Origin of the sequence: Shewanella bicestrii (assembly GCF_002216875.1) — a bacterium.
GTDB lineage: Bacteria > Pseudomonadota > Gammaproteobacteria > Enterobacterales > Shewanellaceae > Shewanella > Shewanella seohaensis.
Window position 1 is genome coordinate 1,555,676 of record NZ_CP022358.1, and the last position, 230,686, is coordinate 1,786,361.

Genomic DNA, 230,686 nt, shown 5'->3' on the forward strand with positions numbered 1-230,686 from the left:
AGGTCATTTCGTTACTCAACAGTGGTTTAAATTTGCCCAGCGTTTAAGTCAGGCGCTGTTAATTCCTATTGCGATTTTGCCCGCAGCGGGTGTGATGTTGGGCTTAACTGTGAGCCCAATCCCTTTTATGCCCGAGGTGCTAACCGTATTAATGCTGGCGGTTGGCAAGCTGATTTTCGCCATCATGCCCATTTTATTCGCGGTGGCGGTGGCGATAGGGTTTTGCCGTGATCAAGGCATCGCCGCTTTTACTGCCGTATTTGGTTATGGGGTGATGACGGCCACCTTAGCCGCCTTAGCGGATCTCTACCAATTGCCGACCCAATTACTACTCGGCATGGAAACCTTAGACACAGGGATTGCCGGCGGCATGTTGATTGGTGGCGTGACTTGCTTTGCCGTGCGCTGGAGTCAATATATTCGCCTGCCCGCAATTTTCTCCTTTTTTGAGGGGCGACGTAGCGCCTCTTTATTGATTATTCCGTTGGCGATGGGCTTAGGTTATATCCTTGCCCATGTGTGGCCGCCGTTATCTCTGCTCATCGAGCGTGTGTCCGACTGGGCGGTTTACCAAAAACCGGCCATCGCCTTTGGGGTTTATGGCGCGCTCGAACGTTTACTCATTCCCCTCGGTTTGCATCATATCTGGAATGCGCCTTTCTATTTAGAAGTCGGCCAATACCAGTTACAGAACGCTGAAGTGGTTCGGGGTGAAGTGGCGCGCTATTTAGCCGGCGATCCGCAGGCGGGGAATTTAGCGGGCGGTTATTTGATTAAAATGTGGGGACTCCCCGCGGCGGCGCTGGCCATTTGGCGCTGCGCCGATCCCTCAGAGCGTAATCGGGTTGCGGGTATTATGCTTTCCGCGGCGGCGGCCAGTTGGCTGACCGGAGTCACAGAGCCGATTGAGTTCGCCTTTATGTTTGTGGCACCTATCCTGTTTCTTATCCATGTGTTGCTGTCGGGGCTGGCATATTTTGTCTGCATCATGCTCGATATTCACCACAGTATTGTGTTCTCCCATGGGCTGGTGGATTTCACGCTGCTGTTTCCCCTCTCGCGCAATACGGGTTGGTTTGCATTCTTAGGGCCGCTGACGGCGGTGATTTATTACCTGCTGTTTAGGGGCAGTATTCTGGCATTTAATTTAAAGACGCCAGGACGACTCGAACCCGATGAACCTCATGGCGCCAAAGAGAGTTTAAGAGCCATCATTGCTGCATTGGGTGGTCGCGAGAATATTGTTGAGCTCAATGCTTGTCTTACCCGGTTACGCTTGAGTGTGCACAGCCCTGAGCTCGTCAATAAAGTGCGGCTCAGCCAGCTGGGTGCTAAGGGCGTGATTGTGATGGGCAAAGGCGTGCAAGTGGTGTATGGCACTAAGGCTGAAACCCTACGCAAAGTCTTACAGCGCTATTTAGATACCCGGCGTTAATATTACATCTTATTGAAATTAATCGCTGATTTATTGTGTTTAATAAAGTTAACTCACAATAAATTCACTTTTTATCACAAAAAATAAGCTTTTCATGCTGTATGAGTGGATTGGCTATGGCACACTCGAATGAGGGATCATAGAGGAGAGCAGATTTTGCAGTCACAGCATGAAGTAGTATCGAACGCGCAACCCGCCTTAGCACGTAAAATTCTGATGACAGATTGCGCCGATGCCCAAGGGCTTATCGCCAAAATCACCAGTGTTTGTTTTAATCATCAGCTTAACATCATTAAAAACAGTGAGTTTGTGGATAATGCTCAGGGGCGATTTTTTATGCGTACTGAGCTTGAGGGGCACTTTAACAGCGAGCAATTACTGCAGGATCTGCGTGAGGTGTTACCCGCCCAAAATCATATGACCTTGGTCAGCGCGGGCAAGAAGCGCATCGTCGTATTAGTCACCAAAGAGGCCCATTGTTTGGGCGATCTGCTGATGAAGGCCTACTATGGCGGCTTGAATGTTGAGATAGCTGCTGTGGTGGGTAATCATGACGTGTTAAGGGAATTGGTTGAAAAATTTGATATTCCTTTTCACCTTGTGAGTCATGAAGGGCTCGACAGAATCCAGCATGAGCAGGCGTTATTGGCCGCCGTGTCGCAATATGCGCCCGATTATCTGGTGCTCGCCAAATATATGCGGGTGCTGACACCGGATTTTGTCGCCGAATATCCAAACCGTATCATCAATATCCATCACTCTTTCTTGCCTGCTTTTATTGGGGCCGCCCCTTACCGCCAAGCTTGGGAGCGAGGGGTAAAGATCATCGGCGCGACTGCGCATTTTGTGAATAATTGCCTCGATGAAGGACCAATCATTAAGCAGGACGTGATCCCCGTCGATCACAGTTACAGCGCGCTTGAAATGGCCAAAGCGGGGCGCGATGTCGAAAAAAGTGTCCTTAGCAAAGCGTTACAGCTAGTGCTGAATGAGCAAGTGGTGGTTTATGGTAATAAAACCATTGTTTTTTAAGGCTAACTTTTTGTATGAGCTTGAAATATAGCTGCGGACTTGCCGACTAAGACTTTAGGATTAACACGCGGCTTTGGGCTTGCTATCAGTAAGGTTACTTGCAATATTTAAGACGTTATCACCTAGTTGCTGCACCTTGAGCCGAACCTCAAGCACTTGATTTGAGATTGTTGTTCGGCCAGTGCATTCATCATGGAAGAGGTGTTTGATGTCTATGAGCCGTAGCCTCATTATAGGAATAAAAGACCTGCCCGAGGATTTACCTTTGTCTTGGGCACGGCTAGATAGTCAGTTTCGGGTGCAGTGCATGAGCCGGGCGTTTTATCAGCGTTGCCAGCGCTCGGCGGCACAGATCATCAATCAGCCGATTTGCCAGTTATTCACTGAATTTAATGCCGAACTTTGTCGTGATATTCTTCAACGTACCGATAACTACATCGGGCTGGTGCTGCGGGATAATCAGGGCATGCGGGTGCATTTTGCCCTGCACGCTATTCCTGAGCAGGGCTGGCAACTCATCCTCTCTGAAATCAATTTCGAAGAATGGCCACTCAAAGGGCTGCATGCCGATTATCGCCAAGCGATTCAAGCGAGCGATGCTTGGTTGCAACATATTGATGATGTGATCCAATCTCCACAGGAACAAGTGTTTAAGGTCGCCGTCGCAAAGGCGATTGCGTTGATGAACAGCCGCTACGGCTTCATTTTGCTGCATAACGATAAATCTAAGTCACTTACCCTCGCGGCCCGTTCGGACTACCCCGAGCCTAAGGTCAACCAGGCCGAATTTGTCGAAGAAAATACTCAAGCCTCAGAGCTGGAAAGTCAGCTATGGCAGGAGTGTGTTAAAGATTACAAACCCATTATTGAGAATACGTTAGCGGATAATCGGCCGGATAATTTGTTGTTTGACCGCTTACTGCTGGGGGAGCGCTATCTTGCTGTGCCTATGGTGTTCCATCACCGTTTAGCCGGGATAGTGTGTGTCGTGGGGCGAGACGAGCCCTATAGCCGCAATGATGCCCGTTCGCTCCTGACCTTCGCGAGTATTTTATGGCATTCGATTGAGCTTCCTCGCAGTCTGCGGGCGGTGTCGCGCCAATCAAAAATCATCAAGGCGCAAAAAGAGCAGTTATCCCAATCCTTGACCCAGCTTATCAGCGCGATTTCGGAGGCGCTTGAATTAAAGGATGCCTATACCGCAGGGCACCAAAAATCGGTTGCCCAGTTAAGCTATTTGATTGGTGAAAAACTCGGGCTTGAACCGCAGCGATTAGAAGGGCTTAAAATCGGTGCGCTGGTACACGATATTGGTAAGCTTGCGATCCCGTCGCAGATTTTGACTAAACCCTCTAAATTATCCAAAGAAGAGTACGCATTAATTCAAACCCATCCGTTGCATGGAGCCGAAATTGTTGCCGATGTGGAATTCCCTTGGCCGATTAAGCAGATGATTTTGCAGCACCACGAGCGGCTCGATGGTTCGGGTTATCCCTTAGGCTTGAAGGATAAAGCGATCCTTTATGAGGCCAAGATCATTGCCGTGGCCGATGTGGCCGACTCTATCTTGTCCCATCGCCCTTATCGCCCCTCTATGGGGTTGGCTAAAATGACTGAGGTATTAAAAGCGGGTCGAGGCAGCTTGTTTGACGCGAAAATTGTCGATACTTGCTTAGAGATTTTAATCAATCGCGAACTGAGTATTAGTGATCATGTCGGCGCTGCGGTATTGGATCCTGTGGTGTCGGTGACACTCGACCATGAGCTTGCCGATATCAAACGTTTATTAACTGCGGCCCATGCCAAGGTGGCGGTGGTACTCGATGAGAGCCATAAAATCATCGGTGTGATCACTCAGCGCCTAGTGGATTATTGGCTTAGCCCCTTGATTGGCACAGCGGCGGAGCGGGAACACGACAGGGCATTCCTGCGAAAAAAAGCCCATCAAATTATGGAGCACTCAGTGCCTTTGATTAGCGATGTCGCCACCTCTGAAGATGCATTGCAGCTGCTTAACCAAATGGATACTGAGTTTTTGGTCGTGGTGAATAAAGCTCAGCATGCGATAGGTGTGATTGGTTGGCGAACCATCGCCATGGCAAACAAGGATCGCCAAGAGGCGGAGCGGTTGATTTAACATCTTAGGTTTGATTTACCAGCGTTGGTTGGATGAACTGAACCCAAGGTGTCTGCCGCATGTGCTCCAAATCGTCATTAATCGTTCATCCCTTAAATCGATAGCAATAAAAAGGCGTCAAATTGACGCCTAATCTTACCGTGACGTTCAAATTAAAAATTAACGGCATACACCTCATCCATTGAATTTTGGGCGATATCTTTGATGGTGACAGTACCTTGTACATAACGGCCAATACGTTTGGCGGTTTTGTCGGCGCCCTGGCTGAGGGCGAACTGATGGAAGCTTTCACCGTTACAGACTAAACGAGGGAATATCCGAGCTTGGTTGATGCGGTATTCCTGCATAGTGTTGCTAAATGAGATCAGATTATTACTGGCTCCAGCCTTACAAACCGCCACTAAAGTATTTTCTAACTGTGGATCCATGGCGGCAAAAGCGCTTGAGCCTATTCCTATAGTGCAGAGTAGGGCGGCACCGCCCAATTTTACCAATGTTGCTTTCATCTTTAGCTCCTTGACGGGTGAGTAGACCCTTTGAGTAAAGTCTGTTTTTACCGGCCTTGCAGAGGGATTTGGCCGCTGAAGTGTATCTAAATGTGGGGTTGGGAACAGAGTGTGTCTCGGTGTAACTTGATGTGTCTTTGAGGCCTTTGGAGTGTGTTTTTACCATAAAAAATGCCAAGCATTAGCGTGGCATTTTGGCATGGTGTACAGCGTAAATATGGCTTAATCGACGATACGTAACAGTTCGTTGATACCCACTTTACCGCGGGTTTTCGCATCCACTTTCTTAACGATAATCGCAGCGTATAGGCTGTATTTACCGCAAGCCGATGGCAGGTTACCCGATACTACGACAGAGCCAGCTGGTACGCGGCCGTAGTGGATTTCGCCCGTTTCACGGTCATAAATACGGGTACTTTGGCCGATATAAACGCCCATGGAAATCACAGAGCCTTCTTCAACGACAACGCCTTCGACAATCTCAGAGCGTGCGCCGATAAAGCAGTTGTCTTCAATAATGGTCGGACCCGCTTGCAGCGGCTCGAGTACGCCACCGATGCCCACACCGCCAGATAAGTGCACGTTCTTACCGATTTGCGCACATGAGCCAACGGTTGCCCAAGTGTCAACCATAGTGCCTTCGTCAACGTAGGCGCCAAGGTTGACGTAAGAGGGCATTAATACAGTGTTTTTACCGATAAAAGAACCTTTACGTACGGTTGCCGATGGCACCACACGGATGGCCTCGGCTTTAAAGCGGGCTTCGTCATACTCGGCGAACTTTAACGGTACTTTATCGAAATATTTGGTTTCGGCACCATCGATAACCGCGTTATCGAAAATACGGAATGACAGTAATACCGCCTTCTTCAACCATTGATGTACATGCCATTGGCCATCGATTTTCTCGGCGACGCGCAGTTCACCTTTATCGAGCATATTGATGACATTTTGCACATCGTTACGCACGCTTGCGTCAACAGTGCTTGGTGTGATGTCGGCACGCGCTTCAAATGCGGCCTCAATACGTTGGCGTAAAGCCTCCATTTACTTCTCCCGTTTTGGTTAATTGGTTGACTCTGTGTTGATGGCGCTCAGCGCGCTAATCAAGGCTTCCTTGAGCGTATTCTCTTGGGTTTCATTGAGTTGCAAGCCATCATTGGTTTGCAAAATAAAAAAGTCTTCGGCTCGCTCGCCAATGGTGGTGATCTTGGCGGCCAGCAAGATCGTGTTGCAGCGATAAAAAATATCGCCCACTTTAGCTAATAATCCCGGCGTATCCAAGGCGATGAGTTCCATCATACTTGTACCATGACGGTTACTCTCAAGGAAACTCACCTGAGTGGGAACATTAAAAGGTTTCATCTTGCGTGACAGTTTTCTAAAGCGCGGTAGCTTAGGGTTATCGCTTGCAAGCGCTTTTTCAAGGGCCTTACGGATACTCTGAATACGTGAGAGCTGGCTCACGGGGGCGCCGTCTTGCTCGAGGATAACGAAGGTGTCGAGGGCGTAATTATCCTTCGATGTCATAATGTTAGCGTCGTGGACGTTGATGTTTTTATTATCGAGTACCGCCATCACAGTCGCGAATAGCTTAGGTCTATCCTGACAGTAGACAAAGAGTTCAGTGCCGCCGCGCGTCGTGTGCTTAGACACTAGCACTAGCGGCTCGTCCAACTGTTTATGCTTAAGGATGGCTTCGGCATGCCAAGCAACCTGATTCGGCTGGTGTCGCAAAAAGTAGTCGGCCTTAAAGCGTTGCCAGAGAGTATCTAAGTCTTTTTCTTTTATGCCGCGCCGCAGTAATTCTTTTTTGGCCTTGGCTTGGTATTCACGCACTCGGGCCCGAATATCGACGGGTTTTTCTTTGCCGCGCGCGAGCACCCTTTGGGTGGAAAAATATAAGTCGCGTAGCAGTGAGCCTTTCCAGTTGTTCCAGGTCTTCTCGTTGGTGGCGCAGATATCGGCGACGGTTAAGCAATATAAATAACTTAAATGCACCGCATCGCGCACCTTGCTGGCAAAGTCGGCCACCACATCGGGATCGGAAATATCGCGGCGCTGAGCAGTTACCGACATCACTAAGTGATTTTCGACCAGCCAAGCGACTAAGCGGCCATCGTGGTCGTTCAAGCCATGGAGCTTACAGAAGGCGAGGGCATCGCTTGAGCCAAGCTTGCTGTGATCGCCGCCGCGGCCCTTGGCGATATCATGGAAAATTGCGCCGAGAACCAACAAACCTTTTTTCGGTAACTGATTGATCAGCACTGAGCCTAAAGGAAACTCTTCCTTCTGCTCCGGCTGTGAGAAGCGCTCGATATTGAGCAGCAATCTGTGGGTATGTTCATCCACCGTGTAGGCATGGAACAGGTCAAACTGCATTTGGCCTTCGATATTGCGCCATGCGGGCAAATAGGCCGACAGCACCCCGTGTTTGTGCATCAGCGATAAGGCCGCGATGCCACGAGGATGTTTTAAAATTTCCATAAAGGCTTGGCGGCACTGCGGATTTTCCTGCAAGGGTTGCAGCTGTGCCCGGCGTGCGCGTCTTAGGGATCTTAGTGTCGGCGCATAAATGCCTTTGATATTGGAGTTTTTAGCGACATGAACAAAGAGGCGTACAATTTCTTCGCCGCTATCGAATAAATCGTCCCTTAGGGCCTCGATAAAGGCACCGCGGCGTTGATAGTTATTGTCAATCGCTTGGATTTCTAAGGCCTTGGTTTGGCCCAGTGTCGCCCGCTTAAACAGTTGCAGCAGCATTTCGTTCAGCTCCATCACGCGGCGTACCGTGCGATAGTAGCGTTTCATCATCTGCTCAACGGCAAGTTGAGTGGCGTCTTCATAACCCATCAGCTCGGCTACTTGGCGCTGAACATCGAACAGCAGGCGATTTTCATCGCGCCCGACCGCCATATGCAGGGCAAAGCGCAGCTTCCACAGAAAATGCTGACACTCGAGTAGCTCTTCTAACTCGGCGGGTTCTAAAAATTCGTATTGAACCAGTTCTTCTAGGCGTGAGGCGCCAAAGTGGCGCATGGCAACCCAGGCGATGGTTTGAATGTCCCGTAGGCCGCCGGGGCAACTTTTGATGTTGGGCTCAAGGTCGAAGGCGCTTGCCTTGGCATGGCGGGCCGTTTGTTCATCACGTTTGGCGATAAAGAACTGGCTCGACGTCCAAAAGTCGCTCTGGCGGATGGCGTCATAGAGTTGATCAAACAGGGATTCTGGGCCTGAGAGTAGCCGAGCCTCGAGCAGGTTTGTGGCGATGGTAATGTCTTCTCGACCCAGATTTAGAGTATCGCTGAGAGTGCGAACACTGTGGCCAATTTCAAGGCTGGCGTCCCATAAAAAGGCGATAAATTCGCTTAGTGCGGTTTCAGCCGCCTGCGATAACTCGCCTTCGAACAGGAATAATAAATCGACATCCGAGTGCGGATGTAACTCGCCGCGACCATAGCCGCCAACGGCAATCAGGGCGATAGGATATTGGTCCAGACCGTGCTGTTGCCAGGCCTGCTTGACGAGGGAATCGACGAACTGACAGCGCTGCGTCACTAGCTCTTCAATCGGGTTTTTGGCCTTGAATCTTGCTAAAAGCGTTTGATTCTGTTCGATTAATGATTGTTTAGCTAGCAGAGCTGTATTCATCGAGTCCCTTGTTTGGATGAGTTAGGTGTTCAGTAATCCTCTGAGTCCTAACGTACTAAGTATGTCGCTTAGTGATTAATGATACGCGGGAAGTCTTCCTCATCACGTAGAGTCAGGACTTCTACACCGGTTTCGGTCACTAATAATGTATGTTCCCATTGGGCAGAGTTTTTACCATCGGAGGTGGTGACAGTCCACTTATCGTCACGGTCTAACACTGTGGTGTGGCGACCGGCGTTGATCATTGGCTCAATGGTAAAACACATGCCAGGGCGTAAAATGGTGTTATCGCCATTACGGTAGTGCATGACTTGCGGCTCTTCATGGAAACCGGCACCAATACCGTGACCACAATAATCTTGCACGATGGAATATTTCTCAAGACCTGTTTTGCTGGCTTTGATGAATTTTTCGATAGTATTGCCGATTTCTCCCAGTTTTAACCCCGGGCGAACCTTACGAATGGCCAGGTATAAACTCTCTTGCGCGATACGGCACAGGCGTTTGTCCTTAGGGCTGACTTCACCGATTAAGAACATTTTAGAGGTATCACCGTGGTAACCGTCTTTGATGACTGTGATATCGATATTGAGAATATCGCCATCCTTGAGAACGCGGTCACTCGGAATACCATGGCAAATAACGTTGTTTAACGAAGTACAAATCGACTTAGGAAAACCATGGTAGTTGAGCGGGGCAGAAATCGCGCCTTGCTCTTCGGTATATTTGGCGCAGATATCGTTTAGTTCATTAGTGCTCACGCCAGCCTTAACATAAGGTGCGATCATTTCTAATACTTGTGCGGCCAGCTTACCCGCTGCGCGCATTTTCTCGATTTCTTCTGCTGTCTTAATGACTATACTCATTGCGTTTTCTCTTGTGTCTTCGATGTCTATTGGCGGCATCTACCCAATGCAAAAATTTGTGCTTTAGGGCTATTTATGGTATAAAGCGCGCCGTTATGTTTAAGTCTTGCAGGATGTATAAGGTCAGCGTTTGCTTATCTTAACCCAAGGCAAGACTAAAGATGGCGGCCATTATACATGGCAATTTATCTAAATACTAAATCACACACGTGTCGACACATTCTTCGGGGTGCCCTCAGCTGTTAACTGCGGGGTCGAAGACATGGGATACGTGGAGGTCTAACCCCCTAAATTTTAAGGTAATAGAAATGACTACAGTTTCAATGCGCGATATGCTCCAGGCCGGTGTCCACTTCGGTCACCAAACCCGTTACTGGAACCCAAAAATGAAGCCATTCATTTTCGGTGCTCGCAACGGCGTTCACATCATCAACCTAGAGCATACTGTGCCAATGTTCAATGAAGCACTGGCTTTCATCAGCAACGTTGCTTCAAAGAAAGGTAAAGTATTATTCGTTGGTACTAAACGTGCTGCTGGCGAAGCGATCAAAGAAGCTGCTATTTCTTGCGATCAGTACTACGTTGATCACCGCTGGTTAGGCGGTATGCTGACTAACTGGAAAACCGTTCGTCAGTCAATCAAGCGTCTGAAAGAACTGGAAAGCCAATCAGTAGATGGTACTTTCGACAAGCTGACCAAGAAAGAAGCGCTGATGCGTACTCGTGAGCTTGAAAAGCTGGAAAAATCTTTAGGCGGTATTAAGAACATGGGCGGCCTGCCAGACGTATTATTCGTTATCGGCGCTGACCACGAGCATATCGCTATTAAAGAAGCTAACAACCTGGGTATCCCTGTTGTTGCAGTTGTTGATACTAACTCTGCTCCAGACGGTGTTAACTACATCGTTCCTGGTAACGACGACGCAATGCGCGCTATTCGCCTGTACACTACTTCTGTTGCTGCAGCTGCTAACGCTGGCCGTGGTCAAGATTTAGCTGTTCAAGCTGAGCAAGACGGTTTCGTAGAAGCCGAATAATAATAAGGCGGGATGAGTTTCATCACCCTTATTAACCAAGATTTTGATTGGTTAACAGGGGCCATTCGGCCCCTGTTTTATATCTGCAAATTAGTCGAATTTTTAGAGAGGATTTAACAATGGCAATTTCTGCTGCCCAAGTTAAAGAACTGCGCGAGCGTACTGGCGCAGGCATGATGGATTGTAAAAAAGCGTTAGAAGAAACCAACGGCGACATGGAGTTAGCAATTGACAACATGCGTAAGTCTGGTGCTGCTAAAGCTGCTAAGAAAGCAGGTAACATTGCTGCTGACGGTACTATCCTGATCAAAAACGGTGAAGGTTTCGCAGTTCTGTTAGAAGTAAACTGCCAAACTGACTTCGTTGCTAAAGATGCTAACTTCTTAGGTTTTGCTAACGCTGTTTTAGACGTTGCTGCAGCGTCTAAAGTGTCTTTAGAAGACTTAAAAGCCCAATTCGAAGAAGCCCGTGTTGCTCTGGTTGCTAAAATCGGTGAAAACATCAATGTTCGTCGCGTTGAGTACATCGACGGCACTCAATTAGCTTCTTACCGTCACGGTGAGCGTATTGGTGTTGTTGTAACTGGTGAAGCGGATGAGGAAACTCTGAAGCACTTAGCAATGCACGTTGCTGCTTCTAAGCCAGAATACGTTAACCCAGAAGACGTTCCAGCAGACGTAGTTGCTCGTGAACAAGCTCTGCAAATCGAAATCTCTATGAATGAAGGCAAGCCTGCTGAAATCGCAGAGAAAATGGTTGTTGGTCGTATGAAGAAGTTCACCGGTGAGATCTCTCTGACTGGTCAAGCTTACATCATGGAACCAAAGAAAACTGTTGGCGAATTCTTGAAAGAGAAAGGCGCTAAAGTCACTAACTTCATTCGTTTAGAAGTGGGTGAAGGTATTGAGAAGAAAGAAGAAGATTTCGCAGCTGAAGTTGCTGCTCAAATCGCTGCTTCTAAAAAGGCTTAATCGCCAACGCTAAATACCCCCAAGACCGCAGCAATGGCTGCGGTCTTGTTATGACCAGGACAAAAAAATATGAGCACCAATCCAAAACCTGCATTTAGACGCATTCTTCTAAAATTAAGTGGCGAGGCACTGATGGGCGACGAAGGCTTCGGCATCGACCCTAAAGTGTTAGATCGCATGGCTCAAGAAGTGAAAGAGCTGGTAGAGTTAGGCATTCAGGTGGGTGTGGTCATTGGTGGTGGTAATCTATTTCGCGGTGAAGGCCTAGCAAAAGCTGGCATGAACCGTGTGGTGGGCGATCACATGGGTATGCTGGCAACGGTTATGAACGGCTTGGCCATGCGTGATGCCCTGCACCGTGCCTATGTTAATGCTCGTCTGATGTCGGCAATCCCGTTAAAAGGGGTATGCGACGACTACAATTGGGCTGAAGCTATCAGCTTATTAAAATCAGGCCGTGTAGTGATTTTTGCTGCGGGTACTGGTAACCCATTCTGCACTACCGATTCTGCTGCTTGCTTACGCGGCATTGAAATCGAAGCAGAAGTCGTGCTAAAAGGCACTAAAGTTGACGGCGTTTATTCTGACGACCCGATGAAAAATCCAGAAGCAGTGAAGTACGATGAATTATCGTACACTGAAGTACTGGACAAAGAATTAAAAGTAATGGACTTAGCAGCCTTTACGATGGCGCGTGATCATGACATGCCAATCCTAGTATTCAACATGAACAAACCAGGTGCTCTGCGCCGCGTGGTCATGGGTGAAGAAGAAGGCACATTGATCAGAGCGAAATAAGTTATTTAATGACCAAGAAGGACATTTAACGTGATTGCAGATATTAAAAAAGATGCTCAAGAGCGCATGGGTAAATGCGTAGAAGCGACTAAGAACCAAATGGCGAAAGTACGTACAGGTCGTGCACACCCAAGCTTACTGGACTCTATCCAAGTGTCTTACTACGGCACTATGACCCCGCTGAACCAAGTGGCGAACGTGGGGATTGAAGATGCGCGTACCCTGTCTGTGACTGTATTCGACCGTAGTGCAATCCAAGCGGTTGAGAAAGCGATTATGAGCTCAGATCTTGGCTTAAACCCAATGTCAGCGGGCGCAACCTTACGTATTCCATTACCCGCACTGACTGAAGAACGTCGTAAAGACTTCATCAAAGTGGTTCGTGCAGAAGCTGAAGGCGGCCGTGTGGCGATTCGTAACGTACGTCGTGACGCGATTTCTGAAGTGAAGAAACTCGAAAAAGCCAAAGAATGTACTGAAGATGATGTTCGCCGCTTTGAAGACGAAGTGCAAAAGTTCACCGATGCTCACATTAAGAAGGTCGATGAGATTTTAGCGGCCAAAGAAATTGAGTTGATGGAAGTCTAATCTCAGGCGCTATAAGCTAGAGTTGCTACGCCGTGTAGGGGTATACTACACGGCGTTTGTCTATTTTAAAGGGTTGTAATAGATGTCATCCACAGTGGAATTTGATCCGCAATCTAGGTCAACTGAGCAGGATGCTTGTGCTCAGACAAGCTTACCGGAGGTATTACCCGAACTCGTTAAACAGTCATTACCTAAACATGTTGCGATTATTATGGATGGTAATGGGCGTTGGGCCCAAACCCAGGGCAAACCACGAGTGATGGGGCATAAAGCCGGCGTAAAGGCGGTGAGACGTGCGGTGAGTGCGGCCAGTCAGTTAGGGATACAATCGCTGACGCTATTTGCGTTTTCCAGCGAGAATTGGCGTAGACCCGATAAAGAAGTCAGCTTGCTGATGGAATTGTTTTTTACCGTGTTACAACGGGAAATTAAGTTACTCGATAAAAACCAAGTCCGATTGAATATCATCGGCGATATCAGCCGTTTTTCTGCGCGTTTACAAAAACAAATTCGTGCCGCAGAAGAAAAAACTGCAGGCAATAGTGGATTGATATTGAATGTAGCGGCCAATTACGGTGGCCGTTGGGACATACTGCAAGCAGCGCAAAAGTTAGCTGAAAAGGTGGAAAATGGCGAAATGACCAGCAGTCAGTTCACCGAAGAAGCCCTGAGTGAACATTTGTGCATGCAAAATCAGAGTGAAGTTGATTTAATGATCCGTACGGGTGGGGATTACCGGATCAGCAATTTTGTGCTCTGGCAGGCTGCCTATGCTGAATTGGTGTTTATGGACACCCTTTGGCCTGATTTCGATGAACAGGCTTTTCATGAAGCGATTGCTACTTTTGCCAGTCGCCAGCGCCGTTTTGGTTTGACCGGAAGTCAAATTGATGAGATGCGCGCATTGTAAAACGTCATGAGGGATTTTTTTTGCTAAAACAACGTATAATAACAGCAATTTGGTTAATTCCATTAGTTTTGGGAGCGATCTTTTTACTCCCCGTAGAGTACTTTGCTTGGGCCTTAGTGGCCGTGTTTCTGATCGCCGCTAAGGAGTGGGGCAGGATCATCGATAGTCAATGTGATGTGACTCAATGGAGTTTTACTTGCACCGTCGGTATTTTACTAATCGCGTTGAATTTAATTGTTCCCGCCGACACAATTTGGCTTAGGGGACAAATTCATCCTATCTATCTTGCCGTGATTGCTATCGGTGCATTCTGGTGGATAGTGTCACTGTTGTTGGTGGTGACTTACCCTAAAAGCGCCAAACTCTGGCAAAAGAACCCGATGCTAAAGTCCATGTTTGGACAACTCACCTTAGTGCCGTGTTTTGTGGCGCTGATTGCACTCAAATCCATTAGTTCGCAAATATCGCCTTACTATGGCGCATCATTAGTATTACTGGTGATGCTGATTGTTTGGGCGGCGGATTCGGGCGCGTATTTTGTCGGTAAAGCGGTCGGCAAGACCAAGCTGATGCCTGCGGTGAGCCCTGCTAAAACTCTAGAGGGTTTATTGGGCGGCCTGATGACAACACTGATTGTTGTCGCTGGCGTGATGTATATTTCGCCTGAGCAGGAATTAGGGTTAGTGGTTGCGGTGACCATTTTCGTGGCACTGATTTCGGCGCTTGGCGATTTATCCGAGAGTATGTTTAAGCGTGCCGCCTGCATCAAAGACTCTGGTACGATTCTGCCTGGGCATGGTGGCGTGCTCGATCGCATCGACAGCCTCACTGCGGCCTTGCCGGTGTTTACCTTAATCTACATTGCATTTTGGATGTAACGCTATGCAAAATATGGTGATTTTGGGCGCAACTGGGTCGATTGGTGCCAGCACTTTAAGTGTGATTTCGGCTAATCGCGATGCCTATCGTGTTTACGCTTTAGTGGCGAATGCGAGTGTCGATAAGATGCTCGCCCTGTGTGTAACCCATCGCCCCCAAGTCGCCCATATGGTCGATAGTCAGGCCGCATTAGCGCTACAAGCCAAGCTTCCCCCTGAGCTTAATATCCAAGTCAGTAGCGGTGAGGATGAACTCATCGCCTTAGTCACAGCCGCTGAAGTGGATACTGTGATGGCCGCTATCGTCGGCGCTGCGGGGCTAGTGCCAACCTTAGCTGCCGTCAAGGCGGGTAAGCGAGTATTGCTTGCCAATAAAGAAGCCTTGGTGATGTCAGGTGAACTCTTTATTGAGGCCACTAAAGCCTCTGGCGCGACTCTATTGCCAGTTGATAGTGAGCACAATGCGATTTTCCAATGTTTACCCGAAGAAGTACAGGCCAATTTAGGCCGCTGTGATTTAGCCGCATCGGGAATTTCCCATATTTTACTGACCGGCTCTGGCGGCCCCTTCTTGACCGCTGAGCTTGCAAGCCTTGCATCGATGACGCCAGCGCAGGCCTGTAAACATCCAAACTGGTCGATGGGGCCGAAAATTTCAGTCGACTCCGCCACTATGATGAATAAGGGCTTGGAGTTTATTGAAGCGCGCTGGTTGTTTAATACCCAGAAAGACCAATTAAAGGTGGTTATCCATCCGCAGAGCGTTATCCATTCGATGGTGCAATACCGCGATGGCAGCGTCATCGCGCAAATGGGTAACCCGGATATGCGTACACCGATTGCACATTGTATGTCCTATCCACAAAGAATTAGCTCTGGCGTTGAACCTTTGGATTTTTTCAAAGTCGGACAGTTAAGCTTTTGTGAGCCGGACTTTAATCGCTTTCCTTGTTTGGCGTTAGCGATCGCCGCTTGTGCCCAAGGCCAAGAAGCAACTACGGTACTCAATGCCGCCAATGAAATCGCCGTTGAGGCATTTTTACAGGGACAGATTGGTTTTACCCATATCGCTAAGGTGAATGAAGCCTGTTTATCATCAGTGCCTAAACGGACGATGACCAGCATCGATGATATTATCGCCCTCGATGCGCAAACGCGGATATATGCCCGCGAACAGTTAGCGAAATTGGCTTAATCCTCATTGATGAGGAATAAGCGAATTTGACGATGACATAAGGAGTGGAATGTTAGATTTTTTGTGGAACTTAGGTTCGTTTATCGTTGCGCTTGGGCTGCTGATCACCGCCCACGAATACGGCCATTTCTATGTTGCACGCCGCTGTGGCGTGAAGGTTGAACGTTTCTCGATTGGTTTTGGTAAGGCGATTTGGCGCAAAGTGGGTCAAGATGGCACTGAGTACGTCATCGCCATGATCCCGTTAGGCGGCTATGTCAAAATGCTCGATGAACGAGTAGAAGACGTACCCGATGAGTTAAAGGACAAAGCCTTTAACCGTAAAAGTGTATGGCAACGGATTGCGATTGTAGCCGCAGGTCCGATTGCAAACTTTATCTTTGCGATTATCGCACTGTATTTAATGTATTTAATTGGCGTGCCATCGCTCAAGCCTGTGATTACCTCAACCACACCTGGCACTGCGGCAGCGCAAATCCAAGTGAATGAGCCGATGCAAGTGACGGCAATTTCAGGCCAGCCTGTACGCAATTGGGAAGAAGTGAATTTAGCACTAGTGGGCCATATCGGCGATGACAGCTTAACCGTTTCCCTCGCGCCGCTAAATGGCTTGCAAGGTTTAGATACCACGGCTCGCACTTATACCCTTGATACCCGCGAATGGCGTTTCGACCCAGAAAAAGAGTCGCCGATTACGGCGTTGGGTTTGGGTGTGTATCGCCCTGCGATTGAGCCACAAATAGCGCTTATCAGCGAAGGTAGTGCGGCGGCTAAGAGTGACCTGAAAGTCGGCGATACTTTGGTTGCCATCAATGGGCAAAATTACACGGATTGGCAAGCTTTTGTTGACATTATTCAACATTCTGCCAATGTGCCTGTTGAGTTAACTGTGCGCCGTAATGGCGAGCAGTTTGCCATCTCTGTGACACCTGCGAGTGTTAAAAATAGCGATGGCAAAGATATAGGCGTGCTTGGGGTGAGCCCTGCTCAGGCGCAATGGCCCGAGAATATGCGCCTACAACTCGAATATGGCCCAATCGATTCTTTCGCTATCGCAGTGGATAAAACATGGCAACTTGTTGCTGTGAGCTTTAAGATGATTGGCAAATTATTTACTGGCGATGTGTCAGTGAAAAACTTAAGTGGACCTATCTCAATCGCACAGGGTGCGGGCAATAGTGCAAACTATGGCTTGGTTTACTTTCTCGGTTTCCTCGCGCTTATCAGTGTCAATTTAGGCATCATTAACCTGCTGCCATTGCCTGTGCTCGATGGGGGACACCTGCTGTATTACTTCGTTGAGGTAATCACTGGTAAACCTGTGTCTGAAAAGGTACAGGAAATAGGATTCAGATTTGGGGCAGCATTGCTGCTGATGTTGATGAGCATCGCGCTCTTCAATGACTTTGCCCGACTCTGAGCAAGGACAGACTAATAATTAGAAGTGCTCTATGAGATTGAATAAACTTTTTGCCTCGATGTTATTCGTCGGTGCGTCGTTTTCAGGGACTGTGTTGGCGGATACTTTCCAACCCTTTGAAGTGACCGACATCCAAGTTGAAGGTTTGCAGCGAGTCGCACTGGGTGCTGCCTTGTTAAGCTTACCAGTGAAAGTGGGTGACACTGTTGACCAGTTAAAAATTCAACAAGCCATTAAAAGCCTGTATGCATCGACTAACTTTGAGAACATCTCAGTCAGTCATGATGGCGGTGTGTTGATTGTCAAAGTCACTGAGCGACCAACGATCAGCGCCGTGACCTTTGAAGGCAACAAAGACATTAAAGATGAGCAGTTACAGGAAAGTCTGGACGGCTCAGGCGTGAAAGTCGGTGAGTCCTTAGACCGTACTATGCTGACGGGCATCGAGAAGGGATTACAAGACTTCTACTACGGTGTGGGTAAATACGGCGCGAAAGTCGAAGCGCAGGTGATTAACTTGCCCCGTAACCGTGTCGAACTAAAATTCAAGTTCACCGAAGGTTTAGCGGCTGAAATTCGCCAAATTAACGTGGTTGGCAACAAAGAGTTCACCGATGCTGAGCTTATCGGCATGTTAGAACTCAAAGACTACGTGGCTTGGTGGGATCTGTTCGGTGAGCGTCGCTATCAGAAGCAAAAGCTGCAAGCCGACCTTGAAACCATTAAAACCTATTACCACAACAAGGGTTATATCCGCTTTGAAGTCACCTCGACTCAAGTGGCGATGACGCCTGACCGTAAAGGTTTGTATATCACCATCAACGTCAACGAAGGTGAGAAGTACAAGGTTAAAGACGTTAACCTCACCGGCGACTTAATGGGCCGTGAAGAGTTAATGAAATCTATTCTGCCAATTAAGGCGGGCGATATGTACAACGGCGGTGATGTGACCTTCACCGAAGAGATGTACAGCAAATACTTAGGCCGTTTCGGTTACGCTTACCCTGAAGTGAAAACCTACCCTGAAATTGATGATAAAACTAAGGAAGTGACCTTAAACATCAATATCAAACCGGGTAAACGTGTGTATGTGCGTTCGGTTAACTTCACTGGTAACACAGTCACTAAAGATGAAGTAATGCGCCGCGAACTGCGTCAGATGGAAGGGGCTTGGTTAAACTCGGCTCAGGTTGAGCAATCTAAAGCCCGTCTAAACCGTTTAGGCTTCTTCGAGACCGTTGATACCGAAACCATTCAAGTGCCAGGTACCGACGATTTAGTCGATGTGGCCGTGAAGGTCAAAGAGCAGCCATCGGGCTCATTTAACGCCGGTGTGGGTTATGGTACTGAATCGGGCTTAAGTTTGCAGTTTGGTGTGCAGCAAAATAACTTCCTCGGTACGGGTAACCAAGCGGGCGTGAGTTTGAGCACCAACAAGTATTCTAAGAACGTTAACTTATCTTACACCGATCCTTATTGGACCAAAGATGGTGTGAGCTTAGGTGGCAGCGTTTACTGGAACGAGTTCGATGCGAATGAGGCTAACCTTGAGCGTTATAAAAACAGCTCCTACGGCGTGGCATTAAACTCAGGCTTCCCAATTAACGAATACAACCGTATCAACGGTGGTATTGGCTATCGTCATAACACGATTTCAGAAATCTCCGCCTACGAGCAGGCGCTGCGTTTCTACAATATCTACCGTGACGATGATCCAAATGCTGATTTAAGCTTCGATAACTTTGAGCTGAGCTTAGGCTGGTACCGCAGTACTTTAAACCGTGGCACCTTCCCAACGGATGGTTCGTCACAGCGTTTAAGCGGTAAGATGACAGTACCAGGCTCGGATCTGCAGTACTTTAAGACCGACTTCGATACTAACTATTATTTCCCTATCAACCGCAGCCACAGTTTTGTGTTATTAGCGCGTGGTCGTTTAGGTTATGGCAACGGTTACGGTCAATTTAATGATAATGACCAGATCCTGCCATTCTGGGAAAACTATTACTCGGGCGGAAGTACCTCACTGCGAGGCTTTAAGTCTAACTCGGTCGGTCCACGTTCATTCTACCTCTTCCGTGGTAGTGAGCCTTGTGCGCCGGATCCATCGGGTGACGGTTGTAGCTTACCGGGTGATCCAAACAGTATTCAGGTCAGCTCAGGCCGTTCAATCGGTGGTAACGCGATTGCTACCGCCAGTATGGAGTTGATTGTACCAACGCCATTCTTGGATGAAGCCTACACTAACTCTGTTCGTACCAGCTTCTTCGTCGATGCGGGTAACGTATGGGATACTGAGTTCGATTTCGCTAAGTATCAAACGCTACCAGCGGAAGAATTTGATAAGTTACAGGACTACAGTGATCCTGGCCGTATCAGAGCGTCTTGGGGGTTAAGCTTACAGTGGCTATCTCCTATGGGCCCAATGGTATTCAGCTTGGCATGGCCGATTAAAGAATACGAAGGCGATCAAACAGAGATCTTCTCGTTCAATATTGGCAAAACTTTTTAAAAGGCATACACTCGGCAGGTTTTGCTGAATATAACAAAGGTAACAAGGAGTCTATTTTGAACAAGATGGTAAACCGTGCCCTGGTGACGTTGGCTTTATTAGGTGCACCTTTAGCGGCGCAGGCAGAAAATATTGCTGTTGTTGATATGGGCGCTGTGTTTGAACAGTTACCTCAACGTGAGCAAATCTCCCAATCTCTGAAATCAGAGTTTGGTGATCGCATGGCTGAAGTTCAGAAAATGCAAGAAGAAATGCGCTCTCTGATGGAGAAGCAGCAACGTGACGGCGCGTTAATGAATGACACGCAAAAAACTGAGCTGGTTCGTAAAATGGAAGCGTTAAAATCTGAATATCAGCTAAAAGGTAAAGCTTTGGATGAAGACTTACGTCGTCGCCAAGGTGAAGAGCAAAACAAACTGTTAGTTAAGGTTCAAAAAGCCATTAACACTATCGCTGAAAAAGAAAAATACGATTTAGTTTTACAGCGTGGTGCCGTCATTTATGTTAAGCCAAATGCTGACATCAGTGGCAAAGTGGTTGAAGCCTTAAGCAAAGGCAAGTAATTAATGAAAAGTGTGACTTTAAAAGAGCTAAGCCTGTTATTAGACGGCGTTGTCCAAGGCGATGAAACGTTAGTGATCAACAGCGTTGCAACACTTGAACATGCCCAATCGGGTCAAATCTCTTTTTTAGCCAACAGCAAATACCGTGCTCAGCTTGAGTCAACTCAAGCGAGTGCGGTGTTATTGTCGGCTAAAGACGCGCAGGACTATTCAGGCACTGCGTTAGTCGTTAAAGACCCTTATGTGGGGTTTGCCCGTGTGGCTCAGTTTTTAGATACCACGCCCAAGGCGGCCGTAGGTATCCATCCATCGGCACAAATCGACTCTTCTGCCCAATTAGGCGAAGGCGTAGCAATTGGTGCCAATGTGGTGATTGGCGCGAATGTGATCCTCGGCGAAAACGTGCAGATTGGTGCGGGCTCTGTGATTGGTCAAGACTCCATCATCGGCTCTAACACTCGTCTGTGGGCCAATGTGACCCTCTATCATAATGTCCATTTAGGCCAAGATTGTATTATCCATTCTGGCGCAATTATTGGTTCAGACGGTTTCGGTTACGCCAACGAGCGTGGACAATGGATTAAAATTCCCCAAACCGGTGGTGTACGCATTGGCGATCGCGTCGAAATCGGTGCGAATTCAACTATCGACCGTGGCGCCTTAGGTCATACCGAGATCCACAACGGTGTTATCATCGACAACCAAGTACAGGTTGCCCACAACGATATTATTGGTGAAAATACCGCGATCGCCGGCAGCACGACCATTGCTGGCAGTGTGACCATTGGTAAACATTGTATTATCGGTGGTAACTGCGCGATTGCAGGCCACTTGACCATTGCCGACGGTGTCCATCTTTCTGGCGCGACAAACATTACAGGTAACATGCGTGAGCCTGGTTTGTATTCTTCTGCGACAGTGGCAATGGAAAACAAAGTGTGGCGTAAAAATACAGTTCGCTTCCGTCAATTGGATGAACTGTTCCAACGTGTGAAAACGTTGGAAAAGAATTCAAATACACCAGAGTAATTGCCCCAAGGCAATTTTGAGGAACTAGGTTCGTGTCTAATCAAATGAACACTATGGATATTACGGAGATCCTTAAGTATCTACCCCATAGATATCCATTTTTATTAATCGATCGCGTTTTGGATTACACCCCAGGTGAGAGTCTCCATGCGATAAAAAACGTGACGATTAATGAACCCTTTTTCCAGGGACATTTCCCTGTTCAGCCTGTGATGCCCGGCGTGCTGATTTTAGAAGCCATGGCACAGGCCACTGGTTTGCTCGCGTTTAAGACCATGAGTGACGATGTACCGCCTCCTGGTGTGTTGTACTATTTTGCTGGTATCGATAACGCGCGTTTTAGACGTGTGGTTGAGCCCGGCGATCAAATCCATTTTGAAGTCAAAATGATTAAAGAGCGCCGCGGGATTGGCGTTTTCTATGGTGAGGCCAAAGTGGATGGTGAAGTGGTTTGTTCCGCTGAAATCATGTGTGCCCGCAGAGAGATTAATCAGTGATAGATACATTAGCGTTTGTGCATCCCGATGCAAAAATTGGTAAAAACGTCACCATTGGCCCATGGAGTTATGTGGGCGCGGGTGTCGAGATTGGCGACGATTGTTGGTTAAGCTCCCACGTAGTGGTGAAGGGCCCAACCATTATCGGTAAAGGCAACCGTATTTTCCAATTCGCCTCCGTGGGTGAAGAATGCCAAGATAAGAAATACGCTGGCGAGCCGACTCGACTCATTATTGGCGATAACAATATTATCCGTGAACATGTGACCATTCACCGTGGTACGGTTCAAGATAATAGCGAAACCCGTATTGGCTCTAACAACCTGTTTATGAACTACGTGCATATCGCCCATGACTGTGTGGTTGGTAATAACGTGATTATGGCCAACAATGCGTCTATCGCTGGCCATGTGCATGTGGGTGACTGGGCGATTCTCGGTGGTATGACTGGCGTTCACCAGTTTGTGCATATCGGTGCTCATGCCTTTACCGCCGGTTGCTCGTTATTGCTACAGGATGTGCCACCCTTTGTGATGGCTGCGGGACAACCTGCTATTCCTCGTGGCTTAAACAGCGAAGGTATGAAGCGCCGTGGTTTCTCTAAGGAGAGCCAATTAGCAGTGCGCCGAGCCTATAAAACCTTATATCGCAGCAGTTTAACTGTTGATGAAGCGATTGAAGCGCTTGCCGAAGATGCGCAGAACGATGAGCAAGTTAAGTCGTTCATTGAGTTTGTTAAATCATCGGGTCGCGGCATTATTCGTTAAGAGTCCTAGACTCTACACTATGCCATTCATAGGCACTGCTCGTAATATTCTGCTTTAGACAATGCCATGGCAGAGATGCGCTGCGGTGCCATTCACTTGTCAGATATGATTGGTTTATGAGCAAAAAATCTCAATTAGTGTTTGCAATGGTCGCCGGAGAACTCTCCGGCGATATTTTAGGTGCAGGTTTAATGGCCGCACTGCAAAAAACACACCCCAACGCCCGTTTTGTCGGTATTGGTGGACCTCGCATGGAAGCCCTTGGCTTCGAATCCCTGTTCGCGATGGAAGAGCTAGCCGTGATGGGTATAGTCGAAGTGCTATCACGCCTGCCACGCTTACTCCATGTGCGCTCATCCCTGATTAAGTCCATCACCGAACTTAAACCCGATTGCTTTATCGGTATCGATGCACCGGATTTTAATATCGGTCTTGAGCTTAAGTTAAAGGCGCAGGGGATTAAAACCGTTCACTACGTGAGCCCTTCGGTATGGGCATGGCGCCCTAAGCGTATTTTTAAAATCGCTAAGGCTACCAATATGGTGCTGTCGTTATTGCCCTTTGAGAAAGCTTTTTACGACAAGCATCAGGTGCCTTGTACCTTTGTCGGCCATACCTTGGCTGACGACATTCCGTTAGAGAGTGATAAGGCGAGCGCCCGTCAGTTGCTAGAGCTCGATCCTGAGGCCGAATACCTCGCGATTTTACCCGGTTCGCGCGGCGGCGAATTAAAGCAATTGGCCGAGCCCTTCGTGAAGGCGGCGCTACTTATCAAGCAGCAATTTCCCGATATTCGCTTTGTGACGCCCTTAGTGAATCAAAAGCGCCGGGAGCAGTTTGAGCAAGCGTTAACAGCGTATGCGCCGGATCTTGAAATCCACATGGTAGAAGGTAAGTCCCGTGAGGTGATGGCTGCCGCCGATGGTATTTTACTGGCGTCGGGCACTGCAACACTTGAGGCCATGCTGATCAAACGTCCTATGGTGGTAGCCTATCGCGTGAGTCCGCTGACCTATCAGATAGCGAAAACCATGATGCAAGTGAATCGTTTCTCCCTGCCGAATTTATTAGCGGGGCGAGATGTAGTACCAGAGCTTATCCAGCACGATTGCACCCCAGAGAAGATTGCCGAAGCGGTTGGCATTGAGCTGAACCGCGACTTTGCGCCAATCAAAGCCGAGTTTGAGCGTTTGCACCAAATGCTGCGCTGTGATGCCAGCCAAAAAGCGGCTGAGGCGGTGTTAGCACTGGTCGATGCCAAGGATGTGAACTAATGGCGGTATTTAAGACGTTGACCGACGCCGATATGGCTATCTTCTCAACAGGTTTAGTGGCGGGCGTGGATGAAGTCGGCCGTGGCCCACTGGTTGGCGATGTAGTCACCGCTGCGGTGATCCTCGATCCCAATCGTCCCATTGCAGGCTTAAATGACTCTAAAAAGCTCACCGAGAAGCGCCGTGAGGCCTTGTTCGATGAGATTTGTGAAAAAGCCTTAAGCTATCATGTGGGGCGGGCAACACCTTCGGAAATCGATGAGCTGAATATTCTCCATGCAACAATGCTTGCTATGCAGCGCGCGGTTGAAGGGCTTGCTCGTACGCCCGAGTTAGTTTTAGTCGATGGTAATCGCAGTCCGGCGTTTACGCACCAAGGACTATCTCTGAACAGTCATAGCATAGTCAAAGGTGATGGCCTGATTGCGAGTATCAGTGCGGCGTCGATTATTGCCAAAGTGACCCGCGATCGGGAGATGGATGCCCTCGATGCGGCTTATCCCCAGTATGGGTTTGCCAAGCATAAGGGGTATCCGACTAAGGCGCATTTTGACGCCATCGCCGAGCACGGTGTGTTCGACCAATATCGTAAAAGTTTCAAACCCGTCAAGGCATTACTGGAGCGTTAACACCGATTGGGTGTTTTCACTTCAGCTTGAGAGCAAAGTCACTAGCCCCAGAGCTGTGACTTTGCTAGTCTGCTTTTTTAGTGATTGTTAACCTGCTATTCAAAGATAATTCTAATTATGTCCGATCCTCGTTTTGTGCATCTTCGTGTCCACAGTGACTTCTCTATGTCCGATGGTGTGGCTAAGGTCAAACCCATCCTCGCCCAAGTTGAGGCGAAGGGCATGGCTGCGGTGGCCTTAACGGATCAAAACAACCTCTGTGGTCTGGTCAAGTTTTATGGTGGCTGCCATGGGGCTGGGATCAAGCCGATTATCGGCGCGGACTTTTGGATGCAAGTGCCGGGTTTTGATGGCGAGTTTTGCGCCTTAACCATTATTGCGATGAATAATGATGGCTATCAAAATCTCACCCAAATCATCAGCCAAGCCTATTTACGTGGCCATGTTCAAGGACGCGTGGTGATTGACCAAGAGTGGCTTGTCACCTACAACGAAGGCATTTTGCTGCTATCTGGCGGTCGGGAAGGGGACGTAGGTAAGGCGCTGCTTAAGGGCAACAATACCCAAGTCGAGTCCTTATGCGAGTTTTATCAGCAGCATTTTGAAGGGCGTTATTACCTCGAGTTATTGCGTACGGGGCGCACCGATGAGGAGCGTTACCTACACATGGCGGTGGGACTGGCGCAGGAAAAGGGCATCCCAGTGGTGGCCACCAATCAGGTAGTGTTTTTAAAACCCGAAGACTTTGAATCCCATGAGATCCGCGTTGCGATTCACGATGGTTTTACGCTTGCCGATCCTCGCCGTCCTAAAAAATACAGCGAGCAGCAGTATCTTCGTAGCGAAGAGGAAATGTGTGAGCTGTTTGCTGACATTCCTGCCGCGCTCGAAAATACCGTTGAAATAGCCAAGCGTTGCAACGTTACCATTCGCTTATACGAATACTTCTTACCGAACTTTCCCACCGGCGATATGTCGATTGAGGATTATCTGGTTGATTGCTCTAAGAAGGGGCTTGAAGAGCGTTTAGAGTTCTTATTCCCCGATCCACAAGTGCGCGCCGAGCGCCGCGGTGAATATGACGATCGTCTCGATGTGGAGCTTAAGGTTATCAACCAAATGGGCTTCCCCGGTTACTTCCTTATCGTAATGGAGTTTATCCAGTGGGGTAAGGATAACGGTATTCCCGTGGGGCCGGGTCGTGGCTCGGGCGCGGGCTCGCTTGTGGCCTATGCCCTTAAGATTACCGACTTAGACCCCCTCGAATTCGACCTACTGTTCGAACGCTTCTTGAACCCAGAGCGGGTATCTATGCCCGACTTCGACGTCGACTTCTGTATGGATAGACGCGATGAGGTGATTGACCACGTGGCCGAACTCTACGGCCGTGAGGCGGTATCGCAGATCATTACCTTCGGTACAATGGCGGCCAAGGCGGTTATCCGCGACGTGGGGCGTGTGCTCGGTCATCCCTATGGCTTTGTGGACCGCATTTCTAAGCTTATCCCGCCAGAGCCCGGGATGACACTCGCTAAGGCCTTTGAGGTGGAGCCTGCGCTGCAGGAGTCCTACGATGCCGATGAGGATGTGAAAGATCTTATCGACATGTGCCGTAAACTCGAGGGTGTGACCCGTAACGCCGGTAAGCATGCGGGGGGCGTGGTGATTGCGCCCACCAAGATCACCGACTTCTCGCCGCTCTACTGCGACGCCGAAGGTAAAAACCCGGTTACCCAGTTCGATAAGAACGATGTGGAAACCGCCGGCTTAGTCAAATTCGACTTCTTAGGGTTAAGAACCCTCACCATCGTCGACTGGGCGCTGGAGATGATCAACAAGGTGGAGGTTAAAAACGGCCGTCCACCGGTGCGGATTGAGGCGATTCCCCTAGACGACCCAGCTTCGTTCCGCTTGCTGCAACGCTATGAAACCACTGCGGTATTCCAGCTCGAATCCCGTGGTATGAAGGATTTGATTAAGCGTCTGCAACCCGACTGCTTCGAAGATATGATCGCACTCGTGGCACTGTTCCGCCCGGGGCCTCTGCAATCGGGCATGGTGGATAACTTTATCGAGCGTAAGCATGGTCGTGAAGAGGTCTCTTACCCTGATTCCCAATACCAGCATGAATCTTTGAAGGAGCTGTTGTCGCCCACCTACGGCATTATTTTGTACCAAGAGCAGGTAATGCAGATTGCGCAGGTGCTATCGGGTTATACCTTAGGCGGCGCGGACATGCTGCGCCGCGCTATGGGTAAGAAAAAGCCCGAGGAGATGGCCAAACAGCGCGGTACCTTTAAAGAAGGGGCGATTAAGAACGGCGTCGACGGCGAGTTGGCGATGAAAATCTTCGACTTAGTGGAAAAGTTTGCGGGCTACGGCTTTAACAAATCCCACTCCGCCGCGTACGCGCTCGTGTCCTATCAAACCCTGTGGCTCAAGACTCACTTCCCGTCGCAGTTTATGGCGGCGGTAATGTCCGCCGATATGGACAACACAGACAAAATCGTCACCCTAGTGGATGAATGTGAGCGCATGGGACTCACTATTATTCCGCCGGATGTAAACAAAGGTCTGTTTAAGTTTACCGTCGATGATGATCTACGCATCGTTTACGGCATCGGCGCCATCAAAGGTGTGGGTGAGGGGCCGGTTGAGTCGATTCTTGAGGCGCGTAAGGACGGTCCCTTTAAAGATTTATTCGACTTTTGCGCCCGTATCGATCTTAAAAAACTTAACAAGCGGGTGATTGAAAAGCTTATCTGCGCGGGCGCCTTAGATGCGCTTGGGCCGCACCGCGCCTCTATGATGGCTACCTTGTCTGAGGCGATAAGCGCCGCCGATCAGCATGCTAAGGCCGAAGCCATTGGCCAGCATGATATGTTTGGTCTGCTCAATAGCGACCCTGAGGACAGCAAGCAGCAGTTTGTCGAATGCACTCCGTGGCCGGATAAAATTTGGCTCGAAGGGGAGCGCGAGACCTTAGGTCTATATTTAACTGGTCACCCGATTAATCAATACCTTAAAGAACTTAAGCATTACACTTCTGGGCGCTTAAAGGACGTGCATCCAACCGATCGCGGCAAAACCGTGAAGGCTGCTGGCCTTGTGGTCGCAACCCGGGTGATGCTCACTAAGCGTGGCTCGAAAATGGGTCTGTTGACCTTAGATGACAAGAGTGCGCGCCTCGAGGTGATGCTCTTTACCGAAGCCTTTGAGAAGTTTAACCATCTGCTCGAGAAGGACAGGATCCTGATCTGTGAAGGTGAAGTCAGCTTCGATGATTTTGCTGGTGGCAACCGCATGACGGCGCGCAACATTATCGATATCAGCGAGGCGCGCAGCCATTTTGCCAGCGCCTTAGAAATCGATTTAGACGCATCGCAGTTAAATCCAAGCGTGCTCGAAAGTATCGAGCAGTCAATAAGCCCATGGCGCAACGGTGCGGTGCCCGTGGTGATTAACTACAGCCAAGTGCAGGCCAAGGGCCAATTTAGGTTGGCGGAACATTGGCGAGTCAACCCCAGCGATGAATTGGTGTTTGCCCTTGAGAGCCTGCTTGGGCCAAATAAGGTGCGGATTTTGTTCCCCTAATCGATAAGCTGACAAAGACTTAGGGTTGGCAGGGGATAATTAGCATCAGCGAGTGATGGATTTTATAGGGTGAGTGCAATGGCGGCGATGGAACTGAGTGCCCATATAGCGCGTTTTTTGGCGAGCTTACCGCTGCAAGTGGGGAGCAAGTTAGTCCTCGCTTACAGCGGCGGTGTCGATTCCGAAGTGCTCGCCTACGGTTTGAGTGAATTCGCCAAACATCACCCCGAGTTACATTATCAACTGATTTATGTGCACCATGGCCTGAGCCCTAATGCCGATGCTTGGGCCGAGCACTGCCAAACTCGTGCCGCCAACTACGGTTTGCCAATCACGGTAGAGCGGGTGCAACTGACCCTAGGGCCGAGAGTGAGTGTTGAAGCCGAGGCGCGAAAAATGCGTTATCAGGCGATATTGCAGCACCTTAAGCCTCAGGATGTGCTGCTGACCGCCCACCATGAAGACGACCAACTCGAGACGATTCTCCTCGCCCTCAAACGCGGTCAGGGCCCCAAAGGATTAGCCGCCATGGGGCAAATCCAAATGCTCTCGCTTGGCGAGAAGGGGGCTTGTCTGCAAGCGCGTCCCTTACTCGATATTAGCCGTGAGCAGATTGAAGCTTTTGCCCAAACGCAGCAGTTAGTGCATATCGAAGATGAAAGTAATCAAGACGATAAATACGATCGTAACTTTTTACGCCTCGAGATTATCCCACGCCTAAAAGCACGTTGGCCCAGTATCGCCACCACCGCAAGTCGCAGCGCCCAGCTTTGCGCCGAGCAGCAGGCCATAGTGGATGCCGAGGTGAGTGAGCGTTTACCTAAGCTGCTAACCGAGGCGCCCTTTACCCAGCAAACTGTGCTTAAGCTTGATGCGCTCTCTACGCAAACCAGCGAATGGCAAGGATTACTGCTGCGGGGCTTTATCGAATCCCAAGGTTTTGCATTACCTTCCTATGTGCAGCTACAGCAAATTCTGCAGCAGTTAATGGGGGCAAAAGAGGATGCCAAAGTGCAGCTCCAGATTGGTGACTGCCTGCTGCGCCGCTTCGCTGGCATGCTTTATCTGGATACGCTAAACATTGCATCCACCGCGCCGCGAATCACTGCGCACGAACTGCATCAAGATATTCTGGCTTTACTGACTCAAGCATCAACAATGGTTGAAGATAAAATTGCGCCATTTACCTTAGCGACCATGGGGCCTCGTCTGCGTTTACCCAAGGCGGATGAGGTGGTGAGCCTGCGTTATCAGCTGCCGGGACAATTCCGCTGTCAGCCGCATTTTCGCGATAAGGGACGCGAGCTAAAAAAACTCTGGCAAGAATGCGCTGTGCCGCCATGGTTACGTGCTGAGGTGGGGTTCTTGTTCTATAACGAGCGTTTAGTAATGGCGCTAGGACTCTGGGTCGAAAAGGCATTTTGTGCCCAAGGGGATGATGTTGGGCTTAAGTTTGATGGGCAGGCTATCGGATAGCAAAGTCTATTTGCCATGCTTTATCGCCAGTGAGCAGCATCCATGCTCGATTAAGACAGTTGGGTTGGGCTTAACTTGTAGCAATTACGGCCCGAGGCTTTGGCTTGATACAAGGTTTTATCCGCTTGCTCATAGAGTTGTTCGGCTTCCATGATGTCGCTCGCCTCTGCCGCCCCGAGGCTACTACTTACGCCAAATTGATGGAAACTCGCATGGGCATTGGTCGCAGTGACGATACGTTCACACAATAAGCCCGCCGCATGAATATTACCTTGCACTATCACCACAAACTCGTCGCCCCCAATACGGAAGGCCTGATCGGTACTGCGAATACTGCTGCGGATAATGTCTCCAAACTCCTTCAAAATATAATCACCGCATTTGTGACCATATCTATCGTTAAGCTGCTTAAAATTATCCAAATCCAATACGATAAGTGACACAGCGCCCTGCTTTCTGTGGGCTCTGGCTACCGCATTTTTTAAACTTTGAGTGTAATAATGACGATTGCCAAGGCCTGTTAGGGAATCGAACATCGCCTGCATCGACATCTCTTGATACTGCATGGCATTTAATAATGGCTGGAGCAGCAAGGGCTCAATCTCTTGCAGGATAATGGTTTGCGAAGGTGTGAGCGGCGTCAGCAGTTGATACTGCAGTGTCAGTGGGGTGCCGCCACAGATGATCTGTCGTTTAAGACTGATCCCATAACGTTTGCCCCAGCTTAATTTTTGTTGTTCGGCTTGCAGGCGAACACCTTGGACGGGCAGATGTTGCCCTAGCACTTTGCCGTAGCAGGCAAAGACTGTCCGCGGATCTAAGCTCGCGTGCAGCTGCTGGATCACTTGCACTAAATCCAGTGGCGTAGAAGCTGGACTGTATGCCTCTGTTTGATAGTTATATTCATCAGGATATAAGGTTGTCGCTAAGCCAAAGTCCATTATGATTACCCCAGCAAATGAAATGGCGATTGGAACTCTTCCCCCTATTAAGCAATATGTGTGCCGTGTTGTTTGCGAATAAAATTTGTCTTTGTATGTCACTCAGTTAAGCTTAAAGCGCACTCCCATATTTTTGACACGCCAGTTATTTGACAGGAGTTATCTCGCCTATGGAGCATGGTTTCTTAATTCAGATATTGCTGATGCTAGTGATTGCTATCGTTGCGATTGCCTTGCTGCGGCGTATCGGCTTGCCGGCGATTTTGGCGTATTTATTAACCGGAGTGGTGAGTGGGCCCAGTGGGTTCCATTGGTTTACCCAGCAGCAAATGCAATCTGTCGCCGAGCTTGGGGTTGTGCTCTTGATGTTTACACTGGGACTCGAGTTTTCGGTCCCTCGGCTGTGGGCCATGCGCAGAACCGTATTTGGATTAGGTAGCGCGCAGGTGGTGGTGACCACAGTGTTGACTATGTTGATTGCGTTAGCTTGCGGCTTGAATGGCGTAGAATCCCTCGTCATCGGCGCGGCGATTGCACTTTCTTCCACCGCGATTGTACTCAAGCTGCTTAACGAGCAGGGCTGGCTAAGGCGCCGCCATGGTGAGCTGTCGGTCAGTGTGCTGTTATTTCAGGATTTAGCCGTCGTTCCTCTGCTTATTTTGCTGCCATTGCTCGGGCAGAATGATGAGCCCTTGATGTTAGCGGCAATCGCCTTGGCGCTGCTGAAGGGGATTCTTGCTTTCTTCTTGCTGATGGCCTTAGGCAAATGGGCCTTACCTCGACTGTTTGATGAGGTGGCAAGATCCCGCTCCAATGAACTCTTTGTACTCTCGACATTGGTGGTGGCCTTAGTCACGGGGGCTTTTACCCAGTGGTTAGGTTTATCTATGGCACTAGGGGCCTTTATGGCGGGAATGCTACTTGGCGAGAGCCAGTACCGCCGCCAGCTTGAGGCGGATATTCGGCCGTTTCGCGATTTACTCATGGGGCTGTTTTTTATCTCCATCGGCATGATGCTGGATTTCGCGCTCGTTATTCAATTTTGGTGGCAGATTTTACTTATTCTGCTGGCGGTAGTCGTTGGCAAGGCGCTGATAATCCATGGCTTATTGCGATTGGTTGGAGAGCCTTTTCGGATTGCCATCAGCACGGCCTTGAGTCTGGCGCAGGTTGGTGAATTCAGTTTTGTGGTGTTAGCCCTTGCGGTAAGTTATGGGCTATTGAGTAACGAGACTAGCACTATGTTGGTGATGGTCGCGGTATTGTCTATGAGTATTGCCCCTTGGTTGGTGCGCCATAGTGTAGATATTGCTAAGTGGCTGTTGGGGATCCGCCAGTCTGGGCATGTGGATGAAGTGGTGCCGATTATTACCGAGGATCACGATCTGGTGCTGATTTTAGGTTACGGCAGGGTTGGCCAAACCATAGCCCGGTTTTTAAAGACAGAAGCCGTGCCCTATTTAGTGCTCGATCTTGACCCCACGCGGGTGTCCGAGGCGCGCCGCGCGGGTGAGCCGATTTATTTTGGCGATGTGTGCAAGCGGGCGATCCTTAAGCAGGTGGGGATTAAACACGCCAAAATGATCGTGATCACCTTCTGTGAGACCCGCAGTTTAGAAGAAGCCTTGCCCCTGTGTAAGCAGTTGGCACCCGACGCCAAAATTCTGGTAAGAACCCGCGACGACAGTGAGTTAGATATGCTGCAAAAGGCGGGGGCGAATCAGGTGATCCCCGAATCCCTCGAGGGCAGTTTGATGTTGGTCTCGCAGGTGCTGCATCAATGTGGTGTACCGCTGGCGCGGATCCTCAAGCGACTGGAGTCGGAGCGGCGCAATCATTATCAGTTTTTACACGGTTTCTTCTCGGGTACCGAAACCGACTTTACCTTAGAGTCGCTGCACGCCGTATTGTTACACCGCGGCGCGTATGCCGTGGGTAAGCAAGTTGCCGATATTGATTGGGAATTGCTTCGGGTAGAGTTAAGAGCCATCCGCCGCAGCGGCGCCGAAGTTGAACATCCTGAGCTGGATTGGGTCTTTCGCGCTGGTGATATTTTACTGATTGTGGGTAAGCCCAGAAGGCTTGAGAAAGCCGAGGCCAAGCTATTACATGGATAGTTTGGGTTGCATAGCGAGTGACTCATGGCTTACAAAAGCAGCCGCAATGCAAACGTTTAGATGTGCTCGTCGAGCACATTGGGTTAACCATTAGCTATCCGCTTATTCTACCAAGTGTTTTTACCCACAGAGGTGCTGCACTGGTAAATACCAATTGCAATGATTCGTTACGTTATAAAATTGTTGCTTAACTGTGATGGTGATATTCTCGCAGCCAAATTATCTTGGGCGTATGGTCCCGACAATGGCAAGGAGCGTGAATATTGAAAACGGTATTAAAACGAATTGGACTTGGCACACTCGCCATAGTGCTGTTGCTCGGGGCGCTCGCCGCCCATGAATGGTTTGCGAAAAAGCCTTTTTTCTTCCGTGCATTTTTAGATAGAAGCATGGTCAAAATGGCATTCGAAAGCCCAGAGACCTTAACCTCCTTGGGATTTTTAGAATCCGTTGGCATCACTGGTCACAATGCCTTGCTCGACGATGATAGCCCTGCGGCCATGGATAAAACCTTTACCCAAGTCCGTGCCTTAAGGGATACCTTACTCAGCTACCAAGATACCGATCTGGATGATAATCAGCGCATTTCGAAGGACATCGCACTGTATCTGGCGGATTTTGCCTTGGCATCTGAACCCTATCGTTATCACAATTATCCAGTAAATCAGCTGTTTGGTGTGCAAAATGGTTATCCAAGCTTTATGCAGGCGCAGCACCAAGTTCACTCGGTTGAAGATGCCGAAAACTACCTATCACGCTTAATTGCGGTGAAGACTAAATTTGGCCAAACCATAGAAGGACTAAAGCTTCGAGAGGCTAAGGGCATTATTCCGCCAAAGTTTGTGATTGAGCGGGTGCTAACCGAGATGAATGACTTCATTAACGCGCCCGTCGAAGACAATATTCTCTACAGCTCCTTTAAGACTAAGCTCGCCGACACGCAAATCAGTGCCGATGAACAGGCGCGTTTGCTGGCGCAGGCAAAAGCCAATATTGAGTCCGACGTTAAACCGGCATATCGACTCTTTATCGATTACTTCACGGCGTTACAAGCCAAAGCGGGCACGGACGATGGCTACTGGGCTTTGCCGAATGGTGATGTGGCCTACGAGCAGTTACTGAAGTTTTTTACTACCACCAATTACAGCGCCGATGAAATCCATGCCAAGGGATTAGCCGAGGTGAGCCGTATTCAGGACGAAATCATGACGATTTTGGCCGCACAGGGATACGACACCAGCCAAGGATTCTCGGTGGCAATCGAAGCGCTGGCCGCCGATCCAAAATTCTATTATGAAGACTCAGATGCGGGCCGGGCGCAGATCTTAGTGGATTACCAAAAAATCCTCGATGAAGTGAATGCGGGCTTAGACAATGCCTTCCGTATTCGCCCGAAAGCGGGAATGGAAGTGGTGCGCATTCCTGAATTTAAAGAGAAAACAGCACCGGGCGCTTATTATCAGCAGCCGGCGATTGACGGTAGTCGTCCGGGACGTTTCTACGCCAACCTGTTCGACATCAAAGCAACGCCTAAATACGGCATGCGTACTTTGGCTTACCATGAGGGGATCCCTGGGCATCACTTCCAAATCGCGGTGGCGATGGAGTTAGAAGGGCAACCGCTGATCCGCAAGATGGCGCCTTTTACGGCCTATATCGAAGGTTGGGCACTCTATTCTGAACGTTTAGCCTGGGAACTCGGTTTTCAGCAAGATCCCTTCGACAATATCGGTCGCTTACAGGCGGAGCTGTTTCGGGCCGTGCGTCTGGTTGTCGATACGGGAATTCACCACAGCCGCTGGACACGTGAGCAAGCCATTGACTATATGAAACAAAACACCGGTATGTCCGACCGCGACGTGACCGCAGAAATCGAGCGTTATATCGTTATGCCCGGCCAAGCGACGGCCTATAAGGTGGGTATGATGAAAATTCTCGAGCTGCGGGAAAAAGCCAAACAAGCCCTAGGTGATAAATTCGATTTACGGGATTTTCACGATGTAGTGCTGAAAAATGGTGCCGTCCCCTTAGATATTCTAGAAAAATTAGTTGACCGTTATATCGCCGAAAAACGCAGCCAAGCCTAAGCTTGCGTAAGCTAACGACCCGCAGGTGATCCCTGCGGGTATGTTATCCGGCTCTCGTATGTGAGTCCTATTCTGGCTTTCCCCATTCGGTTTCAATACAATTCTCCCTTACACGTTGATAAATGCCTTAGACAATCATGGTTTATTGTCCGTCGAGGTATTTTTGAGTTTCAAGGTTTTGCAGATGAATCGCTTGTCCCCCCAAGAGCCAATCCAATTGACTCAAACGGCTATTGAGTCCTTATTCACGCCGCCGACACTGATGCGCGCCCGTGATTATGTGATGCAGGGGAGGGTGTTAAGCGCGAAAGCCAATGCCGATTTTCGCCATATCGAAGGCACAGTCACGGGCACGGAAACCACGCCCTATCGTCAGGATATTCGTCTGGTCAGTGTCAATCATAAGCTAGTGATGAATGGCTTTTGTTCCTGCCCCGCCAGCGGCAACTGCAAGCATATGGCCGCGGTGCTCTACAGTCTGCTTACGGACAAAACCGTTGAAGATCAACGTATCGCCCAGTGGTTACACCTACTCGATGAAGCCGATGACCCCAATGTGAATGATGTCGAATCCCTCTACGATGACAGGGTGCTGTATATCCTTTCAAAGGACGATAACGGGGTGTTTATCGAGCTTAGGCGCGGCAAGCTTGGCAAGAAGGGCGGTTACAACAAGGGCACTAAGATTGCGCTCTCGGACGTGCAATATTATATGCCCGCTTGGATTGGCGCCGAGGATGTGCTGATCTTAAATCTTATCATGTCAACCAGACGCCACGGCGCATCTCGCCTGTATCTTAAGGCGCAGCTAGGGGCGGTAGCGATTGAGAAAATGCTCGCCACCGAACGCTGCTTCTGGGAGGAGAGCCGCCTCGCATTAACCGCGGGCGAGGCCATTACACCGCAATTTCTCTGGCAAGATATCGACAGCGAGCACAAGCAAATGCGCCTTGTATTACCCGAGCGGGATAACTGGGAACTCGTGCCGACAGAGCCGCCTTACTATATCGAGCTGGATTATTTTCATATTGGCGCTATCGATACCGACATTAGCGTCGATAAGCTGCGGCTACTTAGCCAAATGCCGCCTGTGCCGAGCACTCAGGTTGAACTGGTGAGCCATCGACTGATCAAGCATTTTTCGGCGCGTACTGTGCCGCCGCCAAGTGCGATCGATTTTGTCGAGCTAAGAGATCAGTTACAGCTTCGTTTGACGCTTAAGGTTGTCCCCGCAGGCACAATGCCACCTGGCAGCACTCAGTCAGCTGCAATGGGGACTGGTATTGCCCAGCCGTATCTGGCGCTGGAGTTTGTCTACGGGGATCTCATCTTAAGTGGCAATGCCGCTAAAGAAGCATTAACCCTAGTGACTCAAGGCGGCACCACCTATCAAATTAACCGCGCGCTTGAAGAAGAGCAGCAAGCCGTGTCCAAACTGCAAACCCTTGGCTTTAGCCGCTTCTCCTTGGAGGGCGCCGCAAATGGGGCTTCCCTCTGGAGCTTAGGTCACTTGCCCGATGCGATTCGGGAATGGCTAGCGTTTATCGATGAAGAAGTCCCAAGATTACAAACTCAAGGCATAGAGGTGCGATTTGCCCCAGAGTTTAGCCTTAAGGTGGTCGATACGCCGTTAACGGTTGAGCTGGATGACAGCCAAGAAGGCTGGTTCTCCCTGTCGTTGCATGCCGATATCAATGGCCAACGCTTGCCTATGTTGCCGCTGGTGGCCGCTTGGTTAAAACAACATGGCGAGCCCGCCGATGATGCCGAGTTATTGCTACCTAGTCCCTCTGGCGAATGGCTTAAAATTAAAGCCAGTGTTATCAAGCCATTAATGAGCATTATTCAAGAGTTGTTTGAGCAGCATCGCGGCCACAGTATCGCCTTACCTAAGTACCGTGCGCATTTACTCAATGAATTAGCCGAAAGCGAGATTAGTCTGCTCAATGGTGAAAGGGTGCGTCAGCTCGCGACAAAGTTAGCCGAATTTAATGGTGTGGTTGCGGTCAGCGCGCCGACAGGACTGAATGCACAGCTGCGGGCTTATCAGCAGCAGGGCCTAAATTGGCTTTGTTTTTTAAAGGAATACCAACTCGGTGGCATCTTAGCCGACGATATGGGGCTTGGGAAAACCATTCAAACCTTGGCATTTCTGTTAAAGCAGCAGGAGGCTAAATTAGCAGGGCAGCCAAAATTGCCGAGCCTGATTATTTGCCCAACCAGTTTAGTGGGGAACTGGGCGAAGGAGGCGGCCAAGTTTGCGCCATCGTTAACTTTGGCGGTGATCCATGGTGCCCAGCGTGGCCCGTTGTTATCGCGATTAAGCGAGTTTGATGTTGTCGTCACTACCTATCCCCTTATGGTGCGGGATTACGATTATTACCAAGCTCAGCCATTTGAACATATTGTACTCGATGAGGCGCAGCAGATTAAAAACGCACAAGCCAAAGTGAGCCAGCAAATTAAGGCGTTGCAAGCGCCATTTAGACTCTGCCTTACCGGCACGCCCCTTGAGAATCATTTAGGTGAACTCAAGTCATTGATGGATTTTTGTTTACCGGGACTCCTGGGTACAACGGCCTATTTCAATAAGGCGTTTCGCTATCGGATTGAGCGTTATGGCGATGGCGAGCAGGCGAAGGTGTTGAGTCAACGTATCGCCCCCTTTGTGTTAAGGCGAACCAAAGCCGAGGTGGTGACTGAGCTGCCGCCTAAAACCGAGATCCATCAAACCCTAGAGCTTGAGAAAGATCAGCGTAATCTATACGAAAGTATTCGCCTGAGTATGGAGAAAAAAATTCGAGAATTGTTTGCAAGCCAAGGCGTGGCGGGCAGCCATATCGAGTTTTTAGATGCCTTGCTCAAATTGCGCCAAGCCTGCTGCGATCCGCGATTAGTCAAACTCGAACAGGCGCAAAAGGTTAAGAATAATGCCAAGCTAAACTGGCTCAACCAAAACCTGCCAGAAATGGTGCAGGAAGGTCGCAAGATTTTAATCTTCAGCCAATTTACCAGTATGTTGCTGTTAATTGAGGAATTGCTGCAATCCCTCGACATCGACTACAGCAAACTGACGGGGCAAACTCGGCTGCGTCAGGGGCAAATTGATAAGTTCCAAGAAGGCGATACGCCAGTATTTTTAATCAGCTTAAAGGCGGGGGGCACTGGGCTTAATCTTACCGCGGCGGATACGGTTATCCACTACGATCCTTGGTGGAATCCGGCTGCAGAAAAGCAAGCGACGGACAGGGCGCACCGCATTGGCCAAGAAAATCCCGTGTTCGTCTACAAGCTGATTGCCGAAGGCACGGTGGAAGAGAAAATCCAAGAAATGCAGCAGCATAAGCAAGGTTTAGCGGATAGCATTCTCGAAGGAAAAGGCAAAGGCGCGTGGCAGGGCAGTGCCGATGAATTGCTCTCGCTATTCCACTAGCTGAGCCTAAGGGACGTTAACCGACTAATGGTTAGCGCATACAGATCACAATAGTCAGAACACTAGTACAAGACAGAGGTGACCCATGCAGTACCCAGTCGATACCCATACTCATACCGTGGCATCTACCCATGCCTATAGCACTATCCACGATTATTTGGCGGTGGCGAAGCAAAAGGGGATCCGTCTGTTTGCCACTACCGACCATGGTCCGGCGATGGCGGATGCACCGCATTTTTGGCATTTTGTGAATTTACGTGTGCTCCCGCGTATGGTCGATGGCGTGGGAATTTTACGCGGCATCGAAGCCAATATTAAAAACCGCGAGGGTGAAATCGATTACTTTGGCGATTATTTGTCGCAGCTCGATATTGTGTTGGCAGGGTTCCATGAACCAGTATTTCCGCCTTCGGATAAGGCCACCCATACCGAGGCGATGATTAATGCCATTAAAAGCGGCAAGGTCGATATTATTACCCACCCGGGTAATCCTGCTTATCCCATTGATATTGAAGCTGTAGCCGCAGCTGCTGCCGAATATGGTGTGGCGCTTGAAATCAATAATTCCTCCTTTGAAGTCTCTCGCAAGGGCAGCGAAGCTAACTGTACCGCGATTGCCAAAGCGGCAAAAGAATTGGGGGCCACCTTAGTGATGGGGTCGGATTCCCATGTGGCTTTTAGTCTCGGCGGGTTTGACCGTGCCTTAAGTATTATTGAAGCGGTTGATTATCCGAAAGATAAGCTGCTCAACCGCTCGCCGATGGCGCTGCTTAACTTCTTAGTTCAGCGGGGGCATAAAAGCGTTGCCGATTTAGTGCCGCTGTTTAGCGACGATATCGCTTGAGGCGCCAGCGTTAAGAATGCAAAAGAATATAAAGGCGATGCATGCGCCTAATGGCGAGCCAGAATCGACAACAACAGTATTGTTAACTGGCGCTGATAGCCAACTCGCTAAGGCTCTATTACGAACGCTTGCCAAGGCGGCATATAGATTAGATGGCCGCGTCTTTCGTGTGCACGCGCTAAGCCATGCCCAGTTAGATATCGGTGATAAACAAAGTGTTGCCGCTGCCTTTGCCCGCTTTAACCCTGAGTGGGTGATCAACTGCGCCGCCTACAATGCGGTCGATAGGGCGGAAACGGCGGCCGATGAGGCTTATCGTGTCAATAGCCTAGGGCCAGAGTTATTGGCAAGCGAATGTGCGCTTACGGACGCACGTTTGGTGCATATCTCCAGCGATTATGTCTTTAGTGGCGAGCCAGCGGAGGCAGCTGCACAGGCATTAAATCAGTGCGGAATAACCAATTGTGGCTTAACCGAAAGCGCCACGCCTGCGCCTTTATCTGTCTATGGCCAGAGTAAACTTGCGGGGGAGCAAGCGGTGCTGCGCATCTTGGCTGAGCGCGCGATTGTTATTCGCACCGCATGGCTTTACGGTGTCGATGGACATAATTTTGTGAAAACCATGCTGAGGTTGATGGCTGCTGCGCCAGATGCTCAGCCACTCACCGTGATAAACGACCAAATAGGTTCGCCAACATGGGTAGATGCACTTGCGCATCTTATTTGGCAGTTGATCGCGAGTCCGTTAAACGTCGGTTGCGGATCTGGATTATTCCATTATGCCGGGCAGGGGCAATGCAGCTGGTATGAATTTGCCCTCGAAATCCAGCGCCAAGCCTTGGCACTGAAGTTATTAGATAAAGCCGTGCCGATTAGCGCCATAGATAGCCTAAGTTATGCGGCAAAAGCGCTTGAGAAAGGCAATAAACTGGCACCAAGACCCAGTTACAGTGCGTTAAATAGCGGTAGAGTACGCCAGTGCTTAACTGGACAAAATACGGTATTAACCCATAGCCCCGAGCTGTGGCGTGACTGGCGATGGCAGCTTAAGGCCATGCTCGAGGATTATGCCGCGCAAGTTTATTAAGCGTTATCTCTCGTAATAAATGGTTGCAGATGAAGCCCTTAGTCTTGGTCTAAGGCAAGTGGTAGCTTCAAGTGGCCTCATCTTACTCCGTCGTTTTCTTTCTCATCTTTGCAGTGTTTTCAAGGCTGTGAATACGAATGCAGCCTAGGCAATGTCTCTTTTCAGCGTATTCAGCTTGGCTTAGACTCGACTTATTTAGCGTTTATGCCCGTGGCGTAAGCCTTGCGCCTGAGTGAATTTGTCAGTGCCTTAGTCGATTTTGCTCGATATATGATGAATTTGTTCTTAATTATCAATTGCTGCCAGTGGCATAATGCCGAAAAGCAAATCGAATACAGGTGGCTAAGTGACAGATAATACAGCGATGGCAGCGCATTTTTCGAAGGCCGATTTACTGCGGGTGGTGAAGATTGCCCATGCGGCAGGCGACGCCATCATGGCGATTTATGCCCAAGAAGATTTTGCCGTTACGCAAAAGCGTGATGAGAGCCCAGTGACGGCGGCCGATTTGGCGGCTCACAAAGTTATTTTAGCCCAGCTTACCGAGCAATTTGCGGGCATTCCCGTGATGTCGGAAGAAGCGGCTGATATTGCCTGGGATGAACGTCAACACTGGCAGACCTATTGGCTGATTGACCCTTTGGATGGCACTAAGGAATTTATTAAGCGAAATGGTGAGTTTACCGTCAATATTGCGCTTATCCATCAAGGGGTTGCTATTGCGGGTGTGGTTTATGCGCCCGTGCTAAATACTGTCTATTTTGGCGCCAGACACTTAGGCGCTTGGCGACAGGATGGGCAACACGAGCTGGTGCTACAGGGCTGTAATCTGCCAAGAGAAGTGCCAATTGTTGTCGGCAGTCGTTCGCATCTAAGCCCTGATGTGGCGGAATATTTAAAGGATTTCGGTCAACACGAGATGTTAAGCGTGGGAAGCTCGCTGAAGTTTTGTATGTTGGCAGAGGGCAAGGCCGATCTCTATCCCAGATTAGGGCCTACGAGCGAATGGGACACAGCAGCCGCGCAGGCCGTGCTGGAAAGCGCAGGCGGCAAAGTTGTGTGTTATGACTCAGGTTTACCCTTAACCTACAATCAAAAACCTGACATATTAAACCCTTATTTTATTGCCACGGCGCCAGGCTGGGCAGAATAACGAACAATGCCAAGGGCGTCTGTACTGACGCCTTGGTCGAATAACAGTGGAGTAAGTCATTCATGATACGCATGGGCATCGATTTAGGTGGCACAAAAATAGAACTCGTCGCCTTAAGTGAGGAAGGTAATGAACTTTTTCGTAAGCGTATCAATACCCCTCGGGATTATCAGGGCACCCTGAATGCCATCGTCGATTTAGTGAATGAGGCCGAAGCGACCTTAGGTGAAAAGGGCACGGTTGGCGTGGGGATCCCGGGAGTCATCTCTCCCTATTCAGGATTAGTCAAAAATGCCAACTCGACCTGGATCAACGGTCATCCCCTCGATGTGAATTTAGGGGAACTGCTTGGCCGCGAAGTGCGGGTTGCTAACGATGCCAACTGTTTTGCGGTATCCGAGGCCGTCGATGGTGCTGCTGCGGGAAAATCTGTGGTGTTTGGGGTGATCATTGGCACGGGCTGCGGCGCGGGTGTGGCCATTAACGGCAAAGTCCACGCGGGCGGTAATGGCATTGGCGGCGAGTGGGGCCATAATCCGCTGCCTTGGATGACCAAGGAGGAGTTTAATACTACCCGTTGTTTCTGTGGGAACCCCGATTGTATCGAAACCTTTATTTCGGGCACTGGCTTTGTTCGCGATTACAACGAGGCACTAAGCCGTGCGGTGAATGTCCAAGCTGCGCCTGCTAAATCTGGCACTGAGATCATGGCCTTAGTCGATGCGGGGGATGAAATGGCCATCGCGGCCTTTGATCGTTACATGGACAGACTCGCGCGCTCACTCGCCCATGTGATTAATATGCTCGACCCGGATGCGATTGTCCTCGGGGGTGGCATGTCTAATATTGAGGCGATTTATCCAAGATTACCTGCATTATTAACTCGTTATGTTGTGGGAAGAGAGTGTCGAACGCCTGTCGTACAGAACCTTTATGGCTGCTCTTCGGGTGTGCGCGGCGCCGCTTGGTTATGGGAAAAATAACCTACTAACGTTAGGTTTTCCCTCGTGACAACGCATCGCCTTGGCGATGCGTTTTGCTTTCTTTTGATGTTATGATTGCGCTCCTTTGAATAATTAGGCACTAACGCATGTTTTGGGTTAAGAAAGTTGTCTCTCAGGCAATCATGCCTATTCCATTTATCCTGTTGTTATTACTGCTATCTTTTTTGGTTTGGCGCAAACCTAGGTTAGCAAAATGGGCGATTGGCGGTGCGTTTTCGCTGCTCTTAGTGCTCAGCAGTCAATTGAGTGTCGACTATCTCGTTAAACCGCTCGAGACTCAATATCCCATTAATTCAACGCCTATTGCGGGTACCTGTGTGGTAATGGTGTTGGGCTCTGGGCATGCCGATATCCAAGGTGCAACGGCAGTACAATCTTTATCGACGGTCGCCTTAGCGCGGCTAACGGAAGGGCTAAGGCAACTCCAATTAGGTCAAGACTGCACCTTAGTGGTCAGTGGTTGGGAGGGTGAGCTAACGCAGCATCCCCATGCCGAAGTGATGGCAAAGGCGGCGGTTGAACTCGGTGTCCATACATCACGTATCGTTCAATTGCCTCTGCCGCGCGACACGATTGAAGAGGCGCACTATTTTAAAGAACACTTTGGCAATCAAGCTGTGCGATTAGTTACCTCGGCTTCCCATATGCCAAGGTCGATGGCGATTTTTAGCGGTCAAGGATTAACGGCGAGCGCTGCACCGACGGATTTTAGGGCCAGAGATGGTTTCTACTGGCGCTTGACTGCGGATAACTTGCTCGCTTCGCAACGGGCGATACATGAATACATAGGCCGTTTATGGCTCTGGATTAAACAGGAATAAAAATATGACGCTAGAGTCCGATGTTGTCTCGGTTCGCCCGCTCTCAAAACGTAATGGTGTAACCTTAACGATTGTGGGCGCCAGTGCCTTTGTCTTAGGCTTTGGCCTATTTGTACTACTTCCTGAGCTATTTGCCGTGGGCTTAGTGTTTTTCAGCTTAGGTGCGATTGCGTTGATATTGGGCTTGGCGAAGGTCTATGAACCTGAGACCACCTTGAGCATGGATGAGCAGGGACTGACCTATTTTCATCGCCGCGGTAAAGTTGCAATAAACTGGAGCAACATTCAACGGGTAGATATTCCTCGAGTTACCCAGGGTGTTGATACTATTGAGCTTTCCTATATTGGCATTAAGCTCAAGCAGCTAAACCCGATCCTCGATAATATTTCATTGCGCCTTGCCGCGGGTTTATTGACTGAGCAGCGGCCGTTATTGGTGACTGCAGCATCACAGCAAGAGGATTTGGCGACCTTAGAGACCTATCTTGGCGCCGAATTTAGCCCGCTCGTTATCGAGGGAGACCGTTACCGCGGCGTGTTGGCGATGTTTGGTCATCGCTGCGTGATGCTCAATACTCATCTTGGCTACCATCTCTATATTCCCCACGACAGTTTAGACCGTGACCCGAGAGAATTTATTAAGCTCTTAAGGCAACGTATCGCACTAAGTGCGACTCAAATTGATACCACAACTCATTAAAAGTACAGATAAAAAAGGGGCTCCGAAGGAGCCCCAATAAGTTGCAGAGAGGAAGTTCGGGTTGTGCAGGGGGCAACCCGGAGGTACTAGTACTAGTGTGCTACCTCTGCGTGTACCTTATCTATGCCATAGGTTTTACCTTCAGCATGGCAGGTCGCGCATGATTCTACTGGTAGGTTAGGATCAGTTACTGCATCCGCTTCTACAATCGCACCATTACTTCTAAAGTGAGCCACTGCTGCTGCATCTGAGTGAGCGTGACAGGTGCGGCAGGATTCAGCCACAGGGCTAATGTAGTTGCTGCCCACTTTGATAGAACGTTTGCCAGAAGTTAAGCCACCATCAGCTGCGAACAGCGTTGCACCATCTTTGTGACAGGCTGAACATGCGGTTTCAGGTGATGGATAACCTTCAAGTTCGCCAGCTGCATTGCGGAAGATGCCTTCGACAACACCAAAGTTACCACTGTGGAAACGGTGAGCCACGGTGAACAGATCTTTGTTGTTGAAGGTTACATCAGGGTTAACGACTAACTTACCATCTTCGCCTTTGTAGCCTGTTGCACCATGGCCAGAAGCGCCAGTGGTATCGTTGTGACAGTTCATACATTGATCGAAGGTGTAAACCCCGTGTCTGTAGCCTTTCGCATAGTCCAAGCTGCCATGACAAGCGTTACATTTTGCTTCTTCAACGGTAATCCGTGCTGGATCCTTCATACGAGCTACGGCTGGAGTGCCACCGCTTAAGTTGAAGAATTTAACCGCAGAAATGTTACCTACAGGGCTAGTTGGGCCATATTCAAGTCCGTCGGTATTACAGCTCACCGCTTTACCTGCTTTCGCACAGAAGTTGGCTTCAGAACCAACATAGATAGTGCCAGTTGCTTGTGCATCTGGAATATCTTTCACGAAGGTTAATACACCACCTGATAGGGTACCGTTTTCCAGTTTCAGACTGATGGCTGTAGGTTTAACATCGCGCCATGAGTACACAGTACCATCTGTAGCGACATTACCTAGCAGCAGACCGTTTGCCGCAAACATACCTGTTGGGTTGCTGGTGGCATTGTAGGTTTTTAGGCTAGTACCATCGGCAATAGGTGCGCCATTGAGTGTGACATTGGCTTTCAATGTCAGAGTTTGCATACCTAATGTTGCTGAAGTACCTAGCGTTGCACTGGTAAAGTCGACCGTCATTAATGGGCCGTATTCAGCACGTTTACCGACACTGTGAACCGCTTCTGGCGTTAAGCTACCGCTGCCATGGCAGGATTTACATTGAGTGTCATCGGCTTGAGCTAAACCAAATTCTGAGTGGTTTTCACCGGTTGCGAAGTTGACATTGATATGACAACCCACGCAAGCCTGAGCATAGATATTGGTGTTATAGCTTGGTGCACCATCGTGACAGGATTTGCATTCTTTCAAGTCTGATGGGAAACCAATTTCACCGAAGTATTCTTTCGCTTCGCCAGACAGGTAGTCTGCATTGTGTTCACCGGCATGGATACGGTGGATCATCGGCGCGAAATCGAATACCCAACCTTCTGCGAGTTGCGCATCGCTTGGGACTTGGTCTGGGTTATGGCAGGTTACGCAGTTTTTAACGTCTTGGTAGTTGTGGTGGGCTTCAATCTTAGCGATATGGCCGTCCACTTCACCGTGACAGTTTTTACATGCAGCGCTCGATACTGTGTCTTTGCCTGATGCGGCAAGCTCATCGGTGGCAGGGATAAAATCAACAGGTACCGAGAGCACTTTATCTGACAAGGCTACGCCAGCCGTGTTGACAATGTTGTAAGCGCGAACGAAGACTCTGTGCACCGCATTTGGATTATCGTTTGGATTGATGATGGGCGCAGCGCCATCATAGGTCCAAGTGGCAGTGTAAGTGCCTGGGTTTTCGGTATCTTCGGTTAAGGTACACGCATTCTTAGTGCCGTTTAGGCCATTGAGTGTACAAGTTAATGAGCTGCCCGCATTGTTTGCCATGGCATTGTTTTGCCACTGAATGGGAGCGCCTGTACCCGAGGTGTTTTCATTCGCCGTTAATGAATAAAGAGCAATTTTGTCGAGTCCCATAAAGGGCACATCTTTGCCAGAGCTTTTTCCGGTTAAGGTGAATTTGACACTAAAGCCTTCGCTGCTAGTGACTTTAATGTCTGCAGGGCTGAGGGTAAATTTCAGATCGGTTATAGATTCAGCGGTTTTAGCAAACGAGCCAGCGGGTAAACCAGGTGTGCCAGGCGTACCTGGCGTTCCAGGAGTACCTGGTGTGCCGGGGGCACCATCTTGCCCGTCTTTGCCGTCCCCGCAGGCGGTTAAACATAAGGCACTAGTGAGTGCTAGTGCCAGTAGAGATTTATTGTAGTTTTTCATCATCGCGTCCCTTTTTCTTTCTATAAGACTGCGTGTGCAGTGACTCTACTATAGGTCGATTCACCTACTTATAAAGTGGTATTTATAAGTTTGTATCCGATATGTGAACGATGATTTAACACAGCAAAACGGCAATTCTATATTGTGAAATTGAATATTTCTCAATTTAGAATTCGATGCTAAAAACATGAGCTGCGCAGCAAAATTTTGTTTTTATTTTGAGTGATTTAATCGGATTAATTTTCGATTAATTTTCACGGAGGAGACTGTTGAAACTTGTATGTATGGCTTTTTATGACTCTCGGTAAGAAGTACAAAAGAGTCAAGAACACCGCATTTTTCGAGCTGGGCGATTAGGGCATGTGGGGTAAAATCCGGCTCGAAATGCCGTTAGTTAACAGTCGATGCATTTGGTTAACATCGAATGGTTAACAGTAAAAAGCGTCCATGCTTTAGGGTGTTGGGTTCTATCTGAATTGCTATTTTGTAAGCGCTATTGAGCCGCGTGTGGGCTAGCAGCTTGTGGTGCCTGTGCGGTCAGTGCGGTTAATAATGAACTGACCACTAATTCACATTGATTTTGACTATAGCGCCTGTGGCTGCGGGGCTTTTCGATGAGAAAATACTGCGGCGGCATAAGAGTGTCATGCAGGCGCTGCTGCTCAGAAACGGGCAGCGGCGCCAACTTCAATCCAGGCATATGTTTGGCGGTATGCATATCGATACTCGAGCAGAAGGCGACGCTCTGCATGGTGAGTAAATGGGCGTACCATTCTTCCCGATCGATCACCCTTTCAATCGATGGCAACAGCAGCCCTTGGCGTTGGCAAAACAGTTCGAGTGGGTCAATTCGGCTATTGAATCCTTTAAGTTCGAGGCACAAAAAGGCATAGCGGCAGATTTGTTCTAAGCTGATTTCCAGTTGGCTTTCCCACAGGGGATGCTGCTTTGAGGCCACCACATAGACATTGGAAATACAGCCTAAGCGGGAGACGCTGAGCTCCTTAGTGTCGGTCTGCTCTATGGTGATGCCAAAGTCTAATTCTCCTGCGTGGATTAACTCAGGACTGTTTTCCTGCCATTTATGTAACCTAACTTGGCCTAGTTCACTTATCGCCTCGGGTGTACTGAGCTGCGGCGCTAAAAAGCTTAATAATCCATTACTTGCGGCGATATGTAGCGGCCGCTCAACATGATTAGCCGCATTTTGAATTTGTAGTGCCGATTGCTCTAGGTAGTACACCGAATCAGTAAATTGGCAAATGGCGACATACAAACTTTCGGCGAGGGGCGTCGGTTTCAAGCCCTGTTGACGGCGATAAAACAGCTCATCGTTAAAGGTGAGACGAAGCGCATTCAGGCAGCGGCTAATTTTAGGCGCCGACACATTGAGCGCCTTGGCGGCACTATTTGCGTGTCCGTTATCAAAAATGCTTTTAAATACCAATAAGGTGAAGACATCCAGTTCGCAGATTTGTTTTAGTAATGGGTTGCTCATTTGGTCTCGCCTTGTATGAGTCTTAGTCTGCAATGGCCCTGTGCTCCTATTCGCAAGACACATGGGGACACTTTGTTAAGCGGCAGAAATCATGCACGAAATGCATTGCTGGTAGGCTAGGTTAGCAGTTGCCGTACGGCGTAACTGTGATCTTACTCGTTAAATTAACAATTACTTAACGATTGTTTGCTCAAGTGGACAATGATGGCGGTGCTGACCGCGCTGACTTGCCAGTAAAAGTCTTTACTTGGTTAAAGGGTCATCATCTCGATTGGCTGTGAGCACTCATTAGCGAAGGAGAGCGTTATTCCTGCTCGGGCGACAATGTCGGCACAGGGGTGATTCGCGTGCTGCTTGAGGCTGCAGACGGCAGGCTATGGGCATGGATAGTCTGATGGTCTTCTTTAATCCTTAATCCAATAAACTGACCCCCTTCACTGATCTGCATCGAGGTGCAAGCCACATCGCCATCGACAATACCATGGGCTTGGATGACTAAGCGCTCGCAAATCAGGCGACCTTTAAAATAGCCATCGATAATCAGCTCGCGGCATTTGACCTCGCAGTGGAGGTTTCCTGTGCGCTCAACAATGACATTGGCCTGCGATAAGATTTGCCCTTGTACGTCACCGCCTATCAATACATCTCCGGCAAATTCGATATTGCCCGTAAGCTTAGTCCCTTCGGCGATAAAACTCAGTGCTGGGGAAGCGCTTCGGGTAAAGGTAAATTTTTTGCCAAACATGGTAATAGGAAACCTAGGTAATTGGAGAAGGGTTAGAGCGCGAGATAGTAACCTAAATACGCCGTGAAGCCCAGTAACACTCACGGCATAAGGTTATTCTACAGGCTTAATACTGATGGCTTGGCTCGGGCAGGGGGCGACACAGGCTCCACAGCCCGTGCAGAGTGCTGTATCAATTTTCGGCATTGGGGCATTACCCACGCTTAAGGTAAAACCAATGGCGCGAGGCTCACAGGCATCTTTACAACTTTGGCACCAAATACCCTGATATGTTAAGCAGTTATCTTGTACTACGGCTTTGTGTTGCCATGGGGATTGGTTCAGATCAAAGAGCTGTTCTTCCGGACAGACGCTGGCACATTGGCGACAAAAAGTGCACTCATTGTCCTTAAAGGAGACTTCGGGAAAGCCGCCATCTCCCTTGAAGATAATCTTAGTTTCACAGGCGTTGATACAGGCTGAGCATCGGGTACAGATGTCAGTAAACTCAATGCCTTCACGTACCCAAGGCGGTCGAATTGCCGAGGATTTACGGCGGCTAAAGAGATTACGGCGGCTGTGATTGATGCTTTCTGTCATAGGTATTACTGAGTTTAATTGTGATAAGGGATAATAAAAATGGCTTGGGAGTTACCACAAGCCATTTAGATGATTAGCCTTTATAACCATTTGGATTGGTAGATTGCCAATGCCAACTGCTGTTCGCCATATCCTCTAGGCTGTGAGTCGCCTGCCAGCCCAGATCGGTTTTAGCATGATCTGGGTTTGCATAACAGGCGGCAATGTCACCCGGACGGCGCGGAGCAATTTGATAGGCAATCGACTTACCACAAGCCTTTTCAAAGGCCTTGACCATATCGAGCACACTGTAGCCTTGGCCTGTGCCTAGGTTATAGGTGACAAGTCCTGGTTTGGTGGCCAGTTTTTCAAGGGCCTTGAGGTGTCCAAGGGCTAAATCCACCACATGGATATAGTCGCGAACGCCTGTACCATCGTGGGTTGGGTAATCATTACCAAACACACTTAACGCTTCGCGTTTACCGACCGCAACCTGCGCGATAAATGGCATCAAGTTATTTGGAATATCGTTAGGATCTTCGCCAATCAAGCCGCTGGCATGGGCGCCAACAGGGTTGAAGTAACGTAAACGGGCGATATTCCAACTCGGATCGCTATGGTGTAAATCCGCCAGTATATGCTCCACCATCAATTTAGACTGACCGTATGGGTTAGTGGCACCCGTTGGAAAATCTTCGGTAATCGGCAGGCTGGCAGGGTCGCCATACACAGTAGCAGAAGAACTAAAGACGAGATTTTTCACCTTAAACTCTGCCATCACTTGGCAAAGAATTAAGGTGCCAGTCACGTTATTCTCATAGTATTTCAGCGGTTTAGTAACTGACTCGCCAACGGCTTTTAATCCTGCAAAATGGATAACGGCATCGATGTTATGGTCGCTAAAGACTTTCTGCAGTAAGGCCTTATTGAGAATATCGCCTTGGTAAAAGGTGACCGATTTACCGGTAATGCGCTCGACACGGTTAAGGGCTTCGATGCTTGAATTAGACAGATTGTCTAAAACAATCACTTCGCTCCCCGCATTGAGTAATTCCACTACGGTATGAGTGCCGATATAACCGGCGCCTCCGGTCACTAAAATCGTCATTATTTAATTCCTTTTACTACTGTTTTTAAATATTGAGCAAAATCTTCACCGATTTCGCTGTGGCGCAGGGCGTATTCTACGTTAGCGCGCATATAGCCTTGCTTGTTACCGCAATCATGACTCTTACCTTGCATGTAGTAAGCGTTTACGGTTTCTTGCTTCATTAACATTGCAATGGCGTCAGTTAATTGGATTTCATCACCCGCGCCTGCTGGGGTTTTAGCGAGCAGTGGCCAAATGGCTGCGGGCAATACGTAACGACCCACTACGGCTAAGTTAGACGGTGCTTCGTCAACCGGTGGTTTTTCAACGAGTTCGACCAATGGCTCTGATTCGCCAGGCTGTAGATCGTGGCCATTCACATCCGCAATACCGTATTGGTTCACTAGATGATGTGGCACGCCTTCAACCATGATTTGGCCCACTTGGGTTTCATCAAACAGGCTCACCATGGCGGCCAAGTTGTCGGTTTTCAGGTTGCAGCTGGCATCATCGATAATCACATCCGGCAGTAACACGGCGAAAGGCGCATCACCGACGACGGATTTCGCACATAAAATCGCATGACCTAAGCCTTTGGCTTGGGATTGGCGCACGCTGATCACAGTCACGTCTTTCGGGCAAATGGATTGTACCGCTTCGAGTAATTGACGCTTCACGCGGCGCTCTAATTGCGCCTCTAATTCAAAACTGGTGTCGAAATGGTTTTCGATAGAGTTTTTACTGGCGTGGGTCACGAGGACAATTTCTTTGATCCCCGCATCAATGGCTTCACTAACCACATATTGGATCAATGGTTTATCAACAACAGGCAGCATTTCCTTAGGAATTGCTTTGGTCGCAGGAAGCATACGAGTGCCAAGTCCAGCGACGGGAATAACGGCTTTACGAATTTGATGTTGTTTCATTGCGAACCTTCAGATTAAGGAGAGGCGGTTATTGGGCAATATTGTAAATGACCCACGCAGAAAAGCCATTTGCAAACACCGAAATTTGTCGGTTTTTCTGCATATTATCAGTCTATCGTCGTCATTTTTGAGCGGCAGTGTCAAGGTTTGCTACCGGTCTAACTCAGATCCGGTTTGGAATGACCAAGGATTTAATCGCCTTGTAATATTTGCTTTACGTTTGCGTCACATTGTCGCATGAACAATAAACTGTGAGGGAGTTAACAAAAATCGAGGCTTAGATCACTATGGAGGCATTAGCGTCAGCCATGAAGTGAATTTTATGACTAAAGAGATAGCGCACACTGCGCCCTATGTTGCGCGAAGTGCAGATGATTCTGGGTTTATCCATTACCCGCAGGAAGAACATGATATTTGGAGCCAATTGTATGCTCGCCAAGCGGTAAACCTACCGGGGCGTGCCTGTAAGGAATATCTCCAAGGGCTCGATGCCTTGGCGATGCCGAAGGACCGCATTCCACAATTGGCTGAGATTGATAAAGTCTTGCAGGCCACCACAGGATGGAAAACCGCGGCCGTGCCGGCCTTGATTTCCTTTGGCCGCTTCTTTGAGCTATTGGCCAACAAGGAATTTCCGGTTGCGACCTTTATCCGCCGCAAGGAAGAGTTTGATTATCTGCAAGAGCCGGATATTTTCCATGAGATCTTTGGCCATTGCCCCTTGCTGACCAATCCTTCTTTCGCCCATTTCTCCCATATCTATGGTCAATTGGGCTTAAATGCCAGCAAGGAAGACCGCGTCTTTTTAGCGCGCCTGTATTGGTTTACCGTCGAGTTTGGCTTGCTCAAACCTCAGGATGGTGAATTGTGTATCTACGGCGGCGGTATTTTAAGCTCTCCCGGCGAAACCTTGTATGCCATGGAAAGCCAAGTGCCGGAACGTAAGCCCTTCGATCTCTTAGATGTGCTACGTACGCCTTACCGTATCGATATTATGCAGCCGATTTATTATGTGATTGAACATATTGATATGCTGGATGAAATTGCCAAGATGGACATCATGGCCTATGTGGCTAAGGCGCGTCAGTTAGGCTTATTTGCCCCTAAGTATCCGCCCAAGACCAAGAAAGCCAGCTAATGGCTGACCCTAAAAAAACGAATTGAATAAAGCGTAATAAGGGCAACGGATTGATCCCCTAATGTTGCCAAGAGGAGTATGTATGACAGCGTTAACCCAAATGAAATGTGAAGCTTGCCAAGCCGATGCGCCGAAAGTGACCGATGCAGAATTGGCCGAACTTATCCGCATGATCCCCGATTGGGGCGTGCAAGTGCGTGATGGCATCATGCAACTGGAACGGGTTTACAAATTTAAAAACTTTAAGTTAGCGATGGCGTTTACCAATAAGTTAGCTGAGCTGGCCGAAGAAGAATTCCACCACCCAGGCATTTTAACCGAGTGGGGCAAGGTGACTGTGACTTGGTGGTCACACTCAATCAAGGGGCTACATAAGAATGACTTCATCATGGCAGCCAAGACCGACCAGTTGTTAGATTAAAAAATTCAATTTTAAAATCAGCGCTTTAATTATATTTAGGCGCTGATTTTTTCTTCCTGTTACAAATACGCTGTAAACTAGACTTGCCACTTTGAGCGTAACCTTCTAACGTATACACGCCCAGCTATTTATCCTGCCTTTTACGTTTGCGTAAACTATAGAGGCATCATCAAACGAATGTCTTACGAGGCCAAGCCTAAGGGCAACACCCTCGAGATAATAGCTCTGCACGGTTTATCCCAAAATTCGAATCAAAATAGGGAATATCAGTCATTATGCGCTTGGAAGTTAGCTGTCAAGATCGCGTGGGTTTAGCGAAAGACATCTTAGTCGTGTTAGAACGTTATGGCATTAATCTCATCGCCATCGATGCCAGTAACCAGGGCTTTCTCTACCTGCAATTTGCCGAGGTCAGTTTTGATACCTTAAGTGCCTTGATGCCGCAGATCCGCAAAGTGGAGAGTGTTCACGATGTGCGAACTGTGTCGTTTATGCCTTCGGAGCAGGAACACTACGCCTTAAAAACCCTACTCAAAACCCTCCCTGACTCAGTGTTCTCCATCGACGTGAAGGCGCGCATTCGTATCGTCAACGAGTCGGCGCTACTCAACATGGGCATGGGGGAGCACGAAGTGCTCGATGAGTCCTTAAACCATTGGGTGCAAGGGTTTAACTTCAGCCGCTGGCTCAGTGAGAGCCAAGTGTTGCCGCAGGCGGCGCGGGTCAATATAGGCCAAAACGAATATCTGGCCGAAATGTTACCGATTTACTTACCCGATGAGGATGATAAGACCATCCTCGTGGGCGCTGTGGTATCGCTTAAATCGCCGGCGCGGGTCGGTAAACAATTCAATGCACTGCAAAATCAAACCGCGGGCTTTGAAAATGTGTTAGCCAGCAGTGACAAGATGAAAGAAGTACTGAAACAAGCTCGCCGTATGGCGCAGCTCGACGCGCCGCTATTAATCACTGGCGAGACTGGCACGGGCAAAGAGCTGATGGCCAGAGCCAGCCATGATGCCAGCATGCGCCGCGAGAAACCTTTTATCGCTATTAACTGTGCGGCACTGCCCGATAGCGCCGCCGAAGAGGAACTCTTTGGCTACGTCAGCCAAGGCAAAGTGATTAAGCGCGGCTTTTTTGAAGAAGCGAAGGGCGGCACAGTGTTCCTCGATGAAGTCGCCGAAATGTCCAAGGCGGCGCAGGTTAAACTGCTGCGGTTATTACAGGATGGCACCTTTAGACGCATTGGTGGCGACGAAGAAGTTCGCGCCGATGTGCGGATCATCTGCTCGACCCAGAAAAACTTAGCCGAGCTATGCCAAACCGGTGAGTTTAGGGAAGATTTGTACTATCGCATCCATGTGCTTAGCTACCATATTCCGTCACTGCGCGAGCGCAAAGTCGATATCATTCCGCTGACGGAGATGTTCCTCGAGCACTACAGTCAGCAACTATCGAGCCCTGTGAGACGAATTTCGGCCCAATGCCGCGATCATCTCTTAACCTACGCTTGGCCGGGTAACGTGCGTCAGCTTAAGAATGCAGTCTTCAGGGCGGTATCTATGTGGGACGGTTCGGGCGAGCTGACCGTTGAGCAACTTAAGTTGCCATCCTACGCCGAAGGTTTTGGCTATTTCGATAATGCCTTCGAAGGCAATCTCGATGATGCGATGAAGCAATTTGAGGCCAGCTTGCTGCGCCGCTTATATCCGGCTTACCCCAGTACTCGCCAATTGGCGAAAAAATTAGGGGTGTCCCACACGGCTATCGCCAACAAACTCAGGGAATACAAGATAGCCAAGCCAAAGTAATCTTGCTTTAAGCTTAGGATGTAACAGTATCGTTCCACTTTGTTGCCGACTTTTTCACCATATCGTTCTGCGAAATAGTGACAAGCGGCAGCAGGGTATGAAACGTAATTATTAGTTTACAAAATGTGAAATAATAGGGTGAAATGTGATTTTGCTCACGCTATAGGAATCCGCCGTCGCTTCGGGTATTTCTACGCGCAGCAAACCCTAACGCCGAGTCAAAAAAGGCTAGATTGCCCGCACTCGTTGTCACCCATTCCCGTTAGCTGAGCGTATCGGCTAACCATAAATAGATAAAAAGCGCAGTACGCCAAGCCGTAGAAGCACAGGAGCAGATATGAAACTTGCCAGTTATAACAATGGTCGCCGTGATGGCCAGCTGATGTTAGTGAGCCGCGATCTTACTCAAACGGTTGCCGTACCCGCGATTGCCCACACGATGCAACAATTACTCGATGGTTGGGATCTGCTCAAGCCACAATTGCAAGAACTGTATGATGCGCTGAACGAAGGCAAATTACCAAACGCACAAGCCTTCGATGAAGCCAAATGTTTATCACCTTTGCCACGTGCGTACCAGTGGGCCGATGGTAGTGCCTATGTTAACCATGTGGAATTAGTCCGTAAGGCGCGCGGCGCTGAAATGCCTGAAACCTTCTGGACCGATCCGCTGTTTTACCAAGGCGGCTCTGACAGCTTTATCGCGCCAAAGGCGGATATCCCGCTGGCGAGCGAAGACTGGGGCATCGATTTCGAATCGGAAATCGCCGTGATCACCGATGATGTGCCTATGGGGGTGAGCGTTGAAAATGCTACCGCGCACATTAAGCTGTTGATGTTAGTGAACGATGTGTCACTGCGTAACCTGATCCCCGCAGAGCTGGCCAAAGGGTTTGGTTTCTTCCAATCCAAACCCTCGAGCAGCTTCTCTCCTGTCGCCATCACGCCAGATGAATTAGGCCACCGCTGGGAAGATTCAAAGGTGCATTTACCGCTTATCACCCATTTAAATGGCGAGTTATTCGGCCGCCCGAATGCGGGTGTGGATATGACCTTTAACTTCAGTCAGTTAGTTTCTCATGTTGCTAAAACCCGTCCATTAGGCGCTGGCGCGATTATCGGTTCTGGTACGATTTCTAACTATGACCGCAGTGCCGGCTCAAGCTGTTTGGCCGAGAAACGTATGCTCGAAGTGATCGCCGACGGCAAAGCAAGCACGCCGTTTATGCGTTTTGGTGACACAGTGCGCATCGAAATGTTCGATGATAACGGCGCCTCTATTTTTGGTTCTATCGATCAAAAAGTGGTTGAGTACAAGGCGTAAGGCTTTTGTGTTTACACAGTGACAGATAATATTGACGGGGCTTTTAGCCCCGTTTTTTTCAGGATGACATAAGGACAGAGTGAGATGAAACTATACGGTTATTGGCGCTCTAGCGCCGCCTATCGTGTGCGTATTGCCCTCAATCTTAAAGGCGTGAGCGCCGAGCAGTTGTCGGTGCATTTAGTGCGTGATGGTGGCGAGCAGCATAAGGCGGATTATATCGCCCTAAATCCGCAGGAGCTGGTGCCAACCTTAGTGGTCGATGATGAGCAGGATGGTGATGCCTTATCCCAATCCCTCGCCATTATCGAGTATTTGGATGAGCTTTATCCAAAGACGCCGCTATTGCCTGCATCGGCACTTGAACGTGCCCATGTACGCGCCATGGCGTTAACCATCGCCTGTGAAATTCATCCACTCAATAACCTGCGGGTATTGCAGTATTTAACTCAGAAGCTGAACGTCGACGAAGAAGCCAAAACCGCTTGGTATCACCATTGGGTGGCGAGCGGATTTGCGGCGCTCGAAACTCAACTTGCGCGCCATAGTGGCCGTTATTGTTTTGGTGACAAAGTGACGCTGGCGGATCTGTGTTTAGTCCCGCAGGTGTATAACGCGCAGCGTTTTAATGTGGATTTAACGCCGTACCCCAATATCATGCGGGTATGGGCTGAGTGTAATCTGTTGCCAGCCTTTGCGGATGCGGCGCCAGAGCGCCAAGCCGACGCGGTTTAAGCCATTTTGTGGTGAGTATCGTTTGTTCAAAATAAGGTTAAGCTTGTCGCCAAACCAGCTTAAGTGATAAGACTCATTTTATGAGTCTTATCATAGCAATGGCGTTGATATGGTGGTTATTGGAAGATGATTTTCACTAAATGAATAGGTTATTGGCTTTTTTGTCATCAAGTGGTTAAGTGCAGTATTTCTAATAACGATCTCTAATAGCGATTTCAATAACGATGACAAATGGCATAAATCGACGGCCAGTGATCGTCCATTCTTATGTGTTAGCCAAGATAACCGCGGATTTTAGGCATGACTGAAACGGAATTAGCTGCTGTATTACGTACTTGGCTAAGCCAAGATAAGCATCGGATGAGAGCACTTGAATTGGCGCAGCAATGCGCCCAAGTGCATAGTTTGCCGCAGTGGTGCTTGGCGGCGGGGTTTGTCCGCAATTTGGTGTGGGACAAATTACATGATATTCAGCAGCGTCCGTTAAACGATATCGATCTGATTTACTATTGCCCCTTGGATACTCGTCCCGAGCGGGATAGGGCGATAGAAGCATACCTGCAAACACTGGCGCCAGAGTTACCTTGGTCGGTAAAAAATCAGGCTCGCATGCACCTTAAGAATCACGACAACCCCTATCAATCGACACAGGATGCGATGACTTATTGGCCAGAACAGGAAACTGCCGTCGCCGTGTATCTTGCGCAAATACCTAACCCTCCCACTTCCGTCATCGATAGCTTACAGCTTATTGCTCCTTTCGGTTTAACCTCATTATTTGCCTTGCAGTTAACCCATAATCCCAAGCGTGCGTTGTCGGTGTTTGAGCAGCGCCTTGCCGCAAAGGGTTGGTTTTCGCAATATCCGCGGCTGACCTTGGCCGAGTAAGAGCATCAATCGTTAACGTCAGACTCCTTCACCCGTTAGTGACTCAAACCTATATCAAGCTAACCAGATAAACGAGTTTGAGTGTGATGACTCCTGCCTTGATTGAAGTCTGTGTCGAGTTTATTCCTCCCTATTTTTATGTCCGCTTGTACCTCAATAGGCTGAGTTTTCTTAAAACCGATGTAAAAATTTTGTAAGCGGCGCGATGACGCAATTACTCCTTGTGGAGGTATTTAGCTGTGGCTAATGAATGCGGTAAGTCACAAAAAATGAACTGGTATTATCAATAAATGTTTAGATAGCGTGACATTGATCCCATGGCTTATACCTCAAAATAAGTATCGCCACTTAATCTTGATTTGGATCAATAAGGTAAACGAATTTATCTGGCAGTGTAGGCGTCAATTGTTAAGGATGTAATGTAAAACAAAAACCTATGTTGTACATATGGAGTATGATGATGAATAAAACTACTGTTTCTACACTGATCGCCGCCACCCTGTTAGCCGCTGGTTTCTCTGCTTCTGTTTCTGCCCATCAAGCGGGCGATATCATTGTTCGTGCTGGTGCTGTGGTTGTCGCACCTAATGAATCAAGTGATGATGTTGTAATTCCTGGGGTAGGTAATTTAGGTGAGTTTAAAGTCAGTAACGATACTCAACTTGGCTTAAACTTCGGTTATATGCTGACCGATAACATTGGTATTGAGCTATTAGCAGCGACTCCATTTAGCCATGATGTATCTCTAGCGGGTGTTGGTAAAATTGCGGAGACTAAGCATTTACCACCAACCTTAGTTGCACAGTATTATTTCGGTGATGCTCAATCTAAATTACGTCCATATGTGGGCGTTGGTGTGAACTACACTAACTTCTTCGACAATGATTTCACTAACGATTTGGGTGGTTCATTAACAGACTTAAGCATGAGCACCTCTTGGGGCTTAGCGGCGCAAGTGGGTTTAGACTACCAATTTAATAAGAACTGGTTAGTAAACGCCTCTGTGTGGTACGCACAAATTGATAGTGATGTTAAATTTAAATACCAAGGTACTCCCGTTACAATTAGTACCGATATTAACCCATGGGTTTATATGGTCAGCGTGGGTTACACTTTCTAATCATCTGATTTTAAAGTAACAAAAAAGGAGCCTGTGGCTCCTTTTTTGTTTTTCGCCGATTTATAACGCTAAACGCGGCATAACACTACTTTTTAGCCTTTTTCGGCTTCCAGTGGCGCGTGTTGTAGATAAACTCTGGCAGCAATTTCGTGAGCCAAGCCACTAAGCGCCAACGCTTGGTCACATACACGCGGCGTTTACCCTGCTGCATAGCCTTAATGATTTGCGCCGCCACTTGCGGGAGTGGTGCAAGCCATAGCGTACTTTGCTGCATGGCGGCCTTATCCAGTAAACCGAGTTGGATATCGGTAATGGTAATGGGCAATTTAAGCCGCTGGGCATGCATGCTTAAGCCTTCCAAATAGTTTTGCGCAAAGGCTTTAGAGGCATGGTAAGCCACACTTGGGCCGCCGCGTAGCCCTGCAATCGAGTTGATGGCGGCAAGCTGGCCATAACCCTGCTCGCGAAATAATCTAAATGCCGTATTGCAGATAGCGGCAAAGCCCCGCACATTGACATCGATAATGTCCTGCTCAGGTAGCCATGGCAGCTCAGGATCGTAGCTATTGAGTCCGGTATTCACTAAGACTAAGTGGGCGCCACCTAAGTCGTGCCAGACGCTTTCGAGTTGCTTGATGATGGCGCTTGGCTGCTCAATTTGCAGTGAAAAGACCTGAACTTTAGTGGGCAGGGTCGAGGCAAATTCGCGGAGTGATTCGACATCTTGGGCAAAAAGGGCTAATTCAACCTGCTGATCGGCCAATTGTTTGGCAAGTTCGCGGCTTAAATGTGAGCTAGCGCCCACAATTATCGCAGTTGCTTGGGTCATAAATTTTTCGGCAACGAAATGGTGGCTTATCATAGGAAGATATGCCCAGCATGACAAGATTTATAGCTTGGGCGTATAGACATCCAGAAGTCTTTATGTATGATTAGGAGAAATGAAATGAGACAAGGGTTAAGGATTAGCGGACTGACATCTGCATGGCAAAAATTAGCGGCTATGGTGTTACTAGCCGTCACCACGGTGATTTCAGGTTGTGCCACACCTAATGCGATTGTTGAGATTAAAGGTGAGGCCATGTACCGCGAACGTATCGCATTGCCCGCCGATGCCAAGTTGATAGTGCAGTTGCTTGATGTCTCTAAGATGGATGTGCCCGCCGTAGTCATGGCAGAGCGCGTTTCCCAAGGGGCGAAAACCCCAACGCCGTTTAGTTTTTCGATGGGGCGTGATCAGTTTGAAGCGGGGCATACCTATGCCATTGGGGCAAGGATAATGCTCGGTGATAAGTTATTGTTTATTAATACTCAAGCCTATCATGTCGACCTCAATTCGACAGAGCCTATGTCGATACTGCTTGAGAAAGTCGGTCGCTAATTTGTTTGCTCTTTGATGAGTGGCATACGCGCGCCGGAACCTTTGATTGTTGAATAGAAGAGGCGCGGTATGCCAGTTAAAATTCCAGATCATCTGCCTGCAGCAGGGATTTTAGAATCTGAAAATATTTTCGTCATGTCCGAAACCCGGGCTGCCAATCAGGATATCAGACCGATGAAGGTGCTGATCCTGAATTTGATGCCCAATAAAATCGAGACAGAAACCCAGCTTCTACGCCTATTAGGCAACACGCCATTGCAGGTGGATGTGGATTTACTGCGAATTCACGATAAAGAGTCAAAGCACACCTCAATCGATCATATGAACACCTTCTACCGTGATTTTGAGGATGTGCGTCATAAAAACTACGACGGCCTGATCATCACTGGCGCGCCCCTTGGACAAATCGATTTCGAAGAAGTCACTTACTGGGACCATATCCGCGAGATTATCGATTGGTCACAGCAACATGTTACCTCAGTGCTCTTCCTCTGCTGGGCAGCTCACGCTGGGCTTTACCATCTCTATGGTCTAAATCGGAAAATCCTGCAGCAAAAGCGTTCTGGGGTATTTGTGCATCGCCGCACTTGTCAACATTTCCCGTTGCTGCGCGGATTCGATGATGAGTTCTTTGCGCCGCATTCCCGCTTTGCCGAGATGGATATCGAGGAACTTAAACAACATCCTGAGCTGCAGGTGTTGGCGGAATCTGATGAGGCTGGGGCTTACTTAGTTCTCAGCCGTAACAATCGCAACCTGTTTGTGATGGGTCATCCCGAATACCAAAAATCTACCTTAAACGATGAATATCATCGAGATTTGGCGCAGGGATTAAATCCCAATGTGCCGCAAAACTATTATCGTAATGACGATCCTAAGGCCGATGCCATTGCCCGTTGGCACAGTCATGGCAGCCTGCTCGTCAGCAACTGGCTCAACTATTACGTTTACCAATTAACGCCCTATGACTTAAGCGATATGTCGGCTGTCACGCCGTGGGAATCGCAATAATTCCCTCTTAACATTCGATGTAGCACTGTTTTAGCGTTTGTTTTGGCGTTTATTTTATTGCTCTCTTAAATCGAGTGGCTTTGGCTAACCAAGGTCACTCTGCTTATCACGCTGTGTTCGCCATATCGTTTTGTAAACCCCTCTTATCCCGCCTCTTTTAACTCGGCTTAAATTGATTTCGGGCTTGGCAACTTCAGCCTCACCGCATTAACGCTGCTTTTCACTCCCTTGACTGTAAATTCTGACTGACAATTTTTGTGGCATTTTCTCGACACATTAGACCAAGGAATACTTGCTTTACGTTCGCGTAAACGTCAGAGTGGTTTCATTGTCATTATTTATCCGCCGCTGGCGAGTATTACCGCCAAGGCACATTTAGCTTGGAGTCCCCATGAGTACTGAACAATTTAACCAAGAGATCGTTATTGTTGCCGCTAAACGCACCCCAATGGGTGGCTTTCAAGGCAGTTTGTCTGGCGTAACGTCTCCGAGCTTAGCGGCCACCGCCATTAAAGCCCTGTTAGCCGATACCCAAGTAGCGCCTGATAAGGTCGATGAAGTGTTAATGGGCTGCGTATTGCCAGCGGGTCTGGGTCAAGCGCCAGCGCGTCAGGCGACCTTAGGGGCAGGTTTACCTCTGTCTGTAGGCGCTACGACCGTAAACAAAGTTTGTGGCTCTGGGATGAAAACCGTAATGCTTGCCCACGATTTACTCAAAGCGGGCAGTGCTAAGCTGGTGGTTGCTGGCGGTATGGAAAGCATGAGCCAAGCCCCTTACTTGCTAGATAAAGCGCGCTCAGGCATGCGTATGGGCCATGGCAAGGTATTAGATCATATGTTCCTCGATGGTTTAGAAGATGCCTACACTGGCGGCGCTATGGGCACATTCGCCCAGAAAACCGCCGATGAATACGGCTTAACCCGCGAGCAAATGGATGCTTTCGCCCTAAGCTCACTGGAAAAAGCCAACGCGGCCATTCAATCTGGCGCCTTTAAGGCGGAGATTGTGCCCGTCACAGTAAGCGATCGCCGTGGTGATGTGACTATCGACACCGATGAGCAGCCAGGTAACGCTCGTCCTGAAAAAATCCCTGCACTGCGCCCAGCCTTTGCTAAAGACGGCACTATTACTGCGGCAAACTCAAGTTCAATTTCCGATGGTGCGGCGGCGCTGATGCTAACCACCCGCGCCAATGCCGAGCAGTTAGGCTTAACTGTGCTTGCCACTATTAAGGGCCACACCACCCACGCCCAAGAGCCATCACTCTTTACCACGGCGCCTGTTGGCGCTATGGCAAAACTGCTGAGCAATGTGGGCTGGTCTAAGGATGAGGTTGACCTGTTCGAAATCAACGAAGCCTTTGCCATGGTGACTATGCTGGCGGTTTCTGAATTAGGTTTAGACATGGCCAAAGTGAACGTGAATGGCGGCGCCTGCGCCTTAGGTCATCCTATCGGTTGCTCGGGCGCACGTTTGCTGGTGACCTTAATCCATGCACTTAAAGCCCGTGGGCTTAAGCGCGGCGTAGCCTCACTCTGTATCGGTGGCGGTGAAGCGACCGCTATGGCTATCGAAGTCTAATCAAAGGCTTAATCGCGAATAACGGCAAAACAATCAACAAGACCAAGACTGAGCTGGCAAGGGCAAACATCCCGCTGAGGATAAACATAATATCGCACCGCCAGCTCGACCCTAAACAAGGAAAAGGATTGCAACATGACCACACAAGTTAAGCATTACATTGATGGCGAATTCACCACAGGCACAGGTACATCACAAATCGTGGTGACCAATCCCGCTAATAACGAGCCAATCGCCATTATCAACAGCGCTACGGCCGATGAAGTGCACGCGGCCATTGCCAGTGCCAAGGCGGCTTTTAAGACGTGGAAAGAAGTACCTGTGTCTGAGCGTGCCCGTGTCATGTTGCGCTACCAACACTTACTTAAAGAACACCACGACGAACTGGCGACAATCCTTGCCAAAGAAACGGGCAAAACCTTTGAAGATGCCAAGGGCGATGTGTGGCGCGGAATTGAAGTGGCAGAACATGCCTGCAACATTGCCTCATTATTGATGGGCGAAACCGTTGAGAATGTCGCGCGTTCAATCGATACCTACAGCTACACTCAGCCTCTGGGTGTGTGTGCGGGCATCACGCCATTTAACTTCCCTGCGATGATCCCGCTGTGGATGTTCCCACTGGCGATTGCCTGCGGTAACACTTTTATCCTTAAGCCATCAGAGCAAGACCCAATGACGCCGCAGCGCTTAGTTGAGCTGTTTGTCGAAGCGGGTGCGCCAAAAGGCGTATTACAACTGGTGCATGGCGATAAAACGGCGGTCGATATCCTGCTGGCAGACCCTGCAGTGAAAGCCATTTCCTTCGTCGGCTCTGTGGCTGTAGGTCAATACATCTACAAAACTGGTACCGATAACTTAAAACGCGTGCAAGCCTTCGCTGGGGCAAAAAACCACTGCGTGATCATGCCTGATGCGAATAAGCAGCAAGTCATCAACAACCTAGTGGGCGCATCGGTTGGCGCGGCGGGTCAACGCTGTATGGCGATTTCAGTCGCGGTATTTGTCGGTGCGGCTAAAGAGTGGATCCCTGAGCTTAAAGAAGCCTTAGCTAAGGTTCGCCCAGGTTTATGGGACGATAAAGAAGCTGGTTACGGCCCGCTGATCAGCCCAGCCGCTAAAGCGCGCGTGCTCAAACTTATCGCCCAAGGTAAGGAAGAAGGGGCAGAGTGTTTACTCGATGGCAGCCACTTTAGCGTGGCAGGTTTCGAATCAGGAAACTGGGTAGGACCGACCATGTTCACTAAGGTCACGACCGATATGAGCATCTACAAAGAAGAAATCTTTGGCCCAGTGCTTTGCTGTATGGAGTCCGATTCATTAGAAGATGCCATCGAACTGGTTAACGCCAGCCCCTACGGCAATGGTACCTCTATCTTTACCGCAAGCGGCGCCGCAGCCCGTAAATATCAACACGAAATCGAAGTTGGCCAAGTGGGCATTAACGTGCCAATTCCTGTGCCATTACCATTCTTCTCATTCACAGGTTGGAAGGGCAGTTTCTACGGCGACCAACACGCTTACGGTAAGCAAGCGGTACGTTTCTACACTGAAACTAAGACCATTACCTCTCGCTGGTTCGAGTCGGACATTGCCGTGGCCGCAGGTCCAAATATGAGCATTAACTTGCGCTAAGCGGTCTAAAAACAGTTTCAACGCATTGTGAAACAGCAGGTTTTTCAGTCTAAACGTGGCGCCAGTTGGCGCCCATTGATGATAAGCCTGCCGATAAAATCACTGTGTATTACGCAAAAGATATTTATGAAAAGAAATGGCCAAAGAGTCATAGGAGAGCCAAATGGATTTTAATTTCAACGAAGACCAACGCCAATTTGCCGATCTGGCTCGCCAGTTCGCGGCGGATGAACTCGCCCCCTTTGCCGCCAAATGGGACGAAGAACATCATTTCCCTAAGGATGTGATCCAAAAAGCTGGTGAGCTGGGTTTCTGCTCCCTGTATTCCCCCGAGTCTGAAGGTGGTATGGGGCTGTCGCGCTTAGATGCCTCGATTATTTTCGAAGAGCTATCGAAAGGCTGTACTGCCACAACGGCCATGCTGACCATTCACAATATGGCCACTTGGATGGTCACCACTTGGGGCACAGAGACGCTGCGTCAAGCATGGTCAGAGCCTTTGACCACGGGCCAAATGCTCGCCTCTTACTGCTTAACTGAGCCAGGTGCCGGCTCGGATGCGGCATCACTGCAAACCAAAGCGGTGCGTGAAGGTGATGAATACGTGGTATCAGGCTCTAAGATGTTTATCTCGGGCGCAGGTTCAACTGAGCTTTTAGTCGTCATGTGCCGCACTGGGCAAGCTGGGCCAAAGGGGATTTCCGCGATTGCCATTCCTGCCGACAGTGAAGGCATTATCTATGGCAAGGCCGAAGATAAGATGGGCTGGAACGCGCAGCCGACACGCTTAGTCACCTTCGATAATGTGCGTGTGCCTGTCGCAAACCTGCTCGGCGAAGAAGGCCAAGGCTTTACGTTCGCGATGAAAGGCTTAGACGGTGGCCGTATTAATATCGCTACTTGCTCTGTCGGTACGGCGCAGGCGGCTTTAGAGCGTGCAACTCAGTACATGAATGAGCGTCAGCAATTTGGTAAACCGCTGGCAGCCTTCCAAGCACTGCAATTTAAGCTTGCCGATATGGCGACCGAATTAGTGGCCGCACGTCAAATGGTGCGTCTGGCCGCCTTTAAACTCGACAGTGGCGACCCAGAAGCCACCGCCTATTGCGCGATGGCGAAGCGTTTTGCCACCGATGTGGGCTTCCAAGTTTGTGATGCTGCGCTGCAAATTCATGGCGGATATGGTTATATCAGGGAGTACCCCTTAGAGCGTCATTTCCGTGACGTTCGTGTACACCAGATTTTAGAGGGCACTAACGAGATTATGCGCCTCATTATCGCCCGTCGTTTACTCGACGAAAATGCCGGACAAATCCTCTAAGCTGCCCAGATGGGACTGTAGGATTTGGCGATAACCGATTGGAAATATAAGGGAGCCGAAATAGATGGAATATTTAGTTGAGCGTATCGAAGGCCACACGGCGATTCTGACGATGAATAATCCGCCGGCCAACACTTGGACCGCCCAGAGTTTGCAGGCGCTCAAGGCCAAAGTGCTGGAGCTTAATGCTAACAAGGACATTTACGCGCTGGTGTTAACAGGCGAGGGCAACAAGTTTTTCTCCGCGGGTGCCGATTTAAAACTGTTTAGCGACGGTGATAAGGGCAATGCGGCGAGCATGGCAAAACACTTTGGCGAAGCATTTGAAACCTTAAGCCAGTTCCGCGGCGTGTCGATTGCCGCCATTAACGGCTATGCCATGGGCGGCGGCTTAGAAGTCGCGCTGGCCTGTGATATTCGTATCGCCGAAACCCAAGCCGTGATGGCATTGCCTGAGGCCACTGTTGGCCTGCTGCCCTGTGCGGGTGGCACTCAAAACCTGACCGCTTTAGTGGGCGAAGGTTGGGCGAAACGGATGATCCTCTGCGGTGAGCGGGTGAATGCCGCCCAAGCGCTGAATTTGCGTTTAGTCGAGGAAGTGGTTGAAACCGGTGAAGCCTTAAATGCGGCGATTGCACTGGCCGCCAAAGTGGCGAATCAGAGCCCAAGCAGCGTAACTGCCTGTAAGACACTTATCCAAGCTGGGCGCCAAATGCCGCGCAGCCAAGCCTTACCGATAGAGCGTGAACTGTTTGTCGGATTGTTCGATACTGAAGATCAGGCCGAAGGCGTGAACGCGTTTTTGGAAAAACGTAAAGCTGATTGGAAGAACCGCTAATGACAAATTTAGTAGATAAGGCTGCACACACGTCCACCACACAAAATGTGGTTTTTCAAACCTTAGCCACCGCCTCAGGTAAATTAGTTGGGGTGGTGACGCTCAATGTTGAAAAAGCCCTCAACGCCTTGGATCTCGATATGGTTCGGGCCATGACGGTGCAGCTCAATTTGTGGAAAAAAGATCCGTTAATCGCCTGTGTGGTACTCGATGGCAGCGGAGAAAAGGCGTTCTGTGCGGGTGGCGATGTGCGCGCGTTATATCACGCGTCTGTTGCTGCTAAGGGACAAGTGACTGAGGTCGCTAAAGTATTCTTCGAAGAAGAATATCGTCTCGATTATCTACTGCATACCTATGGCAAACCTGTGCTGGTATGGGGAGATGGCATAGTGATGGGCGGCGGTCTGGGCCTGATGGCGGGCGCAAGTCATAGAGTCGTGACTGAAACCTCCCGTATTGCCATGCCCGAAGTCACCATTGGGCTTTATCCCGATGTGGGCGGCAGCTATTTCCTCAACCGTATGCCGGGCAAAATGGGGCTGTTTTTAGGGCTAACGGCCTATCAAATGAATGCAGCCGATGCCTGTTACGTTGGCCTTGCCGATCATTATCTGAATCGTGACGATAAAGAGCTGATGTTCGATGCCATGGCGACCCTCGATTGGAGCGATACGCCAGCGCTGAACCATCAACGACTTGACTCTATGATCAACGAACTGTCGAACCAAGTGGACATCCCTAAGGGCGATAGTTTACTGGCCGAGAGCCAAGAGATGATCGACCGACTGATGGCGGGCAGCTTGACGGATATCGTCAGCCGTATGTCAACCTTAAGCACCGAAGAAGCCTGGTTAAATAAAGCCTGTGCGACCATGTTGGCGGGCAGTCCTATCAGTTGGCATTTGGCGTATATCCAAACCCAACTCGGCACCAAACTCAGCCTAGCACAATGTTTTAAATGGGAATTAACCGTCAGCGTTAACACCTGCGCTAAGGGCGATTTCTGTGAAGGCGTACGGGCACTGCTGATCGATAAAGACAGACAGCCCAAATGGCAATTTGCCGATGTGCAATCCGTGCCAAACAGCGTTATCGAGGACATTTTGACCTCACCTTGGGGAGAAGAACATCCCTTAAGCCAATTAAGCTAAGCCAATCGATGGCAGGCAGAGCGAGCGCTTTGCCTGCCATTTTTGTCTGGAATAACAACTATCTGGAATAATAAAGACACCAGAACACAGGAGTGATGGCATGAGTACAGTAGCATTTATCGGTTTAGGTAATATGGGCGGCCCAATGGCGGCCAATTTATTAAAAGCGGGCATGACGGTACGTGTCTTCGACTTAGTGCCAGCCGCAATGCAAGCCTTGGCCGACCAAGGCGCTTTAGTGTCGAGCACGGCATGCGGCGCAGCGGCGGGTGCCAATGTGGTGATCACTATGCTGCCTGCGGGTAAGCATGTTAGAAATTTATATTTAGGTAATGGCAGCGAGAAGGGGCTACTCGACGTAGTCGCTGGCGATACCCTGCTGATTGATTGCTCGACCATTGATGCCCAAAGCGCCCAATTGGTGGCGGCCGAAGCGGCTAAGAGTGGTATCGAATTTATCGATGCGCCAGTATCGGGTGGTACCGCGGGCGCGGCGGCAGGCACCTTGACCTTTATCTGTGGTGGCTCGGATATCGCCTTCGAACGGGCGCAACCTGTGCTCAATGCCATGGGCAAGAATATCTTCCATGCGGGCGGCGCTGGTGCGGGTCAGGTCGCTAAAATCTGCAACAACATGCTGTTATCTGTGTTGATGGTCGGCACATCTGAGGCATTGCAAATGGGGATTGACCATGGTCTCGACCCTAAAGTGCTGTCGGACATTATGAAGGTCAGCAGCGGCGGTAACTGGACCTTAGAGAAGTACAATCCTTGCCCGGGCGTAATGGAGAATGTGCCTTCTTCTAAGGGCTATCAGGGCGGCTTTATGGTAGATTTGATGGTTAAAGATCTCGGCCTCTCTCAAGAAGCTGCATTATTGAGCAATTCGAGTACACCCATGGGCTCACTCGCGCGCAGCTTGTATGTGAATCATGCAAGACAAGGCAATGGTCGCCGAGACTTCTCCAGTATTTTTGAACAATTTGCACCACTTAAAAAATAGATAAACAAGGGATAACCAGATGGATTTAAAAGATAAGGTTGTCGTCATCACTGGCGGCGCGGGTGGTTTAGGCTTAGCAATGGCGCACAATTTTGCGCAGGCGGGCGCTAAGTTGGCGCTGATCGATGTTGATCAAGAAAAACTCGAGCGCGCCTGTGCTGATTTAGGCTCAGCCACCGAAGTCCAAGGTTATGCGTTAGATATTACCGACGAAGAAGATGTGGTCGCAGGTTTTGCTTACATATTGGAAGATTTCGGCAAAATCAACGTATTAGTGAATAACGCCGGCATCCTGCGCGATGGCATGTTAGTTAAAGCTAAAGACGGCAAAGTGACTGACCGTATGTCATTCGACCAATTCCAATCGGTGATCAATGTTAACCTTACTGGCACCTTCCTCTGTGGCCGTGAGGCGGCTGCTGCGATGATTGAATCGGGTCAAGCAGGAGTGATTGTCAACATTTCTAGCCTCGCCAAAGCGGGTAACGTAGGCCAATCTAACTACGCGGCCTCTAAAGCGGGTGTGGCGGCCATGTCTGTGGGCTGGGCAAAAGAGTTAGCCCGTTACAATATCCGTAGCGCAGCGGTAGCCCCTGGGGTGATTGCCACTGAAATGACTGCGGCGATGAAGCCAGAAGCGCTTGAGCGATTAGAGAAGCTTGTGCCCGTTGGCCGTTTAGGCCAAGCGGAGGAGATAGCCTCTACCGTACGCTTTATCATCGAAAACGATTATGTAAATGGTCGTGTCTTTGAAGTGGATGGCGGTATCCGTCTGTAATATGCTATCTTATTGATATTAAACAAAACCGAGCATTTGCTCGGTTTTTTATTGGGTAAAGATTTGTGTGTGGCGGATGATTTTAGCGCCGTGCAAGGGTGGATCGGAGTTGACATTTACTGGCTATCCTTCAACAATCGCACTCCACTTTTTTTACATAACTTTACAAATAGGGTTGACATTATAGTGATGGAGTTGATTATCTGAATGTCATGGCAGGATAAGGCCCTTTGGCTTGAAAAAATCACTAAGCGCATGATGCTGATAGTCGGTGTCTTGGGTGTGATAGTGATCTACGGCGGCTTCTTCTTTCTTCTTTTCACAGGTCGTTCGGTCGCGGTGATCCCGTGGTTTTTTCTGCTGTCACCTTGGATTTGTATTTATTTTGGTCTCACGCAAGTGCAGCAGGCCAATGTCATCAAGTGGTTTATCAGAAAAGTTAAAAAATAAGCCCAAAAGGGCAGTAGCATATTTCGGTTTGTTAAGTTGGCAAACTTGGGGAATACAATGGGGTTAGGACGCTATTTACCATATTTGCTGAGTGCAGTTTTGCTGCTGGGCGGGTGTGAGCGTACGGATACACAGGATTTACCCGCCAAGGAAAATGGTGATATTAAAGTTGCACCCTATGGCAGCTGGCAATCACCCTTGTCTGCGGCCTCGGTGTTTGAGCAGGCCGATGATATTGCCGAGTTGCAAAGCGTGGGCGCCGCAATTTATTTTGCCGAATCTAGCGGCAGCGCACAGGGCAAAGTTGGCATTAAACGCCTCGATGACCTTGGCAAAGTGACCGAGGTGGTTCCCCCTGATTTTAATGTCAGATCTACCGTGCATGAGTATGGCGGCGCAGCATTCTTAGGCATAGGCCAGAGCTTGTTTGCCACTAAATTGCAGGATCAGCTGTTTTATCGTTTCGCCCCGAATCAACCGCCATTGCCATTAACCCCCAATGGTACCCGCCATGCCGATTGCGTAGCGTACCCCAAGGGCTCGCGGATTATTTGTGTGCGTGAAGACCACCGTCAGGGCGACGAACCTAAAGCCAGCCTAGTGACCATCAATCTTAACTTTGCCGGTGAAGGCGATACCTTTGTCACTGGCCATGACTTTATTTCTTCCCCCACGATTTCCCCCGATAACACGCAATTGGCGTGGATCACTTGGGAACATCCCTATATGCCTTGGGATAACAGCGTGCTTTGGCTTGGGGATCTTGACCGTAAGGGCCAGTTAAAAAATATTCGTAAGGTGAATACGCCCAAGGATTCTTCGGTGACTCAACCCTTATTCGGCCCCGATGGCAACTTATATGTGGTGTCCGATCTCAGTAACTGGTGGAACATCTACCGCGTGACGCCACAACAAACCTTAGTGCCAGTGCTGAGTAAAAATGCCGAGTTTGCCGTAGCCGATTGGCGTTTAGGTAACCATAACTACGCCTTCGAAAATGCCTCGACCTTGATAGCCAGCTATGTCGAAGGCAATCAAGCGGCATTGCTGCGTATGCACTTAGATTCGGGATTAACCGAATCCCTTGCCGTTGATTTTGCTGAGATTACTCAGGTGGTGAAGGGCGAAGATGGGGTTTATTTTGTCGGCGCTAAGGCGACGCCAGAGAAGGGCATATATCGAGTTGTCGGCCGTGGTACTGAATTAGTCTATGCGCCTGCGCTGCCGAATCTTGACCCTAATTACGTGTCGCGGGCAAAAAATATCGCCTTCGCGACGGGTAAAAATCAGCAGGCCTATGGTTATTTTTATGGTCCGGTGAATCCCAATTACATTGCGCCCCACGACACCAGGCCGCCGCTTATTGTGATGTTACATGGCGGGCCGACGGCGCGCGCATCACTTGCCTATCGCAGTGAGATCCAATTCTGGACCAGCCGTGGCTTTGCCGTGTTAGATTTAAACTTCCGTGGCAGCAGTGGCTTTGGCCGCGCCTATCGCCAGAGCCTGTATGGCAAATGGGGAGAAAGCGATGTGGAAGATGCCGTCAATGCGGCCAAGTATTTAGTGGCTAAGGGCTGGGTCGATGCAAATAAACTTGCGATTCGCGGGATCAGCGCCGGCGGCTTAACCGTGATGTCTTCATTGGCGTTTTATGATGTGTTTCAAGCGGGGGTGAGCTACGAGGGCATCAGCGATTTTGAGCAGCTCGCCAAGGGCACACATAAGTTTGAGTCGGGCTATTTAGATCAGCTTATCGGCCCCTATCCCGAGAATAAGCAACGCTATCGTGAGTTATCGCCACTCAATCACTTAGATGGCTTGAACGAACCCTTGCTGATTTTCCAAGGCTTGAGAAACAAGATTGTACCGACGGCCCAGTCGCGGCAAATTTATGAGGCACTGAAAGCTAAAGGCGTGCCGACGGCTTACATCGACTATGGCGATGATTCCGACGAGGGGCGAACGCCTGAGCATAAAGCCGCTGGCTTAGAAACCGAGTTAGCCTTTTATGGCCAAGTATTTCACTTTACCCCTGCGGGTAAGTTGCCAGCCTTACAGTTGGATAATGTGGCCGCTCTAAAGCACTAACAAATGCACTAAACTAAAAGCACTCACGCCTTGGCGTTTAAGTCTTAGTGACAACCCATAAAAAAGCCTGCATCCAAGCAGGCTTTTTTATGGCTGGGTTAATGCAGATGATTAGGCATTTAGTGCTGGTGGTTAAGGCTATCAATAATCGCGCAGTGGGGCTGGTCGCCACCTTGGCACTCGCTGACCATTTGCTGTAACTGGCTACGAAGATTCTGCAATTTACCAATTTGCTCCTCGACATAGGCCAAATGGTTGCGGGTGAGTTGCTTCACCTCTTCGGCATTGCGGCTGTCGTTATTGCGAAGGCCAAGCAGGAGTTTGCAATCCTCGAGACTAAAACCTAAGTCGCGGCACTGGTGGACAAATTTCAGCGATTCTATATCCCGATGGCGATACACCCTGTATCCCGCCTCGTTACGCTCACCGCAGACAAGGCCGATATCGTGGTAATAACGTATGCTTTTGACGCTTAACCCTGTGTGCTTCGCGACTTCACCAATTTTCATACTGACCTCGGTTCTTATCTGTTCTTAAGACTCGTGCAGACAAGTGTGATACTTGCCACAAAAACACCCTTGACTCTCCCGTGATGGGAGACTTTATCTTAATCCTATAGCGGTTAAGTTCAAGTGAGGGATCTTCCATGTCGCAGATAAAACTCTATGTCGCCACCATGAATTGTGCAGGCTGTGTGGCCAAAATTGAAAAGGCCTTTGCGGCCGAGCCGAATGTGAGTGCCCGTATCAATCTCGCCGATAAGCAAGTGACTGTGGATGGCAAGATGAGCAGCGACGCGGCGCTGGCAGTGATGGATAAGGCGGGTTATCCCGCCCAGTTGATTGTGGACGCAAAGGCGGCCGCTGAGGAAAAACGGGTCGAAGATGCGGCGGAGTATCGCCTGCGGATGCGTCAGGCCATCGCCGCGCTCGCTGTTGGTATCCCTATGATGTTATGGGGATTACTGGGCGGCGAAATGATGATTAATAGCCCTAGCATGCAGCTTGGCTGGGGCATCATGGGCTTAGTTACCCTGGCACTTTTAGTCGGTACCGGGCGCCATTTCTATCAGGGAATGTGGCGTGCGCTTAAAGCCAAAACCACCAATATGGATACCTTAATCGTGTTAGGCACCAGTACGGCATGGCTCTATTCCATGCTGGTGGTGCTTATCCCGAGTGCGTTCCCAATGGACACTCGCCACGTGTACTTCGAGGCGAGCGTGATGATTTTAGGCTTGATTAACTTAGGTCACGCTCTCGAGCTGAAAGCTCGGGGCAAGACCAGCGAAGCGGTGCAGCGCTTACTCGGCCTGCAATCTTCTACCGCGATTCGTATTGGCGACAGTGGCGATGAAGAGGTGGAAATCGATAAGCTTAAATTGGGGGATAAACTCAGACTTCGCCCCGGCGACAGGGTCGCACTCGATGGCGTGGTGGAGTCCGGCCAGTCATTACTCGATGAGGCCATGCTGACGGGTGAACCGATTCCCGTACCTAAGCATGTTGGCGATAATCTCAGTGCGGGGACAGTCAATGGTAACGGCAGTTTAGTCTATCGGGTGACCGCTGGGCAGCAGGATACACGCCTTGCCAAAATCATCGCACTGGTGCAGGAGGCGCAAACCTCTAAGATGCCGATTGGTCGTCTGGCCGATAAAATTTCGGCGGTGTTTGTGCCAACGGTCGTGGTCATCGCCTTACTCGCGGCGGCGATTTGGTATTTTGTAGGGCCAGAACCCGCGCTCAGTCATGCGCTTGTGGTGCTCACTAGCGTGCTGATCATCGCCTGTCCCTGCGCCTTAGGCTTAGCGACGCCTATGTCTATCATGGTGTCCGTTGGCCGCGCCGCTCAAATGGGCGTCTTAGTTAAAAATGGTGAGGCACTGCAAAGCGCCAGCAAGGTCGATTGCGTGGTGCTGGATAAAACCGGCACAGTGACTCAGGGTAAACCCCAAGTAACTGATATCCATTGGATTGAAGGTAATGACCAAGCTCCTAATGACCAAGCACTCAGTGATGAAGACAAGCGCGCACTCCTTGGCGCTATCGCCAGTCTTGAGCAGCATTCGGAGCATCCGCTGGCCAGCGCAATTGTCAGCCATGTTAAGCAAGCCTCGATTCCATTGCCTGTGACCGAGATTTTTACCAATCATCAAGGTAAGGGCATCGAAGGGCGAGTCGATGGCGCCGACTTTTTAGTGGGCAATCAAGCCTTAATGGCGGCATTTAATGTGCAGTCAACTGAGGGCGTGACAGGCAGCAACTCAGGCTTTGCGGTAGAAGCCGCCGCGCAATTTGCCAAACAGGGCAAGACGGCGATTTATGTCGCCAAGGCGGGCAAGTTAGTGGCCACTATCGCGATTGCCGATCCGATCAAGGCCGATGCTAAAGACGCAATAAGCGCCATCCGTTCACAGGGGATTCGCGTGGTGCTGCTGACCGGAGATAATCCGCAAACGGCGCAGGCTGTAGCAGCTCAAGTGGGCATCGAAGAAGTGATTGCGGGCGTGTTACCCGAGCAAAAGCAGCAGCATATTAAAGCCTTACAACAGCAAGGCCATGTGGTTGCCATGGTGGGGGACGGTATCAACGATGCGCCAGCCCTGATGAGCGCCGATGTGGGTATTGCCATGGGATCGGGCACTGAGGTGGCGATCGAAAGCGCGGATATGACTCTGCTGTCCCAGCAGCTGATAGTGATTGCTAACTTATTGGCACTTTCCCGCGCGACCATTCGCAATATTAAACAGAACCTGTTTGGGGCCTTTATCTACAACAGTTTAGGTATTCCTGTGGCGGCGGGCGTCTTGTATCCGCTCACGGGTATGCTGTTAAGCCCTGTGATTGCCGGGGCTGCGATGGCACTGTCTTCCTTAACTGTGGTCACCAATGCGAACCGGTTAAGACAGCAACAGTTATAACGCTTGCGCTCGCATGAGCGATAACACTTTGCCTCGCAAATCTTAAGACAGTGAGTAAGCACTCCCAATCCAGCCCGCATTTTGCGGGCTGTATTGTTTGAACATAAATATCCGCCTCAGCCTAAATGCCTGCCCAAACTCAAGCACAAACCTTACATTCGACTCGCTAATCACTTTGCCGATTCATCCTGCTGTCATCCCATTCCATTAGCTTGAATCATCCGGTAAAAATGTTGCTGAAATAAGCCGTTAGCTTAGGTTAATACCAGCACTAAAATAAGCGTTATAGCCCGTTATTTTGCTTGACGATTCGCGGCTAAGTAGGCCTTTTTAGTTGATAATTTAGCCCAAACTGCTATAGTGCCTCGTTTATTTTTACCCCCTCAGGTTAGACAGCTTGGCTTTTGCAAATAGGGTTATACTTAGTTGCCTTGCCAGACGTCCGGCCAACCTAACTCGATTTGGAAGTTCATTTTGATCACTACAGCGAATATCACCATGCAGTTTGGCTCTAAGCCACTGTTTGAAAACATCTCAGTTAAATTCGGCGGCGGTAACCGTTACGGTCTTATCGGTGCGAACGGCTGCGGTAAATCAACCTTCATGAAGATCCTTTGCGGTGATCTAGAGCCGAGCAGCGGTAACGTATCCTTAGACGTCAACGAGCGTCTGGGTAAGTTAAGCCAGAACCAATTCGGTTATGAGGAATTCACCCTCATCGATACAGTGATCATGGGCCACCGTGAACTGTGGAAGGTGAAGCAAGAGCGTGACCGTATTTATTCTCTGCCAGAAATGAGCGAAGAAGACGGCATTGCCGTGGCAAACCTTGAGATGGAATTTGCCGAAATGGACGGTTACACCGCCGAATCTCGCGCCGGTGAGCTGTTGCTCGGTGTCGGTATTGGTATCGAAAGCCATTTCGGTCTGATGTCTGAAATCGCGCCAGGTTTAAAACTGCGGGTGTTATTGGCGCAGGCGCTGTTCTCTGACCCAGACGTACTGCTGCTCGACGAACCCACCAACAACTTGGACATCGACACCATCCGCTGGTTACAGGACGTACTGAACCAACGCGATAGCACCATGATCATCATTTCGCACGACCGTTACTTCTTAAACTCAGTCTGTACTCATATGGCAGACTTAGACTACGGTGAACTGCGCGTTTACCCTGGTAACTACGACGAATACATGCAAGCGGCCTCTCAGGCCCGTGAGCGTCTGCTGGCCGACAACGCCAAGAAGAAAGCGCAAATCTCTGAGCTGCAAACCTTCGTGGCGCGCTTCTCTGCAAACGCTTCTAAGGCAAAACAAGCAACTTCGCGCGCGCGTCAAATCGATAAGATCAAGCTGGAAGAAGTTAAAGCTTCTAGCCGCGTTAACCCATTCATTCGTTTCGATCAGGAAAAGAAACTGTTCCGTAACGCATTAGTGGTTGAAAACTTAGCCAAAGGTTACGACACGCCGCTGTTTAAAGACTTAAACCTTATCGTTGAAGTGGGTGAGCGTATCGCCATCCTCGGTGAGAACGGTGTGGGTAAAACGACCTTACTGCGTACCTTAATCCATGATATTCCTCAGGATGAAGGTCTGATCCAATGGTCTGAAAACAGCAACATCGGTTACTACGCGCAGGACCATGAGTCAGATTTCGAAAACGACATGACCCTGTTTGAGTGGATGAGCCAATGGCGTAAACCAGAGGACGACGACCAAGCGGTACGCGGTATTTTAGGCCGTATGCTGTTTAGCGCCGACGACATCAAAAAGTCAGTCAAAGTGCTGTCGGGTGGTGAAAAGGGTCGTATGTTATTTGGTAAGCTCATCATGCAAAAACCAAATATCCTGATGCTCGACGAACCAACCAACCACATGGATATGGAATCGATCGAATCATTAAACAACGCCCTAGAGAAATATGAAGGTACCTTACTGTTTGTGAGTCATGACCGCGCATTCGTATCGTCACTGGCCAACCGTATCCTTGAAATCACTCCGAACGGTGTGAATGACTTCAAGGGCACCTACGATGAGTTCCTTGCGAGCAAGGGCATCGAAGGCTAATCACTGGCTTTAATGATTAACTCGCCTTAAGTGTTTAGATAAAAACGCCGCTTATTAGCGGCGTTTTTGTTGCTGACTTTTAGCTTGAGTATTGGCCTTGAGTGTTTTCGCTTGGATGAGCGGTTATGGCTTAACTTCGGCTTTTTGCTCTACATAAATCAAGCTGTTGGTATCAAAGCCGCGGGCGCTTGCCATCTCGACAAATTGCTTCATCACCTCTGGGGATACGGTCGGGGTTCTTGCCAATAGCCATAAATAATCCGTATCCGGCCCAGAGATAAAGGCGTATTGGTAATCTTGCTGGTCGAGCCCAAAGACCACATAGGAGCCATAAAATGGCCCGAAGAAGGAGACCTTTAAGTAGGCTTCGCCATCGCCGTTGACAAAATAGGCCTTACCCTCGGCCTCTTTCCATTGCTGGGTATCGGCAGAATAACCCCGATTAATGACCTTCACCCCACCATCGGCTTTAAGGCTGTATTCGGCGGTGACTTGGGTTAATCCGCGCTCGAAGGAATGGTCTAGCCTCGCAATTTCATACCATTTGCCTAAGTAACGCTCTAGCTGAAAATCCTTAACTGGCTCGACATTGCGTGGCATGCCCAAACAACCCGATAACACTAATACACTGATAAGTAAGAGTAGTTTTTTCACTTAAGACTCCTGTTAAACCCGAGTGTCCATTATTAGTCATATGGTTAATTGTGCGTTTAACTGTACGCTTAAGTCGGGCAATCCTTCAAGGTTTTGCTGGCCGAGTGGCGCTGGCTTAAGTAACCCTGTGCCATACCCGCCAACATAATCAGCGCCACCCCCAGCATTTGCTGCGTTGTGAGCGACTCATCAAATAACCACCAAGCGAGTGCGACCACCACTACTGGTTCGACGTAGGAGAGGGTGCCATAGGTGACCGAAGGCAGCTGCGCGAGGGCTTTTACCGCAAACAGAATGGCTAAAAATCCCGGAAAGAAGCCAATCGCCAACAGCCAAGCAAATTGATTCAGATTCGGCACTAAGGGCGTCGTTAACACTAAAGGCAGTAAGCAGAGGGCGCCAACACTGAGCTGGACTAAGGTGCTTTGATAGGGCGAAGCGGCGCTCGGTTTACGGTTGATTAAGATAAAGCCGCAATAGGTCAGCAATGCGAGCAGGGCATAAAAATATCCCATGATTTCATTGTCGTAGAGTGACTGACTCGAGGTTACGGGCAGCATCAGCATAAAGCCTAACAAGGCGAGCACCACACTTGCGATGCTGGATCGCTTAAGCCTCTCGTGAAACACAAAATGGGCAAAGAGTGACGCCAGCACAGGGGCGAGATAGATAATCATGATCACCGTTGCCATTTGGGTATATTCAATGGCTTCGATATAAAAAGCCATAAATCCCGCCAACATAGCGCCATTTATCAAGGTGCGCTTGCTTGGTTTGTGGCGAATTTGCCGTCCCTTACCCGTTAACAACATATAGGCCATTAAAAACAGCGCGCCGAGTAGCAGGCGGTAAAAGGTAATATGTTCTGCGGGCAGGGCGGCAAAACGGGCGAATACGCCAATGGTGCCCATTAGGCTCGCGGCCAGCAGGGCAAGCACTATGGCCAGTGCGGGTGGCGGTGTCATGTATCACCTTTAATGCAAATAATTCAACGACGAAGGGAGCTGAGTTTGCCTTAAAAATGCCGCCTAGGCGAGTGCTATTGCGAACGCTGTGTTGGCGCGGTGTGATAAAGATGTAGACCGCCCGACACAAGCCGAGATTGATGGTTTGACTGCGCTAGCAAGTCATCAATCCTCAGCTACACAATCGACTTACGCGAGCGAAAATGATTTAAGGGGTCTTGGCAATAACTGGCCTTAACCTGCTGCAACATTTGGTAATTTTGCCCAAAGTAGCGTGCAGTCGGAATGGTATTGTCCTTAAAGCTGATAAAGGCGCCAGCGCTATTGGCAATGCTGGCATCGCGGCAGGTGTCTATCCAGTCGAGCGCCTTATTCACTCGGGGATACACTGAGTTCATCTGCATTAAGGCTTGCTCTTGGAGTTCGCTATTCCACCATGCTTGATACTGAATAATGTAGGCCTGCTCCTTGTAGGGGAAGGCGCTCTGGCTTTTTTGTACCTCACCAAGCGTGCGATAAAAATCACCGGCAATTGCGCTTAGGGTGACATAGGTAAACAAGCCTAATTGCCGATTGCCCTCAATCAGTTGGGGTGAGGTGAGGCTGTCGATAAGTGCAATATGCCCCTGTTTTAGTCCCTGTGCATGGGCCAAGCGTGATGTCACTCTATGGGGCGCGGGTCTGAGTAGATCCTGTGAGTGTTGGCGCTGATTTTTATAGAGTTGTATGTCCTTATCATTAAGCAGTTCAGCCAATCTATGGTTTAAGACGGGTTGTAAATCCTGAATCGTTTCGCGGTTCCAGCTCTCCATCAATTCATCGCCGTAGGATTGGGTTAAGCCGCCCATGGCCGCCATTTGTACCCGGTTAGGCTTTAAACCGACTTCACTAAACTGGGCCTTAATAAAGTGCGCAAGGCTTGCGGGATTGCCCTCCCAATAGCCGTACATAATGCAGTTATGTTTAGCCTCTTGGGGCGCCTGCACCACAGTGTTTAATGGCGGTTTTACCCCTTGCAACAGGGCGGGTTTGGCTTGAATTTTAAGGTTAGTTCCGAGCAAACAAGGCAGATTATCGGCCAGAATAATCTGCTCCCAACGTTCTAATAATCTTAAGGTTGGGGTGGTTTCTCGTAGCTGTTGGCTGTCCTTCTGATACGGGTTCCACTCCAGCTCAAATTTCAGCAGGCTTGGGGGTAGGGCAAAGGTCTGCACAAAAAAACGGGTCACAATACCGTAGCTTAGGCCACCGCCGCCCTTGAGCGCCCAAAGGAGTTCGGGCTTATTGGCCGCCGAGACCACTTGGGTTTCACCTATGCCCAACACGATTTCCGCCTGCACTAAGCTTTCGCAGCACATGCCGTATTTGCGGCACCAAGGTCCCCAACCGCCGCCCATAATAAAACCGGCTAAGGCATGGGAGGCGCTGGTGCTGTGGGGCAGCATTAAGCCCTTTTGCGCCAGATAACTGGTTAAGGCCTGCATGGTACAACCTGGCCCAATGGCGACAATGCCACTGATGGGATCGAGCTCTATGCTGTTCATCGAGGATAAGTCGATCACTATGCTATTGGTCTCGCCACTTTCCCCTTCGTGATCATGGCCGCTAGAGCGCACGCTAATGGCAAGGTGATAATCGACCGCCGTCTTGTAGACCAACTTTACCTCTTGGCTGCTGCGGCATTTGATGATGGCAAGAGGCTTTTTTTGCAAGCGGCGATTAAACAGTTGGCAGGCTTTTTCGTAGGCCAACATCTGTTGTCCCGTGCTCACCCAAAAATCCTGCTCAGCATAATACTGGCCATCGGTAATGATATGGTCGCTGGCAATATGGCTGCGCACTTCGTTAATAAAGCGCATAAAATGCTTAGCTTGTCGGGTGACCACATTTTCACTGATGCGGATCTCGGCCGTTAATCGGCTCGAGGTCGACTGGCTGATAAAACAATCAAATTCCAGTTCATTGCTCAGTTGTAAATCAATGTGTGAGCGATGGGGCGTGAGGGATTTTAAAATATCGAAGCTCAGTTTGATATCGACACTCTCTTTAGCTTGATAATTCGCCTTATAAATAAAATGTGGCCAGTTATCACTGCTGGATTCAATCATATACGCGCAGCGTTCATGGGCAGGAATAATACTGGGTAGCTGCTTATTAAAGTGGTTGCTGTTTAAGTTCTGCTTATTAAAACTATATTCGGTGTCATTAAAAATAATGAGCATGACTTCCTGCCTTGCCAATTGAGTTGGCATTAAGTGGAGTTCGTGCTTTGTATGTTTTTTAGGATAAATATATAAATTACTGTCAATCAGCGCCGCTTGTTGGTGTGGATGTAAATAACAATCTAAAATTTCGGCTTCGGTTAAACAGGTTTCAATCAAGTTAATATTAACTATCTCACCATCAAAAGCATTCATGGTTTGCGTGGAAAATTTTAATTTAGCCTCATCCGTTAAGGGGATTGAATGCTGCTGTAAATGGATTTCATCGCCGTCGATAAAACAGCTTAATTCATGGTATTGGTAGGTAATGGATAATAAATGCCAATAACCATCATTTAAGCCGCCTAAGGTGGATATAGTGTCAATCTGTAATAACTGGCTATTAACTCGAATCTCAATATGGCCAAGTGGCGTAACTTGTACGATAAAGCTGGGATAATTAGCTTGGTCGCAATATTGAAATACAGTCCCGCCCTGCAGGGTTTTCACCCACGCCTGAAAGGTAAATACATCGAGCGTGTGACTGAGGGGCAATGGCGTTAAGGAAAGTGAATTCATCGAGGCGGTTGTCTCTTGGCTCTGTGCTTGAGCCACAGTGTTGATTAACGTATCCGAAGCGCTATGGGGTGTTTTCGGCGTTTTCATCGGCAACATCCTTGTTTAATTTCATTCCCTGACAATTGCTTAAGCTGCAATCGTGGCGACCTACAGTGAGGCGTTTATCCGGTCACGACCGTCGGCCTTGGCGCGGTAAAGCGCGGTATCAGCGGCGCACACCATGGCGAGTGAGGTACGGAACTGGCCATTGACTTCACTGGCAATCCCTTGGCTGGCGCTTACCGAGACATAATCCCTGAGCCCTTGGTCAGTAAAACGAATGTTATTAATCTCTTGCTGAATTTTTTGCGCTATGGTCAGCGCCATTTTTGCATTGTGATTAGGCAGGATCAGCGCAAACTCTTCGCCGCCGTAACGGGCCGCAAGGCCGATGTCGATAGGCACAATAGTGGCGATCACTTTGGCAATTTTTCTAAGGCATTCATCACCTTGGATATGACCGAACTGATCATTAAACACCTTAAAATAATCCACATCGATAATGACTACGCTGATAGGACGCAGTTTGGCGGTGCATTCTTCCCAGTGCTGTTGCAGCATTTCATCAAAATAGCGACGGTTCGCCAGTTGGGTGAGGGAGTCGGTGGCGGCCAACTTGCGCAGCTTTTGGTTTTCCGCCTTATGCTGAGTTAAATCGTGCATCACCATCACAAACACAGGTTCATGGCTGGGAATATAAGAGATAGACAACTCCACATCTTTGGCCTTGCCAGAGGCGCAAATCAGCGTGGTTTCCTGTGCTGGGTGCTGCACGGGGTGACCACAGTTGGTGCCTAATTGCACATCGTGGCTCAGAAGATTGTCATAGCGTGCTTGATGATGTTCGGTCAAAAAATTGCGCCAGTCTTGGCCCTTTAAAGTCGCCTGCGGGCAATCGAGCAACTCGGCACTGCGCTGATTGCACGAACGGATAAAGCCATTGGCATTCACTAAGATCACGGCTTCGGTTAAATGTTGAATAAAGAGCTCAATGGTCTCGAGGGAAGAATGCTCGAAAAAGTTCAGCGGTAGCTCGGCACTCTTTGCAGGTTGAGTTGCGGGCAATGCAGCATCATCGACAATGGATAAGGCGGGTTGTTGGCGAGCCAGTTTCGGTGAGTTTGTCATTGTTATCTTTCTCCGTGAACTTTAATCATCTGCGCTAGGCGCTTTTCTGAGGATGACTTTATTCTGGCGGAAGAAAAGATACCTTCTGCTTATCTTCTGGTTTAACTCATTGTTTATAAATGAATAAAAAATTAGCTTCCGAATGATTTAAGGCAATCTTCACGTCGATTCGACGCGATTTATGTCGTATAAAGGCGAAATAATCCACAAACTTGCAGGTTAAAAGGGGGGAAGAATTGACACTCAGGTGTTTGGCTGTGGCAAGCAGAGGGGGACTGGAAGGGGAAAAGGGGACTGCTAGGCAGTCCCTTCCAACCAAGATTAGTTTTGTGGGCGGTTGGTAATTTCAGGATCAGGACTTAATACCAATAGAGTATTGGTAGTATTGCTCAATACAAATTGGAACTTAGTGTTGCCTGGGGTTTTATCTAGGTCGACAAGTTGCACCAACATACCATCGCTGCTGATGGTGACTGCATCAACAATTTCATCAAACGGGGTCACAAAACCCACACCGACAAATTTTAGCCCTTTACCTGTTTGGTCATTAAGTAGGTAAGTTACAGTACCCGCTTGAGTAATGGTGACATCACCTGGGCACTGTTCACCGCTAGCATCGGTATAGATAAATACAGGTTCACCATTTTCTAATGTAACATTGACTTTAATAAATTGAGCAAGACCTTGTGGTACGAACATGTTTACTTCCTTTTCATTGTGTTGTTATAGAATAGCGTTATTGTAAATGTATACAATTAATAGAACGTTCAAATAAGAGTTTATACTTTGGTTCTCTACTTAATTCCATTAGTTTTTTTATACGTTCATTTGCTTTACGGCAAAAAGAATTATTTATTTCAAGAGAGTATTCATTGCTCTCGGAAATTAGTAACTCACTTTCTGCTAAGTTGAGTTCGAAAGTCATATTTTGTGAAAAATCTTTTGATAAAGTTAGATACGATTCGTATGCTTTTTCTGCATAGATCTTAGCATCTTTATAGTTCCCTGAATTCATCAGTAAATAGGATGATGATAAGTAAAAACTAGCCCATATTTCAGATTTTTTTTGAATTTTACTAAGACTCGTATCAGCAAGCATAGAAGCTTCTAGTACGCTGATTTTGTTCTCTGGGGTTTTCTCTGTTGTAGAGTTACTTAATCTGATTACTTGGAAAATAGAGTAATATCTCAATGTTTTCCATATGTCATTTTGGGGATCTTGCCTTAGTATTTCTTCAACAGTTGATAGGTTTAACTTGGCTTGATTGAGTGCTTCATCTTTATGTTCAGTATAACTAAGCAAATCAGCGAGAGTTTGGTAGCTTCCGCTTAGTTTTTCTAGCAAGTAAGGACTTTTTATATGATTACCTAGTTCTAACTCTTTTTGCAGTTCTTTATGGATTGATATTGCTGTGCTTATATCACCCAAAGACACTGCCGCACTCGCTAACCAAGAACGTGCATTGGCCACATCGGCAATCAGTTGGCTATCCTCTGGCGCTTTTGCCAAGGCGAGCAATTTAAGTCTTAGCGACTCATCAAAATCTTGCTGTGCCTTGGCAAACTCCTGTTGTTTCATCGACACTGAGCCTAAGGTGTTATGGGCATAGGATAGCTCCATCAACGCATCTTTATCCTCGGGCGCTAGGGCATACATGGTTTGGCTATAGGCTAAGTATTGCTCGAAGAACGGGCGCGATGCCGCCCAATCACTTACATCATATTTAAGCTGACCCAACCAAAAGGCATTGGCGCCTAAGGTTTTTAGCAGGGCTAAGTTGTCTGGCTGCAATTCGAGCAGCGGCAGCATTTTTTCCTGCGCGGCGAGTAGGGCGCTGCGGGCTTCATCGATTTTATTGCGTGAATAGGCCACTTCGCCCATGGCCTCTAAGGTTTGCCCATGCTGGAAGCGGGCGTCGAAGCTTAAGTACTTCTCATCGTCTTGGCTGGAGAAATCCGTGAAATATTCCAATGCCTTATTGCTGATCCCGTCGAGTAAGTCCATCCGGCCGATGCCGCGCATCTTATCGGCGAAGTCACCCACCATAAACCCGAGCAGATCTTCGGCGGCGAGGCGTTTTTGCTGGGCCAGCTTTTCGGCTTCGATACTGCGAACGCTCATAGTGACTGAGGTTAAGGTGAGTACGCACAGCAGGGCGACTGTGATGCGCCTCGTCCAGCGCAGCATAGTGGCACGTTTACTGGAGGCGGCAATAAAGTCGGTTTCCCGCTCGTCTAAGTCAAACAAGGGGTTTTGCCTAAGGCTTTGGGCTTCTTTTAAGGGTTTACCCTCGGCCAATAAGTAGGCGCTGTGTTTAGCCTCGCTGAGCCAGCGCTGGGATAAATGCTGTAGCCGGCTCTTAATGCTAAGGCTGTCGTTATGTTCGCTGATCCACGCCGTCGCCCTTGGCCAGCGACGCAGCAGGGCTTCGTGGGCGATGCTAAAACAGGGTTCACCATTTTGCAGATGGGACACAAATAAGCGGCTATCGACCATGGCTTGCACTAGGGCGGTTTCGGCCGCGCTTTGCAACTGCGACCAGCGGGCGGTGCGGCTGGTGATGGATTTTTCATCCTCACGCAGGGTGACTAACAGGGACAAAATCCGCGGCAGACTGGCTTTTTCGGCCTCGGTTAAATGGGAGATGGCCTGCTCGGCATTTTTACCGATAGCGCCTTCGATGCCGCCCAAGGTGCGATACACAGAGACTAATAGCTTGTCATCGTCGCTGCGTTGTAAATACAGCGCCTGCAAGGTGTATTGCAACATAGGCAGCGCATCAGGGTTGCTGGCGGCATCGCTACAGAGCATTTCATCGAGCGGCATGGCGGTGTCGCTATCGATTTCCCAAGTTAAATTGGCGGCAACGGCTGGCAGGCGGATCATCTGCAGCAGCTCGGTGCGAGTGGGCGGTGCTAAGTCGAAATGGGCGCCGCGCGCTTTGCCCGCCATCAGGCTGGGGTAATTGACCAGCAACGGATAAAAGTCATTGCGACAGGCACTTAAAATCAACACCGCATGGGAAGTGGCAAGGCGCTCTAATAGCTCGATAAAGGCGCTGCGCTCGGCATCGCTAAACAGCGGCGATGATAATAGCACTTCTAATCGGTCGATAAATAAGGCAAAGCGTGGCGTAGCATAGGTCTGATTTTTAAGACTTTGTTTGCATATATCGACAATGCTCTGTGGATCTTGCTCAAGCTTGGTGGCAAGCGTATCGGCGCTCATTCCCTCAAAGACTGGGGTGTCGTTTAGCTCCCAGTCGAGCATGGCGCTGGCCAGATCGGTGAGCAGTTGTCCCTTGTTGACATCGGCAAAATCGAGGCTGCTATAGGCCACAACGCCGACGCCATTAAAGCCATTGGCGGCCATGAGGTTAGGCAATACACCAGCATTAATTAAGGAGGATTTACCGCTACCACTGGGGCCTAAAATTAAGCAGAAGGCGCGGCCAAACTGGATTTGTTGGCTAATGCGATTCAGCAGCGTGCTAATTTGTTCGCTGCGGCCGAAGAACACGTCGGCATAGTTGGCGCTGTAGGCTTGCAGGCCCGGAAACGGCGAGCCACCTTGCCAAGTCTGTGGCGTGGCGCTGGCCTCGTGGCCGACGGGAAAGCGCACCTCGGCTAAGGTGCGATAGCCACGTTTGCGAATGGTCTCAATGTAACGGGATTCGGTGGCGCTATCGCCAAGTGCGCGACGTAACTGGTTGATAATTTTGTGCAGTGGATTATCGCCTGTGTCGACTCCCGGCCAGCAATGGCTAACAATTTCGTCGCTGCTGACCACTTCACCGGCGTTTTGGCAGAGAAATAACAACACATCCATCGCCTTAGGCTCAAGCTGTTTAACTTGTTTACCCAGAAGCAGGCTGTTGGCGCTGGGATTAACTTGCCATTCACCCAAAAAAAATGTGCTGTCACTCATAGGATTTCCATTGCTTGAGCATCGACTCAGGCGGGAAATAGGGAGCCGCGAGTCGCTGTTATTTTTATTGTTAGCGCGTTTTGTACATTGAGTGTCATCATTTCGCATGACGTCAAAACATTGACATTATGCCTAGACCCTTTGTTATTTAAAAGGAATAACCCTAGGTAATCAATGTAAATTTTATATCGTCATTGTGACGATATTGCGTAGCTTGGCACTCTGTTTATCACAGAATTGTGAGTTTGAGCTATAGCGCGGCAACCTTTGTTATTAAGTTTTTGGGCTTGTGGCTGGTTCGCGACAGTGCTCAAAAAAAAGAGTGCCCAAGGTGGGCACTCAAAGCGGTTGCGAAGGGAGAAATGGGAAGGGTTGGGTGTGACGTTAGTGGATAAGCATTAGTAGTTAGCGAGTAAGCACCAGTGCATTGGCCTGAAAACTTAACCGCGCCATTTGCCCTTGGTCTTGCAGCTCTAGCTCGTTGAGTTCAAAGGGCGGTTGCAGGCCCGATGCTTGGATGAGCGTTGGGTCAAACATCAGCTTGAGTTTGGGGGATTCGGGCGTTAACCAAGTCGCCGCTTGAGTGCGCATAATCGCGACCTTTTCGCCCTCGGCATTGGTGCCCGTTAGCACGCCACTCAACCCAAAGCGTCCCGCTTCGGCGATATCGAGCTCAAAGTTGGCTTGATTCGGCACGCCTTTATCCCAAACGGTTAGCACTTCGGGTTTGATGCTGGCCGAGTTCACATAGGACTTAAACGCGGTTTTCACCGTGCGCTGTACTGGGCGGCCATCGACCAGAGTCTGGACTGTGACTTCGATTTCACTCAGCCCCGCATTGCTGCTGGCAAGCGGTAAGTCGGCGGGCACTAAAGCCTGCCATTCATCCCCCTGTTTCACCATGGCCAGCGCTTGCTCTGTGCCATCGGCTTGCTTGAGTTTGGCCTGAGGCGCAAATTGATTATCGCTTTGGCTTAAGGCGAGTTTTACCCCAACCGTTTGGGCATCGGCCGCAATCGCGCTCGGCGCCTTGATACTCAGTTGATAGGGCGAGCCTTTTTCCTTCACGTTGACCAGATAGTTGGCCTTAGCGACTAAGGGCTGGCTGACTTGCAGGCGATATTCTCCGGCCGTGGCCTTTTCAGACATTTGCAGGGCGCTGGAGTCATCGGCTAAGCCTACGCTCGCTAAGGCGTCGGCGCTCACCAGCGATTTAACTAAAGATTCCGTTGCTTGTGGGCTGGCGTTTTTCCCCTGCGGCGTTTGGCCTATCCGCTGAATTTGCACCCGCTCGGGGGCAACGGCATCGGCATGCATTAAGGCGCCTGTGCTGACATCGCCGCGTGGCGCAATCCGCACTAAGCTGCCCGCTTGGCTCAAATTGAGCTGCACACCAGCATTTAGCTCGGCGCCGGTGACATTGAGCCAATACTCATCACTCTGGCTTGCCTGCTCAAGCACGGGCTGACTGGCTTGGTATTCGCCGTAGAACGGGGTGATAAAGCTGACGTAATCGGTACTGGTATTAATCGGCGCGAGGGTTGGCGAGGCGATATTGGTATCGACAAGATCGCTCTGCGTCGGCGCGGCTAAGGTTAAGCCCTTGGCATACATTGGGCTGGCTTCTTTTTGTGGCTCTGGCGCGGGCGCCTCATCCTGACAGGCACCGAGCAGGCCACCTAAGATAACGAGGCTGACCATTTTGCTTAAGGTGCGGAGTGTAAAAGGTTGCATGTTAGGCTCCTTAAATATGGTTGCGGATCAGCGTGTCTAAGTTAAAGCAGGCACGGCGACTCTGCTGATGGCTTAACGGTTCTTGGCCTCGGGTCTTTTGTTTATCGGTAAACCAGACTGTGCCTGCGGCTTTTTGCGAGCTGCAATTTAAGAAGCCGTCGGAGCAGCTATCGAGCCAGTTTTGGGTGGTTTCGAGGGCGACCTGATATTGATAGCCAGCGCAGTAGCTGTCGCTGTCCCAAATGGCGGAATCCACATCCGAGCCGACAACCACCTCGAAGGGTTTACCTAAACTCGGCCGACCCGAGGTGCCATAGAGCCAAGTGTTGTTGTAGTTTGCCATCCAGCCGACTTGCTGTTGTTTGACCGCATTGCTGCCATAACCTAAGAGCCAACCTAGGCTGGTTTCGAACACATTGCCTTGATTGACCGCATCGGCCAGCGGCGTGCCGCCACTCGAGGGGGCGAGGGCGATGACTCTGGAAGTGGCTTTGATCACCGCAGGATAACGGCTGTCCCAGGTGGGGTTGGATAAAATCCAGCGCACCACATTGCCGCCATTGGAGTGGGTGAGCAGGATTAAATCATCAATATTCTTCGCTTGAATAAAGCTATTGAGCTGAGTGGCAAGGCAGCCAGCGGCCGTTTCTTCCCACATATATTGGTCGAAGTCACAGTTGATGACAGTGTAATTATTGGGAACGGGGATCCCTTGGCGCACCGAGTTAACAAACTCCGATGTCCAATAGTCGGCTAACGCATTGGTTTGGTGCCCCGTTCCGTGGACAAAGGCGATACCCGTTGCAGCAAATACCGCGGGGCTGACAGCTAACAGACCCAAGAGCATTAAGGTGTTTTTTATCTTCATGGGTGTTTCTCATCTCTTAGTGATTGAGCACGGCCTTGCAGTCCATTGCTAACGGCCATTGAGTGTCGGGTGAATGGCGTTAAGTCGCAGCGTTCGGCATGGCAAGCGTTTGTCAGGTTTTAATCAATACGGCGAAACCTTGGGAATGGAAGCCTAAAACACATCATTACTAGGCTTTAGCATCGGGGGTTAAACTGGCCCGACGTCCACTCTGGGTTATTAACCTAGTCGCAACATTTTCTGCTGGCAAGCAAAAATTCACCATACAATTTAATGACATAGCGACAATCTTTTGACTGTGTTTTAATAGGGTGGATGGACACGCTAATTACTTGATCAGTAAACGCTAATAAAACGCATGGCGTGTTAAGCTGTTTAAATTTGCCTAAAGCTGTGGGAAATTATTTTTATTAACACTGATAGGCTAATCAGTTTATTGTTCTGTATATCAAGATGTTTACACTTTCAGGAGGCACTTTTGGCTATTACACAACAGGAAATGAGCCGCTGTTTAACCGAGCTGAATTGTCGCAGCAATTTTTCGGTGAAGAGCATTACCGAATACATGTTGCCGGAAACCAAGGAAGCATTTTATCTGCATATGGAGGGCAAAACCGCGCAGCTGATTATTCGCCCAGCCTTTGAGGTGTTTTCAAGCGAACTAGCCACCTTAGCGGGCGTACATGCCAAGTATGACTATTACCACAATGCGGAAATGACGCGATTCCCCAAGAGGTTACATAAGAGCCTTAACGAAACCCACTACGGATTGGCGTTCAGTTTCGATACCCTTGAAGCTGTGCAGCAATTTATCGCACGTTTAAGCGCCATCGTTAAAGGGGCGTAAGCTGTAGCCTAAAATCTCAGCCTTGAACCCTGAGCCTTAAGCTCAACTCCTGCGTTTAAGCCGTTAAGTGAGAGGTAAAAGTGGCTTAAGCGGCTGAAAGCTCTACCTTAAGCCTTTTAGGTTAAATTCCTCAATTTGAATCAAAATGAGGAATTTAACTGCTGCCTTTTCCAGCAGCTTTTCAGTATATTCATCAATAGATGAATTCTGCTGGAGCTGGTTATGTCGCTTATTCCCAGCCGCCCCCGTGGGGTGGTGCCATTTGCTACTCATGCCGACACCTCCCAGGCGGCAGGCCGCCCTAAGGGCAACTCAGATGCACGCCAACGGCTGATCACCGCCGCCGTCAGCCTCTTTAGTGAACGCAGTTATCCCACAGTGTCGACCCGTGAAATTGCCCGAGTGGCCGAGGTGGATGCGGCGCTTATCCGTTATTACTTTGGTTCTAAGGCAGGGCTGTTTGAGCTGATGGTGCGCGAAACCCTCGAGCCTGTGATTACCCGTTTACGAGAAGTGTCCACGGCGCAAGCGCCTAATAATGTGGGCGATTTAATGCAAACCTATTATCGGGTGATGGCGCCCAACCCCGGATTACCGCGATTGATTGTCCGTGTGCTGCAGGAGAGCGATGGCACTGAAGCCTATCGGATCATGCTGTCTGTGTTTGAGCAAATGCTGTCCCTCTCGCGCCAATGGCTCGAAGCCTCATTTGTTAGCGCTGGCATTCTCAAGGAGGGGCTAGATCCGAATTTTGTGCGCCTCAGTTTTGTCAGTTTGATGGTGTTTCCGCTGATCGCGCCTCCGGTATTGATGCGTCAGTTTGGCCTATTTAGTACCAGTGGCACGGATTTACAACGGTTAGCGCTACACAATATGCAGGTATTTACGCAGGGGGTGATGCGTGAACCTAGGAGTGAATTATGATTTTAACCAATAGGTTAACAGTTAGGTCGGTTAAGGCGCGGCAACCTTCTCCCCGAGGATGGGGCAAGCTGGTGGCGAGTTTATTGGGCGCGGCGTTGTTGCTGCAATTGACGGCCTGCGGCGATGAATCGCCCCGCGTGCTGGGCACTGTCGAACGCGACAGGTTAACCCTCACCGCGCCCGTGGGGGAGCTGATCAAGCGGATTAATGTAGTTGAAGGCCAGCAAGTGCAGGCGGGGGAAGTGTTACTCGAGCTGGATAGTACAGCCGCTCAGGCGCGCTTTGGCCAGCGTCAGGCCGAGCTTAAACAGGCGCAGGCCAAACTAGAGGAAGCCGTGACGGGGGCTCGCTCGGAAGACATAGATAAAGCCCGCGCCGTCCTCGATGGCGCCAATGCCAGCGTGAAAGAGGCGCGGCAGAATTTTGAGCGTACGCAACAGTTATTTAAGACTAAGGTGCTCAGTCAAGCGGACTTAGATGCGGCGCGCGCGGCGCGTGATACCAGCCTTGCCAAGCAGGCCGAAGCCGAGCAGAGCCTTAGACTGCTGCAAAACGGCACCCGCAGCGAGCAACTCGAACAAGCCAGAGCCGCAGTCGAGGCGGCCATGGCTGGCGTGGCGCAGGAGCAAAAAGCCCTCAAGGATTTAAGCCTAGTGGCGGCAAGACCCGCAGTGGTGGATACCTTACCTTGGCGGGTGGGGGACAGGGTGGCCGCAGGTAGTCAACTCATTGGTTTATTGGCAATTGAACATCCCTATGTGCGGGTGTATCTGCCTGCAACTTGGCTCGATAGGGTTAAGGCGGGGAGCCAAGTGAAGATCCTTGTCGATGGTCGCACCCAGCCTATTGCAGGCACTGTGCGTAATATTCGCAGTCAACCGGCTTACACTCCTTTTTATGCGTTAAATGAGCGTGATAGGGCACGACTGATGTATCTCACCGATATCGATATTGCGCCAGAGGGAGAGGATTTACCCACGGGAATGGCCCTTGAGGTACTGCTGCCATGAGTGCTCAACAGGCTTCAGCAGGGATATCCGTCGCTGGGACATCAGCGGCAGAAACATCAAACGTGGCTTCTGAGTTTGCTATCGAAACCCGCGGCATGACCCGCGCCTTTGGCGGCATCAATGCGGTCGAAGATCTCGATTTAGCTATCCCTAAGGGCACGATTTATGGATTTTTAGGCCCCAATGGTTGCGGTAAATCGACCTCCATTCGGATGTTGACTGGGCTGCTGAGTCCGACCTCGGGGGATATTCGGGTGCTGGGCGAAACCTTGCCCGGCGCCGAGGAAAAACTGCGCCGCCGCATTGGCTATATGACGCAAAAATTCTCCCTCTACGACAATTTGTCGGTGCGGGAAAACCTTGAGTTTGTGGCACAAATTTATGGGCTGAATCGTCGCCAAACCAAGGCGCGTTTGGCCGAGTTATTAAGCCTTTACGATTTGGCGGGGCGCGAGAAGCAAATGGCGGGCTCCATGAGTGGTGGGCAAAAACAGCGTCTAGCCTTGGCCGCCGCGACCTTACATCACCCCGAACTGTTATTTCTCGATGAGCCGACGTCGGCGGTGGACCCTGAAAATCGCCGCGAGTTTTGGGAACGGCTGTTTGACCTCTGTGCCCAAGGCACCACGATTTTAGTCTCGACCCACTATATGGATGAGGCCGAGCGTTGCCATGGTTTAGCGATTTTAGAGCGCGGGATAAAACGCGCCGACGGCTCGCCGCAACAACTTATGGCGGCCATGGGCGCGCGGGTCATTGAAGTGTCGGGGGAGGATTTACGCAAGCTTAAACAGTCGCTTATCAGCGACGCCAACGTGTTATCTGCGGCGCAGATTGGCAGTCGTTTACGGGTATTGGTGCAAAGTTCGATTGCAGATCCGCTGGCTTGGTTAAGTCCAAGGGTTGCGGGGCGGGCGCTGACCGAGGTGCGTCCAAGCCTTGAGGATGTGTTTGTGACTTGCACGGGGGGACGTGCCCAGCTAACGCCGCCAAACGGCAGTCAGGCCACGACAGTGGAGGCTCAAGATGTTACGTAGAATTTGGGCCGTAGTCGTCAAAGAACTCAGGCAGCTATCGCGGGATCGCATGACCTTCGGCATGATAGTAATGATTCCTTTAGTGCAGCTGATGCTGTTTGGCTATGCCATCAATACCGATGCGCGCCATTTGCCCGCAGGTTTAGTGAATTTAAGCGACTCCGCCTATAGCCGCGCCTTGGTCAAAGCGGTGGAAGCAACTCAAGTCGTTGATTTTAAGCATCGCTATCTGAGCGCCGCCGAGGCGGATGCGGCCATCACTCGGGGCGAAGTAAAAGCCGTGCTGTATTTAGGCGCCGATCTCGACGAGCGTTTAGTGCGACATCCCGCCTTTGCAGGGCAGGCCTATTTTGCCGAGCCCGTGGGTCAATGGTTGGTGGATGGCTCGGATACTGTGGTCGCTTCTACCATTCGCAGTTTAAGGCAAATGCCACTGGATGAAATTGCGGGCAGGGCGGTTAAATCGAATCCCCCCAGTTTTGAGGTGGTGCAGTACTTTAACCCTGAGCAGCGTTCTGTGGTGAATATCGTCCCCGGCCTCTTAGGGGTCATTTTGACTATGACCATGGTGATGTTTACCTCGGCCGCAATTGTGCGCGAGCGAGAGCAGGGCAATATGGAGTTTTTAATCACCACGCCGGTGAGGCCGCTCGAGCTAATGCTTGGGAAAATCACCCCTTATGTATTAGTGGGCTTTGTGCAACTGGCGATTATTCTTACCGCTGGGCATTTACTGTTTGCAGTGCCGATCCGCGGCGGTTTGGATTCGATTGCGCTGGCGGCCATGTTGTTTATCTGCGCCAGTTTGACCTTAGGCCTAGTGATTTCGACCATAGCGAAAACCCAGTTACAGTCGATGCAGATGACGGTGTTTATCCTGCTGCCGTCGATTCTGTTGTCGGGTTTTATGTTCCCCTACGAGGCCATGCCCGTGGCGGCGCAGTGGATTGCCGAGGCGTTACCCGCGACGCACTTTATGCGCATGTCCCGCGCGATTGTGCTGAGGGATGCCGAGGTGAGTGACTTGCAATTTGATGCGCTGTGGATGATTGGCTTTACCTGCCTAGGGCTGCTGGTGGCAAGCCTGCGATTCTCTAAACGTTTGGATTAACGGCTCTCGCTTTGGGCGCGAGTTTTGACTTAACGCAAAGTATTGGTAAAGAATCGGACTAAGTCGTTGAAATGGATGTTAGTTACTTTAGAACTCGCTTACACTGCTGCTAATAAAATGTTCCTTTGCGGTATTGGCTTTGCGGATCCCTTGGGGGAGCGGAGATGCAAAGCGTGTGGCGCATCCTCGCCACAAGATGCGCAAAGGGATGGGGATCAGTTTAGCGAAGGAATTCAGTATGTCTGCGATTGTGTGTCAAAGTGCCCTCGAAGCGGTATCGCTTATTCAAAGTGGCGAAACCCTGTGGACCCATTCCATGGGGGCGACCCCCAGAGTCTTATTGGATGCGCTGGCAAAACATGCGCTCACCCTTGAAAATCTCACCTTATTACAGCTACATACCGAAGGCGCCGAGTCCTTAAGTCATCCCGATTTGCGTGGTCATCTGCGCCATCGTTGCTTCTTTGGTGGAGTGCCGACTCGGCCGTTATTACAAAGCGGTGACGCCGACTATGTGCCGATTTTCCTCTCGGAAGTGCCTAAACTGTTCCGCAGCGGCGAGCAAAAAATCGATACCGCGATAATCCAAGTGTCGCCGCCCGACAAACATGGCATGTGTTCCTTAGGGATTTCGGTGGAAGCCACCTTAGCCGCCTGCCAAGTGGCGGGTAAAATCATCGCCCATATCAACCCGCAAATGCCCCGCACCCACGGCGATGGGTTCATTCATATCGACCGTTTCGCCGCCGTGTATGAACAGAGCGCCAGTTTGCCCATCCATGCCTTTGCCACCGGCGATGCCGTGAGTTTGGCGATAGGTAAAAACGTGGCTGAATTAGTGTGTGATGGCGATTGTTTGCAGATGGGCATTGGTGCGATTCCCGATGCGGTGTTGTCTTGCCTGACCGAACACAAAGACTTAGGCGTGCATACCGAGTTGTTTTCTGACGGGATTTTGCAGTTGGTCGAAAAGGGCGTGATTAACAACAGCAAGAAACGTTTTTACCCCGGAAAACTGGTCACAGGTTTCGCCTTAGGAAGTCAGAAGTTATACGACTATGTGGATGATAATCCTGCGGTCATTTTTATGGATATCGAGCAGGTAAACGATACTGCGATCATTCGTAAAAACCCCAATGTGATGGCGATTAACTCGGCATTGCAGGTCGACCTTTCGGGCCAAGTTTGCGCCGATTCAATAGGCACTAAGATTTATTCGGGTGTTGGCGGGCAGATGGACTTTATTCGCGGCGCGGGGTTATCCGAAGGCGGCCGCTCTGTGATTGCCTTGCCAAGTACCGCCTCGGGCGGCAGGATTTCCCGCATTGCTCCTGTGTTATCGCCAGGTGCTGGGGTCGTAACGACGCGTGCCCATGTGCATTACATAGTGACCGAGTATGGCGCGGCGAACCTGCGTGGCCGCTCCCTGCGCGAGCGGGCGCAGGCGCTGATCAATATCGCTCATCCGGATTTTCGTGAGCAGCTTTGCCGCGATGCCTTCGAGGTGTGGGGATTAAGTCTGTAACCCTATCAATCAGTTACTCCTGAGTGCCGAGTTTGCGACTGCGCAGGCTCGGTACAGTACTAAGTGCCTGCTTTGATGCCAATTGTGGGATGTTTTGCTCGATTCGACGCCCTCAATGTTTTACCATGCCCACGCGATTTAATCTGGTCAGTGTGAATCGAATGGCTAAAAATTATTTTTAACTCTTTGATAGTAAAGGACTGAACCGCTTAATAACAGGAAGTTTGCCAATGTTGTACACCCTAGAAGCGACAACCCCACTCGAACAAATTTTTGTGAAGGCCTTCCAAGACAATCTGTATGCGGGCGAGTTTTATCAACAACTTAGCCAATCAACCCTGTTTATCTTGAGTGAGAGTAGCACTGAGGCGCCCGAGGCGGGTGAAGGTGCGATGGCTATCGGTATCACCCAGTGGTATGTCCCCCTTGAGGATGGCAGTGATCATCCTTTTACGCCGATTTTCACATCTCAAACCGCCGTCGATAAGGCCATCGAATTGATGAAGAGCGAAGGCACTGCGCACCATGGGGTGATGACACTCGATGCCGAGACGCTGTTCCAAGTGTTGCTGCAATCGGGGAGCGATATGGCGCTGAATCCTAACAGCAATATGTCGAAATCCTTAGATGCACACGAAGTACGCTTGATGCTGTCATCGCAGCTTGAGTTGGTGGAGCACAGGGGCGCACTCTCGTTATTTGGCAATATCGAGCCCCACGAGTATCCGCATTTCGCCCAGCTCAAAGCGTTGCTCGCGAACTATAAAGCTGTCGAGAAGGCCTATCTGTTGGAATCGTCACGCTTGGATTTTATTCGAAGTACGTCGGACCATGCCTTAAGCCTAGTGATCCAATTACCCGCTGAAAACTCAGAGGATATTAATCGTATTCGTGGCGATGTGAAGTTGCTCGAGCGTCAACTGGGGCAGGACAGCTGGCCCATTAAGGTGCATCATTTACATGGCGACAGCGTCGAGCCAATCGCGACATTTTGCCAAGCTAAGAGTGTGCCTTTTTACAGCCGCTCACTGCTGAGCAGTATTAAAGGTTGGTTTAAGTAACTCCAGTCGATAATAAAAAAACCAGCACAAGTGCTGGTTTTTTTATTGGGATTACCTTGGTTGATTATCTTGGCTAAATACTATTTGCCAGAGCAGCCATAGGTAGTGAGGTAAGCATCGGCCGCTTTCGCGTTAACGATACCATAACCGAAGTAGTTATCCTTACCCACAGTACCCGCATCCATTGCCGTTGCTTTGAGTGCATTACGGATTTGTGTACCAGTACATTGTGAATGGTTAGACCATACCAGTGCCGCCATACCCGATACTGCTGGTGTCGCCATTGAAGTACCGCTCATAAAGCCGTAGTCAACCGAATCGATTGAAACCGTTGCGTTTTGTGCCGCGATTAGGCTCGCTCTATCTTCAAATGCAGCGCCAACTGCAGGAATGGTGGTGGCGTTGGTATCACCCAAAGTGCCGTAGAGCATGCCCGCGACGTTGTTGATAACGATTGCACCGACACCGCCTGAGTTTTCACAGTTAAGCACTTTATCGTGGAAGGAAATCACGCCGCGATCGATTACGCAAATCTTACCGTTCGCGCCAGAATCCACGGCTTGAGCTGTGCCCATAAAGTAGGTATTACCTGTGGCTGAACCTGAGTTTTCCATTGCTGATGATGCGACTGTCGCGCCATCGGCGGTTAAGGTTGAGGCCGTTGCCATGCCAGCAGGGTAGGTTGATAGGGTATCGACACCGCCTGCGGTAACTTCAACACAGATGCCATCATCGTTGACGGCTTTTTTACCACGACCGCTCACGCAGCTTGGGTATTGGGAGAAGTCGGCAATCTTATTGTTGGCATCGTTAGCACCGATCATCATTACCGATGGGTAACCCGCTGGATAAGAACGAACCGAGTTACCGTCGTTACCCGCAGCCGCGACCACTAAACCACCCGCCGCAGTAAAGGCGTCGAAGGCATTCTTTTCAGTATTGTTGGCTGCGCCGCCACCTAAGCTCATGCTGATGATCTTAGCGCCAGCATTGCTACATTTGTTGGCTGCATAAGCTAAGTCAGAGGAGTAACCCCAGCCCGATGCGTTGAATACTTTTACGATGTGCATAGGTACGCCAGGCGCCATACCAACTACACCGATATTGTTGTCTGCCGCACCAATAGTACCCGCTACGTGAGTGCCGTGTGGGCCACCATTTTGGAACCAGTTACCCGTGCCAGGGTCGTTGTCGCCAGTGATGTTGTTCCAGTTAAAGTCAGGGTTTGAGCTATCTAAACCAGAGTCAATAATACACACCTTCATGCCAGCATTTGGGTTAAAGGTCACTTCGTTGGCATGGGATTGATATACCGCATAGGGCGTGACTTGCTGGGTCATTGGATTGCCCGCATCGTCGTTATACAACGCCATAGGATGGCGGCGAACGTCTTCTTCAATCAGGGTGATATGTGGATTGTTCAGCAGGCCTTTTACTTGGGCGAGATCTTTACCGGTAAAAGTCGCTGCAATAAATTCATCCCCTTCGAGATTGATTTCAGCACCTAATTTTTTAGCCAGTGCCTTCACAATGCCTGCATGACCCGCTTCGACTTGGATGACATAACGATTATCGTCGGCATGGGCTTGGGCAATAACGCCCACAGATAAGGCAATAACGGCACTCGCGATTTTGGTTAATTTCATTGTGCTTGCTCCATTTGTTATCAAGGTTGTAAGACCTAAGCGACACGGAGCATCTACTTGCGCTCCTATGGACAGACGGGCGTCTGCTGACTTAGGCGATTTCAACCTAACACAGGAATTCGCATTTAACAAATAAATAACAAAAGTAGCAATTTGCAAACATCTTGAGCTGTAAACAAAGAATGACAATCATGGTAGCGTTAACAGCCAAGCCATGTTGGGGAGAATAGATTGGTTAATTCACTCTAAGATAATGAATTATAGCTATGTTTTTATCTATGCTGGCAGAGATCAAAACCAACACTCACTTCGAAGATGAGTATCTGTTTATCGTCCTTAAAAAGGCCGATGAATGGCGTATCGATAGCTATAAGAATCGTCGCTATGGCAATGAGAAATGGAGCGCATAAATCCTGTGATTGGGTGTAAAGCGGTGCGACCTTTCTCAATGCCTATGCTTAGACGTTGTTGAGTTTATGGCTTTGAAATAAAAGCTATTTCCCCATGCACTCTGCGAGTAATTTAATAAAAAATTCGCTGCCTTTACGCTCACAAAATTGAATATTGCGCTCTGGAATCGATTCTGGGTCGTTGTAGTTAGCAAGGGCTAACTCCATACTGGCCTCGCGAATAATATGCAGGGTTGGGTAGGGGGCGCGGTTGGTAAAATTGGCCGCAGAATCCTGTGGTTCATCCTCGAAGCAATAGTCGGGATGAAAATGCGCGAGCTGATACACGCCTTCATAGTCGTTGTCGAATAAGGCGTCGTTCGCCATATCGACGAGATCGAGATAAGTGTAAAAGCCCTCAAAACCCCGCGGCAGAATAAACAGCGTGGTTTCGGCTTCGGGATGCGCATCTAGATATTGGCACTCTTCAATCAAGGCCTTAAGCACTAGCTTGACTTTGGTTTGTTCAACAACGAGATAGCGAATACTGCCGCGCTCGACCTCACGTCTGGCGAAGGGGCAAATATTGTATTTCATGATCACTTTTTTCACCCAGTTATCGGTTTGTTCAATGATCAGATCTATCTCATTCATGCTAGTGCTTAACTCTTACGGCCAAAATTAGGGGGCGATCATAGGGATGATAGACGCCACAAGCAAGATGGCCATAGTGATATTAAAGATCTTCTGCTGGCGCTCGTTTTTCAAAATACGTTTAAGCGCCACACCAAACCCAAGCCACACCACGGCGCAGGGAAAGGCCACACATAAAAACACTGTGGCGATAGTAACTACTTGCGGTGTGAGATCCTGTTGCACCGAGGTAAAAGTAGCAATCGCGCCCACCGCCATAATCCAGCCTTTTGGGTTAACCCATTGAAATGCGGCGGCTTGCAGAAAGCTAAAGGGTTTAGCGATGCTCTTGCCCTCCATCTTGCTACTGCTGTTGGCAATTAGCCAAGACAGGTACAGGAGATACACAATCCCAATCACTTTAATCACTTGGTGGATTATCGGGTAGGCTTGAAATAGGGCGCTTAAGCCTAGGCCAATGGCGAGGATCATAGTGGGAAAGCCTAGGCTAATCCCCATCAGATGCGGAATACTGCGTTTAACGCCAAAGTTGACCCCAGAGGTCATCAGCATAATGTTGTTAGGCCCTGGGGTGATCCCCGATGAGAAGGCAAACAACGCGATAGCGAGTATTAACTCCATAGATCTATTTCACACCTTTTGTTGTCGTTTTTGGCATTGTGATTGTGACTGAATTTGTCGCCTAGTGGCATGAGTGGCACAGACGCTAGGCGAGGCATTCTAGCGGGTAAATTGGGCCGCGCCTATACGCCCTGAGGGCTTTATAAAGTAACAAATCATAACGCATTGGGTAGAGTTGAGTGCCTTGCTGCTATTTTGCCGCAATCCTTGTCGATGACCATGATTTAACACTATGATGCATATCGACTTTCAGTCTGAGAAATAGCAACTATCCTTAAGCTGTAAAAATCGCAATAAAGGAAAGAGCATGTATTTATCACAAACCATTGGGCGTTTATTGACGCTATTAACCATCAGTTTGGCCGCGTTGACGGCCTGTGTGAGTGTGGATGATTCGCAGGCGCTGCGAACCACTATTGTGACTTCGGGGGACTTGAGCCTATTACCGCCGAGTGCCATGACCTATACTTGGCATCCCACCCTACAGAAGATCTTTGTTGACAGTCGACTCGATAAACAGCAAGTGCAGCAGCATATGCAAGATACGCTGAAAAAAGTGTTGCTGACCAAAGGGTATCGCTGGGTCGAAGATCCGCAGCTTGCTGATTTTCAAGTCGGCTTTGGCGTTGCCATGGGCACACAAATGTCGGACGAGCAGATACTCGCCGCCGCAGGCTTAGTGCCAGGGTTGTCAAACCAAGGTGTTGATCCTAAAAAATACGATAAAGGCTCAGTGCTGATTAGCTTTTTTAAGCCGACGGGAGTCGCAGGCCAACCCACAGAAATGGTCTGGCGAGTCCTTGCCCAAGGCTTTGCCAACATTAAAGATATGGATGAAGTTAAGGCCCGCTTCGATGGTTTAATCGATGAAATGCTGTTATCGCTGCCCGTCACCCATGCGGTGCAATAGTGCGGTTATCCCCGCTCGGTTGCAAACTGACTCATATAAACAGATAGCTAAAAACAGATGGTTATAAACAGATGGCTATAAAAAGAAGGTTATAAACTGACAGAATTAAGGCTGAAAGCTTAAGATCACTGTCATAAGGTATCCTCATAAGGCGAGTAAGATACTCGCCTTATGCTCTTGCGGGAATATAGGCTTAGGATGCCGCAATGATTGGCTAGACTGTTCTCTGAGCTATTTACAGTTACAGGTATTTTTACAGGACAGGATGTGACGTCCGCAGAGGATTTTTAAAGGGAGATTATGATGGCACAGAGTATCTTTGTTAATTTAGCGGTTGAAAGTGTTCAACAATCTCGGGCTTTTTACGCTGGCCTAGGATTTGGTATCAATGAGCAATACAGCAATGAGCAGGCTGCTTGCGTGGTGATTGCCGACAATATTTATGTGATGCTGCTGGCGAAGCCTTTTTTCGCTGGCTTTACCGATAAGGCGATTGCCGATGCCCGCACCACGACAGAAGTGCTCAATTGCCTAGACTGCGACAGTCGGGAACGTGTCGACCAACTGGTTAAGCTCGCAGAGCAACATGGCGGCAAAGCCTATCGTCAAGCGCAGGATCAAGGATTTATGTACGGCCACGCGTTTGAAGATCCCGATGGACATATCTGGGAACTTGTTCATATGGCAGCGCAAGTGGGTTAGGGCATCCTCTTGCACATTCCTCTAAACTAAGCTTGTCCAATAATAGCGCGCGTTGCGTGAGGCCTAAGCTGTACACAACGCAGCGCGCCTATGTTTAATTAACCAGCCTATATTAAGCTGACTTATTCCCTCGATTGGAAATATGAGTCTCAAGAAATTCCTTTATGAAATCAAAATCATCCATATTTATTTCCCTAGGCGTGAACGACACTTGGCCGGAAATGTGGGCAAAGTTGATCGTGAAGCTATGTGTGCCTCTGTATTTAAAGTATTTTGTACTGGCAATCTCATCCAAAGGGACAAACTGCTGCTTCATCTCAAAAAGATGAAATTCGGCATCGTAAATATGAAAAATGAGGCCTTCTTGATAGATATCAATGTAATAGCCATCTGGCCCCGCTTCGGCTAATTTCCTTTGTTCATTTTTAGCCGCTTTGCCTAGTCTTATCGATTCAGAAATGATCATGAAGACGAAGAAAAATGCCACCACAACGGCTAAAACGACAACAATTGTAAATCCTATATCCCATGGTTCTGTCGAAAGCGATGCCGTCAGTTCCTTCCAAGGACCGCTTGCTATTATCAGCGGGATTATCAAGAGCAAAAATATTCCAGATTGCTTATTACGTAATTTTTGTTGGAATGCACAGCGACGGATAAAATGTTGAGGTCCTTGTTTCACTAAAAATATTCCATATAAAGATGTTTTTTACTTTGGGGAAGCCTAGCGCCATTTTTATCCATAGGGAGGCAAGGCTTGAGTTCCTCGGGGTAATAACGAAACGGCGGCAATCAATTAACCTATGCTCTGGCACAGTATCAATACTTCAGCATGAGCATGTCGAGGTTTTCGCTATCAGTGTGTTGATAACCATGACAGATAGCAACACACTGAATTGCATAAAAATGAATTTATATTAGCTCTACGCTCACTTCATAGGCCGTGAATTTACGAATGTTAATCACACCGGTATCGAAGATCAGATACTGACCTTTAATCCCCTGTAAAATCCCTCTTACCACCTCATTTTTATCGAAGTTGTGGGAAGTGATCTTCTTCGGAAAGGTGTCGATGGGATAGTGAATCGACTGAATCGTTTCATCTAAACGCTCGATACTGTAATCGCCTTTTTGCATGCCGATTTCGTGCAACTTAGCCTCAATTTGCGGGATCAGTTCCGCCGCCTTAGCATTTAAATCGATATCGTCGGCGTGGCCCTTAAGCATGGTTTGCCAGTGGGTTTTATCGTTGATGAGTTTGGCTAACTCCACTTCCACTAGACCCGAGATTTGTCGTGTCGACACTTTAAAAATCGGTAAACCTTGAGTCGCGCCCTGATCTATCCAGCGAGTAGGCAATTGCGTGTGGCGAGTGATGCCGACTTTGATGCCTGAAGTATTGGATAGATAAACATAATGCGGCACAAAACAATGGCTTTGCGCCCACTCTGGCTCGCGGCAAGTACCTTGGTCAAAGTGACAGGTTTCGGGCTTCATAATGCACATATCGCAACTGGCGAGCTTTTGCATACACACAAAGCAATGGCCTTGCGAATAGCTCTTTTTGGTCTTTTTGCCGCAGTTACAGCAGAAGATGTTACCCGTGTGGGTCAGGGTTAGCGGCTTGCCAATTAAGGGATTCAGTGGCAGCAACTCGTCGCCAACAACCAGTTGATACTGTACTTGTTGCGCCTCATCTAAGTGTGCGCGCAGCTTTTTTAGCGTTCCTAACATAGGTGTTCCTAGTTTTTTATGGTGTCACTGGGTTTGGTAAGACACCCAGCGCACTTATGCATTCGTCATTGCGTGGTGTGCAGTATACAAGATTATCCCGCCGAGTTTAGATAGGAATTCTCGATTGAGAGCCTGACCCCATGCGTTGGTTTTTGAGTATCGCCAGTGAACCCAACGAGATGGCCAGCGCCTTTGCAGCCCAAATCACCCAATTGCAAAATACCTTGGGTAACAGCCCGTCAGTGAAGCCTCCTCCGGCCCAAATGTTGCGATGGTTTGATAAACGATTCCCCGAAGAAACCCATGATAGCACCCCGCTTATCGGCAATGTTGAGGCATTAAAGACGCTGTTTGCGAATTGGAATGCGGTGCCCGAAGTCGCGGTGATGCCGCTAAAGGCGTTAAAGCAGTTCTATCACCAGCAAACGGCGGTCTTCGGCTATGAGTTTTCGCTCTCTGCCCAGCAGTACAATGTCTATGGCCTCAAGGCCAGTTATGAGCAAAAAACGGTGTGGGGAGTGGAGATTTTACTGGAGGGGACAAAGGTGTTTCCTATGTCTGAGGTGCTTTGGGATAGCTTAGCAACTGCCTACGATCTTGATGGTCAAACCGCTCTCGCGATTGAGGCTTCCAACAAAGCGGTGCAGTTGGCAAAGCAATCCGACTCAGTGTTTTTAAATGAAATCTTGAGTCAGGCCAACAGCCTACAACGCAAGAATCGCCAGTAGGGCATGGCGTAAACGCTAACAGTATCGCAACATATTTGGACAAGCGCCCGGCATCTGGGTAATCTTGTCATCCTTTTGAATCATAGAGACTGTATCTTGCCAGCCAATTTTTTACTCTTGCTCGCCGCCGCCATTTGGGGCTTTGGTTTTGTCGCCCAAACCTTAGGGATGGATCATTTATCGCCCTTTGCATTCAACGGGCTACGTTTCTTAATTGGTACTGTATCACTCGTTCCTCTGGTGTGGTACTTGGCTCGGCAAGGCAAAATTCATCTCGGTACGCCCAAAGATTTTGCCATTGGCTGTGTTGCGGTGGGCGGACTGTTATTTGCTGGCGCATCGCTACAACAGGTGGGATTGCTTTATACCACGGCCGCTAACGCAGGTTTTATCACTGGGCTTTATATCGTGTTAGTGCCGATATTGGGCTTAGCCCTGAAACATGCTACCGGCGCCAATACCTGGGTAGGCTGTGGTATCGCCGTCGTGGGGCTGTATTTTTTAAGCATTAAAGACGGCTTTCACCTCGGTTATGGCGATACGCTGCAATTGATTGGCGCACTGTTTTGGGCGATGCATATTTTGGCGGTGGATCATTTTGCCAAGCGAATTTCGCCCGTGTTACTCGCCATGATGCAATTTTTGGTATGCGGCGTATTAAGCCTGCTGGTGTCGGCGGCCATTGAGGTCACGACTGTCGATAAGGTGATTGCAGCTTGGGGCTCACTGGCCTACGCGGGGCTGATTTCAGTGGGTATTGCCTACACTTTACAGGTGCTGGCGCAAAAGCATGCTCATCCTGCGCACGCAGCGATTATTTTGAGTTTAGAAACCGTGTTTGCGGCCATCGGCGGTATTCTGTTCCTTGGGGAAAGCTTAGGACTGCGCGCCTTGTTTGGGTGCGGCTTGATGCTGCTGGGGATGTTGATTTCCCAAGTGCCGCTGCGCTATTTGATTAAGTCTCGGCACCAGAAAGTCAGTTAGCTTGCCATAAAAAACGCCGCAGGGAGTGCCCGCGGCGTTTTTTGTTGAAGGTGTTGAGGGTTAACGGCTGAGTTTATCCAGCACTAAGTCATCACCGAGGGAGTAGAGGGACTGCACCAGTTGTTCCTCTTGAGCGAGGTCAGTTAAACCTAAGCCAATGGTGGCGCGAAACAGGGCGATACCGGTATGGCCTGCGGTCTCAAATTGGCTGCTAAACTGTTCGATATTGATACCAAGGGCGGTGATGCGATTGGAAATATCCAGCACTAATCCGGGTCTGTCGTAGGACACTAGGCTGTAGGTGAGCCGCTTAACGGGTTTGAGGGCGACCGAGGTTTTTGAATAGGTGAGGGTGAGGCCGTCGATACATTCCAAGGCTTCAATCAGCTCATCCATTTTCAGAGAAGGCACCTCGAGTAACAATATGGCGGCAAAGATCCCGTCAATATGGCGCAACTCTGAGTCTAACCAGTTGCCGCCATGGCGACTCACGGCGTGGGCGATTTGCTCGACTAATCCTTTTCTATCAGGTGCTTGAAGCGTGATTAAATATCGTAGCATGGCGACTGACTCCTATTTTTTGTAAAAGGCACCTGTTTTAAAATCGGGTGTAACACAACTGTCATCTTTGCGTCATATAATTCAACGCACTTAGAATGAAGGGTGTTGTTATTGCTCAGTTTATGCTCAAACAGTGTAAGCATAGCATTTCGCAATTCCTAGCGAAAAAACTCACAGGCTTTAATAATAGAGGTTCTTAATGGAAAGTCAGGTCATTCAACCTGGTTCTGCGCCGCAAAGTATGCTGAAAGGCGGACGTTCAAGTCGCAGGGCATTTAAGGATAAAGCGGCTCAAATTGGGGTCACGATTGGCGGCACTATGGTGTTTGTCGCCTTATTGTTGATCTTCTTCTATTTGCTGTACGTGATTAAACCCATTTTCGACAGCGCGGATGTGACTCCCGTCAAAAGCGTGAGTTATCAACATGCTGAAGTCGCGACCCTGATGGTTGGCGCCGACGAGCAAAATGAGGTTATGTATCGCGTGGCCGCCGATGGCCAAGTGGATTTCTACACTGTTGCCGATGGCAGTTTACTCTCCAGTTTTACACCGCCATTACCTGCGGGTGTGAGCGTAACCAGCGCCGCGATTGCCGCGCCGAGTGAGCAACGCTTCGCACTGGGGTTAAGTAACGGTCAAGCCTTAATCGTAGGGATTGAGTTTGGCTTAAGTTACCCCAACAACAAGCGCCTTATTACCCCAAAACTGCGTTACAGCGCGGGTGAAGCGCCGATCACTATCGATGAGTCGGGCAGCGCTATCCATCATTTAGCCTTTAGTTACAGCAACGATAAAATCAGCTTCGCCTACCAAGATGATAATGGTGCTTGGCGTTTAAGCCGTCTCGAAGGTCAAGAAAACATGATGACCGAAGAGGTGGAATGGACCACCACGGGCGCACTACTGCCCGATGCACCTAAAAAAGTTGCGCACCAATTGATGACACCGGATCAACGCCAATTGATGCTGCAAATGGGCAACAAGGTGTTTATCTACAATATCCGTGATGTTGAGAGCCTGGATTTAATGCAGGTCATTGATGCGGAAAAGGAAAAGTCTAAGGTTAACAACATTGCCTTACTTGCCGGTGCCAGCTCGATTCTGGTGAGCTACGACTCAGGTGTGGTGACCCAGTACTTCCAAGTGAATGGTCCAAAAGGCCGTTTATACAAAGAGATCCGTGAGTTTACCGACTTAGCGCCAGTTGCCTCGATTGCCTCTGAGTTCTACCGTAAAAGTTTTGCCGTGGTGAGCCCAGAAGGTGAGTTATCACTCCTGTATACCACCAGTGAGCGCGAACTGTTTGATGAAAAGTTTGACCTTAAAAACCCAGGTGTGATGGGCTTTAGCCCTCGTTCTAACGGCCTAGTGGTTGAAGCGAACAAACAACTGAATATCTTCCACGTGGAAAACTCGCACCCAGAAGTGTCTTGGAGCGCGCTGTGGAATAAGGTGTGGTACGAAGGTTACCCTGAGCCTAAGTTTGTGTGGCAATCCACCTCGGGTAGCGATGACTTTGAAGCCAAACTCAGCTTAATGCCATTGGCCTACGGCACCATGAAGGCGGCGTTCTACGCCATGCTGTTCGCCGTGCCATTAGCGATTGCGGGCGCCATCTACACTGCTTACTTTATGTCGCCAAAGGTGCGCGGCATTGTTAAGCCAACGATTGAAATCATGGAAGCCTTACCTACGGTTATCTTAGGTTTCCTCGCCGGACTTTGGTTAGCACCGCTGATTGAAGAGCACTTGCCGGGCATCTTAGTGCTGCTGGTACTGCTGCCGACGGCGATTCTGGTGTCGGCTTACTCTTGGAGCAAATTACCCGGTACTTGGAAACAACGTCTGCCTGAAGTCTATCAAGAGCTGATGCTCATTCCGGTTATCTGCTTTGTGGGTTGGTTCTCCTTTGCCATCAGCCCGATGATCGAAGTGGCGCTGTTCGATGGTAACACTCGTCAATTTATTACTAACGAATTAGGCATCACCTTCGACCAACGTAACGCGCTGGTAGTGGGTATCGCCATGGGCTTTGCGGTTATTCCAACGATTTTCTCGATTGCCGAAGACGCGATTTTCTCTGTGCCACGCCATTTATCCAACGGCAGTTTGGCGCTGGGCGCGACGCCTTGGCAAACCCTGACACGTGTGGTGCTGTTGACCGCAAGCCCAGGGATTTTCTCTGCTGTCATGATGGGTCTTGGCCGCGCTGTGGGTGAAACCATGATCGTACTGATGGCAACGGGTAACACCGCCATCATGGAATGGAGCGTGTTTGAAGGTATGCGTACGCTGGCGGCTAACATCGCGGTGGAAATGCCTGAGTCGGCGATTGGCAGCTCGCACTACCGTGTGCTGTTCCTCGCGGCCTTCGTTCTGTTCGTATTTACCTTCTTCTTTAACACGATTGCCGAAGTGGTAAGACAGCGTCTACGTGACCGCTATAGCTCGCTGTAATGGAGATAAGATAATGATACTAAATACTATTTCGCCAATGACCTTGAGAGGTTTGTGCAATGGGTAAGTGGGTAAAATCAGGCTCGCCATGGATTTGGATGACAGGTGGCGCGGTGAGCATCAGTTTGATTGCAGTATTAGGCCTGTTACTGCTCATTGCATGGCGCGGATTAAGCTACTTTTGGCCTGCAACGATTTATCAATGGGAACTTGAAGATAACACAGGCGCACGTTCAACCTTAATCGGTGAGATTTACGATAGGGAAGAAGTGCCAACCGAACGCTTAACCGCCGCGGGCCATGTGTTTAAACAGCCACCCGGTGAGTTTGTGACACGTTACTTAGTGAAAACCGGTAACCGTGAGTTTGTGGGCTTAGATTTCCGCTGGATTTTAGCAACAGACATTATCAGCCGTAGCGAGCCTGCCGATGTGGCCATGCTTGAGCGTGCTAAAAACGGTAACTTTTATGGCTACCCAGTGGCCGTGATTGAAAACGGTAAACGCTTAGAGCTGAAAAACGATGCGCTTGAATCCTCTTTAATGGAGCATATCGACCGTGCCGTTGCTTTGTCTGACAAAGCGTTATCACTGCAAAAACAAGATATTGGTGCGATTAACTACAACATCGAGAAACTGCGTTTAAAAGAGCGTCGTTACGAGTTAGATGGTGAGCTGACCGATAGCCGTAAGCTGGAGTTAGCGGCCGCGAAGGAAGCGCTCCAAAAAGAATACCATGTGCTTGAAAAAGAGCTGTTTGCCCTGCGTGATGAAGCGGCTCGCGACTCTGTTATCGTGCGCGATATGCGTGGTGTTGAGGTTGAACTTAAGCTGGATTCGGTTCTCGATGTCACCTACGTCAACCACTTAGGCTTGATGGGTAAAATCGGCAAATGGTTTGTCGGGCTAGGCCGCTTTGTTAGCGACGACCCACGCGAAGCCAACACCGAGGGCGGCGTGTTCCCTGCAATTTTCGGTACCGTGTTTATGGTGCTGTTGATGGCGATTATCGTGACGCCATTCGGGGTGATTGCCGCGATTTACCTGCACGAATATGCCAAAAAAGGCCCAATCACTAAGATGATCCGCATTGCGGTGATTAACTTAGCGGGTGTGCCATCGATTGTGTACGGGGTGTTTGGTCTCGGGTTCTTCGTATACATGATGGGTGGCTCGATTGACCAACTGTTTTACGCCGAAGCCTTACCGTCACCGACCTTTGGTTCGCCAGGGGTGATTTGGTCGGCGCTGACATTAGCGATTCTGACCTTGCCAGTGGTGATTGTATCGACCGAAGAAGGCTTAAGCCGTATTCCTAGCGCAGTGCGTCAAGGCAGTTTGGCACTGGGCGCGACTAAGGCCGAAACCCTGTGGCGGATTGTGATCCCGATGGCAAGCCCTGCGATTATGACGGGTCTGATTTTAGCCGTGGCCCGTGCAGCGGGTGAGGTGGCACCGTTAATGCTGGTGGGTGTGGTGAAATTAGCACCGACATTGCCACTGGACTTAAACTTCCCGTTCGTGCATTTAGAACGTAAATTCATGCACTTAGGGTTCCATATTTATGATGTGGGCTTCCAGAGTCCTAACGTTGAAGCGGCACGTCCTCTGGTATACGCCACCTCCTTCTTGCTGGTAACAGTGATTGTGGCACTGAACTTAACCGCGATTAGTGTGCGTAACCACTTACGTGAAAAATATCGTTCGCTTGAGCATTAATCAGCGATTATCCTGAAAGTATTAGGACTGAATATGATTTCTATAGATTCGACAGCCATGAAAACCAACAACTTTGACTTAGCAAACTTGAGCCAGAACGATACCGCACTGGAGATCCGCAACTTAGACCTGCGCTATGGCGACAAGCAAGCGCTGTTTAATGTGTCGATGAAGATCCCGAAGAAGCAAGTTACGGCGTTTATCGGCCCCAGCGGTTGTGGTAAATCCACCTTATTGCGCTGCATTAACCGCATGAACGATCTGGTCGACAACTGCCATATCGACGGCGAGATTTTGCTGCACGGTCAAAATATTTATGACAAAAAAATCGACGTTGCCGCCCTGCGCCGCAACGTAGGTATGGTGTTCCAGCGTCCTAACCCATTCCCTAAGTCGATTTACGAAAACGTGGTTTATGGTCTGCGTCTGCAGGGCATTAACAACCGCCGTGAACTCGATGAAGCGGCCGAGCGTTCGCTACGCGGCGCGGCGATTTGGGATGAAGTGAAAGACCGTCTGCACGATAACGCCTTTGGCTTATCCGGTGGTCAGCAGCAACGTCTGGTGATTGCCCGTGCGATTGCCATCGAGCCAGAAGTATTACTGCTCGACGAACCGACTTCGGCCCTCGACCCGATTTCAACCTTAACCATCGAAGAGCTGATCACTGAGCTTAAGACTAAGTACACAGTGGTTATCGTGACCCACAACATGCAACAGGCGGCGCGGGTGTCGGACCAAACGGCCTTTATGTATATGGGCGAATTGGTGGAATACGCCGATACCAACACCATTTTCACCACACCGAAAAAACGTAAGACCGAAGATTACATTACCGGCCGTTACGGTTAATCACCTTGCCTTTGGCAGTGGTGATGTGAGTGATAAGCGATAAACGAAATAAGCCACCGCCTAGAACAGAGTTAAACATTGCAAACTCCATCTAGGCGTTGATACAGTTGAGTAAAAGGTTGGCCAAATGGAAAATATGAATTTAAACAAACATATCTCTGGGCAATTTAACGCCGAGTTAGATGATATCCGTAACCGTGTACTCGCCATGGGTGGCTTGGTTGAGCGTCAGTTAGAGCAAGCCATCGACGCCTTAAGCACCTTAGATGCCGAATTAGCGCAAAAGGTGATCACCGGCGATCACAAAGTGAACGGCATGGAAGTCTCGATTGACGAAGAATGCACCCGCATTATCGCTAAACGCCAACCAGCGGCGAGCGACTTACGTCTGATCATCGCGATTTCAAAATCGATTGCCGATCTTGAGCGTATCGGTGACGCCTGTGTGCGTATTGCCAAGGCGGCATTAGATAAGCGTTTGAATAATCAGCAACCGTTATTAGTCAGCATTGAAAATATGGGCCGCCATGCGATTCGTATGCTGCACGCAACGCTCGATGCCTTAGCCCGTATGGATGCCGATTCGGCGCTGGAACTTCATAAAGAAGATGCCAAGCTCGACCGTGAATATGAAGGCATTATCCGTCAATTAATGACCTACATGATGGAAGATCCACGCTCAATCCCAGATGTATTAGACGTACTCTGGGCAGCCCGTGCGGTTGAACGTGTGGGCGATCGTTGTAAAAATATCTGCGAATACATTATTTACTACGTGAAAGGTAAAGACGTTCGCCATACTTCCTACGAAGATATGGAAAAGGATTTAAAGGACTAAACGCCTTTTATCATACGGCTTTATCCGCAAACGCTCTGCCTAACCGCAGAGCGTTTTTTTGTGTTTCTTTGGGGGGATAAAGTGAACTGTAAGTCAGACAATAAGTTTGGTTTACGCCTCTGACCTATAAGAGGGGTTACCAATTAGCAAGTTTATCTTTTTGCATAAAATCGTTGTTTGAAATTTGTTATTTACAATAAATAACCCTTTGTTTAATCTGACACTCGCTATAGGTTAATCTCGGCGTTAACCGACACTCGAGAGTAGAAACAGCACAATGGAATGGGCGCTGTATCGGCGATTACAGGGATAAGTAGATGAGCCAATTGTTGTATTCTTTAAAGCAGGGGTTCGAAGCCCTGAAAAGTATTCGCAATCATATAGTGGAAGCGAATTTACCCGCAGATTTCCCTCGACCCGAATTACCGCCGATATCAGAAGAGGCGAAAGCGGCACTGTTGCAACTACTCGAGCCGCTAGAAGCTTATCGAATTGAAAAACTTGAAACGAAACTTTCTCGGAAGAAATGGGCCAAGCGGTTAGGCTGGCTCCTGTGCTTGCCTGCGCTGGTTGTTGATTTGATGTCGTTAGCCTCAAATAGTGACCCAAGCATTCTGAGCTTGATTGTTCTCGCAGGCATTTTGATGTGGGTTCAGTTGCCTGAAATACAATTTAAGCGCCATTATAAGAATAAAATTTTACCTGTTTTACTCGATAAATTAGGGGATTACCTATATAGCCCCGATTCCTGTGTCAATCTGGATGCCGTGGCTGATTTTGAACTCATGCCCAGTTTTAGCAAGAAAGAAGCTGAAGACCATATTCGCGGCAAGGTAGAAGATGTTAGCTTCGAGTTTTGCGAGTTAACCTTAAAATCCCGTGGAAGCAAGTCGGATAAAATTCAATTTAAGGGTGGGGTGGTGATTATCTCTATGCCCTTTCATTTTGAATCTCACACCATTGTTAGCCAAGACTATGGTTCCCTGGGGAATGCCATTTCAGGCATCAAGCAACCCAGAGTTAAACTAGAAAGTGTCACCTTTGAGGCCATGTTTGAAGTGTATTCACACGATCAACATTATGCGCGATATTTATTGTCACCCGCAGTGATGGAACGATTGGTTGAGTTGGAGCAATTATTCCGGAAAACCGCACGAGGTTCAGGAATAAGCATCGAGTTTAAAAATAATACAGTGCTTATTATGGCGAGCTATTTTGGTAATTTATTTGATAATGTGGACATCAACTTGCCCACACAGGATATGTCAAAGATCCCATTGTTACAGCAGGAGCTGGTCCTCATCACTAGCATTATCAAGCAGCTAAAACTGGATTATCTCGCGGCACAAAATGTGGCAGCACAAAAAATGCATGCGAGGATGGAGACATTAGCGAGTTAACGATAATAGTGTGCTGAGCGGTTATCTATTCACATAGTTTTATACAGAGGATGAAACAGCAAGCATTGTTCTTTATCACGCCGATGATTATTTGAGTCATTGGACAGAAGATTCGCCAGCGCAATGCTAGTCATCACTTGAGCCTCATCGCTAGGTTAACCATCGGATATAACGTGAGCTGTTCAAAACTTATCAGAGGGCGGTGAGCGCGCGGCATATAAACCTCCTTGTTTAATGCTTAAATAAAGCATAATAGGAGCTTAAAACTAGCGCGCTATTAAAGCTTGAGGTGTTTATTTTAAGTACAGTCTAGTTCTCTGTCCATGGAATGGCGTCAGGTAGAGTAGTTGTGATGGCTTTTAGGGGGTATACGGTACAAAGCTAATATCGCCACCGGCCCATTCTTGCGGAATTGCTTTACAAGAAATTGAACCGTTAAGTAGACCATTTATAAAGCTTGTAAATGAAACTTCAAATACCTCAGGTTCTGAATGCCTACCTAAAACGACAATTTTCCATTTTCCACTTACACCTGCAGTAGACCAACAATAAATATCCCCATCAATGGAAATTCCCCATGGAAGTAAACCTCCTGGCTCAAATAAAAGTGGAAATGGATAGGTTTCTGGAAACTCTTCTTTTAAGGTTGAAACAGACGAAAGGATAGGTGCGAATTGGTGGAGCAGATTGATATAAGTATTTTTTGAAAATGGGTTAAGCACTGTTAACCACCCACCGATTTCACCCGTACCATAATGCTCTATAAACATCATGTAATCAGTTGGTAATGACTTGCCATAAAAATTGGTAACTAAGCCCCAGTCTAAACCTTTACCTGCCTCGAATGGTGAAGAAGGAATAGTGAGATAATTACTCATTTCTTCGAAATTTTTCATATGTATCCTAAAGCTAAATTAAGAAAATAAATCCGACCACTCATTATAAATCAACAACATAATTTACTTTTGGCTTGTCTACAACTTGTCAGAATTAAAATAGTTTAAATAATACCCCTCAACAGTCGTATGGGCTGCATTTTAGAAAATAAATTGCGCTAATTTCTTCAAAAATGGGGTATTTCAGTCGAGCTATGTCGTCCCATAGTGTTTGGGAAGTCTAGGTAAGGATTGCTTTCGAAGTAATATAAGTGACTGTTAATTATGATTAAAGTAATGGCGGCTCGACGAAAGATGCCGTCGTCGCTTTTCGAGATGTTCGCAGTCATCAGTCAGTTCTTCTAGTGTGCCCACCAGATCATGAAATAGTTTGCCAAACACAACACTGTTGTAAGCTTGAACCAATTGTCGGGGGACTATTTAATTTGAGCTATAACTTGGCGCTATTTTTACTGATGGAACCGTGTTTATCGCTGCGAATGATTCGGCTTGTACCATCCACCAACTCGGGGTAATAGGTTAAGGAAAACGTAATCCCCTAGGAGATTGCTTGGCTGCAACAATGGTAATCGAGTGTGTCTTCAATACTTCTCAGGGGGCCGCGAAGGCGCGGCATGCAAACCTCCTTGTTCAATGCTTAGCCAATCATGGTAGAAGGTTAACTGCTGCGCTATTAAAATATTCCTTATCTAAATTTTCCTTTTACTTTATTGAATTAGATAGTTTTTAATAGCAAGTGCCGAATTAAGGGTCAATTGGATTTGTCCCTTAACTTGTTCAAATGTACTGTTCGCTAAGTCGATAAATGGCGCTTCTGTTGATACAGTTACCGATTTCCCTGAAGGCTTCACAGCAAGTGACAAATCAACAACATCGGCGAACTTGTCTGCAATTTCGTCGTATCTGTTGAGCTGTCCGTGATAAATGACTTTTATTCGCTGCCCGCGAATTTGATGAACAATGACAATATTTCTCTGATTGGGGATCGGATAAAAGTGTATCCAATCGTGGCCTGCCGCTCTAGGTTTTGCTACTTCAGGATTAAGCTCGGGGTGATTGCGGGCAACAAAATCCAAGTACGCAGTCGCAAAATCCGTCATCCTCGGACAGACCACAGATTGGTAGCCTCGCCTGTTCTTTTTTATAGCTTCTTGTAGAAAGGTTGCTCGATACTGACTGCGAACATCGGCTTGAGCTTGAAAAAATGTGACGACTTGCTCATAAGATAATTCAACATCATATGGTTCGGAATTTCTATCAATGTAGCTCTGCGGCGCAAACAAACAGGTGGTGAACTTAGCCCACTCACCCTGTGTAATGCCTTTTTCACCCCGCATTTTGTAACGATGGCCTTGCTCAGTTTGCGCTGCTGCATCAATCTTGTTTTCAATCAGAATGGCTTCGCTTAACCCCGTTTCCGCCTCAAATTTTACTATCAAATCCGACTCACCAAGCAGTGCATCAGACACAGAATGCCAAGCCCCAATTATCCTAATTGGCGAAGGTCGTCGGGTTGCTTCAGATACAAACCAATTTGTAAAAGACTCTGACACTAGCAGCTCTTCCAGTATTAGCAGGTCTACATCACGCTCCATAACATTCAGGTAGGTGTTTAACTGTTCCATTGCCTCAATCGACCTTGCTAAAAGCTGAAGACGCGAACCAGTATCTAGGGAGCGTCCAAATATGTCTATATTTTCTCACTTTGATTATTTTGCGCTACCTATGATAGCGCAGGGGGAGGTGAACCATGTCCTACCTGATTGGAGTAGCAAAGCCCGTACTTTATCCATGTTATATCGGGACCGCGACCACCTCCCCATGCGGGTACGGTTGTTTATCGAGTTTGTAAAATTGCACTTTAAGTAGGGCTCATAAGTAGAGCTCGCTTTATCCTGCCTGCCAAGGTACACCGACATTTGAGCGCGTTGGGGTTATAACGCGCAGGCGGGCAGATATTCGGATAATTCCAATAGATTCAAATCGGGGTCGCGGATATAGACTGAGTTGATGCGGCCTGTGGCGCCGGTGCGCAGTACTGGGCCTTCAATAATCGCAACTTCAAGGCTGTTTAAGTGGTTGATCACTTCTTCGATATTGTGGCTGACCACAAAGCAGAGATCGGCGCTGCCGGGCGTGGCAAGGTTTGCCTTAGGTTCAAATTCGGCGCCTGCTTGGTGCAGATTGATTTTTTGATCGCCAAAACTTAAGGCGATTCGGCCCTGGCCAAATACGGACTTTTTCATCCCTAACACGCGTTGATAAAAGTCGACGCTGGCCTCGATATCTTTCACGGTTAACACTAAATGGTCTAGTCGGGTCACGCGCATATTCTTTCCCTCGATGCCGTAGCGGTTTGTTATTGGTTTTCTCTGCGCCTTACCTTACATCAAGTGCTGGTGCAAAAGTGACTCTGTGGTAGCATTTAACGCGCTTTTTAGCGTAAATAATTTATGCCTTTTTTTATCCTATTGGATTTGATGAGATTGTAATGAAGAAAACCTTAGCCCGTGGTTTGATGAACCTGCTGCCGATGGCGTTAAGCCTGTGGTTGTTTTGGTCATTGTTTGTATCGTTAGATGGTTTAGGGATTTTTATTTTAGAGTTGGTAGGGATTAACCAACATTTTGTCGGCGCGGGCTTTATCTTAGTCGTGGCCATAGTGTTTGCGGTGGGCCTGTTGTTTTCGGTGAGCCCTATTGTGTGGCTCTATGGCTGGATTGAACGTCAGCTAATGCGTTTTCCGCTGTTTAAATCTGTTTATGGCAGTATTCGTGATATCGCTTCCTTAATGAACCGTGAGGGTAAACCCAATACTCAGCAAACCGTGTTGGTTAAACAGGCCAATGGCGGGTTTGTGGTGGGTTTTATTATGACGGATACACCGCCGCAACCATTGCTCGATGCCTTACCCGAAGGGGATTGGGTGCCTGTGTTATTCCAACTCAGTTACCAAATGGCGGGGGTCACTAGCCTAGTCAAACGTGAAGATTTGATTTTAGTGGATTGGTCTTTTGAAGAGGCGATGCGCTTCAATTTAACCGCGGGGATTTCGCAAACTCCGGGCGCGGCAACGGTAAAAACTAAAGCCGAATAAGTTGGCTTTGATTTTTGAGTTAGTTTTTTGCGTCAAATAGATACATTTTTGTGATACAATCCGATGGCGACTTAATAGGTCGCCATTTTTTATGCTAATTCCGTGACTGCTGTTTAGCATTATCTGTGTCTCTATTGAGTCAGTTCTCGACAGCATGTGGTTTCTGTTCGAAGGCGCCTCAGTAGGGCTTAAGCAAGGCCGAGTCGTTATTTATTACTGGTTATTTGCTACTGGTTAACCGTTATTAGCTAATCGCGCTTTGCATTCCTTATCCTCGATATCATTAATATCGAACCGCTTACATGCATTATGTCGCCATAGAGGTTGAACCCTGCGATTCGGTCGCATGGTGTCGATGCTCGCAGCTCGCTGCCTTTGACAGGGCGGCTGGTTTTTAAAGGGCATTGCACAACAGCGGTGTCGCTGTTTATCGAGCAAATGGTTACTGACTTTGCTATTGCGTAAAAGCGCCGGGCAAACAGGCTAAGGTGAGGAAGTGTTCCAACATGAGTATGACATCACAAGGCATTGCTGTCCGCGAGTCCTTGTCATGGATTATTTGTGCATATTTCATCCTGATCACATACTGCTGAGGCAAGAGTTATCTATTATTGTGCTATCTCTTCAAAATTGAAGGGATTTCAATAGGAATTGCCTGATACAAGGGAGTTTTATGTCTATAAAGTCGAGTATAAATCCACCGGTTTTTTATTCGTCGGTCTTTTTTATCACCTTCATGGTGATGATCTGCGCCATTTGGCCGACTGAGGCCAATCACTTTTTCAAATCCATGCAGTCGTGGCTAGAAGCTAAAGCGGGCTGGTTATATATCCTTGGTGTGGCGATTTTTCTGATTTTTATCATCTTTGTCATGGTCAGTCGCTTTGGTGACATTAAGCTCGGCCCCGATCATGCTGTGCCCGATTATAGCTATAAGAGCTGGATTGCCATGCTGTTTTCGGCGGGGATGGGGATTGGATTGATGTTCTTCGGCGTCGCCGAACCCGTGATGCATTACTTAGCGCCGCCAGATGCAACGCCTGAGACCTTGGCCGCCGCCAAAGAAGCCATGAAGATTACCTTTTTCCATTGGGGCATACATGCGTGGGCGATTTACGGGGTGGTTGCCCTGAGTTTGGCCTATTTTGCCTATCGGCATAAGTTGCCCTTGTTACCCCGCAGCGCACTCTATCCCTTAATTGGTGAGCGTATCCATGGCCCGATTGGCCACTGCGTCGATACCTTTGCGGTATTGGGGACAATGTTTGGGGTCGCGACTTCCCTAGGCTTTGGGGTATTGCAGGTTAACTCGGGACTAAGCTATTTATTCGAGCAATTGCCTAATAACACCACGGTGCAAGTGTCACTGATTATTGGCATTACCTTACTCGCCACTCTGTCGGTATTTTCGGGGCTCGATAAAGGGGTGAAGCGCTTAAGTGAGCTTAACTTAGGCTTGGCCCTTATCCTGTTGCTGATTGTGTTAATTCTTGGCCCAACCGTGATGTTGCTGCAGGCCTTTGTGCAAAATACCGGTAGTTATCTCAGTGATATCGTTAATAAAACCTTTAATTTGTATGCCTATCAGCATAAGGAAGACTGGCTTGGCGGTTGGACGCTACTCTACTGGGGCTGGTGGATTTCGTGGTCACCTTTTGTCGGCACCTTTATTGCGCGCGTGAGTCGCGGCCGTACTATACGTGAGTTTTTAGTCGGCATTTTATTTGTGCCTTCGGCGCTGACCTTTTTGTGGATGACGGTATTTGGTAACTCGGCCATCGACGCCATTATGAATCAAGGCGCGACCTACCTAAGCGAAGCGGTGAATACCAATGTGCCCGTAGCTTTGTTTGTGTTTTTTGAACATATGCCTTTCCCGCATCTCCTGTCGGGCATAGGGATTTGTTTAGTGGTGACTTTTTTTGTGACCTCATCTGACTCGGGATCCTTAGTAATCGACAACCTGACCTCGGGGGGCGATAACAATGCGCCTGTCTGGCAACGGGTGTTTTGGGCATTGCTGCAGGGCGTGGTGGCCTCGGTGCTACTCATCGCGGGCGGTTTACAGGCACTGCAAACCGCTGCTATTGCCAGTGCGATGCCATTTTTATGCGTGATGCTGCTGATGTGTTTAGGGCTATACAAGGCGCTGAAAGACGATTGGCTTAAGATCAACAGCGTGCAGCTCCATACCACCAGTGTGCAATACGCTAAGACCAATATCAGCTGGGAGGATCGTATTGAAGTCTTAGTGTCGCATCCCACCGAAGATGAGGCGCGTATCTTCCTCAATAATGTGGCGACACCGGCGTTATCTAAGGTGTGCCAGCAATTTATGAGCAAGGGCCTGACGGCGGATCTTGAGTATCTCGACGGCAAAGTGCGATTGGTGATCAGCAACGAAGCCTATCAACCCTTCGTATATGGTGTGCGGATGCGCTGCTTTGAAATCGTCAATCCCGTCGGTGAAGAGTTAGAGCAGGGCAATAATTGGTATTATCGCGCCGAAGTGTACTTAGAGCAGGGCGGCCAGCACTATGATGTGATGGGCTATACCGAAGAGCAGCTATTGGCGGATGTGGTCACCCAATACGAGAAATACCTGCACTATTTGCACTTGTCCAATGCCGACCAAGGACATGTCGCCTAAACGCTTCGCGTGTTAGAAATATTGCCCCAAGGAATAACTCGGATTATCCTTGGGGCACTTTTTTAGGGGTTATCAGTTAGGTGTAAGCATGTCAGCAAATCCAGGCCAGAGTAAGTTAGATCAAGTCTTAGCCCAAGAGCGGGAATACCGTGCGAAACGTGAGGGCGGTTACCGCGAGCAAGCGCTCAAATTGTATCCTTGGATCTGTGGCCGCTGTACCCGCGAATTTACCTCAAAAAACTTAAGCGAGTTGACGGTTCACCACAGAGATCACAACCACGATAACAACCCATCCGATGGTTCTAATTGGGAATTATTGTGCCTCTACTGCCACGATAATGAACATTCACGCTTCGAAGAACTGATCCGCTACGGTAGCACCACCGAAACCAAGCAAGCGGCGGCGACCTATAATCCCTTTGCCGATTTAAAGGCGATGATGAAAAAGTAGCGATAAAAGTAAAAAGCCTGAAATTTTCAGGCTTTTTTTGCAAGTCGTGCCTCGGCTTCCAGCCATTTAGCGCGGCTTAGCACCTGTTGATTTTCGTCGCCTTCGAAATGGGCTTTGCGGGCGGGAAGTTGCGCGATAATCGCGGCGTGTTCTGCATCGCTGGCATCGCGCCAAGCGACAATCTCATCGATATGGCGAAAACAGCCCATGCAATAATCTTCATCATTTAAGCCGCAGCGGGCAACGCAGGGGGAGAGCATACTTTTCCTCTTAACAGGTTTTCGTCATCGGGTTCAATGGGTGAGGCCGCAGCGTTAACTGTTGCTGCGTTAAGGCGTATCTCCCATGCATGCCAGCGAGTAAAGCAGGCTGACAAAAATTGTGGCGATACTAGCAGCTTTAGCCGCTATTTGGGCAGCGATATTAAGTAAAATGCACCTTGATATTCGTAAAGGCTTAATGACGGCACTGTTTTCAAACTGACGGCTAAGCCCAATAAAATAGTCAAATGGAACACATCAGAGTAAAGCAAATTCAGCATGGCAATTAAGCTCGATAATCATAAGCAGGCAGGGGATATATCCGACAGTCAGGATTGGCTCAAGGCGCACTTTATCCAGTTGGATAAGTTACTTGAGCAGAGCCGCGCCCTGTGGCAAGTGCGCGCCTTTGAGGCAAAAGCACTGCCTTGGGCGGCGCAATTCCCAAGGCTTGCAACCACCCTTTGGGCGCTTGATGATGCCGTGCTCGATACTTTGGATGCCGAGCAATCGGCGTTAGTCGATGCCTTATCTCCTGCACTTAAGCAGGATCTTGCCGCGTTAGGTTTAGACTGGGATCTGTCTTTACTTCTATCCTCCTTTGCCGAACTTTCGCAGGGCTCAGATATTGATTCAGATATAGGCTTTGATATTAGCTCTGACATCAGCTCTGATGATATTGAAACTGCTACTTCACCTCGTATTGATCTTACCGAGTTGGCTCACTTTAGCGCCCATATAAAAGGCCGTAAGTGGGAGCAGATCACTGCCTTTGTGCAGCATTTGCCCGATGCGGGATTACCCGTGCTCGAGTGGTGTGCGGGCAAAGGGCACTTGGGCCGTTTGATTGCCAAGGCACGTGGTGTGGATGTGTTAAGCCTCGAGTGGCAGGCGATGCTCTGTGAAGAGGGCCAAGCCTTTGCCGATAAATGGCATTTATCACAGCGCTTTGTTTGCGCCGATGCTTTCGCTATCAACGATAAAACTAGCGAAAATTCCGCTCATCAAACCAATCCTTTTTGCGCTCAGCAACAGGCGGTGGCGCTGCATGCCTGTGGCGATTTGCATGTGCGTTTATTGCAATTGGCGGCAGCGGCGGGCACACAGGCACTGGCGATTTCACCTTGCTGCTACCATTTAATTCAAGCTAATCAATATCAAGGCTTATCAACACTCGCTAAAGACAGCGCGCTGTGTTTAAGTCGCCATGACTTGCAATTGCCTTTACAACAGAGCGTAATCGCAAATCCGAAACAACAGGCGCTGCGGCATCAGGAAATTGCTTGGCGGCTGGGGTTTGATGCGCTGCAGCGAAGTTGCCGTGGCATAGATGCTTATTTACCCTTGCCCGCCATAAAGCAAAGCCAGCTGAGCGGCGAGTTTGCCGAGTTTTGCCATTGGGCGGCGGCGCAAAAGACGGTTACCTTAGCCGCAGATTGTGATTTTGACGCTTGGCTTGAGATAGGCAAACAGCGACAAAGGTTAACCCGGCGCATCGATTTGGCCGCGCATTTATTCCGCCGTGCGCTGGAGCTGTGGTTAATTCTCGATCGCTGCTGTTTTTTGCTGGAAAGTGGTTATCGGGTAACCCTGAGGGAATTTTGTGCAACCAGCGTGACGCCGCGAAATGCGCTGATTTTGGCGCAAAAATCGAGCGATTGAAAAATAATTTGAATGATGAGGCCATACTTGCCTGTTTTTTATGAAGTATTTCTTTATTAGTTCATTTTGAATTAACGGATAGGCGGCATGATCTGCACAAGGGCTGATAAGCTCTGTGAGACAAGTCTAAGACGAAAGATGGTTTTTTATTGAATCATCGGGCTTTTCTTGTTCAAATGTCGCCTTAATGACAAATAACAACTAAAAACTGACCTAAAAGATCAGTGATCTTAGTGAGCGAATAAAACAGTTTCATGAAATATTCCCGCGTATTTATTAATAGCCTTGCCTATGAACTGGCACCTGTCGTGGTTTCCAGTAGCGAGCTAGAATCTCGCCTTGCGCCTCTATATCAAAAATTTCGCATTCCTATGGGGCAACTTGCGGCGTTAACGGGCATTACCGAACGCCGTTGGTGGCCTAAAGGGCATCAATTATCCGATGGAGCGATTAAAGCGGCGCACAAGGCAATTGCAGAAACGGGAATAGAAGTCGCCGAACTGGGCGCTGTGGTGTATACCGGCGTTTGCCGTGACCAACACGAACCCGCCACCGCTTGCCGGATTGCGGCGGCATTAGGTGTGTCGAAGGACACGGCGATTTACGATATCAGCAATGCCTGTCTTGGGGTGTTATCGGGCATTTTAGACATTGCTAACCGTATCGAGCTTGGCCAAATTAAGGCAGGCATGGTGGTGTCCTGCGAATCGGCGCGGGATATTGTCGATGTGACCATTGATAATATGCTGGCCGATCCGACCATGCAGAATTTTGCGCAGTCGCTGGCGACCTTAACCGGCGGCTCTGGCGCGGTGGCGGTGATCCTGACCGATGGCAGTTTGCCGCTGACGAATGTGCGTAAGCATCAGCTGCTTGGTGCCTCCCATTTATCAGCGCCACAGCACCATCAACTGTGTCAGTGGGGCTTGCAGGAAGTGGGGCACAATATTTACCGTGAGTTTATGCGTACCGATGCGGTGACCTTGCTCAAAGAAGGGGTCGAGCTGGCAAAACACACGTGGGAGCATTTCCTCGCGCAGCGGAATTGGTTGGTCGAGCAGGTCGATAAAGTGATCTGTCATCAGGTTGGCGCTTCAAACCGTAAACAGGTCTTGAGTGCGTTAAATATTCCGCCTGAAAAAGAATTCCCTACATATCAACTGCTTGGCAATATGGGCACTGTCTCTTTACCCGTCACTGCGGCCATGGCACACGATCAAGGCTTTTTACGCCCGGGGGATCAGGTGAGCTTTTTAGGTATCGGCAGTGGTTTGAACTGCATGATGCTGGGTATTAAGTGGTAGTTTTCCAAGATTGTTATCTGCCTTAGCCGACGCTTGAGCGCAAGGTTTGCTAGGGCATTTTTATGCTTATTGGTTTAGCGATGGGCATTAGCGATGAGCAGAGGTAAAGCCGAATTTACCTGCACAGGCTACCAATACAAAAACAATTAGAACAAAAGATAGGAAGCGTCATGTTAGACACTCTGTTGCCGTTTAAACGTCATTTTCTTAGCCGTAATGGCAACAAGCTGCATTACATCAATGAAGGCCAAGGTGAGCCTGTGGTCATGGTGCACGGTAATCCAAGTTGGAGTTTTTATTACCGTAATCTCGTGAGCGCCCTTAAGGATACTCACCAGTGTATCGTGCCCGACCATATTGGTTGTGGCCTGTCGGATAAGCCGGATGACAGCGGTTACGACTACACCCTTAAGAGTCGCATTGATGATTTAGAGGCGCTGCTCGATAGCCTAAAGGTAAACGAAAACATTACCTTAGTCGTCCACGACTGGGGCGGCATGATTGGCATGGGCTATGCGGCGCGTTACCCTGAGCGCATTAAACGTCTGGTGATTTTAAATACCGGCGCCTTTCATTTACCCGATACTAAGCCTTTACCGCTAGCGCTGTGGATCTGCCGCAATACGCTGCTCGGCACTGTATTAGTGCGTGGTTTTAATGCCTTTTCATCGATTGCATCCTACGTTGGGGTAAAGCGTCAGCCGATGTCCAAGTACATCCGCGAGGCCTATGTTGCGCCGTTTAACTCATGGGCAAATCGCATTTCGACCCTGCGCTTTGTGCAGGATATTCCGCTAAAACCGGGTGACAGAAACTATCAGCTGGTGTCGGATATTGCCGCCAGTCTGCCAAAGTTTGCCAAGGTGCCGACACTGATTTGCTGGGGTTTACAGGACTTTGTGTTCGATAAGCACTTTTTAGCCAAATGGCGCGAACATATGCCCCATGCACAGGTGCATGAATTTGCCGATTGTGGTCACTATATCCTCGAAGATGCGAGCGACGAGGTGATTACCCATATCAAACACTTTATGGCTGAGGCGCAAACGCCAGAGCCTGAAGTGCAGTCCGTTGAAATGGAACAGGTCACAGAGCCTGAGGCAGAAATTCAAGCGCCACAGGCCGCACATTAATGGCTAGGGTGGAGGATGCGCAGCTCGGTCATGGGACATCTAGCGTCGAGCAAGCAAGCGATGCCAATATTTGTCGGCATTTAAAGCAGGCCGCCCATCACATACCCCATCATCTCGCGGTTGCGGTGCAACAGGGCAAGGGCAAATCCCTTGCCAATCTGACTTACCAAGAACTCGACTTTATTAGCCTCGATAAACAAAGCGATGCCATCGCCTTCGCGCTCAATGCCCATGGGCTGACGCGGGGGATGAAGGCGGTGCTGATGGTCACCCCGAGTCTGGATTTTTTTGCGTTAACTTTCGCCTTGTTCAAGGCGGGGATTATTCCCGTGCTGGTTGACCCGGGCATGGGGATTAAAAACCTTAAGCAATGTTTTATTGAAGCCGCGCCCGATGCCTTTATCGGTATTCCTAAAGCCCATATCGCCAGACGCTTATTAGGCTGGGGTAAGGGCAGCGTGCAGCATCTTATCAATGTGGATGGCAATCCCAGCGGGCTTGCAGGCACACTATCGCGCTTACTCACGGGCGCGCCAAGTTTAGCGTCGATACTCTTATCAACAGCTAAGTCGTCTACAGCTAAGTTGCCGGAACAGGCTGAGTATCCGATGGCGCTGTTAGAGCATGATGAGATGGCGGCGATTCTGTTTACCAGTGGCAGCACGGGGACGCCAAAAGGCGTTGTCTATAGTCACGGCATGTTTGAGGCGCAAATTCAGGCGCTAAAGCAGGATTATGGCATTGCACACGGCGAGCGTGATTTGGCGACATTCCCGCTATTCTCCCTCTTTGGTCCGGCGCTCGGTATGGCATCGATTGTACCTGAGATGGATGCCAGCAAACCGATTACGGCCAATCCTGAATTTTTATTTGCCGCCATTGAGAAATACCAATGCAGCAATATTTTTGTTAATCCGGCCTTGCTTGAGCGTCTAGGCCGCGCCGGTGAGCAAACCGAATCGAAAAAGCAGCATAAACTCAGCAGTGTGAAACGCGTGATTTCCGCAGGCGCGCCCGCGACCATTGCCTCGATTGCCCGTTTTAGCAAAATGCTCAGTGACGGCGTGCCTGTACTCAATTCCTACGGCGCCACCGAATCCTTACCTATCAGCATGATCGCCAGCGATGAGCTATTTACCACGACTCAAACCACGGACAATGGCGGTGGGATTTGTGTCGGCCGCGCCATCGATGGTGTCAGTATCGAGATTATCGCCATCACTGAAGCTGATATTCCTGAGTGGGATAATGGCCTGCGTCTTAACGCGGGGGAAATTGGCGAAATAGTGGTAACAGGCCCTATGGTGAGCCAGTCCTATTATCGCCGCGAAAAGGCAACGACGGCGGCTAAAATATGGGATTGCGAGCAGCAAACCTTCAGGCATCGCATGGGCGATCTTGGCTATCTGGACGACAGTGGCCGGTTGTGGATGTGTGGCCGCAAAGCTCATAGAGTGGATGCCACCCAAGGCGGGCGGTGTATTAAACGTTACTATTCCATTCCGAGTGAGCGTATTTTTAATACCCATCCGAATGTGAAACGTTCGGCATTAGTGGGGATCAAAGTGAAGGGCCAAGGTGGCGTGAGTGAGATTGAACCACTCATCTGTATCGAGCTTGACCAATCCTTGGTGTGCAATAAGAGCGCGCAGCTCTATCAAGAGTTGATGGCGATTGCCGAGCAGTATAGCCAAACTCAGGGGATTCGACGTTTTCTCATTCATCCCGATTTCCCCGTGGATGTGCGCCACAATGCAAAAATATTTAGAGAAAAATTAGCCGTTTGGGCGCAATCGCAAACCAAAGGCTGATTTCAATTTAGCTCATTTTTAACTTAAATAGGGTCGAACTTTCGACCGTTTGTTCGTGGCACGTTTTGCCGCGAGTGGTGCCTTGTTGCACTTAATCACTGAATTGAATACTAAGATGACACTCACTGTCACGGAATGCGATATGACTGACAATCCTGCTGTTCTTCAAGCCGATGCGACACAAACTGGCCGTGGCGATAACCTCGCTCAAGCAGGCTTTGACCCGCGTGAGCAAGCCGCGCTTCATGCCTTGGCGGCTAAGGTCAACCATGCCTTTGTGACCGGCGCGGGCGGATTTTTGGGTAAGGCCATTTGCCTACGTTTGGTCGCGGCTGGGATTAAAGTTACTGGGTTTGCCCGTGGCCATTATCCTGAGCTTGAAGCCCTTGGTGTGACTATGGTACAGGGGGATTTAGCCAATCCTGAGCAAGTCAAACAGGCTATGCAGGGCTGCGATATCGTGTTCCATGTGGCCTCAAAAGCGGGTGTATGGGGCGACAGAGACAGTTATTTTTGCCCGAATGTGAAGGGCGCCGCTAATGTGATTGCTGCTTGTAAAGCACTAAAAATCAATAAGCTAGTCTATACCAGTACCCCAAGCGTGACCTTTGCGGGCGAGGATGAATCGGGAATCGATGAGTCGACGCCCTACGCCAGCCGCTTTTTAAATTATTATGCCCATTCCAAGGCGATTGCCGAGAAGATGATGCTCGATGCCAATCAAGCCTCGATAACCGCGTCGGCGTATGCGTTAAAGACCGTCGCCCTGCGGCCGCATTTGATTTGGGGGCCCAATGATCCGCATCTGGTGCCTCGGGTGCTCGCCCGCGGTCGTTTAGGTAAGCTCAAGCTGGTGGGGCGCGAGGATAAACTGGTCGATACCATTTATATCGATAACGCCGCCTATGCCCATATTCTGGCGGCCGTGGAGCTTTGCCAAGTCTCGCCTAAGTGCCAAGGGAAAGCCTATTTTGTCAGTAACGACGAGCCAGTGACTATGGCCAAGATGCTGAACCTCATCCTAGCCTGTGATGGGTTGCCGCCTGTGACCGCGCGCGTGCCACAGACCCTAGCCTATGTGGTGGGCGCTGTGTTAGAAACGGCGTATCGATTGCTGAATAAGCAAGAAGAGCCGATCATGACGCGCTTTGTCGCTAAACAGCTTTCCTGTAGCCATTATTTCGATATCAGCGCGGCAAAACGAGATTTAGGTTATCGTACACTGGTGACAATAGACCAAGGTATATGTCGATTAAAAGCTTCGTTATAGATGTTTGATTATTAAATAGAAATGTAAAAATGAATGCGTTTAAATTTGATTGATTAAACGCATTCCATTTACTGACTAAGAGTATTTTCTTATCGCAATGTCACACAGTTTGTTATATATTTTTTCAATTTGTAATTGACTATTCATGTTTGTATGGAAATGAGAGGAGAATAAATTAGTTTCAGATTGTAAGAAATTATCATTCTGTAGTTCAAGTGCATACTGCATATATTCTTTCCAATTGCTAAATCTACGTTCCTCTGGGACTATGTTACTTATATGCCCATAGTTTAATGTCACTACGGGTAAGCCATTTATTATTGCTGTTTGAGAGCTTGTGCCTCCACCAATTCTTTTAGGATTCAAATAAACATCAGCCATCAAACAAACAGATGCTAAGTCATCTTGAAATCCAATGTTTATCACTTTTTTTCTATCAATTAATTCAGCGTCAAAATTACTTGAAAGACTAAAACTGTCTGTACCAGAGAAAATAATATGTGCATTTTCGTTGCTTTTAATAAGACCGTTGCAAATTTCGATAAACTCAGGGGTTACTTCTCTATCCATCCTAGTGCTTACTACTAAATAAATGAAAGAATTATTATCCAGACCCAATTTTTCTTTTGAGGCGGGAATGTCAGCCTTTCCCTCTGGAGTGACCAACATATTCTCGAGCATAAAGTCATTATGTTCATATTTAGATGCTAGCTCTCTATGGTTATCATCGAAAAGGCTCCCAGGAACAAAATAGCTATCGCAGTGTGCAAATGGGACTACACCACCAGTGGTTGCAAATATCGATGGGTAAATTCCAAATATAGCCTCCTGAACTAAAAGATTTTCACCATGTGAAATAACTGCATCTGTATCTAATGATTTAAGAATGTCTAAAATATCTAATACCTTTCTTGATGACATCATCTGTTTCTCAATAGATATTATTTTAATTTTCTTATCTTTAAATTGCATATAGTTAATATTTAGCTCAGATGTTCCATTTAAATCTTTATTGACATTAAATCCTGTGGGATTTATTAATCCAAGAGTATTGTGATAGTTGAATCCATTTGAATTAATGATTGTTACATTACAATTATGATAAGTTTCTAAGTGGCATGCAATGTTGAAAGATTCTCTGGTTGGGGAATGTCTCATCCCAAGAATTTGTGGACTTAATATGACAATGTTTTTAACCTGATTAACATTTTTTTTGTTTTTATATTTATATAGTTTTAACCAATTATTCATGTCATTAGATAAATTTTTAAAGATATTTCTTAATGATGTTGTATTAACCGGGGTTGAGTTTGTAAATAAACGATTTCCAATATTCCAATATATCTCGTAAAAGCTTTGAGGTGACATGTTTGGTGGGCATGAATTGATAATTTTTTCTAAAAATCTAGAGTTTTTTGTTAAGTCAAATAAAAAGAAGTACAAGGAATTTAAGTTGTCTATCGGTGGTTGATTTGTAAGATAGTGTTGTATCACTTGTTCTTTATTGTACTCATCAATCTGTTCATAAGCCGATTTTAACGTGCTCAAGTATGAAAAAGATTCGTTATCTAATTTAGCTTCGATAAATATTAAATCTATAGTAAGAATTATGTCATTTGAAAAATTCATTAAGTTTCCCTATTTTAGTGAATTTGTAAGGTAGGCATATTTGATAAATTTTTATACTATTTTTCTGCTTAATTGTACATAGTTTTATGTTTTGTTGGGAAAATTTTGGTATGGTTCAGTGTTAGAAAAGTTAAACTCAGAATTCAGATAATAACTGCTCCTAATTGTGCGATATATCATGCCGAAAATCTTGCAGTGTCAAGCGTTACCACAATTTGGTGGCAGAGTCAGACGTGGCAAGGCTCAGACTAGGATTTGAACTCAGTACTACTCTTAGAAACAGCACGAGTGCAGCAAACGATTATTCTAAACATATATGGTCAGTTATTTAGTGTCGTTTGATTATTAATCAATGACTATTTACCTCTTTCAAAATATTTCTACTGTATCATTGTTTGAGATGATACATGCAATGTGTATTTGATAAGTGTTTTGTGTATATTTACTTTTTCAGTTGCATTACAGGAATTCACTCTATAGTTAGGGAATATTATGAGTTGTGGTGAATGTAAAACGTCAATTTTTAGGCAAAAAATAGGTCGCTGTAAACGCTGCATGTGGCAGTTGACGCTGCTGTCGCTTATCGATTGGCCTTTGTGGTGGTATCTCTACAGTGACGCTCCTCGAGAGGTCAACTCCATCGCCTTACTGTTTTTCTGCTTAGCCTTTAGTGGCCTGTTGTTACTGCATCTTGTGGTATTAGTCGCCCGCCGTCTGCTCGGGCGTGAGTAGTTTTTCACTTCCCATCGAATCTCCTTTTTATCCTTTGTGGTGAGCGGTCACACTTGCCATTTACACTATTTGAAACGGCCATGCTTGTCCGCGAACTTTTTCATTTTCGCTTAATGCTCAAGTGGTACACAGTGCGCTGAAACAGCTCGCTTTTTATCGTCTTAGCGAAAAATACTGTCGATTGGTGCTGAGGCGTGATGAGTGATGAGCTCACGCGATTATTTTACTCCGTGATCCCGTGAGTGTTAGGGCTAGGCTTAAATCTGAACTAAGTACCATAAATACTCTGATGATAAGGGTTCGTGTAACGAGTTTTTTTGGCTGATAAGTATGGATTTAAACAAATTTTAATCTGACATTTTAAGGTTTTTACCCTGTTTCACTGTTTTTGGTATCGCCAAGTACTAAGATCGAATGTGGCGATGGAGCCGAGAAAACTCGGTATTTTTTTAGGTTTTAGGGAGTGTTATGGAGTTTTTAACCACGTTATTTGTGGGTTACCCGATATGGGTTTGGTTAATGTTTTTTGGCTTTGTGTTGGCATTGTTAGCCTTCGACTTAGGTGTGCTACACAAAGAGCAGCACGAAATTACCGTGGCAGAGAGCCTTAAATTATCGGCCTTTTACATTTGTATGGGTCTGTTGTTCGGCGCTTGGTTATGGTGGTATAAGGGCTCGACCGCGGGGATGGAATACCTCACGGGTTACCTTATTGAAAAGTCTTTATCTATGGATAACGTCTTCGTTATCGCGCTTATTTTCAGTAGCTTAGGTATTCCCCGTTTGTATCAACACCGAGTGTTATTCTGGGGGATCATGGGCGTTATCGTGCTACGTGCCATTATGATTGGCTTAGGCGCGGCGCTGGTAGCGCAGTACCAAGGCGTGTTGGTGTTATTCGGCCTGTTCTTGATTTTCACTGGCATTAAGATGCTCTTTTCCGATGATGAGCATGGTGATATCCAAGATAATAAGTTTTACAAGTGGTTACGCTCTAAAATGCGTTTTACGCCAAGCCTTCATCAAGAGAAGTTTTGGGTAAGGGGAGAGGAGCATCAACTCAGCAAAGGCTGGTGGGCAACGCCCTTGTTCTTGGCGTTGATCTTAGTCGAAACCGCTGATCTGGTGTTTGCGGTGGACAGTATCCCGGCGATTTTTGCGATTACCCAAGATCCTTTTATCGTCTATACCTCTAATATCTTTGCTATTTTAGGTCTGCGGGCATTGTATTTCGCCCTCGCGGCCATGGTGCATCGTTTCGAGTACCTCAAGTATGCGCTATCGGTCGTGTTAGTGTTTATCGGCGTAAAAGTCGGACTGGTGTACTTTAATCACGAAGGCATTGTGGACTTTAAAATCCCAACGGCCTTATCCCTTGGCGTCACTTTCGGCCTCTTGCTGGCGGGGGTATTATTCTCCCTGTGGAAGACGCGCGAGCAGAAGTAAGTTAATGTTTTTCTATCTAAAACTGGCGCCATAGTGCGCCAGTTTTTATTCGGTCATCCCAAAGAATGGTTGTGAATTGCCTAGTTTATCGGCCGATGAAATAATTTCTATTTGCGGTTTTTAGGTTTGGTAAAAGTGCGCAAACTGTTCTATTTTTCGTATAGACAGACGTTTGGCTCGGGCTTTCTTTCTACCTGAGTAATCGTTCGCCTAACAGCGCACTGAGCCAAATATAAAGAGTCTGTTTTCATCAATTTTGCAATAATAACAATAAATTATTAGCACCATCAACTTTGTGGCTTAGCTCATTATCTGCCGGAATGGGGCGACAGTTTGGTTCATTCTGAGATGTTGACCATTACGCCACGCCATCATTACAAATAATCGAACAAATGACAGCGAGCCAGGCCGTTAATGCCGAGGTTCGTACGAGGAGAAAGATCATGTCTATGGTGAGTGCGAAGGAATTTGCTCATTGGCTAAAGAAACGCTTCGAGGGTGTCGAAAAGGGCGTGAGTTTAACTCGAGAAGATATTAATCAGCTGACCGGACGCCAAAATTTTTCATTGGTGTTTGTGCATGATATTCACTACGAGTTGATGCGTTATGGCATCGCCTTTGTAACAGACACGGGGCGCGATACTTATTATCTTGTGCGGGTTTTCGATAAACCTTGGCGCAATCAATTGGAGCAGGACTCTGAAAAGGAGCTGTTCTCTAACGTAGTGTCGATTAATTTACTGCGTTAAGACGGCAATTCGTGGCATTTATCAGTGCAATTTTGCTTGAGGTGGTGAGTGCTTTCGACGCACCACAGCGCGCTGCTGCGCAAGTTCGACAGCCCCTGTTACATAAGGATTAACAGGGTTAATAAATCGCATCTTTGCGTGACTTCCCGTCTACTAAGTTCGTTACACTCTCCCTCTTTACACTTAAATCCGCCGTGAAAAGTGCAAATTCGCTTGTTCTTCGACATGGATTTTCCTAAGGTGATTGAAAATGATTTTCACTGAGGCCCCCTATGAATACCCATTTGCAATTACAGGTTAAGCATTGGCTCGAAAATGACCCAGATCCCCGCACTCAGGCACAACTGCAAGCCTTAATCGATGCCGGAAATGACGCCGAACTCGAGGCACGTTTCGCGGGACGTTTAGAATTTGGAACCGCCGGATTACGCGGTGTGGTGGGCGCAGGTCCTATGGGCATGAATCGCTTGGTTATCCGCCAAACGTCTGCAGGGCTTGGTGCCTATCTACTTGAACAAATTAAAGATGCCGCCGAGCGCGGAGTCGTGATTGGTTACGATGGCCGCCACGATTCACGCACTTTCGCCCATGATACCGCCAGTGTGCTCACCGCGATGGGGATTAAAGTGCGCCTCACCGCCAAAGTGGCACCAACGCCGCTGGTGGCCTTTGGCGTTAAGCATTTTAATGCCGCCGCCGGTATTGTGGTGACCGCCAGCCATAACCCGCCACAATACAATGGCTACAAAGTGTATTGGGAAAACGGCGCGCAGATTATCCCGCCCCATGACTCAGGTATCGCCGCTCAAATTGAGCTGGCGGCAACCCAAGCGATTCCGTTTATGGATCAGGTGGAGGCGACCAAACAAGGCAAGCTTATCTGGTTGCAGGACGATTATTACGAAACCTATCGCCGTGGCGTGTTGCACGCCAATGTGCTGCAAAATAATACCGCGCCCGAAAAAGTCAGTCTTGCCTATACCGCGATGCACGGTGTGGGCGCAGAAATGGCTGAAACCGTGCTCCAAGACGCAGGTTTTACCCAAGTGTATTCGGTGGCGGCGCAGCGCGAACCCGATGGGGATTTCCCAACGGTTAATTTCCCGAATCCGGAAGAAAAAGGTGCGATGGACTTGGTCATCGCCGAAGCGAAAAAGCATGGTGCTATGCTTGCTTGCGCCAATGACCCCGATGCCGACAGATTTGCGGTTGCAGTACGCAAGGATGATGGCGAGTATCAAATGCTAACGGGTGACCAAGTGGGCGTGCTCTTTGGCCATTATCTGTTAAGCCATGCCGCGAAAGACCAACGACTGGTGGGCACGACTATTGTGTCCTCCAGTCTATTATCTAAAATCGCCAAAGGCTTTGGGGTTGAAAGTTATACCACGCTCACTGGTTTTAAATGGCTGATGAATGTGGGGATTGCGCAGAGTCAGCCTGATAATCAATTCCTGTTTGCCTACGAAGAGGCGCTGGGTTACACCGTCGGTAACATGGTGTGGGATAAGGACGGCCTGTCGGCCCTAGTCGCCTTCGCCCAATTAACCGCCGAGCTTGCCGCCAAAGGGCAAAGCATTTGGGATAGACTCGAACAGATATACCGCGAGCAGGGTTTCCATCTCAATGCTCAAGTTAGCATTGCCTTAAAACCCGACACGCCTAATATCGGCGCCTATCTGCGTGAACATCCGCCGCTGGCAATTGGTGAACATGCCGTGGTGTCGACTGATGATCTCAAGGCGTTAGAGCGCCGTTTTGCCGATGGCAAAGTCGAGAAAATCAATCTGCCCGCCAGTGATGTATTAACTTACTGCTTAGCCAATGGCGCACGGGTGATAGTACGGCCGTCGGGCACTGAGCCTAAAATCAAGTGTTACTACGAGGTGGTCGAGCCTATGACGGCGCAAGACACCTTGGCCAGCGCCCAGGCTCGGGCAACTCAGGCGATGGAGGCGTTTATTTCTGCCCATCAGGCGAGCCTACCTAAATAAGCGCTTTTAGCGCACTCAATAAAATCAGCTTCACTCAAAGGCTACTGACATGATGTTGTCAGTAGCCTTGTTTTATTCTTGTTGTCGTCCGCTGGTGAATCACATTTATAACATGATGAATCATCGGCATTTTTCAACAAGGAGAAAGTGAAAATGTTATCAATTGCACCGTTAGTCTGGGGTGAAATTCCTGTCAGTGATATGGATCGTGCCATCGCTTTTTATCAACAACATTTCGGCGTTGAATTTAAACGTGACGATATGGAAGACATGCAATACGCGACGCTGGTAACAGAGGAGGAAGGCGCCGCCAGCATTGGCCTCGTTAAATGCAGCATGAGCAAACCGTCGATGGAAGGTAGCACTGTATACCTGCATTTCAGCGCACAATTGCAACCTTTAGTGGATAAACTCGTGGCCGCCAATGTGACTATGCTATTGCCTGTGACGCCTATCAAAGACGGCGGTTGTGGCTATATCGCCCTGTTCGTGGATAGCGAAGGCAATAAGGTCGGCCTCTGGTCGCAAAATCAGTAATGTAAACTCTGCAGAGTCGTGCCTTGGCACGGCTCTCGGTACTGATGTTTAGTACTGATGTTTACGCCGATCTTTAATTCGAGTGGATACAGTCAGTTCTGCGGATAAGAGCGATATGCAGTAACGTCTCGCGATAGCCTTAAACAAGCAACTGCAAATTTCAGTGATGAAGGTAAAGGATAATGGAACAGGTTTTTATGGCGGCTCAACCTATGCTTGGGCTGAGTACGCGCACCAACAATAGCACCGAAATGGCGGGTGAGGGCGGCAAGATTGCAGCGCTTTGGCAGACATTCTTTGAATCATCACAACTCACGGCAATGCTCGACTCTCCCATGTATGGGGTCTACTACGACTATGAATCCGATATGACGGGAGACTATTCGGTTTTAGTGGGGAAAAGCGTTGAGTCTGTCAGCGAGACAGGCCCTTTTACAGCGTTGCAGCTGCGTGAAGGAAATTACCTTAAGTTCAGTGCACAAGGGGAAATGCCCCAGTGTGTGGTTGATCTTTGGGGACAGATTTGGCGCTACTTTAGTGCACCTGATTGTCCGCATCAGCGTGATTATCAAACGGACTTTGAGGTCTATCGAAGCGCCGATAAGGTCGAGATTTATATCGGGATCGTGTAGGCCGAATCCATAACGCTTTGCCTGTACAGTATCGCTTGGGCGGGTAAGCTTTAGCGGTTAAGATCCCTAAACTTTTGCAGCAAAGCCAATTTGAGGTGTGATTACTGTCCATGCGCCGTGCCGACCGCCTATTTCAAATAGTGCAAATTCTTAAACATCGACGATTAACGACTGCCCAAGAGCTGGCGGAACGTTTAGAAGTCTCGACCCGCACCGTATACCGCGATGTGCAGGATTTATGTTTGAGCGGCATTCCCATTGAAGGGGAAGCGGGCGTGGGTTATCTATTGCGCCACGAAGTGAATGTGCCGCCACTGATGTTTAACGAGGCCGAATTAGAGGCTATTCAAGTCGGTATGCGTATGGTGCAAACATGGGGCGGCAAAGAGCTTGGTAGTGCGGCGCGTCAGGCGATGATAAAAGTGGAGGCAGTACTCCCTAAGCGCTTGCAAGCCTATCAATCCTTGATGTTTTCGCCGGATTTTTATTTAGATTCCAACGAGTTTCAGTTTCTCGATCCGCTGCGTAATGCGGCCCAGCGCCGTGAGTACGTCAAACTCTTCTATCAAGATGTGAATAAAGCGCTGACCGAGCGTGAAGTGCGGCCGCTCGCCATCTATTTTTGGCGCGGCACTTGGACCTTGCTGACATGGTGCGAATTACGCCAAGATTTTCGCAACTTTCGGGTCGATCGTATCACCGGATTGTTAAGGCTTAACCGCCATTTTGAACCAACGCCGGGGCAGGAATTAGAGGATTATATTTGCCTGATGGACGCCCAGATGCGCGAGCGTGAAGCCGAAAAATAAAGCCACTCATAGAGTGGCTTTATTGTGATTACTTTATGAATCTTGCTTAGAAACTGCCGCGGATCCCGAGGGCGATTTGGGTGCCAAAACGCTCTAGATAATTTACTTGGTCTTCATACTTCACATAACCCGAATAGCGGTTATTGGTCAGGTTAGAAGCCTCGGCGAAAATCGACACATTTTCGAAAATATCATAACTCGCGCTAGCATCGAGCTGGCCGTAGTCTTGGATCCAAGCTGGACCACCCCAAGCTTCGGGATCGACCAGGAACTTACTGCGCCAGTTATAGGCAACCCTGGCCTGCAGACCGTATTGCTCATAGTAAAGGACGGCGTTGTAAGAGTTTTTCGACATGCCCTTAAAGGGTAAGCCTTTCGCATCGATTTCGGGATCATCATAGCTGCTGTCCACATAGGTGTAGTTCAGCTGGAAACCTAAACCATTAAAGGGCTCTGGCAGGTATTCGTCGAGGGATTGCTGCCATGCGGCCTCCACCCCTTGCACTTTGGCACCGTACTTACCCGATACGGGTTGAGTGACATAATATTCTGTCCCCTCAACCATTTGAGGCCCTTTGTCGTCGGTGATAAAGGATTCTATGTCTTTGATAAAAATGGCACCACTCAGTGAGCTACTCTCGTGGAAATACCATTCGAGGGAGATATCCCCTTGGCGCGCCTTTTCGGGGGCGACACTTGGGTTACCGCGTGTCAGTGTCGGTAAACCATTCTCACGGGTCGTGAAACTCGGTGCGGCCCAGACACGCAGCGCATAGAGTGACGGACGGCTTAACACTTCGGCGGCGGAGACACGTAGCAGCAAATCATCCTGCAGATTGAGCTTAAAGTTCATGCTCGGTAACACATTGGTATAGCTATCGTCGTAGCTGGTTTGAACAACGTTTTTCCAATCATTGTTGGTGGGTTGGCCGGCACTGTCTAATTCAACCTTAGCCAAATCGTAGGCATAACCATCGGAGGTGACTTTGGTCTGGCTCGCTCTGAGGCCTAAGTTCAACATATACGGCAGATCGAAAATTTCCTCTTCGATATTCACCTGCACATAGGCGGAGGTCACAGCTTCTGTGACTTCATAGCTTCCTGCCTTATTGAGGCTAGCGACAATGCTCTTATCCGCCGCTTCTTGGTTAATGCTGCGGTAGTATTCAAGCAGTTTGTCGTAGTCGAAGCTTGGCCATGGCTCTGGGGAGATGCTGTTTTCACCATCGAGGAAGTTATCGAAGTTGGCGGGCACAAATACGCTCGAAGGAATTTGGAACAGTTCAAATTCGCCTTGAGTAAAGACAGTGCTGTTATCGAAGGTATAACCGTCGCGGGTAAGGTAATAACCACCACGGCTGAATTGGCTGGAATTAGCGGAGGCAAATTCGGTCTGCTTCTTCACTTGCTTGACATAATTGACGCCAAAATCGACCTTGCTGATGATGCCTTCATCGGGAATGTATTGGCTGATAAGTTTGATGTCGGTAATTTTATCGTCCACATCGACGCCACTGTTACGGCTATAGTGGGCGCCGTATTTTTGATCGGCGCTCAGACCTGGGCTGATCACCACATCGGGCAGCATATTGCCACGGGTGTAATCGATGTCGATGCCATCGACAAAGCCACGGGCAACCACGAAGCGGTTATCGCCATTATTGGCATTTTGCGCGGCGGAGTAGGCAACATCGGCGGTAATCGACCAGTTGGGCATAACATACCAGTCGGCCTTCAGACCCATTTGGTAGGTATCGGTTTTTCTTGGGGTACTGAGGTTGAGCAATTCAACCATAGTGTTGTCACCCGTTTGGTTCATGCTCACCACACGGCCCTGATCGTCAAATATGGCGTCGGTAAATAGCGGTGTGCCCGGCGTCCATTCTTCGTCGTAGTTCACGAAGCCGATTTGGTATTTATGGCCATCGGTGTTGTAGCGTGAATAGAGACCGTCGAAGTTAATGTCGAGATTATCCAGTGGGCGCCATTGCAGGGCGAGCGTGCCACCTACGCGTTCACGCACGTCTTGGGCGTTCGCAAAATACATATAGCTTGGGATCTTAGAGGCATAAATCTCACCTGGGTCGATCACGCCGTTATTGTTGGTATCGACCGGCACCCCGGCACTGTCGACGCCCCAGCCTTCATCTTCATCGAAGAAGCCTTCGGCCGAATAGGTGTCCGCCCGCAGGGTTTTACGGGAATATACCGCCGAGACCAGCGCACCAAAACTATCGTCATCCGTCTTATCGCCGATGATCAGTGAGGCATGGGGATGAATATCCTCGGTACGGGACTCGTAAATCCCCTTGGCGGAGGCTTGAATGGTACGGCCTTCTAAATCCAGCGGTTTACGGGTTTGGATATCGACGATAGCGCCAATGCCACCTTCGGTCAGTCTGGCTTCGGGTGACTTATACACCGCCAGCACGTTTACCAGCTCCGAGGCGATGGTGTCGAAGTTAAAGTCTCGGCCTGCATTTTCTGAGGCCAATTTACGGCCATTGAGGGTGGTGACGTTATAACCATCGCCAAGGCCGCGAACCAGAATATTTTGCCCTTCGCCGCCGTTACGGGTAATGGTCACCCCGGGAATACGCTGTAGCGCCTCGGCTAAGTTTTCATCTGGAAATTTACCAATGTCATCGGCGACTACAAGGTCGACCACGCTCATGGCATTCTGTTTTAGGAACATCCCTTCCTTAATACTGTTTCTGATCCCTGTTACCTGAATGCGTTCGACTTCGGCATCCTGGGCTTGCGCAGTGTCCTTCGCTTGAACTTGCTCTTTCGTTTCTGTTTGTTGCTCTGCTGGTATTTCATTGGCAGCGCTGTGAGTTGCTGTCAGAGCCGCTGCGATGGCTAGGGCAATCGCGGCAGGCTTGGTGGTTAAGAGTTTCATAGTGTCCCCGCATGAGTGTGATGCACGGTCGTTGCCGTGTCTTTTAATACAATTTCGAAAGCGAAAGAAACTGCGCAAACCTTTCGAAGTCTTATTTATAGCGTTAAATTCTGTAATAGATCAATAAAAAAATGTAAAAATACTTTCAAAAAGTTTCACATTCATGCATGATGAAAATCAACCTATGGCAAAAACTTGAGCTAAAACTTCGTAAGTTATTGTTAATTTGGTTATTTGTTTTTGTGATAGTGAAAAGTGATTTCGAAAGTGTTTGAAAGTTGTTCTTGGCGTGTTACCTTTCAATCGATAGTTAATCGAAAGAATGGAGAAGCTTGTGAGTACTTTGAACACGATAGAAAGGCAGCAGGAAATTGTGCGAATGACACAGTTACAGGGAAAGGTCTCTGTTGCCGAACTCGCAGAACACTTTGGGGTATCTGAAGTCACGATCCGCAGCGATTTAGCCATGTTGGATCAAAAGCAGTTACTGGTGCGCTCCCGAGGCGGCGCTATGGTCAACAGCGAGTTGATCCGGGAGTTATCACTGAAGGAGAAGGGCAGTTGCCATTCGGCCTTAAAGCAAGAGTTAGGTAAGGCCGCGGCGGCCTTGGTGCAAAACGGCGATCGCTTATTACTCGACTCGGGGACGACCACCCAACAGGTGGCGGCGAACCTGATGGAGCATAAGGATCTGATCGTGATGACCAATGGCTTGAATATCGCCACCGAGTTGGCTAAGGCTGACGAAGTGGAGGTGATGTTAACCGGCGGACTGTTACGTAAAAAATCCCTGTCGTTCTACGGCAATATCGCCGAGAACAGCCTGCGGGATTACAACTTTAACAAGTTGATTTTAGGGGTGGATGGTTTCGATTTGCGGGTGGGATTAACCACTCACTTTGAAAAAGAGGCCAGCCTCAACCGAATGATGTGTGAGATAGCGAGTGAAATTATCGTTGTGACTGACTCATCAAAGTTTGATCAACAAGCATTCCACGTTATTTGCAGCAGTCGCCGTATTACGCGCCTAGTGACAGATACCGGGATCCCAGAGCGCTATGTTGATGAATTAACTAAACAAGGTGTGCAATTACACCTCATTGAGAAAGCTAATTTATAACGGGGAATTACTATGTCGGGTTTTGATCGTCGTTCGTTTTTAAAGGCTTCTATGGTAACCGCTGCGGCAACGGCACTTGCGGCCTGTGCCAGCAGTGAACGTGCTACAGGCACAACACCTAAGGCTGCGGGTAAATCTGTGATGGGGCTGGTCGTGCCCAAGATGGATGAGGTTAGAGTTGGGTTAATCGGGGTGGGTGAGCGCGGCATTGGGTTTGTGCATCATTTCAGCCGTATCGAAGGCGCCCGCATTACCGCTATCTGTGATACCGATACCTTAGTGCTGGCCCGCGCTGAAAAAGCCATTAACGAATATGGACGTGATAAACCTGCTTATTTTAGCAAGGGCGACCATGCGTACCGCGATCTGTTAAACCGTGATGATGTGGATATCGTCGTGATTGCCACACCATGGGCCTGGCATCACCCCATGGCGAAAGAAGCCATGTTAGCGGGCAAGCATGCCTTCGTCGAAGTCCCGATGGCGGGCACGATTGAAGAGCTGTGGGATCTGGTGGATACCGCCGAACTGACCCAGCGTAACTGTATGATGATGGAAAACGTCTGTTACGGCCGTGATGAGTTGATGGTGCTCAACATGGTGCGCCAAGGCCTGTTTGGTGAACTGCTCCACGGTGAGGCCGCCTACATCCACGAACTGCGCTGGCAGATGAAGGAAATCGACCGTAAAACAGGCTCTTGGCGTACGGCTTACCATGCTAAATACAACGGTAATCTCTATCCAACCCATGGTTTAGGCCCTGTCGCCCAGTATATGAATATCAACCGCGGCGACCGTTTAGACTATTTAACCTCTGTGAGCTCTCCTTCCTTAGGCCGCGCCGCCTATGCCAAACGTGAGTTCCCAGCGGATCATCAGCGTAACCAACTCAAGTACATTTGTGGCGACATGAACACCAGTTTGATTAAGACGGTAAAAGGTCGCAGCATCATGGTGCAGCATGACACGACCACGCCTCGTCCTTACAGCCGCCATAACCTGATCCAAGGGACCAACGGTGTGTTTGCAGGTTTCCCTAATCGTATCGCGCTGGAAAACGGTGGCTCTGGCAGTTATCACGAGTGGGATGAAAACATGGATTCATGGTACGCCAAATATGACCACCCTCTGTGGACCCGTATGGGCAAAGAGGCTGAGGAGAATGGCGGCCACGGTGGCATGGATTTCTTGATGTGCTGGCGGATGATTTACTGCCTACGTAATGGCGAGGCACTGGATCAGGATGTGTACGACGGCGCGGCATGGTCGGCGGTATTCCCCTTGTCGGTGGCCTCAGTCGGTGACCGGGGTAACTCCAAGGACTTCCCAGACTTTACCCGTGGTGTCTGGCAAACCGCGAAACCCCTCGGCATTGTGGGGTAAGCGCTATGTCAGTGATTCAAACTATCATTGACGCCAATAAAGCAGGTCAGCAGGCGGGCATTTTTGCCGTCTGCTCGGCCCAGCCCTTGGTGTTGCAGGCGGCGCTATTGCAGGCAAAGGCGAATGGCACGCCCTTACTTATCGAGGCGACCGCCAACCAAGTGAATCAGTTTGGCGGTTATACCGGGATGAAACCACAGGATTTCATCGACTTCGTTACTCAAATGGCCATTGAACTTGGCCTTGAACCTTCACAATTACTCTTTGGCGGCGACCACCTAGGCCCCGTCGTTTGGTGCCAGCAAGCCGCCGAAGAGGCGATGCAATTGGCCGAAGACCTTATCGCCGAATATGTGAAGGCGGGATTTACCAAAATCCACCTCGACACCAGTATGGCTTGTGGCGGTGATGTGCTTCCCTTAGCGGATGAACTTATCGCGGCGCGTGCGGCGCGGCTCTGTGCGGTGGCCGAAGCCCACCGCGCGCCCGAGCAAGCACTCTGTTATGTGATAGGCACCGAAGTGCCCGCGCCCGGCGGTGTGAGTGAGATGGAGGCCGAGCTTGCAGTCACGCCCGTCAGCGCCATTGAACATACCTTAAATTGCCACCGCGACGCCTTTGCTGCGGCAGGGCTGGGAGAGGAGGTGTGGCAAAAGGTGATTGCGGTTGTCGTTCAGCCTGGGGTGGAGTTTGATAACAGCCAAGTGCATTTGTTTGAACCTGAGGCAACCCATGCCCAAAGTGAGTTCATTCGCGGTTATCCCAGATTAGTGTTTGAGGCGCATTCGACCGATTATCAGCTCAGCATGGGGTATCAAGCCTTAGTGCAGCAGCATTTCGCGATTTTAAAAGTGGGCCCACAGCTTACTTTTGCTCTGCGGGAGGCCTTGTTTGCCCTGTCCCATATCGAAAATGTGCTGTGCCAGCCCGAGCAATGCTCGGATTTACGTCAAAACTGTTTTGAGTTGATGCGAGATAACCCTAAGTATTGGCAAGGGTTTTATGCCGACAACGAGGCATTAAAGTGGCAACTTGGCTTTAGCTTTAGTGACCGAGTGCGTTACTACTGGCCGAGTCTGCAAAACAAGGTCGAGCAGCTATTGAGCAACTTAGCCCAAAGCATTCCTCTGCCGCTGATCAGCCAGTATTTACCGAACCAGTATACGGCGGTCTTGGCGGGGGAACTTAAGCCCACGGCCCGTGAACTCGTGCTGCATAAAATTACCGAAGTATTGGCCGATTACGCCAATGCCTGCCAGCTTCCTGTGATGCAATCACCTTTAAAGGGATGATATTTTGATGTTAACCAGTCCTCTTTCTCCATTCGAACATGAAGATAGCAACCTGTTATTGAGTGCAGAGCAATTAACCCAATATGGCGCCTTTTGGACGGCGAAGGAAATCAGCCAGCAGCCGAAAATGTGGCGCAAAGTGAGCGAGCAGCACAGTGATAATCGCACTATTGCGGCTTGGTTAACGCCGATTCTGGCAAAGCCGCAATTAAGGATTATCCTCACTGGGGCTGGGACGTCGGCCTATATAGGTGATGTGCTCGCGGCCCATATTCAGCAGCATTTACCTTTGGCAACCCAACAAGTTGAAGCCATCAGCACCACGGATATTGTGAGTCATCCAGAGCTGTATCTGCGGGGCAATATTCCCACATTGCTGATTTCCTACGGCCGCTCGGGAAACAGCCCCGAGAGTATGGCGGCGGTCGAACTGGCGGAGCAATTGGTCGATGATTGTTACCATCTGGCGATCACCTGTAATGGTCAGGGAAAGCTCGCCAACTATTGCGCCGACAAATCACATTGTTACTTGTATAAGTTGCCCGATGAAACCCACGACGTGAGTTTTGCCATGACCAGCAGCTTTACCTGTATGTACTTGGCAACCTTGTTGATTTTTGCGCCAAATCCTCAGGCGCTAGCGCAGTGCATCGAGATGGCCGAGCACATCTTAACTGAGCGCTTAGCTGAAATCCGTCTGCAATCGGAGCAGCCTAGCAAGCGGGTCGTGTTCCTCGGTGGCGGACCACTTAAGGCCATCGCCCAAGAGGCGGCGCTTAAGTACCTTGAACTCACCGCTGGGCAAGTGGTGAGTGCCTATGAGAGTCCGCTCGGGTTTCGCCATGGGCCAAAATCTTTAGTCGATAGTTATACGCAAGTGCTAGTGATGGTGTCGTCTGACTCCTATACTCGCCAATATGATAACGATTTAATTCAAGAGCTTAAGCGAGATAATCAAGCATTATCAGTGTTGACGCTCTCCGAAGAACTGTTAACTGGCAGCAGTGGGCTTAACGAAGTTTGGTTGGGATTACCCTTTATTTTGTGGTGTCAAATCCTAGCCATCTATAAAGCGATTCAACTTAAAGTATCGCCGGATAATCCTTGTCCTACGGGGCAAGTTAATCGAGTTGTGCAGGGTGTCAATGTATATCCCTTTGTAAAATAAATATAAATAAGGGCAAGGGCATGTATTACGGTTTAGATATAGGTGGAACAAAGATTGAGTTAGCGATTTTTGATACTCAATTAGCGCTACAGGATAAGTGGCGTTTAAGTACTCCTAGGCAGGATTACAGTGCCTTTATGGCAACGCTGGCCGAGCAAATCGAAAAGGCGGATCGGCAATGTGGTGAGCGCGGTACCGTTGGGATTGCGCTCCCCGGGGTGGTGAAAGCCGACGGGACTGTGATTTCTAGTAATGTGCCTTGCCTTAATCAACGCCGTGTTGCCCATGATCTTGCTAAGTTGCTCAATCGAACCGTGGCTATCGGTAATGATTGCCGCTGTTTTGCCCTCTCCGAAGCGGTACTTGGGGTGGGTAGGGGATACTCCCGCGTTTTGGGGATGATTCTCGGCACCGGCACTGGCGGTGGTTTATGTATCGATGGCAAGTTGTATCTCGGTGCAAATCGACTCGCCGGAGAGTTTGGCCATCAAGGCGTGAGCGCCTATGTTGCCCGTCGACATCAACTGCCGCTCTATGCCTGTGGCTGTGGGCTTGAGGGCTGCGCCGAGACCTATGTGTCAGGCACTGGGCTTGGCAGACTCTACCAAGATATCGCGGGGCAAACGGCCGATACCTTTGCATGGCTGAGTGCACTGCGGCAAAACGACCCGCTCGCCATCAAAACCTTTGAGACCTATATGGATATTCTCGGAAGCTTAATGGCTTCATTAGTGCTGGCGATGGACCCGGATATTATCGTGTTGGGCGGCGGGTTATCCGAGGTGGAAGAAATTCTCGCCGCCTTACCCCAAGCAACCAAGGCGCATCTTTTTGATGGCGTGACTTTGCCGCAATTTAAATTGGCCGACTTTGGTTCGGCCAGTGGCGTGCGCGGCGCGGCCTTGCTCGGTCACGGGCTCGATGCGGGGATAAGCTATGAAGCCTAATACGGATTTTAAGCTGATAGCCGATGGCGCTAAGGTGCTAACTCAAGGCAAACTTGCTGAGCACTGCGCGATTGAGGTGTCGGATGGCATTATTCGCGGCCTTAAATCCTCAATATCGGCAGAGTGGACAGCGGATAAACCATGCTACCGATTGACCTCTGGCACGCTGGTGGCGGGATTTATCGACACTCAAGTCAATGGTGGCGGAGGCGTGATGTTCAATCATGCACCGACGCTGGAAACCTTAAGGCTGATGATGCAGGCCCATCGCCAGTTTGGCACTACGGCCATGTTACCTACGGTGATCACCGACGATATTGAGGTGATGCAGGCGGCGGCCGATGCGGTGGCTGAAGCTATGGTTTGCCAAGTTCCTGGGATTATCGGTATCCACTTTGAAGGCCCGCATTTGTCGGTTGCAAAGCGCGGTTGCCACCCTCCCGCGCACTTGCGTAGCATCACTGAGCGCGAGTGGCAGCTTTACTTAAGGCAAGATCTCGGTGTTAGGCTGATCACCCTAGCGCCAGAATCAGTCACACCAGAACAAATCAAACGCCTCGTTGCCTCCGGCGCCATTGTCAGTCTTGGGCATTCGAATGCCGACGGCGACACTGTCCTTAAGGCCATTGAGGCTGGCGCATCGGGTTTTACCCACCTCTACAACGGCATGTCGGCACTGACTTCCCGCGAGCCTGGAATGGTGGGCGCGGCATTGGCCAGTGAAAACACTTACTGCGGGATTATTCTCGATGGTCAACATGTGCATCCCATCTCGGCGCTGGCGGCGTGGCGGGCAAAGGGAACTGAGCATCTGATGTTGGTCACCGATGCCATGTCGCCCTTAGGGAGCGAGCAAACGGAATTTCAATTCTTCGATGGCAAAGTGGTTCGTGATGGGATGACGCTGAGGGATCAGCATGGCTCCTTAGCGGGCTCAGTGCTCGATATGGCAAGCGCGGTGCGTTATGCCGCCACCGAACTCCATCTTGGCCTTAGTAACGCAGTACAGATGGCGACGAGCACGCCTGCCGACTTTATTCTGCGGCCACAATTGGGGGATATAGCCGAAGGTAAACAGGCTGATTGGGTCTGGCTCGATGACGAGCACAGGGTCCTAGCGGTCTGGATTGCGGGTGAGTTGCAGTACCAAGCCGAGCAGGCTCGGTTTGTGTAAGTTATCGATATATCAATTAAAACAATAATTAAAGTGGCATTAATTTGGGGGTAAGTACTCAACTCATTGCCCATTCAACAAGCAAAATAACAAAAAGGTGAAACGATGAAATTCACGTCCGACAGCACCCAAGCCACGGCCTCACCGCAGGGCAGTTTTATTCCTATGTTATTGATAGGAATTTTATTTTTTGTCTTTGGCTTTGTGACTTGGCTCAATGGTGCCTTGATCCCATTTTTAAAAATCGCCTGTCAGTTGAATGAGTTTGAAGCCTATTTAGTCACCTTTGTGTTTTACATTGCTTATTTTGTGATGGCGCTGCCGACCTCATCTATCCTCACGCGTCTCGGCTATAAGATGGGCATGACCTTAGGTTTAGGGATTATGGCGGCTGGCGCGGGCTTGTTTATTGTGGCGGCTTTGGTCGGCCATTTTGCGACCTTCCTCTTGGCGTTATTTGTGTTGGGCACAGGCTTAACCTTGCTGCAAACGGCCGCCAATCCTTACATTGTCTGTATTGGCCCACGGGAAAGTGCGGCAATGCGGATAAGTTTAATGGGGATAGTGAATAAGGGCGCGGGCTTTATTGTGCCAATTATCTTTACGGCCTGGATTTTAACGGGCATGGACCCCTACAGTGAAACGGCATTGGCCAGCCTGTCCGAAGCGCAGCGCGAATTGGCGTTAACGGAATTAGCCAATCGTTTAGTACAGCCCTATTTAATGATGATGTTTGTACTACTGGGATTGATGGCCTTTGTGTGGTTTTCGCCGCTGCCAGAGCCCGAATTAGGTGAGCGAGTCGAGCGTACCCAAGCCGATTGGAAGGCTATTCTACAGTATCCGCAGGTGATCTTAGGGGCTCTAACACTCTTCTGTTATGTGGGCGCCGAGGTGATTGCCGGTGATAGCATAGGACTATTTAGTCAAGGACTCGGGGTTGCCCACTTTGGCATGATGACCTCCTACACCATGGGATTTATGGTACTTGGCTATGTGTTTGGAATCGTGCTGATCCCAAGATGGCTCAGCCAGCAAACGGCATTAGTGGGCTCGGCTGTCGCGGGCTTGTTATTTACCCTCGGGGTCTTGCTCAGCGACAGTCAAAGCCAAGGTTTGTCTGAACTGTTACTCGGTTGGTTAGGCGTATTACCCGTGCCCGATCCCGTGCTTTACTTAGCCCTGCTTGGGTTGGCAAACGCCTTGGTATGGCCTGCGGTGTGGCCATTAGCCCTTGAAGGACTCGGGCGCTTAACGGCCACGGCATCGGCGCTACTGATCATGGGGATTGCGGGCGGTGCGATTCTGCCACTGCTCTATGGCTACATAGCCCATAGCCAAGGTGACAGCCAAATGGCGTATTTCTTACTGTTACCTTGCTACGGTTTAATATTTTACTACGCCATTTGGGGCCATAAGTTAACGGCCAAAGTGGCCTCTAGCACTGCTATGGTTAATGAATAGCAAAGAAAAGCCCCATGCTTAGCACTGTGGTCAATAGGGTATTACGCGTGACAAATGCTAATACCGTTGCGACCACTGCGCATATCAAGTAGCTGTTATCTAAGCTTAAATCGAGTTTGCCTTCCTGCACAAATACGATAGGTGCAAAGATGGCTGTGAGTACGGCGGGCGCCGAATAACTCAAAAAGGTCTGGGTATTTTTACTCAGCCTTAGCGGCAGTTTGGGCTCGAGCAGTAAATGCCGACTGATAAATACCACCGCCGCCATTGAAAAAATCATTAACCAGATCATAGGGTTTCCTCAGCTTGGGTGGCAGTCGTGTCGGTTTTTGGGGCTGGCTTATCCTCGCCCGAGACTTTGGCATAGAGCACGCCAGCGCTCATCCCCGATAGGGCGGCAATTAACAGTCCCGCCTGAATATCCAGCACGGCGCACACCACAGCTAAGGTGAGCGAAACCAGCACACAGACTAAGATTGATGGCTTTTTCACCGTCGGGACTACAAGCGCAATAAAGGTCGCAGCAATGGCAAAGTCGAGCCCTAATTCGCCTAAGTTATCGATAGCATTGCCCGCGATAATGCCGAGCAGGGTGGCGAGGTTCCAACCAAGGTAAAAACTCAGGCCGCCGCCCAGCGCGTACCAAGGATCGAATTTATGCAGCTTGCCTTGGTTGGCGATGGCAAAGAGTTCATCGGTCAATAAAAAGCCCAGAGTGAGTCGCCATTTCAGTGGTAAGGGGCTGATTTGACTGCGCATCGCCATGGCGTAGAGCAAGTGACGCGAGGTGATCAGCAAAGTCGTGATTAAAATGCTCCACAGACCAATCCCCGCCTTAACCATGCCGAGCGCGACCAATTGCGCGGCGCCCGCAAAAATAATCGCCGACATGGCCTGACTTTCTATTGGTGTTAGTCCGACCTCAATCGCGAATGAGCCCGCGAGGATCCCCCAAGGTACGACGGCAATGGTGAGTGGCAACATGGCGAACGTGCCCTTGAAAAAGGCCTTGGTCTTACTGGATGAATGGGTCTGGACAATATATGGCTCTGACACTCTGACTCCTCATAACGGCTGGGATAAAAAGAATATAAGGGGTTAAGGCTAACGTAAAATCAGGGCTTAAGCTTGGATAATATTGCGGCCGATCCCCTTGGCAAATTGCCCAGGGGTGAGCCCGACAGTCTTTTTAAAATGGCGGTTTAAATGGCTCTGATCATGAAAACCGCACTCCATGGCGACATCTAGCAGCTTGGTCCCTTGGCCGATTTTCTGTTTTGCCAGTCTGACTCTGGCCTGAGTTTGATAGGCGTGGGGCGGCAGACCATACCAACGTTGGAATTGCCTGAGTAAATAATAGGGACTTAATCCCGCGAGTGTGGCCAACTCTTCAAGGGAGATATCGGCCGCGGGATGATCGTCAATAAAGGATTTCACCAAGGCTAATGCAGGCTTAGCGTTTGCCCCCAAGTGTTCACTGGGATAATTACGGCCATGGCGCGCCATAAGTTGCGTCAGGCTCGAATAGACCAGACTTTCACGCAGTAGGCGATTGTCCGAGGTATCTAAGGTGCTAAAGGTGAGGCGCAGCAATTCGGCAAGCTCGGGATCCTGCACTACGGGTTGTGGGAAATAGGGCGCGCCGCGACTTGAAGTGAACTCTTGGGTAATATTGGCAAATTGGGCGGGGACTGGATACATAGCACGATAGGACCAGCCGTCCTCGGTGGCGCTACAGCCATTATGCACTTCGTCGGCATTGACAAGAATAATGCTGTGCTTTGGCGCTACATGGTTGCCACCCGTGCGATAAAAACGCTGAGCGCCCGTTTCAATTACGCCAACCGTGTAACCTTCGTGGGTATGGCGACTAAAATTTTGCTTATGATAGTGGGCGTTAAGTAACTCAAGGCCACCCAGTTCATTGGCAATGTGGTAGGCCGCATGTTCAGTGTTCATTCGGCCTCCTTTATCGACTGGATGAATGGGCGAGTGCGTTTGGCGTTTAATGCTTGTTTTGCCAGATAGTAACCCAGAACGCTTCGACACTTTTGTACAAAATTGCGCTTTGCCGTGTTTTTGGGGAAGTTTTGGGTACCGCTTTCTGCCACTCGTGGTTAGGGCTGCGTGTTTATCCCATCGGCCAAGCGGGCTAATTGGCTAAGTTCGCCGCCCACAATGGCAGGTAAATGCTCGGTGATTTTCTCAATCGGCCAGTCCCACCACGCAATGGCGAGTAATTTGTCTATTACTTCTGGCTCGAATCGCAATTTAATCACAGTCGCGGGGTTACCGCCGACGATGGCGTAGGGTGGTACATCCTTAGTGACCACGGCTTGGCTGGCGATAATGGCGCCGTGGCCGACGTTGACGCCGGGCATAATGGTGGCGTTATAACCTATCCACACATCATGGCCTATGCGGGTGTCGCCCTTAAAGGGTAAATCCTCGGGCTTAGGCGCCGCCTTTTCCCAACCATTGCCGAAGATATAAAATGGATAAGTGGAAAAGCCCGATACCTGATGATTGGCGCCATTCATAATAAATTTAACATCTCTTGCAATGGCACAAAATTTACCAATAATCAGCTTATCGCCAATAAAGTCAAAGTGATAAAGCACATTTGACTCAAATCTTTCGGGCCCTGCAGGATCGTCATAATAGGTGTAATCGCCGACGATAATGTTGTCACGGCTAATAAAGTTCTTCAGAAACCCCACCTGAGGGAATCCTTTTAAGGGGGATTTGTCATTCGGGTTAGGTCCATGTTGAGATGGGGAATGCGTCGGCATGTTTGCCTCCCTGATTATTCAATGGCTAAGAATTGGGTAATAGCGCGCAGTTTATAGTCGTAGTGCCGTTAAGAGTCGCGCACAGTTAATAACAGAAAAGCTCAGTTATACCTGCTGGTGGATCTTTTTACTCACAATAGGCCGCTTCCCTTGCCAATATGGCATGTTTGCGGGTTTCACCCCAGCGATAGCCGCCAAGTTCACCACTTTGACGTAGCACTCGATGGCAGGGGATAAGTAATGCCACCGGATTGGCACCAATCGCCGTACCGACGGCGCGTGAGGCCTTAGGCTTGCCAATGGCCTTGGCAATATCACCATAGGAGGCGACCTCTCCCTTAGGTAAATTCAGCAGGGCGCGCCACACATTAAGCTGAAAATTAGTGCCTTTTACCCAGAGTGAGAGCGGGGCTGGCTCGCCTTGGTGTATAGCCTGAGTATTAGGTGCTGTTAAATTAACCTCTGCGGCACTCGAGCCCGCAAAGTACTGGCTAAAGAGGTGATCAATTAAGCTTGCCGTTTGCGCCGTGTCCTCATAAATGGTGGCCTGACTCCAGCTTTGCTTTAAACGTTCTAATGGCAATTGAATTTGCTGCATATCGACAAAATCAAACTGGCAAATGCCCCGGGCCGTTTGGGCGATAAAGGCCAAACCGAAGGGCGTAGGATGATAGCCATAGGCAATGCTGATCCCTAAACCCTGCTGGCGATATTCGAAGGGGGTGACCGCCTCGAGTTGCACAAAATGATCGTATAAGCGCGAGCCACTGCTCAGGCCTAACTCATAACTGGCACTCAAGGTCGAGTGGGACGGCTGCTGCAATAACTGTTTTGCCCGCTCTAGGGTTAAGGCCTGCAAATAACGTTTGGGAGTGATCCCAGCCCAGCGACTAAAGAGCCGCTGAAAATGGAATTCACTTAAATGGACGTGCGCCGCAATCTCCGCCAGTGAGGGTTGATGACCCACATGTTGACGAATAAAGTCAATAGCACGCGCAATTCGCTCGTAATCTTGGGTCATCGTTATCCATTCCCTAGGTTTTACAGATGGACACACCACCATCGACCAATAAGGCTATCCCTGTGGTAAAACTGGCCGCATCGGAGGCGAGATATAGCGCCGATTGGGCAATTTCCGCGGGATCTGCGAGGCGCTTGAGGGCATGGAGGTTCTTCACAAAGGCCATGGCCTCCGGGGTATTAGCAAACTCCCGCCCCATGGGGGTATCTGTACCGCCAGGCAATAGCGCATTGACCCTAATGCCGCGCGCGCCGTATTCAACGGCCAAGGATTGGGTTAAGCCAATCATCCCCGCTTTACTCGCCGCATAGGCCGCCGTTTGCGGAAAGCCTATGGTATAGCCAACAAAGGAAGATGTAAAAATAATCGACCCTGCGCCACGTTTAAGCATTTGTGGTAATTGATATTTTGCCGCTAAAAATGCACTGGTAAGGTTGGTTGTTAGGGTGTTTTCCCATTCGGCACGGCTAAGCGCATCCGAATCCACACCTAACTCGCCATTAATGCCGGCATTGTTAAAGGCGATATCCAATCCACCATACTGCTCGACGGCAAGCGCCACTAAGTCACTGGCATACACCTCGTCGGTCACATCGCCCGCCAGATAAACCGCTTCACCGCCTTGAGTGATGATCTCATCCACCAATGAGGCCAATATGGCGCCGCGACGCGCCCCCAGTACCAGTTTTGCGCCTTCACGGGCAAAGCGTTTTGCGGTGGCATAGCCAATTCCCGAACTTGCCCCAGTAATGATTGCGACCTTTCCCTGTAACACTGTCATAGATATGTCTCCATTGATTGCCTCGGCCAATATGCGCCGATAGAGACATAGTGAAGGGTTAAGGCATACTACTCGACCCGAATCTTGCGCTTTTACTCAAGGCGCTAAAGTCGTGGAAGTTGGAGCGGATTATCACAGAGTTTTAGGCGATGCCAGCAGCATAAATCAGCAGCAAAGACAGTGGGACGGAAACAACACCGATTAAGCGAAATTGATTTTTAAACGCTTGGGCTGACCATAGGGCAAATTTACGATGTTTACTCGGCGGCGTGCATGCCAAGCCGATTCCCACACAGAGTAAGACAATGCCTATCACAAGAATGAGCTGTGGAAATCGGGTATCGGCGCAATATTGGATAAAAATCACACCCGCAATAATTCGGCTAACCACTTCAACAATATGGAAGTAGGGCCGCTCGCTAAATGCAATGATACCGTTAGCGAAAGCCGCAGGCCTGATGACCATCACAAGGCTGAATAACAGCATCAATAGGCCAAAAGCCGCAATAAAATACATCGCCATTCCTTGTTATTTGAGGTGTCTTAAAGCCAAAATCCAATGGTTTAATCGATACTTTTCAATCCAATAGTAAACCAGTATCGATTTCCCCTTTTTATCGCACAAGCCTTACCAGAGCTCTTTTACAAGGGATATTTTGCCATCGGTAAAGCCAAATAAGACAAGTAGGGGCTGCTCTTGTTGCCATTGTCCATCGGGTTGAATGCTGCCGTGGGCGTATTCGACGGCGACATGGTGCTTACCCACAATGTAATTTAATACCCGCTGCTCCTTCGGTTGTTGATAGGCGCCACGAGCAATATTGCGGATAAAGGCACTGCGCCAACTGGCCCTATCAAAATTAGCGCCGTATTCGAGGTGGATATAATTCACCTTCGGATGCAGTAATCCCAGAAAATCATCGACATCTTGTTCGCTAGAACCCGATTGGCTGACCTTATCTAAGGCTTTAAAGTAGGCGTGAATTTGCGGTAATTGGCACTCAGCATCACAAGTTTGGCTCGCATTTGCGGAGGAACTCAGCAGACAACAGAGGGTGAGCAACATCGATAAATAGTATTTCATCGCAACTCCTTTGCATTGGTTATTTTGTATTTGTTCTTGTGTATTTACGAATGGGAAAGTGTGAGTGGCTGTGTTTGTTCTACTTTAACTTGAGTCGTAATTGTTCTATCTGCCTATCGATAGACGCAACCTGTGTATCTGCTTGCTGCGCCACAGCCGACATTTCTTGCGCCAAGCTTTGCTCCCAAGTCGCTCCGGCAAGATTGTTATTGGCGTAACTTCTATCGTTTCTCAGCTCGACAATACGTTTATCCCTTTGGTCGATAATGAGTTTTCGGTCGTTCTCTAGTTTAGTGATTTCACGGCTAATACGTTGTTTATCAATAAAATCGCTAATTTCTTGTTTTTTATCCGAGTGAGTTACAGCGTTTGCATGGGCAATATCAGGGCCCTTAACCACGCTACCGACGCCGCTGAGATCTACGGGTTGGCTATTTTCATCACAGGGATCGGCCTGATATTTTCCATCGGCACATTGGTATACGGCGGCATTGGCCGAAAAAGGCAGGATAAGTGTAACTAGCAATAATGATTTTCTGTCCATAGAACACCCCATTGGCGATTTTGGCTAGATTACTCTGTCGTGGTGTAAAAACCAACCGCGAGGTCATGGGGTTTCACCCCTGCACCCGAATCCCGCTAAGCCATTGGTATGGCAGATGGTCTGTTATCAACAATTAAGGCATGCCATGAATTTAACAATGGGTGTTTTGTTAGATCTTGGAGTCTTGTTAAATCCTCTTAAAGGCTAAAACAACGTCGTGGGGCTTCACCCCACACCCGACCAAGGAGGACTGCTCGTCCTATCCTCCTTGGATGCTCCAAGACGCCCCTAACGGAGTTGAAAACCCCTTGGGCATTAAGCGTTCTTATGCTATCGCGTCAGACGCTCGTCCCTGATTCGACTGACGCTATCTCGGCATCCATGCCTCGCTCACGCAACGAACGTAAATGCCCTGCGGCAACTCCGAGGGGAGGTGAACTCCTTCTGCGTTTGTGTTATTTGCAAGTCATACAAAGCAAATTGAGTAATGCTTGCAACAACTTTTAGAAATTTAACAATGGGTGTTTCGTTGATTTTTTGTTAAATTCTAAAGCAGCATTATCTGCAATCATCTTTATAAAAATCAGGGGCAGTTCTTTTATGAAAAACATACAGATAAGTAAGAACTGAAGATTCGATATATCTCAATAACTACGAATATAGTCAATTAGATTCATCACTATTTAGGTTTTTTGTGTGTTAATATCGCCATGTGTTTTTAATTCATTCATGAAAATTTTTGAGGTTGAATATGTACGCCATACACTCTTAGCTGCTCCATTCATAATCAAGTATTTAGTTGGAGTTTGTGTATAAAATGATTGTGTGGAGTGAGCTGTAAATGGCAAAGTCAGATAAAATCATCAGCTTAGTAAGAGCTGGGGCTATGGGAGATAAGATACAATTTAAGAGAGTTGTAGAGTCTCTGATAGCTGATGAAAGGCAAAAAAGACATCACGTTATAGCGGATAGGTTAGAACAAGAGTTGGTAAAGCTCAGCACATCTAACTCTACAGTAGACACGCCTACCGCTAAAGATAATCGTGTATCATCTCTCGTTGATGAGATTTCACCTAAACTTCGATTCGAAGACCTTATACTGCCAGACTCGGTCAAGGACTCTTTAAATGAATTGGTTGAAGAGCAGTCTAGAGTTGATTTATTACGTTCCTACAGCTTAGAGCCTAGAAACCGAGTTCTTTTAGTCGGACCTCCTGGTAATGGTAAAACATCTCTTGCTGAGGCTCTTGCAGAGTCAATGATGGTTCCTTTACTGGTTGTTCGTTATGAGGGGATCATTGGCTCTTACCTTGGTGAGACCGCTTCTAGGCTTAAAAAAGTAATCGACTACGCAGCTACACGGCGTTGTGTATTGTTGTTTGATGAATTTGAAACTTTAGGTAAAGAGCGTGGGGATACGCATGAAACAGGTGAAATCAAACGTGTAGTTAGCTCTTTGTTGATGCAGATTGATTCCCTTCCTAGCCATGTTATTGTTATGGCTGCAACAAACCACTCTGAGTTACTTGATAGAGCTGTGTGGCGTCGTTTTCAATTGAGATTAGAAGTTCCTCAACCAACTCGTTCTCAAATAGAGTCATGGTTTAAAGCGTTTGAGAAAAGACATGATATCTCTTTGGAATATGCTTATGAGACTTTATCTAAAAGGCTTTATGGCTCTAACTTTGCAGAAATAGAAGAGTTTGGCAGAGTGATACTTCGCAAGTATGTGCTTACTCAACCTAGTTCACAAATGCGTTCTATCATATCATCGGCTTTAAAAACGTGGTCTGAGAGGACTCTGTCCTCCAACTAAAGAGGATTAATTAATGAGCCGCCGTCCCTTACTTCTATTTCCTGCTCCTGATACGTCTAGCCCATCAAGTCGAAATGGTGGAGGAGGGACTCCAAATCATCCATCCGTTACTCGCCAAGCTCAAAGGTTAGGTCCTAAGTTTTCACGCTTAGAATTAGCATTAGAAAATCGCCGAGTTGAAGTTCAACGAGATACCCCCGGAGTCGATCCTGAATACACCGTAGTTATTGAAACATATGGTAGTGTGTCTGATTTTTTTAAAGCTATAAAAAAGATCGAAGGTCTGGAGTGGCTCGGTGAGCATGAGCTGAGAGGACTAGAACCTGACGATGATTTTTACAGTGCAGGGAGCGACAGAGATAAACCTCTGAATGGTCAAGTCATACTGATGCTATCAGATAGACGAGCGATTAATGAGCTTTTGTCTCTTTGGCGTAACTACGGTCAAAACCCGAACATGCAGTTCATGCGAGGTTGGGCAAAGTTCAGAGATTTATTCCGTCTACTAAAAGACATCCGTTATTGGGATACTCAAGATAGACTCAGAAATACAGGTATTCTTGAATATTGGCAAGAACGCTTAGAGTTCGAACCCGACCAGCCAGTTCGATTTGAAGCAGAATTATGGTTTAGAACGAATGAAAGCAAGCGAAATATTGCAGAAGAGAGGATATCTCAATTAACTCAAGCGTTGGGCGGGCAAATTATCTCGGCTTGCTGTCTTCCCGATATCCACTATCAATCTCTGCTGATAGAGTTGCCAGCACGTCAAGTAGACCTAATTCTAAATCAAGACGAAGTTTCACTTGTGCGCTGCGATCAAATCATGCTGTTCCGACCGCTGGGACAAATGTCTGTGGAGCCTCTATGGAATAATGATGAGTCAGTTACTGTAGGGGAAGAAACGGATAGTGCTCATGACTTAACTCCTCCAGAGTTTGAAAGAGCTCCTCGAGTAGCTCTGTTTGATGGATTACCTCTTTCTAACCATTCTGATCTGCGTGGTAGCTTAATAATTGATGACCCAGACAATTTTGAGGCGGGCTATCCTGCTCAAAATCGGGTGCATGGTACAGCAATGGCTTCCCTTATAGTTAATGGAGACCTTACTGATGGTGGAAGTAAGCTATCTACTCCTTTATATGTAAGGCCAGTGATGAAGCCTGATCCACATACCTTTAATAATGCGGAAACTTTGCCGGACGATGAGCTTCCACTGGATATAATTCATAGAGCTGTTAAGCGTATTTTTGAAGGTGATGGAGCTGAATTGCCTGTGGCACCATCCATAAAAGTTATTAATCTTTCAATCGGCGATCCCAATATCCACTTTGATGGCAAAATGAGTCCTTTTGCTCGACTGCTTGATTGGTTGAGCTCTAAATATAATGTGTTGTTCGTAGTAAGCGCAGGGAACCATCCGAAAGCAGTGACTGTTCCACAATCAGGAAGTACATTCCATGAGTTCACTGAAGATGTAAAAGCTGTTGAGTTCTTTAAAGCAGTACAGAATGACACTTGGGCTAGAAAGCTCTTATCGCCTGCAGAGAGTGTAAATGCAATAACAGTCGGCTCTCTTCACTCTGATGAGTCATCCCCTGTGCTGCGTGTAGGGCTTTACAATATATATAGTGAAGAAATGCCTGCAGCCTATTCTGGTCAAGGTAACGGTTATGCAAGATCTGTTAAGCCTGATATCTCTATGCCAGGTGGTCGAATGCTTTACAATGAAGCCATCGGCCACTCAAATTTAACTGCTGTAAGCAACTATGCTGCCCCAGGGCAAAAAGTCGCTCATCCACATGCATCAGCATTTAATCATCGAGTTTATATTCGGGGAACAAGTAACTCTGCAGCTCTGATATCAAGAGGTTGCGCAGAAGTTTGCGATGTTCTTGAAAACTTGTTCGAAGAGAGCAATAAAGTTGGTGAGTTCGAACAGTATTCGCCGCTCCTTCTTAAATCTCTTATCACCCACGGAGCGTCATGGGGGGCAATGTATGATCGGATCTCAAACTGCTTAGGGAACCCTGATGCTACGTCACTAAAAAATGTTATTACAAGAAACATTGGTTATGGAAAACCTGATGTAAATAGGGCTAAATTCTGCCTAGATACTAGAGCTACTATTCTTGGTTATGGCAGCTTAGATAATGATGAAGCTCATGTATACAAACTACCTATCCCTGAAGGTCTCGGTGGTGCAGATATTTGGCGTCGCCTGACAGTTACATTATCTTGGTTTGCTAAACCTTGCCCTACTCACATGAAGTACAGAGATAGTGCATTATGGTTCACGGTGGAAGGAGACAACAAGCATCTTACTTCTAGGAGCTCATGCTCCGCTGATTGGATGCAGGTTCGTCGGGGGACATTACAGCATGAGGTTTTTGAAGGTGAGGAGCTAGCGGTTATCACTGAAGACCGAATGCTTGAGATAAAAGTTAACTGCAAGGAAAACGCGGCTAAGATTATAGAGCCTGTTCAGTATAGCCTGGCAATTACTCTAGAGGTTGCTGAAGGTGTTGATATACAGTTGTACCAAGAGATTCAAGAAGTAATCGAGGAACAAATTCGAGAACAAGAAAGAGCCAGAATTAGAGCACAAGTGCCGACTACTTAAGACTCGATAAAAATGAAGCAGATTAAGCCACCTTATATCCTGACAACTCAGCATACTATTTTAATGTATTGATTTATATAGGTAGGTTTGTTTTTTTGAGCAAAATCTGGATTCCTCCCCGTGGTTTCCAGATCCCTAAAGTGCTCAACATCGCAGCTGTTTAATAGTGCTATTTGTCTTCTAAATGCCGCAGATTACACCGAGATTTGCTAAGCCTAGTCCGATTGCGGACGTGACCTTCGATGATATGGATATCATCGCAGAGCCGCCATGGATGGCTTCACGGCGTGTCACGGAAGCAATGGAATTCGGCGTATCCGCAACGAGATCAGAAGTGCTTGGATGAAGCCTTATATTTTCAACCTAACCTTCTTTCATCCCAGCTCTGCAAACAAAAACAGCCGCAAAATGTTTGCGGCTGTTTGTGATTAACACTCTGTATTTAAATGAGATTTAAAGCTTAAGCCAAATCACTCGCTATTCATTGACCATAGCTAATAGCGCAGGTAAAAACTCTTTATCCAATGCGGCAATTTCACCTTGCTCGATAAGCACTTGATTCAGAATCTCATGGCTAGTCAACGGATTAGCTAATACCACGCGAAACACCACTGTGGGTTGCCTAAAGTAGCGGGCGGGTTGAATGCGGGTGCGCGAGACAAAGGATTTACCCTGTTCGCGTTGGTGTTTTTGAATAAATTGGGTTAGACCATCGAGCAGCTCATTAAAGCGAGCGAGTTTGGTCTTATCGCCTTGTTGAATCGCCACTTGCATCGCCGCCTGCACATTCGTTGGCACATAACGATAGGTGAGCAGGCATAGCTCTGGCGCGGTGACCAGTTCAAAGTCAGGGTGTGCGTCGATTTGCTCGGCAAAATAACGGGCTTTTTCAAGGCTGTTATTGATAAGGATTTCGTAACCATCGCGGCCAATAATCTGCAAACAGGCATGAACTAACATCGCCATGCCGGGGCGTGAGCCTTCGAGCGTTTGGCTGCCTAAATCCTTAGAGCCTCGGCGCAAAATATATTCGGCGTGGTGGGCAATCGCATGGGCAAACTCAGGATTTTTAAACAGCACCATACCCGCGCCCATGGGGACATACATTTGCTTATGGGCATCGATGGTGACTGAGTCAGCGAGTTCAATACCATCGAGTAAGTGACGGTATTTATTGGATAATAAGCTTGCGCCGCCCCAAGCTGCATCCACATGGAAGTGGCAGTTTAGCTCAGTTGCTAAGGCGGCAAGTTCGCGCAATGGGTCGATATTGCCCGTCTCGGTGGTGCCAGCCACCCCAACAATCGCCATGACTTTGATGCGCTTATTCGCCAGTTCGGCGGCGACTTCGCGCATTTTGGCAACGTCGACTTTGTTATTGCCATCGGTTGGGATGCTGATGATATTGTCGCGACCGATACCGAGCAGATCGACGGCCTTACCTAAGGAGTAGTGGCCGCGCTCGGAGACCAGAATCGCTAAATCATCGAAGCCATAGTGGCGCAGCGCCTTGATTAAGCCTTCGCGGGTCACGCCTTTAAAGTCGCCATCGGCCTTGAGTAATTGGTTGCGGGCAATCCACAGGGCAGTGATGTTAGCCACAGTGCCGCCTGAGCAAAATGCGCCGAGGGAATGGTTGGCGCTGTGCATCCAATTACAATAAAAATCATCGTTTTGAGCGTAAATCAAATGGTGCATCATGCCGAGCACTTGGCGCTCAAGCGGTGTAAAGGCTTTGGAGGTTTCGATTTTGACCAAGTTTTGATTCAGCCCCACCATCATTTTCGACAGTGGCAACACGAAATAGGGCAGTGCCGAGGTCATATGGCCGATAAAACTGGGCGCCGCCGTATGCACCGAATGCGCCACGAGATTCTGCATGATTTCGTCGGTGTAGTCGGAGACAAAACGCGGCTGGCTTGGAATTTCAAAGGCTTGAAAATCGGTCTCGATTTCGGAGAGCGGCTTTTCTAGCGCGGCAATGCTGTCACCCAAAAAACCCGCTAAGTCCTCGGAAAGCTTCTGCTCGATAATGCTTAAGGTGGATTCCGCATCTTCGGGCACAGTGAAAATCCGCATTAGACTTTCTTCGGATGCGATGGCTTGGCGAGGGAGTTTTTGGGTCATGGGGCTTGCCGTCTATTAATTCTTATAGTGAAACCGCAAAGGTGATTAAGAGTATAACCAAATACATGGCGCTTAAACCCGTTTACGGATTACCAAAAAGGGAGCTCACTTTACTGCAAGGCCTTTTAGGCATCAAGCACTAAAACACCGCCTAAGTCTGTGCTTGGGTTATAGAATAAACAAAGGCGCTATGAATAGCGCCTTGGGTGTGTGTTGTTAGGCTATCTAAACGCTATCGGTACGCTAAGGCAAAGTTAACGTTTGCCCAGCATCAAGACGGCGCCAATATTACGGGCGGTATTGGTCAGATTCGTTTTGGCGTTCGCCAGCACATCGTCCAGTGGGCTTAAGTGTGGAATGATGGGGAAAATCGCCGCCATACCTTGCTCGAGCACGGCATTGGCATTGTCGCCAAGGCAACCCGCAATCCCGATAGTCGGAATATTTTGCAGCTGCGCTTGCTTTAAGACGCCCATCGGGGTTTTGCCAAATATGGTCTGGCCATCGATTCGGCCTTCGCCCGTGATAACAAGATCCGCGCCGCGAATTTTGTCTGCTAATCCCACCGTTTGCATCACAATCTCGACACCGGGTTTAAGCTCTGCGCCTAAAAAGGCCATTACGCCCAGCCCCATACCGCCCGCTGCGCCCGCACCTGCTTGGTTGCGGTGATCGGTGACGCCGCTTTGGGCGATCACATCGGCATAGTGACTTAGTGCTGCATCTAAGGTGCTCACCATCTCGGGTGTTGCGCCTTTTTGCGGGCCAAATATGGCCGAAGCACCACGCTCGCCGCACAGCGGATTATCGACATCGCAGGCCACTTCAAAGGTGCATTCTTTCAGTAGTGGATGGGCGTTGCTCATATCGATACTGGCAAGCTGAGCAAGTGCGCCGCCGCCTGCACTTAAGGTTTTACCTTGTTTATCCAGCAGTAAAATATCCAGCGCTTGGGCCATACCTGCGCCGCCATCGTTGGTTGCGCTGCCGCCTAAGCCTAAAATAATGTGTTTTATCCCACGATTGAGCGCATCACAAATCAGCTCGCCCGTACCATAACTGGTGGTGAGTAGCGGGTTACGTTGATCCCTTGGTACATGGTGTAAACCCGAGGCGGAGGCCATTTCAATCACCGCAATCGTGCCTTTGGCTTGTTGGCCTAAAATGCCGTAATGGGCTTTGACTTTATGGCCGAGTGGCCCCATGACCTCTAAATTGACAATGCTGCCGCCAGTGGCATCGACCATAGATTGCACAGTGCCTTCGCCGCCATCGGCGACGGGGATTTTGATAATCTCACAGTCTGGGATCACTTGTGTTAAGCCTTGTTCGATCGCATTAGCCACATCGAGTGCGCTTAAGCTCTCTTTAAAGGAATCGGGGGCGATAACTATCTTCATTCAAAATCCTACAGCTTTTTGGGCGCACGGATGCGCCCAAGGATGAGAAAAGTGCGGCTTAGAGCAGCACTAAGCTTAGTACATACACGGTCAGCATTGCGGTAACGCCTTGGATAAGGGTCGCCATGGTTTGTGCTTTATAGGCTTGTTTAACGCTCATGCGGCTAAATTGAGTCACTACCCAGAAGAAACTGTCGTTAGCGTGGGAGACTGTCATGGCGCCGGCACCAATCGCCATTACGGTTAACACGCGGCCCATATCACTGCCAAGACCAATATCGCCCAGCATAGGTGCGACTAAGGCCGAGGTTGCTACTAGGGCGACGGTGGATGAACCTTGCGCCGATTTCAGTGCGGCGGCGACGATAAAGGGCATAAAGATACCCACCCCTAGCGCCGACAGTGAGCTACCCAGGTAGTCGCCGATAGGGGTGGCTTTTAAGACGGCGCCGAAGGCACCACCTGCACCGGTGATCAAAATAATTGGGGCTGCGGCAACTAAACCTTGGCTGATGCGCTCGCTAAACTCGGAAATCTTGTTATCGCTTTTCAGTAACAGCAGTGACAGGAACAGACCGATAAGCAGGGCGTTAACGGGTTGGCCAAGGAAGACTAACAGACTGAATAGGCCTTCTTTGCCCAATGGTGCAGACGGGAAGTTGGCGATAGAGCCTAAGCAAATTAATAGGATAGGCACAAAAATCGGTGCAAAGGCCTTTAATGGGCTAGGGAGTGTGCCATAGCTTTGTTTTAAGGCTTCAAAATCAGCAGCTTGTGCTTTGAGTTCTTCCGCGCCTTCGCCATCGGGTTCAACACTGGCAAAACGGTTCGCCCATAACATCCCCGCAAGCGCGGCAACGGCAGCAACAAATAAGCCGACACCAATCACTAGGCCTAAGTTGGACTCTAGCCCTAAGTTACCTGCCGCGGCGATAGGGCCTGGTGTGGGCGGTACAAAGGTGTGAGTGGCATACAGGCCTGTGGCTAACGCCACGCTCATGGACACGCTCGAGACCTTCATGCGGTTGGCCATGGATTGTTTAAGCGAGTTTAAAATCACGAAACCCGAGTCACAAAACACCGGAATCGACACTAAATAGCCGATGATGGACATAGTGAGTGTTGGGAAGCGTTTGCCCAAGACTTTGATCACCACGTCCGCCATGGTAATGGCGGCGCCGCTCTTTTCAAGGATGATACCGATAATGGTACCTAACACGATCACCAGACCGATATAGCCGAGGATATTACCAAAGCCTGTGGTGATGGTTTTGGCAATATCGCCGCTCGGTAAACCGTAGGCGAAGGCGGCGATAAAGGCGGCCAGAATTAAGGTTAAAAACGGATGGAGCTTAAATTTTGAGGTCGCGATAACAATAAATGCAATCACGCCGATGAGGATGAGCACTAAGTTCATATGTTTTCCCGTTCAGTCTTGGCTGAAGTTCTTAAGTGGTTTTGGCTGTTTTTGTAGGGCGCGGTCTTTATTTGATCCCAAGTCCAAATAAAGGCTGCTTTAAGGTCAGCCTATTATTGAACACTGTCAATTGAATAGCTTTGGGTAAATCGACGGAATTACGGGCAGAACTGGCCCTTGTTTTGTGCGTATGCACAAAATAAGGGTCGTGAATTCGAATGTAATGCTAAGAATATTGTTGAGCAAACGCGAGCAGCGAGCCACGCTTATTGACGACGGATAAAGGACTCGACATATGCCGCGGTGCGGGCATTGAGGATGGGGTCATCCGATGCTGCTATGCCTTTGGGTAGGAGCAGAGGATTAAAGATGCTTCTATCACATTGTTGCACTTGAGGATCGCTGTCGCGCTTGCCATCAATCACTACTTGGCCGACGAAAATGCGCGGACGGTTTTCGGGCCAAAGCACAGTCGGGTTATTAATCTCATCGCCTTGTTCCGCTAACTGAATATACAGATCCCACTTGGCAGGTTGAGACTGAATTCGCTTGAGTAATTCAGGCTTGAGAAAGCCATCATCGAGTTGTGTCAATGTCTTCTGGGTGAGGGCTTGCGTGCCCGCGACGGGTTCGAAAATCCATTTACCCGCAATGCTGTTATTTTGCTTGTCGGTAAACAGAAAACTGTTCACCCCAAAGTACTGGCTATTGGCAAAACTCGGGCTCGGCGGCAATTGTTTTAAATAGTCGAAAAAGGCCTTGGCATCGGGCTTATTATCGATAAGCCATTGTTTACCTTCGGCGCCTTGCTTGCTCTTGGTTTGGAACAGATAAAAGTCCTCTAGGTTACTGGCAAAAAACATCGGCACATTGGTGGTGACAAAGTTGAGGTTTTCCCGCTCGCCATCGATTTTTAATGACATAAAGCGCCCCGGGGTTTTATCGGACAGCTTAGGATTAGTGCCGCCGAGGGAAAAACGAGCGGTCACTTTGATGGGATTTTGCTTAAAAAAGGGAATGTTGAGTGAATCGTGCAATTGGGGATTGGGGGCAAAGTAGCCCGAGGTACAAAACCCTTTTGTATGATTACGCAGTTTAACTTTTTTACCCGCCTCGCGACTCGCTGCATCTGGCGTGCCGTTCACTGCATCTACTAATTCTGGAATGGTACGCTCCGCCGCGCTGGCAAGTGGGGCGACAAACATTGAGCTGACCATTAGGCACGCTGTGGCGAATGAGCTGAGTTTGGCATGATATGGCTGCATGGATTTCCTTCCTTAACAATTTAACCGTATGGGTGTCTTGTGCATTGATAGGAAAGGACGAGGCGAAATTATCTTTCACTCATTTTGTGAATATCTGGCCAGAGGACGGCAAAACTAAGCCAAGACTGCTGGATTATGCCTGAGCTTGTATGAGTGAAATATCTTGGCTAATTTCCATTCATTCATAGAGTTAACGCTTGCTGATGTTGAGTCTTACGCTAGTGGTGATATGGGGCACTACTCGAGTCGGTAATTTGAGGTATCTATCAACTGCCCAAGATAAAGGCTTAACAATCCGTGGAGGGAATGGATGTCACTCTTGGTGAGTTGCTGAATTTTATCTAACCGATACCTTAGGGTATTTCGGTGAATAAACAGCGCATTGGCGCATTGCTGTGCATCACCAAAGTGAGTGATATAGGCGGCTAGGGTTTTGCGTAGCTGACCATTTTTATCGGCCTTGGCTAATTGTTGGTAGGGGCTGGCCAGCGCCTGACCACGCCAATCATGTTTGAGCCCAGATAACAGCACTTGCAAGGAGTAGTCTTCAAACAGGTATTTAGTGCCCTCGGGGTTAAGCTGCTTGCCTAAGTTCAAGGTTTCCTGCGCGGTTTGGTAGGAGCGCGCAATGCCGCCTTTTTCAGGGAAAAAATGCCCAAGAGCGATTTTAAAATTTAAATCCATCTGCGCTGGTAAGCGCTGCAGTAGTTTATCGATACGCTGGTTTTCAAGCTCGGGATCCCATTGTTTACCATCTAAAAAAGCTGGTTTTAAGATCACCAGTTGCGACATCGAGGTCATGGCAATTAAGTTGCCGCGATCGGGATTTTGCAGTAAATGCAGCACTTGCTTGAGGATTTCGCTGACTCTGGGATTACGCTCGTCTGCGCTTTGCTCGCTCTGGACTAATGAAGAAAACGCAGCGGATTTTTGCTGGATTGGCGTGGATTGTTTTTCACTGACTTCAATAATGGCTGCCACTCGCGGCAGACTGATATCGATGTCGAGTTGTTTGGCCCAGCGATGCAATTGCTCATCGTCATCGGTTTGCGCCTTAATTAACTGCAGAATAAATTCTTCACGCTGACGATTTTCCCACTGCAGCTGATCCTGCTGGTTGGCTTGCTCGACAATCATCTCGGCGGTCATTTTTAGCAGCTCACCGTAGTGGGTTAACTCGGCCGGATCGCCAGTAATACCAATCACCCCAATAATTTGCCCTTGATAATGCAAGGGTAAGTTGATGCCGGGTTTGACGCCATGTAAGCCTGAGGCTACTTCTTCACTCAGTTCCACATTGCGGTTTTGGGCGATGGCAAGCAGCGCACCCTCGTGGGTCGAGCCAATACGTTTGGGATCGCCGGAACCTAAGATCACGCCCTGGCCATTCATCACATTGATATTGTGCCCAATGATTTTCATGGTGCGACTCACAATTTGTTTAGCGATGTGTTGATCCAAAACGTACATAACTCACCTTAATTTTCAAAGGATTGATACAGAGGTTCGCCTAAACGGCGACGCCATAAGGGTAAAGGCAAACGACAGAAAAGGGCAGGTGTTTTTTTATCTTCTATATGACCCGTCCTAAATAGCGTTGACACTTTTCAAACTCATTTTGGAGAGTGTAATGACTTCAACAATTAAACGAACTCAACGCGATTATTCCCTCGCTTTTAAATTGGCGGTTGTCGACCAAGTGGAAAAAGGCGAGCTGACCTATAAGCAGGCGCAAGACAAGTACGGTATTCAAGGTTGCTCCACCGTGTTAGTGTGGTTACGCAAGCATGGCAAACTGGATTGGTCCCTAGGGACGCCGCCAACATCAATGCGAGGACAGTTGATGACTGAACCCACCACGCTCACCCCCGAGCAAAAGATAAAAGCCCTCGAAGCCGAACTGGAAGATACCCGCATGAAAGCGGCGTTCTTCGAAGCCATTGTCGAAAAACTCAGAACTGACTACGGGATATCCGTCGTAAAAAAGCCACCCGCGAAACGCTCCAAGAAAAAACGGCCATAGGTTATGGCGTCACCCAATGCTGTCGTTACCTTGGCATCAGTCGCCAGGCGTATTATCAACAATGCCAGCGGCAAACAGAATGGGAGCAAAGGGAGCAACAGGTGGTGCAAATGGTACAATATGAACGGCTACTTCAACCGCGAGTCGGTACGCGTAAACTGCAGTATTTACTCAACAAAATGCATCAAATAGTGATAGGACGAGACCGGTTATTTCGCTGTCTTAGGGCGCATCGTTTGTTGGTCACGCCTAAGCGGGCGTACCATAAAACGACCCATAGCCATCATCGATTTAGGTGTCATCCCAACTTGCTTAAGCCCAGCGAGCAGCAAGTAGACATCAGCCGCTCAGAGCAAGTCTGGGTGGCGGATATTACCTATCTGCCACTGCAAGATAATGAAGCCTATTTAAGCTTGGTGACCGATGCCTGGTCACGAAAAATCGTGGGCTATCATGTTGATGATAATCTTAAAACAGACGGGGTGCTAACGGCCTACAAACGGGCGCTGAAGCAGCGACAAGATAAAAGTAAACCGCTGATACACCACTCAGACCGAGGGATACAGTACTGCTCAAACGCGTATCAAGCGGTTCACGCACAACATGGCGTGACATGCTCAATGACAGACGGATATGACTGCTATCAAAATGCCTTAGCAGAGCGAGTGAATGGCATCTTGAAGCAGGAGTTTTTAACACATAAGCCCGCAACGCTGGAGGAGGCGCGACAAATGGTGACAGAAGCGGTAGCCATCTATAATCAACGGCGGCCACATTTGGCCTTAAAATACAAAACGCCCGATGAGGTTCATCGAGCGTTTTAGGTGGAAATAAGTGTCAACTTATTTCAGGACGAGACAATACTGAGAATTGAACCTCACTCTTGTTAACCTATTTTTAACAATTGAGTTGGGGAAAGGTTATGGCGGTATTTTGTTCCCTTAAGTGTCATTTGTCCCTTTGTGGACAGGGCGAAGGATATCACGATGAAAGTCTATCTCTTACCTTCTGTACTCAGTATGTGCGTTGCGGCAAGCCTTCAGGCGCAGGCCGCTGAGTTCAACGTTAATCACGGGCAATCCCTCTCGGCAGCGGCAGGGTTGAGCCAAAAACACAGCTTTAAAGAGGTCAAAACGGTAACGCTCAATAAAGGTCAAAGCAAAACGAAAGCGTTGCAGTATTTCGATGGTGTGCTGGTGTATGGCCATCATCTGGTTGTGAGCACGGATGATACAGAACAAAGCGCCATGGGGGATGTGGCACAAATTGCGGATGATTTTTCGGTAGCGGCAGGGATTTCTCAAGGGCAGGCGATTGCGGCGTTGAATCGGTTATATCCAGGTTCGGCGGCAACCGGTAAAAAGGATGTGCAACTGGTGATCTTGATGACTGAGGATAACCCGAGGTTAGTGTATCGGGTGTCTTACTTAAGCGATCAAACCGATGCGTTATCTCGGCCGACAGGTTTTGTCGATGCGCAAACCGGCGAGGTGCTTGAGCACTGGAATGAGATCATGACCGCCAAGAATAACGTGGGTAAACCCGGCGGTGGTGGAGGCGGCTCAGGCGGCAGCAGTACTCCCTTGGATGCAACGGGTCCTGGTGGCAATGCAAAAATCGGTGGTTACTACTACGGCAGTGATTACGGTTTTCTTAAGGTGAGTGAGTCTAATGGTACATGCACTATGACCAACGCCAATGTGAAAACCGTGAACATGGCGAACTCGACTCGTCGTGGTTCTGTGTTCACTTTTACTTGTCCGGAGAACACTTATCAGGCGGTCAATGGCGCTTATTCGCCTTTAAATGATGCCCACTATTTCGGTGGTGTTATTTTTAATATGTATAAGGATTGGTACAACACTGCACCGTTAACGTTTCAGTTAGAGATGCGGGTGCATTATGGCCGTAACTATGAAAATGCCTTCTGGGACGGCTCGGCCATGTCCTTTGGTGATGGTGCGAGTTACTTCTATCCCCTCGTGAGTTTGGACGTTTCCGCCCATGAAGTGAGCCACGGCTTTACCGAGCAAAACTCGGGCTTAAATTACAGCGGCCAGTCCGGCGGTATCAATGAAGCGTTTTCGGATATTGCCGGTGAGGCGGCCGAGTTCTACATGCGTGGCAGTAACGACTGGAAAGTGGGCTACGACATAGTTAAAGGCAGTGGTGCACTGCGTTATATGGATAATCCGCCTAAGGATGGCCGCTCAATCGACAATGCTGCCAATTACACTAGTTCCATGGATGTGCATTATTCCTCAGGGGTGTTTAACAAAGCTTTTTACACACTGGCGACCAAGAATGGTTGGAATACTCGCAAGGCGTTCGATGTGTTTGTGTTAGCGAACCAGCTGTATTGGACACCAACCTTGACCTTTAACCAAGCGGCCTGTGGCGTGCAGCAGGCGGCGAGTGCCAATGGTTCTGCCTATCCTGTGGCGGATGTGGCTGCGGCATTTGCCGTGGTGGGCGTGAGTTGCCAGTGATATTGAGAGCCGTGCAGTGTTTTGAGGGACGCTTAGGTCGCTCGCCAAAACCTTTCTAAGCTCCAGTTTTTGAGTTCTAGTTTCCGAAAGCCCCTTAATGGGGCTTTTTATTGGGATTTGATTAGGGTTTATATAGGCTTAGAACTTGCCAGCAGGCCTGCGATACGCGCTTGAAGTGTGGGGAGCTGTTCGCGCTCAAACTCGGGATGCTGTTTTAGCCAAAGATTGTTGCGCGGGCTAGGGTGGGGCATGACCATCAGCCTAGGCCAATATAACGACCATTGTTCAATGGCTTGGGTTACTGTGATCTTCTTGTTCGTTTGTGGGGTAGATATCGCTATCGCTTGAGAGCTTAACGCTTCGTCTGTCGTATCTATGGCACGTGTGCGCGGTAGATGGTAATCAATGGCATATTGACCAAGGACCAGCACTAATTCTATTTGTGGCATCAAGGCCAATAACTTCGCATGCCAAGTTGCGGCGCACTCGGGGCGTGGCGGTTTATCACCTTGCTTTTTTCCATTGCGTTCAATGGTTCCCGGAAAACAAAATCCCATCGGCACTATGGCAAACAGTGCGGGGTCATAAAATTGTTCCCGACTGACATTAAGCCAAGCGCGCAGCCGCTCGCCACTGGCATCGTCGAAGGGGATGCCCTTATGGTGGGTTTTTACGCCGGGGGCTTGGCCGGCGATTAAGATCCGTGCTTGGCTACTGGCTTGCAAGATCGGCTTCGCTGGTAGGGGCAATTCGGCCTGACACAGTTGGCAAGCGCGGATTTGTTTGAGCAATACACTGAGCTCGGCTGAGCAGTTTGGTTTGATAGCTGGGGGCGACATGTCTGTCATCATCAAGCCCCAAGTTTGCTCAATAGCTGGTAGAGCCAGTACCCAAAGAGCGCATAGGAGGCGACTAATACAAGGTAACTCAATAACTTGGCGCCCAAGGCTTTAGTGGGAGCCTTGGCATGAGAAGCTAATGCAATATGGCCCAAGATAATCGCAAACAGGGCGCAGGGTGGCAGTAGATAACTGATGCCTAACACGAATAGGCCACCAAGACTCAGCAGCCAGTTCGCGTGTTGCTTGCTGGGCTGATTAAGTTGGCGTAACTGCAGCGGTAATAAAATCAGCCCAACGCCGACAATGATCATGCCGAGATTGAGTGCAAAGTCACTCCAAGCACGGTGATCATAAAGGGTTAAGGCAAAGGCGAGTAGAGGCACTATCAGTGCGGTCAGCACGTGGCGTTTGGCAAAGAGGGGATTACGATACTGACCCGCAAAAAAGAATAGCCCCTGCATCAATGCGTTGATAAGAGTAAATCCACCCAGTCCGACGATGATAAATAAACTCGCCGTGCCACCGCTGGAATCGAATGCCATGGCAGGGGTAGCGAGCAAACTTAAGCCTATCGAGGCGGGCAGAGGCGATAAACGCCAAAAACGCCACAAGCAACAAGTGAAGGACGACATCTAAGATCCAATGATAGTAAACGCACCGAATTAACATCCGCTAAAGTGCCAGTAAACTCAAGGAATACCTCATTTTCGGCGTAAGTTTTGCCTCAGAGTCTGATCTTATTCAAGATTTTGGTCGCAGGAATAGACTGGACCTGTAACTAAAGCGCAGTGAGTGTTAGTTGGCAATAAAAAAGCCCGCAGAGCGGGCTTTTGATTATCAATAAACGCAGATTAGAGCTTGTAACTCATGCTCAGCATCAGCATTTGTGCGGTGTAGTCATGGCTGTTGCTGCCAAAGCCTACGACGTTCCAAATGCCATCAACGGCGATATCGTTAGCGGCGTCATTGTCCTTATAGTTCTCAATTTTGTAATCGAAGCGTAGCGCGAGTTTCTCGGTCGCTTGATATTGAGCGTATAAGTTAATGTTATGGACTTTGGCAAAATAGTCGCCATAGTCGCCGGTGATACCTTGTCTGACTTGAGTGTTACTGTCGGAGTCTGAGTAAGTGTAATCCAGACCTAGGCGTAACTTGTTCTCCAGCAGATTGTTGTAACTGATGCCAGCGCCAACCACATCCACTTTGTCTTCAATAAAGCCAGTCCAGGTTGGAGTGCTGTAATTGCTGCTACCCGCTTGTTCTGACTCTATGGTTTGGTGGTTGTAGAAGGCCGTTGCCAGTAAGTCAGCGGTGATCATATAGCTGATATTGGCATCGTAACTGGTGTCTTTTGACTCAGTTAAGCCAATCACAGTATCGGTATAATCATCCAGCGCATAACGGGCACCGAAGTCTATGGTCAGGCTTTCGAGTGGCGTGTGGGTGATGCGTGCTTCGATTTGGGTTCTGTCACGGTCAGCCAGATTGTACTTACGTAACAGGCTGTTGGTTTCAGAAGAGGTCCATTCAGACGCTTGGTATTGTGAGCCGTCACGGTTGCCGTAACTGCCTTTTACCCACATGTCCCACATGTCGAAGCTATTGACGCGCAAACGGGCCCAAACGGTGTTCTCATCAGTGCTTTCACGGTCTTGATACTCACGTTCGTCACGCTTGAAGTCATAACCACCATCGAGCTTAATGCCGTGGGTAATGCGATAATCCGCCGCCACTTTAAAGCGCTGTGTGCGGTTATCGTAAGGGGTGTTATAGGCCACCTTACCACTGACATTGTTGATGCTGATCTGAGTCCACTCTTCGATTGGGGTATTGTTGTCACGGTCGTAATAATCGTAACTACCCGTTAAGCGAAGGGAGTTGCTGACCTTGCTCACGACTTTGAGGTTCATGCCCAGCAGATCGACTTTGGCGTCTACCGCATCCGTTGGCAGTTGATAACCGTAGCCAGAGGTTACCAGTGACTGATCTTGGCTCATTTGTCCGGTTAAAATACGGCCAGACAGTGAGTTACTGCCGTCGTTATACTGACCCATCAGCGACACTGTGTGTGACTGGTTATCGGGATCGAGTGCAATGGCACCAGTCGTTTGCGCACCAAAGGTGGGGTTGAAGGCACTGTCAAAGTTCAACTGGTTGTATTCATTTTTGAAAATTGAACCATTGTAACTGAGCGCTGTGAACCAACGATCGCCTTTGAGTTTCACGCCCGCTTCTATGGTGTCAGTGGTGTAATCCACGGGTTCTGCCAACATCATAGATTGGTTGAAGAAGCTACCAGAGGTTTGTTTTAAGCCGGTTTTTTCTTCACGCATGTAGTTCACATAGGTGCTCCACAGCGATTCCCCCTGATATTCGAACCCAATGCCTGCGCGTTCACGTTTCAGTGATAACTCGAGGCTGTTGAGGCTGTCCATCAACAGTGGCATTTGGCTGCTCGAACCTGCGGTGACCCAGTTATCGGGCAAGGTCAGGTTATTGCCGCCGATACCAGAATAGGGCGAGAGGGCACTATTGCTATCGTAAGTGGCTATTTGGCGGTAGTTCAGATTGATATTGTACTGGCCTTGTTTGCCCGCACTCACATCTAAACGTCCGCCGTCCATTCCCAGTTGATAGGCTTCAACACTGGCGCGGTAACCTTTTTCACCACGGTAGGCAAGGTCTGCATCTAACTTGCCCGCAACTTCGTTTTTAGAACCAAAGGCATTGGCTGAGCGAATGTCCTCTTCGCCATTGTAACTTACGCCGACACCAACAGTGCCAGATACGCCCGTTTCAACCACGCAGCCTTTACAGCTCCATGCTGAGAGTTTCACCTTGTCGGTATTGGCGTTGGCGAGGCCATAACCATCGGCAGCTACGGCTAAGCCTGTGTTGGCTAATAACGCTAGAGTGATCAAATTGAGTTTGAATTTCATCTTCTCGTCTCCTTAGCGCTGTAATAGCTTGCCAGATGGATGGTTAGAACCATGGACCTGACTATGGCAATTTAAGCAGCTTCTTCCACCCGTAAAGGCATTGTCACCGACATTTGAACCTAAACCAGTGTTACCTAAGTAGGCATTGCTGGCGTGGCCATCGCTGGCGTGACATTGCTGACACAGCTGCGGCGCACGGGTTTTCAGCATGGCATCGTTCACGCTGCCATGGGGATTATGACAAGTGACACAGTTTTCAGTGACGGGTGCATGCTCCCAGAGTTTTGGGCCGCGCTTCTCGGCGTGACAGGAATAACAAGTTTCGTTAATGCTTGGCTTGTTCAGGTCAGAATCTGTCATGCTCCCATGGGGATTGTGACAGTCGCTACAGGTCATTTGTGCCCATTTGAGTGGGTGACTTGAGCGTTTATTCATATCCGCTTTTTGCTTAGTGTGGCAGCTTGTACAGACGTCCATCTCAGTGTTTTTAGATAACACAGGGTCTTTCGCGACGTGAACTTGGTGGCACGAGGCACAAGCAACATCGGCATTGTCATGGTGACCGCCATTCCAAGACATACGCTTATCGTCTTGGTGACAGCTCATACATACGCTGTTTTGCTTGTCGGCACTTAAGGTCGATTGCTTACCAAAAGTGATCATCGGCTCGTTGCCGCCCTTGTTGTGTTGACCCATAGGTCCGTGGCAAGCCTCACATTGTAGGCCAGCCATTGGGCTCTTAGTGGAGTCAATGGCGCCGTGGACACCTTTGAAAAGGTCCATGACTTTTTCGGATTTCTTGTGGCACATCAAGCAAGAGTCGGCACCTTTAGGTGAGTAGTTGCCTTCGGCAAACTTCTTATCTAAGGTCGCTTCGACGTGCTCTGGCGTCATTTTTTCATCCCACTTGGAGGCGTGAGCACTCGGTGCGATGGCCAATGCCATGACCGCAGACATCATCAATGCCGGCAGTAGGTTTTTCATTTTGTGGCTGTTCTTCATAATAGGCTTCCCAATTTGTCCCAACAAAATTCAAGAAAGGGGGAGCGAACTCCCCCTGCTTGGGCAAATTACATTTTCACTTGAGTGTGATCTGCAACTGTTGGGGTATGGCAGTAGAAACAGGTTTCTGACTGTGCCGCTTGGTTGGCTTGAACATAATCACCGTTCACAATCGCGCCCATATTTTCTAAGCCGTGGCCAATAGATTCTGGCGCGTGGCATGAAGTACAAGTTGCCGTGATTGGGGTGGTGTATTTACCGGCAGAAGTGGCCAGTGCACCCTTCACTTTGAACGCGTCTAAGTTGAAGTCGTTGTGGCACTGAGTACATTCTTTGATAACGCCTTGCTCACCGTGAACTACGTGCAGTTTCATTTCGAAACCACCTTTGTTTGCACCGCTTGCATAGGTACCATCAGGGGTATGACAGGCCACACAGGCATCCACACCGACAATTGGCTTACCGTTGGCGTCTTTGGCATGTGAAACTTGTTCTGTCATCACAAAGCCTGAGTGGTGACCTTTGTGTAGCTCGAAGGTATCACTGTGACAGTTTTGACAAGTGCTGAAGTTCACTGAGTTCACATGGCGCATGCTAGGTGCATTGCCTGATTTAGTACCGAAGACTAAGTCAGCTTTCATGCTAGTGGTTGTGCTCTCTGCAGTACAAGCCGTCAGCGTGGTGCCAGTGTTACACATTTCCAGACCGATAAAGGTAAAGGCGGTATCAGTATCGCCAGCACCAAATGGCAGTGCAGGGGTGGTGAATACCAGTTTACCGTCAACTAAGGTCACACCATCTTGCAGTGCACCATCTTTAACGAGGTCTTTGGCTATCTTCGCAGCACCGCTACCTGGGCTCTTGTTGTAGCCCATGATTGGGAAGTTAGGACCGACGTTAGTGATCGTTTCTAAACGTTTGATCTTATCTTGTACGCTTGCTGCATCGATGGCATTACCGTCTTTATCTAAGATAGATACGGTTAATACCGCAGTATTGTCTTCTTGACCCGCAAGCGTTGCAGACATACCTAACTGAGCCATGACAGCTTTCTTCTCAGCGGTTTTGCCTGTGTGTAACTCGGCGGTCCAATTGCTGTTGTGACAAGCGATACAGTTAGAGTTATCTAACTGCTGAGAGTGGCCTTTGCCTGCGGCAAAATCAACGGCAGTATGGCAGCTACCACAGGTTGCGGCGGTTGGAATACGTGACCAGTTGCCCCAATCAGGTGCGGCTTCGGTTTCAACGTGACAGCTTTGGCAGCTTTCTAACGAACCTAAGGTGAGGTCTTTATGTTTAGCGTGGACTAACACGTTAAATTCTTTACCTACACCCACTTTGCCAGAAGTGTGGCAAGTCGCGCAGTAGTTCACATCTGAGTAAGCGCCGCCGTGTTTCACATTGGCTAAGTCTTGGTGGCAAGCATTACAGCTTTCTGTGGCGACGACTTTGCGGCTGTAACCTGGTGTTGCACCTGTGTCAGCGGTAAAATCAACATAAGCGTTGCTATTAGGGACTTGTGTGCCATCTGGTAATGGCGTGTTGTAAGCGCGGATCAGAACACGTTGCGCTAACTGATCGTTGTAGGTGATCTTAGCGTTGGCGCTGAGGTTCATCTTGAAGGTGTAGCTGTAGTGGCCGTTCTTCATGTCCACGAAGGTACCTGGACAAGTAGATGCCACATCACAGGTCTCATCACCAAAGTATTGCCACTGAGAGGCATTACCGGCACCTGTTGCACCCTGTGGAATCAGCTGAGCTGCAGCAAAGCGCATTTTCTGCAGACCAACAACGGGTAAATCGTCTTCGTTAGTGACGGTGAATTCCACACTTGGGACACCGTTAGTCACTACTGATTTGTTAAATGTAAAATTGAGTTTTTGAATGGCTGGAGCTGGCTCGCCACCGGGTTCACCGGGTTTACCATCGTTACCATCACTTCCGCCACAGCCGGTTAAGGCCACAGTGACAGCACTTGCTGCGAGCAGCAGTGCGATTTTTGATTTTTGTGCGTTCATCATTTTTTTCCCTGCATAGGTTTGGCATTACTTAAGCGCTTGTCTTCTTCGCCCGACAGATTCTTTGTCTGTGCTTTGGTCTCGAATGCGACTTAAGTGGATGCTGGAAATAGAATTCCCCAAGGAAAGGCTAACCTAACATGCCCCTAAAATCTTCAAGGCCTTTGCTAATGTGTGACTTGGATCTTTCTATTTCTAAAGAGGTAGTTAAACCACAGGGGAAAAACAAATTTAGATCAAAAAAACGGCGGATAGTGAGGAGGAAAATAAAAAAGAGAGAGGGGTTACCTCTCTCTTTTTGTCCAGTCTCTTTAATCGCTAAAGAGGTGGTTTATTTAGTTACCGTGAGCTTTCATTAATTGAGTAGGAGTATGGCAAGTTGCACAGCCTTCAGACGCACGGTTTTGAACATCCGCAGCATCGACTCCATCTAAAATACCGCCGTTAGCTTCAATGTGAGACTTAGCCGCATCAGACAGATACTTCTGGTGACAGCTTAAACATGCACCCGCATCTGAAGATACCCAAACACCTGCTTTATCATAGGTTGCTGAGTTTGGATAAATCCATGTACGCTTGGGAGCTCGGCCAAGTTCGATGCCTGTGACGACACCACTTTTTTCGACGTGGCAAGTTGCACAATCGCTCTTAAGAACAGTGCCTGATTGAACGCCAGCATATTTCAGATAGTGACCTTCTGCTTCATGGGCTTTCCAGGCAAAGCTGGTTGCTTGATCGAACTTACCAGAATTTCGAACAGTCTCTTTAAGTGCTTTGTCTGGAGTATGACAAGTCTGGCAGTTCACGCCGTTATCGTAATGCAGAACTTGCTGATTGTGACAGCCTTGACAATTTGAAGTGTCAACAATAGGACGACGGCTAGCTGGAGACGCTGCGCTATCTACACCATTGTCTTTCCAGACAAAGTGGTAAGGGGCTTCTTTCACAGGCACTTTACGTACGTTAGCCACACTACAATCGGTGGGAACGATTTCGGCAACACCGTAACCCCCATTGTTGAAGCACACTTCTAATGCTGACCAGAGTTCAAAGGTTTTACCGTTAGCGTCGGCAGGTAAATTAAAACTGCTTCCTACTATAGAGTAAACTTTCGTTGCCTCATTGTAGACGCCCGTTTTCAACTGAATACGGCGAGCATTGTAAGAAGCATCTGCATAGCTTGGGTAATCTTTATCAGAATCCCATGCCACTACAACGCGTGAGTCTTGGTTTACATATTTTTTATCGATAGCGTTGCCATCTTTATCAACCACTTGAACATCAAAGGTAATCTTACCTGTGTCATTCACACCCACATTGCTGAACTTGATGCCCATTGCTTGAGTATCAGAATAGGCTTTCAGTACATCACCATGACGCTTAGCCGCGCTGCCAGTACCGCCGTATGGTTCGGTCGCATTGTGGCAAGACATACAATCTGTGCTGCTGTGGTGTGAAGATGGTTTTTCGGTATGACAAGCAATACAAGCTTGATTGCTTAAATCGGCTTTGAAGAGGTCTGCATTCGCAGGCGCTCCCGCACCTTCAACGTGACATGCTGAACAGTCCGCGGCAGGTTTTAATGGGAAAGTCACTTTACCGTAGTCGTGTAATGAACCACCGTAACCGACAATCTTGTAAGGCGCTGGAACTTCTGCACCTGTCTCATCGAAGGTATGACGCTCACCACCTTTGTGGATAGCGTGGATCATGTAAGTGAATTCAATGCTATTGCCTGATTCTGGGTCGCCAGAAGTTGCAGTATGGCAAGAGGCACAGTTTTCAAGATCAATACGACGACCACCATGCAGCTCTAAGCTTTCTGGTTGGTGACAGGTATAACAGGCTTGGATAGAAACCACATTGCGGGTTTGAATACCTTCAGTCTTACCTGTAGACGGTTGCCAATCGAAATGGGCGTTGGCCACAACCTGTGGTAAATCCAGCTCCATTGTGGCGCGTTGAGTCGCATCGGCACTGTAAGTGACTGTGAGTGGCTCAGTTACATTGGCAATGTTGGCCTGATAGGTGTAGCTATAGCTACCGTCACCGTGGTCAACTAAGCAAGTGTCGCATTTATTTGCCGCTTCCACGTTGGCTTGGTATTGGGCCGATGGATTTAGGTTATCGACACCTGATGGAACTGTACCAGGCTCTTTTTTGGCATTGATATAGGCTTGCCATTGATAGCCGCGATCCGCTGGTTTAGCTGGATCGTCCGTTGCTTCAGTCACATGGGTGAGCTGAGCAATACCGAATCGTAAATCGTGATCTTTCGTTAAGCCGAGTACAGCCACACCATTGGCATTTTCCAATGTAAAATCAACGGTGACTTTGCCTGCATCAACAGTGGCGTTTGTGAATTTTGCTTTTAACGTTGAGGTTGAGTCGATATTAACACCAACAACGCCTGGTTTACCGTCTTCACCATCTTTACCATCACTGCCACCGCAACCAGTGAGAAGAAGTGAAAGTAAACCGGCACCCAACATCGCTTTTGTTGCGGTATTGAAATTGAACCGTTTCATCATGATATTTCCCTGCAATAGTTTTAATCATCATTAAGCGCTTAGCAAATAAGAATAAATCTCATTAACCGCATTTAATGTGTGGAATTAGATCCCACCTGTAAGGCTAACTAAGTCATTGGTATTTATCAGTCACTTTAAGCGGGTAATGTGATTGAGATCTGACTATTTCTTTAGGGGTAGATGACTGCATAGTATGAGTTCCTTTTATATTTGCAGTAGCAGGCCTTTTCGGCCTGCATCATAGGGTTATTTAATAGGGTGCACTTTTAAAACGTCGGCGACAGCGCCTTGTCCGTGGCAGAAAGCACAGGTTTCTGTGACTGCGGTGGCGTCGGCTTTTGTTCCCGCAAACACCGCGCCTTGCTGCATCATATGGTTGCGGGTGGTATCACTTGAGTGACAGTTACTGCACACCGCAGCTATTGGGCTGGTAAAGGTACCGTTGTTCAGTGCAAGTGGTTGAACTGCTGCGTTTAAGGGCAGGGCAACCGTTGAAACTCCCGCAGCATCTTTGATATGGCATTGAGCACAATTACCGATTTTGCCTGGGTAGTTGAGGTCTTCAAAACCAGCAAATTGGCTGGTATGGATCCCATGGATTAACTGCTTAAAGTCAAAGGAGGTAATGGAGGGATTTGCCGCTGTCGCATCGGCTTGCATATTCGGGTTGTGGCATAGCTGGCATTGGCCCGCTAAATCGTTGCGTGCGCCATGAATATTCAGTTGTTGATCGCCGTGGCAGCTAGCACAGTTGGCATTGCTAATGACTTCGCGTCTGCCAGTGGCACTCAGGGCTGACATATCAAAGTAACTATGGCTTGCCTTGATAACCAGTACTTCGGCAAGTTCAGTGCTGCAATCCACTAATACTTTATCTTTGGCGCAAACTCGACCTTGAATCGCTAAGCCGCCGTGGTCCGCTTCAGTTCCCGCCGGAATAGTGAGACCCGAAATGGTATAAGTGTAAGTGCCGTTGCTGCCAGAGACCGGTGTGGACTCGGGTAGACGAATTGAGCGCGCGGAGCGAGTACTGTAATCGAAACTGGTTCCCCAGTTAGCATAGACCCTTAGGTCGCTGATAAATTTGAGCTTATCTGCGCTATCACTGTATACAGTACCGGTGGATGGATTGCTTAGCGTCACGGCAACTGTCACTGTGCCATTGGCATCCATGCTTGCGCTGCTGATGCTAGGACTAAACTGGGCTAACGCAGCTGTTTGATCTTCATTACCGTGTACGTTGGCGGTCCAATCGGCATTATGGCAGGCAACGCAATTGCTGTTATCTGCTTGCGCAGGATGGCCTTGGCCCGCAGGGAAGTTAATTTGGGTATGGCAGGCTCCACAGGCTTCCATGGTGGGGACTCTATGCCAGTTTTGAGCTTCGGCTAAATCAGGATTATCAACGTGGCAAGTCTGGCAATTACTGATGGATTGAGGGAAACCCGCTAAGTGTTTGCTGTGGATCATTTGCGGGAAAATATCCGCAGGATTACTGACTTTTTTACTGTTATGGCAAGTTACGCAGGTTTCAACTTGGTTGTAACGGCCACCATGGAAAGCCAAATTACTGTGACAGCTATTACAGGTTTCAATAGTGGTTAAGTTACGGGTGTAAGCGAGGGTATTGCCCGAGGTTTGCCAATCGTAGTGTTGATTGGTAATGGGGAGCGCCGTGCCATCGGCTAGTGCATCTCCGCCGAGTTTAATGACGACTCGTTGGGTTGCATCGTTAAGGAAGCTCACACCATTCATGCCGTTGAATGTGGCACTAAAACGATAGCTGTAATGGCCGTTTTTATGGTCGACAAACGTGCCAGGGCAAGAAGTGGCGCACGTTTCAGAGGTGAAATGTTGCCACTCGCTGCTATTACCCGCACCTGTCGCGCCCTGAGGCAGTAATTGCGCTGCAATGAAGGTGGCCGAGGGAATACCGACCACGGCTTCATCATCTTGGTTGCTCACCTGATAATCGACTTGGGCGATGCCGTCGGTCACGGCGACTTTATCGACCATGATGTTTAGGCTAGCGATCGTCATCGCGGGTGGTTTACCTGGCTCACCGGGTGAGCCATCGTTACCGTCACTGCCACCACAGGCGGTAAGTAGGGTGGTTAAGGCCAGCAACAGACTGAATTGTGTGCTAAATCTTGCAAACTTGTTCATATTTCTATCCTTGGAATACGCTGTCAGTGCCTAAGTTACATTTGGTAGCTTAAGGTCAAACCTAAGTAATGAGCATTGTAGTCGTGGCTGATATCGCCAAAACTGAGCACATTGGGGACTGTGTCCCAAGTGGTGTTTTGGTTTTGCCAGTTTGCATCTTGATATTTCTCGAACAACCAATCGAAGCGTAACGACATACTGTCGGCCAGCTTATATTTGGCGTAGGCGTTAATATTGTGCTTGCGACTGTAATAGTCACCGTAGGGACTATTGATACCGTAGGTGACTTCGGTGTCGCTTTGGCCATCGGAGTAGCTGTAATCCAAGCCAAGATCTAAACGATTATCCAACAGGTTTTGATAGGCGATACCCGCGCCAATCAGGGTCGATTTCTCTTCCGAGGTGCTGTACCAATCTGGGGTTGAGAAACGATTGCTTCCGGCCTGTTCGGAATCGCGCCAGTCTTGGTTGAGATAGGCGTTCACACTTAAATTGTCGCTAATCAAATATTGTGTGGAGACGTCATAGCCAAGGTAAGAGACTTGGGTGAGCCCGACCAAGGTGTGGTCGTAGTCATCGTCGATGCTGTGTAAACTCGCGCCTACAGATAAGCCGATATCACTTTGATAATCTGTGTGTAGGGTGATTTTTTGACGTTTCCTGTCCGCGAGATAGGATTTACGTAGCCAAGGGTTGCTTGGACTTTGGGTGCTGGTCACAGGATTGTATTCACTGCCATTGCGGTCTAATGCTTCTCCCTTTAACCAAGCTGACCAAGCGGGGGAATAACGGTAGCTGAGTTTGGCAAATAGCCCCGATTCGTCAACGGATTGCCTGTCTAGTTCAGAATAGATGACTTCATCACGACTATATCCCGCCTCAGCATAGGCCGACGGGGTTAAGCGGTATTTTCCTTTAAGATCGAATTGTTTGCTGCGTTTATCGTAGAGGCGATTTTGTTCTGCGCCTTGATGAAAGCTGTCGGTCACGACCTGCGGGAAATCCAGTTGAGCTGTCTTGTTTTCTCTGTCTTGATAGTTATAACTGGCTTGAACACTCAAATCCTGTGTGATGCGTCCTGAATACTTAAGCACCATATCTAGGATGTCTACTTGAGCATCCAGATTATCAGTTGGCAGTACAGGAGAGGGGCCATTAATGGTCGCGGGAAGAAAAGCCTCATCCTGCGACATTTTGCTGATACCCGCGTGCATAAGGATGTTATGGCCATTTTGGCCACCACTGGCCTCGGCGGCGATCCGATAGGCCTTGTTATCGGGGTCGACGGCATTTTGCCCAAAGTAGGCCGCACCAAATGTGGGCGTATAAGCCGATTGCCATAACAGTGCCTGATGATCATTCTTGTATTGGCTTATCTGGCTGTTTATGCCCGCTTGCCAGCCTGTGCCGCCAAAATAGACTCTGGCATCGATTTCATCTGTGCTGTCATCGATTGGCTGCGCCAACATCACACTGTTAGTGAGAATATTTGCGCTGGTCTTTTTCGCACCACTGCGGTTTTCATGCTGGTAGTTTACCGAGGCTTTGTAGCGGCTGCTCGATGAGATATGGCCAGCATAGTAACCGCCGAGGTTGAATCTATCCCGTGTAATGCTTAAGTCCTGTTCAATTAAACTCGATTGCAGTAGCGGCATGGATTGGGTCGTTGCTCCCTCTACCCAATTATCAGGCAAGAGCATCTTATCGTTATCGGTGAGGTAAGGGCTCTTTAGCTGATTGTATTGATAATTGGCGAGACCTTTATAACCCAATTGGATTTGATAGTGTCCGGGTTGGCCTGTGGTGAGCTTGGCTGAACCTGTGTCAAATCCCAATTTATCGGCTTCTAGCCGAGTTTGGTAACCACTCTCTGCCTGATATTGCATATCGGCGCCCACGGCACCGACCATGCCATCTTTATCCGTGCCAGTGCGATTACCAAAACGACTGTCTTCACCGTCATTGTAGGCGAGGGTGGCGCTGACGTTACCTTGGCGCCCTGTTTTGGGCTGGCATTGCTTGCAGCTCCATGCCTCACTTTTTACGCCACTGCGATTCGCTTTTTGGATTTCATATCCCTCAGCATGGGCTGTGTTGAGTACGCCACTAATCGCCCAAGCCAGTAATGTGAGTGAGAAACAAGCTTTAGGAGTCGATATGTTCATTATTTGCATGATCATTCCCTTGTTATCTCTGGAGCAACTTGCCGGATGGATGGTTTGAACCATGCACTTGTCCATGGCAATTCATACAGGAACTACCCGAGGTGAAGGCATTGGTTTGATTACCAAAGTAAGCATTACTGCTGTGGCCATCGGAGGCGTGGCACTGTTGGCATAACTGTGGCGGTTTACTGATAAGCATGGATTCGTTGACGCTGCCGTGGGGGTTATGGCAGTTCGCGCAATTATCGGTGACTGGCGCATGTTCCCACAATTTAGGACCGCGTTTTTCGGCGTGGCAGCTGTAACAGTTTTCGTTGACGCTCATTTGCTTCAGACTGGCATCATTTAAACTGCCATGGGGATTGTGGCAATCGCTACAGACCATTTGTTGCCATTGCAATGGATGGGATGAGCGTTTGTGCATATCCGCTTTTTGCTGGGTATGGCATTGGGTACAAATCGCCACTTCGTTGGCTTTGTCGCTGATAGGGTCTTTTGCTACGTGTACTTGGTGGCAGCTACTGCAGGGGATATCGGCATTATCATGGTGATTGCCTTTCCACGCGATGCGTTGATCGTCGTTATGGCAACTCATGCAGACACTGTTTTGTTTTTGTGCGGGAACGGGGGAATTCTGGCCGAAGGTGATCATCGGCTCTTTGCCACCCTTGTTATGATTACCGAGTGGGCCGTGGCAAGCCTCACACTGTAGGTCGGCCATGGGGGAATCTTTGACATTAGGATTACCATGTACACCATCAAAAATGGCCATCACAGTGGCACTTTTTTTATGGCACATCAGGCAAGTGTCAGCCCCTTTGGCGGAGTACTTACCTTCGGCAAATTTTTTGTCCAAAGTCGCGACGACCTCCTCGGGTGGCTTGTCATCCCAAGGTGCCGCTAACGTTGAAAGGCTGAGTATCGATAACATCACAACAAGCATAACCTGAGTTATGCTTTTGAACTTTAACCCAATATCCATGTTCATCTATTCCCGAGTGCGTTTTATTTGTTATTTTTCAAGCTTTCGACATCACTAATTTAGCTGATTAATACTAGAACAAATTTGCGACAATCGCGTAACATTTTTGTGGTCATTGACAGTAAAGAAGGATGATTTTGTTAGTGATAAATGACAAAGTGTGATCTTGTTCTCACTTTGGTTTGTGGGGCACTCGTTTACAGCTCATTGACTTTTACTCTAACTTGCGAAGAGTGATGTGCCTTTATGGGGATTTTTATTTTTGGTCAGGCGTTTATTCATTGAGATTTTTGTCACATAATACTCAACACAATTGAAAACTATTATCGTTACCAGTCATAAAGCTTGATCTAGGTAAAGTTATTAGAGCCATCGCTCAGTTACAATGGGCGCAGTTTTTCAAGCTGAAGCTGTTACAAGGTGAAATAGGTAATGAAGTTAAGCGAACTCAGTCCCGGTGACCGTGGCATTATTTCTGAAATCGGGCGTTTAGATCTGCCGCAGACAGTGAAGCGTAAATTATTATCCATGGGCATCACCCCAAATACACGATTTTCGTTGATCCGCAGAGCGCCAATGGGCTCTGGTTTAGAGTTGGATATTCGTGGCAGTAAGCTTTGTATGCGCAGAGACCTGGCAGACATCATAGAGGTGGAAAAGGCGAATGACTAAGCAGTTTCATTGCGTCACTGTTGGTAACCCAAACGCGGGAAAATCAACACTCTTTAACGCGCTAACCGGCGCGAATCAGCAAGTGGGCAACTGGTCTGGTGTGACCGTTGAGAAAAAAACCGGTCATTTTACCCTTAATGGCGCCGACGTTTACTTAACCGACTTACCCGGTATTTACGATTTACTCCCCGCGGGTAATAGTTGTGATTGTTCCCTCGATGAGCAGATTGCTCAGCAATACCTCGCCGAACAACGTGTCGATGGCATCATCAACTTAGTCGATGCGACCAATATCGAGCGCCACCTTTATTTGACTGCACAACTACGTGAGCTGTCGATCCCTATGGTGGTGGTATTGAATAAAATCGATGCGGCTATTAAGCGTGGGATCCGTGTCGATTTAAAGAAAATGAGCCAAGAGTTAGGTTGCCCTGTTATTGGCGTGTGCTCTCGCGATCCCGCCGATGTGGCTAAAGTGCAAGCGCAGGTTTTGGATTTACTTCAAGGTCGCGTATCCGAAGCGCCTCTGCTACTCGATTACGACGAACAGATTGAAGCGGGCGTGCAACTCCTTTGCAGTAAAGACCCCAACTTAAGCCGTGGCCGCGCTTTAGCGATGCTGGGTAACGGTTCTGGTTGTGGCAGCTGCAAAAATGCCGAGCTACAGGATGAAGTCAGCACTTGCACCGAGCAAATTGCGCAGCAAGGGCATGACATCGAAGTGATGGTCGCTACGACGCGGTTTAACTTTGTGGAGCGAGTATTCCAAGGTTCCGTTAAGACCGATGGCTTCCTCACGCTCAGTGATAAACTCGACAAATTAGTGTTACATCCCGTGCTTGGCATTCCGGTGTTCTTATTTGTCATGTATCTGATGTTTATGTTCAGCATTAACATCGGTAGTGCGTTTATCGATTTCTTCGATGTGTTTGTCGGGGCATTACTGGTCGATCATTTTGGTGCATTCCTTGGCAATATGGGCGCGCCAGCATGGCTGGTGACGATTCTCGCGGGTGGCGTCGGTCAAGGTATTCAAACCGTATCTACTTTTATTCCGGTTATCGCAGCGCTATTTCTCGGTTTATCTATCCTTGAAAGTTCAGGCTATATGGCCCGCGCGGCCTTCGTGGTGGATGGCTTAATGCGCCGTATAGGCCTACCGGGTAAAGCGTTCGTGCCTATGATTGTTGGCTTTGGTTGTTCGGTGCCAGCGATTATGGCGACACGTACCTTAGGTAGTGAGCGTGAGCGTATCGTGACCGGTATGATGGCGCCCTTTATGTCCTGCGGTGCACGTTTACCTGTGTATGCGTTATTTGCGGCGGCGTTCTTCCCTGACTCTGGTCAAAACCTGGTGTTTTTACTGTACGTGATTGGGATTTTTGCGGCGATTGGTACAGGGTTATTACTGCGTAGCACCTTATTACCAGGCACAAGCAGCGCGGTGGTGATGGAGCTGCCAAGCTATGAAATGCCAAAACTGAAGGCTGTGATGGTCCGCACTGGTAAGCGAACTAAGAGCTTTATCTTAGGTGCGGGTAAAACCATCGTGCTTGTGGTAACTCTGCTTAACTTTATCAATGCGATTGGGGTCGACGGTACTTTTGGCCATGAAGATAGCCAAGCGTCACTCTTAAGTGTGGCGAGTCAAAAGGTGACACCTATCTTTGCTCCTATGGGGATTGAGCAAGATAACTGGCCTGCGACTGTGGGGATTATCACGGGTATTTTCGCCAAAGAAGCAGTAGTCGGTACACTGAATAGCTTGTATGCCAATGTTGCCCATGAAGATGCAGAATTAACGCCATTAGCGGATAGTTTCAGCGAAGCGCTGGCGACGATTCCTGCTAACCTGTTTGGCTTGGATTTAGAAGACCCGCTTAAATTATCTGTGGGCGATATTTCTAATACTAACGTGGCAGCAGAGTCGCAAGGTGTGGAAACCTCTACCTTTAGCGCCTTACAGTCAGGCTTTACCACTAAAGTGGCCGCATTCTCTTACTTGCTGTTTATCTTACTCTATACTCCCTGTGTCGCCGCGATGGGCGCCTTAGTGAATGAGTTTGGTACTCGCTGGGCAACCTTTGCAGCCACTTGGACATTCTCACTGGCCTACGGCAGTGCAACCATTGCTTACCAAGCGGCAACCTTTGGTGCACATCCACTGCAATCGAGTCTGTGGATTGGTTTCTTCCTCGGAGCGCTCGTGGTGTTCTACCTGTGGCTCAAACGTAAGGGCCGTAGAACCCAACAGATCATTCCTGGCGTTAGGATCATTACCGAGTAACCGCTGAGTAATAAATGTCAGCTTAGTAATGACAAAGATAAAAGCAGCTTTCATGGCTGCTTTTATTGTTTTACTATCCATGCCATAAACCATAGTTTTTTATACTGGGCATTGTAACTGGCCGAGATCTGTAGGATCATGCGGGTTTTGTTAAAATTGCCATTGTTCGCAAAGAGGAATTCCATGAGTCATGTGGACACTGAAGTACGTCCGAGTAACTTTATCCGTAATATCATTGATGAGGATCTGAAAAGCGGTAAGCACACCAGTGTGCAGACGCGTTTTCCTCCCGAGCCAAATGGTTATTTGCATATAGGTCATGCTAAGTCTATCTGTTTGAACTTCGGCATCGCGCGCGATTACCAAGGCCTTTGTAATTTACGTTTTGATGATACCAATCCTGAAAAAGAAGACATCGATTATGTGAATTCTATTCAGGCGGATGTGCGTTGGTTGGGATTCCAGTGGGATGGTGAAGTCCGTTATTCCTCTAACTATTTCGACCAATTACACCAATATGCCGTTGAGTTGATCAACAAAGGCTTAGCCTATGTGTGTTTCCTCAATGCCGATGAAACCCGTGAATACCGTGGCACCTTAAAAGAGCCGGGTAAAAACAGCCCGTACCGTGATACTTCCGTTGAAGAAAACCTGCAATTATTCGAAAAAATGCGTAAGGGTGAATTCAAAGAAGGTGAGTGTGCACTGCGTGCCAAAATCGACATGGCATCACCTTTCATGTGTATGCGCGATCCGGTGATTTACCGTATTCGTTTCGCTCACCATCATCAAACGGGTGACAAGTGGTGCATTTACCCAATGTACGACTTCACTCACTGTATTTCCGATGCGCTGGAGCACATTACTCACTCGTTATGTACGCTTGAGTTCCAAGACAACCGTCGTCTTTACGATTGGGTTCTCGACAATTTAGATGATTTCCAAGCGCCGAACCGTACTCGTCAGTACGAGTTTTCTCGCTTAAATCTTGAATATACGCTGATGTCTAAGCGTAAATTAAATGACTTAGTGACACGTAAGTTAGTTTCTGGATGGGATGACCCACGTATGCCAACGATTGCTGGCCTGCGTCGTCGTGGTTATACCCCAGCGTCTATCCGCGAGTTTTGCCAACGTATTGGTATCACTAAGCAAGAAAACATGATTGAAGCCGCGATGCTCGATGCCTGCATCCGTGAAGAGCTCAACGAGCATGCGCCACGTGCGATGGCTGTACTGCGCCCATTAAAAGTCGTGATTGAGAACTACCCAGAAGGTCAAATCGAGACGATTCAAGCGGCTTCTCACCCAAGCGATGAAAGCATGGGCACACGTGAACTTGCCTTTGGCCGCGAACTGTATATCGATGTGGCGGATTTCAGAGAAGAAGCCAATAAGCAATACAAACGTCTGGTGATGGGTAAAGAAGTGCGTCTGCGTAACGCGTATGTGATTAAGGCTGAGCGTTGTGACAAAGACAGCGAAGGCAATATCACCACGGTTTACTGTAGCTACGATGCGGATACCTTGGGTAAAAACCCTGCCGATGGTCGCAAGGTAAAAGGCGTAATCCATTGGGTTGAAGCCACTACGGCTAAACCTGCTGAATTCCGTTTATACCAACGCTTGTTCACGGATCCAAATCCTGCAGCAGCAGAGACAGTGGATGAAGTGCTTAACCCTAACTCACTTGAAGTGGTGAATGGTTTAGTTGAAGCAAGCCTTGTGAATGCACCAGCGGAAAAAGCATACCAGTTTGAGCGTGAAGGTTATTTCTGTGCAGACAATAAAGACTCTTCAGCCGAGCATTTAGTCTTTAATCTTACAGTTGCGCTGCGTGACTCGTTCGAATAGCAAGTCGTTCGCCGCGATAATCGCTGCCGCACTATGATGCATTGCTGCTAGCAACAAACTGCATTAACGAATAAAAAGGCCCTTAGTGATATAAAACCTAAGGGCCTTTGCTTTTTACATCTTTTAGATTTCACAATTTTTATCAGCTGTTATCGCTACTTTTAAGCCATCTCTTACTTGTTGATTAAACGTCTACTGAAACCTTATTGGTACATAGGACCAAAGCCAATGCTCCAGAGGATAACGCTGGTGGCCATTAAACCGACCAAGAGCACTAAACCCGCAGTGACCATAGAGCTGGCGTAAATAAAGCCTTTCTCTTCAGGGATATTCATAATGATGGGCACACCTGCGTACAGCAGATAAACCGAGTAGGCTAAGCCAACCAACCCAACAATCATAATAAACCAGAGTACCGGGTAGAGCGCCGCCAGACCGACCATAAACAGCGGTGTTGCAGTGTAGGATGCGAGTTCTAATGCTTGGGTGAAAGTTGGCTGGGCATCGAAGGTTTTTGCCATCCAATAGGCTAAATAGGCGAGGGCAAAGACGCCCGCAATCAGGCCAAAATACATTCCCACAGACATAAACATGGCGCTTTGTGGCGTGAGATAAATCGGATCGCCCGAACCCGGATTCCAACCAATATATGCGGTGGCGATAAAGCTACAAACCGCCGGAATGAGTGCGATGAGAATAACGTGACTTAAACTACTTTTGAGTGCCTCGTGATTCTTCTCAATCGCGTGCCACTCTTGTTTTGGATGAGTGTATAACCCCATTAAGTGATTCAGTATCATTATAATTATCCTTGTTCAGCATTGATGATGGCTCGCCAAACGTCAGACGAGCTGACAACAGCTCTACAATCAGGGTTAAACGCTCTCCTATCCCTTAACGCCCGACTGCGTACACTCCGAATTGAGACGCTATGTGATCAGGATCTCAGTTCTTAAGGTGTAGATTATTTATTGAACAAAAAGTTCATCTCGTCAAGTTTACTGCGGTGTAAAGCTATAGCTTGTCGATAATTACGCGTAAAATATGACGATATTTTTTTAATGATTTTGAGTGATCCCATGCAGCAATTATTGGCACCTGTTCATGCGTTTCTTCGTTGTGAGACGCCGCAAACTTGGATTGATATGGCTCGAGCCTCTGCCTCGTTAGATGAACTCTTAATTGACCATTGTAATTGTGAGCTAAAAGCGGCGCAGACTGCGATGTTCTTATTGAGGCGATATGCCTTGGATAAAGACAGCGGGCAATCGCTATTGGCGTGGGCAAAACCCTATGAGGAATTTGTTTATCACAAGGATCGCGATATCGAGCTGTTTTTGGCTCGCGATGTTAAAAAGAACGAGCTGGTTGCCAATCTACAGCCGAATCAACATTTTGCTTTTGCTCAGGATCTTATCCCGCCACTGATCCGTTTGATAAAAGAAGAATTCCATCATTTTGAGCAAGTGCTGGAGCTGATGCACGCACGACACATTCCGTATCGCAATATTCGTGCGGGACGTTACGCAAAGGGCATGATGAGCCACGTGACCACCCATGAGAAGGATATTCTGCGGGATAAGTTGATTGTGGGTGCGTACATTGAGGCGCGCTCCTGTGAGCGCTTTGCTAAATTAGCGCCTTACTTGGATGCAGAGTTAAGTAAGTTTTATGTGTCCTTGCTGCGCTCTGAGGCGCGTCATTTTGAGGATTATCTTAAGCTGGCGCAGCTGGTTTCAACGGAGGATATTACCGAGCGGGTCGCTTATTTTGGCGAGAGGGAAGCCGAATTGATTATGGCGCCCGATGACGAGTTTCATTTCCACAGTGGTCAACCCTTAGTTGCCTAGTGGAAATACAAATAGCGGCCTCAGCCATATTCAGGTATGAGGCCTGCATTTCAATGCTTTGATGCGTTAATGGTGCTGACGCTATCGTTTCTTAGCTGGCGTCGAAGGGCAGGCTTTTTAGCTCCACGCCGTCGGCGCTGACCACTAACACGCTGCCTTGCTCGTACCAATCACCGACCACAATACGTTTACAGCCATGAGTTAAGTCGTGGATGGCGGGTCTGTGGGTATGACCGTGGATCATCTGTTTGCAGTGGGTCTTGGCAAATAACGCATCCACCGCACTCGGTTCCACATCCATGATGACATAGCTTTTTTGTTGATTGCTGCTTTGGCTATTACTGCGGATTTTATTGGCAATGGCTTGACGTTTTTTCTTCGGCAAACAGCTATACAGCCAACGGGCGAAGGCAAAACTGCGTAATTTGCGAAAGCGTTGGTAGGCTTTATCTAAGGTGCACAGGCTATCGCCGTGCAAGATAACTGTATTAACACCATAGAGTTCTAAGCAAGTGACTTCGGGCAACATTTGCATGCCCGCAGCATCGGCAAATTGTTTGCCTAACATAAAGTCACGATTACCGTGAATAAAGTAGATGGGCAATCTTAGGGAGATTTGCTTGAGCTTGCGCGCTAATTCGAGAGCAAAAGGCGCGGCTAAATCGTCGCCGACCCATACCTCAAATAAATCCCCCAGAATATAGAGGGCATCGGCATCATCAAGTTCTGTATCGAGGAAACGATTAAAGGCTTGGGTGATATCGAGGCGATCGGCACTTAAGTGCAGATCGCCAATAAATAAGGTCCGCATCCTAGGGAATTAGGCCGCACTGACTTTTTCAATCACAACCGCTTCTAATGGCACATCTTGGTTACCAGTGCTGACAGCTTTGATTTTTTCAACGATGTCCATGCCTTCAACCACTTCACCAAATACGCAGTAACCCCAGTCTTGCATGCTTTCAGATTTGAAATCGAGGAAGGTGTTATCGTTGACGTTGATGAAGAACTGAGCTGTCGCTGAGTGTGGATCTGAAGTACGCGCCATCGCGATAGTACCAGTACGGTTTGATAAACCATTGTTGGCTTCGTTTTTCACTGGCTCATGGCAACGTTTTTGGCTCATTTCAGCGGTAAAGCCACCGCCTTGGATCATAAAGCCGTCAATTACACGGTGGAAAATGGTGCCGTCGAAGAAACCTTCGTCAACATATTTCATAAAGTTTGCCACGGTCAGTGGTGCTTTTTCGGCGTTCAGTTGCAGTTTAATGTCGCCAAAATTAGTGTGTAATGTGATCATGTTTTCATACTCTCAGTAAATAGTGGCGCGATTCTAACTTATCTCGGATTGCACGCAAAGTGCAGTATTCAAAACCCTCGTCAGCGTGGTAGACTGACCCCTTGATTTTACACTCGAATCTATCATTGAAGAGAATGCCGATGTTGAAGATTTACAACAGTATTACCCGCCAAAAACAGGAATTTAAGCCAATTACTCCCGGAAAAGTTGGGATGTATGTATGCGGAGTGACCGTATACGATTTGTGTCATATTGGCCATGGGCGTACTTTTGTTTCCTTCGATATGATCGTTCGTTACCTGCGTTACGCGGGTTATGAGGTGAATTTTCAACGTAACATCACCGACATTGATGACAAAATCATCAAGCGCGCCAACGAAAATCAAGAAGATTGCAATACCTTAACCGATCGCTTGATTGGGGAAATGCACAAGGATTTCGATGCGCTGAATATGATCCGTCCCGATTTCGAGCCACGTGCCACTCTGCACATTGCCGAAATTATCGATATGGTTGAGCGTTTACTGGCTCGCGGGCATGCCTATGTCGCTGCCGATGGCGATGTGCTGTTCAGTGTGGCCTCTTTCCCTGAATACGGCCGCCTATCAGGCCAGAACCTGGAGCAATTACAGGCGGGTGCACGGGTTGAGGTTGACGATAACAAGCAAAATCCAATGGATTTCGTGCTGTGGAAAATGTCTAAACCGGGCGAGCCAACATGGGAATCGCCATGGGGACCGGGTCGTCCAGGCTGGCATATCGAATGTTCGGCAATGAACAGCAAGCACTTAGGTCTGCATTTCGATATTCACGGTGGCGGCTCAGATTTACAATTCCCGCACCATGAGAACGAAATTGCTCAGTCTTGCTGCGCCCATGATACGCCATACGTGAATTACTGGATGCACACTGGCATGGTGATGGTTGATCGCGAGAAGATGTCAAAGTCTTTAGGTAACTTCTTCACCATTCGTGATGTATTAGGCCATTACGACGCTGAAACCGTGCGTTACTTCCTGCTATCGGGTCACTATCGTAGCCAAATCAACTACTCAGAAGAAAACCTCAAGCAGGCGCGTGCCGCCTTAGAGCGTTTATACACTGCGATTAAAGATGTTGACCTGACTGTTACAGCTGCACCTGCGGAAGAGTTTGTCGCTAAGTTTAAAGCGGCCATGGACGATGACTTTAATACGCCTGAAGCTTATTCAGTGCTGTTTGATATGGTACGTGAGATCAACCGCTTGAAAACCACTGATATGGCGCAGGCGTCAGCTATGGCCGTTGCCATGAAGCAACTGGCCGATGTATTGGGCTTATTGCACCAAACGCCCGATGCCTTCTTTAAAGGCGAAGGTAGTGACGATGAAGTGGCAGAGATTGAAGCGTTGATCGTGGAGCGTAATCGTGCCCGCGCCGAAAAAGATTGGCCAGCGGCTGATGTTGCGCGCAATCGGTTAAATGAGCTTGGCGTAGTCTTAGAAGATGGCCCAAGCGGTACTACTTGGCGTAAGAAATAGGTTGGCGTAAGAAATTATCCGACCGCTTAAGTTAGATTTGCATCGATAATAAAAAACCTGCCAATGGCAGGTTTTTTATTGGTCTCACGCGTTTAATTGAGCTCACGTTATCCGTTACAGGCTACTGGAGCTTAGATGGCTAAATAGCAGGTTTAAATGCTGCAATTTACGCCATAACTTACGTTATAACTTAAGCCATTATCTACGCGATGGCGAAGCACATTAGTCGTGATATTGCTCTGCCGCATACAAGGTATTCTCAAGTAAGCTGGCAATCGTCATAGGGCCGACACCACCTGGGACTGGGGTGATAAAGCTGGCGTTTTGCGCAGCAACCTCATATTGCACATCGCCCACTAAGGTGCCGTTTTCTAAGCGGTTAATACCCACATCGATAACAATGGCGCCCGGTTTAATCCATTCACCAGGGATAAAGCCAGGTTTACCCACGGCTACCACGATTAAATCTGCCTGACGGATTTTTTGTTCGAGATTTTTTGTAAAACGATGGCATGTGGTTGTGGTGCAGCCCGCAAGCAATAGCTCCAGTGTCATTGGTCGACCGACAATGTTTGATGCGCCTACTACAACGGCATCTAATCCATAGGTATCGACACCCGTTGATTTGATTAAGGTCATGATCCCCATTGGAGTGCATGAACGTAATACAGGAATGCGTTGGGCTAAACGGCCAACGTTGTAGGGGTGGAAACCGTCGACATCTTTATCGGGGCTAATGCGCTCGATCACTTTAGAGTCTTCAATATGCGCAGGCAGAGGAAGCTGCACTAAGATACCGTCGATCGTCGGATCATCATTGAGTTCGTCGATAAGGGCTAATAAGGCTTCTTCGGTATAACTGGTATCGAGATCGTAGGAGCGAGAAATAAATCCCACTTCTTCACAGGCTTTACGTTTACTACCAACATAAACCTGAGAAGCGGGGTCGGCTCCCACGAGAATGACGGCTAAACCTGGTACGCGTTGTCCTGCCTCTTTGCGGGCGGTTACTTTATCGCGAAGTTGTGTGCGGATGGATTGAGCAATCGCCTTGCCGTCGATTATTTGGGCTGTCATGGGTGTAGGATATCCTTTATATGGGCGATGGTGAAAACTGTCGTTAACACAGAGAGTGGCAATCGCGGCTATTTTAACAGGGCGTTGCGGGTGTGTCATGGTGAAAGCCGCGGCGAAATGGATAAAAACAGGCGTATTCGCCTGATAATTCAGCATCTAGTTTGAATGCTTAAAAAAATCGTTGACGGGTGCAAAGTGAGGGGCTAAGATGCGCTCCGTTCTCAAGCAGATGTGCTCATTTGCTGTGAAAACGATGATTCTCGGTGATTAGCGCAGTCCGGTAGCGCATCTGGTTTGGGACCAGAGGGTCAGAGGTTCGAATCCTCTATCACCGACCACTTTAATATTATTGGCTCATGATTATTTAGTTAATTTGAGCGAGTAATAGCGGATAACCTTAGTCAGTTATCCCACGTAGGTTAGGATACAGCAGAGTCTGTAAACCATGCGCCCGTAGCTCAGTTGGATAGAGCATCCGCCTTCTAAGCGGATGGTCGCAGGTTCGAATCCTGCCGGGCGTGCCAGTTTCAGTGGTGATTGTAGCTCAGTTGGTAGAGTCCCGGATTGTGATTCCGGTTGTCGTGGGTTCGAGCCCCATCAGTCACCCCATTTTTAAGTACTTTGAGTACAAAATAAAAAAAGCGACCTCTGGTCGCTTTTTTTATACCCTAGATTCGGCCGTAGAGGCTCGACTCTGCACAAAACGGTGGCTATAATGTCGCGTCTTGATAGATATCAACTAACAGCGACCTGTGCCGAAAGCCAATAGTGGTGGGCATTGTAGTCAAATTTAATGATCAAGAAACGAATACCTGAATAGTTGATGACTCGACTATTACAAAGGACGTTAGACAAATTTCGAGGTAAAACAATGCAAGTTTCTGTTGAAGCAACCCAAGGCCTAGAGCGTCGCCTGACCATTTCTGTTCCTGCTGAACAAATTGAAAAACTGGTTAAAGACAGTTTACAACGTGAAGCTAAGCGTGCTCGTATCCCAGGTTTCCGTCCTGGCAAAGTGCCTGTTACTGTAATCAACAAACGTTATGGCGCCGCAATTCGTCAAGACATCACTGGTGAAGTGATGCAACGTAACTTTATCGAAGCGATCATCGCAGAGAAATTAAACCCAGCTGGCGCACCCACTTTCGTACCTGGTGCGACTGACGGTGAAAAATTCGAATTCGTAGCGACTTTCGAAATCTACCCAGAAGTTGAGCTGAAAGGTTTAGATGCAATCGAAGTAGAACAACCAAAAGCGTCTGTAACCGATGCTGACGTAGACAGCATGATCGAAACCTTACGTAAGCAACACGCGACTTTTGCAGCGGTTGAGCGTGAAGCGGCTGACGGCGACAAAGTGAAAATGAACTTTGTTGGTTCAGTTGACGGTGTTGAATTCGAAGGCGGTAAAGCTGATGATTTCGAACTGCAATTAGGCAGCGGCCGTATGATCCCAGGTTTCGAAGCGGGTATCTTAGGTCACAAAGCGGGTGAAGAATTCGTTATCGACGTGACTTTCCCTGAAGAATATCACGCTGAAAACTTAAAAGGTAAAGCGGCTAAGTTTGCTATCACGTTAACTGAAGTGTTAGCGGCTAACTTACCAGAAGTAAACGATGAGTTTGCAGCATTATTCGGAATCAGCGAAGGCGGCTTAGAAGCTCTGAAAACTGAAATCCGTAAAAACATGAACCGTGAACTTGAGCAAGCGTTAAAAGCAAACGTGAAAGAGCAAGTGATCACTGGTTTATTAGCTAACAACGACATCGAACTGCCAAAAGCACTGATCGATGGCGAAGTTAACGTACTGCGTCAACAAGCGATGCAACGTTTCGGCGGTCAAACGGCTAACATGCCAGAACTGCCAGCTGAATTATTCACTGAGCAAGCGGCTCGTCGCGTGAAAATCGGTCTGTTATTAGGCGAAGTTATCAAGACTAACGAACTGAAAGCAGAAGATGAGCGTGTACAAGCGTTAATCGCTTCTATGGCTTCTGCTTACGAAGATCCAAGTGAAGTTGTTGCGTACTACAACAGCAACAAAGAGCTGATGCAAAACATGCGCAACGTTGCGCTTGAAGAGCAAGCTGTTGAAGCACTGCTGAAATCTGCCAAAGTGACCGAAAAAGAAGTTGCTTTTGAAGAATTTATGAACAAGGCTACAGGTCGCGCATAAGCTAAGCTTGACTTGATTGGCAGTTCGCCATTTATAATGGCTCGTATGAGGCTCCTCATGCGAGCCATTTTTATTTAGGGAAACGAATAATGCATAATGCGTCAGACATACAAAGTGCTTTAGTGCCTATGGTGATCGAACAGACGGCTAAGGGTGAACGCTCATTCGATATTTATTCTCGTCTGTTAAAAGAGCGGATTATCTTTTTAGTGGGTCAAGTTGAAGAGCATATGGCGAATCTGATTGTGGCGCAGTTGCTATTCCTCGAGTCAGAAAGCCCAGATAAAGATATCTTCTTATATATCAACTCACCCGGTGGCTCAGTCACTGCGGGTATGGCGATTTACGATACCATGCAGTTTATTAAGCCGAACGTCAGCACTGTGTGTATTGGTCAAGCGGCCAGCATGGGCGCGTTTTTATTAGCCGGTGGTGAAAAGGGCAAGCGTTTCTGCTTACCTAACTCTCGCGTGATGATCCACCAACCACTGGGTGGATTCCAAGGTCAGGCTTCTGATATCGCTATTCATGCCCAAGAGATCTTAGGCATCAAGCATAAACTGAACCTGATGTTATCAGAGCACACTGGCCAGCCACTCGAAGTGATTGAACGTGATACCGATCGCGACAACTTCATGAGTGCGACTCAAGCTGTTGAATATGGTTTAGTTGACGCAGTGATGACTAAACGCGGCTGATTTTTACTTTTGACTGGGCTATGCTCTATTAAGCAAAGCCCAGTAAAGGGTTAGCAAGTTTAAGACAAGCAGTAGAGCAGACTGCAAATGAGGTAATTAATGGGCGACAACAAAAATAATGGTGACAGCGGTAAATTGCTGTACTGCTCTTTTTGCGGTAAGAGCCAGCATGAAGTCAGAAAACTGATTGCAGGCCCATCAGTATACGTATGCGACGAATGTGTTGAATTATGCAACGACATCATTCGTGAAGAGATTAAAGAAATCTCCCCTAAGCGTGATAATGATAAATTGCCAACGCCACATGAGTTGCGTGCGCATTTAGACGATTATGTGATTGGTCAGGACAGAGCCAAGAAAGTGCTGTCTGTTGCTGTATACAATCACTATAAGCGCCTGAGAAATTCTTCTCCTAAAGATGGCGTGGAATTAGGCAAGAGTAACATTCTGCTGATTGGTCCAACGGGCAGTGGTAAGACACTGCTGGCTGAAACGCTTGCGCGCTCATTGAATGTCCCATTTACTATGGCTGACGCCACCACCTTAACCGAAGCGGGTTATGTGGGTGAAGACGTTGAAAACATCATTCAAAAGCTGCTGCAAAAGTGCGATTACGATGTTGAAAAAGCACAGCGCGGTATCGTCTATATCGACGAAATCGACAAGATCAGCCGTAAATCGGATAACCCATCAATTACCCGTGACGTATCGGGTGAAGGCGTGCAGCAAGCGCTGCTGAAACTTATCGAAGGTACGGTTGCCGCGGTTCCGCCTCAAGGTGGCCGTAAGCATCCACAGCAAGAGTTCTTACAGGTAGATACCTCTAAGATCCTGTTTATCTGTGGTGGTGCTTTTGCTGGCCTTGAAAAGGTGATTGAACAGCGTGCTCACGTAGGTTCTGGTATCGGTTTCGGTGCGCAGGTTAAGGGCGAGAAAGATAAGGCAACTATTTCGCAAACCTTATCTCAAGTCGAACCCGAAGATTTAGTCAAATACGGCTTGATCCCTGAGTTTATCGGTCGTCTGCCCGTTGTAGCGACGCTGACCGAGCTGGACGAAGAAGCATTAGTGCAAATTCTGTCTGAGCCTAAAAACGCGCTGACAAAACAGTACAACGCGCTGTTTGAGATGGAAGGGGTTGAGCTAGAGTTCCGCGAAGATGCGCTCAAAGCGATTGCACATAAAGCCATGTCACGCAAAACCGGTGCCCGTGGTCTACGTTCAATCGTTGAAGGTATCTTACTCGATACTATGTACGATATTCCTTCAATTGAGGGCGTGGTGAAGGCGGTTGTCGATGAATCTGTGGTGAATGGTGAGTCTGCACCAATCCTGATTTACGAGCGCAACGAAGCGCAAGCTGCCTCTGGCGAGCAATAATTGTACTGATTGCTAATAATCTGAAAATCAAGGAGTCCATCGGGCTCCTTTTTTTATTTTGCCCATTGAAACCCACTAAAGCGCCCCAATATACTCCTTAACTAATCCCTTTCATCTAAACGGAATCGAACTATGACCTTAGAGCGTGAAGCGCATATCGAACTCCCCGTGCTACCACTGAGAGATGTGGTGGTCTATCCCCATATGGTAATTCCGTTGTTCGTTGGCCGAGAAAAATCGATTCGTTGTCTCGAAACGGCAATGGCCCAGGATAAGCAAATTATTTTAGTCGCTCAGCGTGACGCTGAGTTAGACGAGCCGACCAAAGACGATATCTTTGAAGTCGGTACAGTGGCGTCTATTCTGCAACTGCTTAAACTGCCTGACGGTACGGTAAAAGTACTGGTCGAAGGTGGTCGCCGCGCCCGTATTACCCGTTATACCCAAGAAGCGGATTTCTTTGTGGCTAAGGCGGAATATCTTGAGTCTGAGCCTTTAGAAGATAAAGAAGAGGAAGTCTTGGTTCGCAGCGCGATTGGCCAATTTGAAGGCTATATCAAGCTTAACAAGAAGATCCCGCCTGAAGTCTTAACCTCGCTTTCTGGCATCGATGAAGCGGCGCGCCTTGCAGATACCATGGCGGCCCACATGCCACTCAAGCTTGAGGACAAACAGTCCGTGCTGGAGATGACTAACGTCGGTGAGCGTCTGGAATATTTAATGGCGATGATGGAGTCGGAAATTGACCTGCTACAGGTCGAGAAACGTATCCGTACCCGCGTTAAAAAACAGATGGAAAAGAGCCAGCGTGAGTATTATCTGAACGAGCAGATGAAAGCCATCCAAAAAGAACTGGGTGACTTAGACGAAGGCCACGACGAATTTGAAGTCTTAAATCGTAAGATTGAAGAAGCCAACATGCCAAGCGATGCCAAAGAGAAGGCCGTCGCTGAGCTCAATAAATTACGCATGATGTCACCTATGTCTGCCGAAGCGACCGTGGTTCGCAGCTATGTTGATTGGATGACCTCAGTCCCTTGGAGCCAACGCTCTAAAATCAAACGTGATTTAGCCAAAGCCCAAGAAGTACTGGATACCGATCACTACGGTCTGGAAAAGGTCAAAGACCGAATTCTGGAATACTTGGCAGTGCAGAGCCGTGTGCGTCAACTTAAAGGGCCTATCCTGTGCTTAGTCGGCCCACCAGGTGTGGGTAAAACCTCATTAGGTCAATCGATTGCGAAAGCAACTGGTCGTAAGTATGTGCGTGTTGCGTTAGGCGGCGTGCGTGATGAAGCGGAAATCCGTGGTCATCGCCGTACTTACATTGGCTCAATGCCGGGTAAAGTGATTCAAAAGATGGCGAAAGTGGGCGTGAAAAACCCCTTATTCCTGCTCGATGAAATCGACAAAATGAGCTCGGATATGCGTGGCGACCCAGCGTCAGCACTGTTAGAGGTGCTTGATCCTGAACAAAACGCGACCTTTAACGACCATTACCTCGAAGTTGACTACGACTTATCCGATGTGATGTTCGTGGCGACCTCGAATTCGATGAATATTCCAGGTCCGCTTCTGGACCGTATGGAAGTCATTCGTCTGTCGGGTTACACCGAAGATGAGAAGCTCAATATTGCGAAGCAACATTTATTGACCAAGCAAATCGAGCGTAACGGTCTTAAAGCGAACGAAATTCATATCGAAGACAGTGCGATAGTTGGCATCATCCGCTACTACACCCGTGAAGCTGGTGTGCGTGCACTCGAGCGTGAATTGTCGAAGATTTGCCGTAAGGTCGTAAAAATGATCCTGCTGGATAAATCCATCAAGTCAGTCACAGTGACCGCGGACAATCTCAAGTCTTTCCTCGGTGTGCAACGTTTTGACTATGGTAAGGCGGAGTCGAACAACCAAATCGGTCAAGTCACAGGTTTGGCGTGGACCGAAGTGGGTGGCGATCTGCTCACCATTGAAGCGACATCAGTGCCAGGCAAAGGTAAGTTGACCTACACAGGCTCACTTGGCGATGTGATGCAAGAGTCGATTCAAGCGGCAATGACGGTCGTACGTGCCCGTGCGGAACAATTAGGTATCAACGGCGACTTTTATGAGAAGCGTGATATCCATGTTCACGTGCCAGAAGGGGCGACGCCAAAAGATGGTCCATCTGCGGGCGCGGCAATGTGTACTGCATTAGTGTCTAGCTTAACGGGTAACCCTGTGCGCGCCGATGTGGCGATGACGGGTGAAATTACCTTACGCGGAGAAGTGTTACCTATCGGCGGTTTAAAAGAAAAACTGCTCGCGGCACACCGTGGTGGCATTAAATTGGTACTTATTCCAAAAGAAAACGAGCGTGATCTGGAAGAAATTCCTGCCAATGTGATTGCCGATTTGGAAATTCGTCCCGTGCGTTGGGTCGACGAAGTGTTAAAACTGGCGCTGGAAAGACCGGTTGAAGGCTTCGAAGTGGTTAAAAACTTGGCATAACGCAAGAAAATGCGCTATCACGCTAAAAAAAATGAAAAAAGGGGCTTAACAAAGCGCAGACCTGTGGTAGCCTAGGTCTGTGGAGAGTCGGTTGCTCCAAGCCCTTGGCGCAACTGGCTTTGAGCTGTATCCAGTTTTATTTCTTTGGTTTTCGAACTCAGCTTGAACTTTGAATTCAAGCTTGTTATAAAAGCCTCCGCAGACCGCTCTAGAGACGGATTTGGTTGCGGCGCAAAAAAATTACATTCAAGGGGATGACATGAACAAATCTGAACTAATCGAGAAAATCGCTTCTGGTGCTGACATTTCTAAAGCCGCTGCTGGCCGTGCACTGGATTCTTTTATCGCTGCTGTGACCGAAGGTCTGAAAGAAGGCGATAAAATTTCTCTTGTTGGTTTTGGTACTTTTGAAGTGCGTGAACGTGCAGAGCGTACTGGTCGCAACCCACAAACGGGTCAAGAAATCAAAATCGCAGCAGCAAAAATTCCAGCATTCAAAGCTGGTAAAGCTCTGAAAGACGCTGTCAATTAATTTTTGATATCGTAGCCTTTGTAAGGCGTTCGTAATGATAAGCACTGTTTAAACAGTGCTTTTTACGAATTGAAAGTAATGGATTTTGAAGCACAATTTCTACCATTACTCGGGGTTTTAGTACTTACCAGTGGTAGCGTCTGAATAATCCCCATAAATTACAGAAAGGCGCATCTCAAATTGATGCGCCTTTTTATTTTGTTAATCGCAACGAGCGAGAAATCTGATGTTAGAAAAGATCCGCGACGGTTCGCAAGGCGTGATTGCTAAAGGCATTCTCGTACTTGTGATTTTATCTTTTGCATTTGCAGGCGTAAGTAGCTATTTAGGCGCAAAATCGGACGTCCCTGCCGCAGAAGTCAACGGTGACAAAATCACTAAAGCCGAGTTAGAGCAGGCCTATCAGAGCGAACGCGCTCGTATGGAGCAACAACTGGGTGAAATGTTTGCTGCGTTATCTGCCGACGAAAGATACCTAGAAAGCATCAAGCAGAGCGTACTCGAACGTTTAGTGGCCGATAAATTGATTGACCAAGCTGCCGCCGCTATGGGGCTACGTGTGTCTGACGAACAAATTATCACGGCGATTAAATCAGAACCCGCTTTCCAAACCGATGGCAAATTCGATAACGACCGTTATCAGGCGATTTTGCGTCAGTTAGGCTATCAGCCACAAACCTTCAGAAGCATGATGCGTGTCGATATGACTCGTCGTCAGTTAACTGCAGCGTTAGTGGGCACTGAATTCGTATTACCAGGTGAAGCTAAGCAATTAGCTGAGCTGCAAGGTCAAACTCGCGACATTCGCTACTTAGTAGTGGATTCTGCGCCATTCCTTGCGAATGCCTCTGTGACAGACGAGCAAGTTAAAAACTACTACGACACTAACCAAGGCCAGTTTATGAGCCCTGAGAAAGTGAGCTTAGAGTATGTTGAGTTAAACGCGGCTGATTTTGCTAAAGACAGCAAAGTGACCGATGAAGAAGCTCAGGCTTACTACGATGAACATAAGACGCAATATGTGTCTAACGAGAAACGTTTAGCGGCGCACATTCTGATTGGCCCTGGCAGCGATGAAGCGGCAGCGAAAGCCAAGGCTGAAGATTTAGCTAAGCAGTTAGATAACGGTGCTGATTTTGCTGAGTTAGCCAAAGCCAATTCTGAAGATACCTTAAGTGCGGAGCAGGGCGGTAAATTAGACTGGTTTGAACCCGGTGTAATGGACCCAAGCTTTGATACCGCACTGTTTGCACTGCAAAAAGGTCAGCATTCAGCAGTCGTGAAAACGGACTTTGGTTTCCACATCATCAAACTGTTAGACGTTCAGCCAGGTACAATAGTGCCATTTGCGGATGTCAAAACGAAAATTGTGGCTCAATTGCAAGAGAAAAAAGCGGTCGATCAATTCTACAGCTTACAGAGCAAACTGGCTGATACCAGCTACGAAGTGCCTGATACCTTAGCCGAAACTGCGAAAGTGGTGGGCGTTGAGATTAAGACTACGCCAATGTTCTCACGTGATGATGTGCCAGCGGCATTGAACAAGCCTGACGTAGTTAAAGCCGCATTCTCTGACACGGTTTTACGCCAAGGTCTAAACAGTGAAGTCATTGAACTTGAGCCAAACCATGTTGTGGTTATCCGTATGAAGGAACATCACGATGCGGGCACTATGCCATTAGCCGAAGTGAAGGCCGACATCGCTGAGCGTTTGAAGCAAGATCAAGCGAACGAAGCGGCACGTGCTAAAGCACAAGAGCTGATGACCCAAGTTAAAGCGGGTGCGACTGATGTGACTCTCACGGCTAAGACTAAACTGGGTCGTGGCGCACAAGACGTTGACGCGGCCATTGTCGGCAAAGCCTTCCAAATGCCAACTCCGAGTGCTGCACCTGTAGTTGACACTGTTGGTTTAGCTAATGGCTACGCTGTGATTGCACTGGATAAAGTGAACGCGGCAGAGTCAGTTAGCGATGAGTTAGTCAATGCGCTGAAACAACGCTTAAATGCACAATACAGCGAAGCGGATTACCGCGGTCTGATTGAGTCACTGAAAGCGAATGCGAAAGTTCATTATCCTGTAGAAGGTTAATGGCAATAAGGGATAACTGAGCTTATCCCTTATTTTGGCGAAGTAATAACTGCTTTCGCGATGCAAATAGAAAAGGCCAAGTGTTTACTTGGCCTTTTTGTTTGTCTTGATACCGCGTTATCAAACGATAAGTGCGCTATTTCTGCCGCTTAATCATCCACGCCAATCATCACGCTGCTGGCTTTAATGAGTGCATAAGCCGAATCACCTACCTTCAAGTTTAAACGCTCACAGGATGCTTTAGTGACGACAGAGGTTAACACTACGCCCGGTGCCAGTTCGATAGTGACTTCGTTGTTTACAGAGCCAATTTCGATAGCGGTAATAGTGCCACTCAGGGTATTACGTGCACTGATTTTCATTCTTTGTCCTTAGTTTGTGTTGAATGGTCATGCTAGTTTAGCCTATCGTACGGCATTTGCGGCAAATAAAAACGCCACCCGAGGGTGGCGCTTTATCGTGATTATTCAATCTATTCGATTACAGCTCGATCACATCGAACTCAACGTATGGATTCACATCTGCATCGTAGTCGATGCCTTCGATGCCAAAGCCGAATAGTTTGATAAACTCGGCTTTATATTCTTGATAATCGGTCAGCTCAGACAGATTTTCAGTGGTCACTTGTGGCCACAGATCACGGCAATGCTGCTGGATATCTTCGCGCAGCTCCCAATCGTCTAAACGCAGACGGTTGTCGCTGTCGGTTTCTGGTTTTGCACCATCGGCACGGAACAGACGCTCGCTGAACATGCGATAGATTTGTTCCATACAGCCTTCGTGCAGGCCTTCTTGGCGCATCTTCTTAAATACCATTGCAATATACAGTGGCATTACAGGGATGGCAGAGCTGGCTTGGGTCACAACGCTCTTCAGCACGGCAACGTTAGCACTACCGCCTTTGGCCGCGAGTTTATCATTTAGGGCTTTAGCTGCGCGGTCTAAGTCCATCTTGGCTTGACCTAATGCGCCGTGCCAGTAGATTGGCCAGGTTAACTCAGTACCGATATAGCTGTATGCTACGGTTTTGCAGTTATCGCTTAATACACCAGCCTCGGCAAGTGCGTTAATCCACAGTTCCCAATCTTGACCGCCCATCACAGTGACAGTATCGGCAATTTCTTGCTCAGTCGCAGGCTCAACGGTTGCTTCGATAATGCAGTCTTTGTTGGTATCAACGGCGGTCGCAGTATACACTTCACCGATTGGCTTGAGCGAAGAACGCACTAGCTCACCAGAGTCAGGCAGTTTGCGCACGGGTGATGCTAATGAATAGACCACCATGTCGACTTGACCTAAATCTTGCTTGATAAGGTCGATAACTTTTTGCTTAGCTTCATGGCTGAAGGCATCGCAGTTGATGCTCTTAGAGTACAGACCTTCAGCTTTGGCAAACTTGTCGAAAGCGGCAGAGTTGTACCAGCCTGCGGTACCAGGTTTGGCTTCAGTACCCGGCTTTTCGAAGAACACGCCAATAGTTGCTGCATCGCTACCGAAGGCGGCGGCAATGCGTGAAGACAGGCCATAACCACTTGATGAACCAACAACAAGTACTTTCTTCGGACCGTTGGCGATTTTGCCTTTGGCTTTAGTTAAAGCAATTTGTTCTTGAACGTTAGCTTCACAACCAACGGGATGAGTTGTGGTACAAATGAATCCACGAATTTTGGGTTTGATAATCATGTTTAAGCTTCTTCTATCAAAATGACCAATAGGATAAATACTTCGGCGGCTAAATGGCATCTATTTTTAGCCAATTCGCCTGAATATTTAAGTGGTTGGAGCAGTTTAACGCTTATGAACAAACAGGCTCTGCTCCTGAATCAGCCTTTGGGTATATTCGTGCTGAGGCGAATTAAATATCTGTTCTGTTGGGGCTTTCTCAACCATCACGCCTTTGTGTAACACCATAATTTTATCGCTGACATGGCGAATAATATTCAGGTTATGGGACACGAAGATATAGGACAAGCCTAAGTCCTTCTGCAGTTTAAGCAGCAGATTAAGGATCTGTGAGCGTACCGAGAGATCCAAGGCGGTTAAAGCCTCGTCGGCGATGATGATTTTTGGATTGAGCATCAGTGCCCGCGCCACCGCAACCCGCTGTTTTTGCCCCTCGGAAATCATATGGGGATAAAAATCCGCATGCTCGGGTAATAAACCGACTTTCCTCAAGGTATCAATCACTTGGCCATTACGCTCCTTGGCGGATAGCTCAGTGTTAAAGCGCAGCGGTTCGTCCAGTAATTGCCCAATGGTGAGCCTTGGATTGAGTGAGGTATTGGGATCTTGGAAAATCATCCGAATAAGGCGGCAGCGCTGCTTGATGTTACGACTATCAAGCGCCTCTCCCTCAAAGTAAATTTCACCGCCACTACGGGGTTCTGCGCCCACCAAAATACGCGCTAACGTACTCTTACCTGAGCCCGCTTCACCCACGATAGCTAAGGTTTCGCCGCGGTTTAATTCAAATGAAACCGGTGCTAAGGCATCATTATATTGGCGGGTAAAACCTCTATAGCCGGTATCGTACCTCTTAAAGAGATCGTTAACTTTAAGCAGTGGGGTCGTCATTTGTCGTTTCACCGTGGTAAGGGAAATGGCAGGCAAAGTAGCGGTCGCGTAAATGACTCAAACTTGGCTGATTAACGCATTTCTTTTGTGCCTCAGGGCATCGTGGCCCTAGGCGACAACCAATGGGCAGATGCTGCAGGGCGGGGGCTGAGCCTGGCAGGGTCGGCATAATGGCCTTGTGCGCCTCTATCCCCGAGTAATCCGGCATATTATCCAAGAGTGCCTTAGTGTAAGGATGATAGGGCTGATTGATCAGTTCTTCCGTTGGACCTGATTCCATCACTTGACCGCAATAGAGCACGGATAGGTGATCGCACCATTGTGCTAGGGTCTCAAGCTCGTGGCTGATGATTAAAATCGACACGTTTTGTAGCTGGTTTAGCTGTGACAGTAGACGGAAAATCTGTGCCTGAGTGCTCAGCTCCATCGAGTTTGTCGGTTCGTCGGCGATCAATAATCGCGGTTGGTTGGCAATTGCCATCGCGATCATCACTTTTTGGCATTCGCCTTCCGAAAGCTCCCAAGCATAGCTGGACATGACCTTTTGCGGATTCTTAATCCCGACCTTATGCAGCCATTTTTGCGCTGTCTGTTTGGCATGTTTGTGCTTTTGCCAAAAGTAAGCCTTAGGATTCTTAGGCATAGCCTGCATCAGCTGACTACCCACGGTTTGCGAAGGGTCAAGGCTGCCAGACGGGTCTTGGAAGATCATCGCCATATCTGAACCCATCAGATTACGGCGCTCCTTCGAGGTCATGGCCATCAGATTATTACCATCCCACATCATGCGGTCGGCGGTAATGGTCCAATTGGGGCCTGGGATCCCAAGAATGGCTCTGGCGAGCAGACTGCGGCCCGAGCCTGATTCACCCACGAGACCGTGGATTTCCCCCGCGTTCAGGGTCAAACTCACTTTCTCAAGGGCGCGGACTCTGCCGTGGGGCGTGTCGAGCTCAATGGTCAGGTTTCTAACGTCGAGTAATGGCATAGGTTAGTTTCTGATGGGCGCAAGCGCCGATCTCAAGCCATCGCCCACCAAGTTAATGGCGAGCACACTAAAAAGAATCGCTAACCCTGGAATGGTTACAGTCCAAGGTGCGGTCAACAAATTATCCATACCTTGTGCGACCATTGCACCCCATTCAGGACTAGGAGCTTGGGCGCCAAGGCTTAAAAAGCCAAGGGCGGCAATATCTAAAATCGCGGCAGAAATGGCTAACGTGGTTTGAATAATCACTACTTCCCAGACGTTTGGCATGATCACATACCAAAAAATCTGCAGCGAATTAGCACCGTCTAAACGGGCGGCAGTCACATATTCTTTTTGTAGCTCTTCATGTACCGATTGATGAATGGAGCGTACAAACTGTGGCGTTAAGGCAATGCCCACAGCCCAGAAGACGTTTTCAAGCCCTGGCCCCATCACGGCAACCACTAAAATCGCCATTAATAGTGAAGGGATAGACAGCAATGCATCGAGCAAGTGTCCCAAAATACTGGACTTTAAGCCGCGCATCATGCCGGAGAGCGAGCCGATGATGAACCCCATAAACAATGCGGTGCCGACAATCATCAGCGCCATGCCGAAGGTTAAATGTGCCCCATGCAGCAAGCGGCTAAAAATATCACGACCCAGATCGTCAGTGCCCAAAAAGTGCGCCACTGTGCCCGAAGGGTCCCAAGAGGGCGGTAACAGTAATGCCCGTGGATCCTGCGCCTCGGGGGAGAAGGGGGCAATCATAGGTCCAAACAGGGTGAGCAGCAGCAGGAAAGCAATGGTCCACAGACCCGCTAAGGCAAAGGGGTTTGCCGAAAAATTCTGCCAGACCCGCATCATGGGCGAGGCGATTTGATCTTCCTGATAAATTTTAATTGGAGGCATAAAGATCTTTTCTGCTCAAGGGATTGAAGACGGTATGCAGCACTTCAATCAAAATACTTAAAAAGATGATCAACAAGGCTACGGCTAAAATCCCGCCCTGGATAACCGTATAATCCCGCTGATAAATACCCGACACCAACCAAGAACCCACACCCGGCCAAGAGAAAATCATTTCAACAACAATCGCATAGCTCGCAAATGCTCCGAGCATTAACCCCAAGTGCTTTAATACTGGGATCAGTGCGTTGGGTAAGGCGTGGCGCAAAATAATGGTATTGGTGTGCATGCCTCTGGCTTCGGCGGCGCGGATAAAGGTTTGGTTCATCACATTCATCATTGCCGAGCGAGTGCTGCGTACGACCACGGTAAAAGGTAGCACTGCGAGTGTGGTGGCGGGCAGAACGATATGCAATAAGGCATCTTTAAAGGCAGATATGCGATATTCAGAATCAGACAGCAAAATGTCGACCAACATAAATCCTGTAACGGGTTTTATCTCATATAAAAGATTGAGTTGCCCTGAAATGGGCAGCCAGCCTAAGTCGACACCAAACCAGAGTGACAAATACAAACCTAACCAGAATACAGGAACAGAATAGCCCGTCAGGGTAATCGCCATAATGGTATTTTGGGTGAGTTTATGCTGACTCTGGGAGGCCAACACGCCAAGCGGCACACCTAAACCAATGGCTATCACGGCCGCCATGACGGCGAGTTCGAAGGAGGCGGGTAGCACAGAGCTTAATTCTTCGGCCACGCTCTGGTGCGAGGTGACGGATACGCCCAAATTGCCGCTCAGCCTTTGCTGTAAATAGGCAATAAACTGCATGGCTTTATTGCTATCTAACCTATAGTCCTGCTCAATTTGCACCAGTTGGCTCTCTGACGGTGCATGGATCCCTGTGAGGGCGAAGGTGCGTTCAACTGGAAACAACCCAGTTGCATAAAACAGCACGCCGACCATCACTAGCGAAGTGGCAAGAAACAGATTGAGGCGCCGTAACAGGTATCTGAACATCAGTGCGTCTCCTGCTCAGCTTGGCTGGTTCGGGCAAATGAGATGCCGCCAAAAGGGGTTAACTGCATATCATGGATATTGCTGCGAGTGAGTGCGACTCGCTTGGCGTGGGCCAGACTCAACATTGGCACTTGCTCGGCTAAGAAGGCCTCGGCCTCTTGGTAAATTTCCTTGCGCTCGGCCTGAGTCGAGACTTCCCTCGCTCTGTCTAGAATGGCATCAAACTCTTTGTTGCACCAGCGAGAGCGGTTGTTGTTTGATTGCATCGCCGAGCAACTCAGCAATGGCGTGAAGAAGTTATCGGGGTCGCTGTTATCGGCGTTCCAGCCGATGAGGACTGAGTCATATTCATCTCGGCTCAATCTTTGGCTAAAGACGCTCCAGTCGTAACTGATGATATTGACCTTTACACCGATATTGGCCAAGTCAGATTGAATTAACTCGGCGGTTTTTAACGCGTTAGGGTTGTAAGCGCGGGCAACGGGCATGGCCCAAATATCGATGCTGAGATGTTTTATTCCCGCTTCTTTCAACAAATCGCGCGCTTTTTGCGGATTGTAATCTAACAGTTTTTTATTGCTGTCGTAGGCCCAAGACGCTGGCGGCAACACCCCTATGGCTTCTATGGCGGTGTTTTGATACACGGCCCGTAAGATATTTTGCTTATCCACGGCATAGGCGAGGGCGCGGCGCACGCGTACATCATCTAAAGGAGGCTTTTGTGTGTTAAAGGCCCAAAAGGCTACGTTAAGACCGGGTTGAGACTCAATGCTCAGCTGTTCATGTTGCTTGATAACGGGCAGTTCACCCGCTTTGGGCAGGGCCGATACGCTGCAATCACCGGCGATAAGTTTGGCCAGTCTGACTGTGCTTTTTGGGGTGATATCGTACACCAGCATATCGACTTTAGCGGGCTCGCCCCAAAAGTCGGGATTGCGTCGATAGCGAATATATTCGTTTTTGGCGTAATGCACTAAGGTAAAAGGCCCTGTGCCGATGGCGAAATGATCGAGATTTTCAGGATGCCCTAGTGCCAGTTGCTGATCGGCATATTCGCTCGAGAGGATGACGGCAAAGTCGGTGGCAAGATTCGATAAAAACGACGCATCTTTGCGCGCTAACCGAAAGATAACCTCGTGGTCATTGATTTTTTCGACACTTTTAACTTGTTCTGAAAAGCCAATACTTTGGAAAAAGGGATAACCGGTACGTGATACGCCATGGTAAGGGTGATGTTTGTCGATAATCCGATTGAAGGAAAACAGCACATCGTCGGCGTTAAAATCGCGACTCGGGGTAAAACGGGATGAATGTTGAAACTTAACATTTTCCCTGAGGGTAAAACGGTAACTTAAGCCATCGTCACTCTCGGCCCAACTGGTGGCCAGCGCGGGTACGAGCTGGCCTGAGAGCGCGTCATAGTCCACTAAGCGGCTATAAATTTGATGTGAGGTCGCGTCGATAGTGGTGCCTGATGTCACCAACTGCGGATTAAAAGACTCGGGATTCCCTTCGGAACAATAGACCAAACCAGAAGGGAGTCGTTGGGGGCCACATGCAACCAACAACCCACTCATGCAGAAAACTGCAGTTGATAGGCACAGGCGTCTTATTAGCACACTCATTTATAAATCATTATTTTATCGACTATGAACGGCTATTTTAGCAGTGCTTCTCGCCCGTGGGCAATCTGCTTATGCTTTATCGAGCAAATTGTACTTTTTCAGAATGCCGCGCAGCTGGTGATAGCTTAAACCAAGGATTTCAGCCGTCTTCTTTTGATTGTACTGACTGGCCGATAAGGCTTGTTGGATGAGCTCCATCTCATAACGCTCGGTTTGCTCTTTAAAGTCCAAGGGAAAACTAAATGGGTTGTTGATGGACTCTGCAATGACGGCCGTGTCAGTATCGGTTTTGGCCGACGTGACTACTGGCACGCTCTGCGGCGCTTCAGGTGCCGTGATTTGACGCTCGCGGGTACGCACTCGCGTGGTTGGTCGATAGGGGGATGCAAAAGGGTCGAGAATAATCTGTTCAATAGGGCGGTTTTCGCCGCTGCTGCGATACACACTGCGCTCGACCACGTTTTTTAGTTCACGGATATTCCCCGGCCAGTCATGACTCATCAGCTGATCGACCGCGCTGGCACTGAAGCCACTGAAGAGTTCCAGTTTAAGCTGCCGCGCCATGCCCACAGCAAAGTATTCGGCTAAGGTCATGATATCTTCGGGGCGACAACGCAGCGGCGGCAAAGTGATCACATCGAACGCCAGACGGTCGAGCAAGTCGGCCCTAAATTCGCCGGCGTCGGCCAGTGAGGGTAAATCTTCGTTTGCGGCGCAAATCAGGCGCACATCCGCTTGAATGGTTTTACTGCCGCCGACCCGTTCAAACTCACCATATTCGATGACCCGCAGCAGTTTTTCTTGAATTAGTCCCGAGGTGTTGGCTAGCTCATCGAGGAATAGGGTGCCACCGTCGGCGCGCTCAAAACGGCCTTCGTGTTTACCTTTGGCGCCAGTAAAGGCACCTGACTCATGGCCGAATAATTCACTCTCGAGCAAATTTTCACTCAAAGATGAACAATTTAGCTTAATAAAACTTTGATCCCAGCGTTTAGACAGATAATGTAAGCGTTCAGCAATCAGCTCTTTCCCCGTACCCCGTTCACCAATGATGAGCACAGGTTTAGAGAGCGGCGCAATCTGCGACACATGCTCTAATACTTCGAGTAGGGCGTTCGATTGGCCGATGAGGTTGTCTTGCTGAAATTTATTATCCACGATATTTTTTAGTCTTTCGCGCTAAATTTTGGTGAAAATGATAATAAGTGGCTTGAGCCATAAAATAAAGAAAAAGTTAAAAATATGTTTATCTTTATGAATTTAAACATAAAATAAAAGTTGGCACACTTAGTGTATTACCCTAAGCGAGACCAACATCAATTTGAGGATAGCATTATGGGAATTTTCTCTCGTTTCGCCGATATCATTAACTCCAATATCAGCGCATTACTCGATAAAGCAGAAGACCCTGAAAAAATGGTTCGTCTGATTATCCAAGAGATGGAAGATACACTGGTAGAAGTTCGTTCAACGTCAGCAAAAGTGTTAGCTGAAAAGAAAGAATTAATCCGTCGTATCAGCCGTGTTGAAGAACAAGTTCAAGATTGGCAAGACAAAGCGGAGCTGGCACTGTCGAAGGATCGTGAAGATTTAGCCAAGGCCGCTTTAGTTGAAAAACAAAAAGCCGCGGGTTTAGTGGATACCTTAAACCAAGAGTTGGCAGTGATCGACGAGCACATTGTGCGCTTAAAGGATGAAGTTAGCCTGCTGCAAGAAAAGTTGCTGGATGCTAAGGCGCGCCAAAAGACCATTATTTTGCGTAAACAAACCGCCTCATCACGTTTAGAAGTGAAGAAGCAGTTAGACTCAAGCAAAATCGACAACGCTATGCTGAAATTTGAGCAATATGAGCGCCGTGTCGAAGGGTTAGAAGCGCAGGTTGAATCCTACGATCTGGGTAATAAAAAGACATTAGCCGATGAGTTTGCCGCGCTGGAAGCTGAAGATTCAGTGAATGCCGAGCTGGAAGCATTAAAGGCCAAAGTAAAAGGCAAAACCGCGACTAAGTCAAAAGAATAACAATTCAGAGGTGAGTTATGGATATGGACATACTAATGGCACCAATTATCATCTTTATGATAGTGGTGGCGCCAATATGGTTAGTTCTTCATTATCGCAGTAAGCGACAAGTGAGCCAGGGACTCACTGAGGAAGAGTTTTCACAGCTCAATGATTTGATTGCTAAAGCCGATAAGATGGCTGCACGCATCGAAACCTTAGAGGCCATTCTGGATACAGAATCGCCTGAATGGAGGGGCAAACATGAGAGGAACTAGTGGCCGTACTTTGTATCGCATTCCCCAGTCAGGTAAAGTCGCAGGTGTGTGTGCGGGGATAGCCGAATACTTTGCAATTGAAACATGGTTAGTGCGGGTACTTGCGGTTTCTATCTTCCTATTAGGTGGTTCGGGCGTCGTGTTTATCATCTATGTTGCGTTATGGGTGATACTCGACATCAAACCCCAAAATAGCACTGTTAGGGATGACATCGAGGTGAAGAAGAAACCTTGGCAATCGGGAGAGCCTGCTAAACAAGCGCTAAGCGATGTGAGCAGGCAATTTAGAAGCCTAGAGGTGAGACTGCAAAACCTTGAACGCCATGTTACATCTGATAACTTTGATTTAAAAAGACAAATCAATAGCTTGTAATCCCTCTAAAGGGCGGCCATGTCCGCCCTTGTTGCTTAATCTCCCGTCAATTCCAGTGTATAGTTAACCTCATTCAACATTTAGGGACATCCTTATGGGAATGCTTGACGTTTCGCTCCATAAATTAACTCAGAAGAGCCAATCCCTGCTCCATAGAACGGCTGACAGGCATTTACGGCTCGCGGTAACAGGGTTATCGGGGGCGGGCAAAACCGCATTTATTACCGGATTAGTCAACCAACTACTCAATAGTGGCGCGGCTTCTCAGGTATCCCATTCCCGCCATGGGAATGCTTTACCTCTGTGGCAAGTGAGCCGTGAGCAACGTTTGCTCGGGGTGAAGCGAGCAATGCAGCCGGATCTTGAAATTGCCAGCTTCGATTATCAGGGCGCAATGTTAGCGCTTACATCGACGCCTCCGACTTGGCCAGCATCGACCCGCACGATTTCGGAGCTGCGCTTAGCCATCAAATACCAGCCGCAGAAGGGGCTGCTAGCCAAGTTTGCCGATACCGCTACGCTGTATTTAGATATTGTCGATTATCCCGGCGAGTGGCTATTAGATTTACCTATGCTGCGCCAAAGCTTTATCGAATGGTGCAGCGCGCAGCAACAACGTGTCGCTGTGTTAAAAAGCTCGCCTTTGTATGCAGAGTTTCAAACTTCGTTAAGTGCGCTCAATTTAACCGAGGCGGCCGATGAGCTGCAGCTTAAACGCATTGCCGATCAGTATCAGCAACTCTTGCACGATTTAGTGCATGTGCAGGGTTATTATCAGGCACAACCCGGACGAATGTTATTACCAGGGGAATGGGAAGGCGCGCCGCTGCTGGCGTTTTTTCCGCTGTTATCGGTGACAGACAATCAATGGAACGAGCTCAAACAAAGCGATAAACACAGCGCCTTTCATGTTCTAGAAAAACGCTACCAAGAATACGTAGCCAAGGTTGTTAAACCCTTCTATAAACAGCATTTTGCGGGGTTTGATCGCCAGTTAGTGCTGGTAGATTGCTTCAGCGCCTTAAACCGTGGCAAAACCCAGTTTGAGGATATGGGCGCCGCGTTAAATGCCATTATGGAGAGTTTCCAATATGGTCAATCCAGTTACTTACGCCGATTGTTTGCGCCGCGAATAGACAGATTATTATTTGCCGCCAGTAAGGTTGACCATGTGACCCGGGACCAACAAAGTCATGTGTTATCCCTGCTCACCGATATGCTCAAACACAGCCAACACTTTGCCAGTTTCGATGGTTGTAAAGTCGAGACTATGGCCATTAGTGCCATTAAGGCGACGCGTCATGGCATGGTGACCACTCCGGAAGGGGATGTGGAAGTTGTGCAGGGGATTGGATTGAACGGCCAAGCCCTGACGCTTTTTCCCGGCGAAGTGCCCACTCGCTTACCCGAGCCCAACTTTTGGCGCGATCAAGGGTTTCATTTTATGGGATTTGCTCCGCCGAATAACAGCAATGTGGACCCATCTTCGGTGCATTTTGACCATATCCGTCTCGATCACCTTCTGCAGTATCTCGTGGGGGATAAATTGGAATGAGTTTAGATTCGTTACCACCTTCAAGTGAGTCAGAGACAAACGGGCTCGATAAACCAATGTCTGAAAATACACTTGGAAGCCAACCGCTCAAAAAACAACAAGTATTTGATTCTGATAAGGTCAAACTTCAGTCTGCCACTGATGAGCTTAAGAGTGCCCAAGCTTTTGCACCACAGACACCCTTAAAAGCGGTGGATGAGGTTGTCGATGATGCCTTGGCTGCCCATCCACAAGTATTGGATGTGTCATCCATTCGGCCAAAACTGCATCAATCTCGCCGTTGGTCTTGGCTGGCGCGCTTTTCCGTCTTTGGGTTATTGCTACTGGTTTTAGTGCAAACGGGATTAGGTTTGCGGGACGCTTGGTTGGCAAGCCCTTGGTTATTTAGCTTTTATGGCGCAGTACTCGGTTTAGTCGGCAGTTGGGCTATGGTCACAGCCTTGGGCGAATACCGTAAATTAAAACGCCTCAAGCAGGTTGCCGATACGCAAGAGTCGGGCGCAAGGCTTGCCCTCAGTATGCAAATGGGGGAGGCCGATGGTTTTATCAATAATATAGTGCGCCATTATCCCGATAGTCAGGGGCTACAGCGGCTGCGTCAGTCGCTCAAAGATGAACACAACGACGCTGAAAAAGTGCTGTTATTTGAGGACTTAGTGCTTACTGAGCGGGATGAACTGGCGAAAAAAATCGTCCGTCGATACGCGGCCGAGTCAGCCGTGTTGCTTGCCGCGAGTCCGCTGGCGGCATTGGATATGGCCATTATTCTTTGGCGTAACCAACGCATGCTGCGGGATGTCGCCGCCTGTTATGGGATAGAGTTAGGCTATTGGAGCAGGATTAAACTCATTCGTAGCATCATTATTAACATCATCTATGCCGGTACCAGCGAGTTAGTGACCGATTTGGGCACCCAACTGCTGTCGGTTGAGATGACGGGGAAATTATCTGCACGGCTTGCTCAAGGCTTAGGTGGTGGGCTGCTCACGGCGCGCTTAGGATATCAAGCCATGGCGTTGTGTCGACCAATTCAGTTTAGGGAGGAGCAGCGCCCCAAATTATCGAAAGTTCATCAAGAGTTGTTGATTGAGCTTAAACAGTTTGCCGGTAAGTTATTGACTAAAGACGGGCGCGATGCGCTTAAGAGCCAATTAGAGGCTGCTGAGCTTAAAACAGGCTCAACACCCAAAGAGAAATAACCTAGCCGAGTGCGCAACACCGCGACTGCACTTTAGGCTAAATGCTAATGCGCTAATGACCCTGTCATTAGCGCATTTTTTATCGCAGATTTTCTGCCCCAAACCTCTGAATGTAACAACTTAGTTACAGCGCCTCTGATGCTATTTTCATCATGGCACTGGTTTCACCCGCTCGGCGGGGTATGTTAGTGCTTATTCGATAGGGCTAATGTTTCATTAACTTAACAATAGGACTTATCAAGACCCTAAGCATGGCCTCATTAAAACGAACAATGAAACAACAAGCGAATGAGGCTCTGCGACAACAAGGAGTGAGCAATGCAAGATGAATCAAGCAAGCAGTGGAAAGCCGCAACCCAAGCCATTCATGCCGGACATGAGCGCGAAGCCTTTGGTACTTTGGTGACGCCACTTTATCAAACGGCGACCTTTGTCTTTGAGTCGGCGCAGCAAGGTGGTGAGCGATTCGCTGGCAACGAACCCGGTTACATTTATACTCGCCTAGGTAACCCGACAGTTGCCGAGCTGGAACGTAAAATGGCAATTTTGGAAGGGGCAGAAGCTGCGGCGGCAACGGCTTCTGGCATGGGGGCCGTATCGGCGGCGCTGCTGGCTAACCTCCAGATGGGCGATCATTTAGTGGCTTCTAATGCGGTTTATGGCTGCACCTTTGCCCTTATGACCAGCCAATTTGCCCGCTTCGGTATCGAAGTCACCTTAGTCGATTTTACCGATTTAGCGGCCATTGAGCGGGCCATCAAACCCAACACACGGGTGATTTTTTGCGAAACTCCGGTTAATCCTCATTTACAGGTGTTTGATCTCAAAGGTATCGCCGATATTGCGAAACGGCATCAGCTTGTCAGCATTGTCGATAATACTTTTATGACGCCGCTGCTGCAGCAACCCTTGGCATTCGGTATCGATTTAGTGGTACACAGTGCGACTAAGTATTTGAATGGACACGGCGATGTAATTGCCGGCGTCGTGTGTGGCAGTGAAGAGCAGCTGCACAGAGTGAAATATGAAATCCTAAAAGATATCGGCGCCGTCATGTCTCCCCACGATGCTTGGCTGATTTTGCGCGGGCTGAAAACCTTAGATGTGCGTTTGCAGCGCCATTGTGACAGTGCCCAGCGTGTTGCCGAGTTTTTGGAGCAACATCCTGCTGTGACTCGGGTGTATTATCCCGGGCTTAAATCCCATTCAGGGCATCGATTTATCGGTGGACAGATGGCGCGGGCTGGTGGCGTGATTGCCTTTGAGTTAGTCGCCTCTCTTGAGCAAGCGATGGCTTTTGTGGGTTACCTTAAGCTGTTTTCAATCGCCGTAAGTTTGGGGGATGCGGAATCCCTTATTCAGCACCCAGCATCCATGACCCATTCGCCCTACACGCCAGAGGCGCGCCAGGCCGCGGGGATAAGTGATAATTTACTGCGCATCTCAATCGGTTTAGAGGATTGTGACGATATCATCGAGGATTTAAACCAAGCCTTGGCCATGCTGGTATAAGGCTCTGCGAGGTTTAGTGAAAGGATGCCCTTATGGCATCCTTTTGTTTTATGGCACGACGCAATGTGCTATATCACCACCTACATCACCAACAACGCTATCTGCAAAGAATGGGTTATGTTAGCGATCCACAATATTTGTTTGGAGCCGTTTGGAAATTCATAAAAGCTTCGTCTATGTTTGATTGACGGCCACGGAAGTAGGACGAAAGGCCGAATTTCAAGGAGAGAGGAAGCATTATGAAAGTAACACACCGTTTACCCGCAATGGTGAGCGCCATTGTCTTTTCAGCCCTGTTTGCACTACCTGCGATGGCGGCCGATCCCGTTAAAGAAGCCAGTAAAGTACAAACTCAAGCCAAGACCGATGCTAAAAGTATGGCAATGGATGCTAAGCAAGCCATGCCTGATTCGGCTCAGGTGAATATCAATACCGCCTCGTCTGAGCAGTTACAAATGCTCAAGGGCATTGGGGCGGCCAAGGCGCAGGCCATCATAGACTATCGAACGCAGAATGGTAAATTTAAGGCCATTGATGAGTTGGCCAATGTCTCTGGCATTGGCGCTAAGTTGATTGAGCAAAATCGCCATATGATAAAGCTCTAGGGATAAGGCGCCTCCAGACTCTTGGTACTGGAGCCCTTATAAGAAAAAGCCTGCATTAGCAGGCTTTTATCATTTTCACTTGGCTAGTTTGCCTATAGATTGTCCAGTTAAACCGGATATTTGCCAAACGGACGGATTAGCACTTGATCCCATAGGAGCCATGGGGGATAATCCGCGTCGTTCAGTGATCATCCATCAAGTGATACACTCGAAGTTATGGTGACCCTAGGGTCCCCCCGCAATGATAACTTGTGAACTCGGCCAGGCCCGGAAGGGAGCAACCGCAGCAAGCGACTCGTGTGCCGGGGTGTCGGCTCTAGGGGAACCTCCAAATCTCCCAATCCTATTCCAATCTTCTTTATCTTTAACTCAGCAGCTAGCCAACTTAGCATTTAGCAACTCTACTGAATTTACTCGTAAAAGCTTGTTGCAAATCGATGTAGCTATGCCACTTTCGTATGACTTAGCTGTCGGCTTCTTCCTGCTGCATTCTTTTTTGTAGATTCTGTTTAAGAAAGGCGCGTGATTTCTCTAATGCGGCTTGGATCTCTCGTTTGAGCTCTTGCAACTCGTTGTAATCTTCGAAGAAATAGGTGTCGACTAGGTGACGAATATAGCGCACGGGCAGTTGATTGAGTGTCACACAGCAGAGATCGGCTAAATAATCCTCCGGCAATTCATCCATCAGGCCTTCATCGGATAACATTTCCATTAAGAGAACTTCGTAATAGTTACGGATTTCGAGTTGCATCGCTGTGCTCCATGATGATTTTTATTGAGTTTGCTACCACAAATGGTTGGCTGCAATAAAAAGTTGGCTATGTCTTTGGCTTAATTGTAGTTCGTCTCGGCTGTAGCCGCCGCCAATTACCGCTGCAACAGGAATATTTGCCGCTTTTGCCATAGATAACACGGTTAAATCACGTTGATATAATCCTTGCTTGCTAATCTTTAGGTGCCCTAAGTCATCATCTTGATGAATATCGACGCCTGCGTCATACAGGATTAAATCCGGCTGATGGAGTCGAATCAGCAGTTCGAGAGTCTGTTCGACGGTTTCCTGATAAGCGCGGTCATCTGAACCTTTCTTCAGTTCAATATCATAGTGTGACTGCTGTTTACGACTGGGAAAATTCTCTTTGCAATGGATGGAGCAACTGATAATGCCCTGATGCCTATGGCTGAGGGTAGCTGTGCCATCACCTTGATGCACGTCACAGTCAAAAATCAGCACCTTATGTAATTGCTGCTCGGCCATCAGTTTGCGGGCGGCGATAATCAAGTCGTTGAAAATACAGTAGCCGCTGCCAAAGTCATAGTGTGCATGGTGATAACCGCCCGTTAAGTGAAGGGCGATACACGTTTGCAAGGCTAAATGTGCGGTCAAACTCGTCCCCGATACCGAGTGCAAAGTGCGCTCGACTAAGGCTTCACTCCATGGAAAGCCGATGCGTCTTAAGGCCGTACTGGCTAAGCTACCTTGGATAAATTGTTCGACATAATCTTGCTGATGCACCAGCATTACATCTTCCGCCGTCATCGGCGAGGGAGCATGGAATTGAGCCGCTACAGCCAGTTGATTATCGAGCAGATACTGATAAAGGCGTGCGTATTTGGTCGTGGGAAAGCGGTGGTGGGAGGGTAACGCCAGCTTGGAGTAGCTGGCGTGATAAACCAATGGGATCATCTTGATTAGAGTTGTGAAATAGCCCAGCTCATAAACTCTTTACGTGTTTTCTCATCGGCTTGTAACCACCAGTATTGCAGCATCTGTTGTGGATTCGCGCCCGCTGCTTTAGAAGTATCAACCGGAGCGGTTAATGAGGTGGCGTTCACAGCTGCCTGCGCCGAAGTGGGGGCTGGCGTGGCAACCACCGCCGCTGTGCCTGCCGCGCCCGTTGCAGCGGCGGCAGTACCTGACACATCTACCGCTTGGTTACCGCTAAAGAGACGGGAGACAAAGCTCTCTTCTTCAATGTCGGTGTTTGTCACTTTGTAATTCACCTGACCTTTGTCAGAGCGGGTTAATACGACCTGAGGATTTTGAGCGAAGGTTTTAGGCTTTTTAACGACCTTGCCCTCAGCGGCTTGCAAATAATATTGATGATCGCCGTCCACTTCTAAGGTCACGATAAAAGGGGATGACTTAACGAAGGTTTGGCTGTCACTGAAATCGTCTTCAACCATTTCATGGTAACGGATGGCGATTTTGTGAGTGCCGGGCGCCAACTCTAAGCTGCTTTTATGGTTGAATACGCTGGACTCGACTTTTTTGCCATCGAGGGCAAGGTATTCGAAGGACATAGGGATATTCAGATCTGCGGCAAAGGCTGAGGCAGAGCCGAGTAGCACTAGCAGGCTGCTGATTGGCAAAAGTGATTTCATTGTTGCTCCTTAACGATTATGACTCTGATGCGGACGTTCGAATGCTTGAATGCGATCTTCGATATAACTGATGGCTTGCCTGCATTTACCCAAACGACGATGCATCAAAAGGATGTCATTTTGCAAACGGATTTTGTCAGCACTATGACAGTTTTCAAGTTTTGATTCCATTTCTGCAATTTTTTGTTCAAATTTCTTAGCCCAATTCAGATGCTTATTCAGTTCGGCATAGATTTCGTGGCTATTTTGTAACACATTGCTGGCAATCCAAGCAAACCCACTGGCTTGGTGCGATTGGGTCTGTTGTTGGGCAAAACGCGCACGTTTACTGGCACGTTGTTGATTTTTAGACTTTATATCGATTGAGGTTGTCAGTAGCGCCCGTTTAACCGCGGTAAAACGGTCTTGAATACGTTCACAGCTTAGGGCGATGGTTTGCGGCGCGAGTTTTAGGGCGATTTGCTTCTCTAACTGACCGATACTATTACGAATTTGTTCAATGCAAGGCATGAGTTGGGCGCCATTTTGAATAAACAGCGACTGATTAAAGCGCTCAATATCCTGCAGAAGTTTACGCTGGCTCGGCGCAAGATGACTGTCGTGTTGCAGTACCTCTTGCTCGAGTGTTGTGAGCTGATTTTTCAACGTGCTGATTAGCTGCGAAGTGTTCAAAACCATGCGCTCCACGCCAGATTAGCGGCAATTGACAGGACAATTAATATAAACAAAGGCCGAATAAAAGGCATACCAAATTTTATCGCGCAGCGGGCACCGATAAAGGAGCCGAGCATCATAGATAACCCCATCCACAGACCGATTTGCCAATGGACTTGCCCTAGAAAGCCAAAGATAGCCAGCGCCGTTAAGTTACTGGTAAAAGTCATGGCTCTGGCAAGCGCGCAGCTATGCAACAGTGGTAGTTTGTATAAAGCGCCTGAACTCACAGTCCAAAAGGCACCAATGCCAGGGCCGGCAAAACCATCATAGCCACCCAGCAGGAGCCCTTGCAGACTTTGTTTGAGTTTAGATTGGGCTTTTGTTGGTGCCTGACAATCGGTATCTGAGATGGCATTTGGGCTCAGCAGGCTGTAAATCGCGATGCCAATAATGAGCAGTGGTAAGGCTTTTTCAAGCCACAGGGCATTTAACAAGTACACCAACACACTGCCGAGCACCGCGCCAATAAAGGTGGCGATAAACGCCATATACCAAAAACTGGGTTTGAGCAGATGCTGGCGATAATAGGTCCAAGCCGCCATGGAGGAGCCAAAACTGGCGGCAAATTTATTGGTACCCAAGGCGGTGTGGGGCGGGATCCCGAGGGTGAGCAGGGCAGGAATGGAGAGCAGGCCTCCACCACCGACTACGGCATCGATAAAACCTGCAATTAAGCCAATGACAGCCAACAGGGCCCAGTTACTGGGCTCGAGTAACAACTCCAAATCTTAATCCTACTCAATGACTCGTCTAAAGGGGGGCAGTGCGTCTAGCAAGGATTTGCCGTAACGTTTGGTCACTAATCGTCTATCAAGGATAGTGACTCGGCCATAATCCTGCTCTTTGCGCAGTAATCTACCACAACTTTGGATAAGCTTTCGCGATGCATCTGGAATGGTGAGTTGCAGAAACGGATTTCCGCCCTTTATTTTCACATACTCGGCATGGGCTTGCTCAACGGGCGATGTCGGCACCGCAAAGGGCAGCTTAGTGACGATGAGGTTGGTGAGGTAATCTCCGGGTAAGTCTAGACCTTCAGAAAAACTGCCCGTGCCAAACAAAATACTCGGCTCACCTTTGTCGCACTTGGCTTTGTGGGTCTCAAGCAATTGCTGGCGCGGGGCATTTCCTTGAATAAGGATTTCCTGCGTGAGTTTGCCCTCAAGCAATTCGGCCACTTTCTCCATTTGCCAGTAAGATGCAAACAACACTAAGGTGGCCATTTCGCCGTCAATCAGCTCCAAAATGTGCTCGGCAAGCTCAGCGGTATAGGCATCGTCCGTCGGCTCGGTTTTCATCTTAGGTAAGTAGAGCGTGGCGTTATTCGGATAATCGAAAGGGGATTGCAGGGCGAGATAACGACTGCCGTCCTTTACCGATAATCCCACTTGATGGGCGAAATGGTCGAAGTTATTCAGCGCGCGCAGGGTTGCGCTGCACAGCACGACGCCAGCCGCCTTTTGCCACAGCATAGATTCGAGCATAAAACCGACTTCAATCGGCGAGGCGCTAAACAAGTAATCGACCTGTTTGCCTGTGAGCAATTCAATCCAGCGGGCGAGGGGCGCGCCTTTAGTCGAATCTTCCTTTGCCATCATTTTCCAGAGCTTTTGCAGGTTTTCGAGTCGCTGCAACATAAAGCCCATTTCGGCCTGTAGCGCTTCCGCTTGGTGCTTAGGAATGTCGCCATCTTTGATCGCCTCAGCCAGCAATAATTGCATCTTGTTAAATTGTTTAAGGGCGAGATTGGAGGTGGCCGCGAGATTCTCGGCGGGGATTTTCAGTGCATCGGGCAATTTGCCGTGTTCGAACCGATAGCGGCTCTCAGGATTAGCAAACTGCTTGGTCTGGGTATCACAGAAGTGGGCGACTTGATTGAGCTGAGCGATTAAGTCACCGATATGATCCTGCATCGCCTGCGCAGGGGCGATGATATTGTTGCTCTTTATTTGATTTTGTAACTTGGCGCTGGTCTTACCGACTTTTTCAAGCCAGTCGGCGGCGCCTCTAAGCGTTGCCTGTGCGCTAGAAAAGTCCCGGGCGACGATAGGTAAGTGGTGAGCTTCGTCAATGACATAAAATACGTCTTCGGGATCGGGCAAAATCACCCCGCCCCCCAGCTCCAAGTCGGCGAACAGCAAACTGTGGTTGGCGATCAGTACATCCCAGGTGTCCACATCCTCGCGGGCTTTGTGAAACGGGCAATTACGATGACTGGCGAGTTGCCGATGACAACTGTGTTTATCGCAGGCGATTTGTTGCCAGAGATGGTCCGGTATTGGTGTCGATAGTGTGTCGATTTCACCGTTCCAACGGCCTTCATTAAAGTCGCTGAGCAGCTCCTGCAACATGGCAATTTGGCTGTTATCCGGCTTTGTTTGCCACATGGCCATTTGGGTACTGTTATCATCGCCGATCAGCATGGCAAGCTTGGACAAACAGACATAACGCTGGCGCCCTTTAACCAGACCAAAGCGAAAGTTTAGCCCTGATTGTTCGAGAAAAAACGGTAAGTCTTTGTGCAGCAACTGCTCCTGCAGCGCCACGGTTGCCGTAGCGATACAGACCTTTTTCTTACTCGCAAGTGCAAGCGGAATGGTGCCCAAAATATAAGACAATGATTTACCAATCCCCGTACCCGCTTCGACCACTATGATGCGTCTATCTTTGTCATAGTCGCCAGCAAGAGTCTTAGAGATTTCTGCCACCATAAAATTTTGCTCGCGGCGTGGCCTAAAATTAGGCAAAGCGGCGGCAATATCTTTATAGATAGCGCGGATCTGGTTTTTTACGTTGTCAGGTAACATGCGGCACTACTTTATCGAATTAATGCTGTACATAATAACAGTGATTGCATAGCCTAAGAAACTTTTCTGCCATTTTATGGCAATTTTATTCTGTGTCCCGAGAATCAATAAGCAGCGAGAGCCTTAGAGTGAAACCGCAGTTGAATCCCCCCGAGAGTCTGACGCCTGAAACGGCTGCGCCTGTGAGTGTACAGGGACGCGTCCTCACGCGCCATGTTATTACGCGCGGTGCAACGCTTGTGCTGCAGTATTATCTTGCCACCGCTTCAGGCCCTGTGCTGGTGGAGTTACCTGGCTCTGAGTACATTTGTTTTTGTCATCAAAGCGATATGGCGGCATTGCAATTACAAACGCCGGGGCAGGCACTGCGCTTTGTACCGCTTGCACTTAAAAGCTTTAAAAGACAATCCGTTGCGGCGATTTATGCCCAGTCGAGCAGTGTGTTTCGTCACTTACAGCGGATAGCGACGGATGCTGGCATTCCCTTATTTGAGGCGGATATCCGTCCCGAGCAGCGTTTTTTAATCGAACGTTTTGTGGCGCTCGATGTGGCATTTTTAGGGCATTTTGTCAGCAACGCTGGCATAGATGAACAATTGCTCATTTTTAGCGCTGTACGAGCAAAAGCCGTTGCCCCGCAGCCGGAAATAAAATTGCGTTCAATCTCCCTCGATTTTGAATGCAGTTTTGAAGGATTACTCTATTCCGTGGCCCTTTATGGACGCGATGTGCAATCTCAGCCCTATGAAAAAGTCATTATGGTGGGCGAGGCGCAGCCAGATGCTGCAATCTACATCGAATGGGTGAACGATGAAGCGGCGCTTATCCATCGTCTCATCGCTTGGTTTACTGAGTTTGATCCCGACGTGATCATTGGTTGGTCGGTGGTGACCTTTGATTTGGCCTTGTTATATCGGCGTGCGTTGCTGCACCGGATCCCGCTGCGTATCGGCCGCGGTGGCGCGCTTCTCGAGTGGAAGGTCGAGAATAAATTTCGGCCTGAAACCTTAAGTTTACCGGGGCGAGTGGTGCTCGATGGTATCGATTGGTTAAAGGCGGCCTTTTATCAATTCGAGCGCTTCTCCTTGGAGTTTGTCGCCCAAACGCTACTCGGTGAAGGCAAAGCGATTCATGATGTAGAAAATCGAGTGCAAGAGATTGATGTGCTATTTGCCGAAAATAAACAAGGGCTTGCACATTATAATCTGACCGATAGTCGCTTAGTGTGGGATATCTTTGAACATACTCAATTGTGGGATTTTGCCCTCGCTCGCGCCGAATTAACGGGGTTAGAACTGGGGCGCGTAGGCGCCTCGGTCGCCGCATTCAACCATTTGTATCTACCGCATTTACATAGGGCAGGCTTCGTCGCGCCCGCAGAGCCTGCTAGCCAAGGGATAGAAAGCCCTGGTGGTTATGTAATGGATTCTGTCCCGGGTTTTTATCAACATATTTTAGTGTTTGACTTTAAAAGCCTTTACCCATCGATTATCCGGACTTTTTTAATTGATCCTAAGGGCTTGATTGAAGGTTTGGATGACGAGGAGGGATCTGCATTAGATGAGCCTGAAACCGTTGCCGGTTTTTTGGGCGCGCGGTTTAACCGACATCAACCGATCCTGCCAAAACTTATCCAAAATCTCTCCGAACAACGCGAAAAAGCCAAGCGGGAGGCGAATGCGCCTTTATCGCAAGCGATTAAAATCATTATGAATTCGCTTTATGGGGTTTTGGGTTCCCAAGGCTGCGTGTTCCATGATGCGAAACTGGCAAGCTCCATCACCATGCGCGGTCATCAAATCATGAAGCAAACTCGCGCGTGGATTGAGGACATGGGCTACCAAGTCATTTATGGAGATACCGACTCCACCTTCGTTTATTTAGGCCCAGAGCCAGATCTCAGTGATATTAATGCCTTAGGTAAGCAGATTGCCGCGCGAATGAATCAGCAATGGCAAAGTAAAATTGCGCAGGAGTTTCAGCTAGAAAGTTTTCTCGAACTACAGTTTGAGCGCCATTACGAACAGTTTTTTATGCCGACCCTGCGGGGCTCGGAGGAGGGCAGTAAGAAGCGTTATGTCGGTGCTTGGCGCAATAGGAATGGCTCGCTGGAAATCACTTTTAAGGGGATGGAGCAGGTTCGCAGTGATTGGAGCCCCTTGGCGCGTAAGGTGCAGGCTGAACTCTATGAGCGCATGTTTAACCAAAGGGATATTAGTGGCTATTTAACGGATGTGATTGCTGAGCTGCTGGCTGGTAAACGCGATGATGAGCTGGTATTTAGCAAACGCATGCGCCGTAATTTAGATGAATACACGGCCAAATCTTCTCCCCATGTCAAAGTGGCGCGCCAGCTTTGTGAATTAACAGGAAAGGCATCCTTTGGCAAGCGAGGGGCACAGATTGATTATGTGATTACTGTAAACGGTCCTGAACCTGTTTCGCATAGATCGTCTACAATTGATTATCAATACTATATAGATAAGCAAATTGGCCCTATTGCAGAGCCTGTCTTTTCAATAATGAAATTAAATTACACGAACATTGCTTCTAAACAGTTGCTGTTAATTTAGCGTTGCTGTTGTGTGTTTTGTGTTTTATTTGCGGGTCTGTGTAGTGTTTTAACCTGTTTTATAGAGGTTAAACACGCTGTTTTTGTGATGTTTCTCTACATAATCTTTAGGTTTCGCTTGGAGAGTGGAATGAAAATTTGCTACTCTCACCGGGAAATTGTAAGGAAATATAACAACGGAATGACGTTGATAAAACATAAACGAAAAGGTTAAGCACCAAATGAACAAAACGTTAGTAGCAACTGCGCTAGCAGCACTCTTTCTCGCGCCAACAGTATCAGCAATCGAAATCTACAAAGACGATAAAAATGCGGTAGAAATCGGTGGCTTTATTGATGTGCGCGTAATCAATACCCAAGGTGAAACTGAAGTTGTTAATGGTGCTTCTCGAATCAATTTTGGTTTCAGTCGTGAGTTAACCCACGGTTGGAACGCCTTTGCTAAATTGGAATGGGGTGTGAACCCTGTTGGCAGCAGCGATATTGTCTATAACAACCGTTTCGAATCGGTGCAGGACGAGTTCTTCTACAACCGTCTAGGCTATGCTGGCATCAGCCACGATGAGTACGGCACTATCACTATTGGTAAGCAATGGGGTGCTTGGTATGACGTGGTTTACAACACCAACTACGGTTTTGTATGGGATGGTAACGCGGCAGGTGTTTACACTTTTAACAAAGACGACGGTGCAGTAAACGGCGTCGGTCGTGGTGACAAAGTTGTTCAATACCGTAACAGCATTGGTGATGTGAGTTTTGCGGTTCAGGCGCAATTAAAAAACAGCAGCTTCTATACCTGTGATATCGAAAACATCACAGAAGAAGCCTGTGAAGTGGAATGGAACGCAGGTAAGAAAGAAGCACAACAAGTCACCTATGATTACACCTATGGCGGCTCTGTAACTTACAAAGCCACCGATAAACTCAGCTTGATGGCGGGTATTAACCGCGGTGAATTTGATATTGCTTATGGCAATGGCGACCAAAAAACCGCTGTTGATCTGATCTACGGTGTGGGTGCGACCTGGGGCGACTTCGACAAGAATGGTTTATATGCTGCCGCCAACGTTCACAAAGAAGAGAACCATGATACCGACAACATCGGCCGTTTGATTAAAGATGCCTACGGTGTTGAAACTTTAGTTTCTTACAAGTTTGATAACGGTTTACGTCCATTTGTTTCTTATAACATTCTGGATGCCGGTAAAGACTATGTTATTCAACCAAACTTTAACGCCGATCCGAACGATGTGTTCAAACGTCAGTTTGTAGTTGTAGGTTTACACTTTGTGTGGGATCCAAACACGGTTCTGTATGTTGAAGCACGTAAAGACTACAGCGACTTCACCAGCACCGACAAAGCACAAGAAGCCAGAATGTCATTATCAGAAGATGATGGCATTGCCATTGGTATCCGCTATACGCTTTAAGCCTCAGCTGTTTATCTAGAAACTAGATAACGAAAAGTAAACAAAAAACGCCAGTCAGCAATGACTGGCGTTTTTTGTTTATGCCGCTGGCATTCAGGACTGTCAGTAAGTGTTGTCTGCATTTTGTTTTATTTGTTTATTTTATGTTGATTAAAGGTTTTATATGTGATTTTATTGTTTCCGCTGAGTGCTCCGTAGTTTTTCGAGGTACTCCTGTTTGAAACTGCTTATTAAATAAGCGGATTATAATAAAGACATAATATGTCCAGGGAGATAGACAATGCATAAGAATAACTTTTTAGCCAAGTCTGTGCGTTTCGCATTGATTGGTGGTGTAGCTGCAACTGCGCTAAACGTGCCATTAGTAATGGCTGCTGATGAAGCTGGCGCAAAAGTTGAGCGTATCGAAGTAACTGGCTCGCGTATTAAACGTACCGATATGGAAGCCGCAAGCCCTGTTCTCGTGATGAACAGAGATGAGCTTGAAGCAACTGGTATGATTAGTATCGGTGACATCCTACAAACTATCCCTGCAGCGGGTTCTGCGTTAAATACTGCGTTTAACAACGGTGGTGACGGTTCAACAAATATGGACCTACGTAACCTTGGTGCACAGCGTTTGCTGGTATTGGTTAATGGTAAGCGTTGGATCTCATCACTAGGTTCAACTGTTGACTTAAACACTATCCCAACATCAGCAATTGACCGTATTGAAGTACTTAAAGATGGTGCTTCTGCTGTTTATGGTTCTGACGCTATTGCTGGTGTAGTAAACATCATTACTCGTAAAAACTTTGAAGGCGTAGAAGTTTCTGTCTATGGTGGACAAAACGCGAAATATGACGATGGTCGTCAATATACAGCAGATGTGACTATCGGCTCTGTGTCAGAGAAAGGTGGTTTACTGTTCAACATGAGCCATGTGACTCAACAGCCTATTTGGGCTGGTGACCGTGATATTTCTGATACTGGTTACAGTTCAACTACTGATAACACTCGTCTTCGCGTTAAAGGTTCGCAGCTGAATCAAGCTAACCAAGACGCGCTGGCTGCGATTGGAAAGCCTAATAGCTCAGGTATTTATGACTTCATGTCAAAAGAAGGTACAGGTACTAACATTGGTGCTGATCAGTTCAGACCTCGTACCGGTAGTGACTTATATAACTACGCTCCTGATAACTATTTATCAACTCCACAGAATCGTAATTCATTCTATGTACAAGGTTTTTACGATATCTCTGATAACTTACGCTTTGTATCAGACTTTATGATGACAAACCGTAAGTCTTCTCAAGAATTAGCGCCAATGCCATTAACTTTAGGTGCATCATTCGGTGCTGGTGCTAGCCGTGTAGATATCGGTGCGAATAATATTTACAACCCGTTTGGTGAAACCTTATATGGTGATAGCGCACGAGCTGTCGCTAATGGTGAAGCCGCTGGTTACGTGCCATATGCTTTACAGCGTCGTATGATTGAAGCTGGTTCGCGTCAATACAATCAAAACGATACCACTTACCGCGCAATGGTAGGTTTTGAAGGTAATATCAACGATAACTGGACATGGAGTGCAAGTTATATTTACGGCCAAAACAACCAAGATGTGTTGACTACTGGCCTTTTAAACTTAACTCGTATCAACCAAGCATTGGGTGATAACTGTGATGCAAGCAATGGTTGTGTGGCGCTAAACCTTTTCGGAGGTCCTGGCACTGTTACACAAGACATGGTTGACTACATCACTTTCGACAGCGTAAGCCGCTCAGGCTTAACAATGAAAGATTATACATTCAACATCTCTGGTGATTTATTTGATTTACCAGCTGGTGCTGTTGGTATGGCATTTGGTCTTGAACGTCGTGAAGAATCTGGTTTTGATACTCCAGATCCATTAACAGTAACAGGCGAATCTTCTGGTAACCAACGTGATGCTACTTCGGGCGGATTCCGCTTAGACGAAGCATATGTTGAATTATCAATCCCTGTTCTAGAAAGCTTGTTATTGACTCCTGCTGTTCGTGTATCTGACCATGATGCTTATGGTAACAATACCACAGGTAAAGTTGGTCTAGAGTTCCGTCCAATCGACGATATGTTACTTCGTGGTACTTGGGCTCAAGGTTACCGTGCACCATCGATTTCTGACCTATATGCTGGTAATGCTGATGACTACGCAACATGGACTGACCCATGTAATACTAGAACAGCTTCTGGTGCTCCTCTTGATATTTCAGGTTTACCAGGTTGTGCTGGCGTTCCTGATGGTTATAGACAAGCAAATACCCAAATTAGGATCACACGCGTATCATCACCAGACTTAAAACCAGAAACTTCTGAGTCGTATACATTCGGTACAGTGTATAACCCAAGTTGGTTAGAAGGTGCGGAATTAACGTTAGACTACTATAACATCAAGGTCGAAGACGCGATTGGCCGTTATGGACATACACGTATTGCACGTGAGTGTGCTACAGGTTCGAATCCTGCGTCATGCGACAGGATTGATCGTGATAGCTTAGGTAATATTGTTGATTTACGTAACTTCTTACAAAATGCTGGTGAGTACAATGTTGAAGGTATCGACTTCTTCACTGCATATCGCTTCCCAGAAACTTCGTTTGGTTCATTCAAAGCATCTTTAGATATTGCTTATGTAATTAAGAATGAATTTGATGGTACAGATCGTGTTGGTATACAAACAGGCGATGGCGGTTTCCCTGAGTTCAAGTCTAATCTAATGGTTGATTGGGCGATGGGTGATTGGGATGCTCACTGGAAGGTACGTCTGGTTGGTGAAATGACTAACGATTATTACACCGATGTTGACCAGGAGACCTATGATTACTATAAAGAGCTTGGTATTAGAGAGAATTTTGATACCTATATGGTTCACAACGTCTCTGTTGGTTATAACATAGATGCTTATAACACCAAAATTTCTTTAGGTATCAACAACCTGTTCGCTAAGAAACCTCAGGCTGAAGGGCCAACAAATAACGAGGCTATTTCTACAAACAACTTCTCTGTAACAGAGTATGATGTGAACATGGATCGCTTCATTTATT

Annotated in this window: 187 protein-coding genes, 3 tRNA genes, 1 other RNA gene and 2 pseudogenes (3 of these 193 running past the window's edge); 118 read left to right on the top strand and 75 right to left on the bottom strand. The window is 48.5% G+C overall.

Going from position 1 to position 230,686, the window contains the following annotated elements:
- A protein-coding gene (locus CF168_RS06785) for a flavodoxin (RefSeq protein WP_089067408.1) crosses the window boundary here: on the top strand, positions 1-2 show a 2-nt sliver of it. Its footprint begins 463 nt before the window's first position; only 2 of the gene's 465 nt are visible here; its start codon lies off the left edge, out of view; its stop codon straddles the left edge of the window (only 2 of its three bases are visible, at positions 1-2).
- Positions 1-1,435 carry the 3' portion of a PTS transporter subunit EIIC gene (locus CF168_RS06790; protein WP_089067409.1) on the top strand. Its footprint begins 47 nt before the window's first position, so 1,435 of the gene's 1,482 nt are visible here — the last part of the coding sequence; the start codon falls outside the window, past its left edge; the stop codon is at positions 1,433-1,435. The genes CF168_RS06785 and CF168_RS06790 overlap by 49 nt, the downstream gene beginning before the upstream one ends.
- 216 nt (positions 1,436-1,651) lie before the next feature.
- Positions 1,652-2,467 carry a formyltetrahydrofolate deformylase gene (gene purU, locus CF168_RS06795; protein WP_023267379.1) on the top strand — a complete coding sequence of 272 codons (816 nt, stop codon included), beginning with the start codon at positions 1,652-1,654 and terminating at the stop codon, positions 2,465-2,467.
- A 208-nt stretch (positions 2,468-2,675) separates the two neighbouring features.
- Positions 2,676-4,604, top strand: coding sequence for an HD domain-containing phosphohydrolase (locus CF168_RS06800; RefSeq protein ID WP_089067410.1), 1,929 nt, complete (start codon positions 2,676-2,678; stop codon positions 4,602-4,604).
- Positions 4,605-4,756: 152 nt separating this feature from the next.
- On the opposite strand, the gene CF168_RS06805 is transcribed toward CF168_RS06800, so the two are convergent.
- The 4 genes from CF168_RS06805 to map all read right to left on the bottom strand — a co-directional run bounded on the left by CF168_RS06805 (position 4,757) and on the right by map (position 9,627).
- Entirely contained in the window at positions 4,757-5,110 is a 354-nt protein-coding gene (locus CF168_RS06805) for a DUF3718 domain-containing protein (protein ID WP_089067411.1), read from the bottom strand.
- Between the two features lie 222 nt (positions 5,111-5,332).
- A complete protein-coding gene (dapD, locus tag CF168_RS06810) occupies positions 5,333-6,157 on the bottom strand; it encodes a 2,3,4,5-tetrahydropyridine-2,6-dicarboxylate N-succinyltransferase (protein ID WP_011623395.1) in 825 nt (274 codons plus the stop codon).
- An 18-nt stretch (positions 6,158-6,175) separates the two neighbouring features.
- Positions 6,176-8,761, bottom strand: a complete 2,586-nt coding sequence (glnD, locus tag CF168_RS06815; protein WP_089067412.1) for a bifunctional uridylyltransferase/uridylyl-removing protein GlnD — start codon at positions 8,759-8,761, stop codon at positions 6,176-6,178.
- 68 nt (positions 8,762-8,829) lie between these two features.
- On the bottom strand, positions 8,830-9,627 hold the full coding sequence (gene map / locus CF168_RS06820; protein WP_041408815.1) for a type I methionyl aminopeptidase: 798 nt from the start codon (positions 9,625-9,627) through the stop codon (positions 8,830-8,832).
- A gap of 308 nt (positions 9,628-9,935) precedes the next feature.
- On the opposite strand from map, the gene rpsB reads away from it, so the two are divergent.
- From rpsB to tilS, 17 genes are all read left to right on the top strand, one after another.
- Positions 9,936-10,664: a 30S ribosomal protein S2 gene (rpsB, locus tag CF168_RS06825; protein ID WP_011071784.1), complete on the top strand. Its 729-nt coding sequence runs from the start codon at positions 9,936-9,938 to the stop codon at positions 10,662-10,664.
- A gap of 119 nt (positions 10,665-10,783) precedes the next feature.
- Positions 10,784-11,635 carry a translation elongation factor Ts gene (gene tsf / locus CF168_RS06830; protein ID WP_011623392.1) on the top strand — a complete coding sequence of 284 codons (852 nt, stop codon included), beginning with the start codon at positions 10,784-10,786 and terminating at the stop codon, positions 11,633-11,635.
- A 69-nt stretch (positions 11,636-11,704) separates the two neighbouring features.
- Positions 11,705-12,433, top strand: coding sequence for a UMP kinase (gene pyrH / locus CF168_RS06835; protein ID WP_089067413.1), 729 nt, complete (start codon positions 11,705-11,707; stop codon positions 12,431-12,433).
- Between the two features lie 30 nt (positions 12,434-12,463).
- On the top strand, positions 12,464-13,021 hold the full coding sequence (gene frr, locus CF168_RS06840) for a ribosome recycling factor (protein ID WP_011717689.1): 558 nt from the start codon (positions 12,464-12,466) through the stop codon (positions 13,019-13,021).
- An 82-nt stretch (positions 13,022-13,103) separates the two neighbouring features.
- The gene (gene uppS, locus CF168_RS06845; RefSeq protein WP_011623389.1) at positions 13,104-13,931 is read left to right on the top strand and encodes a polyprenyl diphosphate synthase; all 828 of its coding nucleotides are present in this window, start codon (positions 13,104-13,106) and stop codon (positions 13,929-13,931) included.
- A gap of 20 nt (positions 13,932-13,951) precedes the next feature.
- Positions 13,952-14,809 (top strand): phosphatidate cytidylyltransferase, encoded by an 858-nt coding sequence (locus tag CF168_RS06850; RefSeq protein ID WP_011623388.1) that lies wholly within the window; start codon positions 13,952-13,954, stop codon positions 14,807-14,809.
- 4 nt (positions 14,810-14,813) lie between these two features.
- The gene (gene ispC / locus CF168_RS06855; protein WP_089067414.1) at positions 14,814-16,004 is read left to right on the top strand and encodes a 1-deoxy-D-xylulose-5-phosphate reductoisomerase; all 1,191 of its coding nucleotides are present in this window, start codon (positions 14,814-14,816) and stop codon (positions 16,002-16,004) included.
- Positions 16,005-16,053: 49 nt separating this feature from the next.
- Positions 16,054-17,424 (top strand): sigma E protease regulator RseP, encoded by a 1,371-nt coding sequence (gene rseP / locus CF168_RS06860; protein ID WP_089067415.1) that lies wholly within the window; start codon positions 16,054-16,056, stop codon positions 17,422-17,424.
- 31 nt (positions 17,425-17,455) lie between these two features.
- Entirely contained in the window at positions 17,456-19,936 is a 2,481-nt protein-coding gene (bamA, locus tag CF168_RS06865) for an outer membrane protein assembly factor BamA (protein WP_086902375.1), read from the top strand.
- 65 nt (positions 19,937-20,001) lie between these two features.
- A complete protein-coding gene (locus tag CF168_RS06870) occupies positions 20,002-20,499 on the top strand; it encodes an OmpH family outer membrane protein (protein WP_011623384.1) in 498 nt (165 codons plus the stop codon).
- Between the two features lie 3 nt (positions 20,500-20,502).
- On the top strand, positions 20,503-21,528 hold the full coding sequence (lpxD, locus tag CF168_RS06875; protein ID WP_089067416.1) for a UDP-3-O-(3-hydroxymyristoyl)glucosamine N-acyltransferase: 1,026 nt from the start codon (positions 20,503-20,505) through the stop codon (positions 21,526-21,528).
- 32 nt (positions 21,529-21,560) lie between these two features.
- The gene (gene fabZ / locus CF168_RS06880; RefSeq protein WP_041412686.1) at positions 21,561-22,025 is read left to right on the top strand and encodes a 3-hydroxyacyl-ACP dehydratase FabZ; all 465 of its coding nucleotides are present in this window, start codon (positions 21,561-21,563) and stop codon (positions 22,023-22,025) included.
- Positions 22,022-22,792 carry an acyl-ACP--UDP-N-acetylglucosamine O-acyltransferase gene (gene lpxA / locus CF168_RS06885; RefSeq protein ID WP_011623381.1) on the top strand — a complete coding sequence of 257 codons (771 nt, stop codon included), beginning with the start codon at positions 22,022-22,024 and terminating at the stop codon, positions 22,790-22,792. Before fabZ ends, lpxA begins: the two co-directional genes overlap by 4 nt.
- 116 nt (positions 22,793-22,908) lie before the next feature.
- Complete coding sequence (gene lpxB / locus CF168_RS06890; RefSeq protein ID WP_089067417.1) at positions 22,909-24,066, top strand: lipid-A-disaccharide synthase; 1,158 nt, start codon at positions 22,909-22,911, stop codon at positions 24,064-24,066.
- The gene (rnhB, locus tag CF168_RS06895) at positions 24,066-24,695 is read left to right on the top strand and encodes a ribonuclease HII (protein WP_089067418.1); all 630 of its coding nucleotides are present in this window, start codon (positions 24,066-24,068) and stop codon (positions 24,693-24,695) included. Before lpxB ends, rnhB begins: the two co-directional genes overlap by 1 nt.
- 117 nt (positions 24,696-24,812) lie before the next feature.
- Complete coding sequence (gene dnaE, locus CF168_RS06900) at positions 24,813-28,289, top strand: DNA polymerase III subunit alpha (protein WP_089067419.1); 3,477 nt, start codon at positions 24,813-24,815, stop codon at positions 28,287-28,289.
- A 78-nt stretch (positions 28,290-28,367) separates the two neighbouring features.
- A complete protein-coding gene (gene tilS, locus CF168_RS06905) occupies positions 28,368-29,765 on the top strand; it encodes a tRNA lysidine(34) synthetase TilS (protein WP_089067420.1) in 1,398 nt (465 codons plus the stop codon).
- Positions 29,766-29,815: 50 nt separating this feature from the next.
- Here the strand turns inward: tilS and CF168_RS06910 are convergent, their stop codons facing one another.
- Positions 29,816-30,706 carry a GGDEF domain-containing protein gene (locus CF168_RS06910; protein ID WP_089067421.1) on the bottom strand — a complete coding sequence of 297 codons (891 nt, stop codon included), beginning with the start codon at positions 30,704-30,706 and terminating at the stop codon, positions 29,816-29,818.
- Between the two features lie 170 nt (positions 30,707-30,876).
- Here CF168_RS06910 and CF168_RS06915 point away from each other — a divergent pair, with 170 nt between their 5' ends.
- The 9 genes from CF168_RS06915 (at position 30,877) to CF168_RS06955 (ending at position 43,952) form a co-directional block, all read left to right on the top strand.
- On the top strand, positions 30,877-32,823 hold the full coding sequence (locus tag CF168_RS06915) for a monovalent cation:proton antiporter family protein (RefSeq protein ID WP_089067422.1): 1,947 nt from the start codon (positions 30,877-30,879) through the stop codon (positions 32,821-32,823).
- Positions 32,824-33,086: 263 nt separating this feature from the next.
- Complete coding sequence (locus CF168_RS06920) at positions 33,087-34,910, top strand: DUF885 domain-containing protein (protein WP_089067423.1); 1,824 nt, start codon at positions 33,087-33,089, stop codon at positions 34,908-34,910.
- A gap of 184 nt (positions 34,911-35,094) precedes the next feature.
- On the top strand, positions 35,095-38,343 hold the full coding sequence (locus CF168_RS06925; RefSeq protein WP_089067424.1) for an SNF2-related protein: 3,249 nt from the start codon (positions 35,095-35,097) through the stop codon (positions 38,341-38,343).
- An 85-nt stretch (positions 38,344-38,428) separates the two neighbouring features.
- Entirely contained in the window at positions 38,429-39,187 is a 759-nt protein-coding gene (locus CF168_RS06930; RefSeq protein ID WP_089067425.1) for a phosphatase, read from the top strand.
- A gap of 37 nt (positions 39,188-39,224) precedes the next feature.
- Positions 39,225-40,274, top strand: coding sequence for a dTDP-4-dehydrorhamnose reductase (gene rfbD, locus CF168_RS06935; protein ID WP_089067426.1), 1,050 nt, complete (start codon positions 39,225-39,227; stop codon positions 40,272-40,274).
- Between the two features lie 346 nt (positions 40,275-40,620).
- Complete coding sequence (cysQ, locus tag CF168_RS06940) at positions 40,621-41,427, top strand: 3'(2'),5'-bisphosphate nucleotidase CysQ (RefSeq protein ID WP_089067427.1); 807 nt, start codon at positions 40,621-40,623, stop codon at positions 41,425-41,427.
- Positions 41,428-41,489: 62 nt separating this feature from the next.
- The gene (mak, locus tag CF168_RS06945; protein ID WP_011623368.1) at positions 41,490-42,410 is read left to right on the top strand and encodes a fructokinase; all 921 of its coding nucleotides are present in this window, start codon (positions 41,490-41,492) and stop codon (positions 42,408-42,410) included.
- Between the two features lie 107 nt (positions 42,411-42,517).
- Entirely contained in the window at positions 42,518-43,252 is a 735-nt protein-coding gene (locus tag CF168_RS06950) for a YdcF family protein (protein ID WP_089067428.1), read from the top strand.
- Positions 43,253-43,256: 4 nt separating this feature from the next.
- Positions 43,257-43,952, top strand: coding sequence for a DUF2982 domain-containing protein (locus CF168_RS06955; RefSeq protein WP_089067429.1), 696 nt, complete (start codon positions 43,257-43,259; stop codon positions 43,950-43,952).
- 92 nt (positions 43,953-44,044) lie between these two features.
- Here the strand turns inward: CF168_RS06955 and CF168_RS06960 are convergent, their stop codons facing one another.
- The 6 genes from CF168_RS06960 to galU form a co-directional block, all read right to left on the bottom strand.
- Entirely contained in the window at positions 44,045-46,333 is a 2,289-nt protein-coding gene (locus CF168_RS06960) for an OmcA/MtrC family decaheme c-type cytochrome (protein ID WP_089067430.1), read from the bottom strand.
- 490 nt (positions 46,334-46,823) lie between these two features.
- A complete protein-coding gene (locus CF168_RS06965; protein WP_089067431.1) occupies positions 46,824-47,828 on the bottom strand; it encodes a LysR family transcriptional regulator in 1,005 nt (334 codons plus the stop codon).
- A 304-nt stretch (positions 47,829-48,132) separates the two neighbouring features.
- A complete protein-coding gene (locus tag CF168_RS06970) occupies positions 48,133-48,573 on the bottom strand; it encodes a bactofilin family protein (protein ID WP_086902391.1) in 441 nt (146 codons plus the stop codon).
- A 93-nt stretch (positions 48,574-48,666) separates the two neighbouring features.
- Positions 48,667-49,152 carry a ferredoxin-type protein NapF gene (gene napF / locus CF168_RS06975; protein WP_086902392.1) on the bottom strand — a complete coding sequence of 162 codons (486 nt, stop codon included), beginning with the start codon at positions 49,150-49,152 and terminating at the stop codon, positions 48,667-48,669.
- 73 nt (positions 49,153-49,225) lie between these two features.
- Positions 49,226-50,239 carry a UDP-glucose 4-epimerase GalE gene (galE, locus tag CF168_RS06980; protein ID WP_089067432.1) on the bottom strand — a complete coding sequence of 338 codons (1,014 nt, stop codon included), beginning with the start codon at positions 50,237-50,239 and terminating at the stop codon, positions 49,226-49,228.
- A complete protein-coding gene (gene galU, locus CF168_RS06985) occupies positions 50,239-51,147 on the bottom strand; it encodes a UTP--glucose-1-phosphate uridylyltransferase GalU (RefSeq protein ID WP_011717661.1) in 909 nt (302 codons plus the stop codon). Before galU ends, galE begins: the two co-directional genes overlap by 1 nt.
- A gap of 322 nt (positions 51,148-51,469) precedes the next feature.
- On the opposite strand from galU, the gene phhA reads away from it, so the two are divergent.
- The 7 genes from phhA (at position 51,470) to ompW (ending at position 58,587) form a co-directional block, all read left to right on the top strand.
- On the top strand, positions 51,470-52,285 hold the full coding sequence (gene phhA, locus CF168_RS06990) for a phenylalanine 4-monooxygenase (protein ID WP_011626687.1): 816 nt from the start codon (positions 51,470-51,472) through the stop codon (positions 52,283-52,285).
- A gap of 82 nt (positions 52,286-52,367) precedes the next feature.
- The gene (locus CF168_RS06995; RefSeq protein WP_011626686.1) at positions 52,368-52,706 is read left to right on the top strand and encodes a 4a-hydroxytetrahydrobiopterin dehydratase; all 339 of its coding nucleotides are present in this window, start codon (positions 52,368-52,370) and stop codon (positions 52,704-52,706) included.
- 275 nt (positions 52,707-52,981) lie between these two features.
- Complete coding sequence (gene tyrR, locus CF168_RS07000; protein ID WP_011717658.1) at positions 52,982-54,520, top strand: transcriptional regulator TyrR; 1,539 nt, start codon at positions 52,982-52,984, stop codon at positions 54,518-54,520.
- A 337-nt stretch (positions 54,521-54,857) separates the two neighbouring features.
- A complete protein-coding gene (locus tag CF168_RS07005; protein ID WP_086902395.1) occupies positions 54,858-55,844 on the top strand; it encodes a fumarylacetoacetate hydrolase family protein in 987 nt (328 codons plus the stop codon).
- A gap of 84 nt (positions 55,845-55,928) precedes the next feature.
- The gene (gene maiA, locus CF168_RS07010) at positions 55,929-56,579 is read left to right on the top strand and encodes a maleylacetoacetate isomerase (RefSeq protein WP_086902396.1); all 651 of its coding nucleotides are present in this window, start codon (positions 55,929-55,931) and stop codon (positions 56,577-56,579) included.
- A 300-nt stretch (positions 56,580-56,879) separates the two neighbouring features.
- Complete coding sequence (locus CF168_RS07015; RefSeq protein ID WP_086902397.1) at positions 56,880-57,467, top strand: nucleotidyltransferase family protein; 588 nt, start codon at positions 56,880-56,882, stop codon at positions 57,465-57,467.
- A gap of 457 nt (positions 57,468-57,924) precedes the next feature.
- Entirely contained in the window at positions 57,925-58,587 is a 663-nt protein-coding gene (gene ompW / locus CF168_RS07020) for an outer membrane protein OmpW (protein WP_167373588.1), read from the top strand.
- Positions 58,588-58,672: 85 nt separating this feature from the next.
- On the opposite strand, the gene CF168_RS07025 is transcribed toward ompW, so the two are convergent.
- Complete coding sequence (locus tag CF168_RS07025) at positions 58,673-59,416, bottom strand: SDR family NAD(P)-dependent oxidoreductase (RefSeq protein ID WP_086902424.1); 744 nt, start codon at positions 59,414-59,416, stop codon at positions 58,673-58,675.
- A gap of 117 nt (positions 59,417-59,533) precedes the next feature.
- Between CF168_RS07025 and CF168_RS07030 the strand changes: the two genes are divergently transcribed.
- From CF168_RS07030 to CF168_RS07085, 11 genes are all read left to right on the top strand, one after another.
- Positions 59,534-59,968, top strand: coding sequence for a YbaY family lipoprotein (locus tag CF168_RS07030; RefSeq protein WP_089067434.1), 435 nt, complete (start codon positions 59,534-59,536; stop codon positions 59,966-59,968).
- Positions 59,969-60,037: 69 nt separating this feature from the next.
- Positions 60,038-60,979, top strand: a complete 942-nt coding sequence (gene metA / locus CF168_RS07035; protein ID WP_089067435.1) for a homoserine O-acetyltransferase MetA — start codon at positions 60,038-60,040, stop codon at positions 60,977-60,979.
- Between the two features lie 391 nt (positions 60,980-61,370).
- Positions 61,371-62,561 carry a thiolase family protein gene (locus tag CF168_RS07040; RefSeq protein ID WP_089067436.1) on the top strand — a complete coding sequence of 397 codons (1,191 nt, stop codon included), beginning with the start codon at positions 61,371-61,373 and terminating at the stop codon, positions 62,559-62,561.
- A 135-nt stretch (positions 62,562-62,696) separates the two neighbouring features.
- Positions 62,697-64,196: a CoA-acylating methylmalonate-semialdehyde dehydrogenase gene (locus CF168_RS07045; RefSeq protein ID WP_089067437.1), complete on the top strand. Its 1,500-nt coding sequence runs from the start codon at positions 62,697-62,699 to the stop codon at positions 64,194-64,196.
- A gap of 163 nt (positions 64,197-64,359) precedes the next feature.
- A complete protein-coding gene (locus CF168_RS07050) occupies positions 64,360-65,517 on the top strand; it encodes an acyl-CoA dehydrogenase family protein (protein WP_086902403.1) in 1,158 nt (385 codons plus the stop codon).
- Between the two features lie 64 nt (positions 65,518-65,581).
- Positions 65,582-66,355: an enoyl-CoA hydratase gene (locus CF168_RS07055; protein WP_011623346.1), complete on the top strand. Its 774-nt coding sequence runs from the start codon at positions 65,582-65,584 to the stop codon at positions 66,353-66,355.
- Positions 66,355-67,506, top strand: coding sequence for an enoyl-CoA hydratase/isomerase family protein (locus CF168_RS07060; RefSeq protein ID WP_089067438.1), 1,152 nt, complete (start codon positions 66,355-66,357; stop codon positions 67,504-67,506). Before CF168_RS07055 ends, CF168_RS07060 begins: the two co-directional genes overlap by 1 nt.
- Before the next feature lie 100 nt (positions 67,507-67,606).
- A complete protein-coding gene (gene mmsB, locus CF168_RS07065; protein WP_047539148.1) occupies positions 67,607-68,509 on the top strand; it encodes a 3-hydroxyisobutyrate dehydrogenase in 903 nt (300 codons plus the stop codon).
- Between the two features lie 19 nt (positions 68,510-68,528).
- On the top strand, positions 68,529-69,287 hold the full coding sequence (locus CF168_RS07070; RefSeq protein ID WP_011717645.1) for an SDR family oxidoreductase: 759 nt from the start codon (positions 68,529-68,531) through the stop codon (positions 69,285-69,287).
- Positions 69,288-69,494: 207 nt separating this feature from the next.
- Entirely contained in the window at positions 69,495-69,737 is a 243-nt protein-coding gene (locus CF168_RS07080; RefSeq protein ID WP_086902407.1) for a hypothetical protein, read from the top strand.
- A 57-nt stretch (positions 69,738-69,794) separates the two neighbouring features.
- Positions 69,795-71,828: a S9 family peptidase gene (locus CF168_RS07085; RefSeq protein WP_089067440.1), complete on the top strand. Its 2,034-nt coding sequence runs from the start codon at positions 69,795-69,797 to the stop codon at positions 71,826-71,828.
- Positions 71,829-71,947: 119 nt separating this feature from the next.
- Here the strand turns inward: CF168_RS07085 and CF168_RS07090 are convergent, their stop codons facing one another.
- Complete coding sequence (locus CF168_RS07090; protein WP_086902409.1) at positions 71,948-72,337, bottom strand: Cu(I)-responsive transcriptional regulator; 390 nt, start codon at positions 72,335-72,337, stop codon at positions 71,948-71,950.
- 137 nt (positions 72,338-72,474) lie between these two features.
- On the opposite strand from CF168_RS07090, the gene CF168_RS07095 reads away from it, so the two are divergent.
- Both CF168_RS07095 and CF168_RS07100 read left to right on the top strand, forming a co-directional pair.
- Complete coding sequence (locus tag CF168_RS07095; protein WP_089067441.1) at positions 72,475-74,751, top strand: heavy metal translocating P-type ATPase; 2,277 nt, start codon at positions 72,475-72,477, stop codon at positions 74,749-74,751.
- 474 nt (positions 74,752-75,225) lie between these two features.
- Positions 75,226-76,818, top strand: a complete 1,593-nt coding sequence (locus CF168_RS07100; protein WP_089067442.1) for an ABC-F family ATPase — start codon at positions 75,226-75,228, stop codon at positions 76,816-76,818.
- Between the two features lie 123 nt (positions 76,819-76,941).
- On the opposite strand, the gene CF168_RS07105 is transcribed toward CF168_RS07100, so the two are convergent.
- From CF168_RS07105 to CF168_RS07140, 8 genes are all read right to left on the bottom strand, one after another.
- Positions 76,942-77,472 carry a lipocalin family protein gene (locus CF168_RS07105; RefSeq protein WP_089067443.1) on the bottom strand — a complete coding sequence of 177 codons (531 nt, stop codon included), beginning with the start codon at positions 77,470-77,472 and terminating at the stop codon, positions 76,942-76,944.
- Between the two features lie 68 nt (positions 77,473-77,540).
- Positions 77,541-78,437 carry a DMT family transporter gene (locus CF168_RS07110; RefSeq protein WP_089067444.1) on the bottom strand — a complete coding sequence of 299 codons (897 nt, stop codon included), beginning with the start codon at positions 78,435-78,437 and terminating at the stop codon, positions 77,541-77,543.
- Positions 78,438-78,613: 176 nt separating this feature from the next.
- Positions 78,614-81,304, bottom strand: a complete 2,691-nt coding sequence (locus tag CF168_RS07115) for an FAD-binding protein (RefSeq protein ID WP_089067445.1) — start codon at positions 81,302-81,304, stop codon at positions 78,614-78,616.
- Between the two features lie 60 nt (positions 81,305-81,364).
- Complete coding sequence (locus CF168_RS07120) at positions 81,365-82,384, bottom strand: sensor domain-containing diguanylate cyclase (RefSeq protein WP_089067446.1); 1,020 nt, start codon at positions 82,382-82,384, stop codon at positions 81,365-81,367.
- A 321-nt stretch (positions 82,385-82,705) separates the two neighbouring features.
- Positions 82,706-83,083: a DP-EP family protein gene (locus tag CF168_RS07125; protein ID WP_089067447.1), complete on the bottom strand. Its 378-nt coding sequence runs from the start codon at positions 83,081-83,083 to the stop codon at positions 82,706-82,708.
- 37 nt (positions 83,084-83,120) lie between these two features.
- The gene (locus CF168_RS07130) at positions 83,121-86,312 is read right to left on the bottom strand and encodes a winged helix-turn-helix domain-containing protein (RefSeq protein WP_089067448.1); all 3,192 of its coding nucleotides are present in this window, start codon (positions 86,310-86,312) and stop codon (positions 83,121-83,123) included.
- Positions 86,313-86,717: 405 nt separating this feature from the next.
- Positions 86,718-88,046: a DUF4785 domain-containing protein gene (locus CF168_RS07135; protein ID WP_089067449.1), complete on the bottom strand. Its 1,329-nt coding sequence runs from the start codon at positions 88,044-88,046 to the stop codon at positions 86,718-86,720.
- Positions 88,047-88,056: 10 nt separating this feature from the next.
- Entirely contained in the window at positions 88,057-88,914 is an 858-nt protein-coding gene (locus CF168_RS07140; RefSeq protein WP_011623330.1) for a hypothetical protein, read from the bottom strand.
- A 499-nt stretch (positions 88,915-89,413) separates the two neighbouring features.
- Here CF168_RS07140 and CF168_RS07145 point away from each other — a divergent pair, with 499 nt between their 5' ends.
- The 7 genes from CF168_RS07145 to CF168_RS07175 all read left to right on the top strand — a co-directional run bounded on the left by CF168_RS07145 (position 89,414) and on the right by CF168_RS07175 (position 96,429).
- On the top strand, positions 89,414-89,761 hold the full coding sequence (locus CF168_RS07145) for a hypothetical protein (RefSeq protein ID WP_011623329.1): 348 nt from the start codon (positions 89,414-89,416) through the stop codon (positions 89,759-89,761).
- A 222-nt stretch (positions 89,762-89,983) separates the two neighbouring features.
- Positions 89,984-90,685 carry a TetR/AcrR family transcriptional regulator gene (locus CF168_RS07150; RefSeq protein WP_086902418.1) on the top strand — a complete coding sequence of 234 codons (702 nt, stop codon included), beginning with the start codon at positions 89,984-89,986 and terminating at the stop codon, positions 90,683-90,685.
- Positions 90,682-91,695, top strand: a complete 1,014-nt coding sequence (locus tag CF168_RS07155) for an HlyD family secretion protein (protein ID WP_086902419.1) — start codon at positions 90,682-90,684, stop codon at positions 91,693-91,695. The genes CF168_RS07150 and CF168_RS07155 overlap by 4 nt, the downstream gene beginning before the upstream one ends.
- A gap of 95 nt (positions 91,696-91,790) precedes the next feature.
- A complete protein-coding gene (locus CF168_RS07160) occupies positions 91,791-92,732 on the top strand; it encodes an ABC transporter ATP-binding protein (protein WP_206191663.1) in 942 nt (313 codons plus the stop codon).
- Positions 92,722-93,843, top strand: coding sequence for an ABC transporter permease (locus CF168_RS07165; RefSeq protein ID WP_011626661.1), 1,122 nt, complete (start codon positions 92,722-92,724; stop codon positions 93,841-93,843). Before CF168_RS07160 ends, CF168_RS07165 begins: the two co-directional genes overlap by 11 nt.
- 238 nt (positions 93,844-94,081) lie before the next feature.
- Positions 94,082-95,368 carry an acetyl-CoA hydrolase/transferase family protein gene (locus tag CF168_RS07170; RefSeq protein ID WP_089067450.1) on the top strand — a complete coding sequence of 429 codons (1,287 nt, stop codon included), beginning with the start codon at positions 94,082-94,084 and terminating at the stop codon, positions 95,366-95,368.
- Positions 95,369-95,598: 230 nt separating this feature from the next.
- Positions 95,599-96,429, top strand: a complete 831-nt coding sequence (locus CF168_RS07175; protein ID WP_089067451.1) for an SseB family protein — start codon at positions 95,599-95,601, stop codon at positions 96,427-96,429.
- A gap of 80 nt (positions 96,430-96,509) precedes the next feature.
- Here the strand turns inward: CF168_RS07175 and CF168_RS07180 are convergent, their stop codons facing one another.
- Positions 96,510-98,075 carry a S8 family serine peptidase gene (locus CF168_RS07180; RefSeq protein ID WP_089067452.1) on the bottom strand — a complete coding sequence of 522 codons (1,566 nt, stop codon included), beginning with the start codon at positions 98,073-98,075 and terminating at the stop codon, positions 96,510-96,512.
- 266 nt (positions 98,076-98,341) lie between these two features.
- On the opposite strand from CF168_RS07180, the gene CF168_RS22300 reads away from it, so the two are divergent.
- On the top strand, positions 98,342-98,485 hold the full coding sequence (locus CF168_RS22300) for a hypothetical protein (RefSeq protein ID WP_157705932.1): 144 nt from the start codon (positions 98,342-98,344) through the stop codon (positions 98,483-98,485).
- Positions 98,486-98,569: 84 nt separating this feature from the next.
- Here CF168_RS22300 and CF168_RS07185 read toward each other — a convergent pair whose 3' ends face one another.
- Both CF168_RS07185 and CF168_RS07190 read right to left on the bottom strand, forming a co-directional pair.
- The gene (locus CF168_RS07185; protein ID WP_011623320.1) at positions 98,570-99,118 is read right to left on the bottom strand and encodes a DUF1415 domain-containing protein; all 549 of its coding nucleotides are present in this window, start codon (positions 99,116-99,118) and stop codon (positions 98,570-98,572) included.
- 27 nt (positions 99,119-99,145) lie between these two features.
- Positions 99,146-99,739, bottom strand: coding sequence for a LysE family translocator (locus CF168_RS07190; protein ID WP_011623319.1), 594 nt, complete (start codon positions 99,737-99,739; stop codon positions 99,146-99,148).
- A gap of 307 nt (positions 99,740-100,046) precedes the next feature.
- On the opposite strand from CF168_RS07190, the gene CF168_RS07195 reads away from it, so the two are divergent.
- Positions 100,047-100,649, top strand: a complete 603-nt coding sequence (locus tag CF168_RS07195; protein WP_088210696.1) for a DUF4136 domain-containing protein — start codon at positions 100,047-100,049, stop codon at positions 100,647-100,649.
- A gap of 303 nt (positions 100,650-100,952) precedes the next feature.
- A complete protein-coding gene (locus CF168_RS07200) occupies positions 100,953-101,351 on the top strand; it encodes a VOC family protein (protein ID WP_088210697.1) in 399 nt (132 codons plus the stop codon).
- A 112-nt stretch (positions 101,352-101,463) separates the two neighbouring features.
- Here CF168_RS07200 and CF168_RS07205 read toward each other — a convergent pair whose 3' ends face one another.
- Positions 101,464-102,033 (bottom strand): hypothetical protein, encoded by a 570-nt coding sequence (locus CF168_RS07205; protein ID WP_089067453.1) that lies wholly within the window; start codon positions 102,031-102,033, stop codon positions 101,464-101,466.
- A 230-nt stretch (positions 102,034-102,263) separates the two neighbouring features.
- On the bottom strand, positions 102,264-103,085 hold the full coding sequence (locus tag CF168_RS07210) for a DUF2797 domain-containing protein (protein WP_089067454.1): 822 nt from the start codon (positions 103,083-103,085) through the stop codon (positions 102,264-102,266).
- A 137-nt stretch (positions 103,086-103,222) separates the two neighbouring features.
- Between CF168_RS07210 and CF168_RS07215 the strand changes: the two are divergent.
- Together CF168_RS07215 and CF168_RS07220 are read left to right on the top strand one after the other, a co-directional pair.
- Positions 103,223-103,813: pseudogene (locus CF168_RS07215) on the top strand (alpha/beta hydrolase); the annotation flags it as partial.
- Positions 103,814-103,909: 96 nt separating this feature from the next.
- The gene (locus tag CF168_RS07220; protein WP_089067455.1) at positions 103,910-104,797 is read left to right on the top strand and encodes a DMT family transporter; all 888 of its coding nucleotides are present in this window, start codon (positions 103,910-103,912) and stop codon (positions 104,795-104,797) included.
- A 60-nt stretch (positions 104,798-104,857) separates the two neighbouring features.
- Here the strand turns inward: CF168_RS07220 and CF168_RS07225 are convergent, their stop codons facing one another.
- A complete protein-coding gene (locus CF168_RS07225; RefSeq protein ID WP_011623313.1) occupies positions 104,858-105,358 on the bottom strand; it encodes a glycine cleavage system protein R in 501 nt (166 codons plus the stop codon).
- Positions 105,359-105,557: 199 nt separating this feature from the next.
- Here CF168_RS07225 and CF168_RS07230 point away from each other — a divergent pair, with 199 nt between their 5' ends.
- From CF168_RS07230 to CF168_RS07250, 5 genes are all read left to right on the top strand, one after another.
- Entirely contained in the window at positions 105,558-107,816 is a 2,259-nt protein-coding gene (locus CF168_RS07230; protein ID WP_089067456.1) for an ABC transporter permease subunit, read from the top strand.
- A gap of 59 nt (positions 107,817-107,875) precedes the next feature.
- Positions 107,876-109,534 carry a phosphate ABC transporter permease PstA gene (gene pstA / locus CF168_RS07235; protein ID WP_011623311.1) on the top strand — a complete coding sequence of 553 codons (1,659 nt, stop codon included), beginning with the start codon at positions 107,876-107,878 and terminating at the stop codon, positions 109,532-109,534.
- A 33-nt stretch (positions 109,535-109,567) separates the two neighbouring features.
- Entirely contained in the window at positions 109,568-110,386 is an 819-nt protein-coding gene (pstB, locus tag CF168_RS07240) for a phosphate ABC transporter ATP-binding protein PstB (protein ID WP_011623310.1), read from the top strand.
- A 127-nt stretch (positions 110,387-110,513) separates the two neighbouring features.
- Positions 110,514-111,224: a phosphate signaling complex protein PhoU gene (gene phoU / locus CF168_RS07245; RefSeq protein WP_011623309.1), complete on the top strand. Its 711-nt coding sequence runs from the start codon at positions 110,514-110,516 to the stop codon at positions 111,222-111,224.
- A 317-nt stretch (positions 111,225-111,541) separates the two neighbouring features.
- Positions 111,542-112,624: a DUF3137 domain-containing protein gene (locus tag CF168_RS07250; RefSeq protein WP_089067457.1), complete on the top strand. Its 1,083-nt coding sequence runs from the start codon at positions 111,542-111,544 to the stop codon at positions 112,622-112,624.
- 359 nt (positions 112,625-112,983) lie between these two features.
- On the opposite strand, the gene CF168_RS07255 is transcribed toward CF168_RS07250, so the two are convergent.
- The 4 genes and pseudogenes from CF168_RS07255 to CF168_RS07275 form a co-directional block, all read right to left on the bottom strand.
- A complete protein-coding gene (locus CF168_RS07255; protein ID WP_089067458.1) occupies positions 112,984-113,520 on the bottom strand; it encodes an SMI1/KNR4 family protein in 537 nt (178 codons plus the stop codon).
- A 258-nt stretch (positions 113,521-113,778) separates the two neighbouring features.
- A pseudogene (locus CF168_RS22515) lies at positions 113,779-114,058 on the bottom strand (transposase); the annotation flags it as partial.
- Between the two features lie 169 nt (positions 114,059-114,227).
- The gene (locus CF168_RS07265; RefSeq protein ID WP_089067459.1) at positions 114,228-115,145 is read right to left on the bottom strand and encodes a PD-(D/E)XK nuclease superfamily protein; all 918 of its coding nucleotides are present in this window, start codon (positions 115,143-115,145) and stop codon (positions 114,228-114,230) included.
- 309 nt (positions 115,146-115,454) lie between these two features.
- Entirely contained in the window at positions 115,455-115,850 is a 396-nt protein-coding gene (locus CF168_RS07275) for a VOC family protein (RefSeq protein ID WP_088210702.1), read from the bottom strand.
- 161 nt (positions 115,851-116,011) lie between these two features.
- On the opposite strand from CF168_RS07275, the gene CF168_RS07280 reads away from it, so the two are divergent.
- The 3 genes from CF168_RS07280 to CF168_RS07290 all read left to right on the top strand — a co-directional run bounded on the left by CF168_RS07280 (position 116,012) and on the right by CF168_RS07290 (position 119,718).
- Positions 116,012-116,617 carry a DUF502 domain-containing protein gene (locus CF168_RS07280; RefSeq protein ID WP_011717603.1) on the top strand — a complete coding sequence of 202 codons (606 nt, stop codon included), beginning with the start codon at positions 116,012-116,014 and terminating at the stop codon, positions 116,615-116,617.
- Between the two features lie 673 nt (positions 116,618-117,290).
- The gene (locus CF168_RS07285; protein WP_088210703.1) at positions 117,291-119,267 is read left to right on the top strand and encodes a BCCT family transporter; all 1,977 of its coding nucleotides are present in this window, start codon (positions 117,291-117,293) and stop codon (positions 119,265-119,267) included.
- 88 nt (positions 119,268-119,355) lie between these two features.
- Complete coding sequence (locus tag CF168_RS07290; RefSeq protein ID WP_011717601.1) at positions 119,356-119,718, top strand: YajD family HNH nuclease; 363 nt, start codon at positions 119,356-119,358, stop codon at positions 119,716-119,718.
- A gap of 26 nt (positions 119,719-119,744) precedes the next feature.
- Here the strand turns inward: CF168_RS07290 and CF168_RS07295 are convergent, their stop codons facing one another.
- Positions 119,745-119,978: a DUF1289 domain-containing protein gene (locus CF168_RS07295; protein ID WP_011717600.1), complete on the bottom strand. Its 234-nt coding sequence runs from the start codon at positions 119,976-119,978 to the stop codon at positions 119,745-119,747.
- A gap of 279 nt (positions 119,979-120,257) precedes the next feature.
- Between CF168_RS07295 and CF168_RS07300 the strand changes: the two genes are divergently transcribed.
- The 5 genes from CF168_RS07300 (at position 120,258) to oleD (ending at position 127,158) form a co-directional block, all read left to right on the top strand.
- On the top strand, positions 120,258-121,640 hold the full coding sequence (locus CF168_RS07300; RefSeq protein WP_088210704.1) for a methyltransferase: 1,383 nt from the start codon (positions 120,258-120,260) through the stop codon (positions 121,638-121,640).
- A 254-nt stretch (positions 121,641-121,894) separates the two neighbouring features.
- Positions 121,895-122,944 (top strand): 3-oxoacyl-ACP synthase III, encoded by a 1,050-nt coding sequence (locus CF168_RS07305; protein WP_011717598.1) that lies wholly within the window; start codon positions 121,895-121,897, stop codon positions 122,942-122,944.
- 170 nt (positions 122,945-123,114) lie between these two features.
- Positions 123,115-124,077: an alpha/beta fold hydrolase gene (locus CF168_RS07310; protein ID WP_089067460.1), complete on the top strand. Its 963-nt coding sequence runs from the start codon at positions 123,115-123,117 to the stop codon at positions 124,075-124,077.
- Positions 124,077-125,888 (top strand): olefin beta-lactone synthetase, encoded by a 1,812-nt coding sequence (gene oleC / locus CF168_RS07315; RefSeq protein WP_088210706.1) that lies wholly within the window; start codon positions 124,077-124,079, stop codon positions 125,886-125,888. Before CF168_RS07310 ends, oleC begins: the two co-directional genes overlap by 1 nt.
- 142 nt (positions 125,889-126,030) lie before the next feature.
- Positions 126,031-127,158: a 2-alkyl-3-oxoalkanoate reductase gene (oleD, locus tag CF168_RS07320; RefSeq protein ID WP_088210781.1), complete on the top strand. Its 1,128-nt coding sequence runs from the start codon at positions 126,031-126,033 to the stop codon at positions 127,156-127,158.
- Positions 127,159-127,233: 75 nt separating this feature from the next.
- On the opposite strand, the gene CF168_RS07325 is transcribed toward oleD, so the two are convergent.
- Positions 127,234-128,787 carry a glycosyltransferase family 1 protein gene (locus CF168_RS07325; RefSeq protein ID WP_089067461.1) on the bottom strand — a complete coding sequence of 518 codons (1,554 nt, stop codon included), beginning with the start codon at positions 128,785-128,787 and terminating at the stop codon, positions 127,234-127,236.
- A 492-nt stretch (positions 128,788-129,279) separates the two neighbouring features.
- Between CF168_RS07325 and CF168_RS07330 the strand changes: the two genes are divergently transcribed.
- The 7 genes from CF168_RS07330 to CF168_RS07360 all read left to right on the top strand — a co-directional run bounded on the left by CF168_RS07330 (position 129,280) and on the right by CF168_RS07360 (position 135,686).
- Complete coding sequence (locus CF168_RS07330; protein ID WP_088210708.1) at positions 129,280-129,519, top strand: DUF3624 domain-containing protein; 240 nt, start codon at positions 129,280-129,282, stop codon at positions 129,517-129,519.
- A gap of 468 nt (positions 129,520-129,987) precedes the next feature.
- Positions 129,988-130,965: a TerC family protein gene (locus CF168_RS07335; RefSeq protein WP_011717593.1), complete on the top strand. Its 978-nt coding sequence runs from the start codon at positions 129,988-129,990 to the stop codon at positions 130,963-130,965.
- Between the two features lie 443 nt (positions 130,966-131,408).
- Complete coding sequence (locus tag CF168_RS07340; protein WP_088210709.1) at positions 131,409-131,714, top strand: hypothetical protein; 306 nt, start codon at positions 131,409-131,411, stop codon at positions 131,712-131,714.
- A 272-nt stretch (positions 131,715-131,986) separates the two neighbouring features.
- The gene (locus tag CF168_RS07345) at positions 131,987-133,708 is read left to right on the top strand and encodes a phospho-sugar mutase (protein WP_089067462.1); all 1,722 of its coding nucleotides are present in this window, start codon (positions 131,987-131,989) and stop codon (positions 133,706-133,708) included.
- A 153-nt stretch (positions 133,709-133,861) separates the two neighbouring features.
- Complete coding sequence (locus tag CF168_RS07350; RefSeq protein ID WP_011623292.1) at positions 133,862-134,245, top strand: VOC family protein; 384 nt, start codon at positions 133,862-133,864, stop codon at positions 134,243-134,245.
- 182 nt (positions 134,246-134,427) lie between these two features.
- Positions 134,428-134,877, top strand: a complete 450-nt coding sequence (locus CF168_RS07355) for a GyrI-like domain-containing protein (protein ID WP_089067463.1) — start codon at positions 134,428-134,430, stop codon at positions 134,875-134,877.
- 110 nt (positions 134,878-134,987) lie between these two features.
- Entirely contained in the window at positions 134,988-135,686 is a 699-nt protein-coding gene (locus CF168_RS07360; RefSeq protein WP_089067464.1) for a helix-turn-helix transcriptional regulator, read from the top strand.
- A 46-nt stretch (positions 135,687-135,732) separates the two neighbouring features.
- On the opposite strand, the gene CF168_RS07365 is transcribed toward CF168_RS07360, so the two are convergent.
- The gene (locus CF168_RS07365) at positions 135,733-138,588 is read right to left on the bottom strand and encodes a TonB-dependent receptor (RefSeq protein ID WP_089067465.1); all 2,856 of its coding nucleotides are present in this window, start codon (positions 138,586-138,588) and stop codon (positions 135,733-135,735) included.
- Between the two features lie 334 nt (positions 138,589-138,922).
- Here CF168_RS07365 and agaR point away from each other — a divergent pair, with 334 nt between their 5' ends.
- The 7 genes from agaR to CF168_RS07400 all read left to right on the top strand — a co-directional run bounded on the left by agaR (position 138,923) and on the right by CF168_RS07400 (position 147,136).
- Positions 138,923-139,708 (top strand): transcriptional repressor AgaR, encoded by a 786-nt coding sequence (gene agaR, locus CF168_RS07370; RefSeq protein WP_011623288.1) that lies wholly within the window; start codon positions 138,923-138,925, stop codon positions 139,706-139,708.
- A 12-nt stretch (positions 139,709-139,720) separates the two neighbouring features.
- Positions 139,721-141,091, top strand: coding sequence for a Gfo/Idh/MocA family protein (locus tag CF168_RS07375; protein ID WP_086902528.1), 1,371 nt, complete (start codon positions 139,721-139,723; stop codon positions 141,089-141,091).
- A 5-nt stretch (positions 141,092-141,096) separates the two neighbouring features.
- Positions 141,097-142,383, top strand: coding sequence for a class II D-tagatose-bisphosphate aldolase, non-catalytic subunit (locus tag CF168_RS07380; RefSeq protein WP_089067466.1), 1,287 nt, complete (start codon positions 141,097-141,099; stop codon positions 142,381-142,383).
- Between the two features lie 7 nt (positions 142,384-142,390).
- Positions 142,391-143,551: a D-galactosamine-6-phosphate deaminase AgaS gene (gene agaS, locus CF168_RS07385; protein WP_089067467.1), complete on the top strand. Its 1,161-nt coding sequence runs from the start codon at positions 142,391-142,393 to the stop codon at positions 143,549-143,551.
- A 20-nt stretch (positions 143,552-143,571) separates the two neighbouring features.
- Positions 143,572-144,498 (top strand): N-acetylgalactosamine kinase AgaK, encoded by a 927-nt coding sequence (gene agaK, locus CF168_RS07390; protein WP_089067468.1) that lies wholly within the window; start codon positions 143,572-143,574, stop codon positions 144,496-144,498.
- On the top strand, positions 144,488-145,672 hold the full coding sequence (gene nagA, locus CF168_RS07395) for an N-acetylglucosamine-6-phosphate deacetylase (protein ID WP_089067469.1): 1,185 nt from the start codon (positions 144,488-144,490) through the stop codon (positions 145,670-145,672). Before agaK ends, nagA begins: the two co-directional genes overlap by 11 nt.
- A gap of 105 nt (positions 145,673-145,777) precedes the next feature.
- Complete coding sequence (locus CF168_RS07400; RefSeq protein ID WP_089067470.1) at positions 145,778-147,136, top strand: sugar MFS transporter; 1,359 nt, start codon at positions 145,778-145,780, stop codon at positions 147,134-147,136.
- Here CF168_RS07400 and CF168_RS07405 read toward each other — a convergent pair.
- From CF168_RS07405 to CF168_RS07445, 9 genes are all read right to left on the bottom strand, one after another.
- Entirely contained in the window at positions 147,126-147,428 is a 303-nt protein-coding gene (locus CF168_RS07405) for an AzlD domain-containing protein (protein WP_011623281.1), read from the bottom strand. The two genes, CF168_RS07400 and CF168_RS07405, sit on opposite strands and share 11 nt — an antisense overlap.
- Positions 147,425-148,120, bottom strand: a complete 696-nt coding sequence (locus CF168_RS07410) for an AzlC family ABC transporter permease (protein WP_240520091.1) — start codon at positions 148,118-148,120, stop codon at positions 147,425-147,427. Before CF168_RS07410 ends, CF168_RS07405 begins: the two co-directional genes overlap by 4 nt.
- A gap of 138 nt (positions 148,121-148,258) precedes the next feature.
- Complete coding sequence (locus tag CF168_RS07415) at positions 148,259-149,095, bottom strand: AraC family transcriptional regulator (RefSeq protein WP_089067472.1); 837 nt, start codon at positions 149,093-149,095, stop codon at positions 148,259-148,261.
- Positions 149,096-149,253: 158 nt separating this feature from the next.
- Positions 149,254-149,928 carry a Vat family streptogramin A O-acetyltransferase gene (locus CF168_RS07420; RefSeq protein WP_089067473.1) on the bottom strand — a complete coding sequence of 225 codons (675 nt, stop codon included), beginning with the start codon at positions 149,926-149,928 and terminating at the stop codon, positions 149,254-149,256.
- A gap of 127 nt (positions 149,929-150,055) precedes the next feature.
- Complete coding sequence (locus CF168_RS07425; RefSeq protein WP_086902536.1) at positions 150,056-150,949, bottom strand: bifunctional transcriptional activator/DNA repair enzyme AdaA; 894 nt, start codon at positions 150,947-150,949, stop codon at positions 150,056-150,058.
- A gap of 13 nt (positions 150,950-150,962) precedes the next feature.
- Positions 150,963-151,730, bottom strand: coding sequence for an SDR family oxidoreductase (locus CF168_RS07430; RefSeq protein WP_086902537.1), 768 nt, complete (start codon positions 151,728-151,730; stop codon positions 150,963-150,965).
- A gap of 142 nt (positions 151,731-151,872) precedes the next feature.
- Positions 151,873-152,247 (bottom strand): hypothetical protein, encoded by a 375-nt coding sequence (locus CF168_RS07435; protein ID WP_089067474.1) that lies wholly within the window; start codon positions 152,245-152,247, stop codon positions 151,873-151,875.
- Positions 152,248-152,358: 111 nt separating this feature from the next.
- Entirely contained in the window at positions 152,359-152,814 is a 456-nt protein-coding gene (locus CF168_RS07440; RefSeq protein ID WP_089067475.1) for a hypothetical protein, read from the bottom strand.
- A 79-nt stretch (positions 152,815-152,893) separates the two neighbouring features.
- Positions 152,894-153,358: a hypothetical protein gene (locus CF168_RS07445; RefSeq protein ID WP_023267497.1), complete on the bottom strand. Its 465-nt coding sequence runs from the start codon at positions 153,356-153,358 to the stop codon at positions 152,894-152,896.
- An 841-nt stretch (positions 153,359-154,199) separates the two neighbouring features.
- Between CF168_RS07445 and CF168_RS07455 the strand changes: the two genes are divergently transcribed.
- Together CF168_RS07455 and CF168_RS07460 are read left to right on the top strand one after the other, a co-directional pair.
- A complete protein-coding gene (locus CF168_RS07455; RefSeq protein ID WP_089067476.1) occupies positions 154,200-155,174 on the top strand; it encodes an AAA family ATPase in 975 nt (324 codons plus the stop codon).
- 13 nt (positions 155,175-155,187) lie between these two features.
- Positions 155,188-157,797 carry a S8 family peptidase gene (locus tag CF168_RS07460; protein WP_089067477.1) on the top strand — a complete coding sequence of 870 codons (2,610 nt, stop codon included), beginning with the start codon at positions 155,188-155,190 and terminating at the stop codon, positions 157,795-157,797.
- A gap of 477 nt (positions 157,798-158,274) precedes the next feature.
- Here the strand turns inward: CF168_RS07460 and panP are convergent, their stop codons facing one another.
- From panP to CF168_RS07485, 5 genes are all read right to left on the bottom strand, one after another.
- Entirely contained in the window at positions 158,275-159,924 is a 1,650-nt protein-coding gene (gene panP / locus CF168_RS07465) for a pyridoxal-dependent aspartate 1-decarboxylase PanP (RefSeq protein ID WP_089067478.1), read from the bottom strand.
- A gap of 254 nt (positions 159,925-160,178) precedes the next feature.
- Positions 160,179-161,324 (bottom strand): glycerate kinase, encoded by a 1,146-nt coding sequence (locus CF168_RS07470; RefSeq protein WP_089067479.1) that lies wholly within the window; start codon positions 161,322-161,324, stop codon positions 160,179-160,181.
- Positions 161,325-161,382: 58 nt separating this feature from the next.
- Positions 161,383-162,741, bottom strand: a complete 1,359-nt coding sequence (locus tag CF168_RS07475) for a GntP family permease (RefSeq protein WP_089067480.1) — start codon at positions 162,739-162,741, stop codon at positions 161,383-161,385.
- A gap of 266 nt (positions 162,742-163,007) precedes the next feature.
- The gene (locus CF168_RS07480) at positions 163,008-164,006 is read right to left on the bottom strand and encodes a catalase family peroxidase (protein WP_089067481.1); all 999 of its coding nucleotides are present in this window, start codon (positions 164,004-164,006) and stop codon (positions 163,008-163,010) included.
- A gap of 237 nt (positions 164,007-164,243) precedes the next feature.
- Positions 164,244-165,476 carry a sugar diacid recognition domain-containing protein gene (locus CF168_RS07485; RefSeq protein ID WP_089067482.1) on the bottom strand — a complete coding sequence of 411 codons (1,233 nt, stop codon included), beginning with the start codon at positions 165,474-165,476 and terminating at the stop codon, positions 164,244-164,246.
- Positions 165,477-165,636: 160 nt separating this feature from the next.
- Here CF168_RS07485 and CF168_RS07490 point away from each other — a divergent pair.
- Both CF168_RS07490 and CF168_RS07495 read left to right on the top strand, forming a co-directional pair.
- Positions 165,637-166,853, top strand: a protein-coding gene (locus CF168_RS07490; protein WP_089067288.1) for an IS3 family transposase whose coding sequence is annotated in 2 segments (ribosomal slippage) — positions 165,637-165,985 and positions 165,985-166,853 — 1,218 coding nt in all. Because the reading frame shifts where the segments join, the coding sequence is not laid out codon by codon here.
- 162 nt (positions 166,854-167,015) lie between these two features.
- Complete coding sequence (locus CF168_RS07495) at positions 167,016-168,518, top strand: M4 family metallopeptidase (protein ID WP_089067483.1); 1,503 nt, start codon at positions 167,016-167,018, stop codon at positions 168,516-168,518.
- A 128-nt stretch (positions 168,519-168,646) separates the two neighbouring features.
- On the opposite strand, the gene CF168_RS07500 is transcribed toward CF168_RS07495, so the two are convergent.
- From CF168_RS07500 to CF168_RS07545, 9 genes are all read right to left on the bottom strand, one after another.
- On the bottom strand, positions 168,647-169,369 hold the full coding sequence (locus CF168_RS07500; RefSeq protein WP_167373592.1) for a uracil-DNA glycosylase family protein: 723 nt from the start codon (positions 169,367-169,369) through the stop codon (positions 168,647-168,649).
- Entirely contained in the window at positions 169,369-169,992 is a 624-nt protein-coding gene (locus tag CF168_RS07505; RefSeq protein WP_089067484.1) for a hypothetical protein, read from the bottom strand. Before CF168_RS07505 ends, CF168_RS07500 begins: the two co-directional genes overlap by 1 nt.
- 219 nt (positions 169,993-170,211) lie before the next feature.
- Positions 170,212-172,299, bottom strand: coding sequence for an MtrB/PioB family decaheme-associated outer membrane protein (locus CF168_RS07510; RefSeq protein WP_089067485.1), 2,088 nt, complete (start codon positions 172,297-172,299; stop codon positions 170,212-170,214).
- A 12-nt stretch (positions 172,300-172,311) separates the two neighbouring features.
- Positions 172,312-173,301 carry a decaheme c-type cytochrome MtrA gene (mtrA, locus tag CF168_RS07515; protein ID WP_089067486.1) on the bottom strand — a complete coding sequence of 330 codons (990 nt, stop codon included), beginning with the start codon at positions 173,299-173,301 and terminating at the stop codon, positions 172,312-172,314.
- A gap of 68 nt (positions 173,302-173,369) precedes the next feature.
- A complete protein-coding gene (locus CF168_RS07520; protein ID WP_089067487.1) occupies positions 173,370-175,322 on the bottom strand; it encodes an OmcA/MtrC family decaheme c-type cytochrome in 1,953 nt (650 codons plus the stop codon).
- Between the two features lie 332 nt (positions 175,323-175,654).
- Positions 175,655-177,850, bottom strand: a complete 2,196-nt coding sequence (locus tag CF168_RS07530) for an OmcA/MtrC family decaheme c-type cytochrome (protein WP_089067489.1) — start codon at positions 177,848-177,850, stop codon at positions 175,655-175,657.
- A 246-nt stretch (positions 177,851-178,096) separates the two neighbouring features.
- Complete coding sequence (locus CF168_RS07535; RefSeq protein ID WP_089067490.1) at positions 178,097-180,016, bottom strand: OmcA/MtrC family decaheme c-type cytochrome; 1,920 nt, start codon at positions 180,014-180,016, stop codon at positions 178,097-178,099.
- A gap of 35 nt (positions 180,017-180,051) precedes the next feature.
- A complete protein-coding gene (locus CF168_RS07540) occupies positions 180,052-182,190 on the bottom strand; it encodes an MtrB/PioB family decaheme-associated outer membrane protein (protein ID WP_089067491.1) in 2,139 nt (712 codons plus the stop codon).
- A 13-nt stretch (positions 182,191-182,203) separates the two neighbouring features.
- On the bottom strand, positions 182,204-183,169 hold the full coding sequence (locus CF168_RS07545; RefSeq protein ID WP_089067492.1) for a DmsE family decaheme c-type cytochrome: 966 nt from the start codon (positions 183,167-183,169) through the stop codon (positions 182,204-182,206).
- A 426-nt stretch (positions 183,170-183,595) separates the two neighbouring features.
- Between CF168_RS07545 and CF168_RS07550 the strand changes: the two genes are divergently transcribed.
- The 3 genes from CF168_RS07550 to glnS all read left to right on the top strand — a co-directional run bounded on the left by CF168_RS07550 (position 183,596) and on the right by glnS (position 187,976).
- Positions 183,596-183,835, top strand: a complete 240-nt coding sequence (locus tag CF168_RS07550; RefSeq protein ID WP_011623257.1) for a FeoA family protein — start codon at positions 183,596-183,598, stop codon at positions 183,833-183,835.
- Complete coding sequence (feoB, locus tag CF168_RS07555) at positions 183,828-186,122, top strand: Fe(2+) transporter permease subunit FeoB (protein WP_086902556.1); 2,295 nt, start codon at positions 183,828-183,830, stop codon at positions 186,120-186,122. The genes CF168_RS07550 and feoB overlap by 8 nt, the downstream gene beginning before the upstream one ends.
- Before the next feature lie 183 nt (positions 186,123-186,305).
- A complete protein-coding gene (gene glnS, locus CF168_RS07560; protein WP_011717555.1) occupies positions 186,306-187,976 on the top strand; it encodes a glutamine--tRNA ligase in 1,671 nt (556 codons plus the stop codon).
- A gap of 203 nt (positions 187,977-188,179) precedes the next feature.
- Here the strand turns inward: glnS and CF168_RS07565 are convergent, their stop codons facing one another.
- Positions 188,180-188,776 (bottom strand): Yip1 family protein, encoded by a 597-nt coding sequence (locus CF168_RS07565; RefSeq protein WP_011626606.1) that lies wholly within the window; start codon positions 188,774-188,776, stop codon positions 188,180-188,182.
- 279 nt (positions 188,777-189,055) lie between these two features.
- On the opposite strand from CF168_RS07565, the gene miaE reads away from it, so the two are divergent.
- Complete coding sequence (gene miaE / locus CF168_RS07570; protein ID WP_089067493.1) at positions 189,056-189,826, top strand: tRNA isopentenyl-2-thiomethyl-A-37 hydroxylase MiaE; 771 nt, start codon at positions 189,056-189,058, stop codon at positions 189,824-189,826.
- Positions 189,827-189,917: 91 nt separating this feature from the next.
- Here the strand turns inward: miaE and CF168_RS07575 are convergent, their stop codons facing one another.
- Together CF168_RS07575 and CF168_RS07580 are read right to left on the bottom strand one after the other, a co-directional pair.
- A complete protein-coding gene (locus CF168_RS07575) occupies positions 189,918-190,637 on the bottom strand; it encodes a UDP-2,3-diacylglucosamine diphosphatase (RefSeq protein WP_089067494.1) in 720 nt (239 codons plus the stop codon).
- A gap of 9 nt (positions 190,638-190,646) precedes the next feature.
- Positions 190,647-191,126, bottom strand: coding sequence for a peptidylprolyl isomerase (locus CF168_RS07580; protein WP_089067495.1), 480 nt, complete (start codon positions 191,124-191,126; stop codon positions 190,647-190,649).
- Positions 191,127-191,266: 140 nt separating this feature from the next.
- Here CF168_RS07580 and cysS point away from each other — a divergent pair, with 140 nt between their 5' ends.
- Positions 191,267-192,646, top strand: coding sequence for a cysteine--tRNA ligase (cysS, locus tag CF168_RS07585; protein ID WP_039978331.1), 1,380 nt, complete (start codon positions 191,267-191,269; stop codon positions 192,644-192,646).
- 222 nt (positions 192,647-192,868) lie between these two features.
- Here cysS and folD read toward each other — a convergent pair whose 3' ends face one another.
- A complete protein-coding gene (gene folD / locus CF168_RS07590; protein ID WP_089067496.1) occupies positions 192,869-193,723 on the bottom strand; it encodes a bifunctional methylenetetrahydrofolate dehydrogenase/methenyltetrahydrofolate cyclohydrolase FolD in 855 nt (284 codons plus the stop codon).
- A gap of 261 nt (positions 193,724-193,984) precedes the next feature.
- Here folD and CF168_RS07595 point away from each other — a divergent pair.
- The 9 genes from CF168_RS07595 to ppiD all read left to right on the top strand — a co-directional run bounded on the left by CF168_RS07595 (position 193,985) and on the right by ppiD (position 203,091).
- Positions 193,985-194,061, top strand: a tRNA-Pro gene (locus tag CF168_RS07595).
- A gap of 109 nt (positions 194,062-194,170) precedes the next feature.
- A tRNA-Arg gene (locus CF168_RS07600) sits at positions 194,171-194,247 on the top strand.
- Positions 194,248-194,256: 9 nt separating this feature from the next.
- Positions 194,257-194,332 (top strand) — tRNA-His (locus CF168_RS07605).
- Positions 194,333-194,594: 262 nt separating this feature from the next.
- A complete protein-coding gene (gene tig / locus CF168_RS07610) occupies positions 194,595-195,899 on the top strand; it encodes a trigger factor (RefSeq protein ID WP_086902561.1) in 1,305 nt (434 codons plus the stop codon).
- An 89-nt stretch (positions 195,900-195,988) separates the two neighbouring features.
- Positions 195,989-196,597, top strand: coding sequence for an ATP-dependent Clp endopeptidase proteolytic subunit ClpP (gene clpP / locus CF168_RS07615; protein WP_011717550.1), 609 nt, complete (start codon positions 195,989-195,991; stop codon positions 196,595-196,597).
- Between the two features lie 99 nt (positions 196,598-196,696).
- A complete protein-coding gene (gene clpX / locus CF168_RS07620) occupies positions 196,697-197,977 on the top strand; it encodes an ATP-dependent protease ATP-binding subunit ClpX (protein WP_011717549.1) in 1,281 nt (426 codons plus the stop codon).
- Between the two features lie 132 nt (positions 197,978-198,109).
- A complete protein-coding gene (gene lon / locus CF168_RS07625; RefSeq protein ID WP_086902562.1) occupies positions 198,110-200,467 on the top strand; it encodes an endopeptidase La in 2,358 nt (785 codons plus the stop codon).
- Between the two features lie 259 nt (positions 200,468-200,726).
- Entirely contained in the window at positions 200,727-200,999 is a 273-nt protein-coding gene (gene hupB / locus CF168_RS07630) for a nucleoid-associated protein HU-beta (protein ID WP_011717547.1), read from the top strand.
- A gap of 226 nt (positions 201,000-201,225) precedes the next feature.
- A complete protein-coding gene (gene ppiD, locus CF168_RS07635) occupies positions 201,226-203,091 on the top strand; it encodes a peptidylprolyl isomerase (protein WP_089067497.1) in 1,866 nt (621 codons plus the stop codon).
- 149 nt (positions 203,092-203,240) lie between these two features.
- Here the strand turns inward: ppiD and CF168_RS07640 are convergent, their stop codons facing one another.
- From CF168_RS07640 to pspF, 8 genes are all read right to left on the bottom strand, one after another.
- On the bottom strand, positions 203,241-203,453 hold the full coding sequence (locus CF168_RS07640) for a TOBE domain-containing protein (RefSeq protein WP_037417205.1): 213 nt from the start codon (positions 203,451-203,453) through the stop codon (positions 203,241-203,243).
- Between the two features lie 118 nt (positions 203,454-203,571).
- Positions 203,572-204,774 carry an enoyl-ACP reductase FabV gene (gene fabV / locus CF168_RS07645; protein ID WP_089067498.1) on the bottom strand — a complete coding sequence of 401 codons (1,203 nt, stop codon included), beginning with the start codon at positions 204,772-204,774 and terminating at the stop codon, positions 203,572-203,574.
- A gap of 105 nt (positions 204,775-204,879) precedes the next feature.
- Complete coding sequence (locus CF168_RS07650; RefSeq protein WP_089067499.1) at positions 204,880-205,665, bottom strand: peptide ABC transporter ATP-binding protein; 786 nt, start codon at positions 205,663-205,665, stop codon at positions 204,880-204,882.
- The gene (locus CF168_RS07655) at positions 205,646-206,653 is read right to left on the bottom strand and encodes an oligopeptide/dipeptide ABC transporter ATP-binding protein (RefSeq protein WP_011623241.1); all 1,008 of its coding nucleotides are present in this window, start codon (positions 206,651-206,653) and stop codon (positions 205,646-205,648) included. The genes CF168_RS07650 and CF168_RS07655 overlap by 20 nt, the downstream gene beginning before the upstream one ends.
- 3 nt (positions 206,654-206,656) lie before the next feature.
- Complete coding sequence (locus CF168_RS07660; protein ID WP_011623240.1) at positions 206,657-207,547, bottom strand: ABC transporter permease subunit; 891 nt, start codon at positions 207,545-207,547, stop codon at positions 206,657-206,659.
- Entirely contained in the window at positions 207,534-208,565 is a 1,032-nt protein-coding gene (locus tag CF168_RS07665; RefSeq protein ID WP_089067500.1) for an ABC transporter permease, read from the bottom strand. The genes CF168_RS07660 and CF168_RS07665 overlap by 14 nt, the downstream gene beginning before the upstream one ends.
- On the bottom strand, positions 208,565-210,190 hold the full coding sequence (gene sapA / locus CF168_RS07670) for an ABC transporter substrate-binding protein SapA (RefSeq protein ID WP_089067501.1): 1,626 nt from the start codon (positions 210,188-210,190) through the stop codon (positions 208,565-208,567). The genes CF168_RS07665 and sapA overlap by 1 nt, the downstream gene beginning before the upstream one ends.
- Positions 210,191-210,259: 69 nt before the next feature.
- Positions 210,260-211,348 (bottom strand): phage shock protein operon transcriptional activator, encoded by a 1,089-nt coding sequence (gene pspF, locus CF168_RS07675; protein WP_089067502.1) that lies wholly within the window; start codon positions 211,346-211,348, stop codon positions 210,260-210,262.
- A gap of 177 nt (positions 211,349-211,525) precedes the next feature.
- On the opposite strand from pspF, the gene pspA reads away from it, so the two are divergent.
- The 8 genes from pspA to ffs all read left to right on the top strand — a co-directional run bounded on the left by pspA (position 211,526) and on the right by ffs (position 218,033).
- Entirely contained in the window at positions 211,526-212,209 is a 684-nt protein-coding gene (gene pspA / locus CF168_RS07680) for a phage shock protein PspA (protein WP_089067503.1), read from the top strand.
- A gap of 17 nt (positions 212,210-212,226) precedes the next feature.
- Positions 212,227-212,466, top strand: coding sequence for an envelope stress response membrane protein PspB (gene pspB / locus CF168_RS07685; RefSeq protein WP_089067504.1), 240 nt, complete (start codon positions 212,227-212,229; stop codon positions 212,464-212,466).
- Complete coding sequence (pspC, locus tag CF168_RS07690) at positions 212,453-212,839, top strand: envelope stress response membrane protein PspC (protein WP_011623234.1); 387 nt, start codon at positions 212,453-212,455, stop codon at positions 212,837-212,839. The genes pspB and pspC overlap by 14 nt, the downstream gene beginning before the upstream one ends.
- Positions 212,840-212,933: 94 nt before the next feature.
- Positions 212,934-214,394: a YcjX family protein gene (locus CF168_RS07695; RefSeq protein WP_089067505.1), complete on the top strand. Its 1,461-nt coding sequence runs from the start codon at positions 212,934-212,936 to the stop codon at positions 214,392-214,394.
- Positions 214,391-215,593, top strand: a complete 1,203-nt coding sequence (locus CF168_RS07700) for a TIGR01620 family protein (protein WP_086902570.1) — start codon at positions 214,391-214,393, stop codon at positions 215,591-215,593. Before CF168_RS07695 ends, CF168_RS07700 begins: the two co-directional genes overlap by 4 nt.
- A gap of 318 nt (positions 215,594-215,911) precedes the next feature.
- Positions 215,912-217,105: a methionine gamma-lyase gene (gene megL / locus CF168_RS07705; RefSeq protein WP_089067506.1), complete on the top strand. Its 1,194-nt coding sequence runs from the start codon at positions 215,912-215,914 to the stop codon at positions 217,103-217,105.
- Positions 217,106-217,344: 239 nt separating this feature from the next.
- Positions 217,345-217,710 carry a ComEA family DNA-binding protein gene (locus CF168_RS07710; RefSeq protein WP_089067507.1) on the top strand — a complete coding sequence of 122 codons (366 nt, stop codon included), beginning with the start codon at positions 217,345-217,347 and terminating at the stop codon, positions 217,708-217,710.
- Between the two features lie 225 nt (positions 217,711-217,935).
- Positions 217,936-218,033, top strand: an RNA gene (gene ffs / locus CF168_RS07715) — signal recognition particle sRNA small type.
- A 140-nt stretch (positions 218,034-218,173) separates the two neighbouring features.
- Here the strand turns inward: ffs and CF168_RS07720 are convergent.
- From CF168_RS07720 to dinG, 6 genes are read right to left on the bottom strand one after another with little or no spacing between them, the layout of a single operon-like run.
- Positions 218,174-218,461, bottom strand: coding sequence for a late competence development ComFB family protein (locus CF168_RS07720; RefSeq protein WP_011623229.1), 288 nt, complete (start codon positions 218,459-218,461; stop codon positions 218,174-218,176).
- Positions 218,462-218,494: 33 nt separating this feature from the next.
- A complete protein-coding gene (locus CF168_RS07725) occupies positions 218,495-219,397 on the bottom strand; it encodes a histone deacetylase family protein (protein ID WP_089067508.1) in 903 nt (300 codons plus the stop codon).
- Between the two features lie 5 nt (positions 219,398-219,402).
- Positions 219,403-220,095 carry a DUF2057 domain-containing protein gene (locus tag CF168_RS07730; RefSeq protein ID WP_089067509.1) on the bottom strand — a complete coding sequence of 231 codons (693 nt, stop codon included), beginning with the start codon at positions 220,093-220,095 and terminating at the stop codon, positions 219,403-219,405.
- 9 nt (positions 220,096-220,104) lie between these two features.
- Positions 220,105-220,773, bottom strand: coding sequence for a primosomal replication protein (locus CF168_RS07735; RefSeq protein ID WP_176370290.1), 669 nt, complete (start codon positions 220,771-220,773; stop codon positions 220,105-220,107).
- Positions 220,764-221,537: a sulfite exporter TauE/SafE family protein gene (locus CF168_RS07740; RefSeq protein WP_086902575.1), complete on the bottom strand. Its 774-nt coding sequence runs from the start codon at positions 221,535-221,537 to the stop codon at positions 220,764-220,766. The genes CF168_RS07735 and CF168_RS07740 overlap by 10 nt, the downstream gene beginning before the upstream one ends.
- 9 nt (positions 221,538-221,546) lie before the next feature.
- Positions 221,547-223,619: an ATP-dependent DNA helicase DinG gene (dinG, locus tag CF168_RS07745; protein WP_011623224.1), complete on the bottom strand. Its 2,073-nt coding sequence runs from the start codon at positions 223,617-223,619 to the stop codon at positions 221,547-221,549.
- Positions 223,620-223,759: 140 nt separating this feature from the next.
- Between dinG and CF168_RS07750 the strand changes: the two genes are divergently transcribed.
- From CF168_RS07750 to CF168_RS07760, 3 genes are all read left to right on the top strand, one after another.
- Entirely contained in the window at positions 223,760-226,192 is a 2,433-nt protein-coding gene (locus CF168_RS07750) for a DNA polymerase II (RefSeq protein WP_089068926.1), read from the top strand.
- 220 nt (positions 226,193-226,412) lie between these two features.
- On the top strand, positions 226,413-227,621 hold the full coding sequence (locus CF168_RS07755; protein ID WP_089067510.1) for a porin: 1,209 nt from the start codon (positions 226,413-226,415) through the stop codon (positions 227,619-227,621).
- A gap of 280 nt (positions 227,622-227,901) precedes the next feature.
- A protein-coding gene (locus tag CF168_RS07760; protein ID WP_089067511.1) for a TonB-dependent receptor plug domain-containing protein crosses the window boundary here: on the top strand, positions 227,902-230,686 show its 5' portion. It continues 23 nt past the right edge of the window; only the first 2,785 of its 2,808 coding nucleotides appear in the window; the start codon lies at positions 227,902-227,904; the stop codon falls past the right edge of the window.

Excerpts from the sequence above, each read along its gene's own strand:
- purU (WP_023267379.1), top strand. The coding sequence starts at position 1,652 with ATGACAGATTGCGCCGATGCCCAAGGGCTTATCGCCAAAATCACCAGT.
- CF168_RS06800 (WP_089067410.1), top strand. The coding sequence starts at position 2,676 with ATGTCTATGAGCCGTAGCCTCATTATAGGAATAAAAGACCTGCCCGAG.
- CF168_RS06805 (WP_089067411.1), bottom strand. The coding sequence starts at position 5,110 with ATGAAAGCAACATTGGTAAAATTGGGCGGTGCCGCCCTACTCTGCACT.
- dapD (WP_011623395.1), bottom strand. The coding sequence starts at position 6,157 with ATGGAGGCTTTACGCCAACGTATTGAGGCCGCATTTGAAGCGCGTGCC.
- glnD (WP_089067412.1), bottom strand. The coding sequence starts at position 8,761 with ATGAATACAGCTCTGCTAGCTAAACAATCATTAATCGAACAGAATCAA.
- map (WP_041408815.1), bottom strand. The coding sequence starts at position 9,627 with ATGAGTATAGTCATTAAGACAGCAGAAGAAATCGAGAAAATGCGCGCA.
- rpsB (WP_011071784.1), top strand. The coding sequence starts at position 9,936 with ATGACTACAGTTTCAATGCGCGATATGCTCCAGGCCGGTGTCCACTTC.
- tsf (WP_011623392.1), top strand. The coding sequence starts at position 10,784 with ATGGCAATTTCTGCTGCCCAAGTTAAAGAACTGCGCGAGCGTACTGGC.
- pyrH (WP_089067413.1), top strand. The coding sequence starts at position 11,705 with ATGAGCACCAATCCAAAACCTGCATTTAGACGCATTCTTCTAAAATTA.
- uppS (WP_011623389.1), top strand. The coding sequence starts at position 13,104 with ATGTCATCCACAGTGGAATTTGATCCGCAATCTAGGTCAACTGAGCAG.
- ispC (WP_089067414.1), top strand. The coding sequence starts at position 14,814 with ATGCAAAATATGGTGATTTTGGGCGCAACTGGGTCGATTGGTGCCAGC.
- rseP (WP_089067415.1), top strand. The coding sequence starts at position 16,054 with ATGTTAGATTTTTTGTGGAACTTAGGTTCGTTTATCGTTGCGCTTGGG.
- bamA (WP_086902375.1), top strand. The coding sequence starts at position 17,456 with ATGAGATTGAATAAACTTTTTGCCTCGATGTTATTCGTCGGTGCGTCG.
- CF168_RS06870 (WP_011623384.1), top strand. The coding sequence starts at position 20,002 with ATGGTAAACCGTGCCCTGGTGACGTTGGCTTTATTAGGTGCACCTTTA.
- lpxD (WP_089067416.1), top strand. The coding sequence starts at position 20,503 with ATGAAAAGTGTGACTTTAAAAGAGCTAAGCCTGTTATTAGACGGCGTT.
- lpxB (WP_089067417.1), top strand. The coding sequence starts at position 22,909 with ATGAGCAAAAAATCTCAATTAGTGTTTGCAATGGTCGCCGGAGAACTC.
- rnhB (WP_089067418.1), top strand. The coding sequence starts at position 24,066 with ATGGCGGTATTTAAGACGTTGACCGACGCCGATATGGCTATCTTCTCA.
- dnaE (WP_089067419.1), top strand. The coding sequence starts at position 24,813 with ATGTCCGATCCTCGTTTTGTGCATCTTCGTGTCCACAGTGACTTCTCT.
- tilS (WP_089067420.1), top strand. The coding sequence starts at position 28,368 with ATGGCGGCGATGGAACTGAGTGCCCATATAGCGCGTTTTTTGGCGAGC.
- CF168_RS06910 (WP_089067421.1), bottom strand. The coding sequence starts at position 30,706 with ATGGACTTTGGCTTAGCGACAACCTTATATCCTGATGAATATAACTAT.
- CF168_RS06915 (WP_089067422.1), top strand. The coding sequence starts at position 30,877 with ATGGAGCATGGTTTCTTAATTCAGATATTGCTGATGCTAGTGATTGCT.
- CF168_RS06925 (WP_089067424.1), top strand. The coding sequence starts at position 35,095 with ATGAATCGCTTGTCCCCCCAAGAGCCAATCCAATTGACTCAAACGGCT.
- CF168_RS06930 (WP_089067425.1), top strand. The coding sequence starts at position 38,429 with ATGCAGTACCCAGTCGATACCCATACTCATACCGTGGCATCTACCCAT.
- rfbD (WP_089067426.1), top strand. The coding sequence starts at position 39,225 with ATGCATGCGCCTAATGGCGAGCCAGAATCGACAACAACAGTATTGTTA.
- mak (WP_011623368.1), top strand. The coding sequence starts at position 41,490 with ATGATACGCATGGGCATCGATTTAGGTGGCACAAAAATAGAACTCGTC.
- CF168_RS06950 (WP_089067428.1), top strand. The coding sequence starts at position 42,518 with ATGTTTTGGGTTAAGAAAGTTGTCTCTCAGGCAATCATGCCTATTCCA.
- CF168_RS06955 (WP_089067429.1), top strand. The coding sequence starts at position 43,257 with ATGACGCTAGAGTCCGATGTTGTCTCGGTTCGCCCGCTCTCAAAACGT.
- CF168_RS06960 (WP_089067430.1), bottom strand. The coding sequence starts at position 46,333 with ATGATGAAAAACTACAATAAATCTCTACTGGCACTAGCACTCACTAGT.
- CF168_RS06965 (WP_089067431.1), bottom strand. The coding sequence starts at position 47,828 with ATGAGCAACCCATTACTAAAACAAATCTGCGAACTGGATGTCTTCACC.
- CF168_RS06970 (WP_086902391.1), bottom strand. The coding sequence starts at position 48,573 with ATGTTTGGCAAAAAATTTACCTTTACCCGAAGCGCTTCCCCAGCACTG.
- napF (WP_086902392.1), bottom strand. The coding sequence starts at position 49,152 with ATGACAGAAAGCATCAATCACAGCCGCCGTAATCTCTTTAGCCGCCGT.
- galE (WP_089067432.1), bottom strand. The coding sequence starts at position 50,239 with ATGACGATTTTAGTGACCGGAGGCGCCGGTTATATCGGCACTCATACC.
- galU (WP_011717661.1), bottom strand. The coding sequence starts at position 51,147 with ATGAAACAACATCAAATTCGTAAAGCCGTTATTCCCGTCGCTGGACTT.
- phhA (WP_011626687.1), top strand. The coding sequence starts at position 51,470 with ATGACTAAAGAGATAGCGCACACTGCGCCCTATGTTGCGCGAAGTGCA.
- CF168_RS06995 (WP_011626686.1), top strand. The coding sequence starts at position 52,368 with ATGACAGCGTTAACCCAAATGAAATGTGAAGCTTGCCAAGCCGATGCG.
- tyrR (WP_011717658.1), top strand. The coding sequence starts at position 52,982 with ATGCGCTTGGAAGTTAGCTGTCAAGATCGCGTGGGTTTAGCGAAAGAC.
- CF168_RS07005 (WP_086902395.1), top strand. The coding sequence starts at position 54,858 with ATGAAACTTGCCAGTTATAACAATGGTCGCCGTGATGGCCAGCTGATG.
- maiA (WP_086902396.1), top strand. The coding sequence starts at position 55,929 with ATGAAACTATACGGTTATTGGCGCTCTAGCGCCGCCTATCGTGTGCGT.
- CF168_RS07015 (WP_086902397.1), top strand. The coding sequence starts at position 56,880 with ATGACTGAAACGGAATTAGCTGCTGTATTACGTACTTGGCTAAGCCAA.
- ompW (WP_167373588.1), top strand. The coding sequence starts at position 57,925 with ATGATGAATAAAACTACTGTTTCTACACTGATCGCCGCCACCCTGTTA.
- CF168_RS07025 (WP_086902424.1), bottom strand. The coding sequence starts at position 59,416 with ATGACCCAAGCAACTGCGATAATTGTGGGCGCTAGCTCACATTTAAGC.
- CF168_RS07030 (WP_089067434.1), top strand. The coding sequence starts at position 59,534 with ATGAGACAAGGGTTAAGGATTAGCGGACTGACATCTGCATGGCAAAAA.
- metA (WP_089067435.1), top strand. The coding sequence starts at position 60,038 with ATGCCAGTTAAAATTCCAGATCATCTGCCTGCAGCAGGGATTTTAGAA.
- CF168_RS07040 (WP_089067436.1), top strand. The coding sequence starts at position 61,371 with ATGAGTACTGAACAATTTAACCAAGAGATCGTTATTGTTGCCGCTAAA.
- CF168_RS07045 (WP_089067437.1), top strand. The coding sequence starts at position 62,697 with ATGACCACACAAGTTAAGCATTACATTGATGGCGAATTCACCACAGGC.
- CF168_RS07050 (WP_086902403.1), top strand. The coding sequence starts at position 64,360 with ATGGATTTTAATTTCAACGAAGACCAACGCCAATTTGCCGATCTGGCT.
- CF168_RS07055 (WP_011623346.1), top strand. The coding sequence starts at position 65,582 with ATGGAATATTTAGTTGAGCGTATCGAAGGCCACACGGCGATTCTGACG.
- CF168_RS07060 (WP_089067438.1), top strand. The coding sequence starts at position 66,355 with ATGACAAATTTAGTAGATAAGGCTGCACACACGTCCACCACACAAAAT.
- mmsB (WP_047539148.1), top strand. The coding sequence starts at position 67,607 with ATGAGTACAGTAGCATTTATCGGTTTAGGTAATATGGGCGGCCCAATG.
- CF168_RS07070 (WP_011717645.1), top strand. The coding sequence starts at position 68,529 with ATGGATTTAAAAGATAAGGTTGTCGTCATCACTGGCGGCGCGGGTGGT.
- CF168_RS07080 (WP_086902407.1), top strand. The coding sequence starts at position 69,495 with ATGTCATGGCAGGATAAGGCCCTTTGGCTTGAAAAAATCACTAAGCGC.
- CF168_RS07085 (WP_089067440.1), top strand. The coding sequence starts at position 69,795 with ATGGGGTTAGGACGCTATTTACCATATTTGCTGAGTGCAGTTTTGCTG.
- CF168_RS07090 (WP_086902409.1), bottom strand. The coding sequence starts at position 72,337 with ATGAAAATTGGTGAAGTCGCGAAGCACACAGGGTTAAGCGTCAAAAGC.
- CF168_RS07095 (WP_089067441.1), top strand. The coding sequence starts at position 72,475 with ATGTCGCAGATAAAACTCTATGTCGCCACCATGAATTGTGCAGGCTGT.
- CF168_RS07110 (WP_089067444.1), bottom strand. The coding sequence starts at position 78,437 with ATGACACCGCCACCCGCACTGGCCATAGTGCTTGCCCTGCTGGCCGCG.
- CF168_RS07115 (WP_089067445.1), bottom strand. The coding sequence starts at position 81,304 with ATGAAAACGCCGAAAACACCCCATAGCGCTTCGGATACGTTAATCAAC.
- CF168_RS07120 (WP_089067446.1), bottom strand. The coding sequence starts at position 82,384 with ATGACAAACTCACCGAAACTGGCTCGCCAACAACCCGCCTTATCCATT.
- CF168_RS07125 (WP_089067447.1), bottom strand. The coding sequence starts at position 83,083 with ATGTTCGTACCACAAGGTCTTGCTCAATTTATTAAAGTCAATGTTACA.
- CF168_RS07130 (WP_089067448.1), bottom strand. The coding sequence starts at position 86,312 with ATGAGTGACAGCACATTTTTTTTGGGTGAATGGCAAGTTAATCCCAGC.
- CF168_RS07135 (WP_089067449.1), bottom strand. The coding sequence starts at position 88,046 with ATGCAACCTTTTACACTCCGCACCTTAAGCAAAATGGTCAGCCTCGTT.
- CF168_RS07140 (WP_011623330.1), bottom strand. The coding sequence starts at position 88,914 with ATGAAGATAAAAAACACCTTAATGCTCTTGGGTCTGTTAGCTGTCAGC.
- CF168_RS07145 (WP_011623329.1), top strand. The coding sequence starts at position 89,414 with ATGAGCCGCTGTTTAACCGAGCTGAATTGTCGCAGCAATTTTTCGGTG.
- CF168_RS07150 (WP_086902418.1), top strand. The coding sequence starts at position 89,984 with ATGTCGCTTATTCCCAGCCGCCCCCGTGGGGTGGTGCCATTTGCTACT.
- CF168_RS07155 (WP_086902419.1), top strand. The coding sequence starts at position 90,682 with ATGATTTTAACCAATAGGTTAACAGTTAGGTCGGTTAAGGCGCGGCAA.
- CF168_RS07160 (WP_206191663.1), top strand. The coding sequence starts at position 91,791 with ATGACCCGCGCCTTTGGCGGCATCAATGCGGTCGAAGATCTCGATTTA.
- CF168_RS07165 (WP_011626661.1), top strand. The coding sequence starts at position 92,722 with ATGTTACGTAGAATTTGGGCCGTAGTCGTCAAAGAACTCAGGCAGCTA.
- CF168_RS07170 (WP_089067450.1), top strand. The coding sequence starts at position 94,082 with ATGTCTGCGATTGTGTGTCAAAGTGCCCTCGAAGCGGTATCGCTTATT.
- CF168_RS07175 (WP_089067451.1), top strand. The coding sequence starts at position 95,599 with ATGTTGTACACCCTAGAAGCGACAACCCCACTCGAACAAATTTTTGTG.
- CF168_RS07180 (WP_089067452.1), bottom strand. The coding sequence starts at position 98,075 with ATGAAATTAACCAAAATCGCGAGTGCCGTTATTGCCTTATCTGTGGGC.
- CF168_RS22300 (WP_157705932.1), top strand. The coding sequence starts at position 98,342 with ATGTTTTTATCTATGCTGGCAGAGATCAAAACCAACACTCACTTCGAA.
- CF168_RS07185 (WP_011623320.1), bottom strand. The coding sequence starts at position 99,118 with ATGAATGAGATAGATCTGATCATTGAACAAACCGATAACTGGGTGAAA.
- CF168_RS07190 (WP_011623319.1), bottom strand. The coding sequence starts at position 99,739 with ATGGAGTTAATACTCGCTATCGCGTTGTTTGCCTTCTCATCGGGGATC.
- CF168_RS07195 (WP_088210696.1), top strand. The coding sequence starts at position 100,047 with ATGTATTTATCACAAACCATTGGGCGTTTATTGACGCTATTAACCATC.
- CF168_RS07200 (WP_088210697.1), top strand. The coding sequence starts at position 100,953 with ATGGCACAGAGTATCTTTGTTAATTTAGCGGTTGAAAGTGTTCAACAA.
- CF168_RS07210 (WP_089067454.1), bottom strand. The coding sequence starts at position 103,085 with ATGTTAGGAACGCTAAAAAAGCTGCGCGCACACTTAGATGAGGCGCAA.
- CF168_RS07225 (WP_011623313.1), bottom strand. The coding sequence starts at position 105,358 with ATGCTACGATATTTAATCACGCTTCAAGCACCTGATAGAAAAGGATTA.
- CF168_RS07230 (WP_089067456.1), top strand. The coding sequence starts at position 105,558 with ATGGAAAGTCAGGTCATTCAACCTGGTTCTGCGCCGCAAAGTATGCTG.
- pstA (WP_011623311.1), top strand. The coding sequence starts at position 107,876 with ATGGGTAAGTGGGTAAAATCAGGCTCGCCATGGATTTGGATGACAGGT.
- pstB (WP_011623310.1), top strand. The coding sequence starts at position 109,568 with ATGATTTCTATAGATTCGACAGCCATGAAAACCAACAACTTTGACTTA.
- phoU (WP_011623309.1), top strand. The coding sequence starts at position 110,514 with ATGGAAAATATGAATTTAAACAAACATATCTCTGGGCAATTTAACGCC.
- CF168_RS07250 (WP_089067457.1), top strand. The coding sequence starts at position 111,542 with ATGAGCCAATTGTTGTATTCTTTAAAGCAGGGGTTCGAAGCCCTGAAA.
- CF168_RS07255 (WP_089067458.1), bottom strand. The coding sequence starts at position 113,520 with ATGAAAAATTTCGAAGAAATGAGTAATTATCTCACTATTCCTTCTTCA.
- CF168_RS07265 (WP_089067459.1), bottom strand. The coding sequence starts at position 115,145 with ATGGAACAGTTAAACACCTACCTGAATGTTATGGAGCGTGATGTAGAC.
- CF168_RS07275 (WP_088210702.1), bottom strand. The coding sequence starts at position 115,850 with ATGCGCGTGACCCGACTAGACCATTTAGTGTTAACCGTGAAAGATATC.
- CF168_RS07280 (WP_011717603.1), top strand. The coding sequence starts at position 116,012 with ATGAAGAAAACCTTAGCCCGTGGTTTGATGAACCTGCTGCCGATGGCG.
- CF168_RS07285 (WP_088210703.1), top strand. The coding sequence starts at position 117,291 with ATGTCTATAAAGTCGAGTATAAATCCACCGGTTTTTTATTCGTCGGTC.
- CF168_RS07290 (WP_011717601.1), top strand. The coding sequence starts at position 119,356 with ATGTCAGCAAATCCAGGCCAGAGTAAGTTAGATCAAGTCTTAGCCCAA.
- CF168_RS07295 (WP_011717600.1), bottom strand. The coding sequence starts at position 119,978 with ATGCTCTCCCCCTGCGTTGCCCGCTGCGGCTTAAATGATGAAGATTAT.
- CF168_RS07300 (WP_088210704.1), top strand. The coding sequence starts at position 120,258 with ATGGCAATTAAGCTCGATAATCATAAGCAGGCAGGGGATATATCCGAC.
- CF168_RS07305 (WP_011717598.1), top strand. The coding sequence starts at position 121,895 with ATGAAATATTCCCGCGTATTTATTAATAGCCTTGCCTATGAACTGGCA.
- CF168_RS07310 (WP_089067460.1), top strand. The coding sequence starts at position 123,115 with ATGTTAGACACTCTGTTGCCGTTTAAACGTCATTTTCTTAGCCGTAAT.
- oleC (WP_088210706.1), top strand. The coding sequence starts at position 124,077 with ATGGCTAGGGTGGAGGATGCGCAGCTCGGTCATGGGACATCTAGCGTC.
- oleD (WP_088210781.1), top strand. The coding sequence starts at position 126,031 with ATGACTGACAATCCTGCTGTTCTTCAAGCCGATGCGACACAAACTGGC.
- CF168_RS07325 (WP_089067461.1), bottom strand. The coding sequence starts at position 128,787 with ATGAATTTTTCAAATGACATAATTCTTACTATAGATTTAATATTTATC.
- CF168_RS07330 (WP_088210708.1), top strand. The coding sequence starts at position 129,280 with ATGAGTTGTGGTGAATGTAAAACGTCAATTTTTAGGCAAAAAATAGGT.
- CF168_RS07335 (WP_011717593.1), top strand. The coding sequence starts at position 129,988 with ATGGAGTTTTTAACCACGTTATTTGTGGGTTACCCGATATGGGTTTGG.
- CF168_RS07340 (WP_088210709.1), top strand. The coding sequence starts at position 131,409 with ATGTCTATGGTGAGTGCGAAGGAATTTGCTCATTGGCTAAAGAAACGC.
- CF168_RS07345 (WP_089067462.1), top strand. The coding sequence starts at position 131,987 with ATGAATACCCATTTGCAATTACAGGTTAAGCATTGGCTCGAAAATGAC.
- CF168_RS07350 (WP_011623292.1), top strand. The coding sequence starts at position 133,862 with ATGTTATCAATTGCACCGTTAGTCTGGGGTGAAATTCCTGTCAGTGAT.
- CF168_RS07355 (WP_089067463.1), top strand. The coding sequence starts at position 134,428 with ATGGAACAGGTTTTTATGGCGGCTCAACCTATGCTTGGGCTGAGTACG.
- CF168_RS07360 (WP_089067464.1), top strand. The coding sequence starts at position 134,988 with ATGCGCCGTGCCGACCGCCTATTTCAAATAGTGCAAATTCTTAAACAT.
- CF168_RS07365 (WP_089067465.1), bottom strand. The coding sequence starts at position 138,588 with ATGAAACTCTTAACCACCAAGCCTGCCGCGATTGCCCTAGCCATCGCA.
- CF168_RS07375 (WP_086902528.1), top strand. The coding sequence starts at position 139,721 with ATGTCGGGTTTTGATCGTCGTTCGTTTTTAAAGGCTTCTATGGTAACC.
- CF168_RS07380 (WP_089067466.1), top strand. The coding sequence starts at position 141,097 with ATGTCAGTGATTCAAACTATCATTGACGCCAATAAAGCAGGTCAGCAG.
- agaS (WP_089067467.1), top strand. The coding sequence starts at position 142,391 with ATGTTAACCAGTCCTCTTTCTCCATTCGAACATGAAGATAGCAACCTG.
- agaK (WP_089067468.1), top strand. The coding sequence starts at position 143,572 with ATGTATTACGGTTTAGATATAGGTGGAACAAAGATTGAGTTAGCGATT.
- nagA (WP_089067469.1), top strand. The coding sequence starts at position 144,488 with ATGAAGCCTAATACGGATTTTAAGCTGATAGCCGATGGCGCTAAGGTG.
- CF168_RS07400 (WP_089067470.1), top strand. The coding sequence starts at position 145,778 with ATGAAATTCACGTCCGACAGCACCCAAGCCACGGCCTCACCGCAGGGC.
- CF168_RS07405 (WP_011623281.1), bottom strand. The coding sequence starts at position 147,428 with ATGATCTGGTTAATGATTTTTTCAATGGCGGCGGTGGTATTTATCAGT.
- CF168_RS07410 (WP_240520091.1), bottom strand. The coding sequence starts at position 148,120 with ATGTTGCCACTCACCATTGCCGTCGTACCTTGGGGGATCCTCGCGGGC.
- CF168_RS07415 (WP_089067472.1), bottom strand. The coding sequence starts at position 149,095 with ATGAACACTGAACATGCGGCCTACCACATTGCCAATGAACTGGGTGGC.
- CF168_RS07420 (WP_089067473.1), bottom strand. The coding sequence starts at position 149,928 with ATGCCGACGCATTCCCCATCTCAACATGGACCTAACCCGAATGACAAA.
- CF168_RS07425 (WP_086902536.1), bottom strand. The coding sequence starts at position 150,949 with ATGACCCAAGATTACGAGCGAATTGCGCGTGCTATTGACTTTATTCGT.
- CF168_RS07430 (WP_086902537.1), bottom strand. The coding sequence starts at position 151,730 with ATGACAGTGTTACAGGGAAAGGTCGCAATCATTACTGGGGCAAGTTCG.
- CF168_RS07435 (WP_089067474.1), bottom strand. The coding sequence starts at position 152,247 with ATGTATTTTATTGCGGCTTTTGGCCTATTGATGCTGTTATTCAGCCTT.
- CF168_RS07440 (WP_089067475.1), bottom strand. The coding sequence starts at position 152,814 with ATGAAATACTATTTATCGATGTTGCTCACCCTCTGTTGTCTGCTGAGT.
- CF168_RS07445 (WP_023267497.1), bottom strand. The coding sequence starts at position 153,358 with ATGGACAGAAAATCATTATTGCTAGTTACACTTATCCTGCCTTTTTCG.
- CF168_RS07455 (WP_089067476.1), top strand. The coding sequence starts at position 154,200 with ATGGCAAAGTCAGATAAAATCATCAGCTTAGTAAGAGCTGGGGCTATG.
- CF168_RS07460 (WP_089067477.1), top strand. The coding sequence starts at position 155,188 with ATGAGCCGCCGTCCCTTACTTCTATTTCCTGCTCCTGATACGTCTAGC.
- panP (WP_089067478.1), bottom strand. The coding sequence starts at position 159,924 with ATGACCCAAAAACTCCCTCGCCAAGCCATCGCATCCGAAGAAAGTCTA.
- CF168_RS07470 (WP_089067479.1), bottom strand. The coding sequence starts at position 161,324 with ATGAAGATAGTTATCGCCCCCGATTCCTTTAAAGAGAGCTTAAGCGCA.
- CF168_RS07475 (WP_089067480.1), bottom strand. The coding sequence starts at position 162,741 with ATGAACTTAGTGCTCATCCTCATCGGCGTGATTGCATTTATTGTTATC.
- CF168_RS07480 (WP_089067481.1), bottom strand. The coding sequence starts at position 164,006 with ATGCAGCCATATCATGCCAAACTCAGCTCATTCGCCACAGCGTGCCTA.
- CF168_RS07485 (WP_089067482.1), bottom strand. The coding sequence starts at position 165,476 with ATGTACGTTTTGGATCAACACATCGCTAAACAAATTGTGAGTCGCACC.
- CF168_RS07495 (WP_089067483.1), top strand. The coding sequence starts at position 167,016 with ATGAAAGTCTATCTCTTACCTTCTGTACTCAGTATGTGCGTTGCGGCA.
- CF168_RS07500 (WP_167373592.1), bottom strand. The coding sequence starts at position 169,369 with ATGATGACAGACATGTCGCCCCCAGCTATCAAACCAAACTGCTCAGCC.
- CF168_RS07505 (WP_089067484.1), bottom strand. The coding sequence starts at position 169,992 with ATGTCGTCCTTCACTTGTTGCTTGTGGCGTTTTTGGCGTTTATCGCCT.
- CF168_RS07510 (WP_089067485.1), bottom strand. The coding sequence starts at position 172,299 with ATGAAATTCAAACTCAATTTGATCACTCTAGCGTTATTAGCCAACACA.
- mtrA (WP_089067486.1), bottom strand. The coding sequence starts at position 173,301 with ATGAAGAACAGCCACAAAATGAAAAACCTACTGCCGGCATTGATGATG.
- CF168_RS07520 (WP_089067487.1), bottom strand. The coding sequence starts at position 175,322 with ATGATGAACGCACAAAAATCAAAAATCGCACTGCTGCTCGCAGCAAGT.
- CF168_RS07530 (WP_089067489.1), bottom strand. The coding sequence starts at position 177,850 with ATGATGAAACGGTTCAATTTCAATACCGCAACAAAAGCGATGTTGGGT.
- CF168_RS07535 (WP_089067490.1), bottom strand. The coding sequence starts at position 180,016 with ATGAACAAGTTTGCAAGATTTAGCACACAATTCAGTCTGTTGCTGGCC.
- CF168_RS07540 (WP_089067491.1), bottom strand. The coding sequence starts at position 182,190 with ATGCAAATAATGAACATATCGACTCCTAAAGCTTGTTTCTCACTCACA.
- CF168_RS07545 (WP_089067492.1), bottom strand. The coding sequence starts at position 183,169 with ATGAACATGGATATTGGGTTAAAGTTCAAAAGCATAACTCAGGTTATG.
- CF168_RS07550 (WP_011623257.1), top strand. The coding sequence starts at position 183,596 with ATGAAGTTAAGCGAACTCAGTCCCGGTGACCGTGGCATTATTTCTGAA.
- feoB (WP_086902556.1), top strand. The coding sequence starts at position 183,828 with ATGACTAAGCAGTTTCATTGCGTCACTGTTGGTAACCCAAACGCGGGA.
- glnS (WP_011717555.1), top strand. The coding sequence starts at position 186,306 with ATGAGTCATGTGGACACTGAAGTACGTCCGAGTAACTTTATCCGTAAT.
- CF168_RS07565 (WP_011626606.1), bottom strand. The coding sequence starts at position 188,776 with ATGATACTGAATCACTTAATGGGGTTATACACTCATCCAAAACAAGAG.
- miaE (WP_089067493.1), top strand. The coding sequence starts at position 189,056 with ATGCAGCAATTATTGGCACCTGTTCATGCGTTTCTTCGTTGTGAGACG.
- CF168_RS07575 (WP_089067494.1), bottom strand. The coding sequence starts at position 190,637 with ATGCGGACCTTATTTATTGGCGATCTGCACTTAAGTGCCGATCGCCTC.
- CF168_RS07580 (WP_089067495.1), bottom strand. The coding sequence starts at position 191,126 with ATGATCACATTACACACTAATTTTGGCGACATTAAACTGCAACTGAAC.
- cysS (WP_039978331.1), top strand. The coding sequence starts at position 191,267 with ATGTTGAAGATTTACAACAGTATTACCCGCCAAAAACAGGAATTTAAG.
- folD (WP_089067496.1), bottom strand. The coding sequence starts at position 193,723 with ATGACAGCCCAAATAATCGACGGCAAGGCGATTGCTCAATCCATCCGC.
- tig (WP_086902561.1), top strand. The coding sequence starts at position 194,595 with ATGCAAGTTTCTGTTGAAGCAACCCAAGGCCTAGAGCGTCGCCTGACC.
- clpP (WP_011717550.1), top strand. The coding sequence starts at position 195,989 with ATGCATAATGCGTCAGACATACAAAGTGCTTTAGTGCCTATGGTGATC.
- clpX (WP_011717549.1), top strand. The coding sequence starts at position 196,697 with ATGGGCGACAACAAAAATAATGGTGACAGCGGTAAATTGCTGTACTGC.
- lon (WP_086902562.1), top strand. The coding sequence starts at position 198,110 with ATGACCTTAGAGCGTGAAGCGCATATCGAACTCCCCGTGCTACCACTG.
- hupB (WP_011717547.1), top strand. The coding sequence starts at position 200,727 with ATGAACAAATCTGAACTAATCGAGAAAATCGCTTCTGGTGCTGACATT.
- ppiD (WP_089067497.1), top strand. The coding sequence starts at position 201,226 with ATGTTAGAAAAGATCCGCGACGGTTCGCAAGGCGTGATTGCTAAAGGC.
- CF168_RS07640 (WP_037417205.1), bottom strand. The coding sequence starts at position 203,453 with ATGAAAATCAGTGCACGTAATACCCTGAGTGGCACTATTACCGCTATC.
- fabV (WP_089067498.1), bottom strand. The coding sequence starts at position 204,774 with ATGATTATCAAACCCAAAATTCGTGGATTCATTTGTACCACAACTCAT.
- CF168_RS07650 (WP_089067499.1), bottom strand. The coding sequence starts at position 205,665 with ATGACGACCCCACTGCTTAAAGTTAACGATCTCTTTAAGAGGTACGAT.
- CF168_RS07655 (WP_011623241.1), bottom strand. The coding sequence starts at position 206,653 with ATGCCATTACTCGACGTTAGAAACCTGACCATTGAGCTCGACACGCCC.
- CF168_RS07660 (WP_011623240.1), bottom strand. The coding sequence starts at position 207,547 with ATGCCTCCAATTAAAATTTATCAGGAAGATCAAATCGCCTCGCCCATG.
- CF168_RS07665 (WP_089067500.1), bottom strand. The coding sequence starts at position 208,565 with ATGTTCAGATACCTGTTACGGCGCCTCAATCTGTTTCTTGCCACTTCG.
- sapA (WP_089067501.1), bottom strand. The coding sequence starts at position 210,190 with ATGAGTGTGCTAATAAGACGCCTGTGCCTATCAACTGCAGTTTTCTGC.
- pspA (WP_089067503.1), top strand. The coding sequence starts at position 211,526 with ATGGGAATTTTCTCTCGTTTCGCCGATATCATTAACTCCAATATCAGC.
- pspB (WP_089067504.1), top strand. The coding sequence starts at position 212,227 with ATGGATATGGACATACTAATGGCACCAATTATCATCTTTATGATAGTG.
- pspC (WP_011623234.1), top strand. The coding sequence starts at position 212,453 with ATGAGAGGAACTAGTGGCCGTACTTTGTATCGCATTCCCCAGTCAGGT.
- CF168_RS07695 (WP_089067505.1), top strand. The coding sequence starts at position 212,934 with ATGGGAATGCTTGACGTTTCGCTCCATAAATTAACTCAGAAGAGCCAA.
- CF168_RS07700 (WP_086902570.1), top strand. The coding sequence starts at position 214,391 with ATGAGTTTAGATTCGTTACCACCTTCAAGTGAGTCAGAGACAAACGGG.
- megL (WP_089067506.1), top strand. The coding sequence starts at position 215,912 with ATGCAAGATGAATCAAGCAAGCAGTGGAAAGCCGCAACCCAAGCCATT.
- CF168_RS07710 (WP_089067507.1), top strand. The coding sequence starts at position 217,345 with ATGAAAGTAACACACCGTTTACCCGCAATGGTGAGCGCCATTGTCTTT.
- CF168_RS07720 (WP_011623229.1), bottom strand. The coding sequence starts at position 218,461 with ATGCAACTCGAAATCCGTAACTATTACGAAGTTCTCTTAATGGAAATG.
- CF168_RS07725 (WP_089067508.1), bottom strand. The coding sequence starts at position 219,397 with ATGATCCCATTGGTTTATCACGCCAGCTACTCCAAGCTGGCGTTACCC.
- CF168_RS07730 (WP_089067509.1), bottom strand. The coding sequence starts at position 220,095 with ATGAAATCACTTTTGCCAATCAGCAGCCTGCTAGTGCTACTCGGCTCT.
- CF168_RS07735 (WP_176370290.1), bottom strand. The coding sequence starts at position 220,773 with ATGGTTTTGAACACTTCGCAGCTAATCAGCACGTTGAAAAATCAGCTC.
- dinG (WP_011623224.1), bottom strand. The coding sequence starts at position 223,619 with ATGTTACCTGACAACGTAAAAAACCAGATCCGCGCTATCTATAAAGAT.
- CF168_RS07755 (WP_089067510.1), top strand. The coding sequence starts at position 226,413 with ATGAACAAAACGTTAGTAGCAACTGCGCTAGCAGCACTCTTTCTCGCG.